177 protein-coding genes, 3 pseudogenes and 1 riboswitch (1 of these 181 running past the window's edge) are annotated in these 184,251 nt (G+C 72.1%); of the genes and pseudogenes, 75 read left to right on the top strand and 105 right to left on the bottom strand.

Annotation, left to right across the window (positions count from 1 at the left end; genetic code table 11):
* The 13 genes from ACILSK_RS09785 to hrcA form a co-directional block, all read right to left on the bottom strand.
* On the bottom strand, positions 1-1,355 hold the 5' portion of the coding sequence (locus ACILSK_RS09785; RefSeq protein ID WP_395726964.1) for a M16 family metallopeptidase. It extends 22 nt beyond the left edge of the window; the window shows 1,355 of its 1,377 coding nt (coding positions 1-1,355); the start codon lies at positions 1,353-1,355; its stop codon lies beyond the left edge, outside the window.
* On the bottom strand, positions 1,352-2,623 hold the full coding sequence (locus ACILSK_RS09790; RefSeq protein WP_395726965.1) for a M16 family metallopeptidase: 1,272 nt from the start codon (positions 2,621-2,623) through the stop codon (positions 1,352-1,354). The genes ACILSK_RS09785 and ACILSK_RS09790 overlap by 4 nt, the downstream gene beginning before the upstream one ends.
* Positions 2,624-2,735: 112 nt before the next feature.
* Positions 2,736-3,365, bottom strand: a complete 630-nt coding sequence (locus tag ACILSK_RS09795; RefSeq protein ID WP_395726966.1) for a hypothetical protein — start codon at positions 3,363-3,365, stop codon at positions 2,736-2,738.
* A gap of 129 nt (positions 3,366-3,494) precedes the next feature.
* A complete protein-coding gene (era, locus tag ACILSK_RS09800) occupies positions 3,495-4,424 on the bottom strand; it encodes a GTPase Era (protein WP_395727132.1) in 930 nt (309 codons plus the stop codon).
* The gene (locus ACILSK_RS09805) at positions 4,421-4,774 is read right to left on the bottom strand and encodes a cytidine deaminase (protein WP_395727133.1); all 354 of its coding nucleotides are present in this window, start codon (positions 4,772-4,774) and stop codon (positions 4,421-4,423) included. The genes era and ACILSK_RS09805 overlap by 4 nt, the downstream gene beginning before the upstream one ends.
* Before the next feature lie 5 nt (positions 4,775-4,779).
* On the bottom strand, positions 4,780-6,276 hold the full coding sequence (locus ACILSK_RS09810; protein WP_395727134.1) for a hemolysin family protein: 1,497 nt from the start codon (positions 6,274-6,276) through the stop codon (positions 4,780-4,782).
* 38 nt (positions 6,277-6,314) lie between these two features.
* Positions 6,315-6,887, bottom strand: a complete 573-nt coding sequence (ybeY, locus tag ACILSK_RS09815; RefSeq protein ID WP_395726967.1) for an rRNA maturation RNase YbeY — start codon at positions 6,885-6,887, stop codon at positions 6,315-6,317.
* The gene (locus tag ACILSK_RS09820; protein WP_395727135.1) at positions 6,884-7,936 is read right to left on the bottom strand and encodes a PhoH family protein; all 1,053 of its coding nucleotides are present in this window, start codon (positions 7,934-7,936) and stop codon (positions 6,884-6,886) included. The genes ybeY and ACILSK_RS09820 overlap by 4 nt, the downstream gene beginning before the upstream one ends.
* Before the next feature lie 258 nt (positions 7,937-8,194).
* Positions 8,195-8,551: a histidine triad nucleotide-binding protein gene (locus ACILSK_RS09825; protein WP_395726968.1), complete on the bottom strand. Its 357-nt coding sequence runs from the start codon at positions 8,549-8,551 to the stop codon at positions 8,195-8,197.
* Positions 8,552-8,654: 103 nt separating this feature from the next.
* The gene (locus tag ACILSK_RS09830; RefSeq protein WP_395726969.1) at positions 8,655-9,443 is read right to left on the bottom strand and encodes an alpha/beta hydrolase; all 789 of its coding nucleotides are present in this window, start codon (positions 9,441-9,443) and stop codon (positions 8,655-8,657) included.
* On the bottom strand, positions 9,440-10,210 hold the full coding sequence (locus ACILSK_RS09835; RefSeq protein WP_395727136.1) for a 16S rRNA (uracil(1498)-N(3))-methyltransferase: 771 nt from the start codon (positions 10,208-10,210) through the stop codon (positions 9,440-9,442). The genes ACILSK_RS09830 and ACILSK_RS09835 overlap by 4 nt, the downstream gene beginning before the upstream one ends.
* 16 nt (positions 10,211-10,226) lie before the next feature.
* Complete coding sequence (gene dnaJ / locus ACILSK_RS09840; protein WP_395726970.1) at positions 10,227-11,375, bottom strand: molecular chaperone DnaJ; 1,149 nt, start codon at positions 11,373-11,375, stop codon at positions 10,227-10,229.
* Between the two features lie 51 nt (positions 11,376-11,426).
* The gene (gene hrcA / locus ACILSK_RS09845; protein WP_395726971.1) at positions 11,427-12,449 is read right to left on the bottom strand and encodes a heat-inducible transcriptional repressor HrcA; all 1,023 of its coding nucleotides are present in this window, start codon (positions 12,447-12,449) and stop codon (positions 11,427-11,429) included.
* 195 nt (positions 12,450-12,644) lie between these two features.
* Between hrcA and ACILSK_RS09850 the strand changes: the two genes are divergently transcribed.
* The gene (locus tag ACILSK_RS09850; protein ID WP_395726972.1) at positions 12,645-12,995 is read left to right on the top strand and encodes a type II toxin-antitoxin system VapB family antitoxin; all 351 of its coding nucleotides are present in this window, start codon (positions 12,645-12,647) and stop codon (positions 12,993-12,995) included.
* Between the two features lie 109 nt (positions 12,996-13,104).
* Here the strand turns inward: ACILSK_RS09850 and hemW are convergent, their stop codons facing one another.
* Positions 13,105-14,322 carry a radical SAM family heme chaperone HemW gene (gene hemW / locus ACILSK_RS09855; RefSeq protein WP_395726973.1) on the bottom strand — a complete coding sequence of 406 codons (1,218 nt, stop codon included), beginning with the start codon at positions 14,320-14,322 and terminating at the stop codon, positions 13,105-13,107.
* Positions 14,323-14,409: 87 nt separating this feature from the next.
* Between hemW and ACILSK_RS09860 the strand changes: the two genes are divergently transcribed.
* Positions 14,410-17,271 carry an ExeM/NucH family extracellular endonuclease gene (locus ACILSK_RS09860; protein ID WP_395726974.1) on the top strand — a complete coding sequence of 954 codons (2,862 nt, stop codon included), beginning with the start codon at positions 14,410-14,412 and terminating at the stop codon, positions 17,269-17,271.
* Between the two features lie 99 nt (positions 17,272-17,370).
* On the opposite strand, the gene ACILSK_RS09865 is transcribed toward ACILSK_RS09860, so the two are convergent.
* Complete coding sequence (locus tag ACILSK_RS09865) at positions 17,371-17,595, bottom strand: hypothetical protein (RefSeq protein WP_395726975.1); 225 nt, start codon at positions 17,593-17,595, stop codon at positions 17,371-17,373.
* Positions 17,596-17,636: 41 nt separating this feature from the next.
* On the opposite strand from ACILSK_RS09865, the gene ACILSK_RS09870 reads away from it, so the two are divergent.
* Together ACILSK_RS09870 and ACILSK_RS09875 are read left to right on the top strand one after the other, a co-directional pair.
* On the top strand, positions 17,637-18,599 hold the full coding sequence (locus ACILSK_RS09870; protein WP_395726976.1) for a zinc-binding dehydrogenase: 963 nt from the start codon (positions 17,637-17,639) through the stop codon (positions 18,597-18,599).
* Positions 18,600-18,609: 10 nt separating this feature from the next.
* A complete protein-coding gene (locus ACILSK_RS09875) occupies positions 18,610-19,821 on the top strand; it encodes an MFS transporter (RefSeq protein ID WP_395726977.1) in 1,212 nt (403 codons plus the stop codon).
* 17 nt (positions 19,822-19,838) lie between these two features.
* On the opposite strand, the gene ACILSK_RS09880 is transcribed toward ACILSK_RS09875, so the two are convergent.
* The 5 genes from ACILSK_RS09880 to ACILSK_RS09900 all read right to left on the bottom strand — a co-directional run bounded on the left by ACILSK_RS09880 (position 19,839) and on the right by ACILSK_RS09900 (position 24,126).
* Positions 19,839-20,540, bottom strand: a complete 702-nt coding sequence (locus ACILSK_RS09880; RefSeq protein ID WP_395726978.1) for a sensor domain-containing protein — start codon at positions 20,538-20,540, stop codon at positions 19,839-19,841.
* Between the two features lie 144 nt (positions 20,541-20,684).
* Positions 20,685-21,179, bottom strand: coding sequence for a hypothetical protein (locus ACILSK_RS09885; RefSeq protein WP_395726979.1), 495 nt, complete (start codon positions 21,177-21,179; stop codon positions 20,685-20,687).
* Complete coding sequence (locus ACILSK_RS09890) at positions 21,176-22,351, bottom strand: FAD-dependent monooxygenase (RefSeq protein WP_395726980.1); 1,176 nt, start codon at positions 22,349-22,351, stop codon at positions 21,176-21,178. Before ACILSK_RS09890 ends, ACILSK_RS09885 begins: the two co-directional genes overlap by 4 nt.
* The gene (locus tag ACILSK_RS09895) at positions 22,348-23,139 is read right to left on the bottom strand and encodes an SDR family oxidoreductase (RefSeq protein ID WP_395726981.1); all 792 of its coding nucleotides are present in this window, start codon (positions 23,137-23,139) and stop codon (positions 22,348-22,350) included. The genes ACILSK_RS09890 and ACILSK_RS09895 overlap by 4 nt, the downstream gene beginning before the upstream one ends.
* 63 nt (positions 23,140-23,202) lie before the next feature.
* Positions 23,203-24,126, bottom strand: coding sequence for an NAD-dependent epimerase/dehydratase family protein (locus ACILSK_RS09900; protein WP_395726982.1), 924 nt, complete (start codon positions 24,124-24,126; stop codon positions 23,203-23,205).
* 87 nt (positions 24,127-24,213) lie between these two features.
* Between ACILSK_RS09900 and ACILSK_RS09905 the strand changes: the two genes are divergently transcribed.
* Positions 24,214-24,846 carry a TetR/AcrR family transcriptional regulator gene (locus ACILSK_RS09905; RefSeq protein ID WP_395726983.1) on the top strand — a complete coding sequence of 211 codons (633 nt, stop codon included), beginning with the start codon at positions 24,214-24,216 and terminating at the stop codon, positions 24,844-24,846.
* A gap of 37 nt (positions 24,847-24,883) precedes the next feature.
* Here ACILSK_RS09905 and lepA read toward each other — a convergent pair whose 3' ends face one another.
* The 5 genes and pseudogenes from lepA to ACILSK_RS09930 form a co-directional block, all read right to left on the bottom strand.
* Entirely contained in the window at positions 24,884-26,620 is a 1,737-nt protein-coding gene (gene lepA, locus ACILSK_RS09910; RefSeq protein ID WP_395726984.1) for a translation elongation factor 4, read from the bottom strand.
* Positions 26,621-26,672: 52 nt separating this feature from the next.
* Positions 26,673-26,768, bottom strand: a pseudogene (locus ACILSK_RS09915) (hypothetical protein); the annotation flags it as partial.
* A gap of 5 nt (positions 26,769-26,773) precedes the next feature.
* Entirely contained in the window at positions 26,774-28,048 is a 1,275-nt protein-coding gene (locus ACILSK_RS09920) for an RNA polymerase sigma factor (RefSeq protein ID WP_395726985.1), read from the bottom strand.
* A gap of 23 nt (positions 28,049-28,071) precedes the next feature.
* The gene (locus tag ACILSK_RS09925; RefSeq protein WP_395726986.1) at positions 28,072-28,428 is read right to left on the bottom strand and encodes a YciI family protein; all 357 of its coding nucleotides are present in this window, start codon (positions 28,426-28,428) and stop codon (positions 28,072-28,074) included.
* Between the two features lie 91 nt (positions 28,429-28,519).
* Positions 28,520-29,173, bottom strand: a complete 654-nt coding sequence (locus ACILSK_RS09930; RefSeq protein WP_395726987.1) for a dihydrofolate reductase family protein — start codon at positions 29,171-29,173, stop codon at positions 28,520-28,522.
* 130 nt (positions 29,174-29,303) lie between these two features.
* On the opposite strand from ACILSK_RS09930, the gene ACILSK_RS09935 reads away from it, so the two are divergent.
* Both ACILSK_RS09935 and rpsT read left to right on the top strand, forming a co-directional pair.
* Positions 29,304-30,227: an alpha/beta fold hydrolase gene (locus tag ACILSK_RS09935; protein WP_395726988.1), complete on the top strand. Its 924-nt coding sequence runs from the start codon at positions 29,304-29,306 to the stop codon at positions 30,225-30,227.
* A gap of 109 nt (positions 30,228-30,336) precedes the next feature.
* Positions 30,337-30,597 carry a 30S ribosomal protein S20 gene (gene rpsT, locus ACILSK_RS09940; protein WP_395726989.1) on the top strand — a complete coding sequence of 87 codons (261 nt, stop codon included), beginning with the start codon at positions 30,337-30,339 and terminating at the stop codon, positions 30,595-30,597.
* Positions 30,598-30,658: 61 nt separating this feature from the next.
* Here rpsT and holA read toward each other — a convergent pair whose 3' ends face one another.
* Positions 30,659-31,636, bottom strand: coding sequence for a DNA polymerase III subunit delta (holA, locus tag ACILSK_RS09945; RefSeq protein ID WP_395726990.1), 978 nt, complete (start codon positions 31,634-31,636; stop codon positions 30,659-30,661).
* Positions 31,637-31,733: 97 nt separating this feature from the next.
* A riboswitch (SAM riboswitch) is annotated at positions 31,734-31,897 on the top strand.
* 13 nt (positions 31,898-31,910) lie between these two features.
* Between holA and thrC the strand changes: the two genes are divergently transcribed.
* On the top strand, positions 31,911-33,188 hold the full coding sequence (thrC, locus tag ACILSK_RS09950; RefSeq protein WP_395726991.1) for a threonine synthase: 1,278 nt from the start codon (positions 31,911-31,913) through the stop codon (positions 33,186-33,188).
* A 134-nt stretch (positions 33,189-33,322) separates the two neighbouring features.
* Here thrC and ACILSK_RS09955 read toward each other — a convergent pair whose 3' ends face one another.
* The 3 genes from ACILSK_RS09955 to ACILSK_RS09965 form a co-directional block, all read right to left on the bottom strand.
* Positions 33,323-34,165 carry an alpha/beta fold hydrolase gene (locus ACILSK_RS09955; RefSeq protein WP_395726992.1) on the bottom strand — a complete coding sequence of 281 codons (843 nt, stop codon included), beginning with the start codon at positions 34,163-34,165 and terminating at the stop codon, positions 33,323-33,325.
* 150 nt (positions 34,166-34,315) lie between these two features.
* Complete coding sequence (locus ACILSK_RS09960) at positions 34,316-34,891, bottom strand: SAP domain-containing protein (RefSeq protein WP_395726993.1); 576 nt, start codon at positions 34,889-34,891, stop codon at positions 34,316-34,318.
* Positions 34,892-35,344: 453 nt separating this feature from the next.
* Positions 35,345-36,637 (bottom strand): glutamyl-tRNA reductase, encoded by a 1,293-nt coding sequence (locus ACILSK_RS09965; protein ID WP_395726994.1) that lies wholly within the window; start codon positions 36,635-36,637, stop codon positions 35,345-35,347.
* A gap of 179 nt (positions 36,638-36,816) precedes the next feature.
* Here ACILSK_RS09965 and hemE point away from each other — a divergent pair, with 179 nt between their 5' ends.
* From hemE to hemL, 8 genes are all read left to right on the top strand, one after another.
* Positions 36,817-37,929, top strand: a complete 1,113-nt coding sequence (hemE, locus tag ACILSK_RS09970) for a uroporphyrinogen decarboxylase (protein ID WP_395726995.1) — start codon at positions 36,817-36,819, stop codon at positions 37,927-37,929.
* Between the two features lie 164 nt (positions 37,930-38,093).
* Positions 38,094-39,533, top strand: a complete 1,440-nt coding sequence (locus tag ACILSK_RS09975; RefSeq protein WP_395726996.1) for a protoporphyrinogen/coproporphyrinogen oxidase — start codon at positions 38,094-38,096, stop codon at positions 39,531-39,533.
* Between the two features lie 30 nt (positions 39,534-39,563).
* The gene (gene hemQ, locus ACILSK_RS09980) at positions 39,564-40,295 is read left to right on the top strand and encodes a hydrogen peroxide-dependent heme synthase (protein ID WP_395726997.1); all 732 of its coding nucleotides are present in this window, start codon (positions 39,564-39,566) and stop codon (positions 40,293-40,295) included.
* On the top strand, positions 40,292-41,539 hold the full coding sequence (locus ACILSK_RS09985; RefSeq protein WP_395726998.1) for a ferrochelatase: 1,248 nt from the start codon (positions 40,292-40,294) through the stop codon (positions 41,537-41,539). Before hemQ ends, ACILSK_RS09985 begins: the two co-directional genes overlap by 4 nt.
* On the top strand, positions 41,536-42,453 hold the full coding sequence (hemC, locus tag ACILSK_RS09990) for a hydroxymethylbilane synthase (protein ID WP_395726999.1): 918 nt from the start codon (positions 41,536-41,538) through the stop codon (positions 42,451-42,453). Before ACILSK_RS09985 ends, hemC begins: the two co-directional genes overlap by 4 nt.
* Complete coding sequence (locus tag ACILSK_RS09995; RefSeq protein ID WP_395727000.1) at positions 42,450-43,247, top strand: uroporphyrinogen-III synthase; 798 nt, start codon at positions 42,450-42,452, stop codon at positions 43,245-43,247. The genes hemC and ACILSK_RS09995 overlap by 4 nt, the downstream gene beginning before the upstream one ends.
* Positions 43,247-44,236: a porphobilinogen synthase gene (hemB, locus tag ACILSK_RS10000; protein ID WP_395727001.1), complete on the top strand. Its 990-nt coding sequence runs from the start codon at positions 43,247-43,249 to the stop codon at positions 44,234-44,236. Before ACILSK_RS09995 ends, hemB begins: the two co-directional genes overlap by 1 nt.
* The gene (gene hemL / locus ACILSK_RS10005) at positions 44,233-45,561 is read left to right on the top strand and encodes a glutamate-1-semialdehyde 2,1-aminomutase (RefSeq protein WP_395727002.1); all 1,329 of its coding nucleotides are present in this window, start codon (positions 44,233-44,235) and stop codon (positions 45,559-45,561) included. Before hemB ends, hemL begins: the two co-directional genes overlap by 4 nt.
* A 21-nt stretch (positions 45,562-45,582) precedes the next feature.
* On the opposite strand, the gene ACILSK_RS10010 is transcribed toward hemL, so the two are convergent.
* The 8 genes and pseudogenes from ACILSK_RS10010 to ACILSK_RS10045 all read right to left on the bottom strand — a co-directional run bounded on the left by ACILSK_RS10010 (position 45,583) and on the right by ACILSK_RS10045 (position 53,100).
* A complete protein-coding gene (locus ACILSK_RS10010) occupies positions 45,583-45,870 on the bottom strand; it encodes a hypothetical protein (protein WP_395727003.1) in 288 nt (95 codons plus the stop codon).
* 14 nt (positions 45,871-45,884) lie between these two features.
* Positions 45,885-46,589 (bottom strand): DUF6891 domain-containing protein, encoded by a 705-nt coding sequence (locus tag ACILSK_RS10015; RefSeq protein WP_395727004.1) that lies wholly within the window; start codon positions 46,587-46,589, stop codon positions 45,885-45,887.
* A 48-nt stretch (positions 46,590-46,637) separates the two neighbouring features.
* Positions 46,638-47,228: pseudogene (locus ACILSK_RS10020) on the bottom strand (SDR family NAD(P)-dependent oxidoreductase); the annotation flags it as partial.
* 21 nt (positions 47,229-47,249) lie between these two features.
* Positions 47,250-48,611: an HNH endonuclease gene (locus tag ACILSK_RS10025; RefSeq protein ID WP_395727005.1), complete on the bottom strand. Its 1,362-nt coding sequence runs from the start codon at positions 48,609-48,611 to the stop codon at positions 47,250-47,252.
* A 218-nt stretch (positions 48,612-48,829) separates the two neighbouring features.
* Positions 48,830-49,498, bottom strand: coding sequence for a 4'-phosphopantetheinyl transferase (locus ACILSK_RS10030; RefSeq protein WP_395727006.1), 669 nt, complete (start codon positions 49,496-49,498; stop codon positions 48,830-48,832).
* A gap of 94 nt (positions 49,499-49,592) precedes the next feature.
* Positions 49,593-51,149, bottom strand: a complete 1,557-nt coding sequence (locus ACILSK_RS10035) for an AMP-binding protein (RefSeq protein WP_395727007.1) — start codon at positions 51,147-51,149, stop codon at positions 49,593-49,595.
* A 4-nt stretch (positions 51,150-51,153) separates the two neighbouring features.
* Complete coding sequence (locus ACILSK_RS10040) at positions 51,154-52,281, bottom strand: DUF5938 domain-containing protein (RefSeq protein ID WP_395727008.1); 1,128 nt, start codon at positions 52,279-52,281, stop codon at positions 51,154-51,156.
* A 27-nt stretch (positions 52,282-52,308) separates the two neighbouring features.
* The gene (locus ACILSK_RS10045) at positions 52,309-53,100 is read right to left on the bottom strand and encodes an SDR family NAD(P)-dependent oxidoreductase (protein ID WP_395727009.1); all 792 of its coding nucleotides are present in this window, start codon (positions 53,098-53,100) and stop codon (positions 52,309-52,311) included.
* A 196-nt stretch (positions 53,101-53,296) separates the two neighbouring features.
* Between ACILSK_RS10045 and ACILSK_RS10050 the strand changes: the two genes are divergently transcribed.
* The 4 genes from ACILSK_RS10050 (at position 53,297) to tatC (ending at position 56,434) form a co-directional block, all read left to right on the top strand.
* On the top strand, positions 53,297-53,941 hold the full coding sequence (locus tag ACILSK_RS10050; RefSeq protein ID WP_395727010.1) for a TetR/AcrR family transcriptional regulator: 645 nt from the start codon (positions 53,297-53,299) through the stop codon (positions 53,939-53,941).
* 162 nt (positions 53,942-54,103) lie between these two features.
* On the top strand, positions 54,104-55,147 hold the full coding sequence (locus tag ACILSK_RS10055) for an intradiol ring-cleavage dioxygenase (protein ID WP_395727011.1): 1,044 nt from the start codon (positions 54,104-54,106) through the stop codon (positions 55,145-55,147).
* A gap of 80 nt (positions 55,148-55,227) precedes the next feature.
* On the top strand, positions 55,228-55,503 hold the full coding sequence (gene tatA, locus ACILSK_RS10060) for a Sec-independent protein translocase subunit TatA (RefSeq protein ID WP_395727012.1): 276 nt from the start codon (positions 55,228-55,230) through the stop codon (positions 55,501-55,503).
* Positions 55,504-55,540: 37 nt separating this feature from the next.
* Positions 55,541-56,434, top strand: coding sequence for a twin-arginine translocase subunit TatC (gene tatC / locus ACILSK_RS10065; RefSeq protein ID WP_395727013.1), 894 nt, complete (start codon positions 55,541-55,543; stop codon positions 56,432-56,434).
* A gap of 287 nt (positions 56,435-56,721) precedes the next feature.
* Here the strand turns inward: tatC and helR are convergent, their stop codons facing one another.
* On the bottom strand, positions 56,722-58,866 hold the full coding sequence (gene helR / locus ACILSK_RS10070) for an RNA polymerase recycling motor ATPase HelR (protein ID WP_395727137.1): 2,145 nt from the start codon (positions 58,864-58,866) through the stop codon (positions 56,722-56,724).
* 277 nt (positions 58,867-59,143) lie between these two features.
* Between helR and ACILSK_RS10075 the strand changes: the two genes are divergently transcribed.
* The 6 genes from ACILSK_RS10075 to ACILSK_RS10100 all read left to right on the top strand — a co-directional run bounded on the left by ACILSK_RS10075 (position 59,144) and on the right by ACILSK_RS10100 (position 66,818).
* Complete coding sequence (locus ACILSK_RS10075) at positions 59,144-60,517, top strand: hemolysin family protein (RefSeq protein ID WP_395727014.1); 1,374 nt, start codon at positions 59,144-59,146, stop codon at positions 60,515-60,517.
* On the top strand, positions 60,517-61,542 hold the full coding sequence (locus ACILSK_RS10080) for a hemolysin family protein (RefSeq protein WP_395727015.1): 1,026 nt from the start codon (positions 60,517-60,519) through the stop codon (positions 61,540-61,542). The genes ACILSK_RS10075 and ACILSK_RS10080 overlap by 1 nt, the downstream gene beginning before the upstream one ends.
* A gap of 56 nt (positions 61,543-61,598) precedes the next feature.
* On the top strand, positions 61,599-62,453 hold the full coding sequence (locus tag ACILSK_RS10085; protein WP_395727016.1) for an ABC transporter ATP-binding protein: 855 nt from the start codon (positions 61,599-61,601) through the stop codon (positions 62,451-62,453).
* Complete coding sequence (locus ACILSK_RS10090) at positions 62,450-63,529, top strand: ABC transporter substrate-binding protein (RefSeq protein WP_395727017.1); 1,080 nt, start codon at positions 62,450-62,452, stop codon at positions 63,527-63,529. Before ACILSK_RS10085 ends, ACILSK_RS10090 begins: the two co-directional genes overlap by 4 nt.
* 155 nt (positions 63,530-63,684) lie before the next feature.
* Positions 63,685-65,742, top strand: a complete 2,058-nt coding sequence (locus tag ACILSK_RS10095) for an iron ABC transporter permease (protein ID WP_395727138.1) — start codon at positions 63,685-63,687, stop codon at positions 65,740-65,742.
* A gap of 23 nt (positions 65,743-65,765) precedes the next feature.
* Positions 65,766-66,818 (top strand): GTP-binding protein, encoded by a 1,053-nt coding sequence (locus ACILSK_RS10100; protein WP_395727018.1) that lies wholly within the window; start codon positions 65,766-65,768, stop codon positions 66,816-66,818.
* Between the two features lie 437 nt (positions 66,819-67,255).
* Here the strand turns inward: ACILSK_RS10100 and ACILSK_RS10105 are convergent, their stop codons facing one another.
* Together ACILSK_RS10105 and ACILSK_RS10110 are read right to left on the bottom strand one after the other, a co-directional pair.
* Entirely contained in the window at positions 67,256-68,746 is a 1,491-nt protein-coding gene (locus ACILSK_RS10105; protein WP_395727019.1) for a hypothetical protein, read from the bottom strand.
* Positions 68,747-68,869: 123 nt separating this feature from the next.
* A complete protein-coding gene (locus ACILSK_RS10110; RefSeq protein WP_395727020.1) occupies positions 68,870-69,949 on the bottom strand; it encodes a hypothetical protein in 1,080 nt (359 codons plus the stop codon).
* Between the two features lie 309 nt (positions 69,950-70,258).
* Between ACILSK_RS10110 and ACILSK_RS10115 the strand changes: the two genes are divergently transcribed.
* The gene (locus tag ACILSK_RS10115) at positions 70,259-71,299 is read left to right on the top strand and encodes a CobW family GTP-binding protein (protein ID WP_395727021.1); all 1,041 of its coding nucleotides are present in this window, start codon (positions 70,259-70,261) and stop codon (positions 71,297-71,299) included.
* A gap of 90 nt (positions 71,300-71,389) precedes the next feature.
* Here the strand turns inward: ACILSK_RS10115 and ACILSK_RS10120 are convergent, their stop codons facing one another.
* Positions 71,390-73,663 carry a heavy metal translocating P-type ATPase gene (locus ACILSK_RS10120; RefSeq protein WP_395727139.1) on the bottom strand — a complete coding sequence of 758 codons (2,274 nt, stop codon included), beginning with the start codon at positions 73,661-73,663 and terminating at the stop codon, positions 71,390-71,392.
* A gap of 128 nt (positions 73,664-73,791) precedes the next feature.
* Positions 73,792-74,076, bottom strand: a complete 285-nt coding sequence (locus tag ACILSK_RS10125) for a DUF1490 family protein (protein ID WP_395727022.1) — start codon at positions 74,074-74,076, stop codon at positions 73,792-73,794.
* A gap of 168 nt (positions 74,077-74,244) precedes the next feature.
* On the opposite strand from ACILSK_RS10125, the gene ACILSK_RS10130 reads away from it, so the two are divergent.
* Positions 74,245-74,913, top strand: a complete 669-nt coding sequence (locus tag ACILSK_RS10130) for an NrtR DNA-binding winged helix domain-containing protein (RefSeq protein ID WP_395727023.1) — start codon at positions 74,245-74,247, stop codon at positions 74,911-74,913.
* Between the two features lie 56 nt (positions 74,914-74,969).
* Here ACILSK_RS10130 and ACILSK_RS10135 read toward each other — a convergent pair whose 3' ends face one another.
* The 7 genes from ACILSK_RS10135 to ACILSK_RS10165 form a co-directional block, all read right to left on the bottom strand.
* Positions 74,970-75,743, bottom strand: a complete 774-nt coding sequence (locus ACILSK_RS10135) for an SDR family oxidoreductase (protein ID WP_395727024.1) — start codon at positions 75,741-75,743, stop codon at positions 74,970-74,972.
* Complete coding sequence (locus ACILSK_RS10140) at positions 75,744-76,637, bottom strand: dihydrodipicolinate synthase family protein (RefSeq protein ID WP_395727025.1); 894 nt, start codon at positions 76,635-76,637, stop codon at positions 75,744-75,746.
* Positions 76,634-77,461, bottom strand: a complete 828-nt coding sequence (locus ACILSK_RS10145) for an enoyl-CoA hydratase-related protein (protein ID WP_395727026.1) — start codon at positions 77,459-77,461, stop codon at positions 76,634-76,636. The genes ACILSK_RS10140 and ACILSK_RS10145 overlap by 4 nt, the downstream gene beginning before the upstream one ends.
* Positions 77,462-78,679 carry a CaiB/BaiF CoA transferase family protein gene (locus ACILSK_RS10150; RefSeq protein WP_395727027.1) on the bottom strand — a complete coding sequence of 406 codons (1,218 nt, stop codon included), beginning with the start codon at positions 78,677-78,679 and terminating at the stop codon, positions 77,462-77,464. It lies immediately after the preceding gene.
* Entirely contained in the window at positions 78,679-80,049 is a 1,371-nt protein-coding gene (locus ACILSK_RS10155) for an FAD-dependent oxidoreductase (protein WP_395727028.1), read from the bottom strand. Before ACILSK_RS10155 ends, ACILSK_RS10150 begins: the two co-directional genes overlap by 1 nt.
* Positions 80,042-81,325 (bottom strand): MFS transporter, encoded by a 1,284-nt coding sequence (locus ACILSK_RS10160; protein WP_395727029.1) that lies wholly within the window; start codon positions 81,323-81,325, stop codon positions 80,042-80,044. Before ACILSK_RS10160 ends, ACILSK_RS10155 begins: the two co-directional genes overlap by 8 nt.
* Before the next feature lie 183 nt (positions 81,326-81,508).
* Positions 81,509-82,114, bottom strand: a complete 606-nt coding sequence (locus ACILSK_RS10165; protein WP_395727030.1) for a helix-turn-helix domain-containing protein — start codon at positions 82,112-82,114, stop codon at positions 81,509-81,511.
* 58 nt (positions 82,115-82,172) lie between these two features.
* Here ACILSK_RS10165 and ACILSK_RS10170 point away from each other — a divergent pair, with 58 nt between their 5' ends.
* Positions 82,173-83,606 (top strand): aldehyde dehydrogenase (NADP(+)), encoded by a 1,434-nt coding sequence (locus ACILSK_RS10170; protein WP_395727031.1) that lies wholly within the window; start codon positions 82,173-82,175, stop codon positions 83,604-83,606.
* 136 nt (positions 83,607-83,742) lie between these two features.
* On the opposite strand, the gene ACILSK_RS10175 is transcribed toward ACILSK_RS10170, so the two are convergent.
* From ACILSK_RS10175 to ACILSK_RS10185, 3 genes are all read right to left on the bottom strand, one after another.
* Positions 83,743-87,054: a heavy metal translocating P-type ATPase gene (locus tag ACILSK_RS10175; RefSeq protein WP_395727032.1), complete on the bottom strand. Its 3,312-nt coding sequence runs from the start codon at positions 87,052-87,054 to the stop codon at positions 83,743-83,745.
* A gap of 61 nt (positions 87,055-87,115) precedes the next feature.
* Positions 87,116-87,349 (bottom strand): heavy-metal-associated domain-containing protein, encoded by a 234-nt coding sequence (locus ACILSK_RS10180; protein ID WP_395727033.1) that lies wholly within the window; start codon positions 87,347-87,349, stop codon positions 87,116-87,118.
* A 47-nt stretch (positions 87,350-87,396) separates the two neighbouring features.
* Positions 87,397-88,842: an MFS transporter gene (locus tag ACILSK_RS10185; RefSeq protein WP_395727034.1), complete on the bottom strand. Its 1,446-nt coding sequence runs from the start codon at positions 88,840-88,842 to the stop codon at positions 87,397-87,399.
* Positions 88,843-89,102: 260 nt separating this feature from the next.
* Here ACILSK_RS10185 and ACILSK_RS10190 point away from each other — a divergent pair, with 260 nt between their 5' ends.
* From ACILSK_RS10190 to ACILSK_RS10220, 7 genes are all read left to right on the top strand, one after another.
* On the top strand, positions 89,103-89,339 hold the full coding sequence (locus tag ACILSK_RS10190) for a hypothetical protein (RefSeq protein WP_395727035.1): 237 nt from the start codon (positions 89,103-89,105) through the stop codon (positions 89,337-89,339).
* 73 nt (positions 89,340-89,412) lie between these two features.
* Positions 89,413-90,741 (top strand): flavin-containing monooxygenase, encoded by a 1,329-nt coding sequence (locus tag ACILSK_RS10195; RefSeq protein WP_395727036.1) that lies wholly within the window; start codon positions 89,413-89,415, stop codon positions 90,739-90,741.
* A 368-nt stretch (positions 90,742-91,109) separates the two neighbouring features.
* Positions 91,110-92,009 (top strand): alpha/beta hydrolase fold domain-containing protein, encoded by a 900-nt coding sequence (locus ACILSK_RS10200; protein WP_395727037.1) that lies wholly within the window; start codon positions 91,110-91,112, stop codon positions 92,007-92,009.
* A 4-nt stretch (positions 92,010-92,013) separates the two neighbouring features.
* Positions 92,014-92,412: a hypothetical protein gene (locus ACILSK_RS10205; protein WP_395727038.1), complete on the top strand. Its 399-nt coding sequence runs from the start codon at positions 92,014-92,016 to the stop codon at positions 92,410-92,412.
* Positions 92,413-92,417: 5 nt separating this feature from the next.
* Complete coding sequence (locus tag ACILSK_RS10210; protein WP_395727039.1) at positions 92,418-92,885, top strand: hypothetical protein; 468 nt, start codon at positions 92,418-92,420, stop codon at positions 92,883-92,885.
* A 10-nt stretch (positions 92,886-92,895) separates the two neighbouring features.
* Entirely contained in the window at positions 92,896-93,021 is a 126-nt protein-coding gene (locus ACILSK_RS10215; protein WP_395727040.1) for a hypothetical protein, read from the top strand.
* Positions 93,018-93,275 (top strand): ATP-binding protein, encoded by a 258-nt coding sequence (locus tag ACILSK_RS10220; protein WP_395727041.1) that lies wholly within the window; start codon positions 93,018-93,020, stop codon positions 93,273-93,275. Before ACILSK_RS10215 ends, ACILSK_RS10220 begins: the two co-directional genes overlap by 4 nt.
* Positions 93,276-93,751: 476 nt before the next feature.
* Here the strand turns inward: ACILSK_RS10220 and ACILSK_RS10225 are convergent, their stop codons facing one another.
* The 6 genes from ACILSK_RS10225 to ACILSK_RS10250 all read right to left on the bottom strand — a co-directional run bounded on the left by ACILSK_RS10225 (position 93,752) and on the right by ACILSK_RS10250 (position 97,979).
* Positions 93,752-94,480, bottom strand: a complete 729-nt coding sequence (locus ACILSK_RS10225) for a YoaK family protein (protein ID WP_395727042.1) — start codon at positions 94,478-94,480, stop codon at positions 93,752-93,754.
* 52 nt (positions 94,481-94,532) lie between these two features.
* A complete protein-coding gene (locus tag ACILSK_RS10230; protein WP_395727043.1) occupies positions 94,533-95,051 on the bottom strand; it encodes a DinB family protein in 519 nt (172 codons plus the stop codon).
* Positions 95,052-95,110: 59 nt separating this feature from the next.
* On the bottom strand, positions 95,111-95,608 hold the full coding sequence (locus ACILSK_RS10235; protein ID WP_395727044.1) for a DUF1707 domain-containing protein: 498 nt from the start codon (positions 95,606-95,608) through the stop codon (positions 95,111-95,113).
* Entirely contained in the window at positions 95,605-96,366 is a 762-nt protein-coding gene (locus ACILSK_RS10240; RefSeq protein WP_395727045.1) for a PadR family transcriptional regulator, read from the bottom strand. The genes ACILSK_RS10235 and ACILSK_RS10240 overlap by 4 nt, the downstream gene beginning before the upstream one ends.
* A 156-nt stretch (positions 96,367-96,522) precedes the next feature.
* A complete protein-coding gene (locus tag ACILSK_RS10245) occupies positions 96,523-97,101 on the bottom strand; it encodes an acetate uptake transporter family protein (protein WP_395727046.1) in 579 nt (192 codons plus the stop codon).
* Between the two features lie 293 nt (positions 97,102-97,394).
* A complete protein-coding gene (locus ACILSK_RS10250; RefSeq protein ID WP_395727047.1) occupies positions 97,395-97,979 on the bottom strand; it encodes an HPP family protein in 585 nt (194 codons plus the stop codon).
* A gap of 346 nt (positions 97,980-98,325) precedes the next feature.
* Here ACILSK_RS10250 and ACILSK_RS10255 point away from each other — a divergent pair, with 346 nt between their 5' ends.
* On the top strand, positions 98,326-99,513 hold the full coding sequence (locus ACILSK_RS10255) for an MFS transporter (RefSeq protein ID WP_395727048.1): 1,188 nt from the start codon (positions 98,326-98,328) through the stop codon (positions 99,511-99,513).
* 24 nt (positions 99,514-99,537) lie between these two features.
* Here the strand turns inward: ACILSK_RS10255 and ACILSK_RS10260 are convergent, their stop codons facing one another.
* The gene (locus ACILSK_RS10260) at positions 99,538-101,037 is read right to left on the bottom strand and encodes a hypothetical protein (protein WP_395727049.1); all 1,500 of its coding nucleotides are present in this window, start codon (positions 101,035-101,037) and stop codon (positions 99,538-99,540) included.
* 144 nt (positions 101,038-101,181) lie between these two features.
* Here ACILSK_RS10260 and yidC point away from each other — a divergent pair, with 144 nt between their 5' ends.
* Genes yidC through ACILSK_RS10275 form a run of 3 tightly spaced genes read left to right on the top strand, consistent with a single transcriptional unit; the run spans position 101,182 to position 102,271 of the window.
* Positions 101,182-101,667, top strand: coding sequence for a membrane protein insertase YidC (gene yidC, locus ACILSK_RS10265; protein WP_395727050.1), 486 nt, complete (start codon positions 101,182-101,184; stop codon positions 101,665-101,667).
* Positions 101,649-102,029: a YidC/Oxa1 family membrane protein insertase gene (locus ACILSK_RS10270; RefSeq protein WP_395727051.1), complete on the top strand. Its 381-nt coding sequence runs from the start codon at positions 101,649-101,651 to the stop codon at positions 102,027-102,029. Before yidC ends, ACILSK_RS10270 begins: the two co-directional genes overlap by 19 nt.
* Before the next feature lie 26 nt (positions 102,030-102,055).
* On the top strand, positions 102,056-102,271 hold the full coding sequence (locus tag ACILSK_RS10275) for a hypothetical protein (protein WP_395727052.1): 216 nt from the start codon (positions 102,056-102,058) through the stop codon (positions 102,269-102,271).
* 562 nt (positions 102,272-102,833) lie between these two features.
* On the opposite strand, the gene ACILSK_RS10280 is transcribed toward ACILSK_RS10275, so the two are convergent.
* Entirely contained in the window at positions 102,834-103,403 is a 570-nt protein-coding gene (locus tag ACILSK_RS10280) for a TOPRIM nucleotidyl transferase/hydrolase domain-containing protein (RefSeq protein WP_395727053.1), read from the bottom strand.
* Between the two features lie 219 nt (positions 103,404-103,622).
* On the opposite strand from ACILSK_RS10280, the gene ACILSK_RS10285 reads away from it, so the two are divergent.
* Positions 103,623-105,164 carry a DUF222 domain-containing protein gene (locus ACILSK_RS10285; protein WP_395727054.1) on the top strand — a complete coding sequence of 514 codons (1,542 nt, stop codon included), beginning with the start codon at positions 103,623-103,625 and terminating at the stop codon, positions 105,162-105,164.
* Positions 105,165-105,979: 815 nt separating this feature from the next.
* Here the strand turns inward: ACILSK_RS10285 and ACILSK_RS10290 are convergent.
* From ACILSK_RS10290 to ACILSK_RS10345, 12 genes and pseudogenes are all read right to left on the bottom strand, one after another.
* Positions 105,980-108,394, bottom strand: a complete 2,415-nt coding sequence (locus ACILSK_RS10290) for a hypothetical protein (RefSeq protein WP_395727055.1) — start codon at positions 108,392-108,394, stop codon at positions 105,980-105,982.
* Complete coding sequence (locus ACILSK_RS10295; protein WP_395727056.1) at positions 108,391-109,071, bottom strand: ABC transporter ATP-binding protein; 681 nt, start codon at positions 109,069-109,071, stop codon at positions 108,391-108,393. The genes ACILSK_RS10290 and ACILSK_RS10295 overlap by 4 nt, the downstream gene beginning before the upstream one ends.
* Positions 109,068-109,607, bottom strand: coding sequence for a PadR family transcriptional regulator (locus tag ACILSK_RS10300; RefSeq protein WP_395727057.1), 540 nt, complete (start codon positions 109,605-109,607; stop codon positions 109,068-109,070). The genes ACILSK_RS10295 and ACILSK_RS10300 overlap by 4 nt, the downstream gene beginning before the upstream one ends.
* Before the next feature lie 66 nt (positions 109,608-109,673).
* Positions 109,674-110,393, bottom strand: coding sequence for a hypothetical protein (locus ACILSK_RS10305; protein WP_395727058.1), 720 nt, complete (start codon positions 110,391-110,393; stop codon positions 109,674-109,676).
* A complete protein-coding gene (locus ACILSK_RS10310) occupies positions 110,390-110,956 on the bottom strand; it encodes an RNA polymerase sigma factor (protein ID WP_395727059.1) in 567 nt (188 codons plus the stop codon). Before ACILSK_RS10310 ends, ACILSK_RS10305 begins: the two co-directional genes overlap by 4 nt.
* Before the next feature lie 266 nt (positions 110,957-111,222).
* Positions 111,223-111,372, bottom strand: a pseudogene (locus tag ACILSK_RS10315) (PadR family transcriptional regulator); the annotation flags it as partial.
* 66 nt (positions 111,373-111,438) lie between these two features.
* A complete protein-coding gene (locus ACILSK_RS10320) occupies positions 111,439-112,158 on the bottom strand; it encodes a hypothetical protein (protein ID WP_395727060.1) in 720 nt (239 codons plus the stop codon).
* Positions 112,155-112,733, bottom strand: a complete 579-nt coding sequence (locus tag ACILSK_RS10325; protein ID WP_395727061.1) for an RNA polymerase sigma factor — start codon at positions 112,731-112,733, stop codon at positions 112,155-112,157. Before ACILSK_RS10325 ends, ACILSK_RS10320 begins: the two co-directional genes overlap by 4 nt.
* Before the next feature lie 77 nt (positions 112,734-112,810).
* Entirely contained in the window at positions 112,811-113,011 is a 201-nt protein-coding gene (locus tag ACILSK_RS10330; RefSeq protein ID WP_395727062.1) for a hypothetical protein, read from the bottom strand.
* Positions 113,012-113,042: 31 nt separating this feature from the next.
* The gene (locus ACILSK_RS10335) at positions 113,043-113,453 is read right to left on the bottom strand and encodes a hypothetical protein (RefSeq protein ID WP_395727063.1); all 411 of its coding nucleotides are present in this window, start codon (positions 113,451-113,453) and stop codon (positions 113,043-113,045) included.
* Positions 113,450-114,148, bottom strand: coding sequence for a hypothetical protein (locus ACILSK_RS10340; protein ID WP_395727064.1), 699 nt, complete (start codon positions 114,146-114,148; stop codon positions 113,450-113,452). The genes ACILSK_RS10335 and ACILSK_RS10340 overlap by 4 nt, the downstream gene beginning before the upstream one ends.
* Positions 114,145-114,669, bottom strand: coding sequence for a sigma-70 family RNA polymerase sigma factor (locus ACILSK_RS10345; protein WP_395727065.1), 525 nt, complete (start codon positions 114,667-114,669; stop codon positions 114,145-114,147). The genes ACILSK_RS10340 and ACILSK_RS10345 overlap by 4 nt, the downstream gene beginning before the upstream one ends.
* Positions 114,670-114,869: 200 nt before the next feature.
* Between ACILSK_RS10345 and ACILSK_RS10350 the strand changes: the two genes are divergently transcribed.
* A complete protein-coding gene (locus tag ACILSK_RS10350) occupies positions 114,870-115,442 on the top strand; it encodes a DUF6461 domain-containing protein (protein ID WP_395727066.1) in 573 nt (190 codons plus the stop codon).
* A gap of 34 nt (positions 115,443-115,476) precedes the next feature.
* On the opposite strand, the gene ACILSK_RS10355 is transcribed toward ACILSK_RS10350, so the two are convergent.
* The 8 genes from ACILSK_RS10355 to ACILSK_RS10390 all read right to left on the bottom strand — a co-directional run bounded on the left by ACILSK_RS10355 (position 115,477) and on the right by ACILSK_RS10390 (position 121,525).
* On the bottom strand, positions 115,477-115,896 hold the full coding sequence (locus tag ACILSK_RS10355; RefSeq protein ID WP_395727067.1) for a hypothetical protein: 420 nt from the start codon (positions 115,894-115,896) through the stop codon (positions 115,477-115,479).
* Between the two features lie 106 nt (positions 115,897-116,002).
* Complete coding sequence (locus ACILSK_RS10360) at positions 116,003-117,043, bottom strand: LLM class flavin-dependent oxidoreductase (protein WP_395727068.1); 1,041 nt, start codon at positions 117,041-117,043, stop codon at positions 116,003-116,005.
* A 31-nt stretch (positions 117,044-117,074) separates the two neighbouring features.
* Positions 117,075-117,683, bottom strand: a complete 609-nt coding sequence (locus tag ACILSK_RS10365; protein ID WP_395727069.1) for a GntR family transcriptional regulator — start codon at positions 117,681-117,683, stop codon at positions 117,075-117,077.
* A gap of 175 nt (positions 117,684-117,858) precedes the next feature.
* Positions 117,859-118,062: a 2-hydroxymuconate tautomerase gene (locus ACILSK_RS10370; protein ID WP_395727070.1), complete on the bottom strand. Its 204-nt coding sequence runs from the start codon at positions 118,060-118,062 to the stop codon at positions 117,859-117,861.
* Positions 118,063-118,064: 2 nt separating this feature from the next.
* Positions 118,065-119,555, bottom strand: coding sequence for an aldehyde dehydrogenase (locus ACILSK_RS10375; protein ID WP_395727071.1), 1,491 nt, complete (start codon positions 119,553-119,555; stop codon positions 118,065-118,067).
* Positions 119,533-120,279, bottom strand: a complete 747-nt coding sequence (locus tag ACILSK_RS10380) for an alpha/beta fold hydrolase (protein ID WP_395727072.1) — start codon at positions 120,277-120,279, stop codon at positions 119,533-119,535. The genes ACILSK_RS10375 and ACILSK_RS10380 overlap by 23 nt, the downstream gene beginning before the upstream one ends.
* 11 nt (positions 120,280-120,290) lie before the next feature.
* Entirely contained in the window at positions 120,291-120,842 is a 552-nt protein-coding gene (locus tag ACILSK_RS10385) for an amino acid synthesis family protein (protein ID WP_395727073.1), read from the bottom strand.
* Positions 120,836-121,525, bottom strand: coding sequence for an amino acid synthesis family protein (locus ACILSK_RS10390; RefSeq protein ID WP_395727074.1), 690 nt, complete (start codon positions 121,523-121,525; stop codon positions 120,836-120,838). The genes ACILSK_RS10385 and ACILSK_RS10390 overlap by 7 nt, the downstream gene beginning before the upstream one ends.
* A gap of 312 nt (positions 121,526-121,837) precedes the next feature.
* Here ACILSK_RS10390 and ACILSK_RS10395 point away from each other — a divergent pair, with 312 nt between their 5' ends.
* From ACILSK_RS10395 to ACILSK_RS10415, 5 genes are all read left to right on the top strand, one after another.
* Complete coding sequence (locus ACILSK_RS10395; RefSeq protein ID WP_395727075.1) at positions 121,838-122,266, top strand: ester cyclase; 429 nt, start codon at positions 121,838-121,840, stop codon at positions 122,264-122,266.
* The gene (locus ACILSK_RS10400; protein WP_395727076.1) at positions 122,266-122,781 is read left to right on the top strand and encodes a flavin reductase family protein; all 516 of its coding nucleotides are present in this window, start codon (positions 122,266-122,268) and stop codon (positions 122,779-122,781) included. Before ACILSK_RS10395 ends, ACILSK_RS10400 begins: the two co-directional genes overlap by 1 nt.
* A 237-nt stretch (positions 122,782-123,018) precedes the next feature.
* On the top strand, positions 123,019-124,473 hold the full coding sequence (locus ACILSK_RS10405; RefSeq protein WP_395727140.1) for an aldehyde dehydrogenase family protein: 1,455 nt from the start codon (positions 123,019-123,021) through the stop codon (positions 124,471-124,473).
* A gap of 311 nt (positions 124,474-124,784) precedes the next feature.
* A complete protein-coding gene (locus tag ACILSK_RS10410) occupies positions 124,785-126,470 on the top strand; it encodes a BCCT family transporter (RefSeq protein WP_395727077.1) in 1,686 nt (561 codons plus the stop codon).
* Between the two features lie 169 nt (positions 126,471-126,639).
* Positions 126,640-126,984, top strand: a complete 345-nt coding sequence (locus ACILSK_RS10415) for a carboxymuconolactone decarboxylase (protein WP_395727078.1) — start codon at positions 126,640-126,642, stop codon at positions 126,982-126,984.
* Between the two features lie 97 nt (positions 126,985-127,081).
* On the opposite strand, the gene ACILSK_RS10420 is transcribed toward ACILSK_RS10415, so the two are convergent.
* The 4 genes from ACILSK_RS10420 to ACILSK_RS10435 all read right to left on the bottom strand — a co-directional run bounded on the left by ACILSK_RS10420 (position 127,082) and on the right by ACILSK_RS10435 (position 130,639).
* Positions 127,082-127,315, bottom strand: coding sequence for a hypothetical protein (locus ACILSK_RS10420; RefSeq protein WP_395727079.1), 234 nt, complete (start codon positions 127,313-127,315; stop codon positions 127,082-127,084).
* Positions 127,316-127,364: 49 nt separating this feature from the next.
* Positions 127,365-129,428 carry a DHA2 family efflux MFS transporter permease subunit gene (locus tag ACILSK_RS10425; protein WP_395727080.1) on the bottom strand — a complete coding sequence of 688 codons (2,064 nt, stop codon included), beginning with the start codon at positions 129,426-129,428 and terminating at the stop codon, positions 127,365-127,367.
* A gap of 153 nt (positions 129,429-129,581) precedes the next feature.
* On the bottom strand, positions 129,582-129,905 hold the full coding sequence (locus ACILSK_RS10430) for a hypothetical protein (protein WP_395727081.1): 324 nt from the start codon (positions 129,903-129,905) through the stop codon (positions 129,582-129,584).
* Between the two features lie 113 nt (positions 129,906-130,018).
* Positions 130,019-130,639, bottom strand: coding sequence for a hypothetical protein (locus ACILSK_RS10435; protein ID WP_395727082.1), 621 nt, complete (start codon positions 130,637-130,639; stop codon positions 130,019-130,021).
* Between the two features lie 922 nt (positions 130,640-131,561).
* Here ACILSK_RS10435 and ACILSK_RS10440 point away from each other — a divergent pair.
* From ACILSK_RS10440 to ACILSK_RS10450, 3 genes are read left to right on the top strand one after another with little or no spacing between them, the layout of a single operon-like run.
* Positions 131,562-131,939: a hypothetical protein gene (locus ACILSK_RS10440; protein ID WP_395727083.1), complete on the top strand. Its 378-nt coding sequence runs from the start codon at positions 131,562-131,564 to the stop codon at positions 131,937-131,939.
* Complete coding sequence (locus tag ACILSK_RS10445) at positions 131,939-132,994, top strand: M14 family zinc carboxypeptidase (protein WP_395727084.1); 1,056 nt, start codon at positions 131,939-131,941, stop codon at positions 132,992-132,994. The genes ACILSK_RS10440 and ACILSK_RS10445 overlap by 1 nt, the downstream gene beginning before the upstream one ends.
* A complete protein-coding gene (locus ACILSK_RS10450; RefSeq protein WP_395727085.1) occupies positions 132,991-133,272 on the top strand; it encodes a ferrous iron transport protein A in 282 nt (93 codons plus the stop codon). The genes ACILSK_RS10445 and ACILSK_RS10450 overlap by 4 nt, the downstream gene beginning before the upstream one ends.
* A gap of 48 nt (positions 133,273-133,320) precedes the next feature.
* On the opposite strand, the gene ACILSK_RS10455 is transcribed toward ACILSK_RS10450, so the two are convergent.
* The 3 genes from ACILSK_RS10455 to ACILSK_RS10465 all read right to left on the bottom strand — a co-directional run bounded on the left by ACILSK_RS10455 (position 133,321) and on the right by ACILSK_RS10465 (position 138,388).
* Positions 133,321-134,655, bottom strand: a complete 1,335-nt coding sequence (locus tag ACILSK_RS10455; protein ID WP_395727086.1) for a class I SAM-dependent methyltransferase — start codon at positions 134,653-134,655, stop codon at positions 133,321-133,323.
* On the bottom strand, positions 134,652-136,001 hold the full coding sequence (locus tag ACILSK_RS10460) for an FAD-binding oxidoreductase (protein ID WP_395727141.1): 1,350 nt from the start codon (positions 135,999-136,001) through the stop codon (positions 134,652-134,654). Before ACILSK_RS10460 ends, ACILSK_RS10455 begins: the two co-directional genes overlap by 4 nt.
* Positions 136,002-136,195: 194 nt before the next feature.
* Complete coding sequence (locus ACILSK_RS10465) at positions 136,196-138,388, bottom strand: elongation factor G-like protein EF-G2 (RefSeq protein WP_395727087.1); 2,193 nt, start codon at positions 138,386-138,388, stop codon at positions 136,196-136,198.
* Between the two features lie 304 nt (positions 138,389-138,692).
* Here ACILSK_RS10465 and ACILSK_RS10470 point away from each other — a divergent pair, with 304 nt between their 5' ends.
* On the top strand, positions 138,693-138,983 hold the full coding sequence (locus tag ACILSK_RS10470; RefSeq protein ID WP_395727088.1) for a hypothetical protein: 291 nt from the start codon (positions 138,693-138,695) through the stop codon (positions 138,981-138,983).
* A 19-nt stretch (positions 138,984-139,002) separates the two neighbouring features.
* Here ACILSK_RS10470 and ACILSK_RS10475 read toward each other — a convergent pair whose 3' ends face one another.
* Together ACILSK_RS10475 and ACILSK_RS10480 are read right to left on the bottom strand one after the other, a co-directional pair.
* Positions 139,003-140,712, bottom strand: a complete 1,710-nt coding sequence (locus tag ACILSK_RS10475) for a PH domain-containing protein (protein WP_395727089.1) — start codon at positions 140,710-140,712, stop codon at positions 139,003-139,005.
* A complete protein-coding gene (locus ACILSK_RS10480) occupies positions 140,709-141,218 on the bottom strand; it encodes a PH domain-containing protein (RefSeq protein WP_395727090.1) in 510 nt (169 codons plus the stop codon). Before ACILSK_RS10480 ends, ACILSK_RS10475 begins: the two co-directional genes overlap by 4 nt.
* 390 nt (positions 141,219-141,608) lie before the next feature.
* On the opposite strand from ACILSK_RS10480, the gene ftsZ reads away from it, so the two are divergent.
* The 6 genes from ftsZ to ileS all read left to right on the top strand — a co-directional run bounded on the left by ftsZ (position 141,609) and on the right by ileS (position 149,152).
* Entirely contained in the window at positions 141,609-142,898 is a 1,290-nt protein-coding gene (ftsZ, locus tag ACILSK_RS10485) for a cell division protein FtsZ (RefSeq protein ID WP_395727091.1), read from the top strand.
* 15 nt (positions 142,899-142,913) lie between these two features.
* Positions 142,914-143,645: a peptidoglycan editing factor PgeF gene (gene pgeF / locus ACILSK_RS10490; RefSeq protein WP_395727092.1), complete on the top strand. Its 732-nt coding sequence runs from the start codon at positions 142,914-142,916 to the stop codon at positions 143,643-143,645.
* Positions 143,646-143,800: 155 nt separating this feature from the next.
* Positions 143,801-144,400 carry a cell division protein SepF gene (locus ACILSK_RS10495; protein ID WP_395727093.1) on the top strand — a complete coding sequence of 200 codons (600 nt, stop codon included), beginning with the start codon at positions 143,801-143,803 and terminating at the stop codon, positions 144,398-144,400.
* A 151-nt stretch (positions 144,401-144,551) separates the two neighbouring features.
* Positions 144,552-144,851, top strand: a complete 300-nt coding sequence (locus ACILSK_RS10500) for a YggT family protein (RefSeq protein WP_395727094.1) — start codon at positions 144,552-144,554, stop codon at positions 144,849-144,851.
* A 140-nt stretch (positions 144,852-144,991) separates the two neighbouring features.
* Positions 144,992-145,660, top strand: coding sequence for a DivIVA domain-containing protein (locus ACILSK_RS10505; RefSeq protein WP_395727095.1), 669 nt, complete (start codon positions 144,992-144,994; stop codon positions 145,658-145,660).
* A 312-nt stretch (positions 145,661-145,972) separates the two neighbouring features.
* Positions 145,973-149,152, top strand: a complete 3,180-nt coding sequence (gene ileS, locus ACILSK_RS10510; protein WP_395727096.1) for an isoleucine--tRNA ligase — start codon at positions 145,973-145,975, stop codon at positions 149,150-149,152.
* Positions 149,153-149,210: 58 nt separating this feature from the next.
* Here ileS and ACILSK_RS10515 read toward each other — a convergent pair whose 3' ends face one another.
* From ACILSK_RS10515 to ACILSK_RS10535, 5 genes are all read right to left on the bottom strand, one after another.
* Positions 149,211-149,645, bottom strand: coding sequence for a TA system VapC family ribonuclease toxin (locus ACILSK_RS10515; RefSeq protein ID WP_395727097.1), 435 nt, complete (start codon positions 149,643-149,645; stop codon positions 149,211-149,213).
* Entirely contained in the window at positions 149,645-149,875 is a 231-nt protein-coding gene (locus ACILSK_RS10520; RefSeq protein ID WP_395727098.1) for an antitoxin, read from the bottom strand. The genes ACILSK_RS10515 and ACILSK_RS10520 overlap by 1 nt, the downstream gene beginning before the upstream one ends.
* 39 nt (positions 149,876-149,914) lie before the next feature.
* Positions 149,915-150,766 (bottom strand): NAD-dependent protein deacetylase, encoded by an 852-nt coding sequence (locus ACILSK_RS10525; protein ID WP_395727142.1) that lies wholly within the window; start codon positions 150,764-150,766, stop codon positions 149,915-149,917.
* 61 nt (positions 150,767-150,827) lie between these two features.
* Entirely contained in the window at positions 150,828-152,021 is a 1,194-nt protein-coding gene (locus tag ACILSK_RS10530) for a cation:proton antiporter (RefSeq protein WP_395727143.1), read from the bottom strand.
* A gap of 55 nt (positions 152,022-152,076) precedes the next feature.
* Positions 152,077-152,766: a metal-dependent transcriptional regulator gene (locus ACILSK_RS10535; RefSeq protein ID WP_395727099.1), complete on the bottom strand. Its 690-nt coding sequence runs from the start codon at positions 152,764-152,766 to the stop codon at positions 152,077-152,079.
* A 154-nt stretch (positions 152,767-152,920) separates the two neighbouring features.
* Between ACILSK_RS10535 and ACILSK_RS10540 the strand changes: the two genes are divergently transcribed.
* The 3 genes from ACILSK_RS10540 (at position 152,921) to ACILSK_RS10550 (ending at position 157,800) form a co-directional block, all read left to right on the top strand.
* Positions 152,921-153,772, top strand: coding sequence for a sulfurtransferase (locus ACILSK_RS10540; RefSeq protein ID WP_395727100.1), 852 nt, complete (start codon positions 152,921-152,923; stop codon positions 153,770-153,772).
* A 97-nt stretch (positions 153,773-153,869) separates the two neighbouring features.
* Positions 153,870-155,051 carry an acetoin utilization protein AcuC gene (locus ACILSK_RS10545; RefSeq protein WP_395727101.1) on the top strand — a complete coding sequence of 394 codons (1,182 nt, stop codon included), beginning with the start codon at positions 153,870-153,872 and terminating at the stop codon, positions 155,049-155,051.
* Positions 155,044-157,800, top strand: a complete 2,757-nt coding sequence (locus tag ACILSK_RS10550) for a GNAT family N-acetyltransferase (protein WP_395727102.1) — start codon at positions 155,044-155,046, stop codon at positions 157,798-157,800. The genes ACILSK_RS10545 and ACILSK_RS10550 overlap by 8 nt, the downstream gene beginning before the upstream one ends.
* A gap of 6 nt (positions 157,801-157,806) precedes the next feature.
* Here the strand turns inward: ACILSK_RS10550 and ACILSK_RS10555 are convergent, their stop codons facing one another.
* The 3 genes from ACILSK_RS10555 to dtd form a co-directional block, all read right to left on the bottom strand.
* Positions 157,807-159,462, bottom strand: a complete 1,656-nt coding sequence (locus tag ACILSK_RS10555) for an MFS transporter (RefSeq protein ID WP_395727103.1) — start codon at positions 159,460-159,462, stop codon at positions 157,807-157,809.
* A 182-nt stretch (positions 159,463-159,644) separates the two neighbouring features.
* Positions 159,645-160,652, bottom strand: a complete 1,008-nt coding sequence (locus ACILSK_RS10560; RefSeq protein ID WP_395727104.1) for a sigma-70 family RNA polymerase sigma factor — start codon at positions 160,650-160,652, stop codon at positions 159,645-159,647.
* A 285-nt stretch (positions 160,653-160,937) separates the two neighbouring features.
* Complete coding sequence (gene dtd, locus ACILSK_RS10565) at positions 160,938-161,417, bottom strand: D-aminoacyl-tRNA deacylase (protein ID WP_395727105.1); 480 nt, start codon at positions 161,415-161,417, stop codon at positions 160,938-160,940.
* 44 nt (positions 161,418-161,461) lie between these two features.
* Between dtd and ACILSK_RS10570 the strand changes: the two genes are divergently transcribed.
* Entirely contained in the window at positions 161,462-161,809 is a 348-nt protein-coding gene (locus tag ACILSK_RS10570; protein WP_395727106.1) for a hypothetical protein, read from the top strand.
* On the opposite strand, the gene ACILSK_RS10575 is transcribed toward ACILSK_RS10570, so the two are convergent.
* Positions 161,775-163,292 (bottom strand): methyltransferase, encoded by a 1,518-nt coding sequence (locus tag ACILSK_RS10575; protein WP_395727107.1) that lies wholly within the window; start codon positions 163,290-163,292, stop codon positions 161,775-161,777. The two genes, ACILSK_RS10570 and ACILSK_RS10575, sit on opposite strands and share 35 nt — an antisense overlap.
* Positions 163,293-163,358: 66 nt before the next feature.
* Positions 163,359-163,829 carry a hypothetical protein gene (locus ACILSK_RS10580; protein WP_395727108.1) on the bottom strand — a complete coding sequence of 157 codons (471 nt, stop codon included), beginning with the start codon at positions 163,827-163,829 and terminating at the stop codon, positions 163,359-163,361.
* Positions 163,830-164,091: 262 nt separating this feature from the next.
* On the opposite strand from ACILSK_RS10580, the gene ACILSK_RS10585 reads away from it, so the two are divergent.
* The 4 genes from ACILSK_RS10585 to ACILSK_RS10600 all read left to right on the top strand — a co-directional run bounded on the left by ACILSK_RS10585 (position 164,092) and on the right by ACILSK_RS10600 (position 167,198).
* Positions 164,092-165,309 (top strand): HNH endonuclease, encoded by a 1,218-nt coding sequence (locus tag ACILSK_RS10585; RefSeq protein ID WP_395727109.1) that lies wholly within the window; start codon positions 164,092-164,094, stop codon positions 165,307-165,309.
* A gap of 302 nt (positions 165,310-165,611) precedes the next feature.
* Positions 165,612-165,947, top strand: coding sequence for a nuclear transport factor 2 family protein (locus ACILSK_RS10590; protein ID WP_395727110.1), 336 nt, complete (start codon positions 165,612-165,614; stop codon positions 165,945-165,947).
* A 101-nt stretch (positions 165,948-166,048) separates the two neighbouring features.
* Positions 166,049-166,645, top strand: a complete 597-nt coding sequence (locus ACILSK_RS10595) for an HhH-GPD-type base excision DNA repair protein (protein ID WP_395727111.1) — start codon at positions 166,049-166,051, stop codon at positions 166,643-166,645.
* Positions 166,646-166,820: 175 nt separating this feature from the next.
* The gene (locus tag ACILSK_RS10600; protein WP_395727112.1) at positions 166,821-167,198 is read left to right on the top strand and encodes a DUF3099 domain-containing protein; all 378 of its coding nucleotides are present in this window, start codon (positions 166,821-166,823) and stop codon (positions 167,196-167,198) included.
* Between the two features lie 16 nt (positions 167,199-167,214).
* Here ACILSK_RS10600 and ACILSK_RS10605 read toward each other — a convergent pair whose 3' ends face one another.
* Complete coding sequence (locus tag ACILSK_RS10605; RefSeq protein WP_395727113.1) at positions 167,215-168,138, bottom strand: PfkB family carbohydrate kinase; 924 nt, start codon at positions 168,136-168,138, stop codon at positions 167,215-167,217.
* Complete coding sequence (locus ACILSK_RS10610) at positions 168,135-169,061, bottom strand: pseudouridine-5'-phosphate glycosidase (RefSeq protein WP_395727114.1); 927 nt, start codon at positions 169,059-169,061, stop codon at positions 168,135-168,137. Before ACILSK_RS10610 ends, ACILSK_RS10605 begins: the two co-directional genes overlap by 4 nt.
* Before the next feature lie 132 nt (positions 169,062-169,193).
* On the opposite strand from ACILSK_RS10610, the gene ACILSK_RS10615 reads away from it, so the two are divergent.
* Entirely contained in the window at positions 169,194-169,430 is a 237-nt protein-coding gene (locus tag ACILSK_RS10615; RefSeq protein ID WP_395727115.1) for a DUF3039 domain-containing protein, read from the top strand.
* 3 nt (positions 169,431-169,433) lie between these two features.
* Here the strand turns inward: ACILSK_RS10615 and ACILSK_RS10620 are convergent, their stop codons facing one another.
* Positions 169,434-170,600 carry a YihY/virulence factor BrkB family protein gene (locus ACILSK_RS10620; RefSeq protein WP_395727116.1) on the bottom strand — a complete coding sequence of 389 codons (1,167 nt, stop codon included), beginning with the start codon at positions 170,598-170,600 and terminating at the stop codon, positions 169,434-169,436.
* A 388-nt stretch (positions 170,601-170,988) separates the two neighbouring features.
* Between ACILSK_RS10620 and ACILSK_RS10625 the strand changes: the two genes are divergently transcribed.
* On the top strand, positions 170,989-172,722 hold the full coding sequence (locus tag ACILSK_RS10625) for a DEAD/DEAH box helicase (protein ID WP_395727117.1): 1,734 nt from the start codon (positions 170,989-170,991) through the stop codon (positions 172,720-172,722).
* 11 nt (positions 172,723-172,733) lie between these two features.
* Here ACILSK_RS10625 and ACILSK_RS10630 read toward each other — a convergent pair whose 3' ends face one another.
* Both ACILSK_RS10630 and ACILSK_RS10635 read right to left on the bottom strand, forming a co-directional pair.
* Positions 172,734-173,270, bottom strand: a complete 537-nt coding sequence (locus tag ACILSK_RS10630) for a hypothetical protein (protein WP_395727118.1) — start codon at positions 173,268-173,270, stop codon at positions 172,734-172,736.
* 144 nt (positions 173,271-173,414) lie between these two features.
* Positions 173,415-173,609, bottom strand: a complete 195-nt coding sequence (locus ACILSK_RS10635) for a hypothetical protein (RefSeq protein ID WP_395727119.1) — start codon at positions 173,607-173,609, stop codon at positions 173,415-173,417.
* A gap of 486 nt (positions 173,610-174,095) precedes the next feature.
* On the opposite strand from ACILSK_RS10635, the gene ACILSK_RS10640 reads away from it, so the two are divergent.
* Positions 174,096-175,553, top strand: coding sequence for a cytochrome ubiquinol oxidase subunit I (locus ACILSK_RS10640; protein WP_395727120.1), 1,458 nt, complete (start codon positions 174,096-174,098; stop codon positions 175,551-175,553).
* Positions 175,554-175,610: 57 nt separating this feature from the next.
* Positions 175,611-176,630 (top strand): cytochrome d ubiquinol oxidase subunit II, encoded by a 1,020-nt coding sequence (cydB, locus tag ACILSK_RS10645; RefSeq protein ID WP_395727121.1) that lies wholly within the window; start codon positions 175,611-175,613, stop codon positions 176,628-176,630.
* A gap of 22 nt (positions 176,631-176,652) precedes the next feature.
* Here cydB and ACILSK_RS10650 read toward each other — a convergent pair whose 3' ends face one another.
* Positions 176,653-177,312: a LuxR C-terminal-related transcriptional regulator gene (locus ACILSK_RS10650; RefSeq protein WP_395727122.1), complete on the bottom strand. Its 660-nt coding sequence runs from the start codon at positions 177,310-177,312 to the stop codon at positions 176,653-176,655.
* A gap of 198 nt (positions 177,313-177,510) precedes the next feature.
* Here ACILSK_RS10650 and cydD point away from each other — a divergent pair, with 198 nt between their 5' ends.
* The 6 genes from cydD (at position 177,511) to ACILSK_RS10680 (ending at position 183,785) form a co-directional block, all read left to right on the top strand.
* Entirely contained in the window at positions 177,511-179,241 is a 1,731-nt protein-coding gene (gene cydD / locus ACILSK_RS10655) for a thiol reductant ABC exporter subunit CydD (RefSeq protein WP_395727123.1), read from the top strand.
* Positions 179,235-180,986 (top strand): thiol reductant ABC exporter subunit CydC, encoded by a 1,752-nt coding sequence (cydC, locus tag ACILSK_RS10660; protein ID WP_395727124.1) that lies wholly within the window; start codon positions 179,235-179,237, stop codon positions 180,984-180,986. The genes cydD and cydC overlap by 7 nt, the downstream gene beginning before the upstream one ends.
* A gap of 71 nt (positions 180,987-181,057) precedes the next feature.
* Complete coding sequence (locus ACILSK_RS10665) at positions 181,058-181,411, top strand: BlaI/MecI/CopY family transcriptional regulator (protein WP_395727125.1); 354 nt, start codon at positions 181,058-181,060, stop codon at positions 181,409-181,411.
* Positions 181,408-182,370 carry a M56 family metallopeptidase gene (locus ACILSK_RS10670; RefSeq protein WP_395727126.1) on the top strand — a complete coding sequence of 321 codons (963 nt, stop codon included), beginning with the start codon at positions 181,408-181,410 and terminating at the stop codon, positions 182,368-182,370. The genes ACILSK_RS10665 and ACILSK_RS10670 overlap by 4 nt, the downstream gene beginning before the upstream one ends.
* A gap of 120 nt (positions 182,371-182,490) precedes the next feature.
* On the top strand, positions 182,491-183,510 hold the full coding sequence (locus ACILSK_RS10675) for a hypothetical protein (RefSeq protein ID WP_395727127.1): 1,020 nt from the start codon (positions 182,491-182,493) through the stop codon (positions 183,508-183,510).
* Positions 183,507-183,785, top strand: a complete 279-nt coding sequence (locus ACILSK_RS10680) for a WhiB family transcriptional regulator (RefSeq protein ID WP_395727128.1) — start codon at positions 183,507-183,509, stop codon at positions 183,783-183,785. Before ACILSK_RS10675 ends, ACILSK_RS10680 begins: the two co-directional genes overlap by 4 nt.
* Positions 183,786-184,251 lie beyond the last annotated feature (466 nt).

Raw genomic sequence — 184,251 nt, forward strand, 5'->3', positions numbered from 1 at the left:
AGCCCGCGCAGCCCGGGCGCGATCGCATCCAGATCGCCCACGATCACGCCGGTGAACGCGGCCGGCGCCAGCATGGTAGCCGCGGCGGCCGCCACATCGTCGACGGTCGTCGCGACCAGCCGCTTCGGATGCTCCCGCAACCAGCCCTCGTCCAGGCCGCTCCCGGCCAGCATGGACAGCATCGACGCCAGCCCGGCCTGGGTGGCCAGCGAGGTGGCCAGGGTGCCGAGCGCGTAGTTGCGCGCCGAGTCGACCTCCGCCTCGGTCGGCGGCTGCAGGGACAGCCGGCCGAGTTCGTACTGGGTCTCCAGCAGGGCCGCCGCAGTGGCCGGCGTGGCGGTGTCGAAACTGATCGTCACCGCCGCCCGCTCCGGCCAGAACTCCAGGGTCGACCGGGCATGGTAAGTGAAACCCTTGTCCTCACGCAGGTTCTCCACCAGGCGGGAGGAGAAGTAGCCGCCGTACACCAGGTTCGCCAGCTGGTGGGCCGGATAATCCGGATCGGAGCGGGGTACCGCCGGGCCGGACAGCCGGACCTGCGACTGCACGGCGCCGGCGCGGTGCTCGGCCAGCAACGGGCCGCCGACGATCGCCGGCGGCGGGGCGAGCCGTCGCGTCGACCGGTCCGCACCCCAACCGGACAGTGCCTGCGCGGCCGCGGCGGTCGCCCGGCCGGGGCTCAGGTCGCCCACCAGGGTCAGCGTGCACCCGTCGGGCACCACGGCCCGGCCGTGCAATCCGCGCACGGCCGCCACCCCGACGGTGCCGACGAGCTCGGCATCCGGCACGTCCCAGGCCGCCGGGTGCTCGCCGAACCGCCGCTGCTGCAGCAGCCGGTGCGCGACGGACGCCGGCTGCGCCGCCGAGATCATCAGGTGCTCGACCAGCCGGGCCCGCTCGCCGAGGACGTCGTCCTTGCGGTAAGCGGCGCCGGTCAGGCAGTCGGCCAGCACGTCCAGCAGCGTCGGCAGGCCGGACGCCAGCACCGAACCGGTGACCAGCAGCCGTTGCGGATCCACCCCGGTGTCCAGGTGGCCACCGACCGCGGCCAGATCGGCGTCGACCTGCCGCCGGTCCCGGCCGGCGGTGCCCAGCAGCAGCGTGGCCGCCACCAGCTCGGCCCGGGCGGCGTGCACCGGGCTGGACCCGCCGAACGGCACCCGCAGCCGGACCTCCACCAGCGGGCTGCGTGGCTTGCGCACGGCGAGCACGGTCAGCCCGTTGTCCAGCCGCGTCCGCGAGACGGCCGGCAGCCTGCCTCGCGCCCCCGGAATCAGGGCGGGCACCGACCGCGGCCCGGCCGCGGTCCGGCCGATCTGCTCTGCCGACCTCATCGCTCGGGATGCCTCGCTCATCGCGCCACCTGCTCGGGCACGATCCGCAGCTGCGCGCACCTGCCGGGGTCCAGCGACGCCGCGGCGGCCGCGATGTCCTCGGCGGTGATCGCGGACAGCAGAGCGGGCAGCTCGCCCAGCAGCTCGGCGCGTCCGTGCAGCAACTCCAGCGACCCGAGGGACCGGGTGCGACTGGCGATGGCGTCGTTGTCCCGGTACAGCGTCGAGGCGAACCGGGCCAGTGACCGCTGCAGCTCGTCGGCGTCGGGACCGTCCGCCGCCACCCGGCCGATCTGCTCCGCGCAGGCCTCGACGACCTGCTCGGCCGGCACGTCGACGGGATGGATCGCGCCCAGCACGAACACATCCGGGTCGCGCGCGTCCAGCGGGCCGCCGAGCAGCCCCGGGGACGCCCACAGGTCGGTGGCCAGGTTCGCCTCGGCGACCACGGCGGACTGCAACCGGGAGGACTCGCCGTCGGACAGGATGCCGGCGAGAGCGACGAACGCCAGGTAGCCCGGCAGGTCAGCCACCGGGTCGGGGAGCCGCCAGCCGACGGCCAGCGCGGGCGCCGGGGCGAGCGGGTCGACGTGGTCGGCCCGGAGCACCCGGGTCGGCGGCGGCTCGGCGAACGACGGGCGGACCGGCGCCGGACGCGCGGGGATGTCGTGGAAATGCCGTTCGACCCATTCCCCGGCCTGTCCCGGATCGAAGTCGCCGCACACCGTCAGCACCGCGTTGGCCGGGGAGTAATAGGTGTCGAAGAATTCGGCGCAGTCCTGGACGGTGGCCGCCTGCAGGTCGACGAAGTCGCCGTAACCGTTGTGCGCGTTGGCGAACGAGCTGAACAAGACCGCCGGCAGCTGCACCCAGGGAAATCCGCCGTAGGGGCGGTTGAGCACGTTGAGCCGGATCTCCTCGCTCACCACGTCGACCTGGTTGGCCAGGTTCTCCTCGGTGATCAACGGCGCCCGCATCCGGTCGGCCTCGAGGAACAGCGCGCGTTCCAGGGCACCCGCCGGCACCACTTCGAAGTAGTCGGTGTAGTCGGTGTGGGTCGAGCCGTTGAACACGCCGCCGGAGGACTGCACGAGCCGGAAATGCTCCAACTTGGGCAGTGATTCGCTGCCCTGGAACATCAGATGCTCGAAGAGGTGGGCAAATCCCGTGCGGCCCTCGGGTTCCGACCGGAAGCCGACGTCGTAGTGCACCGACACACCGACCACCCCCGCGCCGGGATCCGGCGCGAACAGCACCCGCAGACCGTTGTCCAGGACGGTCCGATGCACCGGATAGTCGGCACGGGGCAGTCGGCGGGCGCGGGGACGTCCGGTTCGGCGGGCGGCTGGGGCCGCGGCGGAGGGCACCGGGTCACCCTACGTCGGCGCGACGACGGGACCGTCAGACGCCCGCCGCGCTCCGGTGGGTGAACAGCTCGTCGTGCAGGCTCTCCCGCAGGTCCTGGTGCGCGGGGAACAGCAGGTCCAGGTCGTGCGGACGGTCGACGGGGAGAAGCACGGGCACGATCGGCACCGCGGGTTCGTCCTCGTCCGGCCGCGCGTGCCGGCCGTGACCGGTCCCCTGGGGGCCGGCGCCGGCGGGTACATCCGGCCGGTGCGGACGGCGGGCGTCCCGGACGACGACGGCGACCGCGGCGGCCCCGAGCAGGCCGGCCAGGATCAGCCCGAGCGGCAGCAACCGACCGCTCGGGTCATCCACACCGTCCACGACCGCGGTCGGCACCACCCGATCCGGGTGCGCGGCCGAATACTCCACCCGCAATACCTCGCCCGGGCGGTGCCCGCAGGAGTCAATGGTGGCGCGACGGGTCGTGCCCGGTGGCTGGTCGACCGGTCCCAGCAGATCGACCACGGTGCCCTCGTCGCCGTTCTGACAGGCCAGGGACGAGACAACCACCGCTTGCGCGGACACGGTGCCGTCGGTGAGCGCGGCCGGGCCGGTCGACCCCACCGCCCACGACCACCCGGCCGCGAGGACCAGTGCCGCCGACGCCGCGATACCGACGGCCATGGCGGTCTTCCGCGACCGAACTGCCCCCTTGGCATGCCTGCCCATCCCCGGATGATGACACAACGAAGCCCGCCGGGGTACCGAATTGGCGCCGGACGGCGGCCCGGCGTGGCGCGGCCGGGCCCGCTGCTACCCGTCGAAGCCCAGCTTGCGCAGCTGCTTCGGATCCCGCTGCCAGTCCTTGGCCACCGTGACGTGCAGATCCAGGTACACCCGGCCGCCGAGCAGCTCCTCGATCTGCAGCCGGGCCCGCCGGCCCACCGTGCCCAACCGGGAGCCCTTGGGACCCAACACGATCGGCTTCTGCGACGGTCGCTCCACGAACAGCGTCACGTACACCTTGGTCACCGGTTTGGCCGCGTCGGGGTCCGGCGGCAGGATCTCGGTGACGAGCGCGGCGAGCGAGTGCGGCAGTTCGTCGCGCACCCCGTCCAGGGCCGCCTCCCGGACCAGTTCGGCGATCCGGGTCTCGATCGGCTCGTCGGTCGACTCCGCGTCGGGGTAGAGCATCGGCCCGTCGGGCAGCCGAGCGACGAGCAGGTCGACCAGGGTGTCCACGCCGTCCCGGGTCACCGCCGAGACCGGTACCACGTCGGCGGCCGGCAGCAGCTGCCCCACCTCCAGCAGGTGCTCGGCCAGCCGTTCCCGGGACACCTTGTCGACCTTGGTGACGACCCCGACCACTGGCGTGCGACCGACCCGGTCGGCGAGGTCGCCGGCGATCCGCCGGTCGCCCGGGCCGACCCGCTCGTCCGCCGGCAGGCAGAAGCCGATCACGTCGACGTCCGACCACACCGAGCGCACCAGATCGTCCAACCGTTCGCCCAGCAGCGTGCGCGGCCGGTGCAGCCCCGGGGTGTCGACGATGACCAGCTGCGCATCCGGCCGGGTCAGGATGCCGCGGACCGCCCGGCGGGTGGTCTGCGGCTTGTCCGAGGTGATCGCCACCTTCTCGCCGACGATCGCGTTCAGCAGGGTCGACTTGCCGGCGTTGGGCCGGCCGACGAAACAGGTGAAGCCGGACCGGAATCCGGCACCGGTCGGCCCGGCGGTACTCAGCGCCGGCTCCGCACGGCACCGTCGGGTCCGGCCAGGATCAGCGCGGCGGCCCCCAGGTCGCCGGCGGCCGCGACCGACGCGGGATCGATCTCCGTCGCGGTCCCGACGACCACGGCGGCCTCGAGCTCCTGCGCCCCCGAGGACACCGCGGCGGCCACCGCCGCCTGTAGCGCGGTGAGCGTCAACGACGGGAGCACGACGGTGGCCGCCGCGTAGGTGCGGCCGTCGTCGTCGCGGACCGCGGCGCCCTCGGCGGCGCCGGCCCGGGCCCGGGCGCCCCGGGCCAGAGTGACCAGCTTGGCGTCCTCGGCGTCCAGTTCCTGGGCGGCCCGTGGTGGGCTGTCGGTCATCCGGATCAGTTCCGTTCTGCTCGTTGCGGTTCCCGGGTCGGCGCCGGCCCGGCGTCATCGGCCGGCTCCGGTTCGGCCGCCGGTTTGGCCTTCTTCTTTTTCTTCTTGCGCGGCTTGGGCCGATCGGCGTCGCCGGGCTCGGCCTCGGCCTCGTCGTCGGCCGCGGCATCGGCGTTCTCGAGCTCCTCGGCCCGGAGCAGGTCCTCCCGCTCCCGGCTCTCCCGTTCCCGCTCGGCCTCCTCGGCCCGCAGCTCGGCCCCGGTCAGCCGGCGCACCAGGACGGTCTGCACCCGCGGCCGGCCGCGCCGGTCCACCCCCGGCTCGCCGTGCAGGAACAGGCCCGCGACCGAGGCCTGCGAGCCGGGCAGCGGCACCCGGCCGAGCTGCTGGGCCAGCAGGCCACCAACCGTGTCGACCTCGTCGTCGTCCAACTCGACGTCGAACAGCTCGCCGAGATCCTCCACCGGCAGCCGCGCGGACACCCGGAACGAGCCGTCCGGCAACGGTTCCACCGGTGCCGGGGTGTCGGCGTCGTACTCGTCGGTGATCTCGCCGACGATCTCCTCCAGGATGTCCTCGATCGTGACGATGCCGGCGGTGCCGCCGTACTCGTCCACCACGACCGCGAAATGGCTGCGGTCCCGTTGCATCTCGCGCAGCAGGTCGTCGACGTTCTTGGACTCGGGGACGAACACCGGGGCCCGCATGATCTCGACCAGACCCGGCCCGCTGTCCGGCGGTTCCAGCGTCATCGCCCGGGCGACCAGATCCTTGAGATAGACGACGCCGACGGTGTCGTCCAGATCGTCGCCGATGACGGGGATGCGGGACATGCCGGACCGGGAGGCCAGCGCCAGGGCCTGCCGCAGTGACTTGTCCCGCTCGATCCACACCATCTCGGTGCGCGGCACCATCACCTCGCGCACGATGGTGTCGCCGAGATCGAAGACGCTCTGCAGCATCTCCCGCTCGGACTCCTCGACCACCCCGCGGCTGCCGGCGATGTCGACGAGTTCGCGCAGTTCGATGTCGGAGGAGAACGGGCCCTCGCGGAAGCCGCGGCCCGGGGTGATCGCGTTGCCGATCAGGATGAGCAGGGACGCGACCGGGGCGAGCAGCCGGGCCAGGCCCCGGGTCGGCCCGGCCAGCGCCAACCCGACGCTGTACGGGTGCTGGCGACCGATGGTGCGCGGCAGCACGCCGATCACCACGTAGGTGACCACCACCATGACGGCGACCAGCAGCGCCCCGACCCAGAACAGGAACCCGAGGGTGGTCAATGCCACCTTGGCCACCATCACCGTGGCGGTGATCTCGGCGGTGATCCGCAGCAGCAACAGCAGGTTCGTGTACCGCGGCCGGTCCGCGGTGATGGTCAGCAGCGACGACGCGCCGCGGCGGCCCTCCCGGGCCATCTCCTCCAGCCGGGCCGGCGACACCATGGTGATCGCGGCGTCGGCCGCGGCCAGCAGGCCGGCGAACGGCACCAGGGCGGCCGCCATCACCAACAGCAATGCGTCAAGACCGTCCACGACGGCGGTCAGCTCCGCCCGGTCGGTTCGGGATCGATCGGGGCGGGTTCGTCCGGGGCCAGGCCGACGGTATCCAGCACCGCCGCGTCGGCGGCGGCCAGCCGGGCCTTGCGGGCGGCGGTGGCCTGCCGCTCCCGCCAGGTGTCCAGCAGCTCGTTCTGCAGCCGGAACATCTCCCGTTCCTGCGCCGGCTCGGCATGGTCGTAACCCAGCAGATGCAGCACCCCATGCACGGTCAACAGGTGCAACTCGTCCTGCAGGGCATGGCCGGCCGCCTGCGCCTGCTCGGCCGCGACGGCCGGGCACAGCACGACGTCGCCGAGCAGCGCCGGGCCCGGACCGGACTCGTCGGGCCGCCGGGCCGTGTCCAACTCGTCCATCGGGAAGCTCATCACGTCGGTCGGACCGGGTTCGTCCATCCACTTGACGTGCAGCTCGGTCATCGCATCGACGTCCACCAGCAGGACCGACAACTCGGCCAGCGGGTTGATCCGCATCCGGTCCAGCACGTACCGGGCCACCGAGACCAGCTGGAACTCGTCCACCTCGTGGCCCGACTCGTTGGCCACCTCGATGGTCACTGGTCCCCCTCCGGGGCCTTGCGGTGCGCCGCCGACCGGCCCGATCGCTGGGTCGGTCGGCCCGATCGGCCGGGATGCCGACCGCGCTGCGGGTCCGGCGTGCTCCGGTTGTTGTCGTCGTCCCAGCGCTCGTAGGCGTCCACGATGTGCCCGACGAGCCGGTGCCGGACCACGTCACTTGAGGTGAGGGTGGCGAAGGCGATGTCGTCGACGTCGGCCAGGATCTCCCGGACGACCCGCAGTCCCGACTGCTGGCCGCCGGGCAGGTCCACCTGGGTGACGTCGCCGGTGACCACGATCTTGGAGCCGAAGCCGAGCCGGGTCAGGAACATCTTCATCTGCTCGGCCGTGGTGTTCTGCGCCTCGTCGAGAATGATGAACGCATCGTTGAGCGAGCGGCCCCGCATGTAGGCCAGCGGCGCGACCTCGATGGTCCCGGCGGACATCAGCCGCGGGATCGACTCGGGGTCGAGCATGTCGTGCAGCGCGTCGTACAGCGGCCGCAGGTAGGGGTCGATCTTGTCGGACAGGGTGCCGGGCAGGAAGCCCAGCCGCTCGCCCGCCTCGACCGCCGGCCGGGTCAGGATGATCCGGGTGACCTGCTTGGCCTGCAGGGCCTGCACGGCCTTGGCCATCGCCAGGTAGGTCTTCCCGGTGCCGGCCGGGCCGATCCCGAACACGATGGTGTGCGCGTCGATGGCGTCGACGTACCGCTTCTGGTTGACCGTCTTGGGCCGGATCGTGCGCCCGCGGCGGGACAGGATGTTCAGTCCGAGCACGGCGGACGGTGATTCGGCGGCCGATCCGCGGCCGCCGTCGGCGGCCGGCGCGGCGGCGAGCATGCCGATGGTGCGGCGGACCGTGTCCGGGGTGATCACCGAGCCGGCCTCCTGCAGGGCCAGCAACTCCCGCAGGGTGCGTTCGGCCAGCGCGACGTCGCCGGCCGCGCCCTTGAGGGTGATCCGGTTGCCGCGCACGTGGATGTCCGCGGCCAGCCCCTGCTCGAGCAGCCGGAGCAGGACGTCACGGGACCCCAGCAAGCCCATCATCTGCCGCTCGTCGGCGACGACGATGGTCGATTCGCCGGAACGGGCGGGGTTGTCCGGGTCGGTTCCTCGATCACCGGGGAGTTCACGGGAGAGGTCGCGTCCGCGAGGAAGGTCGGTCCGCGCCGCGGCCGACGGAGAATCCGGCACCTGGTGACTGCCTGCTTTCCCTTGCTCGGTATCCCTGGCGACCATTGCTTGATCGCCGCTCGATTCTATCGAGGCGACCGGGCGGGCGGGCGACCGGTTTGGCTTGGACCCTCAGCCGGGCGGCCAGGTCAGGTGCCGGGCGCCCAGCAGGTGCAGGTGGGCGTGGAACACCGTCTGGCCGGCGTCGGCCCCGGTGTTGGTGACGAGCCGGTACCCGGACCGGTCGATCCCCTCGGCCTGGGCCAGCGTGCGCGCCGTGAGGACGAGCGCGGCCAGCCCGGACGGATCGTCCGCGGCGACCTCCGCGGCGTTCTCGTAGTGCGTGGTCGGGATGACCAGGATGTGGGTCGGCGCCTGCGGATTGATGTCGCGGAACGCGACGACGTGGTCGTCCCGATGCACCACGTCGGCCGGGATGGCGCCGGCGACGATCTTGCAGAACAGGCAGTCGTCACTGGTGTAGGGCATGGCCGACACCATAGTTGGCCGAGCCGGCGTAGCCGTGGCGCAGTCAGGACGGGGCCCGGTCGGGGCGCACGACCAGACCGGAGCGCTGAGCGCCGGGACCGGATCAGACCATCCGCAGCACCTGGCTGCGGCACACGTCCCAGGCCGGGTGCCGGACGTCGATCAGTTCGAAGTGCCCGGTCCGGGGCAGCACGATCAGTGAGGCCGGGTCGCCGGCGCGCTGGGCCGCCTCGACGTACCGCTCGGACTGGGACAGCGGGACGGTGTCGTCGGCGTCGCCGTGCACCGCGACCACCCGGGCGCCGTCGCCGACGTGCGCGAGCGGGGATGCGTGGTGGTAACGCTGTGGCATGGACCGGGCCTCGCCCTCCATCAGCGCGGTGACCGCGCCGTTGCCCAGCCGTTCGATGGACGCGCCGACCAGGTCGAGCAGGCCCGCCTGGGCGACCGCGCCGACGATCGGCACGTGCGTCTCACCCGGTGCGACCGAGCCGGCGGTGCCGGCGCGCAGGGATCCGCGATGGGCCAGCCAGGCGGCCAGGTGCCCGCCGGCGGAGTGCCCGACGGCGGCGACCCGGTCGAGGGACAGCCGCCCGTCGGCGACGTCCTGCCCGGCCCCGGCCAGCGAATCGACCGCCCGGGAGACGTCGGCCAGCGTGGTCGGCCAGCCGCCGCCGTCGCCGACCCGCCGGTATTCGATCACGGCGGCGGCGACCCCGTACCGGGTCAGGTCGTAGCCGAGCGGTTCGGCCAGCTCCATGCCGTAGATGGAGCGCCAGTAGCCGCCGTGGATGACGACGACGACGGTGAGGTAGCGCCCGGATGGCAGGAACAGCCGGATCTTCTGACTGGGGTCCGGGCCGTAGGAGTAGTCGCGGATGTCGACCTTCATGTCCACCGTCCGGTCAGCACGCCGAGCGCGCCGAGGGCAACCGCACCGGCGGTCGAGGTCCGCAGCACCTGGGGACCGAGGCGCACCACGACGGCGCCCGCGGAGCCGAACACCGTGAGCTCCTCCTTGGTCAATCCCCCTTCCGGACCGACAATCAGTACCACGTCGCCGGCGTCCGGCAGGTCGGCCGCCGTCAGCGGTGTGACCGACGACTCGTGCAGGACCAGCGTCGTGGCCCCGGCGACCAGGTCCGCCACCTGCGCGGTGGTGGCGAGGTCGCGGACGCCCGGCACGAAGGGGCGGCGGGCCTGCTTGGCCGCCTCCCGGGCGGTGCCGCGCCAGCGCCGGACCCCCTTGTCGATCTGCTCCGGGGCGCGCCAGCGGGCGACGCAGCGCTGCGCCGCCCACGGGACGATGTGGTCGACGCCGGCCTCGGTGGCCAGCTCGACGGCCAACTCGCCGCGCTCCCCTTTCGGCAGGGCCTGCACCAGGGTCACCCGGACCGCCGGTGGATCGGCCCGCCGCGACGGCCCCACGTCCAGGGTCAGCTCGGCCCGACCGGCCGCGACGACGACGGCCGGCGCCAGCCCGCCGGCGCCGTCGGTGAGCACCACCGATTCCCCGACCCGCAGCCGGCGGACCGTGGCTGCGTGCCGGCCCTCGGGACCGTCCAGGACGAACGGGCCGGCCGGAGGCAGCCTGTCCACCAGGAAGAACGGCTCGCCCTGGCCACCGGGAAACGGGGCGTCGGACCGGTCGCCGGGCAGCGGGGTGTCGGACAGCTCAGCGCCCGGCGAAGGAGTCACGGATCCGGGAGAAGAACCCGCCGTTGTGCCCGCGCGACGCCAGCTCCGGCTGCTCCTCGCCGCGTAGCGTCGCCAGCTCCCGCAGCAGCTCAGCCTGCCGGCCGTCCACCCGGGTCGGCGTGACAACCTCGATGTGTACGTGCAGGTTCCCGACGCCGGTGCCCCGCAGCCGGGGCATGCCCTGACCGCGCATCGTCAGCACGGTCGCCGACTGGGTGCCGGGCTGGATGTCCAGGTCTTCCACGCCGTGCAGGGTTTGCAGGCCCATGGACGTGCCCAGTGCGGCGGCCGTCATCGGCACGTGCACGGTGCAGTGCAGGTCGATGCCGTCCCGCTGGAACCGCTCGTGCGGCTGCTCCTGCACCTCCACATACAGATCGCCCGGGGCGCCGCCGCCGGGGCCGACCTCGCCCTGGCCGGCCAGCCGCACCCGGATGCCGTCGCCGACCCCGGCCGGGATGTTCGCTCGGACGGTGCGCCGGCTGCGCACCCGGCCCTCGCCGTTGCACTGCAGGCACGGCTCGGGGATGACCTCGCCGAAGCCGCGGCAAACCGGGCAGGGCCGGGCGGTGACCACCTGGCCGAGCAGCGAACGCTGGATCTGCTGCACCTCGCCGGTGCCCTTGCACATGTCGCACGTCGCCGGGCGGGTGCCGTCGGCGCACCCCGAGCCATGGCAGGAGGTGCACAGGGTCGCGGTATCCACGGCGAGGTCCTTGGCCACGCCGGTGGCGCACTCCTCGAGGGTCAGCGTGATCGGGATCAGCGCGTCCTCACCCTGCCGGACGCGCGACCGGGGGCCGCGCGACCGGGTCGCACCGCCGCCGAAGAAGGCGTCCATGATGTCGCCAAGACCCATGCCGCCGAACGGATCACCCATGCCGCCGGGACCACCCGGGGCACCCTGCCCGCCGAGCGGGTCGCCGCCGAGGTCGACAACCTGGCGCTTGGCCGGGTCGGAGAGGACCTCGTAGGCCGCGGTGACGTCCTTGAACCGCTGCTGAGCGGCCGGATCAGGATTGACGTCGGGATGCAGTTCCCGGGCCAGCTTCCGGTAGGCGCGCTTGATCTCATCCTGCGACGCGTTCTTGGCCACGCCCAGCAGGCCGTAATAGTCCCGTGCCACCCTTTGCACCAGTTGCCTTCCCGCGAGCCGGGGCCCGCCACATGACGAGCCTTACCGCCCGGCGACGATCTCCCCGACGTACCGGGCGACCGCCCGGACCGCGGCCATCGTGCCCGGATAGTCCATCCGGGTCGGCCCGACGACGGCCAGCCCGCCCATCAGGGTCTGCCCGCTGCCGTAGCCCGCGGAGACCAGCGCCGACGAGGCGAGGTTGGCATCGTCGTTCTCGCTGCCGATCGACACCACCACCGCGTCCGGGGTCTCCAGGGCGGCCAGCAGCTTGAGCAGGGTGACCTGTTCGTCCAGCGCCTCGAGCACCCCGCGCAGCGTGGCCGGCTGATCGGCCCACGCGCCCGTGGCGTGCGAGGTGCCGGCCAGCACCAACCGCTCCTCCGGATGCTCGACCAGCGCGTCCAGCAGCACGTTCACCGACGGCAGCACCACGCTGCGCACGGCCGGGTCGACGTTCGAGGCGGTCTCGGTGACGGCGGCGGCGGCGTCGCCCAGCCGTCGGCCGACCACGTGCGAGGTGAACAGCGAGCGCAGCGAGAGCAACCCCGCGTCGGTGATGTCGACGTCCAGCTCGACCAGCCGTTGCTCCACCCGTCCGGTGTCGGTGATGACCACCAGCAGCAACCGGCGCAGGTCCAGGGCGACGACCTCGACGTGCCGGACGGATGACCGGGACAGCGTCGGGTACTGCACGAACGCGACCTGCCTGGTCAACTGGGCCAGCAACCGGACCGACCGGCGCAGCACGTCCTCCAGGTCGACGGCCTCGGACAGGAACGCCTGAATGGCCTTCTTCTCGCCCGACGACATCGGCTTGACCTGCGACAACCGGTCGACGAACAGCCGGTAGCCCTTGTCGGTGGGGATCCGGCCGGCCGACGTGTGCGGCTGGGCGATGTACCCCTCGTCCTCCAGCACGGCCATGTCGTTGCGGATCGTGGCCGGCGAGACGCCCAGCTGATGCCGGTCGACCAGGGACTTGGAACCGACCGGCTCATGGGTGGCGACGTAGTCGGCGACGATGGCGCGCAACACCTGGAAGCGTCTGTCGTCGGCCGACATGGTCACCTCCCGGGTGCGGTGGGTGCCATTTGGCACTCGGAAACTCCGTCTGCCAAGTGTAGTCGTCCCGGGTGCGCCGGTCGGCCTCGCGCGGGCGGCGCCCGCCGGAGTCCGCCGCGGCGCCGTCGCCGCCGGCGGCTACCCTGATGGCGAGCGGTGCGTCGGGACGATGCACGGGCAACGGAGGCCCAACGGATGATCTTCAAAGATGTTCGTGACGGCCGCCCGTACCCGGATCACGGACTGTCCACCCGGGAATGGGCGCGGATCCCGCCGCGCAAGGTGCGGATGGACGAGCTCATCACCACCAAACGCGAGCTGCGGTTGGACGCGTTGCTCGACGAGCAGTCGACCTTCTACGGGGATCTGTTCCCGCACGCGGTGTACTGGCAGGGGCAGCTCTACCTGGAGGACGGCCTGCACCGGGCCCTCCGGTCGGCGCTGCAGCAGCGGACCGTCATCCATGTCCGGGTGTTGGATCTGGATTCCCGGCAGGCCGGCGGCCCCGCCCCGGCGGCCGGCGCACCCGTCTCGCCGGCCTGGTAGCCCGCCCCCGCCTCCCGCCCTCGCCCCGGGCCCCGCCTGCCGGCCGAGTGTGCAGAAGGTGCCCCCAAACCGGGCGGATAAGGGCACCTTCTGCCCACTCGGCGGCCGGTCAGCCGAGCAGGTCGAGGGCGATCCCGTCGGCCAGCAGCCGGCCGGCCAGGGTGAGCCGGGCGGTGCCCGTCGCCAACGCGGCGGGGTCGAGCAGGCCCCGGTCGGCGGCCGACCGCGCCGCGTCCCGGCCGGCCGCGGGCAGCCGACCCACGGGCACCCCGGAGTCCAGGCGCAGCCGGAGCAACACGTCCTCGGCGGTGCGCTGCTCGCCGGTGAGCACTTCCCGGGCCTGCCCGGGGCTGACCCCGGCGGCCAGCCGCTGCGCGTAGGCGGCCGGGTGCTTGACGTTCCACCAGCGCACCCCGCCGACGTGCGAGTGGGCGCCCGGACCGATCCCCCACCAGTCCTGACCGGTCCAGTAGGCGAGGTTGTGCCGGCACCGGGCCGCGTCGGCGCGGGCCCAGTTGGACACCTCGTACCAGCCGAAACCGGCCCGCGTCAGCATCTTCTCGGCGAGCAGGTACCGGTCGGCCAGCACGTCCTCGTCCGGCGTCGGGAGCAGCCCGCGGTCGACCTGCCGGGCCAGCCGGGTGCCGGGCTCGACGATCAACGAATAGGCCGAGACGTGGTCGACGCCGGCGTCGATGACGGCCGTCAGGGAGTCGAGGAACTCGCGGTCGGTCTCCCCCGGGGTGCCGTAGATGAGGTCGAGGTTGACGTGCTCGAAGCCGGCCGCGCGGGCCCAGCGGACGACGTCCAGGGCCCGCCCCGGGGTGTGCGTGCGGTCCAGGAGCGTCAGCACGCGACGAGAGGTGGACTGCAGGCCCAGGCTGAGCCGGGTGAATCCCGCCCGCCGCAGGTCGGCCAACAGGTCGGGATCGGTCGACTCGGGATTGGCCTCGGTGCTCACCTCGGCGTCGGCGGCCAGTCCGAAGCGCTCCTCGATCGCCGCGAGGAGGTGGGTCAGCGGCCCGGCGCCGACCAGGGACGGGGTGCCGCCGCCGACGAAGACCGTCGTTACCGGCCGGTCGGGGCCGAGAACCTTCGCGGCCAGGTCGATCTCGGCCAGCGCGGCGTCCAGCCAGGACTGCGGGGAGGCGTCCGTGCCGAGTTCACCGGCGGTGTAGGTGTTGAAGTCGCAATAGCCGCAGCGGGTCGCACAGAACGGCACGTGCACGTAGAAGGACAGGGTGCGGCCGCCCGCCCCGCGGGCGGCGGAGGGGGGCAGCGACCCGTCCGGCGGCACCGGGTCGCCGTCGGGCAGCGTGGACGGCACGGTGAACAGTCTCGCGCACCGCGTTCATCGGATCGACCACTCCCGGGGGCTGTACGAACACGAAGGGTTCGCCCAGCGTCACAATTCGTGACCCGATCCTCCCGTCGGCTCCTGACTCTGTCGCTGGCCCTGCTCCTGGTGCCCGCGCTCACTCCCGCGATACCGGCCGGGGCGGCGGTGACGGCCCGGGCCGCCGCGCCGCCTGCGGCGTGGATCAACGAGATCCACTACGACAATGCCGGCACCGACGCCGGCGAGGCGGTCGAGGTGGCCGGGCCGGCCGGCACCGACCTGACCGGGTGGTCGGTCGTGCTCTACAACGGCAACGGCGGCGCGGCCTACGGCACGCTGCCGCTGACCGGCGCCCTGCCGGACCAGTCGGCCGGCCTGGGCACCGTGTCCGCGCCCGCGCCGGGCCTGCAGAACGGCGCCCCGGACGGCCTGGCCCTGGTCGACGCGACCGGCGCGACGGTGCAGTTCCTGTCCTACGAGGGCACGTTCATCGCGGTCGACGGGCCGGCCGCCGGCCGGGCGGCCACCGACATCGGGGTGGCCGAGGACGGCACCGCGACGGGCACATCGCTGCAGCTCACCGGCACCGGCCGCGGCCCGGCCGACTTCACCTGGACCACCGGGCCGGCCGGCTTCGGCACGGTCAACGCCGGGCAGGTCTACGGCGAGCCCGGCCCCGTCGACCCGCCGGCCGCGCCGTGCAGCGCCGACGTCCCGCTGACCACGGTGCCGCAGGTGCAGGGCGACGGCGGCACCACCCCGCTGGCCGGCCGGCGGGTCACCGTGCCGGCCGTGGTCACCGCGGTCGCCCCCGGGCTCGGCGGCTTCTACCTGCAGGACCCGGCCGGCGACACTGACCCCGGCAGATCGGACGGGGTGTTCGTCTTCGGCGGCACGCCGACCCCCGCGGTCGGCGATGCCGTTCAGGTCACCGGCACCGCCGGCGAATACACCGGCTCCGGCAGCTCGCAGACCCAGCTCGCCGGCTCGCCGACGGTGCAGGTCTGTTCGGCCGGATCACCGCTGCCCGACCCGGTCCCGGTCACCTTCCCGCTGGCCGCGGTCACCGACCTGGAGCGGTACGAGGGCATGCGGGTGGCCCTGCCGCAGCCGATGGTGATCAGCGAGTACTTCAACTACGACCGGTTCGGCGAGGTGGTGCTCGGCCTGCCCCAGGACGGGCAGTCCCGGCTGTTCACCCCGACCGCGGTCGCCGACCCGGGCCCGCCGGCGCAGGCCCTGGCCGCCGACAATGCGCTGCGCCGGATCACCCTGGACGACGGTTCCACCACGCAGAATCCCGCCGTCCTGCGGCATCCCGGCAACGGCGAGCCGTTCGGCCTGACCAACCGGTTCCGCGGCGGCGACACGCTGACCGGGGTGACCGGGGTCGTCGATGAGACCTTCGGCACCTACCGCATCCAGCCGACCGCACCCGCGAGCTACACCCCCGCCAATCCCCGCCCGGCCGCGCCGCCGGCCGTCGGCGGTTCGGTGAAGGTGGCCGGACTGAACGTCCTCAACTACTTCCTGACGCTGGACGACGGCACCGTGGCCGGCCGGATCTGCGGGCCGGCACGCAACCAGGAATGCCGCGGCGCCGATGCCGACCAGCCGGCTGAACTCGGCCGGCAACGGGCCAAGATCCTGGCCGCGGTCGGCGGGCTCGACGCCGATGTGGTCGGACTGCTGGAGCTGGAGAACACCCCGGGGGTCGACCCGGTCGGCGACCTGGTGAACGGGCTCAACGGCTGGGCCGGCGCCGCCCCGTACGCGGCGATCGACACCGAGGTCCTTGGCGGCGACGCGATCCGGGTCGGCCTGATCTACCGGCCGTCCGCGGTCACCCCGGTCGGCCCGTCCCGGGTGCTCGACTCGTCCGTCGACCCACGCTTCGACGACACCCGCAACCGGCCGGTGCTGGTGCAGACCTTCCAGACCGCGGCCGGCGGCCGTTTCACCGTGGCCGTCGCCCACCTCAAGTCCAAGGGCAGCGCGTGCGGCACCGACGACCCGGACACCGGTGACGGGCAGGGCAACTGCACCCGCACCCGGACGGCCGCGGCGCAGGCACTGGCCGGCTTCCTGGCCGCCGACCCGACCGGCAGCGGCGATCCGGACCGGCTGATCATCGGCGACCTGAACTCCTACGACCACGAGGATCCGATCCGCGCGCTGGCGGCCGCCGGGTACACCGACCAGATCAAGCGGTTCGGCGGCGAGCTCGCCTACAGCTACGTCTTCGACGGGCAGGCCGGCTACCTGGACCACGTGCTGGCCTCCGCGTCCCTGTCCGGCCAGGTCGCCGGCGCCGGCGAGTGGCACATCAACGCCGACGAGCCGGACGTGCTGGACTACGACACGTCGTTCAAGCCGGCCGCGCAGGACGCGTTGTACGCGCCCGACGCCTTCCGGGCGTCCGATCACGACCCGTCCCTGGCCGGCCTGGACCTGACCAGGGCGACCGCCGCCGGCTGCTACGGCCCGGCCCAGCGGGTCGCCGCGTACGCTCCCGGCCCGGCCGGCGCGGGCCGGCCGGTGGATCGCAACGACCCGACCGCGGCGCTGGGCACCTCCGCGTCCGACCGGGGCCCGCGGGACGCGGTGTCGCTGGGTCTGGGCGGTCAGCTCACCCTGGAGTTCACCCGGCCGGTGCAGAACCTGCCCGGTCAGGATCTGCCGGTGCTGCCCGGGTTCCCGCGGCTGGTCACCGACCTGGCCGACCGGGCGCGGGTGTCCGCATCCGCCGACGGGACAACGTGGGTCGACCTGGGCCCCGTGCGGGGCTACGCGATCGGGTCGTTCGACCTGGGCTCGCTCACCACGGCCCGGTTCATCCGGGTGACCGACGCGACCGCACGACTGCCCTGGCCGCTGCACCTGGTGCAGGACGGGTACGACCTGGACGGCATGGATATCCGGGCCGGCTGCGCCTGAGCGGTCAGCGCAACACGGCCACCAGGATGGCCACCAGCACGAGGGCGACCAGCGCAATCGTCATCCAGCGCCGGGTGACCTCCGGCAGCGGGCGGCGGCTCACTGGACAACCGTCTCGCTGGGCTGCGCCGGCGCGGCACCCCGATCGCCGTCGCGGCGCGAGTGCCACGCCAGCACGCCGTCCACCGCGCGGTCAATCAGCCCGGCGAGCAGGTAACACAGCGGCCCGAGCACGGCCAGCAGCACGATCACCTGCACCCAATAGGACACCCCGGCGATCCACGACTCGACCGCGTCGACGACGTCGAGCACGGTCTGCCACATGACCAGCAGGGTACGCAGGCCGGGCCAATAGGGTGAGCGGCATGCTCGCCGTCTACGCCGACGCCCCGCACCCCGACGATCCGCTGGCCGGGGTGGTGGTGGGTGAGCGACCGGAACCCCAGGCGCCCGACGGCTGGACCCGGGTGGCGGTCCGGGCCGCCTCCCTGAACCGGCACGACCTGTGGACGCTGCGCGGCGTCGGGATCAAGCCGGACCGGTTCCCGATGATCCTGGGTTGTGACGGCGCCGGCGTCACCGACGACGGGCGGGACGTGGTGATCTACCCGATCATCGGCTCACCGGGGTGGAGCGGGGACGAGACGGTCGACCCGCAGCGGCACATGCTCACCGAACAGGAGCAGGGCACCTTCGCCGAGTCGGTCGTCGTGCCCGCCCGGAACGCGCTCCCGCTGCCGCCGTCGATGACGCACGAGACCGCGTCGGTGCTGGGCACCACCTACCTCACCGCCTACCGGATGCTGGTCACCCGCAGCGGGCTGCCGGCCGGGTCGACGATCCTGGTGCAGGGCGCCACCGGCGGCGTGTCCACGGCGCTGATCCAACTGGGCCGGGTGCTGGGTCTGCGGGTCTGGGCGACGTCGCGGACCGAGGCCGGCCGCGCCCGGGCCGCCGATCTGGGCGCGCACGCGGTGTTCGAGACCGGCGCGCGGCTGCCCGACCGGGTGGACGGCGTCTTCGAATCCGTCGGCAAGCAGACCTGGGCGCATTCCATGCGGGCGGTGCGGCCCGGCGGGGTCGTCGTTTGCTGCGGCGCGACCAGCGGCTTCGACCCGTCGGCCGACCTGCAGCGGCTGTTCTTCCTGCAGATCTCGGTGATCGGCTCGACGATGGGCACCCTGGACGAGATGCGCCGGCTCATCGCGTTGTGCGACGCCACCGGCCTGGTCCCGGTGGTCGACCGGACCTACCCGCTGGCGGAGGGCGCGCAGGCGCTGCGCGATCTGGAGGAAGGTGGCCCGGGCAAGCTCGTGCTCGTGCCCTGACCCGGACCCGATGACCCCCCGATTCGCCCCGCTGATCGGGGTGCTGGCGGCGACAGCATGCTCGGTCACCGCGAACAGCATCGTCGCGATCGCGGTGCCCTGGCTGGTGCTGGAACGCACCGGCAGCGCCGCGCTGGCCGGGCTGGCCGGGGCCGCCGCGATCGCCCCGATCGTGGTCGCCGCGGTGTTCGGCGGGGCGCTGATCGACCGGATCGGCAAGCGGCGCACCTCGATCATCGCGGACGTGCTCAGCGCCTCGGCCGTCGCCGCGTTGCCGATCGCCGACGCGACCGTCGGGCTCGGGGTCGGCCTGGTGCTGGTGCTCGTGGCGGTCGGCGCAGTGTTCGACTCGCCGGGGGCGGCGGCGCGGGAGGCGTTGCGCCCGGACGTCGCCCGGGCGGCCGGGGTGCCGTTGGCCCGGGTGAACGCCTGGGGGGAAGTGGCCGAGAACACCGGCTACCTGGCCGGTCCGGCGCTGGCCGGATTGCTGCTGGTGGTGGTCGGCGGGTTCGGCACGGTGTGGGTGGCGGTGGGCCTGTTCCTGCTCGCGGTGGCCGTCACGGCGGTGCTGGTGCCCGCGCACCTGTCCGTCCGGCCGGAGCCCGAGCCGTACCTGCGGTCGGTGTGGGCCGGCGTGCGGTTCCTGCTGGGCGACCGGACGCTGCGGGCGATCACCCTGACCGCCGCGGTGATCTGGCTGTTCCTGCTGCCGTTCGAGACCGTCGTGCTCAACGCCTACCTGAACGAGTCCGGCCAGGTGGTGGCGTTCGGGGTGATCCTGGCGGCGTACGCCGGAGGGGCCATCGGCGGCGCGCTGGCCTACGGGGCGGTCGCGCACCGGGTGCCGACGCGGGTCGCGTTGGTCGTCGCGTTGGCGCTGGCGGGCCTGTCACTGGGGGCCTTCGCGCTGCTGCCGTCGGTGCCGGTCATGGTGGCCCTGGCGCTGGTCGCCGGTGTCGTCACCGGGCCGATCAACCCGCTGTGCGCGGTGATCGTGCAGTCCCGGACCCCGGAGCGGTTCCGCGGCCGGGTGATCGGCTCGTACACCGCGCTGGCCCTGGCCGCCGGCCCGCTCGGGCTGCTCGCCTTCGGTCCGCTGGTCGACACCTACGGTCCGGCCGCCGGGTTCGCCGCGATCGGCGGCGGGCTCGGGCTGGCGGCGGTGGTCGCCGGGCTGGCGCGAGGGTTGCGCGGGTTGGGCCGGCCGCCGCGGCACGCCTGACCGGCGCCGACCGACCGCTACCGGGCCCATCCGCCCAGCAGGCTGACGATCAGGATGCGGTCCACGGTGGTGAGGAACCCGACCACCCGCGGCGCGCACCACAGCATCCCCAGACCGACCAGGGCATAGGCGATCATCGCCGGCCAGGTGTCGATGAAGAAGCCCGGCCAGAGCTCGGCGCCGCGGTGCATCGCCCCGTCGGCGCCGATCTCCGCGGGCAGCCAGAGCCGCCAGGCCGGGTAGGTGACCGCACCCAGCCCGGCGCTGTAGAACGCGACGGCGACGGAGAAGGTCAGCGGGGCCAGCACGATCTTGATGCAGAAGTACGCGACCGCCCGCCAGTGCGCCGGGTCCCGCAGCACCGCCCCGATCGCGGCGATCGGGCCGGGGCGTCGCGGCGTGGCCCAGTCCGGTGCCGTGGTCGGCAGGTCGAGCAGGGCGTCGGCCAGCGACCGCTGGACCAGCCCGCCGAACCGGGCCGCCAGCAGGGCCAACACGACGATCAGGACGCCGACATAGATGACCGCGAGGCCGATGCCGACCGCCAGCAGCGTGATGACCAGGACGAAGAACGCGATCGCCGGGGCGAGATCGACGACGGCGTAGACGAGTTCGGCCCACGCCCGGGGTGAGGTCAGGCCCGGTGGGCGGCCGCGGTCGATCCGGTCGGTGCGGTCCGCCGGCGGGAATGCGGCGTGCTGAGCGGCGGTAGTGGTCATGTATCGATCGTTCGCCTCGCCGCGGCCGCGGCCCAGCGGGCAGGGGTGCCGGCCCGGGTAGGGCTAGGCCCACCCTCGGCTCAGCCGGGCCCACCCGTTCTTGCTCGTCCATCGGGGATCGTGACGTCGAGGCGCTCGGCCGGATCACCGGTCTGACGAACCGGGCATACCGTCCGGCAAGACGGCGTCGCCCGGTGCGCGCCGATCGGCGGCAGGCCGCTGCGCCGGGATGAGCACGACGGCCAGCGCGACCAGGATGCTGGCCACCTGACTGACCACGTTGAGCCACTGGTCGAGCGGGCCGTACACCCGCAGATGCGTGACGTGGTAGGCGAAGTGGATGACGGAGAACACCAGCCAGGCCAGTCCGGCCAGGCGCGCCTGACCGGGGCTCCCGGTGATCGCGGCGACCAGCGCGATCACCGCCAGGGCCAGGAACATCGCGCCGACGTCCCGGATCAGGTGCTCGTTGAACGGGCCGTCGACGGCCACCCAGGCGGGCCGGATGGCCGGGAAGTCACCGTAGAACGACTCCGGCAGCACCGCCGCCCAGATTCCCGGCACCAGGCCGAAGAACATGCCGAGGACGACGAGCAGCAGGCGGGTGATGGGACGGCTGCGCGGGCGGTCGCCGCTCATCGGGCACCCCCGTTGACGACCGGCCGGGCCGGGGCGGGCGGCGCCCAGCGCTGCACCGCCAATGCGCTCCGGGCGGCCGCGCCGGGCGGGGTGAGCCGCAGCCCGGCGTCCCGCAGCCGGCTGACGACCGGTCCGTGGGCCTGCAGCACCCGACCGAGAATGCCGGCCTGCCGGGCGATCCGTTGGGTCCGGGGTCGGCGCAACCGGTCGTACTCGGCCAGTGCCGCGTCGATGCCGGCCGGTCCGGCCGGCCGGCTCAGCAGCGCGACCAGGGTGGCCGCGTCCTCCAATGCCTGGTTGCCGCCCTGCCCGAGATTGGGCGTCATCGCATGCGCGGCGTCGCCGAGCAGCACGCACCGTCCCCGACGGTACGTCGGCAGCCGGCCGGCCAGCTCCTCGATGGGCAGGCCGTGGATGCTTTCGGGCGGGGTCGACTCGATGAGTTCGCGGATCGGCGGGTGCCAGCCGGCGAATTGCCGCGCGACGATCGCCGGCCCGTCGGGCACCGGTGCGTCCCGCGGCTGGGAAACGACGGCGAACCAGTAGACCCGGCCGTCGGCCAGCGGTGCGATGCCGAACCGGAGGCCGCGGCCGACAGTTTCCCCGGAGCCGGAAGAGACGTCGACCGGCCGGTCGGTGACGCCGCGCCAGGCGACATAGCCGGCATAGCGGACGCCCGGATCGCCGGGCCGGCCGGCGCGGATCCGGCTGCGGATGCCGTCGGCGGCCACCACGACGTCGAACGTCTCGATCGTGTCGTCGACCTCGACGCTCCGGCCGTCGGCCGAGACGCCGCGCACCGCCCGACCGGTGCGCACGGTGCCGGGCGCCAGCGCCGCCAGCAGGATCCGCTGCAGGTCGGCGCGGTGCACCACCGCCACCGTCTCGGTCGCCGCCCGCGGCAGCCGGACCAGCCACCGCCCGTCCGGCCGGCGCTGCCCGGCGGGGGTGGTGACACCGAGTTCGCCGGCGACGGCGCCGATCTCACGGGCCGCGTCTCCCATCCCCAGCGCGGCCAGGGCGGCCAGCCCGTTGCCGAACAGCGAGATCCCGGACCCGCTGACCGCCGGCCTCTCGGACCGTTCGACCACCGTGACGTCCACGCCCGTGCGTTGCAGACCGACGGCGGTGGCCAGCCCGCCGATGCCGCCGCCGACGATGCCGACCTTCATCGCCTCTCTCCCGCCGCTGGTTCCGAACGGATCAGCTGCGGCCCGCGGGTGCGGGCCAGCCACTGCTCGAAGGTCTCGGTCCCCCGCGGGCCGGGTCCGGACGGCAGCAGCGCGCCCCGGGCGGCCGCGGTGGCCGCCGTGCCCAGCGCCGGCAGCTCCCACACCGCCCGGTGGGAGCCGCGGGACCGGGCCAGCCGACGGACCAGGTCGGCCATCCGGCGCTCCTCGGGTCCGGCGATCTCCGGGGCGCGCCCGATCGCCGGTCCGCCGGCCAACGCGACCAGGTGCTCGGCCACCTCGCGGGCGGCGACCGGCCGGCTCAGCATGTTCGGCACGATCGCCGCCGGGCCGGGCAGCAGGTCCAGCAGCTGGCCGGCGAACTCGTGGAACTGCGTCGCCCGCAGGATCGTCCACGGAACCTCGCCACGGGTGACCACCTCCTCCTGACGCAGTTTGCCGGCGTAGTACCCGGTATCCACCCGGTCGATCCCGACGATGGACAGCGCGACGTGGTGCCGGACGCCGGCCCGCCGCTCGGCCCGGGCCAGGGTGGCGGCGGCCGTGCCGAAGAAGTCGACCGCCCGGCGGCGGCGCTGGGTGCCGACGTTGACCACGTCGATCACCGCGTCGACGCCGGTCAGCGCCGCGTCCAGCCCCGCGCCGGTGAGCACATCGACCCCGGCCGACCGGGCCACCACCACGGGTTCCCGGCCGGCGGCCCGAATGGCGTCCACCACCAGCCGGCCGATCAGGCCGGTCCCGCCGGCCACGGCAAGTCTGTCGTTCATGTCAGCTCCTGGAGTTGGATCGGGTGTTGCAGGTTTCGCAGTCACGGGACACCGGCCGGCTGCTCACCGTGACGCCAGCACCGAACGCACGCCGTCGGCGTAGGGCGTCGGGGTGATGCCGAAGGTGTCGGCCGCGGCGGTGCCGTCGACCACGAAGGGCTGCTCGAACTGGTAGATCAGCGACGCCGCTTCGCGAGCCAGGGGAAGCGCGGCGCCCAGGGCGCGCAGCTGCCCGCGGGTGATGGCGGCCACCGCCGCCTTGCGCCCGACCTGCTCGGCCGCGAGGGTGATCAGCTCCCGCCCGGTGGTGGCGCCGGGGTGCGGAACGTGCCAGATCCGGTGATCGGCGCGATCGTGCCGGCCGACCGCGGCGACGGTGCGGGCGAAGTCGTCGACGTAGGTCGGGGTGATCGGCAGGTCGGGCGCGCCGAACCAGCGGGCGGTCCGGCCCCGGCGGATGGCGCCGAACACGGTGCCGGCGATCATCGAACGGGCGCCCGGCCCGTACAGCTCGCCGGCCCGGACGATGGAGAGCCGGATCCGACCGTCGGCCGCGGCGTGCTCGAACCGCTCGGCCAGCCAGGCGCGCAGGACGCCGTGCCGGCTGACCGGCCGGTAGGGCAGGTCCGGCGTCATCGGGCCGGCAACCTTGCCGTACATCCAGGTGTCGTCGGCATAGACGATGCGCGCGCCGGTCGCCGCGCCCGCGGTGATGATCGCGTCGGTCAGCGGGGGAAAGTCGCTGTGCCATCTGGTGATCGGCGGCATCGCACAGTGGTGGATCGCGACCGCCCCGGTCGTGACGGCCGACAGTGCGACCGGATCGGCGGCGTCCGCCGCGACCGGCTCGGCCCGCGGATCACCGACGGACCGCCCGTTCCGGGTGACCGCCCGAACCCGGCAGCCGGCCGCCACCAGGTGCCGGACGACCAGCCGACCGGTCACCCCGGCCGCTCCCACCACCACATGCAGATTCTGCCCACTCATCGCTGCGCTCCCTGAGCCGCTACATATGTAGCACTACGTTTGTAGCGGATACACTACACCCGTAGTGCACGACGTCAAGGGGGTTCGATGCCCGTCATCACCGACCGACCGGTGGTCCTGGCCGATGCCGCGATCGGCCTGATCGCCGGCGGCGGCATCCGCGCCCTGACCCACCGCGCGGTCGACGCCGCGGCCGGGGTGCCGCCCGGCACGACGTCCTACCATTTCCGGACCCGGCGAGAGCTGTTGCGGGGCGTGCTGGTTCGGATCGCCCAGATCAATGCCGAGCGCCTGGCCCGGCTGCCCGGACCGCCGACCGACTCCGGCGGGGCCCCGGCCACCCGGGCCGCGCGGCTGGCCGAAGCCGATCAGCTGGCCACCCGGGTCGCGGTGTTCGTCGACGGGCAGCTCGGTGAGCACCGGGACCGCACCCTGGCCCGGATGGCCTGCGAGATCGAGGTGGCATCCGACCCCGACCTGCGCGAGATCCTGCACGCCGGTGGAATCTTCCGCACCTTGGCGATCGGCGCGGTCACCCGGCTGGGCGCGACCGATCCGCCCCGGTCGGCCGACGGGCTGATCGCCCTGCTCGACGGCCTGCAGTACGACCGGCTCGTCGGGGTGGGTTCGCTGACCGCGGCACCGGCCGGCACGCAGGAGTCGCGGGCCGAGATCGCCGCAGTGGTGCGGAGTTACCTGGCCGGGTTGGTGCCGGCCTGAGGGTCAGCCGGCCCCAGCCACCTGCGGCGAGCAGTGACTACTTCTTCGCGTCCTTGCCGGCAGCGGGCGACGAGTCGGTGGACAGTGCGGCGATGAAGGCCTCCTGCGGCACCTCGACCCGGCCGACCATCTTCATCCGCTTCTTGCCCTCCTTCTGCTTCTCCAGCAGCTTGCGCTTGCGGGTGATGTCGCCGCCGTAGCACTTGGCCAGCACGTCCTTGCGCATCGCCCGGATGGTTTCCCGGGCAATGACTCTCGACCCGACGGCGGCCTGGATGGGCACCTCGAACTGCTGCCGCGGGATCAGCTCCCGCAGCTTGGCCGTCATCGACACCCCGTAGGCGTAGGCGGAGTCCTTGTGCACGATGGCCGAGAACGCGTCGACCGCCTCGCCCTGCAGCAGGATGTCGACCTTGACCAGGTCGGCCTCCTGCATCCCGATCTCCTCGTAGTCCAGCGACGCGTACCCGCGGGTGCGGGACTTCAGCGCGTCGAAGAAGTCGAAGATGATCTCCCCCAGCGGCATCGTGTACCGCAGCTCGACCCGGGTCTCGGACAGGTAGTCCATGCCGCCCAACGATCCCCGCCGGGACTGGCACAGTTCCATGATCGTGCCGATGTACTCGCTCGGGCTGATGATCGTGCACCGCACGATGGGCTCGACCACGTCGTGGATCTTGCCGGCCGGCCAGTCGCTCGGATTGGTGACGACGTGCGCGGTGTGGTCCTCCATCGTCACCCGGTAAACCACGTTCGGCGTCGTGGAGATCAGGTCGAGCCCGAACTCCCGCTCCAACCGATCGCGGGTGATCTCCATGTGCAGCAGCCCGAGATAGCCGCAGCGGTACCCGAAGCCGAGCGCCGCCGACGTCTCCGGCTCGTAGGTCAGCGCGGCGTCGTTGAGCCGCAGCTTGTCCAGCGCGTCCCGCAGCAGCGGGTAGTCCGAGCCGTCCAACGGGTAGAGCCCGGAGTAGACCATCGGCCGCGGATCGCGATACCCGCCGAGCGGGACCGTCGCGCCCTTGGCCGCCGAGGTGATGGTGTCGCCGACCTTGGACTGCCGGACGTCCTTGACCCCGGTGATCAGGTAGCCGACCTCACCGACCCCCAGACCCCGGGTGGGGATCGGTTCGGGCGAAATGACGCCGACCTCGAGCAGCTCGTGCACCGCCTTGGTCGACATCATCTGGATGCGTTCGCGCGGGGTGATCTTGCCGTCGATGACCCGGATGTAGGTGATGACGCCGCGGTAGATGTCGTAGACCGAGTCGAAGATCATCTCGAGCAGCTCGTGCACCGCCTTGGTCGACATCATCTGGATGCGTTCGCGCGGGGTGATCTTGCCGTCGATGACCCGGATGTAGGTGATGACGCCGCGGTAGATGTCGTAGACCGAGTCGAAGATCATCGCCCGGGCCGGCGCGTCCGCGTCGCCGACCGGGGGCGGGATCTCGGCGACGACCTTGTCCAGCAGTTCCTTGACGCCGGCGCCGGTCTTGCCGGAGACCCGCAGCACGTCGTCCGGCGAGCCACCGATGATGTGCGCGATCTCCTCGGCGTACCGCTCCGGCTGGGCGGCCGGCAGGTCGATCTTGTTCAGCACCGGGATGACGTGCAGGTCGTTCTCCAGGGCCAGGTACAGGTTGGCCAGGGTCTGCGCCTCGATGCCCTGCGCGGCGTCGACCAGCAGCACGGCCCCCTCGCAGGCGGCCAGCGAGCGGGAGACCTCGTAGGTGAAGTCGACGTGGCCCGGGGTGTCGATCAGGTTCAGCACGTGGTCCTGCGGCTTGCCGTCCGGACTGCAGCATCCGGTCCGCGAGCGTCGACTTGCCGTGGTCGATGTGCGCGATGATGCAGAAGTTGCGGATCAGCTCCGGCGGGGTGAACGTGCGATGGGCACGAGCGGCTAGACCAGATGTCACGCCGCCTATGTTCCCACGGCTCGGTCCCCGTCGATCCCGGTGCGCCGCAGCCGTAGGAACGCCTGTTCGGCCGGGTTGCCGGTCAGCTCGATCGCCCGGTCGTAGGCGGCCTTGGCCTCGGCCGGCCGATCCAGCCGGCGCAGCAGGTCGGCCCGCGTCAGGTGCCAGGCCGGATAGCCGGTCAGGTCCAGCGGCTCGACCAGCGAGAGCCCCACCATCGGGCCGTCCAGTTCGGCCACCGCCACCGCCCGGTTCAGCTCGACGATCGGCGAGGGCTGCACCACCCGCAGCTGGTCGTAGAGCGCGACGATCTGGCTCCAGTCCGTGCGATCGGCCGTCGGCGCATCGGTGTGCACGGCGTTGATAGCGGCCTGGATCTGGTACGGCCCGGGCCGGTTGCGGTGCAGGCAGGCGCGGACCAGATCGTGCCCCTCCCCGATCAGCGCGCGGTCCCAGCACGAGCGGTCCTGCTCGTCCAGCGGCACCAGCACCCCGTCGCGCAGCCGGGCGGGTCGCCGGGCCCGGGTGAGCAGCATCAGCGCAAGCAGCCCGGTGATCTCGGGTTCCTCGGGCAGCAGGGCCCGCACGACCCGGGTGAGCCGGATCGCCTCGGCACACAAGTCGTCCCGGATCGGGTCGTCGGCGGAGGTGGATAGATAGCCCTCGTTGAAGATCAGGTAGAGCACGGCGAGCACCCCGTCGATCCGCCGCGGGAGGTCGGCGGCCTGCGGCACCCGGTACGGGATGCCCGCGGTCTTGATCTTTCGCTTGGCCCGGGTCAGCCGTTGGGCCATCGTCGGCTCCGGGACCAGGAACGCCCGGGCGATCTCGGCGGCGGTCAGTCCACCCAGCAGCCGCAGGGTGAGCGCGATCCGGGCGTCGGGGGCGAGCGCCGGATGGCAGCAGGTGAAGATCAGCCGGAGCCGATCGTCGGTGATGGCACCGTCCTGCTCGACGACGGCGCCCGCCTCCAGAAGTGGGTCGGGCCGGCTGGCTGTCATGGCGGTGGCCTCGGTGTGGCGGGCGTCCCGGGTGGATTCGCGGCGGATCCGGTCGATCGCCCGGTGGGCCGCGGTGGTCGCCAACCAGGCCCCGGGGTTGGGTGGCCGGCCCTGCTCGGGCCAGGTCTGCAGCGCGGCGAGGAGCGCGTCACCGAGGGACTCCTCGGCCAGGTCGATATCGCCGAACCGGCGGATGAGGCCGGCGACAAGGCGGCCGTGCTCGGCCCGGAACACCTGCTCGATGCTCCGGGCCGTCGGCGCAGCCCCCGTCGGCGGCACGTCGCTCGACAACCTCGGGGCCGTCAGGCCTCGCCCTGGAACGGCCGGACCTCGACCCGGCCCTCGCAGGCCGCGGAGCCCTTGCGGGCCCACTCCAGGGCCTCGTCCAGATCGGCGGCCTCGATCACCCAGAATCCGCCGAGGTACTCCTTGGTCTCGGAGAAGGGACCGTCGGTGATGACGGCCTCGCCGCCGCGGCCGTCGACGACGGTGGCGGACTCGATGCCCTCGAGGCCGCCCGCGAAGACCCAGACGCCGGCCTTGCGCACTTCCTCGTTGAACGCGTCGACCTGCTGGTACATCCGCTGCATGTCCTCGTCGGAGATGGCGGTGACCTCGGCGGGCGACTCGTGGTGGACGGAGAGCATGTACTGCTTCATGGTGGGCTCCTTGCTCAGGTGGATCGGGTGGGGGTACGGACGGTGGGGGACGAAGGGTGTGGCGGCGGACGGTAGGTGGATCAGTCCGGGATCAGACCGGGACCTCGGTGATCACCGCCTCGCCGTCCACGATGCCCAGGTCGCCCCGGGTGAACTCGGCCGGCTCCAGGACCAGGTGGGTGGCGCCGGCCGCGGTGGTCCCCCGGGAGACCGTGCGGAACGCGGACGGCCGGGTGGTGTCGTCGAACAGCCGCTTGCCGTTGCCGACGACGACCGGGAACACCAGCAGCCGGTAGACGTCGACCAGGCCGGCGTTGTGCAGGGTCTGCGCGAGCTGCCAGCTGCCGTGCACCTGCAGCTCCCGACCGGGCCGCTCCTTGAGGGCGCGCACCTGCTCGACGATGTCGTCCCGGAGCACGGTGGTGGGACCCCACGCCGCCTGCTCGTCGGTGAGCGTGGTCGACACCAGGTACTTCGGGTAGGTGTTCAGCACCCTGGCGACCAGTTCGTCCTGATTCGGGTAGGCACTCCAGTAGGTCCGCATCATCTCGAAGGTGCTCCGGCCCAGCAGCACCGCGTCGGCGTGGGCGAACCATTCCTCGTCCACGATCCGGCCGAAGTCCTCGTCGAAGTGCGGGATCACCCAACCGCCACGGGTGAAGCCGCCGGTGGTGTCCTCCTCCGGGCCACCCGGACCTTGCATGACGCCGTCCAGACTGACGAAGGTGTTCACGCTGAGCTTCATGGATCCTCCTGTTTCGTTCCTGACACCATCACCACGAACGGACCGGGGCGCAGACGACAGCTCAGCGGAATTTCGGCCAAGATTTTTTCGCATTCTCGTCGCGGCCGGGTCCGACGTACCGTGGCGGGCGATGAGACGGAGCGTGGTGGCCGCGTTGCTGCTGGTCGCAGCGCTGGCCGTGGTGTCGGGGTGCGCGGGTCCGGTGGGCGCGCCGGTCGACGCATCGGTCTCGGCTTCGCCTCCGCCGTCGGTCACGGCCCCGACACCGGTGTCGGTCACCGCCTCGCCGTCGGCCACCGCCTCGCCGTCGGCCACGGCATCGAGAGGCGCCGTCGCGCTGCCGGATGTCCACCTGGCGGGCGTCAACGACCCGTCGTGCCGGTCCGAGCATCCCCCGGTGGTCCTGCTGCCCGGCACCTTCTCCACGGTCGCCGGCAACTTCACTCCCCTTGCGGCGGCCCTGGCCGCGGACGGCCGGTGCGTGTACGGCACCAACTACGGGCTGGGCGGGGTGGCGCCGGTGCGCGATTCCGCGGCGTCCGTCACAGCCGTCGTCGAGGACGTGCTGGCCGTGACGGGCGCCGACCGGGTCGACGTGGTCGCGTTCTCCCAGGGCGGCCTGGTGCTGCGCACCGCTCTGCGGCTGGACGGGCTCGCCGACCGGGTCGGCACCGCGGTGCTCATCGCACCCACGTTCCACGGCACGACGTCCCCGTTGCTGGACGGCGTGCCGGGGCTGGCCTGCCCGGCCTGCGCCGATCAGACCGCCGGGTCGGCGCTGCTCACCGAGCTGGCCGCCGGCGGCGACCTGGACGGTGACGTCCGGTACGCCACCATCTCCAGCCTGGACGACACGGTGGTCACCCCCGTCCAGGCCCAGTCCCCCGCCGGGCCGGCCGACCGGGTGACGTCGCTGATCGTCCAGGACCGGTGCCCGTCCGTGCGGCTGGAGCACCTGGCGATGCCCGGCGATGCCCGGGTGATCGGCTGGGTGCGGCAGGCTCTGGCCACGCGGGGCCGGCCGGATCCCTCGGCGTTCGCCTGCCCGAAGTAACCACCCCACCAGGGCGTTTGTCGGTCTTTCGGTCCGGCTGGTAACGTGGACGGCCGTGTGTGCCCGACGGCGCCACGAAACTCCGACGACGAAACGAAGGCATTCCGGCGTGGCCAACATCAAGTCCCAGATCAAGCGCAACCGCACCAACGAGCTCGCGCGTCAGCGCAACAAGTCGGTCAAGTCGTCGCTCAAGACGAGCGTGCGCAAGGTGCGGACCGCTGCCGACTCCGGCGACAAGGCGGCCGCCGAGGTCGAGCTGAAGGCCGCGTGCCGCGGCCTGGACAAGGCCGCCTCCAAGGGCATCATCCATGCGAACCAGGCCGCCAACCGCAAGTCGGCCCTGACCGTGCTGGTCAACCAGATCTGACCCTGCCGTTCCGACAGCCGGTGACTGCCTTCGGTCACCGGCTGTTTGCCGTCGGCTGGAGTCATCGGCCCCGTCGTGCCTGCACCAGGTCGATGACCGCCTTCTCCAGCGCGTACTCCGGGTCGACGGCGACCCCCTTGACCGCCGCATTCAGCGCGGCCACGATCGCCATCCCGCCGGCGAGCCCGGCCGGCGTCCAGCCGCGGGCCATGCCCCGCGCCCGGTCGATCTTCCAGGGCGGCATGCCCAACTCCGACGCCATCGCGTAGGAGTTCCCGCCCTTCACGGCCGACACCCGGGACACCGTCCGCACGCCGTCGGCCAGCGCGTCGGCGATCAACACCGGTGCCACCCCGACTCCCAGCGCCCAGCGCAGCGACTCCAACGCGCCGGCCAGGTCGCCGGACATGGTGGCGTCGGACACGGTGAACCCGCTCACCTCGGCCCGGCCGGTGTGGTAGCGCCGGACCGCCTTCTCGTCGACCGTGCCGCCGGTGTCGGCGACGAGCTGGTCGGCCGCGGAGGCCAGCTCGCGCAGATCGGACCCGATCGCCTCGACCAGCGCCGTCACCGCCGTCGGGTTGGTGCGGCCGCCGGCCCGGCGGATCTCGGCGCGGACGAAGTCGATCCGCTCGTTGAGTCGGGTGATCTTGTTGCAGGTCACCACGGCCGCGCCACCCTTGGTCAGGGCATCGACGATCCCCTTGTTCCGCGCCCCACCGGGATGGTGCAGCACCAGCCAGACACCGTCGACCGGGTCCTTGACGTACGCGGCCAGCTCGCCGGCGAGATCCTTGGACGCCTCATGCGCGCCGCGGATCACCACCACCCGCGGCTCGGCGAACAGACTCGGCGCGACCAGATCGGAGAACTCCCCCGCCGTCAGCCCGGCACCGGTCCCGTCCCGGCGCTCCACCCCCGGATCCACCCGCCGCGCCGCCGCCACCGCCCGGGCGATCGCCCGGTCGACGAGCAGCGCCTCGTCGCCCGTCACCAGGGTGAGCGGGGCGAGATCCACCGTGTCGGCCATGACGGACATGGTGCCAGCCGGGTCGGACAGCGCCGTGCCGGTCCGTCACCGGACCCATGGGCCGACCCACCCGTATGCGTTACGATGCTCGGACAACTTCATAACCACCTCATCCAGAGGGGCAGAGGGATACGGCCCGACGAAGCCCCGGCAACCACCGTCGATGATCTTTTCTCGTGACCCACGCCCGCGTTCGCGCGGCGGTGCGGTTCTCGGGGCCGATCGACAGCAGGTGCCACTTCCGTCCCGCTTCGGCGGGGAAGATGAGCAGAAAGGCCTCGTCATGACCTCTGTGCTGTCCACACCCGAAACTGCCACGGCGACCGTGGATCTCGGTCCCGCCGTCGCGCTGTCCTGCCGCGAGTGCGGCAATCGGGTCGACCTCGGTCCGTATTACGCGTGTACCGAGTGCTTCGGTCCGCTCGAGGTCGCCTACGAATTCGCCTTCCGCGGCGACGACCTCAAGCGGCGGATCGAGGCCGGTCCCCAGAACATCTGGCGCTACGCATCGCTGCTGCCGGTGCCGGCCGACATCGCCGGCACCCCGAACATCAATCCGGGCCAGACCAAGTTGATCCGCGCCGACAACCTGGCCAAGGAGCTGGGCATGCGCCGGCTGTGGGTCAAGGACGATTCCGGCAACCCGACCCACTCGTTCAAGGACCGGGTCGTCGCGGTCGCGCTGGCCGCCGCCCGGCAGCTCGGCTTCACCGTGCTGGCCTGCCCCAGCACCGGAAACCTCGCCAACGCGGTCGCCGCCGCCGCGGCCCGGGCCGGCATCCGCTCCGTGGTGATGATCCCGTCGAACCTGGAGCAGCAGAAGATCCTGACCACCGCCGCCTACGGGGGCACTCTGGTCGCCGTCGACGGCACCTACGACGACATCAACCGGCTGGCCGGCGAGATCGCCGCCGAGCAGGAGGACTGGGCGTTCGTCAACGTCAACGTCCGCCCGTACTACGCGGAGGGGTCCAAGACCCTGGCCTTCGAGGTCGCCGAACAGCTCGGCTGGCGGCTGCCGGACCAGGTCGTGGTGCCGATCGCGTCCGGCGCGCAGCTGGTCAAGATCGACAAGGGCTTCACCGAGCTGGGTGAGCTCGGCCTGGTCGACGCCACGCCGTACAAGGTGTTCGGCGCGCAGGCCACCGGCTGCTCCCCCGTCGCCGAGGCGTTCAAGAACGGCTGGGACGTCGTCAAGCCCGTCCGGCCGGACACCATCGCCAAATCGCTGGCCATCGGCAACCCGGCCGACGGCCCCTACGTGCTCGACGTCACCCGGCGCACCGGAGGCACCATCGAGGACGTCAGCGACGACGAGGTCATCGCGGGCATCAAGCTGCTGGCCCGCACGGAGGGCATCTTCGGCGAGACCGCCGGCGGCGTCACCATCGCCACCCTGCGCAAGCTGCTGGCCACCGGGCAGCTCGATCCGGACGCCGAGACCGTCGTGTTCAACACCGGCGACGGGCTCAAGACGCTGGACGCCATCGCCGGCGAGGTGGGGCCGACGGCCACCATCAAGCCGACCCTGGGCGCGTTCGAGGCGGCCGGGCTGATGTAGCTCCGGCACTGCTCCCGGATCCCGGGACTACAGCAGCGCCCAGGACGCCAGGCCGATCGCCACGCCCACCCCGACGGCCGTCGCGGCCGTGGCCGCGAGCACGCACGCGAGGGTGACCGCGGTCCGGGCCGTGCTCATCGGGCCTCGGCGGCGGTGCTCGCCTGCTGCCGCAGGAACGTCAGCATCTGCCGGGCGACCAGGTCGGGGTGGTCGGAGATCGGGACGTGGTTCAGCCCGGTCAGCCACCGCAACTGCGAGCCCGGCACCAGCGCGAGATAGCGGGCGATCTGTTGCGGCATCAGCGGATCCGCCGTGCCCTGCAGGAACAGGGTGGGCGCGGTAATGCTGTGCAGGTGGGTCGGCATGTCGAACATGGCCGACCAGTTGGCCGCGTCGTAGGCCGGCGCGTCGGCGTAGCCGGCCAGCAGCCGCCGGGCGTCGGCGGCGGTGAGCTGCCACGGCAGGCTGCGGTTCCCCGCGAAGAAGATGGACCGGCCCAGCGGGGTCCGGCTCAGCGGTTCCGCGATCGGCGCCAGGGTCTGGGCCATGGTGCGCCCGGCGGACAGGGCCAGGAAACCCTGCAGCCGCTCGACCGGCGTGCCCAGACCGTCGGGGGCGATCGCGATGACGGACCGGACCCGATCGGTGCCGGCCAGGTGGATGGCGATCCGGGCGCCCAACGAGTATCCGGCGACGTGGTAGCTGTGCACGCCCAGGGCGTCGAGGGCGTCGTTGACCGCGGCGGCCAGGTTGCCGGCCGTGGGGGGCACGCCGGCCGGCAGCGCGGGTGACTGCCCGAACCCGGGCACATCCAGTGCGATGACGTCGAACTCGGCCGCCAACCGGTCCAGCACCGGCCGCCACCCGACATGTGATTCACCAATGCCGTGGAGCAGGACCAGCGGCTCCCCGGCCCCGGCCCGGTGCCCGAACAACGGTCCCGCGGTCGGGGTGTTCTGGATTGCTGCAGTGCTCATGCCGGACTCCTGTGGTGGTGAAAGAGGCGATCCCCCAGCGACTTCGGGTCGACCGGTGGGCAGACGAACGACGCCGGCCCGGGCAGCACCAGGGCTGCCTGGACCGGCGTCGTCGTCATGCGGGTGGAACGAAATGTGCTGCGGCGCTGACTACTCGCTGTCGGAACCGACCAGCCGCTCGATCAGCTCGTCGACGGTCCCGGTCTTGGGCAGACCCCGCTCGGCCAGCTGGTCGGACAGCTCGGCCTTGGTCAGACCCTCGTACGGCTCCCGAGCCTGCTCGCGGGCCTGCTTGGCCGCGGCCCGCTCGGCCCGCTTGACCGCGCGCTCCTGCTCCTTGGCGGCTTCCTCGGCCTGCTCGGCCTGCTCGTTGGCCAGGTCCTCGGCCTTGCGGGCCTGCTCGGTGGCCACATCGGCGACGGCGTCGACCTGATCGGCCACGACACCGCCGACCTTCTCGGCCTGCTCCCGGACGGTGCCGGACAGCGAGTCCACGATCTCGGCCCAGCGGGTCGCCAACTCGCGGTTCGCGTCGACGACCTGCTGGACGAACTCGAAATACTGGGTGACCGGCTCGGTCAGGTCGAACTTGGGCATCCGGGCCACCAGACCGGCCTGGTCGGTGAAGACCCGAACGCCCCGCTTCCAGGACTCCACCGACTTCTCGGTGGCCTCACGCGCCTGGGCAGCGCCGGCGGTGTATCCATCAGTGTTGATGACGGTCATGACACTCCTTGTCATACAGTCTTTCTCGGAGCCCGCGACAGAGCGTCGGCGGGCAGCTGGGGGACGGACACGACCGCGCGGCAGTTCCGGCCGGCCGGTCGCGATTGGTGATGCAGCTCAGCGCGACCGATCACCGGCCCGCCGTCCCCTGTTAGCTACGTTAGCCACTCCCGAGCTAACGGGGACCACCCCTAAGGGTGTGGCCGTCCATCGGTCGGTGTGCGGCCGGACTCGGGCCGGGCCGGCCCGGACCCCGTCGATCCAGGTCAGGGCCGGTCCTGGGTCGGTCGGAGCGGCTGCCCGGCGAGCCGCCGAACGTCGCCGGACGCGACCCCCGTCACACCGCGGGACCCCCGAATGGCCTACAAGAGCCAATCATCGAGGCGTGACTCACCAGACAGGAAAAGACGTTTCGTTTCGCGCCGGCCGATTTGCCCGAGCCGGGGCGGCGGATCAGCTGGTGCGCAGCGCCGACACCGGATGGACCGCGGTCTCGGAGTCGTGGATGTCGATGCCGAACAGGGTGTGCAGCGCCTGGACGTACCCGGCCCCGTCCCCGGTGCGGGCCAGCTCCTGCGCACGCAGCGTGGGGGTGTGCAGCAGCGCCTGGGTGACCCGGTGCAGGGCACGTTCCATGTCGGCCGCGACGTCGGCCGGGTACTTGGCCCGCAGCCGGTCCAGCTCCTTCTGCATCGTGCCCGAGACGTGCTGGCGCAGGGCCACGACGGCGGGGTCGAGCCGGCGGATCGCCATCCGCTCCTCGAACGCGGCCACCCCGGCGATCACGATGTCCTGGGCGGCGACGACGGCCTCCAGATGGGCCGGGTCGACCGAGCTCTGGACCGAGTGCAGATCGACGACGCGCACTCCCGGCACCTGCCGACCCGGTGCCGCGACGTGCGGGTGCAGCGCCAGGTCGATGATCGGCAGCGGGGTGGTCCGCCCGGCGACCGCCGCGGTCAACAGGGGCACGTCCAGCATGCCGGCGGACTGCCCGCTGCAGGCGACCACCAGATCGACCCCGGCCATCGTCCCGGCGAGTTCGGCGACGTCGACCGGGGTGGCCGCGTGCCGGGCCGCGAAGGCGTCCGCCCGTCCGCTGGGCGAGTGCACGAGCAGCCGCTGCACCCCCCGGGCCCGCAGCTCGGCGGCCACCACCCGGGCGTACGCCCCGGTCCCGATGACGAGGGCGGAGCCGATCGGCGCGGCCTGCCCGTCGAAGCCGCTGATGTCCAGGGCGACCGAGGCGACCGACCGGCCGGCGGCGCCCAGTCCGGTCTCGGTGGCCACCTGCTTGGCCACCCGGGCGGCGTGCTGAAAGAGCTGGTTGAGCGCCGGCGACGCGGTCCCCGCAGCCTGCGCCTCGCGCAGCGCCCGGGCGATCTGCCCGGCGATCTCGGCCTCGCCGACCACCATCGAGTCCAGTCCGGAGGCGACCGTCAACAGGTGCGCCACGGCGGGGGCGCCGACCCGGACCTTGAGCATTCCGCTGACCTCGTCGGCGTCCAGCCCGGTGACCTGAGCCAGCCGGCCGGCGACCCCGTCGATCGCGTCATGGAACCGGGCCGCGTCCAGGTAGATCTCCAGGCGATTGCAGGTGGTGATCACCACTGCGCCGTCCATCGGGACGTCGGGCTGCCGGACGAGGTCGCCGACGGCTCGGCTGAGCAGCGTCGGGTGCAGGGCGAGCCGGTCCAACTGCGTCAGCTCGAGGTCGTGATGGCTGGCGCCAAGAACCATGAGCATGATCGCGGATGCTACCGGCGCACCCGGGGGTCACGGTACGAAGGCAAGCCTCACCTGCCTTGGCCGACCCCCGTTGACCTGCATTTTCGTTGCGCGCGGAGGCGACGGGTCGTGGCCGACCCCACCGTTCGCGCCACCTGGGCCGGCCGGTCCGGCCGGGATGACACCATGGAGGAGCCATGACTGTTTCCCCGCCCCCCGCGCCCGCCCCGCCTACCGCTCCGGGGTCCGTCCTGACGGCGCGGCACCCGCTGGTGGACGGCCACACCGCCGACGCGCCGCTGCTGGCTGCCTACCGCGGACGCCGACCGGCGCACCGGCCGGTCTGGTTCATGCGGCAGGCCGGCCGCTCGCTGCCCGAGTACCGCGAGGTCCGTCGCGGCATCGGCATGCTCGAGTCCTGCCTGATGCCCGACCTGGCCGCCGAGATCACCCTGCAGCCGGTCCGCCGGCACGGCGTCGACGCGGCCATCCTGTTCAGCGACATCGTCGTCCCGCTCAAGCTGGCCGGCGTGGACGTGCAGATCGTCGCCGGCACCGGGCCGGTGGTCGCGTCCCCGATCCGGACCGCCGCCGACGTGGCCGCGTTGCCGCCGTTGGATCCCGACGCCCTGGCCCCGGTGGCCGCGGAGGCCGCGGCCGTGGTCGCCGAGCTGGGCAGCACTCCGCTGATCGGCTTCGCCGGGGCGCCGTTCACCCTGGCGTCCTACCTGGTCGAGGGCGGGCCGAGCAAGGATCACCGGCGGACCAAGACGCTGATGCACGCGGCACCCGACGTCTGGCACGCGCTGGCCGCCTGGGTGGCCGACGTCACCGGATCGTTCCTGCGGGCCCAGGTTCTCGCCGGGGCGTCCGCGGTGCAGGTCTTCGACTCGTGGGCCGGCGGGCTGAGCCGACCCGACTATCAGCGATTCGTCGCCGGGCACTCGGCCGCCGTGTTCGCTGCGGTCGCCGACCTGGACGTGCCCCGGGTGCACTTCGGCGTCGGCACCGGTGAGTTGCTGACGGCCATGCGCGACGTCGGCGCCGACGTGGTCGGCATCGACCACCGGGTGCCGCTGGACGTCGCCAGCGAGCGACTGGGCGGCGCCGTGCCGATCCAGGGCAACATCGACCCGGCCCTGCTGTTCGCCGGCCGGGACGCGCTGCACGCGCACACGCTGGACGTCATCCGGCGCGGCGCCTCCGCGCCCGGGCACGTGCTGAACCTGGGCCACGGTGTCCCGCCGGACACCGACCCGGACGTGCTGACCGAGCTCGTCGAGTTCATCCACGCGCAGCCATCGGCATGAGCGGGACATGATCACTCACTCCCGGCCGGGCGATGCCAACCGCTCGATCGCCGCTCCAGGAACCGCGACGCTGATCAACTCGGCGCGGAGTGCCGGAAATGTCGGGTCTGCTGCCGAGTTGATCAGCGTGGTTCGGCGCGCGACCCCGGCGGTGACAACCCGGCATGGCGCCTGACCTGCCGGGCGGCCGGCCGAGGAATCCGGTGCTGGTGCTCGGCGGCGGGATCGGCGGGCTGACCGTCGCGCTCGACCTGGCCCGCGCCGGACTGCGCCCGCTGGTGCTCGAAGCGGGCGCGGTTCCGGGCGGGGTGGTGTCGTCCCACACCGTCGGCGGGCTCACCCTGGATGCGGGCGCCGAGTCGTTCGCCGTGGGGCGACCGGCCACCGCGGCGCTGATCGACGATCTCGGCCTCACCGACCGGGTCGTGTCGCCGTCGCCGGTCGGCGCCTGGGTACGGCACGCCGGCGGCGCGGCCCCGTTGCCGGCCCTGGCGTACCTGGGCATCCCCGGGCACCCATGGGCGGCCGACGTGCGGCGGATCATCGGGCTCCCCGGCTCCTTTCGGGCGCTGCTGGACCGGGTCCGCCCCGTCCGGGCGGCCGAAGGGTCGCCGGGTTCGCTGGGCGCGCTGGTCCGGCAGCGGATGGGCCGGCGGGTGCTCGACCGGCTGGTCGAGCCGGTCGCCGGCGGCGTCTACGCCGCCGACCCGGACACGCTCGACCTCGGCATCGTCGCCCCCGGCCTGCCGGCCGCGCTGCGCCGGACCGGGTCGCTGGCCGCCGCCGCCCGGGAGCTGCGCGGTGCCGGGGGCCGGCCCGGTTCGGCCGTCGCGTCCCTGATCGGCGGGCTGCACACCCTCGTGCCGGCGCTGGTCGACGGCGTGACGGCGGCCGGCGGGATGGTGCGGACCGGAGTGCGGGTCGATGCCCTGTCGGCCTCCACCGCCGGCGGTTGGCTGGTGGCCACCGACGCCGGCGAGTTCCGCGCCGACCGGGTCGTGCTGGCACTGCCGGCGCCCGCATCGGCGCAGCTGTTGGCCGCGGCGCGGTTGCCGGCCGTGTCCGCGGTCGATGTGCTGGCCCAGCCGGTCAGCCCGGTCGCGCTGGTCACGCTGGTCATCGACGACGCTCGGCTCGATGCCGCCCCGCGCGGCACCGGCATCCTGGTGTCGGCCCGGGTGCGTGGGCCGCGGGCCAAGGCGCTCACCCACGCCACCGCGAAGTGGCCCTGGTTGGCGGCTACCGCCGGTCCCGGCCGGCACGTGCTGCGGCTGTCCTACGGACGCGGGCCGGCCGATCGGTTGCCCGGTGACGCCGATCTGCCCGGTCTCGCCCTGGCCGACGCGGTCGACCTGCTCGGCGTGCCGCTGCCGGCCGGCGCTCTGGTGGACGCGGACGTGGTGCACTGGGATGCCGCGTTGCCGGTCCCCCGGCCCGGCCACGCCGACACGGTGGCCACACTGCGCACCGCGGCGGCCCCCGCCGGCCTGACCGTCGTGGGCTCCGCGGTCGCCGGAACCGGGTTGGGCGCCGTGATCGGCGACGCCCGCGCGCAGGCCCGCACCCTGATCGATGTGGTCAGTTCAACGCCCGCGGCCGGCTGAGTCCGGCGCGGGGTGAGGAAGGATGGACACGTGACGAACGAGCAACCGGACACCGCGGTCCAGCGGCCGGCCCGCTCCCGGCCATCGGCCCGGGAGATCAACGACCAGATCATGTACACCGCGTACGCCGTCTACGCCCGCGCCGACGACCTGGACGCGCCCACCGAGAAGGCCACCGCCGAGCTCGCCGAGCTGGTCACCGAACTGGCCGACGGCGGGGTGCGGATCCGCGGCTTCTACGACGTCTCCGGGATGCGCGCCGACGCCGACCTGATGGTGTGGTGGTACGCCCCGACCGCCGAGCAGCTGCAGGCCGCGGCGCGGTCGCTGCGCCGCACCAGCGTCGGCCGGAGCCTGTCGCCGTTCTGGTCGGCCATGGGCCTGCACCGGCCGGCCGAGTTCAACAAGGGTCACATCCCGGCGTTCCTGGCCGGCGCCCCGGCCAAGAACTGGGCGACCGTGTACCCGTTCGTCCGGTCCTACGAGTGGTACCTGCTGCCCGACGCGGAGCGCCGCGGCATGCTCGTCGAGCACGGCACGATGGGCCGCGAGTACGACCAGGTGCTGTCCAACACGGTCGCCGCGTTCGCCCTCGGCGACTACGAGTGGCTGCTGGCCCTGGAGGCCGACGAGCTGCACGACACCGTCGACCTGATGCGCCATCTGCGCGCGTCCGGGGCGAGAATGCACGTCCGGGAGGAAGTTCCGTTCTTCAGTGGCCGTCGCGTCGACGAGGCCGGGGTGGTCGAGGTCCTGCGATGACCCTCGCCTCCACCGAATCCGCGGCGACCGCGACGGATCCGACCGCACCCGGCTACGACGCCGTGCTGCTGGCCGGCTTCGGCGGGCCCGAGGGGCCCGACGACGTGATGCCGTTCCTGCGCAACGTCACCCGCGGCCGCGGCATCCCGGACGAGCGGCTGGTCGAGGTCTCGCACCACTACCAGGCGCTGGGCGGCCGGTCGCCGATCAACGAGCAGTGCCGGGCGCTGCAGGCCGCCCTGCAGGCCGAGCTGGACGTGCCGGTGCTGTGGGGCAACCGGAACTGGGATCCCTATGTGGCCGACGTCATCCGCGATGCCAACGCCGGCGGCCTGACCCGGCTGCTGGGCGTGGCCACCTCCGCGTACTCGTCCTACTCCTCGTGCCGGCAGTACCGCGAGGACTTCGGGATGGCGCTGGAGTCCACCGGGCTGATCGGATCGGTGCGGATCGACAAGGTGCGGCCGTATTTTGACCTGCCCGGGTTCCGCGCCCCGTTCGTGGAGGGCACCGTCGCCGCCCTGCGGGAAGCCGGCGCCGCCGGCGTCCCGGTCGCGGATCTGGAGATCGTCTTCACCACCCACTCGATTCCGACCACGATGGCTGACGCCTCCGGGTCGGCGGCACTCGGAGACCACGGGGACGGCGGCGCCTACGTCGCCCAGCATCTGGCCGTCGGCGCGGCCGTGATCGACGAGGTCGTGGCGGCGATGGGTCTGGCGAACGGGGCGGTCCCGGCCTGGCAGCTGGCCTACCAGTCCCGGTCGGGCCCGCCGTCCGTGCCGTGGCTGGAGCCCGACATCAACGATGTCATCGGCGACCTGGCCGCCGCCGGCCGGCGCGGCGTCGTGGTGGTGCCGATCGGTTTCGTCTCCGACCACGTCGAGGTGATCTGGGACCTGGACCGGGAAGCCGCGGAGACCGCCCGGGAGGCCGGCCTGTTCTTCGCCCGGGTCGGCACCCCGGGCACCGACCCCCGGTTCGTCGCCGACCTGGCCGCGCTGATCCGTCAGCGACTGGGCGCCGCGGACGCGGCGGCGTCGGGCGCCGATGACCGGTTCCCCGGGCTGGCCGGGGTGACCCGACGGCCCGACTTCTGCGCGACGCGCTGCTGCGTGAACGCGCGGGTGACCCGGCCGACCACCGCGGCGGTCGATTCCGCCACTGACTGGCAGAGCCTGGCGGTCGATCCCGCACGACTCGCCGCCTCGGGCATCCGCGGAGTGGACGCGTCGGTCCGGTGAGCGATCGGGTCCTACGGGTCGGCACCCGGGGCAGTGCCCTGGCCCTGGCCCAGTCCGGCATGGTGGCCGACCGGATCGCCGGGATCGCCGGCTGCTCCGTCGAACTCGTCCGCATCCGCACCGAGGGCGACGTGAACACCGGGCCGCTGGCCACCATCGGCGGCACCGGGGTGTTCGTGACCGGAGTCCGCACCGCCCTGCTGGACGGCCGGGTGGATGTGATCGTGCACTCGTACAAGGACCTGCCGACCGCCCCGGCCGCCGGCATCTCGTTGACCGCGGTTCCCTTGCGGGAGAACCCGTTCGACGCGCTCTGCGCCCGCAACCGGCTCACCCTGGACGAGCTGCCGGCGGCCTCGACCGTCGGCACCGGGTCCCCCCGGCGGGCCGCCCAGCTGCTCACCCACCGGCCGGACCTGCAGGTGGTGTCGATCCGCGGCAACGTCGACACCCGGCTGCGCAAGGTGACCGACGGCGAGCTGGACGCGGTGGTGCTCGCCGCGGCCGGGCTCAACCGGCTGGGCCGGTCCGACGCGATCAGCCAGATCCTGGACACCGACATCATGCTGCCGGCGCCGGCCCAGGGTGCGCTGGCCGTCGAGACCCGGGCCGGCGGGCCGGCCTGGTTCACGGAGGCGGTGCGGGCCCTCGACGATCCGGTGACCCGGGCGGCCGTGCTGGCCGAGCGGGCCCTGCTGCGCGACCTGGAGGCCGGCTGCAGCGCGCCGGTGGGCGCGTTCGGGCAGGTGACGGGCGACTCGCTGACCCTGCGGGCAGTGGTGGTGGCGGTCGGCGGCGGTGACGAGTTCCGGGTGCTGCGCGGCGGCCCGGTGTCGGCGGCGAGCGAGCTGGGCGCGGCGGCGGCCGCCGAACTGCTGGCCCAGGGCGCGGCCCGCCTGTTGGGTGCACGGTGACCGGGCCGACGCCGTTGGCCGGCTGGCGGGTGCTGGTGCCGCGGCCGGCCGATCGCGCCGCCGACCTGGTCGGCGCGTTGACCGCCGCCGGGGCGGCGCCGGAGGTCGTCGAACTGATCTCGATCCAGCCGCCGGCCGACGCCGGCGCGCTGGATCTGGCCGTGCTCGCGCTGTCCCGCGGGGACTACGCCTGGGTGGCCTTTACCTCAGTGAACGCGGTGGACTCCGTGGTGTCGCGGGCCGCCGCGTTGGCGGTGGCACCGGTGCCGGCCGACACCCGGGTGGCGGCGGTCGGCCCGACCACGGCCGCGGCGGTGCGGCGCGCGGGCCTGCGGGTCGACCTGGTCCCGCCGGCGCGCGGGTCGGCCGCGGCCCTGGCCGCCGTCTTCCCACACGCCTCGGCGGCCGACCCACGGCCCGAGTCGGTGCTGCTGCCCCGGTCCGACCTGGCGCCCGACCTGCTGCCGGATGAGCTGACCGGCAAGGGATACCGGGTGGATTCGGTGGTCGCCTACCGGACCGTGGTGACCCCACCGTCACCGGCGGTCGCCCACCGGCTGGCGGCTGGGGACGTCGACGCCGTCCTGCTCACCTCGCCCAGCACGGTGCGGGCGCTGGCCGGCCTGCCGATCGCCGGCCGCACCGCCCTGGGGGCGATCGGCCGGCCCACCCGCTCGGCCGCCGTCGACTCCGGCCGCGAGATCGCCTTCGTCGCGACCGAACCCAGCAGCCCGGGCCTGGTCTCCGCACTGATCGCCTACGCCCACTCGATCCGCTCGATCCAGGAGTCCTGATGTTTCCCACCGACCGCCCCCGACGGCTGCGGCGCACCCGGCCGATCCGCCGGCTCGTCGCCGAGACCCGGCTGCACCCGGCCGATCTCGTGCTGCCGCTGTTCGTCAAGGAGACGCTGACCGAGCCGTCGCCGCTGACCTCCATGCCCGGCGTGCTCCAACACACCCGGGATTCCCTGCGCAAAGCGGCCGTCGACGCGGTCGAGGCCGGTGTCGGCGGGCTGATGGTGTTCGGCGTGCCCGCGGTACGCGATGCCGTCGGCTCCCGGGCCACCGACCCGGCCGGCATCCTCAACGTCGCCATGGCCGACTTGCGGTCCGAGGTCGGCGACGCCACCGTGCTGATGGCCGACCTGTGCCTGGACGAGTTCACCGACCACGGGCACTGCGGGGTGCTCACCGCCTCCGGGGCCGTCGACAACGATGCGACGCTGGAGCGGTACCGGGACATGGCCGTCGCGCTGGCCACGGCCGGCAGCGACATGGTCGGCACCTCCGGGATGATGGACGGCCAGGTCGGCGCCGTGCGCGACGCGCTGGACGGGGCCGAGTACGCCGACACCGCGGTCTTCGCCTACGGCGCCAAGTACGCCTCGGCCTTCTACGGCCCGTTCCGGGAGGCCGTCGACTCGGCGTTGCAGGGCGACCGGCGGACCTACCAGCAGGACCCGGCCAACCGCCGGGAAGCGGCCCGGGAGGTGGCGCTGGACGTCGCCGAGGGGGCCGACCTGATCATGGTCAAGCCGGCCATGGCCTACCTGGACGTGCTCGCCGATGTCGCTGCCGCCGCCACCGTTCCCGTTGCCGCCTACCAGGTCTCGGGCGAGTACTCGATGATCGAGGCGGCCGCGGCGAACGGCTGGATCGACCGGAGCCGGGCCATCGCGGAGACACTGACCGGGATCAGACGGGCCGGGGCGCAGATCGTGCTGACCTACTGGGCGGCCGAGGTGGCGGCTGAACTGTCCGCCGGAAGGGACTTCTCGTGAGCAGCACGTCCAGCAGGGGGGCGCACACGGAGAGCGAGGCACTGTTCGAGCGGGCGCAGGCCGTCACCCCGGGCGGGGTGAACTCGCCGGTGCGGGCGTTCCGCTCGGTCGGCGGCACACCCCGGTTCATGGTGTCCGGCCAGGGCCCGCGGATCACCGACGCCGACGGGAACACCTACGTCGACCTGGTCGGGTCGTGGGGGCCGATGATCCTGGGCCACGCCCACCCGGCGGTGCTGGACGCGGTCGGCAAGGCCGCGGCCAAGGGGCTGTCGTTCGGCACGCCCGGGCCGGGTGAAGTGCTGCTGGCCGAGGAGATCGTCGCCCGGGTCGGGCCCGTCGAGCAGGTGCGGCTGGTCTCCTCGGGCACCGAGGCGACGATGTCGGCGGTGCGGCTGGCCCGCGGGTTCACCGGTCGGCCCAAGATCGTCAAGTTCGCCGGCTGCTACCACGGCCACGTCGATGCGCTGCTGGCCGCGGCCGGGTCGGGCGTCGCGACGTTCGCACTGCCCGACTCCCCCGGCGTCACCGCGGCGACCACCGCCGAGGTGATTGTGTTGCCGTACAACGATTTGGAGTCGGTGCGGGCCGCGTTCGCCGCCCACCCGGGCGAGATCGCCGCAATCATCGTCGAAGCCGCCGCCGCGAACATGGGCGTGGTGCCGCCCCTGCCGGGTTACACCGCCGGGCTGGCGCAGATCGCCCATGGCGACGGGGCGCTGCTGATCACCGACGAGGTGATGACCGGGTTCCGGGTCGGCCCGTCGGGCATGTACGGGCTGGACGGCGCCCTGGAGGGCTGGCAGCCGGACCTGATGACGTTCGGCAAGGTGATCGGCGGGGGCCTGCCGGTCGGCGCGTTCGGCGGGCGCGCGGACGTGATGGCCATGCTCGCCCCCAACGGGCCGGTCTACCAGGCCGGCACGCTGTCCGGGAACCCGATCGCCACCGCCGCCGGCCTGGCGACCCTGCGCAACTGCACCCCGACGGTGTACGCGCACCTGGACCGGACCGCCGCCACCGTGGGCGATCTCGCCTCCGCCGAGCTGGCCACGGCCGGGGTCCCGCACCGCCTGCAGCGGGCCGGGAATCTGTTCTCCATCTTCTTCGCCGAGCACGAGGTCGAGAACTACGATCAGGCTCGCGGTCAATCCGTCGCGGCGTTCGCCGCGTTCTTCCACGCCATGCTCGACGCCGGGGTCTACCTGCCGCCGTCGGCGTTCGAGGCCTGGTTCGTCTCGGCCGCGCACGACGATGAGGCGCTGGAGACGATCGCCGCCGCGCTGCCCGGCGCGGCCCGGGCGGCGGCCGCGGCGCTGGGCTGAGCCCGCGCGCGGCCCGCCGGGTCAGTCGGGCGCCGCCACGGACGCCTCGAGCCGGGCCCGCTCATCGGCGATGGCGGTGCGTCCGGCCTCGGTCAGCCGGTTCCACTGCAGGTCGAGCACCGCAACGGCGGCGATCTTCTCGATGCCGAGCAGCGCGCTCACGGCATCCCGCGCGGCGTCCCGGTCCGCGGCCGCGACGATCACCGGCAGCACTTCGGCGTGCCGGCGCAGCGCCTCGTCGATCGCCGCCAGGATGATCAGCCGCTGCTCGGCCATCTCCCGACGCCTCTGCCCGCCGTCGATCGTCATGTGCTCCCCCTTCGTCAGACCGGCAAGTACTTTCGCCAGTCGGTGATCGACACTGTGATCCGCTCGTCCGGGTCACCGTCCCAGTCGACGGTCAGCCCGTGTTCGCGCAGCGCGGTCGCCACGATCGTGCCGACCGCGCGGTCGGTCTCGATCCGCACCTGTTCTCGGGCCCCGGCATCGCCGTCCCGGGCGGCCTGCACCAGCGCCGGGTCCAGGTGCGGCGCGGGCCGGAACGCGCTGTAGGACAGGGAGAGCACGGCCCGGTCGTCGGCCAGCCGAGCGGCGTCCTGCTGGTGGAAGAAGGTGTACGCCCACTCCTTCCACGGGTACTCGCCGGCGGCGGCCCCTTTCCGCGGCGTGCGCTGGTCGTCGATCTCCTCGGTGCCACAGGTTTGGCAGCAGGTGAAGTTCATCCGCGCGAGCAGGCCCTGCTGCTGGATCCGGGCGAATGCCGCGGCCATCCGGTCGTAGTCGCCGACCTCCCGCCAGGTCTGCTGCTCGGCCTCCCGCTCGCGCCACGCGACGTCGACCGCCGCCTCGGGACGGCGATCGTCGTCGTCGATCTCGAAGTGGTCGCGCACCTCGGCGACGGCGTCGGCCCGGCCGACGAAGCCCGGCCGGATCAGCGTGCGGGCGTGGGCCACCAGCTCCGGGTCCGGCGGGGGTGCCGGCTCGTCGGACGAACCGGTGGCGGGCCGGTGGCGCGAGAAGATCCCCATCCGTTCATCTTGCCCCGCTCCCGCAACCCGGATGCGGAACGTCCACCGTCAGTTCCCGGGCTCGCCGGGAAACCCGGGCTGGCCGGCGTACTCACGCGTCCGGGACGCCAGCACGGTGGCGATCTGGGCGGGGGCGTCCTCGCCCAGCACCAACCGCAGCGGCCCCGGATTCTCCTGCGCGACGTGGTCGACGAGCAGCGCGGCGACCACCTTGGGTGCGGTTCCGCCCCCGGTGGCGTCGGGATCAGCCGGCCAGGGCACCTCCGCCGTGCCGAGGGTCGCCGCACGCAGGCCGTCGTACTCGGGCCGGGGCCGGCTGAACCGCATGCTGCCCGTCGCCCACTGGGTGTCCATCGCACCGATCTCGGCGATGGTCACCCGGATTCCCATCGAATCGACCTCACCGGCCAGGGCCTCGCTGAAGCCCTCGAGTCCCCACTTCGCGGCGTTGTAGAGCCCGAAGAAGGGCATGGCCCCGACCCCGCCGACGGAGGAGATCTGCACGATGTGCCCGCTGCCCTGCGCCCGCATGTGCGGCAGCACCGCCTGACTCATCCACAGCGGGCCGAACAGGTCGGCGTCCACGATGTCCCGAGCCTGCGCCTCGGACACCTCTTCGATCGCGCCGACCAGTCCGTAGCCGGCGTTGGCAGGGCTGGATCACCGATCCGGCGGACTGCGTCGGGATACCGGCCGGCTGATCTTGTGGTCGGGCCAGTGGATCTCGATTCGCATTGCCGGCCCGCCGGTGCCACCGGGACGGCGGATCCGGGGCCGGGTTTCCCACGGCACGGATTCGGGTGGGTGCGGTGGCCGGCCGTGGTGGGTGTGGCCGGTGGGGGTGGTGGTGGTGATGACGCCGGTGTCGTCGACGTGGGTGGTCCAGCCGTCGAGGTCTTTGACCAGGTTGCAGGCGGTGCACCGGCCGTTGCCGTTGCGCAGGTCGGTGGGTCCGCCCTTGCTGACCGCCAGAGCGTGATCGGCCTCGCGGATCGGCGCGCCACACCAGGGGGTGCGGCAGATCTGGTCGCGGGCGGCGAGGAACTGGCGCGCGGTGTCGGGGAAGTCGCGGCGGCGGGCGTCGGTGGCCAGCAGGTCCCCGGTGCCGGGGTGGGTGAACAGCCGCCGCACCCACACCCGGGTGCGCTCGTCTGCGGTGAGCAGCTCACGGGCGATGGGGGCGGGGACGGGTCCGTGGCCGATGAGGTGGGCGGGTTCGTCGTCCCGGTCGGCCAGGGCCCGGTCGGTCATCATCAGGTGCAGTTCGACCGCGGGCTGTTCGGGCTCCCCGTCCGCGGGGGTCATTACTCGTTTGACGAGTTCGTCGGCCATGACCTGGCCTTTGCTGCGGTGGTCGTCGGGGTCGCAGTGGGCGGTCATCGCGGCCCGGTGCAGCACCCCGTAGACGCCGACACCCTCTTTCATCGGGAGCAGCGCGGTCACGTAGGTCAGGCAGTCGGGGGCGGGGCGGATGGTGACCCGCCGGTCGGTGACCGCTTTGCGGGCACGGTCGGCCGCGCCTTCGGGGTCGAGGCGGTGCGCCCAGCCGCGGGCCTGCTGCGCGGTGTGCTGGTCGCTCCATCCGGGCAGCAGCTCAGCGATCGCGGTGTCGATCCGGGCGCGGTGTTCGACACTCAGGTGGGCGGTTTCCCGGGCGATGAGGGTGGCCCGCCATTCGCTGCCCTCGCCGCGTTCCAGGACGTGCAGGACCCGGGGCATTTCGTGGACAAGGGTGTGGGCGAGGCCGACGTGCCGGTTGCCCTTGTGCGGGCTGTCCCGGCGGGCCAGCGCGATCTGCGCGCACACGGAGCGGCGGGCGTCGGCCGATGTGCTTCCGGCCTGGATCAGTTCCGCGCGTTGGGACACCGCGAACGTGTCGGTGAGCCGGGCCTGCCGGGCGCTGATCGCGGTCTTGAGTTGTTCCAGTGCGGTGATCTCGTCGATGAGTTCGGGGTTGGTGCCGGCGGTGTCGAGCGCGGCCAGCGTCGCGACCAACGCGACGGCCTGCTCGGTACCCGACATGTGTTCGATGATACCCGATCCTGGCCGATCAAACAATGTCAAACTGCACGTCAAGTCATGCTTTTCGAACAGATATGTGCACCGACGGGGATGGCCGACCGATGTCCCGCGCCAAGGCGGCTGTGCCGTGCGGTACCGACCGTCCGCGGCGCGGAAGCGGCGACCCACCCCACTGAGTCCGTGTGCGGCGCAGCTGAGCCGGTTCCGCCGCAGCCGGTTCAGCCGCAGCCGGTCAGCGCCACCGCAGCCAGCAGAACCCGATCGTCCAACGCCCATCGCCCCTGGCACCGCGCGAACGGCCCCACGTCGACGGTCGGTGCCAGCAGCCGGCACGAGAACCAACCATCACGACCGAGTTTCACGTCGACGTCCTCGAACCCGAGCCGTCGGTGCTGCACCGGATACCACGCCTTGTACAGCGCCTCCTTGGCGCAGAACAGCAGGCGGCCCCACTGCACCTTCGGGTCGGCGGCGGCCAGCGAGTCGACTTGGGCGATCTCGGCCGCCGACGCGGTCAGTCCGAGCACGCCCGCCGGCAGCGGCTCGTTCGGCTCGGCGTCGATGCCCAGCGTGGACAGCTCGGCCTGCCAACCGACAGCGGCCGCGGTGTACCCGGTGCAGTGGGTGATGCTGCCGACCACGTCCGCCGGCCATTGTGGTTCGCCGCCCGGTCCTTTGCCAATGGCGCCGGCAGGAGCGCCGAGCCGTCGCAAGGCCTGCCGGGCGCACGCGCGGGCGACGACGAATTCGCGGCGCCTGGTGGGCACCGCCCGGGACACTGCCGCCTCCTCGCCCGGGTAGAGGCCGAGATCGCCGTCGGGAAGCTCGTCGCCGCGGCAGTGCGCAACGGCCACCGTCGCCGGGAGGAGCGTCTCGAGACCGGGCACCGGCCCAGCGTAGGGGTGGTGCGCCGGCCGGCCCGGTACGGAACCGGACCGGCCGGCACGGTACGGAACCGGACCGGCCGGCACGGCTGGGAGGTCAGGCGGGTGCGACGAGCGACCGTTTGATGTCGGTCTTCAGCACCTTGCCCACTTTGGACCGGGGGAGGTCGGGCCAGACGTGGATCTCCTTGGGAGCTTTCACGCTGCCGAGCCGCTCCTTGACGAACGTGATGACCTCATCGGGCTCGACGACGGCGCCGGGCGCGGTCTGCAGGACGGCGACCACCCGTTCGCCCCACTTCTCGTCCGGCAGTCCGACGACGGCGCAGTCCCGCACCCCCGGGTGCTGCATGATCGCCTGCTCGACCTCGGTCGAGTACACGTTGAAGCCGCCGGTGATCACCATGTCCTTGGCCCGGTCGACGATGAACAGGAACCCGTCCTCGTCCAGATACCCGATGTCGCCGGTGTGGTGCCAGCCGAAGCGGGACGCCTCGGCCGTGGCCTGCGGGTTGCGGTAGTACCCCGGGGTGACCAACGAACCGCGCACCACGATCTCGCCGGGTTCCCGCGCGCCGACCATGCCCCCGTCCGGATCCATGATGCCCACGATGACCAGCGGCGCGGGCCGCCCGGCCGAGGCCAACCGGCCGGTGGCGACAGTGCCGTCCGGGTTGAAATGGTCCGCCGGGGCCATGGTCGAGATCATCATCGGCGCCTCGGTCTGGCCGAACAACTGCGCCATCACCGGCCCGATCCGGGTCAGCGACTCCTCCAGTCGGGCCGCCGACATGGGCGCGGCGCCGTACCAGAAGCATTGCAGGGAGGTGAGATTCGTGGCATCCAGGGACGGCTCGGCCAGCACCATGTAGATCAGTGTCGGCGGCAGGAAGGTGTGCGTGACGCCGTACCGCTCGATGTGCCCGACGAAGCCCGCGACGTCGGGCTTGCGCATGATCACGATCTCGCCGCCGCGGCACATGATCGGGAAGCACAGCACGCCCGCCGCGTGGGTCAACGGGGCCAACGCCAGATAGACCGGCCGGCCGGGGAACGGGTAGCTCATCAGGGTGATGGCCGTCATCGACTCCAGGTTGGCGCCGGTCAGCATGACGCCCTTCGGCCGGCCGGTCGTCCCGCCGGTGCCGACGATCATGGCCAGATCCTGGTCGGCGGGACGGTCGAGAGCGGCGTGCCCCCGATCGTCCGTCCCGCCGGCCAGGAAGTCGTCCCAGCCGAGCACGCCCCCGTCTGCGCGCCCGTCCGGGTCGAGGCATACCCAGGTGTGGATCCCGGGCAGTTCGTGGCGGATCCGGTCGACCAGCGGCGCGAACGATGCCTGGTACACCAGCACCGAACATTCGAAAAGGTCGAGCAGCTCCGAGTTCTCGGCCGCCTCGTTGCGCGGGTTGATCGGGCACCAGACGGCCCCGGCCCGGCTGATGCCGAACACGCAACTGAACGCGACCGGGTCGTTGGCCGACAGGATGGCGACCTTGTCCCCGGCCGCAACGCCGGCCGCGGCCAGCGCCGCGGCGACGCGGTACGACAGGTCCTGCACGTCCCGGTAACTCAGGCTGACCCCGTCGGTGGTCAGGCAGGGCCGATCCGGGCCGAGCGAGGCGCCCTTGTCCAGGTAGTCGACGAGGCGCACGACGTCACCGCGCGACGGTCAGGACCGGCTCCATGACGAAGCCGAACGAGCGCAGCACGCCGAGCAGTTCCCGGTGCCCGAACGCCTGGCAGCCCGAGGCGAACCCGGCGCGTCGCGGCGGCTGCTGCAGCAGCGAGTACGCCACGTACGCCTGCAGCAGGCCGGTCTGCTTGTAGTTGCTGTTGCCGTGGATCACGCAGTGCGCCCGGCCGAGCGGCCCGGAGGCGTGCACCGAGTCCAGCGATCGGTTGATCCGGGTGTGTTCCCGCGGCGGCATGGTGTTCATCACCTGCGCCGCGGTGGCGAACAGGGCGGCGTCCCGGTCGTCCGGATCCATGTCCTTGGTCGCCTCGATCGCGGCGGCGACGATCTGCGGCACCCCGTTCATCAGCGCGGCGTTGAAGACGCCACCCTGCGCCTTGGCGTTGGCCACCCGCGGATCTCGCTTGAACCACACCGGATGGCTGGTGCCACCCCACGGCAGGGACAGGGCCAGCTCGTGCTGGCCGGGAATCACCAGCGGCAGCAGCCCCTGGCCCGGGTCGAACGGCACGTAGGCGTTCTGCTCCAGGTAGTGCGCCTTCGAGGTGGCCGCGTTGATCAGGATCGTCTGGGTGGAGGCGATGGTCGGGCTGCCGCCCCAGAAGACCGCGATGTCCAGCGTGTCCAGACCCGGCTGCTCCAAGCAGATCTGGGCGGCGATCTCACCCGTCGTGTACATCTGGGCGATGCCCGGGGCGAGCAGCAGGCCGCGCTCGGCGAACTGGGCGGCGTAGCGATCGTCGCAGGTGAGCAGCCAGTCCTGCTCACCGGTGGTGTCGGTGTAGTGCGCGCCGGCGGCCAGTGCGGCCTCCACCACCGGCGGCCCCCACTTGGCGAACGGGCCCACCGTGTTCAGCACCACCGCGGCACCGGTGAACAGCTCACTCAATGCGTCGACGGTGTGCTCGACCGCTTTGATCTCGTAGTCGGCGGTCTCGACGCCGGCCACGTGGTGGGCCATCGACTCCTTGAGCTTGTCCTCATCCCGGCCGGCGGCGATGAACGGGACGTGGTACTCGCGCAGGTATTCGCAGATCAGCCGGCCGGTGTAGCCGGAGGCCCCGTAGACGACGACGCGCTTGTCAGTCATCAGCTTCTCGTTTCTCGTCGGAATCCGTCACATGCCCATGCCGCCGTCGACCGGCAGGCCGGCCCCGGTGATGAATCTGGCCGCGTCGGAGGCGAGGAATACCACCGCGTCGGCCATGTCGTCGACCTGGCCGAGTCGGCCGGCCGGGGTGAGTTCGACGACCGCGCCGACCGCCGCCTCGGCCGACGGGTAGATGCCGATGGTGGCCATGTCGTTGGCCAGCCCGATGCCCATCGCGGTCGGCACCAGGCCGGGATAGACGCAGTTGACCCGGACCCCGTACCCGAGCTTGCCGGACTCCATGGCCGCCACCCGGGTGAGCCGGTCGACCGCCGACTTGGTCGCCGAGTACACCGAGATGCCGGGGAACGCGATCGTCGCGGCCACCGACGAGACGTTGATGATCGACCCACCCCGACCGGCGGCGCCGCCCGGCCGCATCGCCCGCAACCCGTGCTTGAGCCCCAGAGTGGTGCCGAGAACATTGACGTCGAGCATCTTCTGGATATCCGCCACCTCGACCTCGGTGATCAGGGCGGAGATCTCGATACCCGCGTTGTTGACCAGGATGTCGAGCCCGCCGTACTCGTCGACGGTCGCCCGGATGGCGCCGGCCCAGTTCGCGTCGTCGGTCACGTCCAGCCGGACGAACCCGTGCCTGTCGCCGAGGGCCTTGGCGGTCTGCTCACCGGCCTCGTTGACGTCGGCGATGACGACCGTTGCTCCGGCGCCGGCCAGCGCGGTGGCCATGCCCTCGCCGAGGCCCTGCGCCCCACCCGTGACGAATGCGACGCGGCCGGTGAGATCGATCGAGGTCATCCGCAGGCTCCTTTGCCTTCGTGTCCGGCGCTGCCGTCGTTCCGACGGTGCAGCCGAGGTGCCCAGGCTGCGGCAATGTCTTGACAGTTGTCAAGAGTTCTCTGGACACTTGTCAAGATGACGCCGGACGTAACCTGAGGGGTGACGGGTGGCATTCATCCGCGTGCGCGGTGGGCCGTGGCAGGGAAGGAGGCCGATGACACAGGTGGAGACGACGCGGGTCGTCGAGCCGAGCCGGTTCGATCGCCGCAGCGTCGACAAGTTCGATGCGCGCCGGAACGAGCTGGCCGACGCCGCCCTGGTCACCCTCGGTGAGCTCGGCTACGCGCGCACGAGCCTGCGCGAGATCGCCCAGAAGACGACCTTCTCGCACGGTGTGCTGCACTACTACTTCCGCGACAAGATCGAGCTCATCACGTTCTGCGTGCGCCGCTACAAGGCCACCTGCGTGACCCGCTACGACGCGGTGATCGCCGGGGCCGGGACCGCGGCGGCCCTGGCGGACGACTTCGCCGAGGCGCTGGTCACCACCATGCGCGAGGATTTCGCCCTGCATCGGCTGTGGTACGACCTGCGTTCCCAGTCGACATTCGAAGACATCCTGCGGCCGACGGTCGCCGAGCTGGACGCCCAACTCGAGGCCATGATCTGGCGCGTCGTGCAGCGGTACGCCGCGCTGGCCGGCGGCCGGCCGGTCGTCTCCACGCTCGTCGCCTACGCCACCTTCGACGGGCTGTTCGAGAACTGCCTGGTGCGGCACATCGGCGGCGACGCGGGTGCTGCGGGCGAGTTGCGCACCGGCGCCCGGTGGCTCATCGGCACGCTGGTCCGGCCGGCCTGAGCCTCGGGCCGCCGAGCGCTCCACCGCATCTGCGTTCACAGGACTCCTACAGCCGGGGAACAGGCTCCGGCCGGGTCGCTCGCCCAGGGTGGATCACAGCACCACGAGCCGGATCACCGCCGCGTCGATCCGCCCGCCGATCCGCATACCCGAGGAGTGTTCATGCCTGCCCAGAGCCGCCCGACCTACGAGGGACGCCCGCTCGCCCGTCCGGACGACGAACTGGTCGACCAGGGACTGTCTTTCGACGTGACCACCCTGCTCAGCCGTCGCCGGATGCTGCAGGCCTTCGGTTTCGGCGCCGTCACCCTGGGGCTGGCCGCCTGCGGCGTCAACGCGACGTCGTCCGCCGCCAATTCGTCGTCCGCCGCGAGTTCGACGTCGGCCGCGTCGAGCTCTTCGTCGGCCGCGACCGGCGGATCCGCGGCGGCCGGCACGCTGACCGAGATTCCCGACGAGACCAACGGTCCCTACCCGGGCGACGGCACCAACGGCCCGGACGTGCTGGAGCAGAGCGGCATCGTTCGCAGCGACATCCGCTCCAGCTTCGGGACATCCACCACCACGGCGGAAGGTGTCCCGATGACGCTCCGGCTCACCGCCTACAACATCGAGGGCGGCCGGCAGGTGCCGTACGCCGGCGCCGCCGTCTACGTCTGGCACTGTGACCGGGACGGCAACTATTCCATGTACTCCACAGGAGTGGAGAACGAGAACTACCTGCGCGGCGTGCAGATCGCCGACGCGAACGGCGTTGTCGAGTACACCAGCATCTTCCCGGCCTGCTACTCGGGCCGATGGCCGCACGTGCACTTCGAGGTGTACCCGGACGAGGGGAGCATCTCCGACCACGACCTGAGCATCTCCACCTCGCAGCTGGCGTTCCCCGCGGATGTCTGCGACACCGTCTACGCGACCGCCGGGTACGAATCGTCGGCCACGAACTTCGGCCGGTTCACCAGCATCTCCGACGACAACGTCTTCGGTGACACCGACGGGGTGACCCAGTTGGCGACCGTCACCGGTGACGTCGCCAATGGCTACGTGGTGGAACTGACCTTCGGGGTCGACGCGACCACCGAGCAGACCGGCGGCGGCATGTCGGGCGGTGGTGGCATGGGCGGTCCCGGCGGTGGCGGCACGCCGCCGGGAGACATGGGCGCCCCGCCGTCGGGCGGCGCCGCGCCCACCATGGCCGGCAGCTGATCCGAAGGCTATTCGACACCATCGATCGCGATGCGGCGTCCGGTTGGACGGGCGTATCCCACCATTCCTGGAGGTAGACCATGGGCGGACTGTCCTGGTGGCACTGGTTGATCATCGGCGGCGCGTTCATCCTGCTGTTCGGGGCCAAGAAGCTTCCCGAGGCCGCGCGCGGCGTCGGCCGGTCGCTGCGCATCCTCAAGTCCGAGGTGTCGGCGATGCATGACGACGAGCAGTCGGCGGCGACGGTCGGGGCACCGACCGCCACGGCGGCCGGAATCACTCCGGCGCCCGACGCCGCGGCGCCCATCCCGCCGGTGGCCACCACGCCGGCATCCGGGGCGGCCCGGTCCAGTTGACCGGGCTCGGCCCGGCACCGAAAGGCACTCACCGGTCATGTCCCCGCGCCTGTCCCGGCTGTGGTTCCCCCGCCGTCGCCCCGCCCCGCCGGCCGACGGCACCATGGCCGTTCTCGACCACCTGCACGAACTGCGCCGCCGGCTGCTCGCGGTCACCCTGGCCGTAGCCGCCGGCACCGCGGTCGGCTTCCTCTGGTTCGCCAACGGCATCCCGGCCATCGGGCTGCCCAGCCTGGGCGACATCCTCACCGGCCCCTACTGTGCGGTGCCGGCCGAGAGCCGGGTGACGTTCGGCGACGACAGCTCCTGCCAATTGCTGGCCACCGGCCCGTTCTCGGCGGTGGAGTTGCAGCTCAAGTCGGCCCTCATCGCCGGCAGCGTGCTCACCGCGCCGATCTGGCTGCATCAGCTGTGGGCGTTCGTCACCCCTGCGCTGCATGCGCGGGAACGCCGCTACGCGAGCGCGTTCGGGGTTGTCGGCGGGCTGCTGTTCGCCGCCGGCGCCGTCCTGGCCTACCTGGTCATCCGGGAGGGACTGACCGTCCTGCTCGAATTCGGTGGGGACTCCACCGTCACGGCACTCTCACCCGAGAGCTACTTCTCGTTCCTGATCGCCATGCTCATCATCTTCGGGGTCTCCTTCGAACTGCCGTTGCTGCTGATCATGCTCAACTCCGCGGGTGTGCTGACCGGCGAGCGGCTGGCCCGGTCGCGGCGCTACGCGATCTTCGGGTTGGTCGTCTTCGCCGGCCTGGTCGTCCCCGGCAACGACCCGATCACCATGGGCGCCCTGGCGGTCGCGCTGATCCTGCTCTACGAGGTGGCCGTCCAGGTCACCCGACGGCGTGACCGCCGGATCGCCGGACGCCGCGCCGAGCCGGAGCCGGCGGACTGCGAGCCAGGCCCACGCGAGACCGTCGCCCCGATCTGACCCTTTCCGAGAACGGAGACGTCACCATGTTCGGCCTGTCCTGGGGTCAGATCGGCATCATCCTGCTCGTCGGCGTGTTCGTGCTCGGCCCCGAGCGCATCCCCACCGCGGTCGCCGGCACGCTCACCGCGGTGCGCAAGCTGCGCGCCGTGGTGGCCGGGGCGCAAGCGGACACCGTCGGCCAGTTCGGCCCGGAGATCGCCGAACTGCGCCGCCAGCTCGCCGAACTGCGGGCCCTTGCCGGCTTGTCGGAGCTGCGCGAGCTGCATCCGCAGACGCTGCTCGCTTCAGCTTCCGGTGAGCACGATCAGCTGCTGGGTGGCCCGGGTCATGGCGACGTACCGGTCGACGGCGCCCTCGATGCCGCCGCCGAACGAGTCCGGGTCGACCAGCACGACCAGGTCGAACTCCAGCCCCTTGACCAGTTCCGGGCTCGATGACCGCACCCGTGGGGTCGCCTCGAACGCGGGATCCCCGATGACGCAGGCGATCCCGTCCGGGTGGTCGGCCAGCCAGGCATCCAGCAATGGCCGTAGGCCGGCGCGGGCCGCATACCGGACCGGACGCCCGGTGCGGCGGACCGACGTGGGGACGTTGGCGTCCGGGATGGCGGCCCGGATCACCGGCTCCGCCCGCTGCATCACCTCCGCCGGCGTCCGGTAGTTGATCGTCAGGGACGCCACCCGGATCCGGTCGAGACCGACCCGCTCGAGCCGCTGTGCCCACGACTCGGTGAAGCCGTGCCGGGCCTGCGCCCGGTCGCCGACGATGGTGAAGCTCCGGGACGGGCACCGGGCCAGCAGCATCTGCCATTCCCCGTCGGTCAGCTCCTGCGCCTCGTCCACGACGACGTGGGCGTAGGTACGGGCGAGGCCGTCGGGATCGCCGCCGGGCAGCGCGTCCTCGTCGACCAGGGCCTCGCGGAAGTCCTGGCCCCGCAGCATCGACATGACGGCCATCTCCGAATCGTCGGTCTCGATGAGATGGTCGACCACTCGGGACATCTCGTCGTTCCGCGCGGCGACCGCGGTCTCCCGGCGGCGGGCTCGCCCGGCCGCGGCCGGGTCGCCGAGCCGGCGCCGGGCCGCGTCCAGCAGGGGCAGATCCGGCACCGTCCACGCCGTGGCGTCCGCTCGCTGCAGCCGGCGGACCTGATCGGCGTCGAGCCAGGGCGCGCACAGCCGGAGGTAGGCCGGGACCGACCACAGGTCGGAGACGAGGTCGGCGGCCTCGATCAGCGGCCAGGCCCTGTTCAACGCGGCGTTGAGTTCGCGATTGCGCCGCAGTGACTGTCGCAATGGACCGGCCGGCGCGGTGCTGTCCTGGTCCAGCAGGATCGCGATCAGCGTGTCCCGGATCGTCTCGCGCGCCTGGTTGTGCGGGGTGCCGGATTCGACCGCGTCGAATCCCTCGGTCCAATCGGCGGCGGTCAGGCGGAGCTCGGACCAGGGCGTCGGCACCGTCAGGTCCTCGGTCGGCGCCTCCTCGTAGAACCGGACGGCCGTCTCGATCGCCGCGACCATGTCCGCCGACGCCTTGAGCCGCGCCACCTCCGGGTCCTGCTCGATCGCGGCTCTCGGACCCTCGGCCACCAGGTCGCGCAGCGTGCAGGTCTGCACTCCTTCCTCGCCGAGGCTGGGCAGCACGTCGGAGACGTACGAGAGGTAGGGCTGATGCGGCCCGACGAACAGCAGCCCGCCTCGCCGGTGGCCGAGCCGCGGATCCGCATACAGCAGGTAGGCGCAGCGGTGCAGCGCGACCACCGTCTTGCCCGTGCCGGGACCGCCGTCGACCACCAATGTGCCGGCCGAACCGGCCCGGATGATGGCGTCCTGATCGGCCTGGATGGTGCCCAGCACGTCGCGCATCCGGTCGGATCGGGTGCCGCCGAGACTGGCGATGAACGCGGACTGGTCGTCGAGCGCCGCCTGCCCGTCCAGCCGGTCGGGGTCGAACACTTCGTCCCAGTAGTCGGTGATCCGACCGCGGGCCCAGCGGTACCGGCGGCGGCTGGCCAGGCCCATCGGGTCGCCGTGGGTGGCGCCGAAGAACGGTTCGGCGGCGGGGGAGCGCCAGTCGATCAACAGCGATCGGCCGGTGGTATCCCGCAGGCCGAGCCGGCCCACGTAGACCGGCTCGGCGCCGTCGGTCGGCACCATCCGGCCCAGGCACAGGTCCAGGCCGTACCGGCGCAGGGTGCGCCGGCGGGCGGTCAGCCGGTGGATCTCCTGGTCCCGCTCCATCGCCACCTGCCCGGCCCCGCCGCGCTCCAAGCGGGCGGCGCCCAACCGCTCGGACAGCTCGGTGATCGATCGTTCCAGCGTCTGCGCGATGGCGGCGAAATGCCGCTCGTCCTCCTCGATCAACGTCGGGTCGGCCTTGCCGGCCAGCCGGTCGGGCAGGTCGAACACGGTGCTGGGCAACGCATTCATGTCGGTGTTCATCGGGCGGCTCCCATCGCCAGGGGCCGGGACGTCCCCGCGCGCCGGCCTCGGCCCGCGATTCTGCGCGCGTACCGGGGTCTTGCCGCAAGCCCCCGGGTGCGCTATACGTTGAAGTGGGAAAAGACTCGGGAACTTCACGATCGCGTTGCGCGTTCACCGTGCGCCATCCACCGACGACCGAAAGTGACATGAGCGTTCCCACCGACAGACCCGGCGCCGGGCTCCAGCCCGGCAGTGCGCCCTCCGTGCCGGCGGGGTCGGCCCGATGATCTGGCCCCTTTCCCTGCTGCTCGGCGTCCTCGTCGTGCTGATCATCACCGCCGCCACCGCCTACTTCGTGGCGCAGGAGTTCGCCTACATGTCCGTGGACCGCTCCCGGCTCAGGGCCGCGGCGGCCGCCGGCGACGCCGGCGCGACGAGAGCGTTGTCCATCACCCGACGCACCTCGTTCATGCTCTCCGGGGCACAACTGGGCATCACCGTCACCGGCCTGCTCGTCGGCTACGTCGCGGAGCCGCTGATCGGAGCGGCCATCGGGACGGCGCTGGGTGGAATCTCCGTGCCGGCCGCCGTCGGCATCACCATCGGCACCGTGCTCGCGCTGGCCCTGTCCACCTTCGTCCAGATGCTGCTGGGCGAGCTGTTCCCGAAGAACCTGGCCATCGCCCGGCCCGAGCCGGTCGCAACCGCCCTGGCCCGGTCGACCGGCATCTACCTGACCGTCTTCGGCGCCCTGATCGCCGTTTTCGACAAGTCGTCCAACCTGTTGCTCCGGCTGCTGCGGATCGAACCGGTACACGACGTCGAGCACTCCGCCACGCTCCGCGACCTCGAGCACATCGTCGCCGCCTCGCGGGACAGCGGCGACCTGCCCCGGGATCTGTCCATCCTGCTCGACCGGGTGATCGACTTCCCGCACCGGACGGTGGAGCACGCCATGATCCCGCGCGCCCGGGTGGGCGTGCTGCGCACCGACGTCGACCTGCCACGAGTCCGAGAGATGATGAGTGCGGGGCATTCCCGTTACCCGGTGCTCGACGACGCGGATGATGTGGTGGGCGTGGTGCATCTGCCGGACGTCCTGGATCTGGCGGACCGGGCCGATGGACGCCGCACCGCGGGCGACCTGATGCGTCCGCCGCTGTTCGTCCCCACGGTGCTCGGCCTGCCCCGCGCCCTGGCCGAGCTGGTCGGTTCCGGGAACCAACTCGCCTGCGTGCTCGACGAGTACGGCGGATTCGTCGGGGTTCTCACCGTCGAGGACCTGGCCGAGGAACTGGTAGGGGAGATCGCCGATGAACACGATCCGGCCGGACCGCCCCTGCTGGTTCCGGATCCCTCCCCGGTCGGCTGGTCGTTGCCCGGTGATCTGCCGGTGGACGAGGTGCAACGGTTGATCGGCCGTCAGCTGCCGGCGGGCGACTACGAGACCCTCGCGGGGCTGGCCATCGCCCGGTGCGGTGGCTTCCCCCGGGTCGGGCACCGGATCGAGGTGCCGCTGCCGCCCGACCCCGCCACGTCGGCCGGGTCGGAACGGCCGTCGTCGCCGACGGCGTGGTTGCGGGTGGACGAGGTCGCCCGGCACGTACCGTCCCGGATCACGCTCACCGTCATCGACGCGGCACCGGGGGAGTCGTGATGTCCGGGACCGGGTGGGCGATCGTCGCCACCATTGCGCTGATCGCGCTCAGCGCGTTCTTCGTCGCGGTCGAGTTCGCGCTGCTGGCGGCCAGGCGGCACCGCTTGGCGGACGCCGCGCCGCGCAGCCGGTCGGCCCGGGCGGCGCTGCGCAGCTCGGCCGAGTTGACCGTCGTGCTGGCCGGGTCGCAACTGGGGATCACCGCGTGCACCCTGGCCCTGGGTGCGGTGACCAAACCGGCGGTGCAGGACCTGGTGGCCGGACCGTTGACCGCGCTGAACCTTTCGCTCTGGCTGGCCGACGCCGCCGCGTTCGTGCTGTCGCTGCTGATCGTGACCTTCCTCCATCTGGTCATCGGTGAGATGGCGCCCAAGTCGTGGGCGATCGCCCATCCGGAGCGGTCGGCGATCCTGCTGGCCCTGCCGATGCGCGCATTCATGTGGTTGTTCCGGCCCATGCTGATCGCGCTGAACTCGTGGGCCAACGCCTGCGTGCGGTTGGTCGGCGTCCAGCCCGTCGAGGAACTGGCCAGCGGTCAGAACCCGCAGACGCTGCGGCAACTCGTCGAGCACTCCGCCGACGTCGGCACCCTCGGCGCGGACTACTCGCGCCGGCTGGCCACCGCCCTCGACCTGCCGGCGCTGACCATCGGCGCACTGGTCCGCACCGACGTCCGGCCCACCCAGGTGCATCCGGAGGCCACGGTGCAGGACGTACGGCGGGCCGCCCGGGACTCCGGACATCTGCGGATCCTGGTCGGTGACGGCCCGCACATCACCGGCATCGTGCACGTGCGGGACACCCTGGTCGCCGATCCCGACGCGCCGCTGCACGACTTCGTCCGGCCGAGTTTCGACCTGGCCGCGGCGACGCCGTTCGCCCAGGGGCTGGAGGCCATGCGCCGCGATCGGGCCCACCTTGCCGTCGTGCACGACGACAAGGGCCGGTCTCTCGGCGTCGTCACGCTGGCCGATCTGCTGCGCACGCTGTTTCCCGAGACCGCCACGCCCCGAGCCGGACGGTGATCCACTCGGCGGAATCGATGTACTGAGCCTTACCTTCCTTAGGTTAGGCTCACCAAGTGACCCGCTTGACCGCCACCGACCTGGTGCTCGCCTACGAGCGCAGCGAGGTCGTGCATGGCGTCTCCATCCGGATCGAGCCGGGCGTGGTCACCGCGCTGGTCGGCCCGAACGGGAGCGGCAAATCGACCGTGCTGCGTTCGCTCGCCCGGCTGCACCGGATCGGCGCCGGGCGGCTCGAACTGGCCGAAGCCGGCCTGACGCAGGACGTGACCGCCCTGTCCGCCCGCGATTTCGCCACGAAGGTCACCCTGCTGTCCCAGTCCCGACCACATCCTTCAGGACTGGCCGTTCGGGACGTGATCGCGTTCGGCCGGCACCCGCATCGCAAGCGGTTCGCCCCGCTCGGCGACGCCGACCGGGCCGCGATCGACCGGGCCCTGCGGCTGACCGGCATGACGGCCATGGCCGGCCGGGGCGTTGATCAGCTCTCCGGCGGTGAGCTGCAACGGGTCTGGCTGGCCACCTGCCTGGCGCAGGAGGCCGACGTGTTGCTGTTCGACGAGCCGACCAACCATCTCGACCTGCGGTACCAGATCGAGACCCTTGACCTGATCCGCGATCTCGCCGACGATCACCGCTGCGCGGTGGGCGTCGTCCTGCACGACCTGAACCAGGCGGCGGCCGTGGCCGACCATGTCGTGCTGCTGTCGGCCGGCCGGGTTCGAGCCGCCGGCGCGCCCGCCGAGGTGCTCACCGCCGAGCACCTCACCGAGGTCTACGGCCTGCCCGTCGCGGTGGCCGGCGACCCGGATACCGGCCGGCTGCGGGTCGAACCGCAGGGTCGTCACCAGCTGCGCCACCACCCTCCCCACGCCCACGCGGGCAGTCGCCCCGACGAGAGGAACCAATGAGAACCCGTACCACCGTCACCATTCTCAGCTCGGCCCTGTTGATGGTGCTGGCGGCCTGCGGCACCACAGCGCCGGCCGCGACCGGCACCCCGGCCGGCTCGCCGACGGCGGAGGCGACCGTGTCGGGGTCGGAATCCCTGGCGGCGCAGGAGTCCGCGACCGGCCGGACGGGCTGCTCGGCCGACACCACCACCACCGCGACCGGCCCGGTCAGCCTGACCGACGCCTTCGGCCGGACCGTCGAGCTGGCCGGGCCGGCGCAGCGGGTCGCCGTGCTGGAGTGGCAGCAGGTCGAAGATGTGCTGACGCTCTGCGTGGACCCGGTCGCCGTCGCCGACGTCAAGGGCTTCACGCTGTGGGACACCGCGGAGACCCTGCCCGCGGGCGTGGCCGACGTCGGCACTCGCGGCGAACCGAATATGGACGCGCTGTTCGCCACCGACCCCGACCTGGTGATCATCGAGGCCTCCACCGCGCAGGACGAGATCATCGGGCAGCTGGCCGCATACGGGGTGCCGGTGCTGGCCACCAAGGGTGCGGACACCGCGGATCCGATCGGCCAGCTGACGAACACGTTCAACCTGATCGCGCAGGCCACCGGCCGGCAGGAGCGGGCGCAGGTGGTGGTCGACGAGTTCACCGCATCCCTGGCCGGGGCGAAGCAGGCGGTCGCCGGCACCGACGCGGCGGGCAAGAAGTTCGTCTACTTCGACGGCTGGGTGCAGGGCGGCAACGTGTCGATCCGGCCGTTCGGGCAGGGGTCGCTGGTGGGGGAGCTGGGCGAGGAACTCGGTCTCACCAACGCCTGGACCGGTGAGGTCGACCCGGCCTACGGGCTCGGCCAGACCGACATCGAGGGGATGACGGCGGTCGGTGACGGCCTGCTGTTCCACACCGGCACCGAGGATCCGGACAGCGACGTGATGGGTGAGCTGGCGAAGAACCCGATCTGGACCTCGCTGCCCGCCGTCGCCGACGGGCACGCGTATGGCTTCCCGGCGGGAATCTGGACCTTCGGCGGGCCGCGCTCGGCGCAGCAGGTGCTGGACGCGTACGTCGCCCAGCTGACCGGCTGAGCCTGCGCGCCGTGTCCGATCCCACGACCGGGCCGGTCGCCACCCGCGACCGGACGGCCGATCTGCCCGCGTCGTCGGCCGGTGTGGCAGTCGGCCCGCCGGCCGACCTGTCCGGCGGTCCGTCGCCACTGCCGCGTCGCGTCGAGAAGGTCGGTATGGTAGGTGTTCTCGGAGCGTTCGGGATGCTGGCCCTGCTGTCCGGCGCGTTGCTGCTGGTCGCCGGCGCCCACCTGACCCAGGGCACCTCCGGGCTCGGCCTCGGTGATCTGTGGGCGCTGGTCGGTGGGGCGGCGGACGGACCGGCGGGCGCGACCCGGGAGATCCTGATCGGCTCCCGGGTGCCCCGGCTGGCCGCCGGCGTCGCGGTGGGCGTCGCGCTGGGCGTCGCCGGGGCGCTGCTGCAATCGCTGACCCGCAACTCGCTGGCGTCACCGGACACCCTGGCGGTCACCGCCGGCTCGTACCTGGCGGTCGTTGCGGTGGCCGCCTTCGGCCTGTCCGTTCCGCTGTGGGCATCCGGCGCGGTGGCGTTTGCCGGTGGCCTGGCGGCCGCCGTGCTGGTGATCGGCCTGTCCGGGGCGGGCACGGCGACGACGCGGATCCTGCTGGCCGGGTCGGCGGTGGCGCTGGCTTTGCAGGCGGCCACCACGACGCTGCTGATCCTGTTCAGCCAGAACACGACCAGCCTGTTCGCCTGGGGATCCGGGTCGCTGAGCCAGCTCGGCCTGACCGCGTTCCTGTACGCCGCCCCGGTGGTGCTCGCCGCCACCGGGCTGGGCCTGCTGCTGGCCCGCCGGCTCGACCTGATGGCCCTCGGCGACGACACCGCGGCGGTCATGGGCGTGCCCGTGCGATCCACCCGGATCGTCGGCATCGGGCTGGCGGTCGTGTTGACGGCCGCGGCGGTCACGCTGGCCGGCCCGATCGGCTTCGTCGGGCTGTGCGCGCCGGTCATCGTCCGGCTGCTCGGCCGGTTCGTGCCCGGGCTGAACCGGCATGCCGTGCTCATCCCCGCGTCCGGGCTGGTCGGCGCCCTCCTGGTGATCACCGCGGACGTCGTGGTCCGGGCGTTGTTCGGGGCCGAGGCGGGCATCGCCATCCCGACCGGGGTGGTCACCACGATCGCCGGCGCGGCCGTGCTGGTGCTGCTGGCCCGTCGGCTCAGGGACGCCGGGCCGACCCGGCGGCCACCGACCGCCGGGGTCGGTGTCCGTCGCCGCCGGCGCTTTCTGCTGGTGCTGCTCGCCGGCGTGGCGCTGGCCGGCGGCACCTTGCTGGTGGGACTGCTGGTCGGCAACACCATGCTGCGCACCGGCGACATCGCCCTGTGGGTGAACGGGCAGGGCCCGCCCGTCGTCCGGTTCGCGCTGGACGAGCGGGCTCCGCGGGTACTGGCCGCCATGGTGGCCGGTGGTGCCATCGCGCTCGCCGGAGTCCTGGCCCAGGCGACCTGCCGCAACCCGCTGGCCGAGCCGGGTCTGCTGGGCATCACCGCCGGGGCCGGCCTGGGCGCGGTGATCGTGGTGACCGCCGGGGCATTCGGCACCGAAGGGTCGTCGAACACGGCGATCCTGACGGCCGCGATGACGGGCGCGCTGGTGGCGTTCGGCGTCGTCTACGGGCTGACCTGGCGGGGCGGGTTGAGCGCCGACCGGCTGGTCCTGGTGGGCATCGGCGTCTGGTACGGCGCCTCGGCGGTGACCACCCTGCTGCTGCTGCGGACCAACGCCTGGGACACCCCGCGGATCTACACCTGGCTCTCCGGGACCACCTACGGCCGCACCTTCGAGCAGATCCTGCCGGTGGCGATCGCGCTGGCCGTCGGCCTGCCACTCGCCCTCCTGCTGCGCCGGGAGCTCGACCTGCTGGCGCTGGACGAGGACACGCCGCGGCTGGTCGGCGTCCGGCTGGAGCCCGTCCGGCTGACCGTGTTGCTGCTGGCGGTGGTGCTGGCGGCCACCTCCGTCGCGGCGGTGGGCGTGGTCGGCTTCCTCGGCCTGGTCGCCCCGCACGCGGCACGGGCGCTGGTCGGCGGCCGGCACGCCCGGGTGATCCCGGTCGCGGTGCTGCTGGGGGCGGTGCTGCTCGGGTCGGCGGACGCGTTCGGCCGGTGGGTGATCGCCCCGGCGCAGATCCCCGCGGGATTGACGGTCGCGCTGATCGGCGCGCCCTACTTCGTGTACCTGCTGGCCCGCTCGCGGGTCCGAACCTGATCCCGGACAAGGAGTCTCGAACGATGATCCCCCTGGTGGTGGTCGCCACCGTCGATCCGGTGCTGCGGGATGCCGCGGTGTTCTCGCTGCTCACCGATCTACCCGGGACCGGCTTCGTCCGGCAGGATCTGGACCCGGGCTCCGGCACCGTCCGCCGGGTCGTCGGTGACGAGCACGGGCTCATCGCCGACGACATCGAGCCGGCTGAGCACGGCTGCCCCGGGTGCGTCCAGCGGGAGAACCTGTGGCCGGCGATGGAGGCGATGGTCGAGCTGGACCGGTGGCAACGGGTCGTGCTGGCCCTGCCCGTGTCCGGACCGACGGGGCCGGCCGCCCGGCCGCTGGCCGACCCCGCGCACCGACGGCGACTGGGCATCGAGCTGGCCACCGTCGCCTGCGTGGTCGACGTCGACCGGGTCGAGCACGACCTGATGGGCGGCGACCTGCTGGCCGATCGCGATCTGGCGTTGACCGCGGGGGACGGCCGGGCGGTCGGGGAGGTGTTGGCCGCCCAGCTCGCGCACGCCGACGTGGTGCTGACCACCGGGACCGATCCTGCGGGGCTCGCCCTCGTCGACCACCTGCGTGGCCGGCGCAGCAGCCGGCGGGAGCTGTTCGACTGCCACGTGCGTGAGCTGTTCGCGGCTCGCCATTGCGCCGGAGACGCCGCCGCCCGGATCGACCCGTACTGGCTGTCCCGGTCGGCCGTCCCGGACGCGCACGGGGTCTGGACCCTCGACCTGATCAGTGAGCGACCGGTCCATCCGCAACGATTCCGGCAGCGACTGCCGGATCTGGCCGGCGGCCGGGTGCGGATCCGTGGGCGCTTCCAGGTACCCACCAGGCCGGACCGCCTCGGCGTCATCGACGGCACCGGCGGGCACCTGTCGGTGGGTGACGCCGGTCGCCCCGCCCGCCCGCTGACCACCCGGATGGTGATCACCGGGACCGGCGGGGGCAGCGACCAGCGGCGTCGGGCGTTCACCGAGATGGTGCTCACGCCGGGGGAGTTCGACTCCGGTCAGGGCTGGCCGTGGCTGGACGACGGACTGGACGGATGGCTGGGCTACCGGTAGGCAGGCTGGCGAACCCCGGGCCCGCACGCTGCTCAGTCGACACCTGTGCCGAGCCCGTTGCCCGAAATGCGCCGTCACTGCACGCGCGTGGTCGCGCCGGGGCGCTGATCAGTCGACACCTGTGCCGAGCCCGTTTGCCCGAAATGCGCCGTCACTGCGGGCGCGTGGTCGCGCGGGCTGATCAGTCGACACCTGTGCCGAGCCCGTTTGCCCGAAATGCGCCGTCACTGCGGGCGCGTGGTCGCGCCGGGCTGATCAACTCGGCAGGATGCTCCCGAAATGTCGGACTCACTGCCGAGTTGATCAGCCTGATGCAGATGCGCCGACCCGCATACGGTTTCAATATGAGGGAACCGCATCTGCGGGGCCGGCCCGCTGATCAACTCGGCACTCGACGCCCGACCTGCCGGGTGTGCTGCCGAGTTGATCAGCCCGAATTATCCTCGGCCGACCGACCAGTCGCGCCGGCGTTCACCCCGCCGGGTCAGCAGCACCAGGCCGCCGGCGATCAGCAGCAGCGCCACGCCGAGGGCGGTGCCGAGCGGCGCGCCGGTGAAGGCGAGGCCGCCGGACGCCGCCAGATCACGGCTGATGGTCGCCGCGGGTGCGGTCGCCACGGACGCGGTGCGTCCCGCGCCGCGGGTCACGGCGGACGGTGCGGTGACGGGCAGGACTGCCGGTCGCACTGCCACCGGGCGGAGGGCGGCACCAGGACGGTCGATCACCGTGTCGACGGGCGCGCCGGGGTCGCTGGGCAGCACCGGATTGCCAGGATCACCGGGGTCTCCGGGTTTCCCGGGGGTGCCGGGGTTCACCGGTGTCCCGCCGCAATCGGCGGAGGTGTTGCCGACGATTCCGGCGCCGATGCCGCAAATAGTGACGGGCACGTCGATGGTGCCGCCCGGGCCGGCCGGGTCGGCGGTGGTGCCGCAGCCGGCGGCGGTGTCGCCGAGGATGCCGGCACCGATGCCGCAGGCGGCGATCGGTGCGGTGAGCAGCGGGGTATCGGATTCGGAGCGAAAGCCGCCCGGGCCGGCCGGGTCGGCGGTGGTGCCGCAGCCGGCGGCGGTGTCGCCGAGGATGCCTGCGCCGATACCGCACGCGGTGACGGGCACGTCGATGGTGCCGCCCGGGCCGGCCGGGTCGGCGGTGGTGCCGCAGCCGGCGGCGGTGTCGCCGAGGATGCCGGCGCCGATGCCGCAGACGGTGATCGGAGCGTCGACCAGCGCCGTTCCGGCGGCCGGTTCGCCGCCCGCCTCGCAATCGGCGGCGGTGTCGCCGAGGATGCCGGCGCCGATGCCGCACACGGTGATCGGAGCGTCGACCAGCGCCGCTCCGGCGGCCGGTTCGCCGCCCGCCGCCGGTTCGGCCGGTGCGAATGCCGCCGGAGCGGACTCGGTGGTCAACACGGCGACCTGGACGTCCCGGACCTCGATCGGCGCCGAGACCGAAGCTGCCGAGCCGCCGTCGGCGGCCGGGTCGGCACCATCCGTCGCGGAGTCGCTCCCCGACAGGATGTCGACACCCACGTCGCTGACCTGTACCGGTGCGTCGACCACCGGCTCGGCGGCCGGAGCGTCGGTGGGTTCGGGGCCCGGATGCGACCGCGCCGGCCGGCCGGCGCCGCGGTCGTCGAGCAGATCGACACCGACCCCGGAGACCTGCACCGGGACCGACACCAGCGCCCCGCCCACCGGCAGATCGGCGTCCGGTGCGGGCGAGGCCGCGCCGGAACCGTCCAGAATGCTCACCGTCAGGTCGCTGACCTCTACCGGGGCCGAGAGCAGGCCGTCGTCGACACCGGGTTCGTCGGCCGCGGCGATCGACGCTCCACCAAGAATTGTTCCTGCGCCGAGGGCTGCTATCACGAGCCCTCGCTTGAGCCAATAGTTCATTTCCATCCCACTTTCGAAGAATCGCGTTCTCATGAATGCGCGCCTTTCTTGGGCGCAGCAGAATTCGCACCGTGGCGGCAGGCAGCCGTCGGGGGCAGCAGGGGAACGGCGCGGGTCACCTGCGGTCGGCAGGGTTCCGCGGAAAGCGGGAGGCGGTCAGTCCGGGGATATCGTCGCGTCGTGGGGGCGTTGGTGCGGCCCCACGGAGGCACCGCCGTCGGCGGGGCTTCCGGTCGCGACGCGTGATGGCGGCCACGCCAGGTGGGTCGCGCAGGCGCCACCGCCACCCCCGCCTCCGGTGCCGCCATTGGCGGTGGCCCCGCATCCGGGGCCGCCGAGGACGGCCGCGGCGGGGCTCGGGGCGAACGGCTGGGCCGGGTTGGGGCCGCCGGTTTCGGCGATGGTCCGCGCGGACGGGCCGGGCGGCGGCGAGAGGTCTGGGCCGAGGCCAGCTCGGCCCGGATCGAGCAGGCGGGCGATGAACGTCACCGCCGGCCGTTCGATCCCGGCCGGCGCGGTGCGTCCGGCCGCCAGCTGGTCGCCCGTCTCGGCCAGTGCCGCGAGAACCGTGAGGCGGCTGACATCGCCGGCCCCAGTGGGGGAGTCGACCGGCTGAACAGGCTGATCAGCTGACCCGGCAACGGGTCGCCCGATATCCACGACGGGTTGGATGACCGGCCGTACGGGCTCCAGCGCGGGTTGGACGGCACCCGCGATGGGCTCGATCACGGGTTGGACGGCGTCGGTGACGGGTTCGATGACGGGCTGCGCCGCGTCGATCACGGGTTGGACGGCGTCGGTGACGGGGTCGATGACGGGTTGCACGGCGTCGGTGACGGGGTCGATGACGGGCTGCGCCACGTCGATGACCGGCTCGACCGCGTCGGCGACGGGTTCGACGACGGACTGCACGGGTTCGGCGACCGGCTCCACGGCGACGGTTACCGGACTCACCACCTCGACCACGGTGGTCTCGGCGTCGACCACGGTCCCGACGGCAGCGACCGGCAGGCCCGGCTGGGCGGCGATCGCGGGAAGTCCGGCGGCCTCGCTCCCGGCGGTCGTCACCGCCGCGACGGCTGCGTCGAGGGGCCCGCCCGCTGGTGGTGTCGGGTCCGCGTCGGCCGCCGACGCGGTCGCCGTACCGACCAACCAGGCCCCGGCCGCGAACCCGGCGACGACGGCGCCGCGGAGCAGGAATCGGCGCCGACCCGAGATACCGCCCGTCGCGGACATCGTCGCCACCTCCCCCCATGCGGACGCCACGTATTCCCCCCGGTATCCGTCAATTCAAAAGTACGTCGTGATTGTCCTACCGACAATCACGACCACCCGACCGGGAAATGAATTCCGATGCCTTTGACGTGCAGTCACCGACCACGACCCGAACAGGGGAACGCGACCGGGACCGGCCGCTCGGCCTCCGGCGGCGGTGGCGGCGGGGCCGGTGCCGACCCGATGCCGTCCGGACGGGGGCGTGGCCGCGTCGCGCCTCCCGGCACGCCTGGTTGCTAACGATAATCGTTCGCGATTACGATGCAACCCATGCTTCCCGTGGTGATCCTCTCGACCGTCGACCCTGTCCTGCGCGAGACCGCGCTGTTGTCCCTGCTGACCGACCTGCCCGGCACCGGTGTGCTGCGTCAGGACCTCGACCCGACGGCCGGGTCGTTGCGCCGGGTGGTCAGCGACGAGCACGGCGTCCACGAGGACACCACCCGGCTGCTGGAGCACGCCTGTTTGGGCTGCGCGATTCGCGAGGACTCGGTCCCGGCGCTGGCGGCGATGGCCGCGTCCGGCCGGTGGCAGCGCATCGTGTGGGCCCTGCCGGTGTCGGCGCAGACGCTGCCCGCGGCTCGCCCGCTGTGCGCGGACGGCGACGTCCACGGGGTGCAGCTCGCCTCCGTCGTCTGCATCGTCGACGCGGACCAGGTCGAGCGTGACCTGATGGAGGACGATCTGCTGGTCGACCGGGGCCTCGCGCTGGCCGTAGAGGATCGGCGGTCGGTCGGCGAGGCGGTCGCCGCCCAGTTGGGGCATGCCGACCTGGTGCTCACCACCGGCGCCGACCCGATCGGGCTCACCCTCGCCGATCATCTGCGTGGGCGCCGCACCATGCGGTCGGACCTGTTCCACATCCGGGCCGCCCAGGTGTTCGCGCCCCGGCATTCCCCGCGGCACGCCGAGGCCCGGATCGACCCGTGCCGGATCCAGGCGCCGGACGCGCCCGACGCGCACGGGGTGTGGAGCCTGGACATGCTCAGCCCCCGGCCGGTCCACCCGGGTCGTTTCTTGAGCGCGCTCGACGACCTCGCCGGTGGCCGTGTCCGCTCCCGCGGTCGTTTCCACCTGCCGACGCGACCCGGCCGGGTCGGGGTGTGGGACGCGGCCGGGCGTCAACTGTCGATCGGTGACGGTGGCCCGTGGCGGATCGGCACCCCGTCGACCCGCCTGGTGTTCACCGGAGTGGACGACGACCGGGCGAGAGTCGCCGGCGGGTTCGCCCGGATGCTGATGACGGACGCCGAGCTCGCCGGGAGCCGGCCCACCGCCGACGGTCTCGACGAGTGGCTGGGTGACCGCTGAGCCGATTGTGCCGCTCCGCCTACCGGCCTTGAGCCTGCGGCACCGTCCGGCCGCGACGGAAGGTGCCGCAGGCTCACGTCGGCAGATGGCTCACGTCAGCGGGGTGGAGCGGTCCCGGGAGGGAACCGGTCGTGCCGGCAACCGGTGGCGGGTGAGTCGGGCGCTGTTGGCCGCCACCGCCACGGACGAGACGTTGTGCAGGACGGCGGCGAGCACCGGTGAGAGCGCGCCGCCGGCACCGACGGCCAGGCCGGCCGCGTTGACCGCGATCGACATCCCGTAGTTCTGGCGGATCAACCCGATCGTCCGCCCGGCCAGCTCGCGCAGCTCGAGCAGCCGCCGCAGGTCGTCACCGGCGAGCGCGACATCTGCGGTCTCCACCGCCACGTCGGTACCGGAAATGCCCATGGCGATACCGATGTCGGCCAACGCCAGGGCGGGGGCGTCGTTGGTGCCGTCGCCGACCATGGCCACCATGTGCCCCTCGTCGCGCAGCGCGGCGATCGCATCCTGCTTGTCCTCGGGCAGCACCTCGGCGCGCCACTCGTCGATGCCCAGCTCCTGGGCGACGACCGCGGCGGTCACCGGGTGGTCGCCGGTGAGCATGACGATCCGTCGAACCCCGTCGGCCCGCAACGCGTCGATCACGGTCCGCGCTTCGGGCCGGATCTCGTCCCGCAGGCTGACCAGGCCGACCAGCCGACCGTCCACCGCGAGCAACAGGGGCGTCTCGGCGGCCGCGCGTAGCCGGTCCACCCATTCCCGGGCCTTGGCGGAGATGCGGACCTTCTCGGCTCGCAGGAACTCCGGGCGGCCGAGCAGCAGGGTGCGGCCGTCGGCCCGGGTCCGCATGCCCAGCCCGAGGAGCACCTCACACTGCTCGTGCGGCGGAATCTCGATCCGCCGCTCCTCGGTCGACCGGATGACCGCCTGCGCCAACGGGTGTCGGGAATGGACTTCGGAGCTGGCCGCGTAGGCGAGCACCTGTTCGGGCTCCCAGCCGCGGGCCAGCGCGATGACGTTGGTGACGATCGGCCGGCCGGTGGTCAGGGTTCCGGTCTTGTCGAAGACGATCGCGTCGATCCGGCCGGCCGCCTCAAGATGCGAGCCGCCCTTGATCAGGATGCCGCGCCGGGCGCCGTTGCCGATCGCCGCGCTGATGGCGGTCGGCGTCGACAGGCCGACCGCACAGGGGCAGGCGACCAGCAGCATCGTCATGGCCCGGCGGACGTCCCGGGTCAGCAGCAGGGTGGCCGCGGCCAGCCCGAACGACATCGGCACGAACCGGCGGGAGAAGTTCTCGCCGACGGTCTGGATCGGCGCCCGGTCCTGTTGCGCCTGCTCGACCCGCTGGATGATCCGGCCGACCGCCGTGTCGGCACCGACAGCGACGGCGCGAACCACGATCCGACCGCGCAGCAGCACGCTGCCGGCGTGGACCGTGGCCCCCGGTTGCACGGTGATCGGCAGGTTCTCGCCGGTGATCGCCGACTGGTCCAGGACGCCGTCACCGTCGATGATCTCGCCGTCGACCGGCAGGGCGACGTGTTCATGCACGACGACCTCGTCGCCGACCTGCAGCGCGGACACCGCAATCTGTTGTTCCACGCCGTCGCCCAGGTGCACCCAGGCGGTGTCGGCCGCACCGGAGATCAGCTCGGCGATGGCTCGGCGGGTTCGGCGCAGGGTCAGATCCTGCAGGTACTCGCCGATGTTCAGCAGCCACAGCACCGTCAGCGCGACCACGTTCTCCCGCAGCACCAGCGATGCGATGGTCGCCGCGGAGACCAGGGCGTCGGTGCCGGCGGTGCGCCGGCCGCGCAACGAGGCAAGAGCGCCGCGCAGGAACGGGTACCCCGTGAAGATGGTGACGCCGGTGGCCACCAGCCGGCCGCCCGGCCCGAGCACGGGCGGCCGGCGCAGCAGATAGCGGCGACCTCCGAGCATGAGCAAGGCGGCCCCGCCGACCACCATCCGGACGATGTCCCCGGAGGTGACATCGGCGGATCGCGGTGCCCGGGCAACCTCGGCGCGAGGATCGGTGCCCAAGGCGCGGGCGATCGCCTGCCGGGTCGCGCCCCGGTCGAAGGAGGCCGGACGGTACCAGACCAGCACCGCGCCGGTCCGGGGAAAGGCGTGCACGGCGAGCACTCCCGGCACGGTGTCGACCGCGTCCTCGACTGCGACCGCCCGGGCGATCGACCCCCGCAGCTCCGGGATCCGGAGCCGCCAGCGGCCCGCCGCGTCGGACACCGTGATGACGTCATGTTCGCGGTCGGGCACCTCCGCGGGCGGCGCGGCCACCAACCGGCGGTCCCGACCGGGCGTCACGGCCGCTTCCGGCGCCGCCGCGTGCGCCGCCATGTGGGCGTCGGCGGTCGCCCGTCGAAGGGCCTGGTCGGCGCCGGTGACGACGGCCCGGGCGGGCCCGCCCGGGCCGGCCGATGTCGAGATCGCCTTGGACGGGGCGGGTTTCGGTCGGGCCACGCCGATCAGTGATCGTGGTCGTGGGCCTGTGCCGGCTGGGCCGGCGGCGGCGCCTGCTCGCCGATCTTCTCCCGGGCCTCGGCCACCACATCGCCGGCGGTCAACCGCAGGTTCTCCGCGCCGGACTCGAGCCGGCGCTTGCCCCGAAGGGTCAGTGCGGTGACCGCCACCACGCTCCGTTTGACCGCTGCTCCCGTGGCCGGGCGCTTGAGCCGATCGACGACGGCCGCACCGGCCACCCCGCTGATCAGAAGTCCGGCGGCGCGTACCGCGAGATGCCCGGTGACCATGAACTGTTCCTTCCGACGGCGGCTTCCGCACCGAATGATAACGATTCTCGTGCCTGGTGTGCTGCGCGTACGTCGTCGGACTCGCCGAGCACAGCGTACGGGCCGGCGAAGCGCCACTCTGCCGGGCCGAACCCAACGAAGGCGCAGGTCCGCGCTATCGTGCTCGGCGTGGCTGCCAATAGGAAGTTGACCGACTATCCTCGGCCATCTGTCGCGGTCGACGTGGCCGTGCTGACCGTGCAGGACGGCAGGCTGCAGGTGGTGGTCGTCGACCACACACTGGGTGGATCGGCCCTGCCCGGGACTTTCCTGCACCCGGGCGAGGTGCTTGCCGACGCCGCGGCCCGGGCGCTGGCGGACAAGGCCGGCCTGCGGCGGGTTCCGTACACCCAGCTCCACGTGTTCGACCGGTTGGATCGGGACGACCGCGGCTGGGTGCTCTCGGTCGGGCACAGTGCGGCGGTGCCGGCGGAACACCTGCCCGCCGAGAGCCGGCTGCTGCCGATCCGGCAGGGACGTCCGGCCGGGACGCTGCTGTTCGACCATGCCGAGATCGTCCGGCTCGCCGTCGACCGGCTGCGCCGCGACTACGCCACCGAACTGGACCCGGCCGGGCTCCTGGGCGAGCGGTTCACCGTGTTCCGGCTCCGCAAGGTGTATGAGGCGGTCTTCGAACGGCCGTTGATGAAGGACACGTTCCGCCGGCTCGTGGTGCCGAACCTGGAGTCGACCGGCGAGTACGGGACGGATCTCGGCCGCCCGGCGGAGGTCTACCGGCGGACGGCGCGGTCCCGACTGTCCCCCAAGGCCTGGGCCACGCTCACCGCGCCGGCCTGATCCGCCGGTCCGATCGCCGCCGGTCCGCTCGCCGCCGGCCGATCACGGCGTGATGATCACAGCGTGCCGAGCATCCCACCGTCGCAGCGGACCGCGGTGCCGGTCACGTACGACGCCGGGCCGCCGCACAGGAATGCGGCCACCGCGCCGAACTCGGCCGGGTCGCCGAACCGGCCGGCCGGGATCGAACGCAGTGACTCGGCGGTGACGTCGGCGACGTCCCGCCCGCTGCGCTGCGCGACCGTGGCATCCAGCGCCCGCATCCGTTCGGTCGAGATCCGGCCCGGTAGCAGCATGTTCACGGTCACACCGGCGGCGGCGACCTCGCCGGCCAAAGTCTTGAGGTAGCCGGCCAGCGCCGCCCGGCCGGTGTTGGACAACGCCAGGCCGGGGATGGGGGAGTGCACCCCGCTGGACCCGATGGCCAGGATCCGTCCCCATCCCTGCTCGCGCAGGTGGGGCAGGGCCGCCTCGACGATGGCCCGCGGCGCCAGCACCAGTGACGCCAGCGCGGCGGTGAGCGCCTCCGGGTCGAGACCGGCGGCCCGGCCGGCCGGCGGCGGTGGGCTGTTCAACACGACGATGTCCAGGGCGCCGACGGCGTCGACCGCCGCGGCGTGCAGGGCCAGCCCACCGTCGACGGTGGACAGGTCGGCGGCCAGGCCCACGCAGCCCGGATACTCGGCCGCGATCTCCCGGGCCAGCTCGGCCCGCCGGCCGGCGAAGACCACCCGGCAGCCCTCCGCGGCCAACGCCCGGCCGGTCGCCGCGCCCAGGCCGGCGGTCGACGCGCACACCAGCGCCGCCTTGCCCGCGATTCCGAGATCCATCTATGTCCTCCGATAGGTGAGTACGGCGTCGAGGTGGTCGCGGAGCAGGGGCCGCAGGGCCTCCGGCAGGGCGGCGGCCGGCGGTCGCACCGCACCGTGGTCGAGCAGTCCCCGGGCGACCAGGCACTCCTTGCGGATCGCGAGCGCGATCCGGGCCTGCTGCTCGAAGTTGACCAGGGGCAGATAGGGCGCGTACACCTCCCGCGCCTTGGCGTACCCGCCGGCCCGGAAGGCCGACACGCACTCCTGCAGCGCCTCCGGGAACGAGAACCCGGTCATCGCTCCGGCACTGCCACAGGCGAGCTCGTCCAGCAGGCCGATGCCGCCGAGACCGCCGAACACCGGCACCCCCAGGTCGATGAGTGACGCGATGGCCGGCGGTGTCGGCGGGGCCTCGGCCTTCACCGCGGCCACCACGCCGGCCGATGCCAGGTCGGCGACCACCCGGCGCAGCGCGGGCCCCGGAACGGTGACGCCGCTGGCCACCGGGTAGTCCTGCACAACGATCGGCCGGCCGGTGGCCGCCGCGATCCGGCGCAGGTGGTCGGTGACGACGGCCGGGTCGGCGCTGTTCACCTGGACCATCAGGGCCACCGCCCGGTCGCCGGCCACCTCCAGCACGGCGCCGGCCTCCTCGATCGCCGGGGCGGTGGCCAGCGCGGTCAACCCGACGACCATGGGCAGGTCGACCGCATCGACGACGGTGCGCAGGACGGTCGCCCGTTCGGCCGGCGACAGCGCAGCGGCCTCCCCGAAGACGCCCAGCACGGTCAGCCCTTCGACGCCGATCCCGGCGTAGTGCCCCACCAACCGGTCCAGGCTGCGCCGGTCGAGCGTCAGCGACGGATCGAACGGGGTGGCGACCACGCCCCACACCCCCGGCTGCAGGCTCACTTTCCGGTCCAGACCGGGGCGCGCTTCTGCTGGAAGGCCAGCGGGCCCTCGTCCGCGTCGGCGCTGGTCACCGCGGCGATGACGCCGGGCAGCCGGGCGTCCCGGGCCTCGTGCGGGCTCAGCTGCGCGGTGCGCGTGGCCAGCTGCTTGATGGCCCGGACGGCCAACGGGGCGCAGGCGAGGATGTCGTCGATCCACCGCTGGACGGCGGCGTCCAGCTCCGCCGCCGGCACCACCTCGTTGACCAGGCCGAACCGGTGCAGTTCGGCGGCGTCGACCTTGCGGCCGGTCAGCAGCATGCCCATGGCGGCGTTGTGCGGGATCTTGCGTTGCAGCAGGACCATGCCGCCGTCCATCGGCAGCCGGCCGACCCGCGGCTCGGGCAGCGCGAATCGGGCGGTCTGCGCGGCGATCACGATGTCGCAGCCCAGGACGAGCTCCATGCCGCCGCCCAGCGCGTAACCGTTCACCCGGGCGATGACCGGGATGTCCAAGGTTCGCCGCAGGCTCAGCCCGCCGAATCCGTCGGGTTCCAGGTGCGCCCAGTAGTCGAGCCCGGTGCGGCCGATGCCGGCCGCCGACATGTCGGCACCGGTGCAGAACGCCCGGTCGCCGGCGCCGGTGAGGACGACGCAGCGCACCTCGGGGTCGGCCTCGATCCGCGCCCAGATCGCCTTGAGCGTCCGGGTCGCCGACTCGTCCAGGGCATTGAGCACCTTCGGCCGGTCGATGGTGACGTAGGCGACCCGGTCGCGAATCTCCAGCCGGACCTCGTCGGTGACCGGACGCTGCTCGGTGACCGGACGCTGCTCGGTGACCGTCACTCAGATCACCCGCTCGGCCCGTAGCTGCGCGATTCGCTGCTCGTCGTAACCGTTCTCGGCCAGCACCTGCGCGGAATGCTCACCCAGGGTCGGGGCCCGGTGCCGGACCGCGGCCGGCGTGGCGGACAGCGTGATCGGCGCGTTCAGCACCTGGACGGTCCCTTCGATCGGATGGTCCATCGTCACGATCATCTTGTTGATCTCGGTCTGCGGGTCGGCCAGCGCCTGCACCATGGTCAGCACCGGGGCGCAGAGCAGGTCGACGTCCTCCAGGCGCTTGATCCAGTAGTCGGTGGTGTTCGTGGCGCAGGCGGCGCGGAAGATTTCCTGCAGTTCGGGCTTGTTGGCCAGCTGACCGTCGTGATCCTGCAGGTCCGGTCGCTGCCAGAGGTCGTCGCCCAGGTCCAGGGCCTCGCACAGGTCGCGCAGCGGTTGGGCCTTGAACGCGCCGACGAAGCAGACCGCGCCGTCGGTGGTCGGGAAGACGCCTGAGAGTGGCATCGCCGCCCAGTTGACCTCGGCCCCCCGGTTGAGCTGGGTCGCCGCCTCCTGCATCTGCATGTGCAGCATCGAGTCGAACATCCGCACGTCGACCCGCTGGCCCTCGCCGGTCCGTTCGCGGGCGAACAGCGCCAGCAGCACGCCCTGCGCCAGATGCATGCCGGCGGTGTAGTCGCACAGGGTCGTCGGGTAGACCGACAGCGGGGTTTCCTCGCTCTGCCGGCGCCACATCACCCCGGACAGCGCCTGCAGCAGGATGTCCTGGCCACCCTTGTGGGCGTACGGCCCGATCTCGCCGAACCCGGTCCCGGACGCCCAGATGATGCGCGGGTTGATCTCCCGGAGCTTGTCGTAGCCGAAGCCCATCCGGTCCATGACGCCGGCCCGGAAGTTGCTGACCACCACGTCGGCGTCCCGGACCAGGTCGTAGATCACCTGCTTGCCGGCGTCCCCGCGGGTGTCCAGGGCGATGCTGCGCTTGTTCCGGTTGATCGAGTAGAAGATCGGGTTGTCCAGCCCGCTGGAGTCCGGGAACGAGTTCCGGGACAGGTCGCCGACCCGCGGGCGCTCGACCTTGATCACCTCGGCGCCGAAGTCGGCCAGCAGTTGGGTCGCCGATGGACCCATGTACACCTGGGTGAAGTCCACGACGGTGATCCCGTCCAGGGCGCCCGCGGGCGTAGCTGCGCCTGTTGATTGGGTGTCGGGTGCGGTCATCAGTGTTCGACCTCCGATTCGGTGGTGTCCGGGTTGGCGATGCCGGCGTTGGCGCTGGGAACGTCACCGGGGTCGGCGCCATGCTTGCGCATCTGCTTCTGGATGTCGACGGGGTCGACCTCGCGGACGGTGATCTGCTCGTCCACCGCGATCGCGGCGGCCAGCCCGGCCGCCTGCCCCATGGCCATGCACGGGGGGATCTCCCGGGACATCTTCTGGGCCTGCGGGGTGGCCGAGTAGTGCCGGCCGGCGACCAGCAACTGGTCCACCCGCTTGGGCAGCAGCGACCGGTAGGGGTAGTAGTAGTCGCGGCCCCGGGCCACCGTGTCGGCGAAGTGGCGCCGCTCCCGGACGTCGTCGACGGTGACGACGTACTCGCCCTCGAGCAGCCGGGACTGCCGGACGCCCATCTGGTCGGCGACGTCCAGCACGTAGCAGTGCTCGAAGCCGGGCAGGGTGCGGCGGGTCAGCTCGACCGCCTCGGCGATCTTGTCCCGGGCGGCGAACTCGGCCTGGGTGAGCGAGACCGGATCGGTGCCGTCGAAGCCGGCCATGTGCGGGGCGTTGCACCAGACCACCCCGGGGATGGGGGTTTTCAGCCACCAGAGCTCCCAGGCGCCGCCGAGCGCCCGCTTGATCGCCTTGTTCAGCGCCCGCGCCTCCCGGGGATGGGCCTGCTCGAACGCCTCGGCGGCGGCCGTGTCGACGCCGCCGAGCCGGAACACCAGGGTGGTGATGTAGGAGTCCTTGATGTACGGGGCGCCGGCCCGGGCGGCGACGTCGATGTCGCCGGTGGTGTCGATGACGACGTCCGCCCGCACCGCCTGCGGTCCGCTCTTGGTCTCGGCGACGACGCCGCGCATCCGGCCGTCCTCGACGATGGGCCGGGAGAACCAGCTGTGCAGCCGCAGGTCGACCCCGGCCTCGCGGACCAGGTCGTTGGAGACCCGCTTCCAGCCGTCCGGATCGAACGCGACGGCGTAGCAGATCGGCTTGGGGTTGCTCGCCGTGTGGAAGTCGAAGGTGCCGAAACGGCCCCAGCGGTTCCACATCTCGGTGGACGCGATGCGGTCCTCCTCGGGCGGCAGCACGGCGAGACCGATCCGCTGCAGCCGTTCGACGTACTCGCTGACGATGCCGGTGACGGTGATCTCGGAGCCGTTGATCATGTCGTCCAGCACCAGGACCATCCCGCCGGAGGCGAGGCCACCCAGCGCCGGGTAGCGCTCCAGCAGGGTGACCGACACCCCGCTGCGGGCGGCGCTCACCGCCGCGGCGACGCCGGCGGGGCCGCCGCCGACCACCACGACATCGGACTCGGCGACGACCGGACAGTCGATCGCGGACAATTCCAGGGTTCGCTCATTCACCGACGAACACTCCTTCGCTTCGGCGTGCCCACTGGTAGAGCACGATGCTGATCAGGGCGAGAGTTGCGGCGTAGACCGGGAACAGCCAGCTCAGGCCGATGCTGCCCAGCCACACCACGAGGTAACCGGCGGTGCCGCCCATGGCGGCGACCCCCACGCCGTAACCGAGGCCGCCGCCGGCCGCCCGGATGCCCTTGGGGAACAACGAGGTGCTGGTGACCACGTACAACGTCATGTTGATCAGCAGCACCGGGGCACCGAGCAGCAGCACGGCGGCGAATCCGCCGAGGCCCTGACTCGTGTACCAGAGCATCAGGAAGACCGTGGGGATCATCAACCAGCGGCCCACCAGGAACGTGCGGCCGAGCCTGAACCGGTCGGTGAACTGCCCGACGATCGGCGAGCCGAGCACCATGAACAGGGCCAGCAGCGTGGTGATCCCGAAGACCGAGGTGAGGTCCTCGTGGTAGGCCGTGCGGGCCAGGTTCGGCAGGCCGATGTTCCAGCCGTAGTTGAACGCCTGGGCGGCGCCGACGATGAAGACGACCGCGAGCAGGCTGCGCCAGCGGCCGAAGACCTGTCGCCAGATTTCCGACGTGCGGCCGACGTACTCGGGCTCGCTGTCGTGCAGCGTCTCGGGCAGCGACCGGCGCAGCCAGATGACCACCACGCCCATCGCCGCGCCCACCCAGAACGGGATGCGCCAGGCCCACTCGGCCATGGCCGCCGAGCCGAGGGTCAGGCCCAGCAGGAAGGGCAGCAGCGAGCCCAGCATGATGCCGAGATTGACGAAGCCCGAGATGATTCCGGCGGCCAGCCCGGACCGGTTCTGCGGCATGATCTCCACGCCGTAGGCCGTCGACAGGGGCGCCTCGATGCCGGTGGACAGGCCCTGCAGCAGGCGGCAGACGAGCAGCACGACCGGTGCCAGCCAACCGATCGTCTCCACGCCCGGCAGCACGCCGATGACCAGCGTCGTGCCGGCCATCACCCCGACCGACCAGAGCATGACCGCCTTGCGACCGACGCGATCGGCCACGCCGCCGAGCAGGATGCCGCCCAGTGGCCGGGCGACGAACCCGACGGCGAACACCGACAGAGTCAGAAGGGTTGCCTCCAGCGGATTGTCGGTCCGGAAGAAGTGCACGCCGATGGTCGCGGCGAGCAGGCCGAACACCTGCCAGTCGTACCACTCGAGGGTGTTGCCGAGACCGAGCCCGAGCATCGATCGCCGGAGCACATGGCGCTCCTGGGGTGATCGGTCGGGCGGCGGCATCGGACCAGACTGGCCGATCGGCTCCGGTTTGGACGAGGTCACGGACATGTCGTGCCTTTCCGATGACGGCGGTGTCATCAGGTAGCAGGAGGGTGCGCGCGAACCCCACGGCGGGGTCGCGAGCAAAGCCGGTGGCGCGCCGGGTCGGGCGCCGGTGGTGGGACGAGGACTTTGGTCGCTCGGCTACCAGGTGGGTGGCGTGGAAACCCACACGGCGTCAACGGGTTCCGGTCCCCGATTGACGAACCAGTGCGGGATGGTGGAGGAGAACCGGATGGAGTCGCCCGGTTCGAGGAGGTACCGGTCCGCGCCGACGTGCACCTCGAGCCGGCCGGTGATGACGACGCCGAATTCCTCCCCGTTGTGCAGGAAGGGGGTGTCGCTGGTGTCGTGCCCGGGCGAGGAATGCACCCAGGTGGCCTGCAACGCCCCCGACAGGTCGGGGGTCAGCATCTCGTAGATGCAGTTGTTGCCGGCGATGTGCGGCCCGTCGATCCGGCGACGGTCGGTCGCCCGGACGACGGGCGAGGCGGTCTCACCCACCAGCATCAGCCGCCCGACCGGCACGTCCAGGCCGTGCGCGATCTGGACGAGGGTGGCGAAGCTGGGGTTGCCCTTGCCGCGTTCGAGCTGGCTGACGATGCCCGAGGACAGGCCGGCCCGGTCGGCGAGCTGCTCCAGGGTGAGGCCGGATTCCTTGCGCAGGGCGCGGACACCGGCGCCGATGGCCGCGACCATCGGTCCCACCTCGGGGGCGGGGCGATCGGCCGGCATCCATGCTTCCGTCATGAATACACACGATATTGAAGTTCTTCACTTTGTCAAGGGTTCGTCGTACGCTGAGGCCATGACGACTTCATTGACAGCTTCCCTGGAGACCACCGCATCCAGTACCGAGACCGAGATCGAGTCGGTACTGGCGGCCGCTGCCCAGGCCGCCGAACGCTTACGCGATTCCGCCGGGGCCGACCGGGCCGGCTGGCTGCGCGCGATCGGGGGCGCGCTGGAGGCTGCCCGCGCCGAGCTGGTCGACCTCGCCGCGCACGAAACCCGCCTGCCGGCCGCCGCGCTGGAGGTCGAACTGAGCCGAACCGTTTTCCAGTTGGAGCATTTCGCCCGCGCCGCGGAGTCCGGCGCCGGTCTGGACGTCGTCGTCGAGGACGCCGATCCCGACTACCCGGTGGCCCCCCGGCCGGATCTGGTCCGGGCCGACCGGCCCGTCGGTCCGGTGCTGGTGTTCACCGCGAGCAACTTCCCGTTCGCCTTCTCGGTGGCCGGCAACGACACCGCCTCCGCCCTGGCCGCGGGCTGCCCGGTGATCGTCAAGGCCAACCCGGGTCATCTCGAGCTGTCCGCCCGTACCGCGTCGGTGGTCGCCGCGGCGCTGGACCGCGCGGGCGCGCCCGCCGGTTCGTTCGGCCATCTCATCGGCGTCGCCGCCGGCACCGCGGCGCTGACCGATCCGCGGGTGAAGGCGTGCGGCTTCACCGGCAGCCTGGCCGGCGGCCGGGCCCTGTTCGACACCGCCGCCGGACGGCCGGATCCCATCCCGTTCTACGGGGAGTTGGGATCGCTCAACCCGGTGTTCGTGACGCCGGCGGCGGCCGCCGCCCGCGGTGCGGAGATCGGTGCGGGATTCGCCGCCAGCGTCACCGGCCGGGCCGGGCAGCTGTGCACCAAGCCCGGCGTGCTGTTCGCGCCGGCCGGGTCGGCCGTGCCGGCCGCCGCGACGAGCGCCGTCGGCGATGCCGGTCCGGCCGCCCTGCTCACCGACCGGATCGCCGGCGCCTACGAGGCGGGCATCGAGGCGTTGGCCGCGCTGCCCGGAGCCCGGGTGCTCACCGGCGGTTCATCGACCGCGCCGACCCTGGTCGCGGTGCCGGGGGAGCGCCTGCTCGCCTCCGGGATTCATCTCGAGGAGTGCTTCGGCCCGGCCGCGGTCGTCGTCGAGTACGACGACCCGGCCCAGTTGACCGACTTCGCCCGGCGGTTGGGGGCCAACCTGACGGCGACCGTGCACGGCGAGCCCGACGACGACGTCGCGGCCACGCTGGTCCCCCTGCTGGCCGACCGGGCGGGCCGGCTGATCTGGAACGGCTGGCCCACCGGGGTGTCGGTGACCCGGGCGTTGCACCACGGCGGTCCCTACCCGGCGACGACCGCGCCGGGTTTCACCTCCATCGGGGCCGACGCCATGCGGCGGTGGCTGCGGCCGGTGACGTACCAGAACTGGCCGGTCGAGCTGCTGCCCGCGGCGGTCCGCGCCGCGCTTCGGGGGTGACCCGGAGCGCGGGCGCCGCCGGTCGGAGGGGCCGTGAAGCATGCAGGCGCGCGGGGTCTCGCTCGGAGCCCGGCGTCGGGATCCTGGACGCGTTCCTCGGACTCCCCACAGGATCGCCTCGGCCTGAGCCCGCGGGTCAGGACGCGTCGACGGTGAACGGAACGGTGATCAGCCGGCCGTCGGCCAGCCCGAACTGACCCCAGATGCGGTACCGGCCCGGGCCGGGCAGTTCGGTGTGCACGCCGAGGTCGGGACCGAACGTGCTGCCGGGGACGGCGAACGCGGTCCGCCCCTGGTCGTCCCGGGTCTCGGCGTGCTCGTGGGCGAAGGTGCTGCCGTCGGCGCGGATGACGGCCACATGCCCGGCGGCGGCCAGGTAGGGCTGCAGGTCGTCGATCGGCCGGCCGGTGGCCGCGTCGGTGAACCGGAAGTGCAGGTCCGTCCGCCCGGAGGCCAGGGCGTCACCGGTCAGGTCGACCCGGACCCCATCCACCTCCACTGATCGCGGACCCGGCTCGAGCGGCACCGGTGCGGGGGCCGCGCCCGGGACGGTCAGCACCAGCCGATCGTGCACGTCGGTCAGCTGACCCTGCCGGCGGAATTCGGTGTTCACGATGTAGTCGCCCGGGGTGGGGAAGATCAGTTCGACGGCCAGTTCGCCGGGCCGGCCGGTGGGCACCGGGTGGACGTGCGCGAAGGTGCCCAGATCGGTGCGGGTGGCGATCAGGTGCATCCACGCCTCGTGACTGCGCACCAGATCCTCGATCGGTGAGCCGGTCGCGGAGTCGGTGACGGACACCACCAGCCGGGTGGGGGAGCCGGCGCGGGCGTCGGCCGACAGGGTCACCCGCACGTCGTCGCCGGCGTCGGCCGCCTCGACGGGTGGGATGTCCGCGTCCATCATCACGCTCATCGCCGGCCGCATCGGCATGCCGGTGCTCTGGGTCCATGCCAGCAGACCGTTCATGCCCCGGCCCGCGACGTCCATCCGGCTGACTGCGTTGAGCGTGCCGCCGATCAGCAGGGCCACCACCGCCACCGTCACCAGGTACGACCACCGGGCGACGCGCTCGGTCAGCGGTGGATGCAGGATCTGCCGCGCGGATGCGGGCCGCTGAAATCGTCGGAGCCGCAACGCGTTGGTCAGCACGCTGACCGAACTCATCGCCATGGCCGCGGAGGCCAGGATCGGGTCCAGCAGCAGCCCGTCGACGGCGTACAGGGCGCCGGCGGCCACCGGGATCAGCAGCAGGTTGTAACCGAAGGCCCAGCCCAGGCCCTGTTTCATGGTGGCCACCGTGCGGCGGGACAACGCCACCGTCGTGACGATGCCGCGCAGGTCGCCGCCGATCAGCGTCACGTCCGATGCGGCGATCGCGACGTCGGCGCCGGTGCCGATCGCGATGCCGACGTCGGCCGTGCTCAGCGCGGCGGCATCGTTGATGCCGTCGCCGACCATGCCGACGACGTGCCCGTCGCGCTGCAGCCGCGTGATCGCGGCCGCCTTCGCGGCCGGGCGCACGTCGGCGAGGACCCGGTCGGCCGGGATGCCGACCTGCTCGGCGACCGCGGCGGCGGTGGCGGCCGTGTCGCCGGTCAGCATCCACACCTGCAGTCCCAGTGCGTGCAGCTGCGAGATCGCCTCGGCGGAATCCGGTTTGACGGCGTCGCTGACCAGCAGGGCGCCCGCGGCCCGGCCGTCGACGGCCATCAGCATGGCCGTGCCGCCGCGGCCGGCCGCCGTCGCGACCGGCGAATCGTCATCGACGCGCACGCCCCGGGAGATCATCAGCGCCGCGTTGCCGATCAGCACCGAACGGTCGTCGACCACCGCGGCGACGCCGAATCCGGCCAGCGCCTCGAAGGCGGACACGGTGGGCAGGGTGCGGCTCCCGGCCGCGGCGACGATCGCCTCGCCCAGCGGATGTTCGCTGCCGAGTTCGGCGGCGGCGGCCAGGGTGAGCAGCTCGTCGGTGGACCAGCCGGCGGCCGGGACGACGCCGGTCAACACCGGGCGGCCGGCGGTGATGGTGCCCGTCTTGTCCAGCACGACGGCGGTGAGTCCGGCGGCCCGCTGCAGCGCGTCGCCGTTGCCGATCAGGATGCCGAGCTCGGCGGCGCGGCCGGTGCCGACCATCACCGCGGTCGGCGTGGCCAGGCCGAGCGCGCACGGGCAGGCGATGATCAGCACCGCGATGGTGGTGGACACGGCCATGGTCAACCGCCCGGTGTCCGGGCCGAACAGCAGCCACGCGGCGAAGGTCGCCACGGCCAGCCCCAGCACCACCGGGATGAACCACGCCGAGATCCGGTCGGCCAGCCGCTGCATCGGCACCTTGCCGGCCTGGGCGTCCTGCACCAGTCGGACGATCTGGGCGAGCGCGGTGTCGGCGCCGACGGCGGTGGCCCGGGCGATCACGGAGCCGGTTCGATTGCCGGTGCCGCCCAGCAGGGCGTCGCCGGCGCCCTTGTCCACGGGCAGGCTCTCACCGGTGATCATGCTCTCGTCGACGGTGGTGGTGCCATCGGTGACGACCGCGTCCACCGGGACGGTGTCGCCCGGCCGCACCCGGAGTTCGTCGCCGACGCGGACCTGGTCGAGTGGGATGTCCCGCTCGCTGCCGTCCCGCAGCACGCGGGCCGTCGGCGGGGCCAGATCCATCAGCGCGGTGATCGCCGCGGCCGTCGACGTCCGGGCCTTGGCCTCCATCCAGCGGCCGGCCAGCACCAGAGCCAGGATGACCAGGGCGGTTTCGAAGTAGACGTGCAGCGGGAGCCCCCACGACTCGGCCAGGCCGGGCCACAGGGTGACGAAGGCGCTGTAGCCGTAAGCGACGGCCGTGCCCAGCGCGACAAGCGTGTTCATGCTGACCGATCGGTGCCGGGCGGCGGTCCAGGCGGACCGGTAGATGTCCCGGCCGGCCCAGGCCATGACCACGGTGGAGACCGCCAGGATCGCCGGCATCAGCACGTCCATGGTGTCCAGGTAGAACGGCACGTACATCAGCACCATCAGCCCCAGCCCGGCGGCCAGGGTGATCTGCCAGCGCCGTTTCAACTTTCGCAGTTCGACGGCGGCCGCGTGCGCGCGACCCTCGGCGGCGGCAGTGGCGCCGTCGTCGGCGGTCTCGGTCCCGCCGGCCGCCGGGTTCTTCGCGGGTTCGGTCCGGTCCCGCGGTGGGCGGGCGGTGTACCCGGCCCGGGAGACCGCCCGGAGCAGGTCGTCCAGGTCCAGGCGGTCCGAGTCGTAGGCGACGGCCGCCACCTCGGTGGCCAGGTTGACCTGGGCCTCGGCGACCCCGTCCAGCTTGCGCAGGGCCCGCTCCACCCGGCCCACGCAGGACGCACAGGTCATGCCGCCGATCTCCAGCGTGCACTGCGTTGTCGATGTGGTCGTCGGCGGGTCGGTGGGTGCGATCGTCGGCGGGATCGTCGGGGTGGCGGTCATCGTCCTGTCCTTTCGGTTCGGATGCGTTGCCGGATAGGCGGTGTCGAATGGAGGGTGTCGGTCAGGGGAGGAGGGCGTAGCCGCCCGCGTCGGCGGCGGCGGCGATGTCGACCCGGTCGACCGGCCGGTCGGCGTGCACGGTGACCGAACCGGTGGCCAGGTCGACGTCGACCCGCTGCACGCCCGGCACCCGGCCGATCTCCTGCCGGACGGCCCGTCGGCAGTGCTCGCAGGTCATTCCGGTGACCCGGAAGGTGGTGCTCGACACGAAGGTGTGCGGGGTGGTGCTCATCATGGCGTTTCTCCTCGGTGGGTGTGCTGATCAGTGCCGATCGGTGCCGATCAGTGGTGGTGGGAGTGGTGGACGGCGGCGGGCGTTGCGGTGGGGACGGCGAGCAGGGTGAACACGAACAGGACGGCCAACGCTCCGGCGGTGGCGAAGAAGGCGGCGCCGTACCCGTTGATCAGCCCGGTGCGGCTGGTCAGGTCACCGGCCACCGCGGTGAGCGCGGCCACCCCGATCGCGGCCCCGACCTCGTGCCCGGTCATCATCAGACCGGAGGCCAGGCCCGACTTCTCGGCCGGCACATCGCCCATGGCGGCGACCGAAATGGCCACGAACATCGGCCCGACGCCCGCGCCGACCAGGAGCAGGCCGGGAAGCACGTGCCAGGCGTAGGAGGTGCCACCGGCGGCGAGCGCCAGCAACAGCACCCCGGCGGCCGTCACGACCAGACCCTCGAGGATCAGCGTGCGCGGTCCCACCCGGCCGATCACCTTCGACGCGACGGTCGCGGACAGGGTGATCGCGGCGGCCAGCGGCAGGAACTGCAGGCCGGTGACGACGGCCGACGAGGCGATGATGCTCTGCAGGTACAGCGAGCACAGGAAGATCGCGCCGACCACGACGCCGGTCACGCCGGCCATCACGACGGAGGCGGAGATCAGGGACCGGATCCGCCACGTCGACGGCGGCACCAGCGGGTCGCGGCTGCGCTGCTCCAGCCGGGCGAACGCGAACAGCAGGATCGCCGCGGCGGCCAGCGCGCCCCAGGTGCGCGGTGCGGCCGGGCCGGCCGACCGGATGGACTCGATGCCGAAGACCAACAGCAGCAGCCCGGCGACCAACGTGGCCGCCCCGCGAAGGTCGAGCCGGCGCAGCGCACCCGGTCGGGACGCCCCGGCGGGCACCGCCCGCTGCGCCGCGACGACCACGGCCAGGCCGATCGGCACGTTGATGAAGAAGACCCAGCGCCAGCCGAAGGAGCTGGTCAGGACGCCCCCGACGAGCACGCCGGCGGCGATGCCCAGGCTGCCGACCGTGCCCCAGACGGCCAGGGCGGTCTGCCGCTGGCGGCCGGCGTAGGCGGTCATGATGATCGACAGGGCGGCCGGGGTGAGCAGTGCGGCGCCGGCGCCCTGGGCGGCGCGGGCCAGGATCAGCATCAGCGGTGTCTGGGCGAACCCACTGATCAGGGAGGCCCCGGTGAACAGGACCACCCCGGCGAGGAAGGCCCGCCGGCGATTCATCAGGTCGGTGATCCGGCCGCCGAGCAGCAACAGGCCGCCGGAGAGCAGCACGTAGGCACTGATCATCCACTGGTAGTCGGGCGACGACAGCTGCAGCGACTCGCCGATGCTGGGCAGGGCCACGTTCACCACCGACACGTCCAGGATCACCATGATCTGGGCGGCGATCGCGACGGCGAAGACGGCCCAGGATCGGCGGGGCGGGTCGGGGTGCAGGTCGTGGGGTGGGGCCGGTGCGGTCGAGTGGTGGGTCGACATGGGTCCTCCTGGTTCGGGTGGGGGGGGGCGGGACGTGGTCCACCGTCGTCGCCGATGCCGGTCGATCGCGCCGGTGAAATCGCCGGGGCGCTTGCCGGCCCGTCGCACGGTCACCGCCAGGGTGTCGTCGGCGTCGGCGTCGGCGTCGGAGTCGGCGTCGGCGTCGGCGTCGGCGCCGGCTCCGCCCGGTGGTCACTCGGTCCGTTCTTGTCCGTGCTGGTTGGGTGCAGCGACTGCGCCGGCCGCGGCGCTCCCGATTGGTGACCTTGCCGCCGCCGCAACGACGCTCACTGCTCGCCGCGCTCGGCGAGGAGGCCGGGGTGGGTGACCGGTTCCTGGCGGACGACCTGCCGGCGGTGGTGCTGGGTGGCCTGGCCGGGGACGCCGCGGAGGCGCTCCTGGCGGCGCGCGCCGGCGGCGCGGTCGATCAGCAGGTACGGGACCAGCTGATCGCGGCGACCGACGGCAACCCGCTGGCCCTCGGCGGTATCGGGTAGCGGCGGCCTCTTGTGGCGAACCCGGCGATTTTGCCGGCGAGAACCCGGCGGTCCGGGCCATAGCGTCCCGGTCATGACCAACCCGATCCAGGCCTCCTCCGACCCGTTCGCCGATTCCTCGCGGGCACCTCACCGGTCGTCGGCCCCTGGTCAACCGCACAACAGTGGAGAAGTGATGATGCGCAACGATTCCGACCCGCTGGACGTCCTGGTCATCGGGGCCGGCCAGGCCGGTCTGGCGATGGGCCAGCAGCTCGCCGGGCGGCCCGTGCGGTACCTGCTGGTGGATGGCGCCCCGGAGATCGGGCACAGCTGGCGCTCCCGCTGGGACTCGCTGCGGCTGTTCAGTCCGGCCGAGTACGACGGCCTGCCGGGAATGCCGTTTCCCGCACCGGCCGGGGCGCATCCCGGCAAGGACGACGTGGCCGACTACTTGCGGTCGTTCGCGGAGCGTGTCGAGCTGCCGATCCGCCGGTCGACTCCGGTGAACCGGTTGCATCGCACCGACGGCCTGTTCGTCGCCTCGGTACCGGACGGGGTGCTCCGGGCGCGAAAGGTCGTGGTGGCCACCGGTCCGTTCCAGAAGCCGTTCGTCCCGGCGCTGTCGGCCGACTGCGCCGTGCCGCAGCTGCACAGCGCCGACTACCGCAACCCGCGGCAGGTCGCCGGCGACGCCTCGGTTCTGGTGGTCGGAGCGGCCAATTCCGGCCTGCAGATCGCCGCCGAGCTCGCGGCCACCCACCGGGTCGTGGTGGCGGCCGGATCACGTCCGCCGCAACTGCCGCAGCGCATCCTGGGCCGGGACCTGTTCCGTTGGCTCGACGGCGTCGGCTTCTTCACCCTGCCGGCCGGCGGGCGGATCGGCCGACGGTTGCGCCGGCGCGGCGATCTGGTGATCGGTACCCGAACCCGGGACCTTCACGGGGCAGGAGTGGAGTTCCGGCCACGACTGACCGGATTCGCCGGGACCGGCGCACACTTTGCCGACGGATCGGCCGCATCGATCGATGCGGTGGTGTGGGCGACGGGCTACCGGTCGGACTACCACTGGCTGCAGGTGCCCGGCGTGGTGACGGGCGGCGTGGTCCGGCACCGGGCCGGCGTCACCGACGTGCCCGGGCTGTCGTTCCTGGGGCTGCCGTGGCAGACCAGCCGTGGGTCGGCGCTGCTCGGCTTCGTGGGGCGAGACGCGGCGCGGCTGGCCGAGCACATCGCGCCCGACCGCCCGACGTCCCGGGTGCAGCCGGCAGGGGGAGCGACCCCGGTCGGTCGGGCCGGTCGGCCCGCGCCGGCCGGCCGCAGGAAGGCGACCGGAGTGGGTCCGACCGGCGCGCTTGCGGCCGCCGCAGCTGATGGCGGTCGACCTGCGCTCCGAGGTCAGGTCGCCAGAGATTCCGGGTGAGACGGCGGTGGCCTGGCCGGGCGACGACGATCCAACCGACGGATCGTCGGGCTGTGCCACCCGGCCAGCGTGCTGCCGGTCCACCCCACCTACGCTGCAGCGGTGAACTCGCGCCACGACGGTGATCCGCTGGTTGTGCTGGCGCGCGCAGGAGATCGGACAAGGCTGGTTCACCCGCCGGGACGCGCAATGACTGTTCAGCCCGGCCGAGTACTGCGGCCCGCTCAGGACGCCGTTGCTCGCGGCGCCGGGAAACTGCCGGGCGCCCGGAACCGATCGCGGCCCAGGATCCGTGGTGGCCGTCCCCGAGCCGGGCGGACTCGTGTCATGGTCGGCATCCCGGGACGGCACCACCGAGGCGACGGTCGATGACCGAGCTCCCGCCGAACCCGTTCCCGCCGTACCGCCCGCCGGTCGAGCCGACGACCCGGGCCGACGGTGCCCGGATCTTCACCGGCATCAGCTACGCGGTGATCTCGGGCTACCGGCCACTGCAACTGGACGTGTGGGTGCCGCCGGCGGCGGTTCCGCCGCCGCTGGTGGTCTGGATCCACGGGGGTGCGTGGCTGTTGGGTGACCGCCGGTACCTGCCGGAAACCCTCCGCCCGAACCAGCTTTTCGACGCGCTGCTGGCCGCGGGTCTGGCGGTGGCCACCGTCGACTACCGGCACACCCGGGAGGCGCCGTTCCCCGCCCAGCTGCACGACGTCAAGGCGGCCCTGCGGTACGTGCGCGCGCATGCGGCCGAGCTGGGCGTGGACGCGGCGCGGGTCGGCGTCTGGGGCGAATCGGCGGGCGGTCATCTCGCCGCGCTGCTCGCGCTGACCGCGCAGCGGCCCGACCTGGAGGGTGACGTGGGCGCCCCCGGCCGCGCCGGCGATGTTGCTGCCGTCGTCGACTGGTACGGCGTCGCCGATCCGGACGCCATGGGCCGGTTGCCGGCGGACGCCGCGACGGCCATGGGGATGCCCGACCATCCGCCGGACCTGCTGTTGGCCGGTGCCGCACCGGCGACCCGCGCCGACGCCGCCCCGCTGCGCCAGGTGCACCCCGGTGCCCCGCCGTTCCTGCTGATGCACGGCACCGCCGACCGGCTGGTGCCGTTCGCGGACAGCGAGGCGCTGCTGGGTGCGCTCCGGGCCGCGGGCGTACCGGCGGAGCTGATCCCGGTCGAGGGCGCCGACCACATCTTCGCCGGCTACCCGGATATCGACGCGCTGGTGGCCCGGTCGGTGCGGTTCCTCGCGGAGGCATTGGCGTCCACCTGAGATTTTGGCGGACCCGCGCGGCAGTGCCTCCGGCTCGTTCGAGGGTGGCGGCGTCAGGGCCGCGGCCGGCGAGTGGGCCGCGTTCGTGGTCGGCGACGAGCTGTTCCGGCAGGCCGCGCCGGCCCAGTTCTGGTTCCTCCGGCTCGACGGGCGGGTCGAGTCGTTCCGGCGGACCGGCCACGACGAGCAGCGGGTCGGCACCATGGACACCCCGGGCCAATGGGCCGGCGGCTTCCGGGCCTGGGACCAGCACGGTGTGTATCTGGCCACCGGTCGTGCGGTCGAGTCCGGCCATCTGGTTCGGGTGCCGGCGGACCGCCTCCCGCCCGGGCGGGCGAGTCAGGCGATCTGGTTCGGGTGCTGGCGGACCCGCCTCCGCCCCGGGCGGTCGACTCGCTCGTGACGGCCATGGCCGACCTGACGGCCTCCCGCCGCCGGTTGGCGCCGTCGTCGGTCACCGCGGAGCAATTCGTCGCCCTGGACGTGCTGCGGGCCGAACCGGTCGCGACAACCGGTCCGCCGCCCACCCCGCTGGAGCTGGCGGACCGCGAGGCGGTGCTCCCGGACTGGCTGGCCGACCGTGGCATGGACCGCGACTGGGTTCATCACCCCGGTGCTGCCGCGGCCGGGCGAGACGTGGCGTGGTGCGAGCAGGCCGCCGCCGTCCCGGCCCCGGCGCTGGGCGCAGCGTTGGAGTGGGTCGCACAGTCGCTGACGACCGAGTTGCTGCTGGGCGGGCGAGATCGAGGGACGCGACCGGACGGATCTCCGGACTCGTCGGCGCCGTCAAGGACTACACCCGCCTGGACCGGGCCGAACTCGCGGAGGTGGCGATCGCCGTGGCGTCGACAGCAGGCTGACGATGCTCGCCCGTGACCTGGCGGGGGTGACCGTGCTGCGCGAATACGATCCGGATGCCCCGGCCGTCGAGGCCAATCAAGCCGAGCTCAATCAGTTGTGGACGCATCTGGTCCGCAACGCGGTGGACGCCAGGGCGGGGCCGGTCGATTGACCGTTCGGATCGCCGGCGACCACGAGGGTGTGCTCGTGCAGGTCGCGGACACGGGTCCCGGCATGCCGGCCGACGTGCGCGCGCACGCGATCGACCCGGTTTTCACGACGAAGGAGGTCGGCGAGGGCACCGGACTTGGCCTGGGCATGTCCCGGCGGATCGTCGTCGACTCGTACGGCGGCGGGATCGCTCTGGACAGCGGGCCTGCGGGAACCCTGGTCGAGGTTCGACTCCCCGCCCGACGGAGGCGTTGAGAACCACGGTTCGGCGCCCCGCGTCCGGGTGAGCGACCAGCCCACCTCGACACGGGACCAGTGATTCGTTCCGGAACCGGTCCGGCCGTCCGCATGCTCCGATTAGTCCGGACGTGTGAACGGCATGAGAAATCGGGCCCGTGATTTCCCTCACGAAGGCGTTTGCGGCAAGATGGAGGGCCGTCACACCCGTTGGTCATGGACGGCTGCGATCCGACAGGGACACCGGTCCGCTCACTTTTCAAGACGAGAGACGAGATCATGAAGCTGTTCCAGGCGTGCCCGCGGTGCGGTTCGGCCTCTGCTTCCTACGCCCCGTACCTTGCCGACGCGCCGAACAGTTCGACTGGTGGGGCCTCGGTGCCGTGGTGTCGCAACTGCGATATCCGTTACGGGGGCGACCGGGCGGCGCGAGTATCCCGCCGCGGTGACCACAACATTGCCGCGGGCCTGTATCTGCGCTGAACGCGCGCCGCTCAATTTGAGGAGGGCTCGGGTCTTCCCGGCCCGGCCGCCTCGGCTCGAGCGGACCAGGCCAGCGTTCCGACGGTCGCCACCGCGATGGTCAGCCCAGCGGCGAGCGCCAGACCGAGTCCCGGGTGCCAACGCAGCGTGAGTGCGCCCACCAACGCGCCGGCGGTCAGCAGCGCCAACGCGAGAACCCGGCGCGGCCACGGCTGTTTCGTCCCGCTGACCGCGGCGTCCGCGGCCAACCCGGTGATCAGCGACGTCACGACGACGGTGGTGATGTCCTTGACGGCGAGGTGCCGCGCCGTCGCCGCCTGCAGGCCCATCGCGACCGACAGGAACGCGACGATGATCAGCAGCGACGGCGCCACCGGCGCTCGACCGATCACGAACAGCGCCGCGGCCAGCGCCGCGAGGATCAGTCCGACCAGCGCGAACACCGCGCCGATCCGGCGTGACCACTGGCCGCCCGCCACGGACCGGACCACGCGGCCTCCGGCCAGGGCGCCGCACAGGAATCCGACCAACGCGATCGACGGGCCGAGCAAGGGCAGGTCATCCGCCCCGGCTGCGGCCATGCCGAGAATGACCACGTTGCCCGTCATATTGCCCGCGAACACCTTGTCCAGACCGAGGTAGCCGACCGCGTCGACGATTCCGGTGGAGAAGGTCAGGGCGAGCATCAGGGGCAGGTGGACCCGTTCGCCGGGTGGCCGGGACAGGCGTGGAGCGGGCATCGGCGTCCCCGATCGGTGCGGCGGTCGATGTCGGTGCGGTCGGGATCGGTCCTCATCCGCCGACGTCGTGCAGGTGGTGCACCGGGTCGTGCGCGAAGTACCGGGCCAATGTCTCGACGGTGAACACCGAGCCGTTCGACCGTCGGCCTGACCGTCCCCACTGATCCGGCCGGACCGCCGCGAACCCGTCCGCGATGTGGTCGGCGTTCCTGACCAGGTCGGCGGCCACCCGCGGTGGATCCTGGCCGGCGTAGTCCTGCTCGACCGCGGTCGCGTCCTGATCCCAATTGGCGAACAACGGATCGTCCTCGGCGAGCATCAGCTCGAGCCGAGCGGCGAAGATGCGGCACACGTCCCGCACATGACACCCGTATTCCAGCGGTGACCAGGTGCGCGGATCCGGCCGGTGCCGCACGTCCGGCCGGGCCAGCACGGCGGGCCACGCCGCGGCGTTGCCGCGGACGAGGTCGGGCAGGTCGGCCAAGGAGATCGCCTTGGCCTCGAAACCGCATTCCGGGCATCGTTTCTCGATCACCCAGGTCCAGTCCTTGGTATCCGGCGGCACCGTCATCGGGTCAGCCTACTGCGGGCGATCCCGGATCCACCGATCGCGACGGACCCGGGTCCACCTCAGTGGTGTCCCGACCACCGCCGGTGCCGCATCCGCCCGATCATCAGCAGCACGATCCCCAGCCAGAGCAGCGGGAACGGGAAGAAGCCGTGGCCGACGGCCCCGATCGAGCCGATGATCAGGAACATCATCAGCAGGAACATCACCAGCCGGACCGGCGGCGGCGGCCCGGAGCGACGCCCGCGCGGACCCCGGCCCGCCCAGTCGGACCGGTCTCCCTCGGGGCCGGGCAGTCCCGGCGGACGATAACCGTACGGGCCGGATGCCCACGGCGGGCGATCCGTGCGGCTCTGCGGCAGGTCGGCGAACAGCGGAGTCAGCTCGTCGAGATAGGTGCTGCCGTAGGCGAGGGCCACCCGCTGATCGAACTCGGCGGTGTCCAGCCGGCCGTCGGCGAAGTGGGTGGACAGCCGATCGACCGCGGCTTGCCGGTCGGTGGTGCCGGCCCGCATCCGCTGCGGCCCGGCCGGGACCGCGTCCGGCGGGACCTCGGTCACGACGGTTCCCCGTCGGACCCGGATTCGGCCCGGTCGCCCGCATCCTCGTCGCCGAGGATCCGGTAAAGGTCGCTGCGAGTGCGGGCCAACACCTTTCGCGCCTGGGCGATCTGCTCGGGATTGCCCGTGCGCATCACGTGGACGAACGCCGCACCGACCTGGAAGACGAGGTCACCGAGCTGGGTGTCGTCCTCGCGCGGGGTGAACGCGTCCCACATGCCGGCGAACTCCTGAGCCTTCTCGGCCGTGGTCCGCTGCCCGTCCTCGGTCAGCCGGTAGACCCGGCGACCCTCCTGTTCCTCCGCGCGGACCAGGCCCTCGTCCTCCAGTTGCTGCAACGTCGGGTACACCGACCCGGGGCTGGGCTTCCAGGCGCCGTGACTGCGCCGTTCGATCTCCTGGATGATCTGGTACCCGTGCATCGGCTGTTCGGTCAGCAGGGACAGCACCGCCGAGCGCACGTCGCCCCGGCCGGCCCGGCCCCGCTGGTGCCGGTGGCCGCCCCTCGATCCCGGGCCACCGCCCCACGGGTCCCAGCTGCCCGGACCCCAGTCCCACTTCCGGCCGCCGCCCCATGGACCACCGCGCGAACCGGGACCGGGGCCGGGACCGGGCCGGTTGCCGCCCCCGGGCGGGGCGCCGGGGCCGGGCGGCCCGAACGGCCCGCCGGGACCGCCGAACCCGCTGTCCATCAGTGCTTTTCGCAGCATTCCGGGGAGATCCCAGCTGTCTCCGGCGCCGCATGCCGACGATGTCATGTCGCCTCCTGAAGATCGGTCGCGATACGTCGACGATATATCGCGATACACCGGTCTTCAAGGGAAGTGCCGACTCATATCCAGTGTGCACCGCGCCGGGACTCGGGGTGGCCGGGCCGGGGCAACGCGGAGCGGGTTCGGGCAGTGCGGGTCGGGTCAGGGTTCGCGGTCCTCGGAACCGCCGATCCAGGGGGGCCCGAGGGGCACCACATGTCGGCCCATGGTGAGCCAGTAGAACTTCTCGATCAGCATGTAGGCGGCCAAGGCCGAGGCGATCAGCAGCACGTAGGCGCCGACGGTGCCAAGCGTGTGCGACGCGGCGAACGCCGCGGCCGATTGCAGTCCCAGGCCGAGCGCGACGGCGAGCAGGGTGATCGGCAGCACCGTGTTGTGCACCGATCCGGCCGGGGCGAAAGCGAGGGCCAGCACGGCAAAGACGAGGGCGAAGACTCCGCGGGCGGTGCCGGTGACGCCGAAGAACCCGATCTCCTCGCCCAGCAAGAAGCCCGGCACCACGATCCAGTACCAGCCGAAGGCGTTGTAGACGATGAAGTGGAAGTTGTCGCCGTTGAAGTAGGACAGCATGCCCGCGGTGACCTGGACCACCCCGCCGAATGCGGCCCCCACCCAGAAGACGGGGGCGACCTCCTGGACGCCGAGGTGTTCCAACTGGGCGGTGAGGGTCGCGATGACGAATCCGAGCAGGCCGATCAACCCGGGATCGGCCGTGCGCATTGTCGATGGTCGCGGCACCACTTGTTCTGTCATTTCCTGATCACCCCGTCGGCTAATTTTCGGATGGTCCGAGCCTATCTCCGGACGCCGGAAAATGCGCGCGGACGGACTCGCCAGTCATTCGAAACACTCTGGCATTGGCCAGATCACGTGCCTTCGGCCAAACGAACGGGGTCGACCATGGTCGGCCGGGTCCATTTTTCCGAGCGCGCCGACATCGTTGTCTAAAGTGCGGTGTCCACGGTGACGGCCACACCCTGTCGCCGTCGCCGGTGGATTCCGGCCCGGGACCGTCAGCCCGTGGACCCGGGGGTGAGGACCGACACGGTGATGACCCCGGGGACGGATTCGACGAGTGCCTGGGCGATCGCCCGGTCGGACGCCTCCTGGTAGCGGTCGGTGAGCACCACCTCGCCGTTGCCCACCTGCACCGACCAGCGGCTGAGCCCACCGATCACGCCGAGCTTGGACCGGACGTCGACCGCGATCTCCTCGTCGGTGCGGGCCAGCGCGCGGACGATGTCGCGGCGGGTGACCACCCCGACCAGCACGCTGCCGTCGACGATCGGCAGGCTCCGCCGTTGACCGGTCAGCATCTCCCGAGCCACCACCGACACGTCGGTGTCATGACTGACACCCACCACCGGGCTGGTCATCACCTCGCCGACGGTTCCCGCCGGGCCGGCCGCCGCGGCGGCCTCGACCGCCTCCTCGGACACCGGGAACCGGTTGCCGATCAAGTCGGCCTCGGTGACGATGCCGATCAACTCGCCGGCGTCGTTGGTGACCGGCAGGGCGGTGAATCCGCGCTTGGCCAGCATGGCCGCCGCCTTGGCCACGGGAACCGACGGCTGCACGGACAGAACGGATCTGGTCATGATGTCGCGGGCGCGCATGGCGGGCCTTCCTCGGATCGCGGCGGGCCTGACTGCCCGCCGGTGTCGAGGGTAGGGACCGCCGATCGAGCGCGATACGGTCGAAAGTCCCCAGCGGGGGAGTCAGCCGGACCGGTCGTCGAGGTACCCGCCGGGCGGTCGGATCATCCGTGGCGGGCCCCTGACTATCCTGGTCGGGCTCAGCCCCCTGGGCCCGCGCTGAACAATCAGGCTCCTCCTGCGTCGCCGGATTGCCTGCGCCCGGCCCTCCTGCCTACATTGCGGCCTCGCACACTCGGCCGACCAGGGACGGTCACCCGGCCGAAGCCGACGCACCGGAAGGACTGCCGTGGCGACCACTTCTTCCACGGTGTCCCGCCGATCGCGGGGCCTGCCGGCGGTGCTGGCCATGCTGATGACGACCGGCTGGGCGGCGAATCATTTCGCCGCGCTGCTGCCGGTGCTGCGCACGGCGCAGAACCTGTCCGCATCCCTGGTCGCCGGCCTGTACGGGCTGTACGCCGTGGGGCTGCTGCCCGGCCTGCTGCTCGGCGGATCGGCCTCGGACCGGCTCGGACGCCGAGCCGTCGCGGTCCCCGGAGCGTTGCTGGCCGCCGTCGGCACGCTCGTCCTGCTCTTCTGGCACGACCCGACCGGCCTCGTGGTCGGCCGGCTGGTGGTCGGGGCGGGCGCCGGGGCGACGTTCAGCGCCGGTACCGCCTGGGCCGCCGACCTGGGCGGCGCGGCCGGGGTGACCCGGGCCGGGGTGTTCCTCACCCTCGGGTTCGCGACCGGGCCCGTCGTCTCCGGCGTGCTGGCCGAGTTCGCCCCGGCACCGCTGGTGGTGCCGTTCGTGCTCAGCGCCGTGCTGTCCCTGGTCGCGGTGGCCGCGGCGGCCGCTGTGCCGGGCCGGGTCCCGCATCCACCTCCGCACGCCGTGCATCCGGCGGCCCATCCGCCGGCCGGCCCCACCCGGGCGCCGCGGTCCGTCGGGGCCGCATTGAGCTGGGCGCTTCCGGTGGCGCCGTGGGTGTTCGCCGGGGCGACCGTCGGGGTGGTCACGTTGCCGGCGCGGTTGCCCGCGAACGACGGTGGTCCGCTGCTCGCCGGCATCGCGGCCGGGATCGTGCTCGGCACGGGCGTGGCGGTCCAGGCCTACGCCCGGCGCCGCAACCTCGGCCCGGGCGCCGGCGTGGTCGGCGCGTTCACCGCCGCGGCCGGGCTGCTGCTGGCCGGGGTCGGCGGGTCACAGCCCGGCCTTGGGTTGGTCGGGGTGGCGTTCCTGCTCCTCGGCGCGGGGTACGGGCTGTGCCTGCGGGCCGGACTGCTCGACCTGGAGCGCTGGGCGCCGCCGGCCGGCCGCGGCACCCTGACCGGGCTGTTCTACCTGGCCACCTACAGCGGATTCGCCGTGCCGGTGGCGCTGGCCGCGCTCGAGCCCGTGGCAGGCCCGACCATCCCGCTGCTGGTGCTCGGCGCGCTGGCCGGCCTGGTCGCGGTGTTGCGGTGGATGCGAATCACCCGGATCCGCGCCTGACGGGCTCAGCGTCACCAATCAGGATCACCGATCGCCCAGCTGTTGCTGCAACGCCGTGACACTGCGCCCGGTCGGCCGGTCGTACAAGACGGTCAGCGCCCAGTCCCAACGCTCGGTGCGCCAGCGGGACTGCACCTGCGACCACGGCAGGTCCCACGGCTCGTCGGACCGGAGACGGCGGGCGAGCATGCCGATCCCGGCGGCGCCGAGGGTCGCCTCGAACGCGCCGGTCGCCTCGTCGATGTCGTGGACGACGACCTCGAGGTCCAGTTCGACGCGGATCGGTTCGGCGCTGACGTGCCGGGCGAACCACTCCAGACGCCGGGCGGCATCGATGTCGTTGCTGTCGTCCACGTCGTCGGCCGCCGACCGGGTCGGGCCGGTCCAGGTCACCATCTCGGGATCCAGCGGATCGCCGGCGACGAATTCGACCCACTCCTCGGCGATCCCGGACCCGTCGATGCGCCGCTGCAGGATCAGGCCGGTCTCGGCGTCGACGACGAGCTGCATCGGGTGTGGTTTGCGCGGCGGCGAGGCCAGTTCGACGGTCCAGGCGAGCCGGCCCAGGAACCAGGCGGTGCCGATCGGCCCGGCCGGGCGGGTGAAGTCGTCGCCCAGGAACGACTCCGGTCGGCGGCGGGCGAACAGGGCGGTGCCACCGTCGCCGAACGCCCGGCGGGGCATGGCGAGCGGGAGGGGATGATCGCCGTCGAACTGCCAGCGGGTCCGGTCGTCGACGATGAGCAGGACCGTCCCGCCCGGGTCCTCGATCCGGTAGCGGTCACCGTCCCGCCAGATCCGCACCAGCCCCTGCTCGGTGCGGATGGTCCCGCGGACCGCGGGCTCCGGGTCGGGCCCGTGCACCATCAGCGTCAGCAGCTCCACCCAGGACGGCGGGGTGGGCAGCCACACGGGCTCCGAGCCGGCCGTGACTGAGGCCGCCGTCGCGGTGGTGATCCTCGCCATCATGGGAGTGGGTGTCGGCGTCCGGATGACGGCCGGGTCCGCCGGTGCGGCGATGGCGCCGACCGCACCGTGCCAGTACGCGGCGTTCTCGCTGGTCGTGCGCAGGATCGTGTCCGGCGCGATGTCCGTGGCGGGCCAGCACTGGATGCGGTACCGGTCCGGCGCCGGCTCGTCCCCGACGGTGTGGTCCTGATCGCGGCCGGCGTCCATGCCGGCCGCGCAATACCGAACCCGGTAGGGGCCGGGGCCGGGAACGGCGATGGTGTGGCCGTCGGCGCCCCAGCCCTGGACGATCAACTCGGTACCGGTCAGCTGCATCGAGACCTCGACCGCGTCCTCCCATTCCGGTTCGAGCGGCGGCGGTGCGTCCAGGATCTGCACCTCGACCGGCACCCACCCCGTGTGCAGGCCGGTGATGAAGAACAGGCTCCGGCCGGTCCGCGCCCCGCACAGACCGTTCGTCTGGCCATAGAAGGCATCCCCGAGGAGCGGTGTGTCGAACCCGCCGTCGGTCGCATAGAACTGCCCGTACGAAACCCAGATGCGCAGTCGCGTCATCGCCGGCTCCCCCCGATTCGCCCCTGCCCGGGAGCATCTCACGGCCGGCCGTCGATCAGCCCGTCCCGAACGCGGTGAGCCCGTTGGGAACCAGGCACGGCGTCGGCCAGAATCGGGTCATCGACCGGTGCGCTGGAGGGGTGCGTGAACTTCAACTTCTGGTCCCTGGACTACATCTACTACCCGATCTCCGGGATCATGTGGGTGTGGCACAAGGTATTCGGTGCCGCCCTCGGACCCGACGCCACGCTGACCTGGGTACTCAGCGTCGTCTTCCTGATTTTCACCATCCGCGCGATCCTGTTCAAGCCGTTCATGACGCAGATGGACGCCCAACTCAAGATGCAGGCCATCCAGCCGGAGATGCGCAAGCTGCGGGAGAAGTACAAGGACGATCGACAAAGGCTCTCCGAGGAGATGATGAAACTCAACCGGGCGGCCGGGGTGAACCCGCTGGCGTCCTGCCTGCCGGTGCTGTCCAGGCGCCGGTCTTCATCGGCCTGTTCCACGTCCTGCGCATGTTTCAGCCGGTCGATGACGGGCCCGGCGGCCCGGGCGTGTGGTTCTATCGGGACAGCGTCTACTTCTTCGACCACGCCGACGTCGTCTCCATGGGCACCGCGAAGCTGACCGGGGGAGCGCCGTTGGTCGGCTTCATGACGATGCCGGCCGACCAGCTGGCCTTCATGGACGGGGTGCGGGCGGCGATCATCGTCTGGGGGATCCCGCTGACCATCCTGGCTGGCATTGCCACCCATCTGGCCAGCCGGCGGTCGGTCGCCCGGCAGACGCAGCTGAACGCGGACGCCGCGGGCAACCCGCAGACCGTCATGATGAACCGGCTGATGCTGTACCTGTTCCCGCTGTTCGTCGTCTTCGGTGGCCCGTTCTTCCCGTTGGCCATCCTCTTCTACTGGCTGGCCAACAACTCCTGGACGTTCGGTCAGCTGTGGGTGGCACACCGGCTCCAGGACGGGCGTGCGGGCGCCTGATTTCTGGCCACAGCGACGCAGCGGCGATGATCCCCGGGGTCGAGATCACCGATAACCAGGCCAATCTCGACGGCTTCCTGGGCATGGCCTTCGCGGTGCGCGGGCCGTCCACGCTCGACGAGACCGTCATCGATCCCGTGACCGGGGCGTTCATCGGCGAGCGCGAGACCGACGCCGATGGCACCGTCATCGGGTACGCCGCTGCTCGCAGTTTCGTCGTCGGCGCGCTGGGTCAGACCTGATCCGGTGGCCCGGTTCGGCGGCCGGATTCTTCGGCGTCGGGGACTGTCAGACCCTTGGCGCATGCTGTCTGCAACGGTCGGACAGAACTGGGACGGCTCTTGGACGTGTGTTCTTAAATGATGCTACGATCAGGTATGTTTGTGGCGGAGCGGCAGCACGGGGACCGTGCCCTGGTGTGGCGGTCCGCTCCGCCCGCGTCGCCGCCACCCCGCGAACTCTGGGCGCCGGGCACGGCCGAGCGGCACCCGTCGGACGGACCGCAGTGGGCGCCGGAATTCACCATCCATCAGCTGCTGCGACCGCGGACCGTCGACGACGCCGCGGTGCAACTGGCCGAGTACCGGCACCGGATCGGCACCACCCCGGCCGGTGGGGCGTTGGCCCGGTTCCTGCAACACCGGCCGGCCCGCCCCGCCGACGAGCTCGGGTTGCCGGGGCAGGAATCGGTGTGGGCCAACGTGCTGGTCGATNAGGCGGCCTGGCCCGGACGTGCCCACAGCAGGCAGCACCACAGCCGGGAATCGTCGTCCGTGTCCATGCCTGGTGATTGTGCCCGGCAGGTCAGACCTGACCGAGCACCGCGACCAGCGGCGCGGGAACGCGGTCCGGCTCCAGGGCGTGGACCAACAGCGCGGCATAGCGCTCCTTGCGTCCGGCTCGGGAGCCGAAGAACCGCCGCAGCACCGCGACCCGCGGCCGATCCCGCTGGGCCGGCATGCCGCGAAGCCGGCGCAGCGACGGTCCCTCACCGGCCGCCTCGATGACGGCCTCGACCCGGTCCGGGCCGAGCGCCCGGATCAGTTCGTCCTCCAGGTCGGCGTGGCATCCGTGGAAGCCGAGCCGGGTCGGTCCGTCCGGTAACCGGGCCGTCTCGAATCCGGCCGCCGCCAGGCCGCGCCGTAGCTGCTCCTCCTGGGCCGTGTCGTACAGGCCCACCAACGACAGGTCGAGGCCGCCGGGCCCGTAGTGGGACGCGAACGCCCGGATGTTGGTGATCCCGCCCATGTCGACGACCTCGACGCCATCGGCCGAGAGATCGCGTCCCGCGCGATCCGCCAGGGTCAGCAGGGCTGTGCGGTCACTGGTGCCCTCGACGAGGACAACGGCCCGTATGTTCGCAGCGGAGGTCATCGTTTCCAGAGCGTGCTGGGCGTCCCGGTCCGTCGTCAACCCGATTGTTCCCGCCGCCCATCCGCCCGTCGAGGGCCGGCCGTGGACTAGCACGAGCCGGTGATCGCTTGCCGATTCAGGCAACCGTCACTGTCCGAGCCACCCTGCATACTGCTCTGAAGTCCCGGCACAGCTTCACAAGAATCTGGACAGGTGTTCTCTATATTGGTATGATCAGGTATGTTTACGGCGGAGCGGCAGCACGGGGATCGTGCCCTGGTGTGGCGGTCCGCTCCGCCCGCACTGCCGCTGCCCCATGAACTGTGGGCGCCGGGCACGGTCGAGCGGCACCCGTCGGACGGGCCGCAGTGGGCGCCGGAGTTCACCATCCACCAGCTGCTGCGGCCGCGGACCGTCGACGACGCAGCAGTGCAACTGGCCGAGTACCGGCACCGCATCACCACCACCCCGGCCGGTGGGGCGTTGGCCCGGTTCCTGCAGCACCGCCCGGCCCGCCCCGCGCAAGAGTTGGCGGTGCCGGGGCAGGAGTCCGGGTGGGCCAACGTGCTGGTCGATTCCATCCGGGCCCGGGAACGGGTCATCGCCCACCTCCAGGGCGGCCAGATCGCCGACCTGGCCGAACTGTCCCGCAACTACCCCGGGCTCCGCGAGTTCCTGCCCACCGAGATCGCGTTGGCGTTGGGCGTCGCGGAAACCACCGCCACCCGCAAACTCCTGGAAGCCGAAGCGTTCACCACCCGCCTGCCGGCCACGTTCGCCGCCCTACACGCCGGGCACATCAGCGACCGCAAGGCCCGCGCCGTGCACCAGGGCACCGGCGACGTCACCGACGAGGTCGCCGCCCAGGTCGAACGGGACGTGCTGCCCGACCTGCCAGCCAGCACCATGCCGCAGGTCCACGACCTGATCGCGGCCGCGGTGATCCGCCGCGACCCGCACGGCGCGCAGGACCGCCACGAACAGGCCCGGGAACGCCGCGGCATCACCCGCCACCGCGACCCCGACGGCATGGCCACCCTCAAGGTGTTCTCCACCCTGCCGGACATCGCCACCATCCACGCCGCGCTGACCGCGATGAGCGACGCCGCCCGCACCCCCGACGACGACCGCACCACGGACCACCGGCGGGTCGACGTCCTGGTCGACCTGTGCACCGACGTCCTGGACACCGGGACCTGGCAGGGCCGGGACCTACCGGTCCGGCAGCGGCGCCGCCCGCACGTGCAGGTCACCATGCCGATCACCGCGCTGCTGCCCGGGCCGCCCACCGGGGACGTCGCCCAGCTGACCGGGTACGGGCCGATCACCCCCGCCCAGGCCCGGCACATCGCCGGCGACGCCACCCTGCGGCGGCTGGTCTGCGACCCACTGACCGGGACGCTGCTCGACTACGGCCGCACCACCTACCAACCCCCCGCGTCGTTGGCCGACCACGTCCTGGTCCGGGACCAGACCTGCGTCATGGCCGGCTGCCGGCAACCCGCCCACCGCTGCGAACTCGACCACACCGAACCCTTCCGCCCCGGACAGGCCACCGGCGGATCGACCAGCGCGACGAACCTCGCCCCGGCCTGCACACACCACCACCGCGCCAAGGACGGCGGCGGTTACCACCTCGACCAGACCACCGCCGGCTACCAATGGACCACCCCACTCGACCGGACCTACACCCGGCCGCACACCCGCCTCTGGCAACCCCCACCCGAAAACCCCCCGGACCCACCGCCACCACCGGAAGACCCCGACCCACCACCGTTCTGACCCAGGCACGTTCGCACGTCGTGGCCGCGCCGGTCGTAAGAGCACCCGACCACCGCCCAGCTCGAGGGTCCGTTCGCCGTGGGTTGTCGGTGCGCGCGGCGTGGTGCGGGCCCCCTGGGGATCCGCTTGCGCCGGGCGAGTGGCGGCCGAACCGATCTTGGCGAAGCCCTGCCTCGAGGGTAGAGCGCGTTGGCCGTGGGTTGTCGGTGCGCGCGGCGTGGTGCGGGCCCCCTGGGGATCCGCTTGCGCCGGGCGAGTGGTGGCCGAACCGACCTTGGCGAAGCCCTGTGCAGCGGCGGCGAGGCAAAGCGGAAGACCGGCCCGGCGGCGTTCAGCGAGACGGATCGGCGGCGGGCCGTGCTGGTGGCGGGTTGCCGGGGCGCCGAACTCGTTGCGGGGAGGGGAACTTCACCTCGGTGGAGGCCGCCTCGCCCCGGTGCGGAGCTCCGTCGCGAGACCATGGATGCCGGCCACCGAACTCCCCACCGGGGAACGGAACTCCCGGTCGATCGGGCGCCCGGATCCCCCCACGGGAGTTCCGTCACCGCAGCCCGACGGGCCCGACCCGGTTGGGCGGTCCGTGATGTGTCTGGGCCCGATCTGGCTGGGCGGGACCGTGATGTCCGGGCCCGACTCGGCTGAGCGGGCCGTGATGGCCGGGCTCGACTCGGCTGGGCGGTCCGTGATGGCTGGGCTCGACCCGGCCGACGGCGGGCCGTGATGTCCGGGCCCGACCCGGCCGACGGCGGTCCGTGATGCCCGGGCCCGACCCGGCTGGGCGGGGCCGTGATGTCCGGACGTCGGCGCGGCAACGGCTACGTCGTCCTGATGGCGGTCGGCCGGGTCAGGGCGGGCAGGGCCAGCGTGCTCGCCCCGGCCACCAGCGTGACCAGCCCCAGGGCGAGAGCTGAGTACCCCGCGGCTACGGCCCAGTCCAGGGCGGTCGGGGTGCCCAGCAGCGGTCCCAGCAGCGTGACGAGCAGCCAGGCGCTGAGTACGGCCAGCGCCACGCCCACCGCGATCGGTAGCACCGCGCCGATCAGCATCGACCGGGCGAGCACCCGGCGGGGCATCCCAGCGGCGACGGCCAGGGTCAGCGGCCGGCGTCGCTGCTGTCCCTGCTCGATCGCGGTGACGATCAGCCCGGCGACCGCCACCACCAGGGTGAGCAGAACGCCGATGACCAGCCCGGTTCGGGCGGTGGGGGACAGGACGCTGCGCAGCCCCAGGTCGGCGGGTTCGCCCGCCGCCCGGATCTCCACCCCCGAACCCAGATCGGCCAGGTCGGCCCGCAGCAGGTCGGCCGCCTCGGTCGAGGCCTCGACGCCGGTCACCGAGAAGCGGGCCGGGCTGCTGGACAGCAGGCCGTCGATGGCCGGGCCAAGCGCTCCGGGAGTGACGATCAGATCGGCGGCGTCGTAGCGGTCCGGCAGGCTGATGGTCGCCGTCGGTGCCGGGACCGTCCAGTCGAACGCGGTCGACCGGCCATCTGGGCCCGGCGTCGAGATCGCCAGCACCGAGCCGACCGGTGGCACGTCCTCGGATGGGTCGGCCTCCGCGAAGACCATGCCGTCGGTGCAGGCGACGCCGAGCGCCCCGCACGGGGCCAGCCGCAGGCTCACGAACGGCGGCGCCGTCGAAGAGCCCGATCGCGAATTCGGCTGCGGCACTGACGGTGCGGAGCCGGCGACGACACTTCCGGTGATCAGCGCCCCGCCCCGGATCACCGCGGACGGCCCGAGCCGGTCCTGCAGCACGCCGACGACCCGGTCCATCTCGCCGGTCGGGACGTCGGCCAGCTGCACCTGGTAGGCGACATCGCCCTCCCGGTCGAGCCGGTCGCCGGCGGCCAGCAGCGGCTGCAGCGCGATCGCCCCGGCCAGCACCACCGACAGTCCCGCCACCACCCGGGCCGGCGTGCCCGGGTCGAGCCGCAGCCGGCCGACCGCGAGCTGCCAGGCCGGCGGGCCGTCGGGCAGCCGCCGGGCCAGGCGTTCCAGCGCCCAGGGCAGCAGCACCGCCGCGGACACCAGCAGGGCGACGATGCCGGCGCCGGTGGCAGGCAACAGGCCGAACTGGGCCTGGCCGAGGGCCCAGAGCAGCAGGCCGCCGGCCACCGGGATGAGCAGTCGCCACCACAGGCGGCGGGGCGGTCGGGGCCGGCTCTGCTGCCGCACCACTCCCAGCGGGTCGGGCCGGCGGACGGCCAGCACCGACCCGACGGCCAGGATCGGGACGGCCAGCGCGATCGTGACCAGCGCCGGCGCCGACGGCCGCAGGTCGGCCGGAAAGAAGCCGGCCGGGCCGACCGTCACCAGCGGCGCCGCGAGGCGGGCCAGCAGGAAGCCGGCCGCGCCCAGGGCCAGCCCGGCCCCCGCGGCGGTGGCCGTCTCGACGACGGTGACGGTCCGGAGCTGGCCGGCGGTCGCCCCGACCAGGCGCAGGCCGGCGTCCCGACGCTCCCGCGCGACCGAGCCGACCCGGGACATCAGTGCCACGAACAGCAGCAACGGGACGATCACGATGGTCACGCCGGCCGTCAGCAGCACGTTGGTCAGGCTCACCGTGGAGCCATAGAACCGGTCCGGCCCGGGGGCGAAGCCACCGCCCCACCCATCGGCGACCCGGTAGGGCAACCAGCCGGCCGGGTCGGCGGCCACTCCCCGGTAGAGCCGCAGCTCCTGTGGGGCAATGAGCCCGTCGTCGGCGATGGTGCCGACGACCGTGTCACCGCCGAGCCGGGACCGGAACCCCTCGCCGTCCGGCCCGTTCAGCACGTCGGCCAGTGCGGGGGAGACGACGACCTCACCCGGCCGCGGGAACGTGCCCACCCCCGGCGGCGGCGTCGTACGAGCGGGATCGACGGCGGCCAGTTCGGTGACCTGGACCCGCTCCCCGCGGTACACCGAGGAGGATTCGGTCGCCTGGAACCAGGACGGCTCGAGCAGCGCGGGATCCAGGGTGCCGTCGGTGGTGCCGATCGGTGCGGACGTCGGCGACAGCGCCGCCGTGCGGTCGTCCCGGCTGTCCAGGGCCGGCCCGATCGACGCGGCCAGCAGCAGGACCAAGGTGCACAGCGCCAGACCGGCCGCGACCAGCGTCCAGCGCAGCCGCCCGGCCCGGCCCGAGGCCAGCAGCAATGCGCCGGCCAGCCGCAGGTTCGCGGCCCAACCCGGGGACCGTGCCGTCGTCGAAGCCCCGGGCGGCCGCGCGGGTGCCTGGGCGGTCATGCGGCGGCCCGGGTCTCGCCGGTGCGCCCGTCGCGGACCAGCACCTCGCGGTCCGCGTACGCGGCGATCCGGGGTTCGTGGGTGACCAGTACCAGGGCCGCGCCGGTGTGCCGGACGGTGGTGGTGAGCAGGCGCATCACCGCCTCGCCCTGCATCGAGTCGAGGGCGCCGGTCGGTTCGTCGGCGAAGATCACCCGTGGCTCGGTCGCCAACGCGCAGGCCAGGGCCACTCGTTGGGCCTGCCCGCCCGAGGCCTCCCCGGGGCGCCGGTCGGCGACGTCGTCGACAGCCAGCCGGCCGAGCCATTCGTCGGCGATCGCCCGCGCATCCCGGCGGCCCCGCCCGGACAGCCGCAGCGGGACGGCCACGTTGTCCCGGCAGGTCAGCTCGGGGATCAGCCGGCCGAACTGGAAGACGAAGCCGAACTCGGACAGCCGCAGCCGCGATCGTTCCCGATCGGACAGCGTGGACAGGTCGACGCCGTCGAAGGTGACGGTGCCCGAGTCCACCGGCAGGATGCCGGCCGCGCAGTGCAGCAGCGTCGACTTGCCCGATCCCGATGGTCCGATCACCGACACGATCTCGCCGGCCTCGACGGTCAGGTCGGCGCCGCGCAGGGCCTCGGTCGGCCCGAAAGAGCGGTGCACATCCATTGCTGCGAGCAGGATCTCGCTCACTTCTCCACCCCTTCGGTCCGCAGCCGGTCGCCCAGTGCGGTCAGTCGTGACGCGGTCAGCTCCAGCCAGCGCAGGTCCGCCTCGAGGTGCAGCAGCGCGTGGTCGCAGATGATCTGGTCGGCCAGATCGCCGGACTCCTTGCGGCGGGTCAGTTCTCGCATGCTGGCCAGGTGTTCGCGGCGCTGGGTGTCGAGGATCTGGTCGGCCGACCGATGGCTCATCAGGGCGAGTACCACCTTCGTGTAGAGGGTGTTCTGCAGGTACTCGGCCGGCCGCTCCGGGGTGCGCAGCCACGATTCCAGGTCGGTGACGCCGGCGTCCGTGATCGCATACCGCTTGCGGTCCGGTCCTTCGCCTGCCTGCACCCCATCGACACTCACCAGACCGTTCTTCAACAAGCGGGACAACGTGGCGTAGACCTGCCCGTACGCGAGCGGCCGGTCGCTGCCGAACAGCTCGTCGTAGCTGCGTTTGAGGTCGTACCCGTGGCGGGGGGCCAGATCGAGCAGACCCAACAGAGATCGGGACACTGACATGCCGGGGACTATACACACGAGGTATACCTCGTGTGTATAGCGACGTGCGGCTCGATCCGGCCGGGTTCAGCCGGTGGTGCCCATCACCCGCGATACGAGGGGAATCGCCTCCGCGCGGGGCCAGTGCGTCAGGTCCAACCCGTTCGCGACGGCTGCCCCCTGCGCCGCCCATCGGTCGGCGGGGGTGGTGACGGCCAGGGACCGGTCGTTCGTGACCCAGGCTTGAGCGGTGGGACCGTCCGGGGTGCACGACCCGCCGAAGTAGTGCACGGCGGCGCGGCCGCCGAGCCGAATCTCCGGCTCGCCCTGGATGTACCCGCCCCCACCATTTGCGCACACGGCGCCGAAGACGTTGTCGGTGACCGAGTTCGGCAGCGCCGCACCGTCGGGGACGGCCATCACGACCGTCACCCCGTCACACTCGGCGGTGGGTGCGGCGGCGACACAGGCGGTCACGGCATCGTCGTCGGCGGCGGTGACCGCGACCGACCACCCCAGCGGGACCGGGAACCGGACCCCGCCGACATCGGCGACGCCGGCCCGCATCGACACGCTCCGGGCCGCCTCGGCGGCGCCGGGTCCGGCCGCCCCGGACAGCGAGACGGCGGCCAGCACGGCGGCGACCGCCGCGGCCGCGGCCAGCGGCGCGGCCCAGCGGCGCCGGGACCGGCTGCCTGCGGACCGCTCGATCGGCGGTGGTGCGGTGGTGCCGAGCTGCAACAGATCATCCAGCGCGCGGTCGAGTTCGTCGTCGGACCACGGCCGCCGGTCGAGATGGCGAGTCATCGCGGGAGGCCTTTCGAGGGAAGGGATTCGAGATCGTGGGCGGCGTCGACCCGCCGCAGGCGCTGCCGGGCCCGGTGCAGTCGGGACCGGACAGTGGCGGCCGGCATGTCCAGTGAGGCGGCGACCTCGGTGGGCGTCAGACCGGCCCAGGCGACGAGCAGCAGGATGTCGCGGTCCAGTGCGTCGAGCAGGTGCAGATCCGGCAGCAGCCGGCGGATCCGGCGCTGGGCGTCCACCCGGTCGGCGCTGTCCTCACTGCTCTCGTCGGTGCTGGCGGGCCGGTCGGCGCACTGGGCCAGCACCCGGCGCAGGTGGCGGGCCTCGTCCCGGGCGTGGCTGCGCACGGCGGTGGTGGCGATGCCGAACAGCCAGGCGATCTCGGGGCCGCGGCCGGCGTCGTAGCTGGACCACCGGCGACACGCGGCGAGGAACACCTCGGACAACAGGTCGTCGGCGTGCCCCGGACCGACCCGGCCGGCCAGGTAGCGGCGCAGCCGGTCGCCGTGCTGCTCGAACAACCGCCCGACCGCGGCCCGGTCCGGGCCGGCCCCCCTCGTTCTCATACCCCTACTCGGTCCGATGTCCGAGCGGCGTTGCACGCGGCGGTCACCGCGGTCCGGCGGGCGTGGGGCGGTTGCTCAGAAGCCGTCCGTCGGTCGATCGTGCGTCTCCGCGAAGTGCGGCATCGTCGGTTCGGCCGCCTGACCGTTGAGCACGTTGTAGGTGACGGCGGCCTCGGCCACGCCGCGGGTCAGCCGGCTGTCGCGGTGACGCCAGAGGTACCCGAGGGCGCCGACGACCACCGCGCCGGTGCCGAGCAGGACGGCGGTGAATTCAACAAGCGGGACAACGTGGCGTAGACCTGCCCGTACGCGAGCGGCCGGTCGCTGCCGAACAGCTCGTCGTAGCTGCGTTTGAGGTCGTACCCGTGGCGGGGGGCCAGATCGAGCAGACCCAACAGGGATCGGGACACTGACATGCCGGCGACTATACACACGAGGTATACGTCGTGTGTATAGCGCAGTGCGGTTCGATCCGGCCGGGATCAGCCGGTGGTGCCCATCACCCGCGATACGAGGGGAATCGCCTCCGCGCGGGGCCAGTGCGTCAGGTCCAACCCGTTCGCGACGGCTGCCCCCTGCGCCGCCCACCGACCGGCGGGCGTGGTGACGGCCAGGGCCCGGTCGTCGGTGACCCAGGCATGAGCGGTGGGACCGTCCGGGGTGCACGACCCGCCGAAATAGTGCGCCGCGGCACGGCCGCCGAGCCGGGTCCCCGGCTCGACCTGGACATACCCGCCCCCTCCGTTCGCGCACACGGCGCCGAAAACGTTGTCGGTGACCGATGTCGGCAGCGCCGCACCATCGGGGACGGCCATCACGACCGTCACCCCGTCACACTCGGCGGTGGGGGCGGAGGCGACACAGGCGGTCACGGCATCGCCGTCGGCGGCGGTCACCGCGACCGTCCACCCCAGCGGGACCGGGAACCGGACCCCGCCGACATCGGCGACGCCGGCCCGCATCGACACGGTCCGGGCCGCCTCGGCGGCGCCGGGTCCGGCCGCCCCGGACAGCGAGACGGCGGCCAGCACGGCGGCGACCGCCGCGGCCGCGGCCAGCGGCGCGGCCCAGCGGCGCCGGGACCGGCGGCCTGCGGACCGCTCGATCGGCGGTGGTGCGGTGGTGCCGAGCTGCAACAGATCATCCAGCGCGCGGTCGAGTTCGTCGTCGGACCACGGCCGCCGGTCGAGATGGCGAGTCATCGCGGGAGGCCTTTCGAGGGAAGGGACGAGGGAAGGGATTCGAGATCGTGGGCGGCGTCGACCCGCCGCAGGCGCTGCCGGGCCCGGTGCAGCCGGGACCGGACAGTGGCGGCCGGCATGTCCAGTGAGGCGGCGACCTCGGTGGGCGTCAGGCCGGCCCAGGCGACGAGCAGCAGGATGTCGCGGTCCAGTGCGTCGAGCAGGTGCAGATCCGGCAGCAGCCGGCGGATCCGGCGCTGGGCGTCCACTCGCTCGGCGCTGTCCTCGCTGCCCTCGGCGGTGCTGGCGGCCCGGTCGGCGCACTGGGCCAGCACCCGGCGCAGGTGCCGGGCCTCGTCCCGGGCGTGGCCACGCACGGCGGTGGTGGCGATGCCGAACAGCCAGCCGATCTCGGATCCACGGTCGGGGTCGAAGCTGGGCCACCGGCGACACGCGGCGAGGAACACCTCGGACAGCAGGTCGTCGGCGTGCCCCGGACCGACCCGGCCGGCCAGGTAGCGGCGCAGCCGGTCGCCATGCTGCTCGAACAACCGCCCGACCGCGGCCCGGTCCGGGCCGGTCCCCCTCGTTCTCATACCCCTACTCGGTCCGATGTCCGAGCGGCGTTGCACACGGCGGTGTCACCTCGGTCCGGCGGGCGTGGGGCGGTTGCTCAGAAGCCGTCCGTCGGTCGATCGTGCGTCTCCGCGAAGTGCGGCATCGTCGGCTCGGCCGCCTGACCGTTGAGCACGTTGTAGGTGACGGCGGCCTCGGCCACGCCGCGGGTCAGCCGGCTGTCGCGGTGACGCCAGAGGTACCCGAGGGCGCCGACGACCACCGCGCCGGTGCCGAGCAGGACGGCGGTGAACAGCACGGGCGCTCCCTCGTTCGTCGGGTGGAACGGGTCAATTCTCCGTCACCGGCCCGGCCGTCGCCGGAATCGGGACCGTCGCGCGAGGGTCCTCGCCGACCGCGACGAAGCCGTACCCGGGCTGCAGGTGGCCGACGACGGAGCCGTCGCGGGCGAGCACGGTCTGCGCGCCGGTGGCCGCGAACAGGTCCGCCTTGGCGACGTACCCGACCGGCTCCCCGTCCCGGCCGAACGTCACGACGTAGTCGGGCACGCGGTTCACGTCGATGGAACCGTCGGCGCCGTAGGCATCCTCGGGGATCGTCCCGTACGTCGCGGTTCGATCGTCGGCCCCATGGGCGGCACCCACCTCGATCCCGACAGCGATACCGGTGGCGACCACGATCGCCGCGGCGATCAGCGCCGGCTTCCCCCAGACCCGGCCGCGGCGACGGTCGATGGTCATGACCCGGTCACCACCGATTCGACGGCCGGCGCCCCCGCGGCGTTCGACACCCTGACCGTGATCGGCCGGTCGGCCCCATCGATCGGCGTTATGAACACGCCGAGCGCACTCGGCAGGATGTGCAGGTCGGGCTGCGTCCAGGTCGCCGACCACGTGCCCGACGCGTCCATCGCGTCCACCCGCGTGGCCGCCGGGGTGACCACCCCCCACAGGTAGACCCGGCCGCCCATCGACACCAATGCCGCTCCCTGCAACACATCGAGGTCCCGGGCGACGGATGTCTCGGTCGACCCACCGCCGCTCGGGGCGACCGACAGGCAGAACCGGCGGTCCGGAGAGTCCTGCTCCCACACCCGCCACGTCACCGCACCGGCACCGTCGACGCTGAACTGCACCCGCGACACACTCTGGTCCCACCCCAGTTCGCACGGGGGTCCGAGTTCGATTCCGCCGGCGGCGGGCACCAATGGGCCGGCCCCGGGCACCAGCACGCCTGCGGCGACGACCACCGCGGTCACGCCGGCCGCCACCGCAACCAACGGCCACGCCGAGCGACCGGTCGACCGGTGCCGGGCCGACCCGGCGATCGGCGGGACCGGGGTGTCGTCCGGGAACATGTCCCGGGCCTGGGACTGCAGGGCCGCGGCCAGCAGCGGGCGCAGGTCGTGGGCATCGGCGTTCCGCTCGCGGGTCATCGGGTCTCCTTGAGCCGGGCGGCGAGGGTGGCCAGCGCGCGGGATGCGGACGCCTTGACCGCGGACTCGGCGATGCCGAGGGTGGCCGCCGTCTCGCGGACCGTCAGGCCGCTCAGGTACCGCAGCACGACGATCTCCCGCTGTCGTCGGGGCAGCCGGGCCACCGCCCGCCGCACCCGCTCACCGTCCAATCGGGCCAGTACCGCCTGGTCGGCCGGTGGCACCGGACCGTCGTCGGGTGCCCGCAACGATCGGCGGCGCAGCAGCGAGCGCAGGTGGGATCGCGAACCGTTGACCACCGCCGCACGGACATAGACCAGGGCGGCGTTCTCGTCGTCGAATCGGTGCCATCGCCCGTGCATCCGGATCATCACGTCCTGCACCACGTCCTCCGCCGACTGCCGGTCGCCGGTCAACGCGCCGGCCAGCCGCACCAGGCCCAGCCAGTGCCGGCGGTGGAACGCGTCGGCGCTGACCGTCGCGCCCGGTTGGGCCGGCGACATGCGCTCGATGATGGTCACGCTCCCTCCGTCCCGCACCCGAACAAGCTTTCATCAGTGAGACGTTCCGGGCGGGCAGAAGGTCAACACCGATTTCCGGATCCGGCGCCGCGCGTCGGACGGGGTCGGATCGGCGCACGGCACCCGGCGGACCGGACCGGAACCGGACCGGACCGGTCCGGTGCCCGTCGGATGACCCCGCACCGGTGGACAATCGCGGCATGCGTCATGAGTGGTTCACCGCCTGGGCCGACCAGCACCTGGGCGTCTGCATCTTGCTGGCCCGGGCCGCGCAGCTCACGGACGACGAGGTCTTCGCCGCGTTCGACGCCGATCCGGCGACGACACAGGTGCTCTCGCTGGCTCAGGCCGACGACGATCCGAGCACGTTCCGGGTCCGCATCGGCCGGTGCGACGGATGGCTCTACGCGGTGGAGCACTTCACCGGCCGCGGAGCGGGCGACGATGTGCTGGAACGGCTTTCCCGAGCCGGTGGGCAGGCGCACGCGTTGTGGTGCACGCAGGAGATGGCCGGCTTCCACAGCGCCGGCGACGGCCGGGTGACGACCCGGTTCGACCTGGGGATGCCGAAGTACCGGTACGGGTCGGACCCGGACCGGTACGTGGAGGAGATGACCCGGGCCGGGCTGATGACCGCCGGGCCGATGAACGCGAACGGGCCGCCTCGGCCGGGATCGGGCCTGCAGCTGCTCGAGTCGATCACCGGGCTGGAGGTGCGCCCGGAGATGCTCGAGGCCGCGTTGCCCAGCGCGGTGCTCCGCCCGCCATGGTGACCGGATGACCGATCCTGGCGGTCGCCGGCCCGGTTCAGTCGTCGTCCGGATCATCCAGATACACGGTGCAGATGAAGTCGACCCCCAGTCGGGCCAGTCCCTGCAAGACCGGCCGGTCGAGCCAGAATCCGCCCTGCACGCTGTTCGACGACCCCCAGCACTGCACTCGCAGGTCCCAGTGCGGTCGCAGCTCGTGCAGGATGTCCTCCCGGCCGTCGAACTGGGCCAGCAGTTGCCGCAGCGCCTCGTTCAGCGGCTCCACCGCGCCGTCCGGGCAGTCCAGGTCGAGGGCCCAGAGTGCGGTCTGATGGCGAAAGCCGCTCCGGCCGTTACCCCGCAGGTCGCCGATCTCGGCAAATGTGGTGCCGGGCAGCCCGATACGTTCGGCGAACGACGCCGCCGTCCGGGTCGTGCTGACCGCGCTCAACGACACCGTGCCGCCGGCGACCGACATGAGCTTCCCCCTTGCCAGTTCGACGGGTCCGCGATCGCGTCCCCCGGGGCATTCCCGTTCGGACGCCCGGAGCGTCCCCGGCCTCCCGAGCGGGCCGAGCGACGGCTCACCGGAACGCGGGCACGACCTGTTCGATGAACAACGCGAGTGAACGCTTCTTCTCCTCGTGCGACATGCCGTTGTCGCACCAGAAGCTGTACTCGTCGACGCCGAGATCCTGGTAGTACTTGATCCTTTCGATGACCTCGGTGGGCGTGCCGATCATCGCGGTCTTGTGCAGGGCGTCGATCTGGAATTCGGGCCGTTCGGCGAACTTCGACTCCGGGCTGGGGTCCAGGAAGCCGTCCACCGGGGTCGTCTTGTTGCCGAACCAGGCGTCGAACGTGCGGTAGAAGCGGTTGACCGCCTGCGCACCGGCCACCCATCCGTCCGGTTCGTCGGCCGGGTGCACGTAGGTGTGCCGCAGGACCATCAGGTCCGGACGGGGCACGTCGGGGTTCTCGGCCAGGGCGGCGGCGAACTTGTCGCGCAGGTCCACCACCTCTTCGTCGCCCTTCATCAGGGGGGTGACCATCACGTTGCAGCCGTTGCGAACGGCGAACTTGTGCGACTCGGGGTCGCGGGCGGCGATCCAGATCGGCAGCGGCTGCTGGATCGGCTTGGGGACGCTGGTCGACGTGGGGAACTGCCAGATCTCGCCGTCGTGCGCGTAGTCGCCGTCCCACAGCTTGCGCACCGCGGGGACCAGCTCGCGCAGGTGGTTCCCGCCGCTGGAGGCGGGGATGCCGCCGGCCATCCGATCGAACTCGAACTGGTAGGCGCCCCGGGCCAACCCGATCTCGGCGCGGCCGTCACTGATCACGTCGAGCAGGGCGGCCTCGCCGGCCACCCGGATCGGATTCCAGAACGGCGCAATGATGGTGCCGGCACCCAGGCGAATCGTGGAGGTCCGCGCGGCCAGGTAGGCCAGCTGCGGCATCGGGTTCGGCGAGATCGTGTACTCCATCGAGTGGTGCTCGCCGATCCACACGGTGCCGAAGCCGCCGGCCTCGGCCATCAGGGTCAGCTCGGTCAGATCCTCGAAAAGCTGCCGGTGACTGACGCTGTCGTCCCAGCGCTCCATGTGGATGAACAGGGAGAACCGCATGGTGGTGATTCCTCTCGGTACTTCGTCGTGGTCAGGTCTGGGTGATGGCCGAGCGGGCCATCACTTCGCGTGCGGAGGCGGTGACGTGGTCGCGCATGGCGATCTCGGCGCCCACGCCGTCCTTCTCCAGGATCAGTTCCATGATCCGGTGGTGCTCGTCGTTGGATCTGGTCAGCCGGCCCGGCTGCTGGACGGTCCGCAACACCATCCGGTGGTAGGCGAGCTGATTCATCAGGCTGGTGTAGTGCTCGATCAGTTTTCGGTTGTCGCTGCCGTCGACGATCGTCTGGTGGAACTCGTGCACCAGGGCGGCGTACCGGGCGCCGTCACTGGTCAGGGCGGCGGTCTCGGACTCCCGAACGTTCTCCCGCAGGATGTCCAGCTCGGGCACCTGGCCACGGCGGGCCAGCAGCCGGGCCGCCATACCCTCGAGCACCTCTTTCATCTCGAACATCTCGCCGATCTCCCGGCGGGTGATCTCCCGCACGAAGGTGCCCACCTTCGGCCGGATCTCGACCAGTCCTTCGACCTGCAGTTGCTTGAGCGCCTCCCGGACCGGGGTGCGACTGACGTTGAAACGTTCGGCCAGCCGCACCTCCGACAGCGCCGTACCCGGCGGGAAGTCGTCGTCCAGGACCATCGAACGCAGCCGGGTCAGGAGGCTGACGTCGGCATCCGCGCCCGGTTGAGCCCCGTTCCGCGGCCCGCGGCCTGAACCATGGTAGTTCTCACGTTGCTCGATGCTCATCATGGAGCCTTTCACGACCGCCGCCCGAATCCTGCTGTTGGGCTACCATACAAGGCTTCCCGGCCGGTCAGGTCGGCGTCTGCCCGTCCATCTCGGCCAGCGTGACATCGCCGGTGGCCCAGTGCGTTCGCGGCACCTCGTGCACGACGACCCGGACGTGCTCGGGGCGGGCGCCCGCGGTCCGCACCACGGCCTGGTGCACCTCGTGCATCAGGGCCCGGATCTGCTCGGGGGTACGACCCGCGGACAGGGTGACGTCGATCTGGGGCATGGTCAGCTCCGCATGATGAACGGGTCGGCGACCGGATCCTCGCTCGTGTTGACCCACACGCTCTTGAGCCGGGTGTACTCCTTGATGCTCTCGATGCCGTGTTCGATGCCGACGCCGCTGCTCTTGAATCCCTGCCGGGGGGACATCGGGGACATCGCCCGGTAGGTGTTGATCCAGATCGTGCCGGCCTCCAGCCGCGCGGCCAGCCGGTGCGCGCGGGACAGGTTGCTCGTCCAGATCCCGGCGGCCAGGCCGTATTCGGTGTCGTTGGCGAGCTGGGCGACCTCGTCCTCGGTGTCGAACGGCATGATCGCCACCACCGGTCCGAAGATCTCCTCGCGGACGACCCGCATCGAGTTGTTCACGCCGGTCAGCACCGTCGGCTCGTAGAAGAATCCGCCGAGTCCGCCGCCGTCGGTCGACCGGCCGCCGGTGAGGACGGTCGCTCCTTCGCGGACCCCCAGATCGACGTATCCGGCGACCTTGTCGCGTTGATCGGCGAACGCCAGCGGGCCCAGTTCGGTCTCGCCCTGCAGCGGATCACCGATCCGGATGCGACGGGCGCGCTCGGTGACGCGTTCGAGCAACTCGTCGTAGATCCCGCGCTGGGCGAAGACCCGGCTGCCGGCGATGCACGTCTGCCCGGCGGCGGCGAAAATCCCGGCCACCACACCCATCGCGGCGTTGGCCACGTTCGCGTCGTCGAAGACGATGTTCGGCGACTTGCCGCCCAGCTCCAGGGTGGTGCCGATGAACCGGGACGCGGCGCTGGCGGCGATCCGGGAACCGGTACTGGTGCTCCCGGTGAACGAGATCTTGGCCAGGGTGCGGTGGTCGACCAGCGACTGGCCGGCCTCGGCGCCGAAGCCGGTGACCACGTTGATCGCACCCGGCGGGAAGCCGGCCTCGTCGACCAGCTGGGCCAGCCGCAGCACGGTGGCCGAGGTGTACTCGGACGGCTTGACCACCACGGTGTTGCCCGCACACAGCGCCGGGGCGAGCTTGCTGGTGGTCAGCGTCAGCGGCGAGTTCCACGGGGTGATGGCGCCGACCACGCCCAGCGGCTCCCGGTTGGTGTAGTTCAACACCCGCCGGTCGGAGGTCGGGATGACGTCGCCCTGGATCTTGTCGGCGAGACCCGCGTAGTAGTAGTAGTACTCGGGCAGGGTGGCCATCTGCGCCCGCATCTCGCGCAGCAGCTTGCCGTTGTCCAGCGTCTCCATCTCGGCCAGCTCGTCGGCGTGCTCGCCGATCAGGTCGCCGAGGCGGCGCAGCAGGTGCCCGCGCCGGGTCTGGCTCAGGTCCCGCCAACGCGGATCCTCGAACGCCTCACGGGCCGCGACGACCGCGCGGTCCACGTCCGTGGCGTTGCCCCGCGCCGCCTCGTACAGCGGCCGGCCGGTGGCCGGATTGCTGCTGGCGAAGTATTCGCCGTCCGACGGCGCGACCTGACGTCCGCCGATGTGGTGCTCATACCGACTGGGATGCGACATTGTCTCTCTCCCGGAGGAAGGTGGTGATCGAAGTGACGAAAGCTTCCGGTTCCTGGACCGGGAGCATGTGCCGCGCCCCCGGTACGACCTGGGCCCGGCAGTGCGGCATCGCGGCGGCCAGCCGGCGCGACATCTCGGGCGTCGAACCGCCGTCGAGTTCGCCGGTGAGCGCCAGGCTCGGCACGGTGATCTTCGACAGCTCCGGCCCGATCCGGGCATCGCCGGTGGCGAAGACCCGGTAGCAATTCAGGAACGAATCGACATCGTTGGCCAGCAACACGTCCCGGGTCGCCCGCACCAGTTCCGGGGCCACCCCGGTGCCGTCGTACCAGCGGTGCAGGGAGGCCTCGACGCTGGCCGGGAAGTCCCGCTCGGCCGCCGCCAGCCGGGCCAGCACCGCCGCCCGCTCCGGCTCGGTCCGCCGGCAGACCGAATTGACCGACGTCAGGCTCGCGACCAGTTCGGGCCGGTACCGGGCCAGCTGCTGGGCGATCAGCGCGCCCAGCGAGAACCCGATCAAATGCGCCCCGGCGGGCACCTGCGGCGCCACCGCGTCGGCCAGGTCGTCCAGCGAGACCCCCGCCGGCGCCGGCGGGTTCGTGCCGTGACCGGGCAGATCCAACGCCAGGACCCGGTACCGGTCGGCGAGCAGAGCGGTGACCGGCTGCCACATCGTGTGGTCCAGACCGACCCCGTGCAGCAGGACGATCGTCGGCTTGGTCATCGCGGGCCGGTCTACTGCTCGGACGACAGCGGAGCCAACCGCTGCTGTGGGCGACCCTGCGCGGCGGCGGCCAGGGCGATGATCATCTCGTCCGGGTGCGGGGCGTCCGCGATCCGGACCTCGATGCTCTGGTGGTGCGACCGGATGGTCGCGTCGGTGATGTGCTTGAGCGGGATGTCGAAGACGACCCCGGCCGGCCCGCGCTTCTCGACCGCCGGCAGCAGGGTGGTCGCGTTGGCGGCCGTGCGGAAGTGATCGCCGAACTTGAGGGTGTGGATCAGGGCCGAGCCGTGCTCGACCTCGCCGTCCAGGCCGACGATGGCGGCCTTGCCGTACGCCTGCGCCGTGGCGCCCAGTGCGTCGAGCACCAGCGGGGCGAGCAGGGCGCCGACATCCGAGGCGTTCGCGTCGATCCCCGGACCCAGGTCCTCCACGAAACCCTGCCCGGCCCATGGGTTCTGAATGATGGCAGCGACCACGGCGACCCGGGCGGCGGGACTGACCTCACGGCCGCCCTCCAGGTGGATCTCCTCGATGACGGTGACGATCTTGCGAACTACCATGACAGGTCACTCTCCAGGTGCTGGGCGCTGACGGTGGGATCGGTGGAGCGGTCGCCGATGCGGGCGTGCGGTCGCGGTCCGGTGGATGCGGCGGCGATGACGACGATCTCGCCCGCCCGGGGGGCGTCGGAGACCCGGGCGCTGATCGTCTGGTAATGGCTGCGGGTCGCGGCGTGGGTCTTGTGCCACATCGGCACGACCAGCGTCTCGCCGGCGTCACCCCGGGCGTCGGCGAAGCAGATGATCGACTCGCCCTCGAGGAAATCGCGCATCAGGTTGCCGAAGAAGGGCGTGTGAATCAGCGCTCCACCGTGCTCGACCTCGCCGGCCGTGCCGACGATCGCCGCCTTGCCGAACGCCTCGATGGCGCCGACCCCGCCCAGCACGTCGATGAGCCGATCGGTCAGCCCCCGGGCCAGCACGGGTGCGATCGCCGCGACCTCGGGGGACAGGTCCTCACCCGGCCCGGTCCCCAGCCACGGGTTGGCGATCACCGCCGCCGCGACCGCACGTCGCGCGGGAACCGACGGGCCCCGCCGGTTCTCCAGCAGGACGTCCTCGTAGTACAGAACCGTCTTGCGCACGCCGGCGATGACGTGGGGCCCGGCGGGGCGGTCCGGCGCCGAAACTTCCGCCGTGGCCGTCGAATCCGCCGTGGCCGTCGAGGTGGCTGGAGGAGACATGGGATGTCCTTCGGTCGATCGTCAAGAGGGCTTCGCCGTTGCCCGCGGGGCGGGTGGGGCCGAGTACCGCTTCATGTATGCAACAGACTCTAACGGTTCCGGGCCTGCAGGTCCAGACCCAATCCGTCGGAATCTGCTCCGACGCCTCGTCAGGCCCGCTGGCTGGCCGCCTTTACCTGCAAGAACACCGCGAATGGGCAACCCGGCGGCAGAAAAAGTCGGGCCAGGGGTTGACGACCGCCGCCGAACGCTTCTAGTGTTCGTTTCACTCGACTACCATACATCGAGGCGATAGGCAGGGAGAGGATCCTGATGACAACGGACTCGCCGCTCAAGGCCCGTCTGCGGCAGGTGTGGCACGAGGCCTGGGACGAGGGCAACGTCGACGCCCTCGACCAGCTGCTGGCCGACGGGTTCACCCGCACCACGCAGGGATCGGACTCGGCACTGTCGGCCGATCAGTTCAAGGAGGAGATCCGGGCCACCCGCCGGGCCTTCCCCGACCTGGTCACGACGATCGACGACATCGTCCAGGACGGTGACCGGGTCGCAATCTTCTGGAGCAGCACCGGCACCCACCAGGCCGAGTTGCTGGACGTGCCGGCCACCAAGCGCCGGGTCGTCACCTACGGCTCGAACCTGTGCACCTTCACCGATGGCAAGTTGGCCCACGAGCGAGTCACGTGGGATCCCCGGCACCTGCTGAGCGCGCTCGGCATCTCGACAGTGAGGCACGACTGATGACCGAATCGATGGCGATCCCGACGGCGAACGAACCCGATCTGGAGGCGCTCAAGGGTTTCAACCGGCAGTTCGTCACCGGGGTGACGGTCGTCAGCACGATGGACGAGGGCCACGCCCGCGGGCTGGCCGTCAATGCGTACTGCTCGATCTCGTTCGACCCGCCGCTGGTGATGGTGTGCATCCAACGGACCTCGTCCACCTGGCCGGCGCTGTTCGCGGCCACCCACCTGGGCGTGAACGTGCTGAGCAACCAGCAGCAGCCGGTGGTGTCGGTGTTTGCCTCCAAGCATCCCGACAAGTTCTCGCAGATCGACTGGAAGCCCGGACCGCACGGCTCACCGCTCATCCCGGGATCGGCGGCCCTGCTGGAGGCCGAGATCCGCGAGCGGTTCCAGGCCAAGACCCACACCATCTTCCTGTGCCGGGTCCGGCACGCCGAGGTCGCCGACGTGGCGCCGATGGTCTACAAGGCCGGCAAGTTCTATGACGGTGCCGATCTGACCGAGCTCTGACGGGCCCGAGCGCCCCGGCGCGAAACGGCGCCGGCCCGCTCGGTGCCGCCGACCCGGCGGTCCGAGCACCGGCTGCACCCGTGTCGCACCAGTGACGCACCCGAGTCGGCCGGTGCCGATAACCGCTGCCGATCACCGCTGCCGATCACCGCTGCCGCAGCTACCCCCATTCACCCCACCGGGAGTCCGCATGTCCTCCTTCTCGCCCACCCGGCTCGCCGATCGACGCCGGCCGTGCTGACCGCGACCGCGACCACGGTTCCCGGCTCCTGGGTCGACGGGCGCCGGGTCGGTGGCCGATCGACCTTCACGGTGCACAATCCCTGGTCCGGCGAGGTCGTCGCCACCGTCGCCCATCCGACCCCGGCACAGGTCGAGCTCGCGCTCGCCCAGGCCTGGTCGGCGCGGGGTTCGCTGGCCGCCCTGCCCGCCCACCGGCGGACCTCCGCCCTGCGGCACATCGCCGACCGGATGATGGAGCGCATCGACGAGTTCGCGGCGACGATCACCACCGAGAGCGGCAAGCCGATCCGCTGGTCCCGCAGCGAGGTGGAGCGGGCCGCCGCGACCTTCCGCTGGGCGGCCGAGGAAGCCGCGCGGTGGTCCGGTGAGTTGCAGCGGCTGGACACCGACCCGGCCAACGAGGGCCGGCTGGCGCTGCTCCGCCGGGTTCCCCGCGGCCCGGTCCTGGGCATCACGCCGTTCAACTTCCCGCTGAACCTGGTCGCCCACAAGGTGGCGCCCGCCCTGGCCGTCGGCGCGCCGATGGTGCTCAAACCGGCCCCCAAGGCGCCGCTGAGTGCCATCGCGCTCGGCGAACTCATCGCGGAGTGCGACCTGCCGGCCGGGGCGTTCTCGTTGCTGTCCGTCGACAACGACGACGCCGCTGCCCTGGTGGCCGACCCCCGGCTGCCGGTGGTCTCCTTCACCGGCTCCGGCCCGGTCGGTTGGCGGATCCGAGATGCGGTTCCGCGCAAGCACGTTGCCCTCGAACTCGGCGGCAACGCCGCGGTGCTGGTGTGCGCCGACTGGTCCGGCCCGGGCGACCTGGCGCACGCCGCCCGGCGGGTGGCGTTGTGCGCGAACTACCAGGGCGGCCAGTCCTGCATCTCGGTCCAGCGGGTGTTCGTCGACCGGAACCGATACGACGAGTTCGTCCGGCTCCTGGTCGAGGCCGTCGGCGAGCTGCGGGTCGGTGACCCCTGGGACCCTGACACCGACGTCGGTCCGCTGATCGACGAACCCGCCGCGCGGCGGGTGCAGGACTGGATCGACGGAGCCGTCGCCGGCGGCGCGCGGCTGCTGGCCGGCGGCGGCCGGGACGGGAGCGTCGTCCGACCAACGGTTCTCGCCGACGTCGACGCCGGGTCGCCGGTCGTCTGCGACGAGGTGTTCGGGCCGGTGATGGTGGTCGAACCGGTCGACGGGGCGGACGAGGGCCTGCGGCGGATCAACGACTCGCGATTCGGCCTGCAGGCGGGGATCTTCACCCGTGACCTGGCCCTCGCCTTCCGCGCGCACCGTGAGCTCGAGGTGGGTGGCGTGATCATCGGTGACGTGCCCACCGTCCGGGTCGAGCAGATGCCCTACGGCGGTGTGAAGGAATCCGGCATCGGGCGCGAAGGCGTCCGGTCCGCGATGGAGGACTACACCGAGGTGCGAACCCTCGTGCTCTCCGGTGTGTCGGTGTAGGCAGCGCAGCGCTCGTCGAGCCGGCTTGTATGCATCAGGATTGCTGGGTCTGGGTCCGAAACGGTGCAGCACTCCGGCTACTACCGGGCTTTTTTCAGGAGTTCATCATCTTTGAGCGTCCCAGGTCTTGACCGGATGCGGCTCAGTTACTACGGTTCTACCATGCATCAGAGCATTCAGTAGGCCCTTGGCCCTCGCCGCCGGTGCCCACCCCACCCCACTTCGACCGAGCCGGTAGCCCGTCGCAGACCCGGCCGCTCGACAACCCTCCGGAGCCGTAGGGTTCCCCGAACCGAAGGTGGACAGTGCAGATGTCCGACACCGCCCAGCCCACGGCAGGCGCCCGAACCGTCACCCGAGTCGACCGGCCGTTCGCCGATGCCCCAGGCATGCACGGCGTCGGCGCCGTCTTCTACTCGTCGGTGGCGCTGCTCACCGTCTTCGTCCTGTGGGCGTCGATCTGGCCGGAGAACCTCAACGCCGTGATGAGCGCGGCCAGCGCCTGGGTGACCTCGTCCGTCGGGTGGACCTACCTGATCGTGCCCCTGGCCTGCCTGATCTTCCTGATCTCGCTGGCCTGCACCCGCTACGGCGCGATCCGCCTGGGCAAGCCCGAGGATCGGCCGGAGTTCTCCGCCTGGGCCTGGCTCGCCATGATCCTGTCCGCGGTGATGGGGGTCGGCCTGATCAGCTACGGCGTCGCCGAGCCGATCTCGCACTTCGCGACGCCGCCGCACGGTCTGGCCCAGCCGGAGAGCATGGACGCCGCGGTGCGGGCCATGCAGTACAGCTACTTCGACTGGGGCCCGCATGCCTGGGCCATCTTCGCGGTCTTCGGGCTGGCGATCGCCTGGTCCCGGCATCGCAAGGATCGCTCGGGCCTGATCTCGCCGATGCTCCGCCCGGTCCTGGGCAGCATCGTCGACGGGTGGTTCGGCAAGGCCGTCGACGTCTTCGCCATCCTGGCCACTCTGTTCGGCACCACCACCTCGCTCGGCCTGGGCTCGTCGCAGATCGACGAGGGGATGGGCCGCATCTTCGGCACGCCGAACGGGGTCGGCACCCAGATCGTCATCATCGTGGTCGTCACGATCCTGTTCACGCTCTCGGCGCTGTCCGGTGTGCACCGCGGCGTGAAGTACATCAGCCAGGTCACCACCGTCCTCGCCGTCGGCCTCGCGGTCTACGTCGTCTTCTTCGGTCCCACCGACTTCATCTCCAACCTGTTCGTCCGTTCGACCGGCCAGTACCTGGGCGACTTCTTCAGCACCAGCCTGCTCACCCCACTGAATGCGGACGACATGGCGTGGATGCAGTGGTGGACCTACTTCATGATGGCCTGGTGGCTGAGCTGGGGGGCGTTCGTCGGGGTCTTCCTGGCCAAGATCTCCAAGGGGCGGACCATCCGGCAGTTCATCCTCGGCGTCCTCGGTGTGCCCACGCTGGTCTTCGCGGTGTGGTTCACCATCTTCGGCGGCTCCGCGATCAAGCTCGACATGAACGGCGCCGGCATCGTCGAGGCCACCAACGAGAACATCAACAACGCGTTCTTCGCCCTGCTGGACAACCTGCCACTGACCGAGATCACCTCGGTGATGGCGCTGCTGCTGGTCGCCCTGTTCTTCATCTCCGGCGCCGACGCCAACACCTACGTGCTGGGGATGCTGTCCTGCAAGGGCACCCTCTACCCGCGCAAGCCCGTCCTGCTCGCCTGGGGCGCGCTGACCGGCCTGTGCGCCATCGTGCTGCTGCTGGCCAACGGACTCCAGGCCCTGCAGCAGGCCGCCCTGCTCTCGGCCCTGCCGTTCACGATCATCATTACCCTGCTCGGCATCTCGCTCACCAAGGAGCTCCGCAGCGACCCGCACTACCACGCCCTGCACCCGCACGCGCCGGAGCTGGCCGCCGTCCCCGGCGCCTTCGTCGAGAACGACCACGACCTCTACAGCCCCGAGTCCAACCCGGTCGCGAACGGGAAGGCCACCGCCGCTCCGTGAGCGTCGACGGCGCGGCGGGGAGCCCGACGGTCGCCCGCCGCGCCGACCAGGAGCGGCCACGTCTCATCCCGATCGGGGGATTCGACCGGCTGGGTCGAATGGTTGACTGACCCTCCCGAGCTGTGATCCGACCGGGTCCGGCGGTTGAAACCTGAAGGGACACAATCACATGCCCGAGGAAACTCCGGTGCTCGACGCTTTGGCCGCGATGACCGCGGTGTCGATCGTGGGGAGCGAGCTGCCGGCCCGCGAACACATCATTGCCCGGCTGGCGGCGCTGATCGCGGTGGATGCGCCGACCGCGTCATACCTGCTGAACGCCGGCACGGCGGTCGAGGTCGGGATCACCCTGGAGGACGTGCAGAGCCTGCTCGTCGCCGTTGCGCCGGTGGTCGGCACCCCGCGGGTGGTGTCGGCGTCGGCCAAGATCGCCGAGGCGCTCGGCCTGGCGGTTGCGCTCGCCGAAGAAGAGCTCGAAGAAGAGCTCGAAGAAGAGCTCGCGGACGAGGCGTAACCGGCCGAACGGACGAAACTCCTATCGAGGGGCCGGTTTCCGTTGCCATCGGCCCGGCCGAACAACGGAACCGGCCCTTCGACCTCATCGAGCCGCGTCAGGCCTGCTCCGGCCGCGCCAGTCCCAGCGCCTGCGGCGTCGCGACCCCGGTTCGCACGCAGGGCGGCACCTCGACGACGGCGCCGCAGAACTCGCACCAGTAGGTGCGGTGCCCGGTGTGCCCGGCGGTGCAATGGCAGGGCTCCCAGCCGACGATCATGTGCCCGGCGACGAACGGGTGACCGGTGGGGCAATACTCGGGCCGCTGCTCGGTCAAGGCCCAGGGCATCATCAGTCGAACATACGTTCGATGAGACGTCAGGTCCAGTCAAGCGATCCGCTCAGGCGTCCGGGCGGCCCGCGAGCTCCGTGCTGTGCCGGCCCGGCGCGGTGGACTCGCGGATCAGCCGGGCGACCACGCGGAGCATGGTCGCGTCGGTCTCCGCGGACTCGACCCGGTCGGCCGGTAACCATTCCCGCAGCTGGTCGCGCAGATAGTCCCGCCAGGCCAGCATGATCGCCGCGCCGGCCCGCTCGCCGGCCGGCGCCAGGGCGAGGACGTCACCGCGGCGGGACAGCAGGCCGTCGGCGACGAGGCCGTCGAAAAAGCTGGTCAGCACGCCGGCGGGCACACCGACCCAGTCCTCGATGCCCGACTGGCTGATCGTCGGCTGCTCCAGCACCCAGCCCCGGACAAGCACCTGCCCCAGGCCCCAGACCTGTGCCTCGGACAGCCCGGTCCCGGCCGCCGACAGCACCCGGGCCCCGACGTCCGGGCCACTGCGTTTCAGGACCCCGGCCACCAGGTCCTCCAGCTGATCGGTCTCGCCGGGCGGATGGGGCATGGCGAACCCGGCGCCCGGGCCGCGGTCCAGCTCCGCGGTCACCTCGCGCATCGCCACCTGCGGCATCATCAGCGCGATCACCAGTGCCAGCACGGCGAACGGGACGGCGCCGAGGAACACGTACTGGAACGTCTCGGCGTAGGCGGCGATGATCGGCGCCTGCTGCGCGGCCGGGAGCGCGTGCAGTGCCTGCGGATCGCCCGCCGCCTGCGGGTCGGTCAGGCCGGCCGCCACGATCGCGGCGGGCAACCGGTCGGCCAGATGATTGGCGTAAAGGGTGCCGAAGATCGACGCGCCGAACGAGCCGCCCAGCGTGCGGAAGAACGACACCCCGGACGTCGCCGCGCCGAGATACTCGAAGGACACGGTGTTCTGCACGATCAGCGTCAGGATCTGCATCATCAGGCCGATGCCGGCCCCCAGCACCACCATGAACAGCGCCTCGAGCCAGAAGGCGGTGTCGGCATCCATGGTGCTGAACAGGTAGAGGCCCAGACCGGTCGCGATCGACCCGGCGATGGGGAACATCCGGTACCGCCCGGTGCGGCTGACGTAGTTGCCCGACGCGATTGCGGTGGCCAGCAGGCCCAGCACCAGGGGCAGCATCCGCAGACCCGACTCGGTGGCCGACGCGCCGTCGACGAACTGCAGGAACGCCGGCAGGTAGGTGATCGACCCCATCATTGCGAAGCCGACAACGAAGCTGAGCACCGACGAAATCGTGAACACCCGGCTGCGGAACAGGTGCAGCGGCAGGATCGGCGCGACGGCCCGGCTCTCCACGAACACGAAGGCGCCGATGGCCACGGCCGACCCGGCGAACAGCCCGAGGATCGTCGGCGACGACCAGGCGTACATGCTGCCGCCCCAGGTGGTGGCCAGGGTCAGGCCCGTCGCCCCCAGCCCGATGAACAACACACCCAGGTAGTCGACCGGCACCTTGGTGCGCTCGGTCAGCCGCGGGATGGTGGTCGCCGCCATCGCGATGACGACCAGCGCGATCGGGATGTTCACGTAGAACGCCCACCGCCAGGACAGGTGGTCGGTGAACAGGCCACCGAGCAACGGACCGATGACGGTGGTCACCCCGAACACCGCACCCAATGCGCCCTGGTACCGGCCGCGTTCGCGCAGCGGGATGACCTCGCCGATCAGCGCGGTCGCGGTGACCGCCAGACCGCCGCCGCCCAGCCCCTGCACCGCGCGGCTGGCGATCAGCATCTCCATGTCCTGGGCCAGCCCGCAGAAGGCGGAGCCGATGATGAACACGGCCACGCTGATCTGGAACAGGATCTTGCGGCCGAACATGTCGCCGAACTTGCCGGCCAGAATGGTGGAGATGGTCTCGGCCAGCAGGTAGGCGGTGACCACCCAGCTCATGTGCCCGGCACCGCCCAGGTCGCCGACGATGGTCGGCAGCGCCGTCGTCACGATCGTCTGGTCCAGCGCGGACAGCAGCATGCCCAGCATGACGGTGACGAACACCAGGTTCATCCGGGCCCGGCCCAGGTTCGACGGCAGGGTGGCGGACGGCACGGTCGGGGCAACGGTCTGCGACATCGACACCCTCATTCACTGGATGTGACCAGCCGAGAACTCTCAGTGATCTTCGATGCGAAGAGTAGGCGGCCGATCGGGGCCGCGCATCCGGGACCCGCCCGCGTCGAGCGCCCAGCGCCACCGCCTGCTGGCGCCGTCGCACGCGCCGGGCGATCAGCCCACGTCGTGCCCGGCGCCGGCGGTCTCGGCGTCGGGGGCGGCCGCTTCGTCGGGATGCTTCTCGGCGTAGTCGGCCCGCTCGTCGGCCGAACAGCTGCACGGCGTCGGACCGCACCGCTGCACGAACGCCATCGGCGCTGCCGCCGTCGCCCGATGATGCGCATCGCGCAGGTGGCCGGCCACCGCGGCGTTGCCCACCGATCGCTGCAGGCCCAGCAGCACGTCGGACACGCCACCCATGGCGGCCGGACCGTCGGCGTGGCGCTGGACCGGGCGCGGTGCCGACCAGCCGGACTCGTCCGCATTGTGCTGCCGCATTCCAGCACCCTCCGGTCGTCGACGACGATCTGCCGCACCCATTGTCGACCTTGCCCGGCCGGGGGCGGAAGTTGCGGGCCCAAACCTGCCCCTTCGGGCAGGGCAGCCGGTTTCTAAGACCGCGCTTCGGCCAACCGCACCACCGGTGCGGCCACCGGGGCGCCCCGGGGCAGGGGCGGCAGCAGGATCCGCTCGGTCCACCGGGTGATCCGGCCCCGATCGATGCCCCGCGGCAGCGAGAGCTCTGCTCGGAAGTGCTCCGGTTCGGGGTGGTAGAGCAGGAACCAGGTTTGGAGATGGCCCAGGCCGGCCGAGCGTCCCGCGGCGGCCAGGTGCAGCAAGGACCCGAATTCGAAAGCCAGCTGGCCGTTGGCGTGGATCGCCTGTTCGGTGGCGTACCCGCGGGTGTGCCGGGGGCCGGCGCCGGTACTGGGCAGGCCGGTGCCCTCATCGCCGGTGGCGAGCACCACCGCGAAGTCGCCCGACGGGTGGATCGTCCGGGCCAGGTTGTTCGGGTTGTCGTAGGTCCAGCCCTGCGGGACGAGCTGTTCGCGCAGCGCCCGGGTCGCCCGGCCCCAGCGAAGCAGACCCTCCAGGATCGGTGGATCGAGCTCCGAGCAGTGCGCGGACTCGCGGTCGGCCGCGGCCAGTGCGGCGGCCACGACGTCCATCGTCAGATCCAGTTCCTCGAGTCGCACCGGACCGGAGATGAGCCCGGAGATGGAGGCCGTCACGGCGTGCCCCTTTCCATGTCGCTGATGAGGCGATCATGGCAAGGGGGTCTGACACCGCCGTCGGCTCCGCAGGTCGGGGCGCGACGCCGTGGCAACGGCGTAACAACCCGCCGAAAGAGTGACGAAGACAGTAGTGCTTTCGGGTGCCATGCTCCGATAGAGTACGAACTTTCGTACTCTGCGTGATGGGGGTATCGAGTGGGTACGGCAATGGCGCCGCGGTCCCGAGGGATCGCATCGTGGCCGCTGCAACCTGCGTGGCCGTGGGACTGGGAGAACCGGCCGGCCAAGGACGAGTGCCCGCACGAGTGGGAGGTCCTGGCCATCGCGCGTCTGTTCGATCCGCACGAGCTGGTCGCCCGGTGCGCGCGGTGTCACACGCCGCGCTGCGGCTACGCCGACGACACGGATCCGTGCCTGCGTCGACGTCACCACGAGGGACCGCACGCCGGCCCGTCGGCCTGACCCCCCGGGTCGCCGGGCAGCACACCCGTACCCGGGCAACGCCCGCCCGACCACCGAGCGCGAGCAGCCCCCACCGTGGACACCTCGCCAGTACTGCCGCGTCCATGCACCTATCGACGCACCTGATGGTCACATTACGAAGTCGTTACCACCGTTTCACCCGAAAGGTTCGTGCATACGGGTTACGCATCGGCCACCGCGAGGATTAGAGTAACCGTCAGTGATGGAGGCCCGGCGAGCCGGGGGGCACCGGGCCTTTCATCACGGACGTGCCGCCGAATGCGGCGCTCGGGCCGCCGGAGGTGGCGACGGGCCGTTCCTACGCCGGGGACGGGTCGCACCTCCGGCCCGCCCCGATCACCCCGCCTCGCCCCGACGACGAAAATGTCCGCGCGCCCTGGCCGGCCCGCGGCGTACGGTCGGGCGACAGCGCAGCACGGAGGGTGGGGGAGTGCCGATGTCCGATTCCACGCCGGTGTCGCCGGGGAATGAACCGACGAACGGCCAACTGGAACGCTTCGAGGTGGTGCTGGAGTCGCCGGCCGCCGAGTCGGCGGACGAGCGGGAGGGGCGAACGGCCCGGGTAAGTGCACTGGACCTGGACCGCCTCCCGGACCGGGACAACGTCCGGCTGCTCGTCGATGCCGAGCAACTCGACCGGCTGCGTGCAGCGGGCCTGCAGGTCAACGTCCAGCGATCCGTGCCGGTCCGGCCGCTGGACCCCGCGCTGGTCGCCACCGAGGACGATGTCGCCGGCTGGCTGACCGCCCGGTTGGGCGAGCCGGGCAGCCCGGCCGCCGACCCCGCAGCGGCGCCGAGCGACGAGGAGCAGTGATGTACCGGACCGTCGCCCAGCTGGATGCCGTCGCCGCCCAACTCGTCGCCACCGCGCCCGATCTGTGCACTGCACTGCCGCTGCCGCAATCCTCGATCCAGGGCACCCCGGTGTCCGCCCTGCGCATCGCCGCCCCGGACGGCCCGCCGATCGACCGGCGACCCGGTGTCCTGCTCATCGGCGGCACCCACGCCCGGGAGCTGATGAACCCGGACCTGCTCGTCGAGCTCGCCGTCGACCTGGTCGCGGCCTACCGCAACGGCACCGACGTCGTCCTGGGAAACCGGACGTGGCCGGCCGCGCAGCTGCGCGCCATGCTCGACACCGTGGCGCTGTACCTGCTCCCCTGCGTCAACCCGGACGGCCGCACCTACGTGATGACCGTCGACGACATGTGGCGCAAGAACCGTCGGGACAACCCCGGCACGAAGTGCGACGGCGTCGACCTCAACCGCAACGCGGACATCCTGTGGGGCGTCACCGAGGGGCAGACGTCGTGCGCACCGTGCACCGACATCTACTGCGGATCCGGGGCTTTCAGCGAGCCGGAGAACAAGAACGTCAAGCATCTGCTGGACACCTACCGGGTCGACCACTTCGCCGACGTGCACTCGTTCTCCGAGCTGGTGATCTACCCGTGGGGCCATGCCGCCAACCAGACCACGGATCCGGCGCAGAACTTCCGCACGGTGCCGACCGGGACGTGCCGGCCGCTGGGCAAGCCGGGGTACGCCGAATACATCGCGCCCGACGACCTGGCCGAGTTCCGGACGGTCGCGCAGCGGATCGTCGACGAGATCGCCGCGGTCCGTGGCCGCCGGTACAGCCCCGAGCCGGGCATGACGCTCTACCCGACCACCGGCACCCACAGCGACTACGCGTGGAGCCGGCACCTGGCCGATCCGGCGCTGCACAAGACATACGGTTACACCATCGAGACCGGGCCGTCCGGTGACGACGCCCGCGAGGCGTTCCACCCCCGGGACCCGGAGCCGATCAAGCGCGAGGCCGAGTCGGGACTTCTCGCGTTGCTCGAGGTGGCGGCCGCGGGATGAGCGTGCCGCCACCGACTCGCGGTGGTGGGCCCGCCCTCCACGGGCCCGCACCCGCCGAGCCTTTCCCCGCGGACTTCCTGCGGGCGGCCGAACCGGGCACCCGGGTGGTGGCCCGGCACCGGGTACCCGGTGGGTTCACCGACGCGCTGGGCTACCTGCGCTGGTGCGACGGCACCATGTGCGAGATCGAGACCCGCCGCGGCCCGGTCACCGTGCCGCTGGCCAATGTCGTTGCCGCGAAACGAGTTCCGGAACCACCGCCGCGCCGCGCCCGGTGACGGCCGCGCCATGTCGTCGACGGCCGTTGCCCGCGGGGAACCGCTCGGTCAGCCGGTCCACCATGGCCGCAGCGGCACGGCCGCGTCGCCCTTGTCGCCGGGCCTGACGCCCAGCACCTGGAACAGCTGGATGTTGTTGCGCTCGAAGCCGAGCCGGCAGGCCGCCATATACAGCCCCCACACCTTGGCGGTCGCCTCGCCGACGTCGTCGACACAGCGATCCCAGTTGCGTTCGAGGTTGCCGCACCAGTCACGCAACGTCATTCCATAGTGCTCGCGCAGGTTCTCGGCGTGCCGGACGTCGAAACCGGTGTCCTGCATGGCCATGATGATCCGGCCCGAGCCGGTGAGCTCGCCGTCCGGGAAGACGTACCGGTCGATGAACGGCTCGGCCTTGGGCGTGGTGCGGTTCTCCGGCCGGGTGATGCAGTGGTTCAACAACCGGCCGCCGGGTCGAAGCTTGCCGTACAGCCGGCCGAAGTAGTCGGGGTACATCCTGACGCCGATGTGCTCGGTCAGGCCGATCGAGGAGATCGCGTCGAACCCGGATTCCGGCACGTCCCGGTAGTCCATATGCCGGATCTCGGCGAGATCGGTCAGGCCGGCGTCGCGGATCGCCCGCTGCCCCCATTCCGCCTGCTGGCGGGACAGCGTGACGCCCAGCACGCGCACCCCGCGGCGGGCCGCGTGCCGCACCATCGCGCCCCACCCGCACCCGACATCGAGCAACCGGTCGCCCGGCTGCAGCCCCAGCTTGTCGAACACCAATGCATGCTTGGCGTCCTGGGCCTGCTCCAGCGTGGCGTCGATCGTCGGGTAGACCGCGCAGGTGTAGGTCATCGACGGCCCGAGCACCATCTCGTAGAAGGCGTTGGAGACGTCGTAGTGCTTGCCGATCGCCGAGGAGTCCCGCTTGCGGGTGTGCCCGAGCCCGTGGGCGACCCGCAACCACCGGGGGGTCGTCTCCTGCGGGGGCGGCGCAACCGGCAGCAGGCTGGTCAGGCCGGCACTGCGCACGAGATCCACGACCTCGCCGGGGGACGGGCGGCGCAGCCGGAGCTCGTCGTCCATCAACCGCAGCAACGGGTACGGGTCGGCCGGGTGCACGCCGGTCATGTCCATGTCGCCGGCGACGTACGCCCGGGCCAGGCCGAGGTCGCCCGGCGCGGTGAGCAGGTAGTTGAGCGCGTGCCGGTTGCGGATCTGCAGGCCGGGGGCGTCCGGCGGGCCGGCCTCGCTGCCGTCGAAGGCGGTGAGCCGGAACGGCAACGGACCGTCGGACACCGCCGAAGCCATCTGCGCGATCGTCATCGACCCGGAATGGCGGGTCGGCCTGGGCGTGTGCAGGTGGGTCGAGGTGATCGAGGATCGGAATGTGGTCATTGTCGGCGCACCGCCTTGTCATAGAGATCCAACAACCGATGGTCGGGGTCGTACCGCTCCTTGAGGCCGGAGTAGACGGCCCCGCCATACTTCGCCGCGAATTCCTCGCGGCTGTAGAAGGAATCCGAGTACAGCGACTTGTGCCCGCCGAGTTCGCCGACCACCGCTTCGATCCGGCGATTCGTCGCGCCCGGATCGTCCGGCTGCCGCGGCACCACGGACCAGAACCCGATGTTGACGTAGCTGCGTTCGGGCTCGAACGGGTGCAGCGGCCAGGTCGGTTCGCGGCTGCCGGCCGACCGGTCGGGCCGGCGGGGGATCCGCAACGGGCACAGCCAGATCGGTTCGATCGGAACCTGTTCCAGGAACCAGGTCAGGAAGTCCGCGGTCCGTTCGACGGGGATCTCGACGTCCTGCACGACCCGCTCGAACGGCGGCCGTCCGTGCAGGGCCTCCAGCCGGTCGGCGATGCCGAACCGGCGGTCCAGCGCCACCAGCTTCCAGTACACCGAACTGCGCTTGTACCGGCGCGGCCACATCCGGCGGATCGCCGGCTGCTGGGCGCCGAATGCGCGGGAACACCAGAACCAATCGGTGTCCCACCGCCACAGGTAGTCGTGAATGGTCAGCCGGTCGGTGGTGCGCTCCTGGATGGACCGGTAGTAGATCTGCTGCCCGGTGTAATCGCTGGTCGGGCCGGGTTCGTCGGTCATTCGGCCCAGGGTGAGGTACTGCTCGGTGGCGGTGAAGACCACGCCGTCCAGGTAGTCGACCCGTTCACCGCCGTGCTCGCGCGCGGCGCTGATCGTGGCCACCGCGGCCTGCAGGCCGGCCAGGTCGTGGAACCGCAGGTGCCGCAGGGCGACGAAGGGCTGCACCGGCTCGAGGCGCACCCGGAGCCGGGTCGCGTAGCCCAGGCTGCCGTAGGAGTTGGCGAAGCCGTAGAACAGGTCGGCGTGCGGACCGCCCGGCGCCGCGGTGACGACATCCCCGGCGCCGGTCAGGATGTCCATGACGACGTTGGCGTCGTACACCACGCCGCTGCGGAATGCCCCCGATTCGATGCCACCACCGGTGGCCGCCCCGCCGACGGTGATGGTCTTGAGCTGCGGGACGATCAGCGGCGCCAGGCCGTGTGGCAGGGTCGCCGCGACCAGGTCCTCGTAGGTGCACATGCCGCCGACGTCCGCCGTCATGGCGACCGGATCGACCGACAGCACCCCGGACAGCCCCGCGACGTCCAGGCCCGGGGTGTCCGTCCGGCTGCGGGCCCGGAACAGGTTCGACGTCCGCTTGGCCAGCCGCACCCGGCGATCGGCGGGAATCGATCGGTAGCTGGTCAGCAGCCGGCGGAGACCGTCGGCGTACCCGGGCTCGGCCGCCGCCGCGGCCCAGCCATGGAGGGGCGCCCGCGGCGCGGCCGGCGCCTCGGTAGGAGCGGTTCCATCGGACACAGCCCACATGCTGCACAAGTTAGTCCCGCTAGGTGACAGTCGGTTCATCCGGGCATGGTGAGACGTGTCGCATTCCCGGCTCCCGGTCAGCCCTCCTTCTTGTCCTCGGCCTGCAACCGGGTGACGACGTGCTCCGGCGCGGGCGCGTGCCGTAGGTACTGCTTGCTGTAACTTCCGGTGCCGTGGGCCAGTGACCGCAGCTCGATGGCGTACCGGATGAACTCCAGCTCCGGCACCTCGGCCTGGACCGAGGAACGACCGTCGCCGGCGGACTCGGTGCCGCGCACCCGCCCACGCTTGGCGGCCAGGTCGGCCAGGATCGCGCCGACGAACTCGTCGTCCACGGTGATCGTCACGGAGTCCATCGGTTCGAGCAGCTGGACGCCGGCGGCGTGCGAGGCCTCCCGTAGGGCCAACGATCCGGCCAGCTGGAAGGCCGCGTCGGAGGAGTCGACGCTGTGCGCCTTCCCGCCGACCAGTTTGACCCGCAGGTCGACCATCGGGTGCCCGCTCACCCCCTTGTCCAGCTGGGCGCGGATGCCCTTCTCGACGCTGGGGATGAACTGGCGGGGGACCGCCCCGCCGACGACCTGGTCGACGAACTCGAACCCGCCGCCCTCCGGCAGGGGCTCCACCTCGATCTGGGCCACCGCGTACTGGCCGTGCCCGCCCGACTGCTTGACGTGCCGGCCCACCCCGGCGCCTGCCTTCTTGATCGTCTCCCGGATCGCCACCCGCACGGGGGCGACCGCGACCTCGATCCCGGCGCGGGCCCGCAGCCGGTCCAGCAGCACCTCGAGCTGCTGCTCACCCATCGTCCACATGAGCAGCTGACCGGTCGCGGGATTCACTTCGACCCGGACCGTCGGGTCCTCCGCCTGCAGCCGGGCCAACCCCTGGACCAGCTTGTCCTCCTCGCTGGAGGTGCGGGCCGCGATGGCCACCGGCAACAACGGTTCGGGCATGGCCCAGGGCGCGAGGACGGCCGGGTCGGCCGGGTCGGACAACGTGTCGCCGGTTTCCGCGTGAGCCAGCCGGGCGACCGACACGATGTCCCCGGCGACGGCCTTCGGCACGCCCGTGAGGGTGCCGCCCAGCGGCCGGGAGATCGCTCCGGCCCGCTCGTCGAGATCGTGCTCCGCGTGCCAGGACTCGTCCTCCGCATGCCCGGAGAAGCGGGCGAAGTGGCCGGACACGTGCACCGGCACGTCCGGCAGCAGGGTGCCGGAGAACACCCGCACGATGGAGATCCGCCCGACGTACGGGTCGGTGGTCGTCTTGACCACCTCCGCGACCAGCGGTCCGTCGGGGCTACCGGTCAGGGGCTCGCGGTCCGCCCCGGCCGGCGTGTACACCGCCGGCAGCACGTGCTCCTCGGGGTGCGGGAGTCCGCGGCCGATCACCTCGATCAGCTCGGGGACGCCGAGCCCGGTGGCGGGGATGCAGGGGATCACCGGATGGAAACTGCCGTGAGCGACCGCGGTCTCCAGGTCGTCGACGACGGTGTCGAAACCGACCTGCTCGCCGGCCAGATAGCGATCGAGCAGCCCGTCGTCCTCGGACTCGGTGATCACCGCCTCGATCAGGGACTCCCGGGCGCCGGAGATCGCCTTCTGCTCGTCGTCGTCGGCCGGCCGGGCGACGCGGGCGCCGGAGGAGATGTCGTACACGGTCTGCGACAGCAGGCCGATCAGCGCGGTGGGCGGCTCGCCGACGATCGAACGGACCGGCAGGAAGAGCGGATGCACGCCATCGCCGAACGCGAGCTGGCAGTTCTCCACGGCCGCCGCGAAGTTGCCCCGGGGCTGATCGATGTGCGTGATGACGACGGCGCGCGGCATGCCGACCGCGGCACACTCCTGCCACAACATGCGGGTCGCCCCGTCGATCACTCCGCCGGCCGCGGCCGTGTCGGTGGCCGAGACGACGAACAGGGCGGCGTCCGCGGCCCGCAGGCCGGCGCGCAACTCCCCGACGAAGTCGGCGTGACCGGGGGTGTCGACGAGGTTGATCCGCACCGGGCCGGCGACCTCGGGGATGTCGGTGGCCACCACACTGGCCACCGACAACGACACCGAGCGACCCATCCGTTTTTCGACGTCCTCGAAATCGCAGACCGTGCTGCCGTTCTCGATCGAGCCGAGCCGGGTGGTCGCGCCGGTGGCCAACACGATCGAATCGACCAGGAGAGTCTTCCCGGCCCCGCCCGGGCCGACCAGCACCACGTTGCGAACCTGGTCGGTGTCGTTCTTCCCGCCCTCCCGTGTGCTCTGGGTCATCGACCGGCACCCGGGTCCGGTCGGCCGGCGCGACCGCCGGCGCCGGGCACAGCGGGACGGTCGCCGCCGACCCGGATCTGGGGGGGTTCATGAATTTTCATGTTTCGACCACCTCTGGCCGTGCCCGGACCACGACCCTGCGCCGCGGCAATGTCGGCCTTCGCCTGGCAGTCTGCCAGCGGTGCGCCCGACCGCAACCGCACCGGCGACGGCGTCCGCCGTTGGCGGCGCCCCGCACCACGGCGGATCGTGGTTGTCTGGAGGTGGCGGTGCCGCCCGCACCCCCGAAGGGAAGGACAACGTCATGAAACATCGCGACAGCGCGCCGGATCCCGTGGCCGGTCAGGACGACCGGGACACGACACCCGTGCAACCCGACTTCGCCCGCGGTCGCCTCGATCGGGAAGGCCGGTCGACCGAGTTGGGCGAGGTCGGCGAGCCCAACTTCGCCACGACGGACATCGATCCGGCCGAGCCGGACCCGATCCCGGCCGGGACCCCGAACTTCGCCACCACGAACATCGATCCGGACGAGCCGGACCCCATCGACCCGAACCGGCCCAACTTCGCCACCCGGGACCAGGATCTGTCCTAGCGGATCTGTCCTCGCGGTCTTAGCGGGCGGGCGGGAGCGGCCATTGCGGCAGCAGCCGGCGCGCGAGGTCGATGGCAACCCGCAGCTCCAGGTCGGGCACGTCGTAGTGCTGCGCCCCGGCCGCGGTGGTGGCGATCAGGGTGGCCACGCCGGCCCGTCGTTGGAACAACGAGCGCCGGATGGTCACCCCGACGATGCCGTCGACGGCCAGCACCGTGCGCCGCCGGTACAGCGACCCGACCTGGACGATCAACCGGCCGTCGGTGACGGCATGGCCGAGCGCCCGGTAGCGGTCGGCGGCCAGCGGGAACGCCGCCAGCACGACCACGGCCCAGGCGGCGAGGAGCGGGGCGGGCGCGCCGGCCCACCAGGTGAGCGCGGCCGCACCCACGGCCACCGGCAGGGTGCCGGCCAGTGCGCGCGTGTACCGCCGACGCCGGGCGACCGGGCCGTGCGCGATCAGCGGGGGGTCGACCGGCCGGGCGTCGCCGCTGTTCGGGTCCAGGACGGCCGCCTCCACCCGCCGCACCTCGGCGGCCGGCGCCGGCGGCATGAGCAGCGAACTGCCACCGCCGTCGGTGTCCTCGCCGCCCGCCCGCCGCAGCCCGGTGACGATCGCATGCAGCCGGGCCCCGCCGACCCAGCGCAACACGATCGGCTCCCGCCGTTGCACGCCGCGCAGCCGGCGCTCGGCCAGGCTGGTCGACCGGGTGGTCACCAGCCCGCGGGTCACCTGCAGCGTCCCGCCCGGATGCCGGGTGAGCCGGAAACCGGTGTAGGAGATGACGTAGCCGGCCACCGACAGGATCGTCACGCCGATGACGACGGCGGCCGCGGCCAGCGCCACGTCCCACCAGACGGAGTGGCCGCGCAGGTACCCCAGAACCTGCTCGACCGCCCCGAAGTCGGCCGGGTTCAGCCGCGCCTCGTGCAGCAGCCGGAACCCGAAGCCGATCAGCACCGCGCCGGTGAGCACGCCGGACAGCGTCGCCGGAGCCAGGGCGATCCAGCCACGATGCAAGCGGGCCAGCTCGACCTCGCCGTCGATGGTGGCGCCGCCGCCGGCTGCCGCCGACGGTGCGACGGGGTCCGCCGTCCGTGCGGGCGCCCGGTGCAGCAGTTCGGATCGCAGGGCCGGCACGGCCGCGGCCGGCAGCCCGTCCAGCCGCACCGATCCGTTGTGGGCGTGCGAGCTGCCGGTGCCGATGTCCACCCGGACCAGGCGCAGCAGGCGCTGCAGCGGATGGGCGCTCACGTCGAGCGTGCGGATGCGGTCCCGCGGCACGGTCAGCTGCGCGCGCTGCAGGATGCCGCGACGCACCTCGACCACGGTCGCGGTGATCCGGTAGCGGGTCGACAGGTACCGGGCGATGCCGAGGGCGACGACCACGGCGGTGCCGATCAGCCCCCACGGGGGTCCGTCGTCGTTGCGGGCGCCCGCGATCAGCAGGATCAGCAGCATCGGGATGAACCGGATGACCTCGCGGACCGGCTCGACCAGCAGCATGCCGGGGGACAGGCGCCGCCACGGTGGCTCCCCGGCGCTCGCCGGTCGGTCGGTCGCCGGGTCATCGGTCGCGGCGTCGTCGGTCGCGGGGTCGTCGGTCGCGGGATTGTGGGTCACGGGCGTGTCGGTCACCGGCCCGTCCGTCACCGACCGGTCGCTCACCGGGCCTTCGTTCACCGGGTCGTCGTTCACCGGGTCGTCGGTCACCGGGCCGTCCGTCACGTGGCGTCTCCCCGGAAGTCCTGCGCGGCGGCGGTGATCCGGGCCGCGAGCTCGGTCGCCGTGCGCTCATCGAGCCCTTCGACCCCGACCGGGCCGGCGGCGGATGCCGTGGTCACGGTCAGCGTGGTGAGCCCGAACAGGCGGGCCAGCGGGCCGCGGGCGCTGTCCACCGTCTGCACCCGGGTCAGCGGAGCGATGCGCCACTCCTGCGTCCACCAGCCGGTGCGGGTGTACACGGCGGTCCCGGTCAGCTCCCACCGGTGGACCCGGTAGCGCCAGAGCGGCATGACCGCGAGGTGGATCGCCGCGAGTGCCCCGGTGACGATCAGCAGCGGAACCTTCCACGGTGGGATCGGCCAGTTCAGCGTCAGCGCGACGACCTGGATTGCGACGACCAGGAGCCAGCCGGCCAGCGCCCGGACGAGCCAGTACCAGATCGCACGGTGCGCGACCTGGTGCGCCGGTGTCCGCAGAACCGGAGCCGCAGCGGCCGAGTCGGTGGGCATCCCCCCATCGTCCGCCGGGTCCGGTACCGGGGGCGTCGGGTCGAGTGGCCAGGTTCGGCCCTCCCGCCGCGCGGTGCGGGGCGCAAGGTGGCACGTCGAGCGGGGGCGGAGGGGAGGGCCGCCACGGCCGTGCCGTCACTCCCGGCGGCCGGACGACACCGAAAACACCGGCAAAGTCCGTCGCTGCGCGGCGCGCCTCCGAGGCGCCGTGTGACGCCGCACCTACCTTCAACCCCAGCGCCACTACCTGACATAACTATAACCGTATGGTTGAGGTTGAGGGTTTCGACACGCCGAACGGGGCAGTTGAGTCAGGCATCACCGGCGCATCCGCAGCAGGCAACGAGCCGGTCCTGGTTACCGCCGGACCGAACAGAAAGGCGAAGGCGAATGACGCCACCGCACAACTACCTGGCCGTCATCAAGGTCGTCGGCATCGGCGGCGGCGGCGTGAACGCCATCAACCGGATGATCGAGGTCGGCCTGCGCGGGGTCGAGTTCATCGCGATCAACAACGTCGGCCGGGAGATGACCCGTGGGCTCGGCGCCGGGGCGAACCCCGACGTCGGCCGCAAGGCCGCCGAGGACCACCGCGAGGAGATCGAGGAGGTGCTCAAGGGTGCCGACATGGTCTTCGTCACCGCCGGGGAAGGCGGTGGCACCGGAACCGGTGGCGCGCCGGTGGTCGCCTCGATCGCCCGCAAGCTGGGCGCCCTGACCATCGGCGTGGTCACCCGGCCGTTCCAGTTCGAGGGTCGCCGGCGGGGTGGTCAGGCCGAAGAGGGCATCAAGATGCTCCGCAACGAGTGCGACACCCTCATCGTGATCCCCAACGACCGGCTGCTGCAGCTGGGCGACATGGGTGTCTCGCTGATGGACGCGTTCCGCTCGGCCGACGAGGTGCTGCTCAACGGTGTGCAGGGGATCACCGACCTGATCACCACCCCCGGCCTGATCAACGTCGACTTCGCCGACGTCAAGTCGGTCATGGCCGGCGCCGGCACCGCCCTGATGGGCATCGGCTCGGCCCGCGGCGAAGGCCGCTCCGTGCAGGCCGCCCAGAAGGCGATCAACTCGCCCCTGCTGGAGGCGTCCATGAACGGCGCGCACGGAGTGCTGCTGTCCATCGCCGGCGGCTCGGACCTGGGCCTGTTCGAGATCAACGAGGCCGCCTCGCTGGTCCAGGAGGCCGCGCACGAGGATGCGAACATCATCTTCGGCACCGTCATCGACGACTCGCTGGGCGACGAGGTGCGGGTCACCGTCATCGCCGCCGGCTTCGACTCCAGCCCGTCGGTGTTGTCCCCGAGCGTCGAGCAGCGGGTCCGGGCGACCGCGGGCGTCGGTCCGGCCGGCGGGCCGAGCGGCCGGTTGACCGGTCGCGGTGGCTACGACGGCAGCCTGGACGGTGGCCTGAACGGGACCGGCAACGGTGGCTTCTCATCCCACCCGCCGCGGGTCGAGCCGCCGCAGCCGCAGTACGGGGCGCCGGCCCAGCCGCAGTACGCCGCCACTCCGCCGCCCCCCGCCCGCGGCACCGCGCCGGCGTACCAGCAGCAGGCACCCGGTCGCTACCAGGCCCAGCCGCCTGCGCATCAGGGGGCTCCCGCCGGCCGCGGCCGCCCGCCGGTCGAGCTGGACGACGACGACGTGGACGTCCCCTCGTTCATGAAGCGCTGACCCTGTCCGCCCCTGATGGCACTGCCCTCCGCGCCGGTGATCGGAACCCTGTTCACGACCCGGCGCGGAGGCGTCTCCGTCGCGCCCTACGACGACCTGAACCTCGGTGGGTCCGTCGGTGACGATCCGGCGGCCGTCCGGGTGAACCGGGCCATGGTCGCCGAGCAGGTCGGCGTTCCCGCGGATCGGTTCGTCTGGATGAACCAGGTGCACGGTGTGTCGGTGCGGGTGGTCGGCCGGGACGGTGACGGTCCGCCCGGCGAGTGCGACGGCATCGTCACCGCCACGCGCGGCGTCGCGCTGGGGGTGCTCGCCGCCGACTGCGTGCCGGTCCTGGCCGGGGACGCCCGGGCCGGGGTGATCGGCGCCGCGCACGCCGGCCGGCGGGGTGCCGCAAATGGCATCGCGGTGCGGCTCGTCTCGGCGATGGCCGACCTGGGCGCCACCGCCGACGACATCACCGTGTGGCTCGGCCCGGCCATCTGCGGCCGGTGTTACGAGGTGCCGGCCGAGCTGCGCGACCAGGTGGAGCGAACGTTGTCCGGGTCGGCGTGCGTGACCGATCGAGGCACCCCCGGCCTCGATCTGCGGGCCGGTCTGCGCCGGCAGTTGACCGCGCTGGGCGTGCGCCACGTCGAGGTCGACACCCGTTGCACCCACACCGATCCCGACCTGTTCAGTCATCGCCGTGGGGCGCCGACCGGGCGGCAGGCCGGGCTGATCTGGTGCACGCCGGAAGGGGCGTGAAGCCGCGATGACGCCGTGTCGATCAAGGGGTGTGTCGCACCACATTCCGCGTGCGGATCGGGGATAACCTCACCGGCAGGCGTGGAAATCGGTTCGCGTGGCAGCGGTTTGGCAGCAGTTTGGCAGCAGTCGGCCAGCAGGGGAAGGATCGGGAAATGGGATCGTGGCGCAAGGTGGGCGCATTCCTCGGGCTGATGCCGGAGGACGGCCGCCGGGACGAGTACGGCGAGGAGTACCCGGATGGCCATTACCACGACGGGACCTACCCGGAGGGGTACGAGGGTGATCGCGCGCCCGAGTACGACGATCATTACGATCACGGTCGGCAATCGCCGTACCAGGGCGCGCCGCGCTCGGTTCCGGCCTACGAGCCGCCGATGACCCAGGGCGCGCTGGCGGTCCAGGCCCGGCCCGAGGTGCGGCGCGACTACGCCGAATCCGCCGGGGCGATCCGGCCCGTCACCGTCAAGCTGACCGGGTTCGGCGAGGCGCGGATCATCGGCGAGAAGTTCCGCGAAGGCAAGCCCGTCATCCTGGACATGACCGAGATGGACGACACCGGCGCCCGGCGCCTGGTCGACTTCGCGGCCGGCCTGGCGTTCGCGCTTCGCGGGTCCATCGACAAGGTGACCACCAAGGTCTTCATGTTGCTGCCGCCGGACACCGAGATGCCCGAGCTGCCCGACTACGAGCCCGAATACGCCGGCTACGCCAGCCGGCCGCCGGCCTATGCCGGAGGCCGCTCCGGACGCTGATCGGTCCGCCCACCGCCTCGACGCGCCGCACCCCTTCCCGGTGCGGCGCGTCGGCGTGTCCGGGCGTGCGGTCGCACAAGGGTTCGATCGGTCTCGGCCACGCCGGGCCCGAGCTGGAGTCGGGCTCGACCCATCAGGTAGAAGTGGAGGGGTGAACGTTCTCTGGCAGATCGTCTGGCTGCTCCTCTGGTTCTTCCGGCTGGCGCTACTGGGCCGGATCGTCATCGAGTTCGTCCGGGTGTTCGCCAAGACCTGGCGCCCGGCCGGCACCCCGGCGGTCGCGATGGAAGTGCTCTACGTCACCACCGACCCGCCGGTGAAGTTGTTCCGCAAGATCATTCCGACCGTCCGGCTGGGCGGAATGGGCTTCGATCTGAGCATCATCGTGCTGCTGATCATCGTGTACATCCTGATGGAGGTCGTCTCGCGGCTCGCCTTCGCCGCCCTCTGACCGCGCCCGCCCGGAGTCGATGGTCGCGTCGCGACGAGTAAAGACGAGGCTCGAGCGGGCCCCGGCCGACTATCCTTTCCCGAGACGATCACGGCAAGCGCTGTGCAGACAGTCTGAGTAGAGCCACCGAGGAGCAAGTCATGCCGCTGACCCCAGCCGATGTGCACAACGTTGCGTTCAAGAAACCGTCGATCGGCAAGCGCGGCTACGACGAGGACGAGGTCGACGCCTTCCTGGACGTGGTCGAGGCGGAGATGGCCCGCCTGATCGAGGAGAACGCCGAGCTCAAGGCCAAGACCGACCAGGTCGCCGGTGGCCACACCGTGCCGCTGACCAAGCCGGCCGCCGAGGCCGCGCCCATGTCCGCCGGGGACGCGCACACCGCGGCCGCGCGGCTGCTCGGGCTGGCGCAGGAGACCGCCGACAAGCTGACCACCGAGGCGCGGGCCGAGGCCGAGCGGGTGACCGGTGAGGCGTCGGCGCAGGCGGAGAAGACGGTGTCCGAGGCCAACAGCCAGGCCGAGGCGCTGCTGGCCGATGCCACCGCGCGCGCCGAGGCGGCCGAGCGGGACAGCCGGACCAAGGCCGAGAACCTCGACCGCGAGGCCAAGACCCGGTACGACGAGGCGATCGGCAAGCTCTCCAACGACCGGGTCGGCCTGGAAAAGAAGATCGAGGATCTGCGCGGCTACGAGAAGGAGTACCGCGGCCGACTCAAGAGCTGGATCAGCGACCAGCTGGCCCAACTGGACGACAGCGGCTCCCGCGAGCAGCAGCCGGTGGCCGTCACCTCGGGCCCGGGGGACTGAGCGCCGGGAATATCCCTGGACCGGCGGCGTTAGGCTTGAACCAAGGATCATCAGCACGACGGCATCGACCCGGCCATCACCGGTGAGCCATTCGGAAGAACGGAACGTCGGTCCCCTGATCGACCGGGGCCGACGTTCTCACTAGACCCGAACGGGTCCGGCCCGACACAGCCGGCGAACGAGCGGTCCGGGCCGGTGCTCTGCGCGAGCGCCGGAGCCGGGCAAGCGGGGTGGTACCGCGGGACGCGCCCGGCACCGGGCGCGCCTCGTCCCTGCAGTGAGAACGACCTGCAGCGACGAGGAGTACCCATCATGACCAGCAGCTACCCGCGGGCCGGCGCCGAGTCGGTCGCCACCCACCCCGACTTCCCGACCCTCGAACGCGAGGTCCTGGCCTACTGGGCCAAGGACGGCACCTTCCAGGCGTCGGTCGATCAGCGGGACGCCGGCGAGAACGGCGGCAACGAGTACGTCTTCTACGACGGCCCGCCGTTCGCCAATGGCCTGCCGCACTACGGTCACCTGCTGACCGGCTACGTCAAGGACACCGTTCCGCGGTACCACACGATGAAGGGCCGCAAAGTGGAGCGGCGCTTCGGCTGGGACACCCACGGTCTGCCGGCCGAGGTGGAGGCCGAGCGGCAGTTGGGCATCAAGCACAAGTCCGAGATCGTCGGCATGGGCGTGGAGGCCTTCAACGACGCCTGCCGCTCCTCGGTGCTGCGGTACACCCACGAGTGGCAGGAGTACGTCACCCGGCAGGCCCGCTGGGTGGATTTCGACAACGACTACAAGACCCTCGACCTGGACTACATGGAGTCCGTCATGTGGGCCTTCAAGACGTTGTGGGACAAGGGCCTGATCTACGAGGGCTACCGGGTGCTCTGGTACTGCTTCCGGTGCGAGACGCCGCTGTCGGCCACCGAGACCAAGATGGACGACACGTACCGCAGCCGGCAGGACCCGGCCGTCACCGTCCCGCTCCGGCTGCGGTCGGACGACCCCACCCTCGACGGGGTCAACGCGCTGGTCTGGACGACCACGCCGTGGACGCTCCCGTCCAACCTGGCCGCCGCCGTCGGGCCGGACATCGACTATGTCGTCGTCGAGTCGTCCGGCCCGTTCGCCGGCCGGTACCTGCTCGCGCAGGCTCGCCTGGGTGCGTACGCGCGCGAACTGGGGGAGGAGCCCCAGGTGCTGGCCCATTACACCGGGGCCCAGCTGGTGGGAACGCCCTACAGTCCTCCTTTCGAATTCTTCGTCGGCCGGGACAACGCGCACCAGGTGCTGACCGCCGATTACGTCAGCACCGAGGACGGGACCGGCATGGTGCACATCGCCCCGGCCTTCGGTGAGGAGGACAAGGCCGTCACCGACGCCGCCGGCATCGAGGTGGTCAACCCCGTCGACGCGCAGGGCCGGTTCACCAGCCAGGTACCGCCGTACGAGGGCTTTCAGGTCTTCGACGCCAACATCCCGATCATCGCCGATCTGAAGGCGGCCGGGCTGCTGCTGCGCCGGGACTCCTACGAGCACCCGTACCCGCACTGCTGGCGCTGCGACACCCCGCTGATCCAGCGGGCGGTCTCGTCCTGGTTCGTGGCCGTCACCACTTTCCGGGACCGGATGGTCGAGCTGAACCAGCAGATCACCTGGGTGCCCGGGCACATCAAGGACGGCCAGTTCGGCAAATGGCTGGAGGGTGCCCGCGACTGGTCGATCTCCCGCAACCGCTTCTGGGGCTCGCCCATCCCGGTGTGGACCTCGGACGACCCGGCGTACCCCCGGGTCGACGTCTACGGGTCGCTGGACGAGCTGGAACGCGACTTCGGCGTGCGGCCGACCGACCTGCACCGGCCGATGATCGACGAGCTGACCCGGCCCAACCCGGACGACCCGACCGGCCGTTCGACCATGCACCGGGTGCCGGAGGTGCTGGACTGCTGGTTCGAGTCGGGCTCCATGCCGTACGCCCAGGTGCATTACCCGTTCGAGAACGCTGGGTGGTTCGAGCACCACTATCCCGGCGACTTCATCGTCGAGTACAACGGGCAGACCCGCGGCTGGTTCTACACGCTGCACGTGCTGGCCACCGCACTGTTCGACCGGCCGGCGTTCGTCACCTGCATGGCCCACGGCATCGTGCTGGGTGACGACGGGCAGAAGATGAGCAAGTCGCGCCGCAACTACCCCGACGTGGGGCAGGTGTTCGAGCGGGACGGCTCGGACGCGATGCGCTGGTTCCTGATGGCCTCGCCGATCCTGCGCGGCGCCGACCTGGTCGTCACCGAGCAAGGCATCCGGGACAGCGTCCGGCAGGCGGTGCTGCCGCTGTGGAACGCCTGGTCCTTCCTGTCGCTGTACGCGAACGCGGCCGGGGTGGCCGGCACGGTGCGCACCGACTCGACCGACGTGCTCGACCGGTACATCCTGGCCAAGACCGCCGAGCTGATCGGCGTCGTCACTACCGCGATGGACGGCTACGACCTGGCCGGCGGCTGCCATGCGGTGCGGGTGTACCTGGACGGGCTGACCAACTGGTACATCCGGCGCTCCCGCCAACGGTTCTGGGACGGTGACCGGGACGCCATCGACACCCTGCACACCGTGTTGGAGGCGCTGTGCCGGGTAGCCGCGCCGCTGCTGCCGCTGATCACCGAGGTGATCCACCGGGGGCTGACCGGGTCGCGGTCGGTGCACCTGTCCGACTGGCCCACACTCGCCGAACTGCCACTGGACGCCGACCTGGTGGCCGCGATGGACGAGGTCCGCGAGGTCGCGTCCGTCGCGCTGTCGGTGCGCAAGGCCGGCAAGCTCCGGGTGCGGCAACCGCTGGCCTCGATGACGGTGGCCGTCCGGGACGCAGCCGCCCTGGCCTCCTTCGCCGACCTGCTGGCCGACGAGGTCAACGTCCGCACCGTGGACGTCACCGAACTCGCCGAGCACGACGAGCGGGTCACCCGCCGGCTCACGGTGAACGCCCGCGCGGCCGGGCCGCGGCTGGGCAAGCAGGTGCAGCAGGTGATCAAGGCGGCCAAGGCCGGCGACTGGACGGTCGCCGACGACGGCACCGTGACCTGCGGGGACGTCGTGCTCGCCGACGGGGAGTACACCCTCGAGCTGTCCGCCGCCGGCGCGTCCTCGGACGCGGTCGGGCTGCTCGGCTCGGGCGGGTTCGTCGCGCTGGACACCGCGCTGGACGACGACCTGATCGCCGACGGCCTGGTCCGGGACGTCGCCCGCGGCGTGCAGGACCTGCGTAAGAGCGCCGGGTTGGACGTCTCCGACCGGATCGAACTGGTGGTGGCCGGCGACGACGAGGTGGCTCGGGCCGCCGTGCTCGGTCGCTGGGGTTGGCTGGCCGAGCAGGTGTTGGCCGTGGGTGACCCCGCTGTGTCGACGGAGCTGCCCGCCGGGTGGGCGGGCACCACCGACCTGGTCGTGGGCACCGGCGTCAACGCCAAGCTTGCGGTCGCCGTGCGCAAGGTCTGATCGGCGACGGGCCGGAAGATCGGTGCGGACTGCCGCGCCGATCTTCCGGTTCGCCCGATCAGGCGAACGGGTCGACGACCTTGATCCCGTCGAACCGCCGGAACCCCCGGTCGCGGGTGTAGATGGTGGACACGCCGTTGCTGAGCATGAGTGCGGCGATCACGGCGTCGGGAACCAGATTGCCCCGGATCGGCTGGCCGATCTCCACGTGCTGGAATGCGGTCCACATCCTGGCGTCCTCGCCGACGACCCGGACCGACCGCGCGGCCACGAACTGATCGATCACCGTTGATGCCTCGGCGACGGTCAGCGGATTCGGCATGATCCGTGGGTGAGTCGAGATGCGAAGAAATCCCGTCAGTACCGGCCAGAGCACGACACACAACCCCGGACCGGACACCATTCGACTCACCAGGGTCTGCGCGTGATCATGCTCGGGTGCATCGGTGTTGCTCGCGTAGATGAGGATGTTGGCGTCGATGGTGTACGACATCAGTCTCGACGGTCCAGGACGTCCCAGACTGCTTCCTTGTCCTCGATGTCGATCAATGGCGTGCCCATTGCCTTGACGGGCCAATGCAGATCGACCGCCGGTTCGGGCTCTTGCGCCAACGCCTTGCTCAACAGTTCGGACGCAAGTGCGCCCAGAGTCTTGCCCTCCCGCTGCTGCCGTTCCTTCAGCGCAGCCAACACCAGCGGGTCGAGGTCGATCGTTGTCCGCACGCATCTGATGCTATACGACTGCGCATCAGATGCGTCAGGTCAACCCCCCCAGCGGTCGGCCAGTGCGGTCAGCGTCTCGGTGCAACCGGCGTGCACCCGGCCGGTGGCCAGCGGGTCGCCGCGGGTGATGCCGCGGTTGACGATGACGATCGGCCACCCCAACTTCGCGGCGTGCCGGACGAACCGGAGGCCGGACATCACCGTCAACGACGATCCGGCGACGAGCAGCGCACCGCCCGCGTCCATGGCCGCATAGACCTCATCCACCCGGGACTTGGGCACGTTCTCGCCGAAGAACACGACGTCCGGCTTGAGCGTTCCGCCGCAGCGCAGGCAGGCCACCAGGCGAAACCCGGAGGTGTCCTCGAGTTCGACGTCCCCGTCGGGGGCCGTGCGGACGTCGGCGTGCTCGGCGAAGTCGGGGTTGGCGGCGTCGAGCCGGTGGTGCAGGTCGAGCCGTCCGGTCCGGTCGCCGCAGTGCAGGCAGATCACCTGGTCGATGCGGCCGTGCAGGTCGATCACCGCCCGGCTGCCGGCGGCCCGGTGCAGCCCGTCGACGTTCTGGGTGATCAGCGTGCGGACCACCCCGGCCGACTCGAGGGCGGCCAGCGCGCGGTGCCCGTCGTTCGGCCGGGCGGAACCCAGCCGTTGCCAGCCGACGTGGCTGCGCGCCCAGTACCGTCGCTGCGCCCGCGGACCGGAGACGAACTCGTCGTAGGTCATGGGGGATCGGGGTGGGGAATCGGGGCCGCGGTAGTCGGGGATGCCGGAGTCGGTGGACAGGCCGGCGCCGGTCAGCACGATCAACCGGCGGCCGGCCAGCCGGTCGGCGGCCGCATCGGCCGACACCAGCGGTGCGCTGACCGACCCGGACCGCGGGGTGTCGGGAATGCGGGGGCCGAGTGCGGTGGTGGAGGCGACACTCACCGGTCCAGGCTACGGGCCCCGCGGGTCAGCCTTCCTCGGCGATCTCCGGAACATCCCGGTCGGCCGGCTTGCGGGCGCCGTCCGGTGCCTTGCGGTGCAGGGCCAGGCCGATCAGCGGGAACAGCAGCACCGACAGCATGCCGGCGCCCACCAGCGCGGTCGCGGTACCCACCGGGAGATCGCCGGAGCTGACGCCGATGCCGGTCACCGCGACGACGATGGGCAGCCCGGTCGACCCGAGCAGCACCACCGCCCGCCGGTCCGCCGGGACCAACCCGCGGGAGGTGAACAACGTCGACGACCCGCGGACCAGCACCAGCAGGATCAGGAAGACCGGGAGCATCAGCAGGGTCGTCGGGTCCGCCAGCAGGGCATCCAGGTCGAAGGTCAACCCGGTGCTGATGAAGAAGATCGGCACCAGGAACCCGAAGCCGACGGCCTCGAGTTTGCCCTCGATCGCCTCCTTGTCGTGCGGGCCGGCCCCGGACAGCAACAGCTTGGCGATCACCCCGGCCGCGAACGCGCCGATCAGCATGTCCAGGCCCAGCACCAGGCTGAGCGCGACCAGCAGGAGCAGCAGGCACAGCACCAGGCGCACGGCGAACTGGCCGCTGGTGTGCAGGGTGGCGGTGATCAGCGAGTCCAACCTCGGGTGGGTGCCGCGGCTGGCCAGATAGATGGCCCCGGCGGTGATCACCACGAAGCTCAGCAGGACGACGGCGGCGAGTCCGGGCTCGCGACCGGACAGGAACAGCGAGATGGCGATCAGCGGGCCGAACTCGCCGACCGCCCCGATGGCGATCACGGCCGCGCCGAACGGTGTCCGCAATTCGCCGGCGTCCCGCAGGATCGGCATCAGGGTGCCGAGCGCGGTGCTGGTCAGCGCGACGCCCACGAAGATCGCCGCCGCCGGGGTCGGCGCGAGCAGCAGGGCCACGGCTACGCCCAGCACCAGGGCGAACAACCAGCCGACGATCGATCGGTTGAGCGGTCGACCCCGGATCCGGCCGAAATCGATCTCGTTGCCGGCCAGGAAGAACAGCATGCACAGGCCGAGGTTCGACAGCTTCTCGGTGCCATTCGTGGGGTGCACCCAGCCGAGGACGGCCGGCCCGAACACGATGCCGAGGACGATCTCGAAGACCACCAGCGGGATCCGCACGACGCGGCCGACCACGGACGCCAGAATCGGCGCCACCACGGCCAGTAGCGGCAGCATGACCAGCACGCTCAGCGGCAGGTCCACCCCGACTCCTCGGGTCCGTCCGGCCCGGTCAGGCTGCCGGCCGGACGTGGATGCCGTGCGCGATGTCGGGGGACAGTTCGGTCGTCACGGTGCCGTCCCCGACGACCATCGCATCCCCGCGAACCCCGAACTCCAGGACCGCCCCGGGAACGACACCGCCCCGGTGCAGCCGATCCATGACCGTCGGCTGGTTCTGCACGATCTCGATGATCCGGCGCACCTCGAACCGGCCGCCGCGCCCGGCGGCCACGTCGGCGCCGATGAGATCGCGGTGGGTCTCGGTCACCGGGTCCGCCGACTCGCCCAGGTGGTCCAGCCCGGGAATCGGGTTGCCGTACGGGGAGGTCCGCGGGTGCCCCAGCAGGGCGACCAGCCGCTGCTCGACCTGCTCGCTCATCACGTGTTCCCAGCGGCACGCCTCGACGTGCACGTCCTGCCAATCCAGGCCGATGACATCCAGCAGCAGGCGTTCGGCGAGCCGGTGCTTGCGCATCACCGCGGTGGCCCGGTCCCGGCCGAGATCGGTCAGCTCCAGGTGACGGTCGTCCGAGACGACGAGCAGACCGTCGCGTTGCATCCGGGCGACCGTCTGGCTGACCGTTGGCCCGCTCTGATTCAGCCGCTCGGCGATCCGGGCCCGGAGCGGAACGATGCCCTCTTCCTCCAGCTCGAAGACGGTCCGCAGATACATCTCGGTCGTGTCGATCAGGTCGTTCACGCTCGGAGTCTCCTTCTTGGGCGCTCGCGATCCTACTCGGGTGGGTCGACGGTCCAGGGGGATTCGGCGGTGCCGGGTCCGGGCGGTGGGCACTCACGGCACGCCCGGCGGGCGCGCGCAACCCCTTTCCATCGAGGCTTCACAATAGTCGGCGATGAACGTCTCCCCGCGGTCCCCGTTGATCCCTGCCGCCGAGCTGTCCGAGCGGATGGCCGGCGGGTCGCCACCGGTCCTGCTCGACGTCCGCTGGACGCTGGCCGGCGGCAGTGACCCGGACGGGTTCCTGGCCGGTCGCGTCCCGGGCGCCCGGTTCCTCGATCTGGACCGGGACCTCGCCGCCGCCCCGGGCCCGGGCGGCCGGCACCCGTTGCCCGATCCGGCCGACCTGCAGGCCGCCCTGCGCGCGGTCGGGCTGCACCCCGGTGACGACGTCGTCGTCTACGACGGCGGGCCGGGGCTGGCCGCGGCGCGGGCGTGGTGGCTGCTGCGATGGGCCGGGTTGACCGACGTGCGGGTGCTGGACGGCGGCTGGCCGGCCTGGGCCGCCGCTTCGGCGCGGCCCACGGAGTCCGGACCGGCCGATCCGGTCGTCCCCGGCACGATCGCCGTCACCCCCGGGGGGCTGCCGGTCGTCGACGCCGACGGCGCCGCGGCCGCCGCCGACGCCCCCGGCGCGGTGTTGTTGGACCTGCGGGCCGCCGCCCGGTACCGGGGCGAGGTGGAACCACTCGATCCGGTCGCCGGACACATCCCGGGCGCGGTGAACCTGCCGATCGCCGACCTGATGCGGGCCGACGGCACGTACCGGCCGGCGGCCGAGATTGCCGAGCAACTCCACGCGGCCGGTGTCGGCCCCGGTACCGACGTGGTCGCCTCCTGCGGATCCGGCATCACCGCGTGCCAACTGGTGCTGGCCGCCGAGCAGGTCGGCATCGCCGCGATGCTCTACCCCGGGTCCTACTCGCAGTGGTGTGCGCTCGGCCGGCCCGTCGCCACCGGCGGCTGAGAATGGCCCGTCCAGGGCCGAACGTCGCAGATCACCGGTGAGCAGGCCCACCCGGCAGCCCGCTGCCCGGCCGGACGGGCCGGGTTAGCCTGTGCCGATGGCAGCGCCGCTGGTGACCTGGGATCGACGGATGCTCGGCTACGACCTCGGGGGAGATCACCCGCTGCACCCGTTGCGATGGGAACTGACCTGGGCGTTGGCAAGCGAGCTCAAGGTGCTGGACGCCTATGACGTGCTCGTCCCGGAACCGGCCGACGACCAGACCCTCGGCTGGGTGCACACCCCCGGGTACATCGCCGCCGTGCGGGCGGCGTCCAGCTCGGTGCCGATGGCGGTCGGCCACGGACTCGGCACCGACGACAACCCGATCTTCCCCGGCATGCACGACAACGCCGCACTCATCGCCGGCGGGTCCATCGACGCGGCCCGGGCCATCGCGACCGGTCAGGTTGATCGGGCGGTGAACTTCTGCGGCGGCCTGCACCACGCGATGCCCGATCACGCCTCCGGCTTCTGTGTCTACAACGACGCCGCGCTGGGCATCAAGGCGATGCTGCACGAGGGCGTCCAGCGGGTCGCCTACATCGACGTCGACGCGCACCACGGCGACGGGGTGCAGGCCGCGTTCTACGACGACCCCCGGGTGCTGACCATCTCGCTGCACGAATCGCCGTTGACCCTGTTCCCGGGCACGGGCTGGGCGACCGAGATCGGGGTCGGCGCCGCGCAGGGCACGGCCGTCAACGTGGCGCTGCCCGCCGGGACCGCGGACGCGGCCTGGCTGCGCGCCTTCCACGCCGTGGTGCCGGGGATCGTCCGGGCCTTCCGGCCGGAGATCCTGGTGACCCAGCAGGGCGCGGACGCGCACCGGGAGGACCCGCTGGCCGACCTCATGCTGACCGTCGACGGGCAGCGCACCACCTACCTGGCGCTGCGCGAGCTGGCCCGCGAGGTCACCGGCGGCCGCTGGCTCGCCCTCGGCGGCGGCGGCTACTCCCCGGTCCGGGTCGTGCCCCGGGCCTGGACGCACCTGCTGGCCATCGTCGCCGAACGGGACCTGGACCCGGCCACCCCGATGCCGGAGGAATGGATCGCCCAGGCTGCGCGGGCCCGCCCCGACATCCCGCTGCCCATCGACATGTCGGACGGCCAACCCGGACCGGTCGGGTACGACCGGTGGGCCGGGCATCAGGAGTTGGCGGTCGACCGGGCCATCCTGCAGACCCGGGACTCGGTCTTCCCGCTGCACGGTCTCGACCCGCGAGATCCCCGTGACTGAACCGATTCCCACCGAACCCGCCGGCGGACCGGTGGTCACCGAGCCGGCCGCGACCGAGCCGGCCGTGACCGGCCCGGCCGGGCGCGAGTACCCGCAGCAGTGGGAGGCCGACGTGGTCCTCGCCGACGGCGGGGTGGCCCACGTCCGCCCGGCCGCCCGGGCCGACGCCGACCAGATCCGCGCCATGCACGGCCGGATGTCGGCCAGATCGCTGTACCTACGCTACTTCTCGGCGGTCAAGCAGGTATCGGACGCCCAGGTCTCGATCTTCGTCGACGTCGATCACGAGACCGCGATCGGCCTGGTCGTCGAGCTCGGCGGCGAGCTGATCGCGGCCGGCACCGCGCACCGCAACACCTCGTTCGGCGATCCCGACGCCGCCGAGGTCGCGTTCCTGGTCGAGGACTCGCAGCAGGGCCGCGGGCTCGGCTCCATCCTGCTCGAGCATCTGGCGGCGGCCGCCCAGGAGCGCGGGATCCGCCGCTTCACCGCCGAGGTGCTGGGCGAGAACACCCAGATGGTAAGGGTTTTCATCGACGCCGGGTACACGGTGCACCGGGAGTACGACTCCGGCGTCATCGACCTGGTCTTCGACATCGCACCGACCGAGAAGTCCCGTGCCGTCGTGCTCTCCCGGGAGCACCGCGCCGAGGCCCGGTCCATCAGGCGGCTGGTCTCACCGCGGTCGATCGCGGTGATCGGTGCGTCGGCCGATCCGACGAAGATCGGCCATGCGGTGCTGGCCAACCTGCTCGAGGGGGAGTTCGCCGGGCCGGTCTACCCGGTGAACCCCGAAGCCCGGTCGGTGCGTGGGGTGCGGGCCTACCCGACCGTCAACGACATCCCCGATCCGGTCGACGTCGCGGTGGTCACGGTGCCCACCGCGACGGTCGCCGAGGTGGTCGAGTCGTGCCGGGTCAAGGGGGTGCACGGGCTGGTCATGATGACCGGCGGGTTCAGCGACGCCGGGCTGGACGGCGCCCAGGCCCAGCGGCGGATGGCCGCCGTTGTCCGCGGTGCGGGGATGCGGCTGCTCGGCCCGAACTGCCTCGGCATGATCAATACCGATCCCGAGGTGCTCCTCAACGCCTCGCTCGCGCCGGTGGTGCCGCCGGCCGGCCCGGTCGGCTTCTTCTGCCAGTCGGGGGCGTTGGGCGTGGCCATCCTGGCCGACGCGGCGGCGCGTTCGCTCGGGCTGTCCACCTTCGTCTCCGCCGGCAACCGGGCCGACGTGTCCGGCAACGACCTGTTGCAGTACTGGCACGGCGACGACCGCACCGAGGTCGTGCTGCTGTACCTCGAATCGTTCGGCAACCCGCGCAAGTTCGCCCGGCTGGCCCGGGTGCTGGCCCGGACCAAGCCGGTGATCGCGGTGAAGTCCGGCCGGCACTCGCAGGTCGTGCCCGGCCTGGTCGCCACCTCATCGGAGTTGACCGACGACGTGGTGGCGAGCCTGTTCGAGCAGTCCGGGGTGATCCGGACCCCGGGTCTGACGACGGCGTTCGACGTGGCGCAGCTGCTGTCCACCCAGCCGGTCCCACGGGGCGACCGGATCGGCATCGTCGGCAACTCCAGCGCGCTGGGGGTGCTGGCCGTCGACTTCTGCCTGGAGGCCGGTCTCGCCGTCGCGGCCGACTCGCCGGTCGATCTGGGCGTGCAGGTGGGCGCCGCCGACCTGGCCGACGCGGTCCGCGAGATGGCCAACCGCGACGACATCGACGCGTTGGTGGTCGGGTGGGTGCCGCCGGTGGCGACCGAGGGTCACGAGCATGCGGCCGCGCTGCGGGACGCGCTGCGCGACGCGCCGATCCCGGCCGTCAGCACGTTCCTGGCGGTCGACGGGCTGACCCAACACCTGAGCGTGCTGGACGACCGGGGCAACCCCACCCGGGGGTCGGTGCCCTCCTACCGCACCCTCGAACGCGCGGTGGGCGCGCTGTCCTACGCCGTGCGGTACGGCGCATGGCTGGACCGCCCGGCCGGCACGGTGCCGGAGTTGGCGGGGCTGGACCGGAAGGCGGCCGCGGCCGCCGCCCGGGCGGCGATCGAGGCCATGCGCGTCCCCGACGACCCGGCCCGGGCGTTGATCGATGCCGAACTGGTCACCCTGCTCGGCTGCTACGGCATCCCGATCGAGGCCTTCCAGGCGATCGGTTCCGCCGATGACGCCGTGCGCGCGGCCGCCGAGATCGGCTTCCCGGTCGCGCTCAAGTCGTTCGACGAGTCGCTGCGGCACCGGCTGGACCAGGCGGGGGTCCGGCTGGGCCTGCAGACCCCGGACCAGGTGCGGGAGGCATACCAGAACCTGTTCGACATCGCCGGTCCGTGGCAGTACGTGCAGAAGTCGGTGCCGGCCGAACGGACCGGGGTGCCGACCGTCTTCCGGATCACCGCGGACCCATCGTTCGGGGCGCTGGTCTCGTTCGGGATCGGCGGGGTCGCCACCGAACTGCTCGAGGACCGCGCCTACCGCACGGTCCCGCTGACCGACGTGGACGCCGCCGACCTGATCGCGGCCCCCGGCGCGGCACCGCTGCTGGACGGCTACCGGGGCGCCGAGGTGGTGCCCAAGGAACCGCTGATCGACCTGGCCCTGCGGCTGTCCGCGCTGGCCGACGACGTGCCGGAACTGGTCGGCCTTCAGCTCCAGCCGGTGCTGGCCGGTCCGGCCGGCATCGCGATCACCGGGGCCACGGGCATCATCGGTCCACCGTCCGAATTCGACGACTGGCGCCGCCGGATGCAGTGACCGACGTCAACTCGGCTCGGCCGTCTCGACCTCGGGATGCTCGGCCGACCCGGGCGGCACGACGGGGATCCGGCCGGTCAGGAACAGGGCGAAGATGGCGACCAGCCCGGCGGCCGCGAAGGCGACCTGCAGCGCCTGCAGCCGCGCGTCCGCGTTGATCGCGGTGATCTCCTGGGCATCGGCGGCGGACACCCCGGCCGCGGTGAGCTCCGCCTCGACCTGGGCGTCGGAGATGAACGGGACCCCGCTGGCCAGGTCGGTGGTGATCTGCGCCTGGACCGGGACCGAGAGGGACGAACTCGACGCGACCGCGGTCAGGGCGGCGGTGCTCAACGTGGCGATCAGCACCGATCCGATCAATGCGGTGCCCATCGAGGCCCCGAGGTTGGTCGCGGTGTTCTGCAGCCCGCCGACCTCGGCCGCCTGATCCTCGGACACCGCCGACACGGTGACCGCGCCGAGTTGCGAGGCCAGCGCGCCCAGCCCCAGTCCCATCAGCACCATCGGGATGGTGACGACCGCGGCGTCCGCCTCCGGATCCATCCCGGCGACCAGGAACCCGATCCCGACGATCATGCACAGCAGGCCGATCCGGACCACCCGCCGCGGATTGGCCTTCGGCCACACCTTGGGAATGCCGACCGCGGCCAGGAGCAACGCGATGGACAGGGGCACCAGCCGCACCCCGGTCTCCAGGGCCGAGAGGCCCAGCACCACGGACAGGAACAGCGGGATCGCGAAGAACACGCCGGCCTGGATCATGAACTGGGCGAAGAACATGGACAGCCCACCGGAGAGTTGCCGGACCCGCAGCATGCTGGGCCGGACCAGGGGTGGCAGCGTCGTCGGGTCCTGCGCATGACGCCGCTCCAGCCGGCGCTCCCAGTGCAGGAACACCCAGACCACGAGGAGCCCGGCGCCGATGAACCAGGTCGACAGGGACGCGCCGAACAGGGCCGGCGCGCCGACCTTGGGCACCACCAGGCCCCACTCGCTGGACTTGAGCACGCCGTAGACCAGGAGCCCGAGCCCGATCACCGACAGCAGCGACCCCAGATAGTCGATCCGGCTGGGCACGGGCGGGGTGTCCCGCAGCTTGCGCAGGGTGGCCAGGATGACGATGGCGATGACGACCTCGCCGAAGAACACGTACCGCCAGGACAGGTAGGTCGTCATCGCGCCGCCGATCAACGGGCCGGCGGCGACGGCGACGGCGGACGCCGCGGCCACCATGCCGTAGGCGGCGGACCGCCGCTCGGGGGCGAAGTTCGCGGCGACCAGGGCCACGATCGCCGGCATGATCAGCGCGGCGCCGACCCCTTCGAGGAACGACCAGCCGAGGAGCAGCACCGGCAGGTTCGGCGCGATGGCGGTGACGAACGAGCCGGCCGCGTAGATCACCATGCCGATGCCCATCGCCCGGCGCCGGCCCATGATCGAGCCGAGCTTGCCGCCGGTGATCATCAGGGTGGCCATCACCAGCGTGTACAGCGTGATCGCGGTCTGGATCCCGGTGATCGTCGTGCCCAGGTCGGCGGCCACGGTGGCCATCGACACGTTCATCACCGAGCTGTCCAGCGTCATCAGGAACTGGCTGGCGGCGAGCACGGCCAGCACCAGGCCGGCCCCGGTGCGCGCGGGCGCGGACGCAGGAGTTGTCACCGAACCATCCTGGGGCCTGCGGGCCTCGGACCGGATGATCCGGTTCGGGTGAGTTGTCCGGGCCGGCACCGGTGCGAAACGGCGAAGGACCGGGTCCGTGCGTACACAGACCCGGTCCCTCTGGCGACGGCGCGCAGACCCCGTTGTCGAGGCGCTCGCCGCTACATATTCACGAACCGCCGTCAGCTCGCGTAGGAGCGCAGCACCTCCGAGCGGTCACCCACCCGCAGTTTGGCCATCGAGTCGCGCTCGATCTGGCGAACCCGCTCGCGCGAGATGCCGAAGTGTCGACCGATCTCGTCCAGCGTGCGGGGACGACCGTCGTCGAGCCCGTACCGCAACCGCACCACGGTCTGCTCGCGGTCGTCCAGCGTCCGCAACACCCGGTTGATGTCGTCGTGCATGAATCCGGCGACGACGGCCGCCTCGGCGGAGGTCGACTCGGCGTCCTCGATGAAGTCGCCGAGCGGCGCCTCCTCGTCGGAGCCGACCGGCATGTCCAGGCTCACCGGATCCCGGGCGTGATCGAGCAGGTCGGCGATCTTCTCCTCCGGGATGCCCGATTCGTGAGCGAGTTCGGCGAGCGTGGCATCCCGACCCAACTGCTGGTGCAACTCACGCTTGAGCCGGGAGAGCTTGTTGACCTGTTCGACCAGATGGACGGGCAACCGGATGGTGCGGCCCTGGTCGGCCATACCCCGGGAGATTGCCTGCCGGATCCACCAGGTGGCGTACGTGGAGAACTTGAAGCCCTTGGTGTAGTCGAACTTCTCCACCGCGCGGATCAGGCCCAGGTTGCCCTCCTGGATCAGGTCCAGCAGCGGCATGCCGCGACCGGTGTACCGCTTGGCGAGCGACACGACCAGACGAAGGTTGGCCACCAGCAGGTGGTTGCGGGCCCGTCCGCCGTCGCGGACGACCATGCGCAGATCCTTGCGCCGCTGCAGCGGCAATTCGACGCCGGACTCGAGCATGTGCGCGGCGAACACGCCGGCCTCGATCCGCTTGGCCAGCTCCACTTCCTGCTCGGCGGTCAGCAGTGCGGTCTTGCCGATCCCGTTCAGGTACACGCGGACCAGATCCGCCGATGGACCCTGGGCATCGAGGTCCTCGTCGCGGCTGGTGGGCCGCGAGGTGGCAGTGCTGGTGGTGCGGCTCGGCTTATCGAGGTCGTAAGCGGGTGCGACCATGGTGCTGCTCCCTTCGTTCCGTTCAGGCGAGCCGTTTGCTGCTGACCCGCTGACTATTCGAACGTCTGTCAGCCCCGATTTAGTTCCCCGGACGAAGCGTCTGCGATTCCCGGGGCTGGGTCCCGATGACGGTGCGCTTTCGTGTGCAGTACCCAATCCCGGCGCACTGTGACTTGCGGTGTGCCGACCATGGGAACTCCATGGGAAACCGGCCGTCGGGGCCGACGTTCCACTCGTTCAGATGCCCAAGAGACGCTCGGCGGCGGTCCTGATCACGCGAACGGCCTACGGAGTGAGATAGGTCACATCAGGCGGTCGGAGCTCGAGCAGCACCGTGAACGGTCCGTCGTTGACGCTGGTGACCCGCATCATCGCGCCGAACTGTCCGGTGGCGACCTGCGCACCGCGCCGCCGCAGCTCCGCGACCACCTCGTCGACCAACGGCTCGGCCCGATCCCGCGGCGCCGCCAGGTCCCAGGACGGGCGCCGGCCCTTGTCGGTGCGGGCGTACAGGGTGAACTGGCTGACCACCAGCAGCGGCGCGCCGGTGCTCGCGCAGGACAGGTCGTCGCGCAGGATCCGCAACTCGTGCAGCTTGGCGGCCATCGCGCGGGCCGTGGTCGCGTCGTCGGTGTGGGTGACGCCGACGAGCGCGAGCAGTCCGGGCCGGTCGATCCGGCCGACCACCTGTTCGCCGGCGCCGTCGACGGTGCCGGTGTCGATGGACACGTGGGCGGACAGGACTCGGGTGGCCACGGCTCGCACCCGGGCATCGTGTCAGGTCGAGGTGGGTGCGGCACGATGGCGGGATGAAGGGACACGCGTCGGAGCCGGATGGCTCGGGGAGTTCGCTGCGTTCGATCGGGTCGGTCGGCTCGATCCTGTCGATCGGGTCGGTCGGCTCGATCCTGTCGATCGGATCGGCCGGCTCGATCCTGTCGATCGGATCCGCGGGATCGGTGTTGTCGATCGGGTCCGCGGCGTCGGTGGGATCGGTGTACTCGTTCGCCTCGGTCGGTTCCGTCTGCTCGGCGCTGTCCGTGCTCGGCGTGTTCGGCGCGGGACGCGCGCCCACCTGGGCGGCGGTGGCCGGCATGGTGGCGGCCAACCGGCACGCGCAGCTCAGGCGCCGACCGGCAGCAGCAGACCCCGCATGACGGCGACCCGCACCGACGGCACGACCGCCGCGGCCAGCGCCCCGGGCGGGACGGAATGGGCCGAGGCCAGCAGCTCGACGAGCACCTGCAGCGGTACCGCGCCGGTGCAGCCGGCCAGCAGCGCCTGACTCCACTCGTCCAGCTGCAGGGTGGCGCCCGGACCGCCCGGCCGGCGCACCATCCGGAACACCACGTTCCAGCCCTCGTGTCCGGGCAACGCGCGCTGTTCCAGCAGCACCTGGGGGGCGAGTTCGAAGCGAGTGGCCAACAGCCGGGCGTCGTCGGTCGACTCCGCCCAGGACCGGCTCGTCAGGAACGCGCGGACCTCGTCACCGGTGATCTCCTCGCCGGCGATCTCGTCGAGGGTGACCGATGGCTGGTCGGATCCGTTGTGTCGCAGGGTGATCAGGCCCATCCCGATCCCGCGGACCCGGTGCGCGGCGAACCAGTCGAGCCACTCGGCGGCCAGTGCGTTGGCGGCCGCCCGGTCGCCGCCGGACCGGCCGTCCTCGCCGGCGTCGGCCAGCCACAGCCCCACGTACTCGGCGGGGTCGGCGATCTCCCGTTGCACCACCCAGGCGTCGCAGCCACTGGCCGCGACCCACTCGCCGACCCGTTCCCGCCAGTCCGTGTCGCCGACGACGAGCCAGTTGGCCAGCAGCTGCGCGGTGCCGCCCTCGGTCAGGTGCGTGCGGGCACCCTCGACGATGGCGCGGCCGACGCCGTCCCCGGGCATGCCCGAATCGCGGTAGGTGAAGCGGGTGCTGCCGTCGCCGACGACGAACGGTGGGTTGGACACGATCAGGTTGAACCGCTGCCCGTCGACGGGTTCGAACAGCGACCCGCGGCGCAGGTCCCAGGTCTGCCCGTTGAGCCGGGCGGTGGCCGCGGCCAGGGCGAGCGCCCGGGGGTTGACGTCGGTGCCGAGCACCGTGTCGGCGTGCCCGGCCAGGTGCAGTGACTGGACCCCGCAGCCGGTGCCGAGGTCCAGAGCGGTGCCGACCTGGTCGCGGACGATCGCGCGAGCCAGGGTGATCGACGCCGACCCGAGTCCGAGCACGTGATCAGGGCGAACCGGCCCCGGCCGGACGTCCGAGTCCAGGTCGGAGACGAGCAGGAACTCGTCGTCGTCGGTGGCATGCGGGCGGACGTCGAGGGCCGCGCGCACCTCGTCGCCGTCGCGCTCCAGCAAACCCTGGGCGAGCGCGGCGGGCAGGCCGGTCGTCGGCAGGGCGCGGGCGCCGGCGGTCTCATCGACGGTGGCGCCGAGCAGGAACAGCCGGACCAGGGTGGCCAACGGGGAGCCGTCCCGGGTGGCCCGCAATGCGGCGGCCGGTTCCCCTCGGCCCAACGCACGGTGAGCACCTGGTCCGAGCAGCTCGGGCACGCCGACGGCATCGAAGCCGGCGGACCGGAGATCGGCGCCCAGTCGGTCGACGGTGTCCGGATCGGACAGGGGCTGGACCACGCTGGCGTTACTCACCCGCCCAGCTCATCACGCCGACCCGAGCGGGCTCAGGCGGGGCCGAGCGCGGTGGTGATCGGAGCCTTAGCCCTGTTGGGCGGCGAGCGCGGCGCGGACCCGGCGGTCGTCCCGGGCCCGGTAGCGCAGCGCGTACCCGGTGCTCGACGGGCCGGCCGCATGCTCGGCCCGGACCATGTCGGCCTGCACCCCCTGCGAGCGGACCTCCTGCAGGAGGTCGAGCACGGCATCGGGCTCGGAAAGTTCCAGGCAGACGGCGCTGCGTCGCCACTGCACCTCGTCGACCACCCTGGCCGCGGCGACACCGAGCAGCGCGCCGCCCACCGCCGCGGCCGCCAAGCGGCCGGGATGGACACGCCGTCGTCGGCCGGTCAGACCGCCCACGAGTCCGACCGCCACACCGGGAGCGAGCAGCGCCACCCAGCCGGTGGGTGAGAATCCCATCCGCCGGAAGCCGAGCGCGGTGGACGCCGCGTGATGATCGGCCATCTGCTCCGACGAACGCGGTTCCCTGGTCAGTGCCGAGCTGGAGGCCATACCGCCAGGGTAGGTCGCGCCCGTGGATTCGACCATCGCCCTTCCCGGCTGTTCTTGATCGCGGTACGACCTTTCACGGCGACCGGGGGCGCCGTCCCGTCGGGCCGTCGGTGTCTGCGCCGCCGGGACCGGCCGCTGTCGGACCTCAGTGAGACGCTGGTGATTCCGGTACCTCCACTTGGTGGGCATGTGTTCGAATTGACTCACTCTAGCTGTGAATACTATCTTGTGCAAGACCTGATCGGACAGTAGACTCGAACGTATGTCGTCGATCGTCGAGGCCGCTGCCGTGTTCCTCGCGGCGCTGGCCGGGGCGGGCCTGGACGAGTTGACCGACCCGGAGCGGATCGATGAGCTGACCGCGTTGGAGCGGGTGAAGTCGGCGGCGTTCGCCCGGCAGGCGCAGGTGACGGACGCGTTCGCCGGGTCGCAGCGGGCATTGTTGGTGGTGGCGGGGTCGAAGCCGGGAGAGATCAGCCGGTCGGTGTGTGGGCAGGTCGGGTTGGCCCGGCGGGACAGCGCGCACAAGGGGAACCGGCATGTCGGGTTGGCTCGCACCCTGGTGCGGGAGATGCCCGGGGTGCTGGCCGTGCTGGCGGCCGGTGAGGCCAGTGAGTGGCGGGCCACGATCATTGCTCGGGAGACGGCGCATCTGTCGGTGGAGCACCGCGCGCAGATTGATGCGGCGATCGCGGGCGAGTTGGCCGGGTGGGGTGATGCGCGGACCGAGCGGGAGGCCCGGGGGTGGGCGCAGCGGCTCGATCCGCATGGTGCGGCGGAGCGGGCGGCGAAGGCGGGGGTGGACCGGCGGGTCAGTATCCGGCCGGCGCCGGACTGCATGACGTACGTGACGGCGCTGCTGCCGGTGAAGGACGGGTGCGCGGTGTTCGGGGAGTTGCATCGCACCGCTTTGACGGGCGCGGTCGACGTGGCCGAGCACCGGTCCAAGGGTCAGATCATGGCCGACGCCCTGGTGGACCGGGTACTGACACCGGCCGAGGGGCCACCGATGGTGCCCGGCGTCGAGGTGCATCTGGTGATGACCGACCGGACCCTGGTCGACGCGGACGACGAGCCCGCCCACGTCGTCGGGGTCGGGCCGATCCCGGCGCCGCTCGCCCGGGACCTGGTCCGCGCGGACGAGCAGACCCGGGTGTGGGTGCGGCGGTTGTTCACTGACCCGACCACCGGGGAGCTGGCCGCGACGGACGCTCGGCGGCGGGACTTCCCGTCCGTCGCGCGGATGTTTCTGACCGTGCGGGATCAGGTGTGCCGCACCCCGTCCGGTCGGCCGAGCTTGCGAGGCCGCCACCAGACGCAGCGGGAGGGCATGAGCACATTCGGCGACGAAGGAGCCGGATTGCTCTTTGCACTCCCGGTGGGTCGCCGATCCGGCACGCCGACCACGCCGTGGCCGTCGCGAAGGGTGGGGACACCGACCCGCGCAACGGCAACGGTCGCTGCGCCCGGTGCAACCTGACGAAGGATCTGCGGGGCTGGGCCACCCAGGTGCGGGACGGCACCATCGTCACCACCACCCCGACCGGGCACCGCTACCGCAGCCGGCCACCGAAACCCCCCACCTCCGCACCCTGGGCACGGACATCGGCGCCCTGGACGTCAACCCCGGTCCTTGAGTCGGTCGACGCACCGATCGCCGATTGCGCCCGTTCCAGATATTCTTCGCCTTTGACCGGATTGCGCTGTCTTGATGTCGACCCGCAGGTCATTCATCGGCGCTGAAGGCGTCGATACTCAGGGAGGTCTCCCATCAGTACTCGGTTGCCGCAAGACGTCTTCTCCCACCACGTCGACGCGGTGTCACGGGCCGACATGACGGCGATCCTGGCGGACTACGCCCCCGACGCAGTTCTCCTCACGTCCCAGGGTGCACTGGAAGGCCACTCCGGGGTGGAGGCATTCTTCCGGCAGGCCAGCGCGGCGCTGGGCACCTTCGAGTTGAGCGTCACCGGGACGGTGTTCGGCGGAGATGCTCTCCTGGCGCATTGGACGGCCTCCTCGCCGACGGGTCGCATCGACGACGGGATCGACTCCTTCGTCTTCGTCGATGGCCGGATTCAGGTGCAGACGTCGAGCTTCACGATCCAGGCGGTCTGACGGCCGCGAGAATCAACGTCGTCGCCGACCCCTGAGTGGCGGTATCGGGGGCCCGATCGCACCCGTGCCGCGGCTGCGGGGGACCGGCCCGGTCGCGCACAATGCTCGGCATGACCGCCACCGAGATGTTCCTGACCGGCGACTCCGCGGCCGATGCGCTCCTGGCCGGTGACCCGAACGCCCTGCTGCTCGGCATGGTGCTGGACCAGCAGGTACCGATGGAGAAGGCGTTCGGCGGGCCGGCGGTGATCGCCGAACGGATGGGTGGGCGGCTGGACGTGCGAGCCATCGCCGACGCCGACCCGGACGAGTTCGCCGCGCTGTGCTCGCAGCGCCCGGCGATCCACCGCTTCCCGGCGTCCATGGCCAAGCGGGTGCAGGCCACCTGCCGGGTGTTGACGGACAGCTACGACGGCGACGCCGCGAACGTGTGGGCGGACGTCGCGGACGGCGACGAACTGCTGCGCCGGATCGCAGCCTTGCCCGGGTTCGGCGCGGCCAAGGCGCCGATCTTCGTGGCCCTGCTGGGCAAGCAGTACGGCGTACAGCCGCCCGGCTGGCGGGCGGCCGCCGGGGTGTACGGCGAGGCGGGCAGCCACCGGTCCGTGGCCGACGTCGTCGACCAGCCGTCGCTGGAGCTGGTCCGGGCGGCCAAGAAGGCGGCGAAGGCGGCGGCGAAGGCCGCCGGCGGGGGCTGATTCCGCCGCCCGGCGACGGGGCCAGCGCCCGATGCCCGAGTGGCCGACGCGGTGTCGGTCGCCGGGGCGTAGCGTGGGCCACGGGCAGCCTGGTGGCTGGCTTGGCCCGCTCAGGTTGCGGCGCGACCACGTTCCGTGGAGCGCCGTCCGGTCGACGCGGAAGCGGGTTTGTCGCATGACCTTCGGAACCGATCCCACCGCCGGCGCCCAAGGGCCCGCCGGCAGTTCCCGCAAGGCGCAGCCCGCGCTGATCACTGCGGCCGAACCCTCCTACGACGAGCAGCTGCGGTCCCGGCGGATCCGCTACTCGATCATGATGGGCCTGCGGATCCCGTGCCTGATCATCGCGGCACTCCTGTACCAGACGCCATGGCTGGCGATCACCGTCGCCGCCATCTCCATCCCGCTGCCCTGGATGGCCGTGCTGATCGCCAACGACCGGCCGGCGCAGAAGCGGCGTCCGGTGGCGCCGGTGCCCATCAACCCCGAGCGCGCCCTGACCTCCGGCACCCACGAGATCGTGGACGGCAGCACGACGGCCGAACCCCGCTGACCCCCGGGTCAGCAGCTCACCCCGACGATCGGGCGCCGCGCCGGCCGGCGACCGAGGTGCCTGCCGCCACCCCGGCGGCCAGCGCTGGTCCGGGGCCGTCCCCGCGTAACCACGCGACCAGGAACCCGGCGTCGAAGCCATCACCGGCGCCAATGCTGTCCGCGTCGGCGTCGGTGATGGCGTCGGCGTCCGCGTCGGCCGCGGACCTCGGGCGCTCGGGCCGATCGACGACCCGGTCGACCGGCACGTGCCGGTCACCGGAGCGCGAGTACCACGACGCGCCGCCGGAACCCCGGGTGACGGCCGCCGCGTCGGCCGCGTCGAGCAGCCGGACCGGCCCGCCCAGAGCGACACACTCGGCCTCGTTCGGCAGCAGCAGGTCGACGCCGTCCACCCAACCCAGGAAGCGATCGGCGCCCGCGGTTGCCACGCCGGCCGCCGTCTGAGGGTCGACCGAGGTGGTCCAGCCGGCCGCGCGGGCCGCCGTCAATGCCGCCAGCCCGGCCGGCCGGGACTCGTCGTCGAGCAGGACGTAACCGGACAGATGCAAGTGCCCCGGGCCGGTGGGGAGCGCCACATCCGCCGATCGCAGGCCGGCGTTGGCGCCCCGGTCGGAGACCATGGTCCGCTCGCCGTCCGGGCCGACCAGGACGATCACCCGGCCGGTCGGCCGGACCGGATCGACCGCGAGGCGGCAGATCACCCCGCGGCCGGTCAACTCGGCGTCCGCGGCGCGGCCGGCCTCGTCGTCACCGATCCGGGCGATCAGCTCGACCGGCACGCCCAGCCGCGCGATCCCGGCCGCGGTGTTGGCGCCGGCGCCGCCGGCGTGGCTGGTGATCCGCGCCGGGGTGTCGTCGCCGGGTGCGACCGGCGCGGCCAACCGGCACCGCACGTCCAGCATGACGTCGCCGACGACGGTCACCCGGGTCGCCGTCATGCCGGGCCGGTCTGGGCGGCGAGCGCCACCGCGATCTCGGCGGCGAGGGCCGCGTTGCTCAGCACCAGGTCCAGGTTGACCCGCAGGCTCGCCCCGCCGGTGGACCGGTGGAAGAACTCGAGCAGACGCGGAGTGACGTCCTTGCCGCTGACCGATTCGGCGGCCAGCAGGGCCAGGCCCTGCTCCAGGGTGCGATCGTGTAGCTCGGGATCGAGCTGCCGGTCCGGCGGGAGCGGGTTCGCCACGACGACGGCGGCGTCGTCCAGGCCCAGCCCGCGCCGCCGGAGGAGGATCGCGGCGGCCTGGCGGGCGTCGTCGATCCGCCATGGCACGGGAAACCCGGAGTCGGTCAGGTAGAAGCCGGGGAACCGGTCGGTGCGGTATCCGAGCACCGGTACCGACAGTGTCTCCAGGTACTCCAGGGTGCCGCCGACGTCCAGGATCGACTTCACCCCGGCACACACCACGACGATCGGGGTTCGTCCCAGCACGCGCAGATCGGCGGACACGTCGAAGGTGCTGGCGGCCTCCCGGTGCACCCCGCCCAGCCCGCCGGTGGCGAACACCGCGATGCCGGCCCGATGGGCCAGCGCGGACGTGCTCGCCACCGTGGTGGCGCCGTCCATCCCGAGAGCCACGGCGACGCCCACGTCTCGCACGGACAGTTTGGCGATGTCGTCGCCGGCACACAATCGGTCCAGCTCGGCCGGACCCAACCCGACCCGCACCGCGCCGTCCAGCACCGCGATCGTCGCGGGCACGGCGCCGCCGGCGCGCACCGCACTTTCGATCCGGTCCGCCGCCCGGCGGTTGTCACCGCGGGGCAAGCCGTGCGCCAGGATCGTCGACTCCAGCGCGACCACCGGCCGGCCGGCGGCGACCGCATCGGCGACCTCGTCGGCTACCACAAGCGTTCCGGGCAAGCTGCCACCTCCGGGCTGATCGTCGACCACCGGCGGGTCCTTTTCGCGCGTTGCCACCCGGCCGGCTGGCATCATGGCTGGTGCAGCCCGACCACCGCGAGTCGCGGTCGGCGCGCCCGAACAGGAGCCATCATGTCGACGACCACCACCACGACGCTCGAGAAGCCGCTCGAGCGCACCACCGACAACGACGACACGCCGAAGATGTTCCACTACGTGCGCAAGTCGAAGATCGCCGAATCGGCGGTGATGGGCAACTACGTCGTCGCCCTGTGCGGTGAGACCTTCCCGGTGACCCGCTCGCCGAAGCCGAACTCGCCGGTCTGCCCTGACTGCAAGAAGATCTTCGAGTCGCTGAAGAAGGGCTGACCGTCAGGTCGCGGCGCCGCCCGGCGCCGGCCCGGTGGCGGGCGGCGCCGGCCGATCCCGTTCCGGGTCGTACCGCTGCCATTTGCGCAGCTCCCGCTTGGACGGTCGGGGTGGGTAGTACTCGAGCATGGCGTTGTTGAACTGCGCGCCGATGATCACGGCCATCGAGACGAAGTAGTAGAAGAGCAGGAACGTGATCGGCGTGGCCAACGCACCGTAGGTGAGCCCGTGCGCGTACACGTAGGACAGGTACAGGCGCAGGCCGAAGCTGGCCACCAGGAATACCGCGGCGGCCAGAAACGCCCCGGGCACCCCCCGGTACCAGGGATGTTTGTGCTTGGGGGCGACCTTGTACAGGACCGTGAGCAGGAAGATCAGGCCCAGCGCCAGCGCCGGGTAGTAGGCGATGTTGACGATGTTGGACACCTGGCCCCGCCACGACTCGGGGAAGAGCTTGGGCAGGTAGTCCGGGCCGATGGCCAGCAGCGGCAGCATGATGATGCCGGACAGCAACGCCAGCAGGTACAGGCCCAGGGCGAAGAACCGTTCGACGACCGGGTGCCGCACCTCGTGCTGGCCGTAGGCGATGGTGATGGACTCGACGAACGCCGACATCGCCGACGACCCGGCCCACAGGCTGATCACCAGGCCGACGGACACCACGTCGGCCTGACCCTGACTCAGGATGGTCTCCACCGTGTTGCCGACGAGGTTGTCGGCGACCTCTTCGTTGAAGATCGCGTTGAGGAACAGCAGGATCTGCTCGCGGATCTGGTCGATCGTGCCCGCCGGGAAGTACCAGTTGACGACGTACCCGATGAGCCCCAGCAGGGCCAGCAGCAGCGGCGCGGTGGACAGCGCGCACCAGAACGCCGCCTGCGAGCTCAAGCCGAACAGCGAGTCGCCCCACGCCTTGGACAGCGTGCGGCCGATCACCTTGCGCCAGCGGTGCCGCACCTTGGGCGGGGCCACCAGCACCGGTCCGGTGCCCTGGCGGAACCAGGGGACGGTGAGTTCGGCGTCCCCGCTCGTCCCGGTGCGGTCCTGGCCGGCCTGGTCCAGATCCACCCGGTTGAGCGCAACCGTCGCCGTCGCGTCCGCGGGCGAGCCGGGGTCGACCGGTGCGGTCGCCGGGCCGGGAGCGGCACCCGGGGCGGGCGGGGTACTCATCGCTGCACCGTTCCCCGTCGGCCGGTCGGTCGAACGGGCGCGCGGCACGCCGTTGCCCGCCCCCGGTTCCATCGCGGCGGGTGCGCTCGGCGGGCCGGGGACCGGCCGGGTCGGATCCCGCGGCGGCGGGGCAGCCGTGCTCACCCCACGAGCATGCCTCGACCGCGCCCGGTGGCGGTAACGCGACAGGCGGTTCCCACCCCGGTCGGGGCCAGCTGAGACCTTTTCGAAACATTCCCGAGGTGCGCGGCCCACCCGTCGGGCGAGGGTATGGTCGTGGGTCGGCGCAGCCTCGGGTGCGGTATCGAGGCGCCGGTATCCCTTACCCGCGTGACGGTTTGGGGACGCCGATCGAGTGATGCAGGGAAGGGCGGGGGTGGAGGGACGGGTGGGACAGCCGCCGCTTCGCCCGTGGCAGCGGGAGGCGTTGAACGCCTACCGGGACACCCAGGCCGTCGCCGGCCGGCGCGACTTCCTGGTGACCGCGACCCCGGGCGCCGGCAAGACGACCTTCGCGCTGGCCGTCGCCGGCGAGCTGATGCGTCGCCGGGTGGTCGATCGGATCGTCATCGTCTGCCCGACCGACCACCTGCGCACCCAGTGGGCGGACGCCGCCGCGGTCTTCGGGTTGGTGCTCGATCCGAAGATGAGCAACGCCCAGGGCCCCGTACCCGGGGGCTGCCAGGGCTACGTCGCGACGTATGCCCAGGTGGCCGCGCGCCCGGCGATCCATGCCGCGCGCAGCGGGCGGATGCGTTCGCTGGTGGTGCTCGATGAGATCCATCACGCCGGCGACGGCCTGTCCTGGGGGGAGGCGGTCGGCGAGGCGTTCGGTGAGGCGCACCGGCGGTTGTCACTGACCGGCACCCCGTTCCGCACGAAGGCGGGGGAGCGGATCCCGTTCGTGGAGTACGAGACCGACGGCGACCTGCTGCGGTCCAAGGCCGACTTCACCTACGGCTATCGCCGGGCGCTGGCCGACCGGGTCGTCCGGCCGGTGGTCTTCGCCGCCTACAGCGGGGTTTCCCGGTGGCGCAACAGCGCCGGTGAGGTGATCGCCGCGTCGTTGACCGGTGCCGGCACGAAGTCGGTGGAGACGGCCGCCTGGCGCACCGCGCTCGACCCCGCGGGGGGCTGGGTGCCGCACGTCATCGCCGCGATGGACGAGCGGATCAGCCAGTTGCGTTCCTCCGGCATGCCGGACGCGGCCGGGTTGGTGCTGGCCAGTGACCAGGACGACGCCCGGGACTACGCCGACGTGGTGCGGCGAATCACCGGCCGCAAGCCGGTGCTGATCCTGTCGGACGATGCCGCGGCGTCCAAGCGGATCGAACGGTTCCGCGGCAGCGACGAACGGATCGCGGTCTGCGTCCGGATGATCTCCGAGGGGGTGGACATCCCGCGGGCCGCCTGCCTGGCCTGGATGACGTCGTATCGCACGCCGCTGTTCTTCGCACAAGCGGTGGGCCGCGTCGTCCGGGCGCGGAACTCGCGGGAGGCCGCGACCGTGTTCCTGCCCGCCGTGCGGCCGTTGTTGGCGCTCGCCGCGGAGCTGGAGCAGGACCGGAACTACGTGATGGCCCCGCCACCGCCGGTGGAGGACGATCTTGACGCGCTGGCCGATCCGCTGCCCCGGGAACCGGCCGAGCCCGGTGGGGGCAAGATCGAGGTCCTCGACTCGGAGGCCGAGTTCGCGCACGTGCTGCACTCGGGCCGGGCGGTCGTCTCGGCCGGTGGGTCGGGCCGCGAGACCCCCGGCGCCGGGCCGGTGGCGGTCAGCGAGGACGACCAGGAGTACCTGGGGCTGCCCGGGCTGCTCAGCCCGGAACAGACGGCGGCCCTGCTGGCCACCCGGGATTCGGACCTGCGGCGGCGGGTGGCGTCGATGCCACGGGACCCGATGGTGGACGCCGCCGAACGGGAGACCGGGACCGGCTGGCGGGCGGCGGCGGACCTGCGCCGCGAGGTCAACCAGCTGGTGGCCCGGGTGGCGGCCCGGACCGGCAAGCCGCACGCCACCGTGCATTCCCAGGTGCGGCGCGCGGTGCCGGGCCCGGCGTCGGCGGCGGCCGATCCGGACCTGCTCAGCGCCCGCCGCGATCACCTGCTCGGCCTGCTGTAGCGCGGGCCGGGTCAGCCGGTGGACAGGGCCTTCCAGGCCCCGATGAGGCCAACCAGGCCGGAACCCAGGAACAGGTAGAGGCCCACGCCCGCCTGGCCGAACAGGCCGAAAACGCCGAGGTCGACGACCTGCCGTGCCTGCATGATCACCCACAGTGCGCCGGCCATCGACAGCAGCGAGATGAGCAGGCCCGCGGCGCCCAGCGGGCGGTGGTTGATGGGGGCGAACATGGCCAGCCCGAGCACGATCAAGGCGCCACCGGCGACGGCACCGCCCAGGACGGCCAGGGTGGCCCAGACCACTTCCGGGGCGGGGGCGGGGAGCAGACGAAGGGCCCGGTAGACCTGCCAGCCCCCGCGGGCCACCGGGTCACCGCCGCCGACGGTGGCGGGCCCGGCCTTGAGCCAGGGCGCGAAGAGCTGCCAGATGCCGGCTCCACCGGCGACCAGCAGGAGCACCGCCGCGACCGGATCGGGTCGAACCGGTCGCCCGGCCGGGGGTGCGGACATCACGGACCCGGCGGGCACGGCCCGGCCCAGCTGTGCCATCTTGCGCACCTCCATCCGATCCACCCCGGCGGAGCCGGGTCAGGCCCCTGCGGAGCGGCGAGATCGGCGCAAGCATCATCGCGCATCGACGGCCGCGGGCGGTACCGCTGGATCGGGTTGGCCCGGTCGGCGTGCTGCCGTGCTCTATTGCTCGTCGCGGGAGCGGTGGATGACGGCGGCGAGTTGCTCCAGCCGGGCGCCGTGCTCCTGGGCATGGTGGTTGCAGAACAGCAGTTCGCCGCCCGTGGAGAGCACAGCGCGGACCCGAGCAGCGGCGCTGCAGCGATCGCAGCGATCGGCGGCGGTGAGTGCAGCTGGACTGGCAAGAGTGTCGGTCATTGTCGTCCTCTCATCTGGCGGCCACCTGCGGTGGCCACATCGTCACCGTTCACGTCCGACTTCGCGTTCACGGGTTGTGGTGCGTGGCGCTGTCCTTCCCATCGAAACGAGACGTCGCTGTCCCCACGTACGGGATGCAGGAGACCCGTCGCGGGTTGTTCGATACCCGTCCTGCGCATCGACCGCTCCGCGCCGATCTCCGACTCCCTCATCGTGCCATCCGCGGCCCCGCTGACGGCGGGAATTCGCCCGTGGCGTAGAACACCGCGTCCGCGGGCCCGGAAATTACTCCGACGTGTCGTAGAACACCGCATCCGGATGGGTCCCGCTAGGCGGTACAACAAGCAATCGGCCGGTGAGAGGGTTCACACTCGTCACGGGACTTCGGTCCTTGTTCCGTCGCGGCGTCGTCGCGCAGGCTCTGACAGAGTTGACCCACCGCTGCACCGTACGACCGCCGGACCCTGACCCACCTGGAGGACTGACGTGGATCCCCTGAATGTCGCCCGCTGGCAGTTCGGGATCACCACCGTCTACCACTTCTTATTCGTGCCGATCACGATCGGCATGGCGTTCTTCATCGCCATCACCGAGACGGCCTGGGTCCGCACCCGCAAGCCGGTCTACCTGCGGGCGACGAAGTTCTGGGGCAAGGTCTTCCTGATCAACTTCGCGATCGGCGTCGTGACCGGCATCGTGCAGGAGTTCCAGTTCGGCATGAACTGGTCCAGCTACTCACGGTTCGTCGGCGACGTGTTCGGCGCCCCGCTGGCCATGGAGGCGCTCCTCGCGTTCTTCCTGGAGTCCACGTTCCTGGGTCTGTGGATCTTCGGCTGGGACAAGCTCTCGCCCCGCCTGCACTGCGCCGCCATCTGGCTGGTCTCGATCGGCACCATGCTGTCGGCGTTCTTCATCATGTCCGCGAACTCGTTCATGCAGCACCCGGTGGGCATCACGGTCAATCCCGACCGCAGCCGCGCGGAGATGAACGACATCTGGGCGGTGCTCACCCAGCCCCTGAACATGTGGGCGTACTCGCACGTCATCGCCGGGGCGATCCTGTCCGGCGCGGCGATGTTCGCCGGCATCTCGTCGTACTTCCTGATGAAGAAGCGGGACGTCGACGTCTTCCGGCCCGCGGTCCGGTTCGGGCTGGTCGGCATGCTCATCGGGTCGCTCGCCGTGATCATCACCGGCGACCTGCTGGCCAAGGTGATGACCGACGTCCAGCCGATGAAGATGGCGGCGGCCGAGGCGCTGTGGGACACCACCGAGGGCGCCTCGTTCTCGCTGTTCACCATCGGCACCCTGGACGGGACGAGCGAGGTCTTCTCGATCCGGGTGCCCGGTGTGCTGTCGTTCATGGCCACCGAGTCGTTCTCGGGCACGGTCGAGGGCATCAACGACGTCCAGGCCCAGTTCGAGCAGAAGTACGGACCGGGCGACTACCGGCCGAACATCCCGGTCACCTACTGGATGTTCCGGTTGATGATGGGTGCCGGCTTCGTCATGCTGCTGGTCTCGATCGTCGGTTTGTGGCTGACCCGCAAGGGTCGGCTGCCGAAATCCAGGACGGTCTGGCTGCTGGCAATGTTCGCCATCGCCGGGCCGGTGGTCGGTCACTCGGCCGGCTGGATCTTCACCGAGATGGGCCGCCAGCCCTGGACGGTGGTCGGCCTGTACCGGACCGAGGAATCGGTGTCGCCGTCGGTGACCGGCGGTTCGGTGCTGACCTCGTTGATCATCTTCACCGTGTTGTACGGGATCCTGGCGGTCATCGAGATCGGCCTGGTGGTCAAGTACGTCAAGATCGGCCCGCCCAGTGAGGCGGAAGCCCTGGCCTCGATCCGCCGGCGCACCCCACGCGGCGGTGGTTTCGGCGGACCCGACCGGCCGGCCGACACGGACGAGGAGGAGGAGAAGCCGCTCGCGTTCGCCTACTAGGCGCGCCGGCCCACCTCCACTGCCCGTCCAGCACCCTGCACCAAGGAGCGGTCAATCGTGTTCCTCAACAACCTGTGGTTCGTTCTCATCGCGGTCCTGTGGATCGGGTACTTCGTCCTCGAAGGTTTCGACTTCGGGGTCGGGGCGCTGCTGCGGATCGTCGGCAAGGACGAGAAGGGCCGCCGGGTCCTGATCAACACGATCGGCCCGGTCTGGGACGCCAACGAGGTATGGCTGCTCACCGCGGGCGGCGCGACCTTCGCCGCATTCCCCGAGTGGTACGCCTCCATGTTCTCCGGCTTCTACCTGGCCCTCGTGGTGATCCTGGTGCTGTTGATCGTCCGCGGGGTCGCGTTCGAGTACCGCGGCAAGGGGCATTCCGACCAGTGGCGGGCGCGCTGGGACTGGTCGATCCTGATCACCTCCTGGGGCCTGGCGCTGCTGTGGGGCGTCGCCTTCGGCAACATCGTCCGGGGCGTCGCGCTGGACGCCGACCACGAATACGTGGGCACATTCCTGGACCTGCTCAACCCGTTCGCGCTGCTCATGGGGATCACCACGCTGCTGCTGTTCATCACCCACGGCTCGGTCTACCTGGCGCTGAAGACCACCCGGGAGGTGCGGGACCGCGCGCAGAAGCTCGCCGTCCGGCTCGGTCCGGTCACCCTGGTGGTGATGGCCGGGGCGGTCGTCTGGCAGCAGTTCGTCCGGGGCACCACCGGATCCGTCGTGCTGGGCGCGATCGCGATCGGGGCCATGGCGGTGGCGGTCCTGGTCACCCGCGCCGGGCGGGACGGCTGGGCGTTCCTGGCGTCCGCGGTGTCCACGGCCATGCTGGTCACGTCCTGGTTCGCGTCGATCTACCCGAACGTGTTCCCGTCGACGATCGACCCGGCGTACTCGCTCACCATCGAGAACGCCGCGTCCACCCCGTACACGCTCACCCTGATGAGCTGGATCGCGTTGCTGTTCGTTCCGTTGATCCTGGCCTATCAGGCCTGGAGCTACTGGATCTTCCGCAAGCGCATCTCGGTCAATCACATCCCGGAGTCGCCGACGTCCGTGCCGTCGCACTGACCGTGTCCGGATGCGGGTCGGGTCAGCGCAGGACCCCCGCGCGCATCGCGACCGCCACCTGGTGCGAGCGTTCGCCGGTGCCGAGCTTGCGGCTGATCCGGGAGAGGTGGCTCTTGACGGTGAGGGCGGACAGGGACAGCGATTCGGCGATCCACTTGTTGGACCGTCCGTCGGCGACCAGCCGCAGCACTTCCAATTCACGGGCGGTCAGCCGGCCGAGCCGGCCGGGCAGGTCGGGGTCGATCCGGCCCGGGTGGCCGCGCAGGACGCCGGTGGCGCCGGCAGCGACGGCCTTGAGCAGCGGTGCCGGATCGGGGGACAGGGCCAAGACGATCACCCGGGACCACGGCACCCGGGCCAGCTCGCCGATCAACCGTGGCGTGTCGGCACCGAAGCCCAGGCTGACCAGTGCGAGGTGGCCGCCCGGCCCGTCGGCGATCAGGGAATCCACCGCATCCACGGTGTCGGCCTGGACCACCCGGGCGGCGCCCGCGGCGGCCAGTGCGGCGGTCAGACGCTCCCGGCTGTCCTTCAGGGGGTCGGCGACCAGCGCCACCATGGCGCCGCCACCGCCGAACGCCGCGGACCGCCCGGAGCGGTCGAGCACGGCCGGGACACGCTGCCGGGGGACCAACTCGGGTCGTCGGTCGACCGATGTGGGCCGCCGGACGTCCATCCTCATGTCACCGAACGTGTCGACCACCGATGCTCCCCTGACTCGCCGTCACTCCCACAGGCCCGGTGACGGGCCCGCGCCGACTTCTCGCGGTGAGTTACCCGACAACGATCGGGTCGAAACGGCGGTGCCCACCCGGACGAGTGCGGCGGTCCGGGCCGGCGACGGCCGCCCACTGTCGGTCCCCTCTGTTTCACTGGTGCCGTGAGACCCCTCGACCCCCGACTCACCCGGTACGCGTCCGGCGTTCGCCGGCTGCTGGTGGTCTCCGTCGCCCTCGGGCTGGCCTCGGCGGTCGTCGTCGTCATCCAGGCCGTGCTGATCGCCGGCCTGCTGGCCGAGGTGATCATCGGCGGGACCGCGCCCGCGGACCTGGCCGGCCGGCTGGGGGCGTTGGCCGCCGTGATCGCGGCGCGGGCGGCGCTGGCCTGGGCCGCGGAGGAGACGGCCGGCCGCAGCGCCACCACCGTCACCGCGGGGCTGCGCCGCGACCTGCTGGTGCACGCCGCGGCCCTGGGCCCGCGGTGGCGCTCCGCGGAGCACGGCGGCCGGCTGGCCGTGCTGGCGACCACCGGGGTCGAGTCGTTGCACACCTATCTGGCCAGGTACCTGCCGCAGTTGGTGCTCTCGGTGGTCGTGCCCGTCGTCATGTTGATCTACCTGTTCGGCGCCGACCTGACCAGCGGCATCATCGTGCTCGTCACGCTGCCGTTGATCCCGTTGTTCATGGCGCTCGTCGGCTGGTACACCGACCGGCAGACCCGGGCCAAGTGGGCCAGCCTGGCCCGGCTGGCGACGCACTTCACCGACGTGGTCGCGGGCCTGCCGACCCTGAAGGTGTTCGGCCGGGCCAAGGCGCAGGCCGAGGCGGTGCGCCGGGTGACCGACGACTACCGGCGCTCGTCAATGGTGACCCTGCGGGTGGCGTTCCTGTCCTCGATGATCCTGGAGCTGCTCGCCTCGTTGTCGGTCGCGCTGGTGGCCGTCGCGATCGGGCTGCGCCTGGTCTACGGCGACCTGACGCTTCAGGTCGGGCTGGCGGTGCTGATCCTGGCGCCCGAGGCGTACCTGCCGCTGCGCCAGCTCGGCACGCAGTTCCACGCGGCCGCGGACGGCGTCGAGGCGGCCGGCCGGGTGCTCGATGTGCTCGAGACCCGGCCACCGACGGTCGGCACCCGCCAGGACGTGACCGCACCGATCGGCCTGACCCTGGATGCGGCCGCGGTCGGTTCGCCCGGGGAACGGGGCGCGGTCGGCCCGTTGACGATGGACCTGCCGGCCGGGCAGATCACGGTTGTCACCGGGCCCAGCGGGGCGGGCAAGACCACGCTGCTACAACTCATCGCCGGGGTGGTGCGGCCCGATTCGGGCGCCGTCCTCGTCCGGTCCGGGACCGGGGACGAGGTGCCGGTGGCCGACATCGAGCCCGGGTGGTGGCGGTCCCGCCTGGGATGGGCGGCCCAGGGTGGGGCGCTGCAGTCCGGCACCATTCGGGAGAACCTGGCGCTGGGCAGCCCGGACGCGGACGACGGGGCGCTGCGGGCGGCGCTGGAGGCAGTCGACGCGGCCGGGTTCGTCGACGCTCTGCCGGCCGGCTGGCAGCACCGGCTCGGCGACGGTGGATCGGGGCTGTCCCAGGGGCAGCGGCAGCGGCTGACCCTCGCCCGGGCGCTCGCCCGGCCGGTCCCGGTGCTGCTGCTGGACGAGCCGACGGCGGCGCTGGACGAGGCCACCGAGCAGCGGGTGTTGGCCGGTATCCGTCGGCTCGCCGCCGGGCGGACGGTCGTGCTGGTCACCCATCGGCCCGGCCCGATCGCCCTGGCCGATCAGGTCGTCCGGCTGGGCGCGGACGGCGGCGACGACGCGTTCGGTGGCCCGGGCGGAGATGGGCCGGCCGAACCGGCGTTGGCGACCACGGCGGTGAACCCGTGGTGACCGAGGCGGCGACGGCGCCCGGTGGTGCGACGGCCGACACCGGGCCGGCTCCGGACGGTCCGGCCGTCCGGGCCCGGACGGCGCACCCGATCGTGCGCCTGTGGGGGCAGGCCCGCGGGGTGCGCCTGCGGCTGCTCGGCGCGGCCGTCGTCGGTGCCCTCGCCTCCGGGTGTGCCGTCGCGCTGATGGCCACCTCCGCCTGGCTGATCGCCCGGGCCGCGCAGCAACCCCCGGTGCTGTACCTGATGGTGGCCGTGGTGTCCGTGCGGGCCCTCGGCATCGGCCGCGGCGTGCTGCGCTATGTCGAGCGACTGATCTCGCACGACGCCGCCTTCCGGGTGCTCGGCGGCATCCGCGAGCGCTTCGTCGCGCACCTGGCGGAGATCGCTCCCGCCGCGCTGCCGCTGTGGCGGCGCGGCGACCTGCTGGCCCGCACGGTCGACGATGTCGACGACGCCGGGGATGCGTTCCTGCGCGGGTTGCTGCCGCTCGCCGGGGCGGCGCTGGTCGGCGCCGGCACCATCGTGCTGTCCTACCTGATCCTGCCGGCGGCGGGGATCGCGCTGGCGGTGGCGCTGGCCGTCGCCTGTGTGCTGCTCCCGGTGCTGCGCGCCCGGCAGTCGGCGCGGGTCGAGTCGCGCTCGGTGCAGCTGCGGGCCGACCGCACCCGCCTGGTCAGCGAGCTGCTCGACGATCTGCCCGAACTCACGGTGTCGGGCGCCCTGCCCGCGCGGCTGGGCGAACTCGACCGGATCGAGGCCGAGCACCGTCGGGTCGCGGCCCGCTCGGCTCGGGCGGGCGGGGTCGCCGCGGCGATCGCCGTCGCCGCGATGGGGGCGGCGGTCTGGGTGGCCATCTGGTTCGGCGTGCCCGCGGTCCTCGATCAGGACCTGAACCCGGTGTTGCTGGCCGTCGTCGTGCTCACCCCGCTGGCCCTGACCGACGTCGTGCAGGCGGTCGGGCTCGCCGGCAGTGCCCTGAACCGGGCGACCGCGGCGTTGCGCCGGCTGTTCGCCGTGATGGATACGCCGGCCGTCACTGCGCCGGCCCCCGCGCGCCCGGCCCCGTTGCCGGATCCGCCCGGCGGCCCGACGATCCGGCTGCGCGGGGTCGCCGCCCGTTGGCCCGGGGCGGACCGGGATGCATTGACCGGCATCGACCTCGACCTGGTCCCCGGCCGGCGGATCGTGGTCGTCGGCGAGTCCGGTTCCGGCAAGTCGACCCTGATCGCCGTCCTGCTCGGGTTCCTCACCCCGACGGCCGGGCGGATCACGGTCGACGGGGTGGACGCCGCCACCCTCGACCCGGACACGATGCGCACCCTGTTCGCCTGGTGCGATCAACGCGCCTACCTGTTCGATTCGACGGTGCTGGAGAACGTCCGGCTGGCCCGTCCGGACGCGACCGAGGCCGAGATCGCGGCGGCCCTGGACGCCGCCGGGGCCGGCCCGTGGTTGGACGGCCTGCCGCTGGGGATGAACACCCGGGTGGGCGAGCACGGCCGGGGAGTCTCCGGCGGTGAACGGCAGCGGGTGGCGTTGGCCCGGGCGATCCTGGCCGACCGACCGGTGCTGCTCGCCGACGAGCCGGCCGCGCACCTCGACGCGGCCACCGCCCGGCTGGTGACCGACCGGATCCTGCGGCCGGACCCGGCCCGATGCGTCCTGCTGGTGACCCACCACGGTCCGGATGAGGTCCTGGCCGACGATGTCGTCCGACTGGCCGACGGCCGCCGGATCGGGTGAGCCGCCGTCCCGGGCAGTCGGCACCGACACCCGGGACAATGGGCGGTGTCAGGACGTGGAGGAGAGTGCGGATGGCGGCCAGAGGCGAGCTGGAGAAGGCCGTCGTCGACGTGCTCTGGGACGGCGGCGAACCGATGACCGCGCGCGCCGTCGTCGACGCGCTGCCCGGTCGGGAACTGGCCGTCACCACGGTGCTGACCGTGCTCTCCAGGCTGGAGGCCAAGGGCCTGGTCCGGCGATCCCGGGACGGGCGCGCCCACTTCTACGAGGCGACCGCCGGCCGTGAGGAACACCTGGCCACCCTGATGCGGCAGGTACTGGACGGGGCGGCCGACCGGGACGCGGCACTGACCCGGTTCGTCGGCGGCATCAGCGAACAGGATCAGGACGCGCTGCGGCGCGCGCTCGACGGCCCGGACCAGTGACCGCGGCCGGCACCGAGCGGCTGCCGATCACGGTCGCCGGGTGCCTGCTGATCGCGCTGGGCCTGGCGCTGGCGGCGCCGGTCAGCATCGCACTGGCGCGGGCGCGCTGGACCCGGCGGGCACCCGGCTGGTCGCTGCTGCTGTGGCAGGCGGTCTGCCTCGCGGCCGGGTTCTCGGTGGTCGCCGGGCTGGCCCTGCTGGCCGTCGAACCGGCCGGGTACACGCTCGTCGGCGCCGGTCTGCACTGGTGGTCGTCGCTGCTCGCCGGTGAGCTCAGCGCGTGGCGGGCGGCCTGCGGGCTGCTGTCGCTGGCCATCACGGTCGTGCTGCTGGCGAGCCTGACCCGGACCGCCTGGCGGACGGTGTCGCGGCGGCGCCTGCACCGGCAGATGGTGGATCTGTTGAGCCGGCCGATCACGGCTCGGGTCCCGCTGGGGGCCGGATGCCAGGTGCGGCTGATGGATCACCGCAGCGCGGTCGCCTACACGCTGCCGGGTCTGCACGCCCGGCTGGTGGTGTCGACCGGTTTGGTGGATCTGCTGACCGCGGCCGAACTGACTGCCGTGGTCGAGCACGAGCGGGCCCACCTGCGGGCCCGGCACGACATCCTGATCATGCCGTTCCAGTCCTGGGTGGCCGCGTTCGGCCGGGTGCGCGGGGTCCGGGAGGCGGGCCGATCGGTGGGCGAGCTGACCGAGATGCTGGCCGACGACGTCGCCGCCGCCCGGTCCGCCCCCGACGTGCTGGCCTCGGCACTGGCCCGGGTCGCCCTCGAGGGACGGTGCGGAGCGGTCGGGGCGTCGGCCTGGTCGGTCGCGACGCCCACCACCTGCATCACCGACCGGGTCCGCCGGCTGCGGCATCCCGACCCGTTGCCGTCGGTCGCCCGGACCGTCATCGTGGTGGTGGCCGCAGCGCTGCTGGCCGTCCCACCGACGGTGCTCACCCTCACCTGGTGACGCGGTCTACTCCAGGTAGTCGCGCACTCTCCGGTCGCCAGCGTTGTGCGCGACCAGCGGATATGCCCGCAGATCACGAGCGTTGTGGGGGCAAATATCCTGCAGTAGGGGGAGCCCCGAATGCCCACAAATCCGATCCGTCAGCTCGACTTCGATGCCGCGGTGCGCGAGGTGGTGGCCCGCGCCGACCGTCCGAGCGACGTCAACCGTCTGGTCGCCGCCGCGGTGCGACTCCGCGGTTCGAGCCTGGCCCTGCACGACGCGAACCCGACGCCCGCAGCCAGCGAACCCGGCGTCCGAACGACCGAGCTGGGCGTCCTCGCGGCGGCGTCAGAGCTGGCCGGCGGCCGGGCGTCACAGAACCGGGTGATCGAGGCGCACGAGGCGCTCGTCGCTGCCCGCTCGTGTTCGCCAGGCCCGCGGCCGGACGCTGACCAGACCGGACGTCGCTGGACGCTCGACGACGGACCGATCGAAGGCGTCAGCCTGACCCTGCCCGACTCGGCCGGCGACGAAAGCGCCACGGTGTGGCTGGACCTACCCGCCGACTCGGCCATGTTCCCCGATCAGGCCGGGCTTGGCGTCGACCAGGCCGCACAGCTCGCCGACCGGCTGCACGACGCGGTGGCCGCCGCGCGCACCCTGCGCCACACCTGGGCGGCCCAGCCCGGCCCGGCGCCGACCTGTGACGTCGAACCGTGGTGCACCGGCACGCACGGCGAGCACCAACCCGACGTGCGCGACACCTGGACGCCCAGGCTGCACACCCGGCGCCTACCGTCCGGCCGCGTCACGCTCGGGCGGATGGAGCTGGCCGCCGCGGAGCAGCCTGGGCAGCCCGGCGACCAGGACACGGTGATCTGGCTCGGCCGGCCCGGCTCCGACGTCGACGATGAGCTGACCATCGACGAAGCCGCCGAGCTGGCCGCCGATCTCGCGGCAGGCGTCCGCCTGGCTCGCGGCGCCGCCACGACGGTGCCGTGCACGTTCTGCGGCCGGCGCCTCACCGGCCGGGAGCTGGTCGACCATCTGCCCACCCACTACGAGGTCAACGACGGGCTGGGCGGGTGGACGCCGGCCATGCTGGACCGGCTCGGCGTCATGGTCGACGACCAGGCGGACGAGCGGGGCGACCAGTGAGCCGGGCCGACCAGGTCGCGGCCCTGCACGCCGACCTGGTCGGCGCCGTGCAGCAGTTGGCCGACTCCGTGCCCTGCCTGGGCCGCGACGAGTGGCTGTCCGACGACGTCGTGGTGCGCCTCCAGGCCGTCGCGGAGTGTGGCGCCTGTCCGGTGCGCGCGCTGTGCGGCCGGTATGCGACGGTGGCCGGCGAGAAGGCCGGCGTGTGGGGCGGCAAGGACAGGCAGGGCACCGGGCGCCCGGTGGGCCGACCACGAAGGGGGAACGCAGCATGACTGGACCGCGAGTGTTTGGAGTGCCTCCAGGCAGCCCGCCCGGCACGGAGCCCACGAACCAGGGGTACCTCACGTACTACGACTGGTACGACGGGCGGTCCAGCGTGTGGGTGCTCTCGTTGCCGGCCGGGCGGCGCGCGGATCCTGGACCGTCCAGGGGACGCCGAATGGCTGAGACAGCAGGACCTACTGCCGCCGGACGCATGACGCCCATCGAGCGGGCCGCGTCCATCATCGCTGCGGCCCGCGCGGAGTCTGCGCGGCTGTCGCCCAGGGACGCCGCACGCCTGGCCCACCATGCCGGTGGGCCAGGCGTGGACGAGCTGGAGCGTCGCATTTTGGCGCGCCGTCAGCGCGAGGCCGCCCAAGAATAGCGCCGGGGAGCGCCGAAACGAACAAAAAGGCCCCCGCGGGATGACCAATTCGAGGTCATTTCGCGGGGGCCTTTTTGTGTCCCCCCACACGA

It is taken from the genome of Nakamurella sp., assembly GCF_044224575.1.
In the GTDB taxonomy this organism is placed as follows: Bacteria; Actinomycetota; Actinomycetes; order Mycobacteriales; family Nakamurellaceae; genus Nakamurella.

Coding starts and splice junctions, on each gene's coding strand:
- ACILSK_RS09795 (WP_395726966.1), bottom strand. CDS start 3,365: ATGGCCGTCGGTATCGCGGCGTCGGCGGCACTGGTCCTCGCGGCCGGG.
- ACILSK_RS09805 (WP_395727133.1), bottom strand. CDS start 4,774: ATGACCGACAGCCCACCACGGGCCGCCCAGGAACTGGACGCCGAGGAC.
- ACILSK_RS09810 (WP_395727134.1), bottom strand. CDS start 6,276: ATGGCGGCCGCCCTGGTGCCGTTCGCCGGCCTGCTGGCCGCGGCCGAC.
- ACILSK_RS09820 (WP_395727135.1), bottom strand. CDS start 7,936: ATGATGGGCTTGCTGGGGTCCCGTGACGTCCTGCTCCGGCTGCTCGAG.
- ACILSK_RS09825 (WP_395726968.1), bottom strand. CDS start 8,551: ATGCCCTACACCAGTGACGACTGCCTGTTCTGCAAGATCGTCGCCGGC.
- ACILSK_RS09830 (WP_395726969.1), bottom strand. CDS start 9,443: ATGAAGGTCGACATCCGCGACTACTCCTACGGCCCGGACCCCAGTCAG.
- hrcA (WP_395726971.1), bottom strand. CDS start 12,449: ATGTCGGCCGACGACAGACGCTTCCAGGTGTTGCGCGCCATCGTCGCC.
- ACILSK_RS09850 (WP_395726972.1), top strand. CDS start 12,645: ATGATCTTCAAAGATGTTCGTGACGGCCGCCCGTACCCGGATCACGGA.
- ACILSK_RS09865 (WP_395726975.1), bottom strand. CDS start 17,595: ATGTGGCAGACCGTGCTCGACGTCGTCGACGCGGTCGAGTCGTGGATC.
- ACILSK_RS09870 (WP_395726976.1), top strand. CDS start 17,637: ATGCTCGCCGTCTACGCCGACGCCCCGCACCCCGACGATCCGCTGGCC.
- ACILSK_RS09875 (WP_395726977.1), top strand. CDS start 18,610: ATGACCCCCCGATTCGCCCCGCTGATCGGGGTGCTGGCGGCGACAGCA.
- ACILSK_RS09880 (WP_395726978.1), bottom strand. CDS start 20,540: ATGACCACTACCGCCGCTCAGCACGCCGCATTCCCGCCGGCGGACCGC.
- ACILSK_RS09885 (WP_395726979.1), bottom strand. CDS start 21,179: ATGAGCGGCGACCGCCCGCGCAGCCGTCCCATCACCCGCCTGCTGCTC.
- ACILSK_RS09890 (WP_395726980.1), bottom strand. CDS start 22,351: ATGAAGGTCGGCATCGTCGGCGGCGGCATCGGCGGGCTGGCCACCGCC.
- ACILSK_RS09895 (WP_395726981.1), bottom strand. CDS start 23,139: ATGAACGACAGACTTGCCGTGGCCGGCGGGACCGGCCTGATCGGCCGG.
- ACILSK_RS09900 (WP_395726982.1), bottom strand. CDS start 24,126: ATGAGTGGGCAGAATCTGCATGTGGTGGTGGGAGCGGCCGGGGTGACC.
- ACILSK_RS09905 (WP_395726983.1), top strand. CDS start 24,214: ATGCCCGTCATCACCGACCGACCGGTGGTCCTGGCCGATGCCGCGATC.
- ACILSK_RS09925 (WP_395726986.1), bottom strand. CDS start 28,428: ATGAAGCAGTACATGCTCTCCGTCCACCACGAGTCGCCCGCCGAGGTC.
- ACILSK_RS09930 (WP_395726987.1), bottom strand. CDS start 29,173: ATGAAGCTCAGCGTGAACACCTTCGTCAGTCTGGACGGCGTCATGCAA.
- ACILSK_RS09935 (WP_395726988.1), top strand. CDS start 29,304: ATGAGACGGAGCGTGGTGGCCGCGTTGCTGCTGGTCGCAGCGCTGGCC.
- holA (WP_395726990.1), bottom strand. CDS start 31,636: ATGTCCGTCATGGCCGACACGGTGGATCTCGCCCCGCTCACCCTGGTG.
- thrC (WP_395726991.1), top strand. CDS start 31,911: ATGACCTCTGTGCTGTCCACACCCGAAACTGCCACGGCGACCGTGGAT.
- ACILSK_RS09955 (WP_395726992.1), bottom strand. CDS start 34,165: ATGAGCACTGCAGCAATCCAGAACACCCCGACCGCGGGACCGTTGTTC.
- ACILSK_RS09960 (WP_395726993.1), bottom strand. CDS start 34,891: ATGACCGTCATCAACACTGATGGATACACCGCCGGCGCTGCCCAGGCG.
- ACILSK_RS09965 (WP_395726994.1), bottom strand. CDS start 36,637: ATGCTCATGGTTCTTGGCGCCAGCCATCACGACCTCGAGCTGACGCAG.
- hemE (WP_395726995.1), top strand. CDS start 36,817: ATGACTGTTTCCCCGCCCCCCGCGCCCGCCCCGCCTACCGCTCCGGGG.
- ACILSK_RS09975 (WP_395726996.1), top strand. CDS start 38,094: ATGGCGCCTGACCTGCCGGGCGGCCGGCCGAGGAATCCGGTGCTGGTG.
- ACILSK_RS09985 (WP_395726998.1), top strand. CDS start 40,292: ATGACCCTCGCCTCCACCGAATCCGCGGCGACCGCGACGGATCCGACC.
- hemB (WP_395727001.1), top strand. CDS start 43,247: ATGTTTCCCACCGACCGCCCCCGACGGCTGCGGCGCACCCGGCCGATC.
- ACILSK_RS10010 (WP_395727003.1), bottom strand. CDS start 45,870: ATGACGATCGACGGCGGGCAGAGGCGTCGGGAGATGGCCGAGCAGCGG.
- ACILSK_RS10015 (WP_395727004.1), bottom strand. CDS start 46,589: ATGGGGATCTTCTCGCGCCACCGGCCCGCCACCGGTTCGTCCGACGAG.
- ACILSK_RS10025 (WP_395727005.1), bottom strand. CDS start 48,611: ATGTCGGGTACCGAGCAGGCCGTCGCGTTGGTCGCGACGCTGGCCGCG.
- ACILSK_RS10040 (WP_395727008.1), bottom strand. CDS start 52,281: ATGACTGACAAGCGCGTCGTCGTCTACGGGGCCTCCGGCTACACCGGC.
- ACILSK_RS10045 (WP_395727009.1), bottom strand. CDS start 53,100: ATGACCTCGATCGATCTCACCGGCCGCGTCGCATTCGTCACGGGTGGG.
- ACILSK_RS10050 (WP_395727010.1), top strand. CDS start 53,297: ATGACACAGGTGGAGACGACGCGGGTCGTCGAGCCGAGCCGGTTCGAT.
- ACILSK_RS10055 (WP_395727011.1), top strand. CDS start 54,104: ATGCCTGCCCAGAGCCGCCCGACCTACGAGGGACGCCCGCTCGCCCGT.
- tatA (WP_395727012.1), top strand. CDS start 55,228: ATGGGCGGACTGTCCTGGTGGCACTGGTTGATCATCGGCGGCGCGTTC.
- tatC (WP_395727013.1), top strand. CDS start 55,541: ATGTCCCCGCGCCTGTCCCGGCTGTGGTTCCCCCGCCGTCGCCCCGCC.
- helR (WP_395727137.1), bottom strand. CDS start 58,866: ATGAATGCGTTGCCCAGCACCGTGTTCGACCTGCCCGACCGGCTGGCC.
- ACILSK_RS10075 (WP_395727014.1), top strand. CDS start 59,144: ATGATCTGGCCCCTTTCCCTGCTGCTCGGCGTCCTCGTCGTGCTGATC.
- ACILSK_RS10080 (WP_395727015.1), top strand. CDS start 60,517: ATGTCCGGGACCGGGTGGGCGATCGTCGCCACCATTGCGCTGATCGCG.
- ACILSK_RS10090 (WP_395727017.1), top strand. CDS start 62,450: ATGAGAACCCGTACCACCGTCACCATTCTCAGCTCGGCCCTGTTGATG.
- ACILSK_RS10095 (WP_395727138.1), top strand. CDS start 63,685: ATGGTAGGTGTTCTCGGAGCGTTCGGGATGCTGGCCCTGCTGTCCGGC.
- ACILSK_RS10100 (WP_395727018.1), top strand. CDS start 65,766: ATGATCCCCCTGGTGGTGGTCGCCACCGTCGATCCGGTGCTGCGGGAT.
- ACILSK_RS10105 (WP_395727019.1), bottom strand. CDS start 68,746: ATGAGAACGCGATTCTTCGAAAGTGGGATGGAAATGAACTATTGGCTC.
- ACILSK_RS10110 (WP_395727020.1), bottom strand. CDS start 69,949: ATGTCCGCGACGGGCGGTATCTCGGGTCGGCGCCGATTCCTGCTCCGC.
- ACILSK_RS10115 (WP_395727021.1), top strand. CDS start 70,259: ATGCTTCCCGTGGTGATCCTCTCGACCGTCGACCCTGTCCTGCGCGAG.
- ACILSK_RS10120 (WP_395727139.1), bottom strand. CDS start 73,663: ATGGCGGCGCACGCGGCGGCGCCGGAAGCGGCCGTGACGCCCGGTCGG.
- ACILSK_RS10125 (WP_395727022.1), bottom strand. CDS start 74,076: ATGGTCACCGGGCATCTCGCGGTACGCGCCGCCGGACTTCTGATCAGC.
- ACILSK_RS10135 (WP_395727024.1), bottom strand. CDS start 75,743: ATGGATCTCGGAATCGCGGGCAAGGCGGCGCTGGTGTGCGCGTCGACC.
- ACILSK_RS10150 (WP_395727027.1), bottom strand. CDS start 78,679: ATGACCGCACCCGACACCCAATCAACAGGCGCAGCTACGCCCGCGGGC.
- ACILSK_RS10160 (WP_395727029.1), bottom strand. CDS start 81,325: ATGCCGCCGCCCGACCGATCACCCCAGGAGCGCCATGTGCTCCGGCGA.
- ACILSK_RS10165 (WP_395727030.1), bottom strand. CDS start 82,114: ATGACGGAAGCATGGATGCCGGCCGATCGCCCCGCCCCCGAGGTGGGA.
- ACILSK_RS10170 (WP_395727031.1), top strand. CDS start 82,173: ATGACGACTTCATTGACAGCTTCCCTGGAGACCACCGCATCCAGTACC.
- ACILSK_RS10175 (WP_395727032.1), bottom strand. CDS start 87,054: ATGACCGCCACCCCGACGATCCCGCCGACGATCGCACCCACCGACCCG.
- ACILSK_RS10180 (WP_395727033.1), bottom strand. CDS start 87,349: ATGATGAGCACCACCCCGCACACCTTCGTGTCGAGCACCACCTTCCGG.
- ACILSK_RS10185 (WP_395727034.1), bottom strand. CDS start 88,842: ATGTCGACCCACCACTCGACCGCACCGGCCCCACCCCACGACCTGCAC.
- ACILSK_RS10195 (WP_395727036.1), top strand. CDS start 89,413: ATGACCAACCCGATCCAGGCCTCCTCCGACCCGTTCGCCGATTCCTCG.
- ACILSK_RS10200 (WP_395727037.1), top strand. CDS start 91,110: ATGACCGAGCTCCCGCCGAACCCGTTCCCGCCGTACCGCCCGCCGGTC.
- ACILSK_RS10210 (WP_395727039.1), top strand. CDS start 92,418: ATGGCCGACCTGACGGCCTCCCGCCGCCGGTTGGCGCCGTCGTCGGTC.
- ACILSK_RS10225 (WP_395727042.1), bottom strand. CDS start 94,480: ATGCCCGCTCCACGCCTGTCCCGGCCACCCGGCGAACGGGTCCACCTG.
- ACILSK_RS10230 (WP_395727043.1), bottom strand. CDS start 95,051: ATGACGGTGCCGCCGGATACCAAGGACTGGACCTGGGTGATCGAGAAA.
- ACILSK_RS10240 (WP_395727045.1), bottom strand. CDS start 96,366: ATGACATCGTCGGCATGCGGCGCCGGAGACAGCTGGGATCTCCCCGGA.
- ACILSK_RS10245 (WP_395727046.1), bottom strand. CDS start 97,101: ATGCGCACGGCCGATCCCGGGTTGATCGGCCTGCTCGGATTCGTCATC.
- ACILSK_RS10250 (WP_395727047.1), bottom strand. CDS start 97,979: ATGACCAGATCCGTTCTGTCCGTGCAGCCGTCGGTTCCCGTGGCCAAG.
- ACILSK_RS10260 (WP_395727049.1), bottom strand. CDS start 101,037: ATGACGCGACTGCGCATCTGGGTTTCGTACGGGCAGTTCTATGCGACC.
- ACILSK_RS10270 (WP_395727051.1), top strand. CDS start 101,649: ATGGGCACCGCGAAGCTGACCGGGGGAGCGCCGTTGGTCGGCTTCATG.
- ACILSK_RS10275 (WP_395727052.1), top strand. CDS start 102,056: ATGATCCCCGGGGTCGAGATCACCGATAACCAGGCCAATCTCGACGGC.
- ACILSK_RS10280 (WP_395727053.1), bottom strand. CDS start 103,403: ATGACCTCCGCTGCGAACATACGGGCCGTTGTCCTCGTCGAGGGCACC.
- ACILSK_RS10285 (WP_395727054.1), top strand. CDS start 103,623: ATGTTTACGGCGGAGCGGCAGCACGGGGATCGTGCCCTGGTGTGGCGG.
- ACILSK_RS10290 (WP_395727055.1), bottom strand. CDS start 108,394: ATGACCGCCCAGGCACCCGCGCGGCCGCCCGGGGCTTCGACGACGGCA.
- ACILSK_RS10300 (WP_395727057.1), bottom strand. CDS start 109,607: ATGTCAGTGTCCCGATCTCTGTTGGGTCTGCTCGATCTGGCCCCCCGC.
- ACILSK_RS10305 (WP_395727058.1), bottom strand. CDS start 110,393: ATGACTCGCCATCTCGACCGGCGGCCGTGGTCCGACGACGAACTCGAC.
- ACILSK_RS10310 (WP_395727059.1), bottom strand. CDS start 110,956: ATGAGAACGAGGGGGGCCGGCCCGGACCGGGCCGCGGTCGGGCGGTTG.
- ACILSK_RS10320 (WP_395727060.1), bottom strand. CDS start 112,158: ATGACTCGCCATCTCGACCGGCGGCCGTGGTCCGACGACGAACTCGAC.
- ACILSK_RS10325 (WP_395727061.1), bottom strand. CDS start 112,733: ATGAGAACGAGGGGGACCGGCCCGGACCGGGCCGCGGTCGGGCGGTTG.
- ACILSK_RS10335 (WP_395727063.1), bottom strand. CDS start 113,453: ATGACCATCGACCGTCGCCGCGGCCGGGTCTGGGGGAAGCCGGCGCTG.
- ACILSK_RS10340 (WP_395727064.1), bottom strand. CDS start 114,148: ATGACCCGCGAGCGGAACGCCGATGCCCACGACCTGCGCCCGCTGCTG.
- ACILSK_RS10350 (WP_395727066.1), top strand. CDS start 114,870: ATGCGTCATGAGTGGTTCACCGCCTGGGCCGACCAGCACCTGGGCGTC.
- ACILSK_RS10355 (WP_395727067.1), bottom strand. CDS start 115,896: ATGTCGGTCGCCGGCGGCACGGTGTCGTTGAGCGCGGTCAGCACGACC.
- ACILSK_RS10360 (WP_395727068.1), bottom strand. CDS start 117,043: ATGCGGTTCTCCCTGTTCATCCACATGGAGCGCTGGGACGACAGCGTC.
- ACILSK_RS10365 (WP_395727069.1), bottom strand. CDS start 117,683: ATGGTCCTGGACGACGACTTCCCGCCGGGTACGGCGCTGTCGGAGGTG.
- ACILSK_RS10370 (WP_395727070.1), bottom strand. CDS start 118,062: ATGCCCCAGATCGACGTCACCCTGTCCGCGGGTCGTACCCCCGAGCAG.
- ACILSK_RS10375 (WP_395727071.1), bottom strand. CDS start 119,555: ATGTCGCATCCCAGTCGGTATGAGCACCACATCGGCGGACGTCAGGTC.
- ACILSK_RS10380 (WP_395727072.1), bottom strand. CDS start 120,279: ATGACCAAGCCGACGATCGTCCTGCTGCACGGGGTCGGTCTGGACCAC.
- ACILSK_RS10385 (WP_395727073.1), bottom strand. CDS start 120,842: ATGGTAGTTCGCAAGATCGTCACCGTCATCGAGGAGATCCACCTGGAG.
- ACILSK_RS10390 (WP_395727074.1), bottom strand. CDS start 121,525: ATGTCTCCTCCAGCCACCTCGACGGCCACGGCGGATTCGACGGCCACG.
- ACILSK_RS10395 (WP_395727075.1), top strand. CDS start 121,838: ATGACAACGGACTCGCCGCTCAAGGCCCGTCTGCGGCAGGTGTGGCAC.
- ACILSK_RS10400 (WP_395727076.1), top strand. CDS start 122,266: ATGACCGAATCGATGGCGATCCCGACGGCGAACGAACCCGATCTGGAG.
- ACILSK_RS10410 (WP_395727077.1), top strand. CDS start 124,785: ATGTCCGACACCGCCCAGCCCACGGCAGGCGCCCGAACCGTCACCCGA.
- ACILSK_RS10415 (WP_395727078.1), top strand. CDS start 126,640: ATGCCCGAGGAAACTCCGGTGCTCGACGCTTTGGCCGCGATGACCGCG.
- ACILSK_RS10420 (WP_395727079.1), bottom strand. CDS start 127,315: ATGATGCCCTGGGCCTTGACCGAGCAGCGGCCCGAGTATTGCCCCACC.
- ACILSK_RS10425 (WP_395727080.1), bottom strand. CDS start 129,428: ATGTCGCAGACCGTTGCCCCGACCGTGCCGTCCGCCACCCTGCCGTCG.
- ACILSK_RS10430 (WP_395727081.1), bottom strand. CDS start 129,905: ATGCGGCAGCACAATGCGGACGAGTCCGGCTGGTCGGCACCGCGCCCG.
- ACILSK_RS10440 (WP_395727083.1), top strand. CDS start 131,562: ATGTCCGATTCCACGCCGGTGTCGCCGGGGAATGAACCGACGAACGGC.
- ACILSK_RS10445 (WP_395727084.1), top strand. CDS start 131,939: ATGTACCGGACCGTCGCCCAGCTGGATGCCGTCGCCGCCCAACTCGTC.
- ACILSK_RS10450 (WP_395727085.1), top strand. CDS start 132,991: ATGAGCGTGCCGCCACCGACTCGCGGTGGTGGGCCCGCCCTCCACGGG.
- ACILSK_RS10455 (WP_395727086.1), bottom strand. CDS start 134,655: ATGACCACATTCCGATCCTCGATCACCTCGACCCACCTGCACACGCCC.
- ACILSK_RS10465 (WP_395727087.1), bottom strand. CDS start 138,388: ATGACCCAGAGCACACGGGAGGGCGGGAAGAACGACACCGACCAGGTT.
- ACILSK_RS10470 (WP_395727088.1), top strand. CDS start 138,693: ATGAAACATCGCGACAGCGCGCCGGATCCCGTGGCCGGTCAGGACGAC.
- ACILSK_RS10480 (WP_395727090.1), bottom strand. CDS start 141,218: ATGCCCACCGACTCGGCCGCTGCGGCTCCGGTTCTGCGGACACCGGCG.
- ftsZ (WP_395727091.1), top strand. CDS start 141,609: ATGACGCCACCGCACAACTACCTGGCCGTCATCAAGGTCGTCGGCATC.
- pgeF (WP_395727092.1), top strand. CDS start 142,914: ATGGCACTGCCCTCCGCGCCGGTGATCGGAACCCTGTTCACGACCCGG.
- ACILSK_RS10495 (WP_395727093.1), top strand. CDS start 143,801: ATGGGATCGTGGCGCAAGGTGGGCGCATTCCTCGGGCTGATGCCGGAG.
- ACILSK_RS10505 (WP_395727095.1), top strand. CDS start 144,992: ATGCCGCTGACCCCAGCCGATGTGCACAACGTTGCGTTCAAGAAACCG.
- ileS (WP_395727096.1), top strand. CDS start 145,973: ATGACCAGCAGCTACCCGCGGGCCGGCGCCGAGTCGGTCGCCACCCAC.
- ACILSK_RS10515 (WP_395727097.1), bottom strand. CDS start 149,645: ATGTCGTACACCATCGACGCCAACATCCTCATCTACGCGAGCAACACC.
- ACILSK_RS10530 (WP_395727143.1), bottom strand. CDS start 152,021: ATGCTGCCGCTACTGGCCGTGGTGGCGCCGATTCTGGCGTCCGTGGTC.
- ACILSK_RS10540 (WP_395727100.1), top strand. CDS start 152,921: ATGAACGTCTCCCCGCGGTCCCCGTTGATCCCTGCCGCCGAGCTGTCC.
- ACILSK_RS10545 (WP_395727101.1), top strand. CDS start 153,870: ATGGCAGCGCCGCTGGTGACCTGGGATCGACGGATGCTCGGCTACGAC.
- ACILSK_RS10560 (WP_395727104.1), bottom strand. CDS start 160,652: ATGGTCGCACCCGCTTACGACCTCGATAAGCCGAGCCGCACCACCAGC.
- ACILSK_RS10570 (WP_395727106.1), top strand. CDS start 161,462: ATGAAGGGACACGCGTCGGAGCCGGATGGCTCGGGGAGTTCGCTGCGT.
- ACILSK_RS10580 (WP_395727108.1), bottom strand. CDS start 163,829: ATGGCCTCCAGCTCGGCACTGACCAGGGAACCGCGTTCGTCGGAGCAG.
- ACILSK_RS10585 (WP_395727109.1), top strand. CDS start 164,092: ATGTCGTCGATCGTCGAGGCCGCTGCCGTGTTCCTCGCGGCGCTGGCC.
- ACILSK_RS10595 (WP_395727111.1), top strand. CDS start 166,049: ATGCTCGGCATGACCGCCACCGAGATGTTCCTGACCGGCGACTCCGCG.
- ACILSK_RS10600 (WP_395727112.1), top strand. CDS start 166,821: ATGACCTTCGGAACCGATCCCACCGCCGGCGCCCAAGGGCCCGCCGGC.
- ACILSK_RS10605 (WP_395727113.1), bottom strand. CDS start 168,138: ATGACGGCGACCCGGGTGACCGTCGTCGGCGACGTCATGCTGGACGTG.
- ACILSK_RS10615 (WP_395727115.1), top strand. CDS start 169,194: ATGTCGACGACCACCACCACGACGCTCGAGAAGCCGCTCGAGCGCACC.
- ACILSK_RS10620 (WP_395727116.1), bottom strand. CDS start 170,600: ATGAGTACCCCGCCCGCCCCGGGTGCCGCTCCCGGCCCGGCGACCGCA.
- ACILSK_RS10630 (WP_395727118.1), bottom strand. CDS start 173,270: ATGGCACAGCTGGGCCGGGCCGTGCCCGCCGGGTCCGTGATGTCCGCA.
- ACILSK_RS10635 (WP_395727119.1), bottom strand. CDS start 173,609: ATGACCGACACTCTTGCCAGTCCAGCTGCACTCACCGCCGCCGATCGC.
- ACILSK_RS10650 (WP_395727122.1), bottom strand. CDS start 177,312: ATGAGGATGGACGTCCGGCGGCCCACATCGGTCGACCGACGACCCGAG.
- ACILSK_RS10665 (WP_395727125.1), top strand. CDS start 181,058: ATGGCGGCCAGAGGCGAGCTGGAGAAGGCCGTCGTCGACGTGCTCTGG.
- ACILSK_RS10675 (WP_395727127.1), top strand. CDS start 182,491: ATGCCCACAAATCCGATCCGTCAGCTCGACTTCGATGCCGCGGTGCGC.